This window comes from Bradyrhizobium sp. NBAIM08, assembly GCF_020193935.1.
GTDB lineage: Bacteria > Pseudomonadota > Alphaproteobacteria > Rhizobiales > Xanthobacteraceae > Bradyrhizobium > Bradyrhizobium yuanmingense.
On the sequence record NZ_JADYVR010000007.1, the window covers coordinates 112,491 to 339,036 of the forward strand.

General features: G+C 64.7%; 207 protein-coding genes, 1 tRNA gene and 1 pseudogene (2 of these 209 only partly in view). 112 read left to right on the forward strand and 97 right to left on the reverse strand.

The genetic code is table 11. The features are described from left to right. On the reverse strand, positions 1-18 hold the start of the coding sequence (locus I6F37_RS24020) for a hypothetical protein (protein WP_028180446.1). It extends 165 nt beyond the left edge of the window; 18 of the gene's 183 nt are visible here — the first part of the coding sequence; its start codon is at positions 16-18; its stop codon lies beyond the left edge, outside the window. 328 nt (positions 19-346) lie between these two features. Here I6F37_RS24020 and I6F37_RS24025 point away from each other — a divergent pair, with 328 nt between their 5' ends. Then, positions 347-1,303: an alpha/beta fold hydrolase gene (locus I6F37_RS24025; protein WP_035997467.1), complete on the forward strand. Its 957-nt coding sequence runs from the start codon at positions 347-349 to the stop codon at positions 1,301-1,303. Between the two features lie 116 nt (positions 1,304-1,419). On the opposite strand, the gene cycA is transcribed toward I6F37_RS24025, so the two are convergent. Next, complete coding sequence (gene cycA / locus I6F37_RS24030) at positions 1,420-1,815, reverse strand: cytochrome c-550 CycA (protein ID WP_035997470.1); 396 nt, start codon at positions 1,813-1,815, stop codon at positions 1,420-1,422. 229 nt (positions 1,816-2,044) lie between these two features. Here cycA and I6F37_RS24035 point away from each other — a divergent pair, with 229 nt between their 5' ends. Further along, positions 2,045-3,538, forward strand: coding sequence for an FAD-linked oxidase C-terminal domain-containing protein (locus I6F37_RS24035; RefSeq protein WP_074447681.1), 1,494 nt, complete (start codon positions 2,045-2,047; stop codon positions 3,536-3,538). Positions 3,539-3,543: 5 nt separating this feature from the next. On the opposite strand, the gene I6F37_RS24040 is transcribed toward I6F37_RS24035, so the two are convergent. Together I6F37_RS24040 and I6F37_RS24045 are read right to left on the reverse strand one after the other, a co-directional pair. Further along, positions 3,544-4,314, reverse strand: coding sequence for a hypothetical protein (locus tag I6F37_RS24040; protein WP_225152885.1), 771 nt, complete (start codon positions 4,312-4,314; stop codon positions 3,544-3,546). A 111-nt stretch (positions 4,315-4,425) separates the two neighbouring features. Then, positions 4,426-6,003, reverse strand: coding sequence for a sodium:proton antiporter (locus I6F37_RS24045; protein ID WP_085968676.1), 1,578 nt, complete (start codon positions 6,001-6,003; stop codon positions 4,426-4,428). A gap of 86 nt (positions 6,004-6,089) precedes the next feature. Here I6F37_RS24045 and I6F37_RS24050 point away from each other — a divergent pair, with 86 nt between their 5' ends. The 5 genes from I6F37_RS24050 to I6F37_RS24070 all read left to right on the forward strand — a co-directional run bounded on the left by I6F37_RS24050 (position 6,090) and on the right by I6F37_RS24070 (position 12,175). Beyond that, positions 6,090-6,848, forward strand: coding sequence for a tetratricopeptide repeat protein (locus I6F37_RS24050; RefSeq protein ID WP_035997487.1), 759 nt, complete (start codon positions 6,090-6,092; stop codon positions 6,846-6,848). A gap of 307 nt (positions 6,849-7,155) precedes the next feature. Further along, a complete protein-coding gene (locus I6F37_RS24055) occupies positions 7,156-8,547 on the forward strand; it encodes a tetratricopeptide repeat protein (protein WP_035997490.1) in 1,392 nt (463 codons plus the stop codon). Between the two features lie 349 nt (positions 8,548-8,896). Beyond that, the gene (locus I6F37_RS24060) at positions 8,897-10,807 is read left to right on the forward strand and encodes a propionyl-CoA synthetase (RefSeq protein ID WP_225126532.1); all 1,911 of its coding nucleotides are present in this window, start codon (positions 8,897-8,899) and stop codon (positions 10,805-10,807) included. 158 nt (positions 10,808-10,965) lie between these two features. After that, a complete protein-coding gene (locus I6F37_RS24065) occupies positions 10,966-11,235 on the forward strand; it encodes a hypothetical protein (RefSeq protein WP_225126530.1) in 270 nt (89 codons plus the stop codon). A 193-nt stretch (positions 11,236-11,428) separates the two neighbouring features. Continuing rightward, complete coding sequence (locus I6F37_RS24070; RefSeq protein ID WP_225126527.1) at positions 11,429-12,175, forward strand: OmpW family protein; 747 nt, start codon at positions 11,429-11,431, stop codon at positions 12,173-12,175. Positions 12,176-12,258: 83 nt separating this feature from the next. On the opposite strand, the gene I6F37_RS24075 is transcribed toward I6F37_RS24070, so the two are convergent. Further along, positions 12,259-12,954: a DUF1013 domain-containing protein gene (locus tag I6F37_RS24075; RefSeq protein ID WP_035997500.1), complete on the reverse strand. Its 696-nt coding sequence runs from the start codon at positions 12,952-12,954 to the stop codon at positions 12,259-12,261. A gap of 263 nt (positions 12,955-13,217) precedes the next feature. Here I6F37_RS24075 and ispH point away from each other — a divergent pair, with 263 nt between their 5' ends. The 3 genes from ispH to rnhA are packed head-to-tail and all read left to right on the forward strand — an operon-like array spanning position 13,218 to position 15,637. Beyond that, a complete protein-coding gene (gene ispH, locus I6F37_RS24080) occupies positions 13,218-14,186 on the forward strand; it encodes a 4-hydroxy-3-methylbut-2-enyl diphosphate reductase (protein WP_036021214.1) in 969 nt (322 codons plus the stop codon). Positions 14,187-14,192: 6 nt separating this feature from the next. Beyond that, the gene (locus tag I6F37_RS24085) at positions 14,193-15,176 is read left to right on the forward strand and encodes a homoserine kinase (RefSeq protein ID WP_035997505.1); all 984 of its coding nucleotides are present in this window, start codon (positions 14,193-14,195) and stop codon (positions 15,174-15,176) included. Further along, the gene (rnhA, locus tag I6F37_RS24090) at positions 15,173-15,637 is read left to right on the forward strand and encodes a ribonuclease HI (RefSeq protein ID WP_035997507.1); all 465 of its coding nucleotides are present in this window, start codon (positions 15,173-15,175) and stop codon (positions 15,635-15,637) included. The genes I6F37_RS24085 and rnhA overlap by 4 nt, the downstream gene beginning before the upstream one ends. A 161-nt stretch (positions 15,638-15,798) precedes the next feature. On the opposite strand, the gene I6F37_RS24095 is transcribed toward rnhA, so the two are convergent. From I6F37_RS24095 to I6F37_RS24120, 6 genes are all read right to left on the reverse strand, one after another. Further along, positions 15,799-16,284 carry a peroxiredoxin gene (locus I6F37_RS24095; RefSeq protein ID WP_028180275.1) on the reverse strand — a complete coding sequence of 162 codons (486 nt, stop codon included), beginning with the start codon at positions 16,282-16,284 and terminating at the stop codon, positions 15,799-15,801. 108 nt (positions 16,285-16,392) lie between these two features. Further along, entirely contained in the window at positions 16,393-16,947 is a 555-nt protein-coding gene (locus I6F37_RS24100) for a DUF924 family protein (protein WP_036021216.1), read from the reverse strand. Between the two features lie 15 nt (positions 16,948-16,962). Further along, on the reverse strand, positions 16,963-18,648 hold the full coding sequence (locus I6F37_RS24105; RefSeq protein ID WP_036021219.1) for a long-chain fatty acid--CoA ligase: 1,686 nt from the start codon (positions 18,646-18,648) through the stop codon (positions 16,963-16,965). Positions 18,649-18,838: 190 nt separating this feature from the next. Then, complete coding sequence (locus I6F37_RS24110) at positions 18,839-20,344, reverse strand: D-alanyl-D-alanine carboxypeptidase family protein (protein WP_074447682.1); 1,506 nt, start codon at positions 20,342-20,344, stop codon at positions 18,839-18,841. A gap of 189 nt (positions 20,345-20,533) precedes the next feature. Next, complete coding sequence (locus tag I6F37_RS24115) at positions 20,534-22,330, reverse strand: glucan ABC transporter ATP-binding protein/ permease (RefSeq protein ID WP_225152887.1); 1,797 nt, start codon at positions 22,328-22,330, stop codon at positions 20,534-20,536. A gap of 82 nt (positions 22,331-22,412) precedes the next feature. Further along, on the reverse strand, positions 22,413-23,462 hold the full coding sequence (locus I6F37_RS24120) for an ABC transporter substrate-binding protein (RefSeq protein ID WP_225111596.1): 1,050 nt from the start codon (positions 23,460-23,462) through the stop codon (positions 22,413-22,415). A gap of 227 nt (positions 23,463-23,689) precedes the next feature. On the opposite strand from I6F37_RS24120, the gene I6F37_RS24125 reads away from it, so the two are divergent. The 7 genes from I6F37_RS24125 (at position 23,690) to I6F37_RS24155 (ending at position 29,274) form a co-directional block, all read left to right on the forward strand. Continuing rightward, entirely contained in the window at positions 23,690-24,049 is a 360-nt protein-coding gene (locus tag I6F37_RS24125; RefSeq protein WP_225111597.1) for a hypothetical protein, read from the forward strand. Between the two features lie 117 nt (positions 24,050-24,166). Beyond that, the gene (gene hisE / locus I6F37_RS24130; protein WP_036021238.1) at positions 24,167-24,571 is read left to right on the forward strand and encodes a phosphoribosyl-ATP diphosphatase; all 405 of its coding nucleotides are present in this window, start codon (positions 24,167-24,169) and stop codon (positions 24,569-24,571) included. Between the two features lie 46 nt (positions 24,572-24,617). After that, positions 24,618-25,220 (forward strand): YqaA family protein, encoded by a 603-nt coding sequence (locus tag I6F37_RS24135; protein WP_081492862.1) that lies wholly within the window; start codon positions 24,618-24,620, stop codon positions 25,218-25,220. 47 nt (positions 25,221-25,267) lie between these two features. Further along, positions 25,268-25,807 (forward strand): hypothetical protein, encoded by a 540-nt coding sequence (locus tag I6F37_RS24140; protein WP_035997543.1) that lies wholly within the window; start codon positions 25,268-25,270, stop codon positions 25,805-25,807. Positions 25,808-25,837: 30 nt separating this feature from the next. Beyond that, the gene (locus I6F37_RS24145) at positions 25,838-27,238 is read left to right on the forward strand and encodes an aspartate ammonia-lyase (RefSeq protein ID WP_225111598.1); all 1,401 of its coding nucleotides are present in this window, start codon (positions 25,838-25,840) and stop codon (positions 27,236-27,238) included. Between the two features lie 271 nt (positions 27,239-27,509). Continuing rightward, positions 27,510-28,478: a nitronate monooxygenase family protein gene (locus I6F37_RS24150; protein WP_225111599.1), complete on the forward strand. Its 969-nt coding sequence runs from the start codon at positions 27,510-27,512 to the stop codon at positions 28,476-28,478. 22 nt (positions 28,479-28,500) lie between these two features. After that, complete coding sequence (locus tag I6F37_RS24155) at positions 28,501-29,274, forward strand: thioesterase family protein (RefSeq protein ID WP_035997551.1); 774 nt, start codon at positions 28,501-28,503, stop codon at positions 29,272-29,274. Between the two features lie 374 nt (positions 29,275-29,648). On the opposite strand, the gene I6F37_RS24160 is transcribed toward I6F37_RS24155, so the two are convergent. Beyond that, a complete protein-coding gene (locus tag I6F37_RS24160; RefSeq protein ID WP_225152890.1) occupies positions 29,649-31,211 on the reverse strand; it encodes an AMP-binding protein in 1,563 nt (520 codons plus the stop codon). Between the two features lie 108 nt (positions 31,212-31,319). Here I6F37_RS24160 and I6F37_RS24165 point away from each other — a divergent pair, with 108 nt between their 5' ends. The 4 genes from I6F37_RS24165 (at position 31,320) to I6F37_RS24180 (ending at position 34,285) form a co-directional block, all read left to right on the forward strand. Continuing rightward, the gene (locus I6F37_RS24165) at positions 31,320-32,285 is read left to right on the forward strand and encodes a nitronate monooxygenase family protein (RefSeq protein ID WP_192893066.1); all 966 of its coding nucleotides are present in this window, start codon (positions 31,320-31,322) and stop codon (positions 32,283-32,285) included. A 136-nt stretch (positions 32,286-32,421) separates the two neighbouring features. Continuing rightward, positions 32,422-32,670, forward strand: a complete 249-nt coding sequence (locus tag I6F37_RS24170) for a hypothetical protein (RefSeq protein WP_035997560.1) — start codon at positions 32,422-32,424, stop codon at positions 32,668-32,670. Positions 32,671-32,803: 133 nt separating this feature from the next. Beyond that, on the forward strand, positions 32,804-33,517 hold the full coding sequence (locus I6F37_RS24175; RefSeq protein ID WP_192893067.1) for a hypothetical protein: 714 nt from the start codon (positions 32,804-32,806) through the stop codon (positions 33,515-33,517). A gap of 90 nt (positions 33,518-33,607) precedes the next feature. Beyond that, positions 33,608-34,285 carry a hypothetical protein gene (locus I6F37_RS24180; protein WP_225152891.1) on the forward strand — a complete coding sequence of 226 codons (678 nt, stop codon included), beginning with the start codon at positions 33,608-33,610 and terminating at the stop codon, positions 34,283-34,285. A gap of 43 nt (positions 34,286-34,328) precedes the next feature. Here I6F37_RS24180 and I6F37_RS24185 read toward each other — a convergent pair whose 3' ends face one another. After that, positions 34,329-35,885, reverse strand: coding sequence for a winged helix-turn-helix domain-containing protein (locus I6F37_RS24185; protein WP_225152893.1), 1,557 nt, complete (start codon positions 35,883-35,885; stop codon positions 34,329-34,331). A 396-nt stretch (positions 35,886-36,281) separates the two neighbouring features. Here I6F37_RS24185 and pcaB point away from each other — a divergent pair, with 396 nt between their 5' ends. Beyond that, positions 36,282-37,643, forward strand: coding sequence for a 3-carboxy-cis,cis-muconate cycloisomerase (gene pcaB, locus I6F37_RS24190; protein ID WP_225152895.1), 1,362 nt, complete (start codon positions 36,282-36,284; stop codon positions 37,641-37,643). Between the two features lie 113 nt (positions 37,644-37,756). Then, positions 37,757-39,016 carry an aminopeptidase gene (locus I6F37_RS24195; RefSeq protein ID WP_128264391.1) on the forward strand — a complete coding sequence of 420 codons (1,260 nt, stop codon included), beginning with the start codon at positions 37,757-37,759 and terminating at the stop codon, positions 39,014-39,016. 85 nt (positions 39,017-39,101) lie between these two features. Here the strand turns inward: I6F37_RS24195 and I6F37_RS24200 are convergent, their stop codons facing one another. After that, entirely contained in the window at positions 39,102-39,656 is a 555-nt protein-coding gene (locus I6F37_RS24200) for a hypothetical protein (RefSeq protein WP_225152896.1), read from the reverse strand. Between the two features lie 237 nt (positions 39,657-39,893). On the opposite strand from I6F37_RS24200, the gene I6F37_RS24205 reads away from it, so the two are divergent. After that, positions 39,894-40,349 carry a cupin domain-containing protein gene (locus I6F37_RS24205; RefSeq protein WP_036036523.1) on the forward strand — a complete coding sequence of 152 codons (456 nt, stop codon included), beginning with the start codon at positions 39,894-39,896 and terminating at the stop codon, positions 40,347-40,349. Positions 40,350-40,430: 81 nt separating this feature from the next. Here the strand turns inward: I6F37_RS24205 and I6F37_RS24210 are convergent, their stop codons facing one another. The 6 genes from I6F37_RS24210 to I6F37_RS24235 all read right to left on the reverse strand — a co-directional run bounded on the left by I6F37_RS24210 (position 40,431) and on the right by I6F37_RS24235 (position 46,379). Next, positions 40,431-41,483 (reverse strand): amidohydrolase, encoded by a 1,053-nt coding sequence (locus I6F37_RS24210; protein WP_225152898.1) that lies wholly within the window; start codon positions 41,481-41,483, stop codon positions 40,431-40,433. A 110-nt stretch (positions 41,484-41,593) separates the two neighbouring features. Beyond that, positions 41,594-42,115 carry a hypothetical protein gene (locus tag I6F37_RS24215; protein ID WP_036021294.1) on the reverse strand — a complete coding sequence of 174 codons (522 nt, stop codon included), beginning with the start codon at positions 42,113-42,115 and terminating at the stop codon, positions 41,594-41,596. A gap of 71 nt (positions 42,116-42,186) precedes the next feature. After that, on the reverse strand, positions 42,187-43,131 hold the full coding sequence (locus I6F37_RS24220) for an EamA family transporter (protein WP_109142362.1): 945 nt from the start codon (positions 43,129-43,131) through the stop codon (positions 42,187-42,189). 68 nt (positions 43,132-43,199) lie between these two features. Continuing rightward, positions 43,200-44,012, reverse strand: coding sequence for an MBL fold metallo-hydrolase (locus I6F37_RS24225; RefSeq protein WP_225152900.1), 813 nt, complete (start codon positions 44,010-44,012; stop codon positions 43,200-43,202). Between the two features lie 91 nt (positions 44,013-44,103). After that, complete coding sequence (locus tag I6F37_RS24230; RefSeq protein ID WP_225152901.1) at positions 44,104-45,633, reverse strand: permease; 1,530 nt, start codon at positions 45,631-45,633, stop codon at positions 44,104-44,106. After that, complete coding sequence (locus I6F37_RS24235) at positions 45,630-46,379, reverse strand: ABC transporter ATP-binding protein (RefSeq protein WP_225152903.1); 750 nt, start codon at positions 46,377-46,379, stop codon at positions 45,630-45,632. Before I6F37_RS24235 ends, I6F37_RS24230 begins: the two co-directional genes overlap by 4 nt. A 274-nt stretch (positions 46,380-46,653) precedes the next feature. Between I6F37_RS24235 and I6F37_RS24240 the strand changes: the two genes are divergently transcribed. From I6F37_RS24240 to I6F37_RS24265, 6 genes are all read left to right on the forward strand, one after another. Beyond that, the gene (locus I6F37_RS24240) at positions 46,654-47,529 is read left to right on the forward strand and encodes a branched-chain amino acid ABC transporter permease (protein WP_036021277.1); all 876 of its coding nucleotides are present in this window, start codon (positions 46,654-46,656) and stop codon (positions 47,527-47,529) included. Positions 47,530-47,534: 5 nt separating this feature from the next. Then, a complete protein-coding gene (locus tag I6F37_RS24245; protein WP_225152904.1) occupies positions 47,535-48,686 on the forward strand; it encodes a branched-chain amino acid ABC transporter permease in 1,152 nt (383 codons plus the stop codon). Further along, on the forward strand, positions 48,683-49,441 hold the full coding sequence (locus I6F37_RS24250) for an ABC transporter ATP-binding protein (RefSeq protein WP_225152906.1): 759 nt from the start codon (positions 48,683-48,685) through the stop codon (positions 49,439-49,441). The genes I6F37_RS24245 and I6F37_RS24250 overlap by 4 nt, the downstream gene beginning before the upstream one ends. A 3-nt stretch (positions 49,442-49,444) precedes the next feature. Beyond that, positions 49,445-50,233, forward strand: a complete 789-nt coding sequence (locus I6F37_RS24255; protein WP_225152907.1) for an ABC transporter ATP-binding protein — start codon at positions 49,445-49,447, stop codon at positions 50,231-50,233. Positions 50,234-50,328: 95 nt separating this feature from the next. Further along, complete coding sequence (locus tag I6F37_RS24260) at positions 50,329-52,167, forward strand: long-chain fatty acid--CoA ligase (protein ID WP_225152909.1); 1,839 nt, start codon at positions 50,329-50,331, stop codon at positions 52,165-52,167. A gap of 81 nt (positions 52,168-52,248) precedes the next feature. Next, complete coding sequence (locus tag I6F37_RS24265) at positions 52,249-53,448, forward strand: ABC transporter substrate-binding protein (RefSeq protein WP_035997612.1); 1,200 nt, start codon at positions 52,249-52,251, stop codon at positions 53,446-53,448. 158 nt (positions 53,449-53,606) lie between these two features. Here I6F37_RS24265 and I6F37_RS24270 read toward each other — a convergent pair whose 3' ends face one another. Both I6F37_RS24270 and I6F37_RS24275 read right to left on the reverse strand, forming a co-directional pair. Beyond that, entirely contained in the window at positions 53,607-54,722 is a 1,116-nt protein-coding gene (locus tag I6F37_RS24270; protein ID WP_035997615.1) for a lysozyme inhibitor LprI family protein, read from the reverse strand. A 178-nt stretch (positions 54,723-54,900) separates the two neighbouring features. Further along, positions 54,901-55,632, reverse strand: coding sequence for a transglutaminase-like cysteine peptidase (locus tag I6F37_RS24275; RefSeq protein ID WP_036021290.1), 732 nt, complete (start codon positions 55,630-55,632; stop codon positions 54,901-54,903). A 729-nt stretch (positions 55,633-56,361) separates the two neighbouring features. Between I6F37_RS24275 and I6F37_RS24280 the strand changes: the two genes are divergently transcribed. The 3 genes from I6F37_RS24280 to I6F37_RS24290 all read left to right on the forward strand — a co-directional run bounded on the left by I6F37_RS24280 (position 56,362) and on the right by I6F37_RS24290 (position 64,871). Then, positions 56,362-61,662, forward strand: coding sequence for a VCBS domain-containing protein (locus tag I6F37_RS24280; protein ID WP_225152911.1), 5,301 nt, complete (start codon positions 56,362-56,364; stop codon positions 61,660-61,662). Between the two features lie 142 nt (positions 61,663-61,804). Continuing rightward, on the forward strand, positions 61,805-64,036 hold the full coding sequence (locus tag I6F37_RS24285) for a CHASE2 domain-containing protein (RefSeq protein ID WP_225152914.1): 2,232 nt from the start codon (positions 61,805-61,807) through the stop codon (positions 64,034-64,036). 136 nt (positions 64,037-64,172) lie between these two features. Continuing rightward, positions 64,173-64,871 (forward strand): nitroreductase, encoded by a 699-nt coding sequence (locus I6F37_RS24290; RefSeq protein WP_035997645.1) that lies wholly within the window; start codon positions 64,173-64,175, stop codon positions 64,869-64,871. A gap of 85 nt (positions 64,872-64,956) precedes the next feature. Here I6F37_RS24290 and I6F37_RS24295 read toward each other — a convergent pair whose 3' ends face one another. Continuing rightward, entirely contained in the window at positions 64,957-65,505 is a 549-nt protein-coding gene (locus I6F37_RS24295) for a sigma-70 family RNA polymerase sigma factor (protein ID WP_018316216.1), read from the reverse strand. Next, positions 65,505-65,738, reverse strand: a complete 234-nt coding sequence (locus tag I6F37_RS24300; RefSeq protein ID WP_025032292.1) for a NepR family anti-sigma factor — start codon at positions 65,736-65,738, stop codon at positions 65,505-65,507. Before I6F37_RS24300 ends, I6F37_RS24295 begins: the two co-directional genes overlap by 1 nt. Before the next feature lie 231 nt (positions 65,739-65,969). Here I6F37_RS24300 and I6F37_RS24305 point away from each other — a divergent pair, with 231 nt between their 5' ends. The 10 genes from I6F37_RS24305 (at position 65,970) to I6F37_RS24350 (ending at position 75,479) form a co-directional block, all read left to right on the forward strand. Continuing rightward, positions 65,970-66,776, forward strand: a complete 807-nt coding sequence (locus I6F37_RS24305) for a response regulator (RefSeq protein ID WP_035997648.1) — start codon at positions 65,970-65,972, stop codon at positions 66,774-66,776. Positions 66,777-66,931: 155 nt separating this feature from the next. Next, a complete protein-coding gene (locus I6F37_RS24310) occupies positions 66,932-67,546 on the forward strand; it encodes a nuclear transport factor 2 family protein (protein ID WP_225152916.1) in 615 nt (204 codons plus the stop codon). Positions 67,547-67,794: 248 nt separating this feature from the next. Further along, on the forward strand, positions 67,795-68,217 hold the full coding sequence (locus I6F37_RS24315; RefSeq protein WP_109142370.1) for a hypothetical protein: 423 nt from the start codon (positions 67,795-67,797) through the stop codon (positions 68,215-68,217). A 111-nt stretch (positions 68,218-68,328) separates the two neighbouring features. Then, positions 68,329-70,206 carry a molecular chaperone HtpG gene (gene htpG, locus I6F37_RS24320; RefSeq protein ID WP_225152918.1) on the forward strand — a complete coding sequence of 626 codons (1,878 nt, stop codon included), beginning with the start codon at positions 68,329-68,331 and terminating at the stop codon, positions 70,204-70,206. Positions 70,207-70,374: 168 nt separating this feature from the next. Then, positions 70,375-70,653: a DUF3551 domain-containing protein gene (locus tag I6F37_RS24325; RefSeq protein ID WP_035997672.1), complete on the forward strand. Its 279-nt coding sequence runs from the start codon at positions 70,375-70,377 to the stop codon at positions 70,651-70,653. A 202-nt stretch (positions 70,654-70,855) separates the two neighbouring features. Next, entirely contained in the window at positions 70,856-72,670 is a 1,815-nt protein-coding gene (locus I6F37_RS24330; RefSeq protein WP_225152919.1) for a long-chain-acyl-CoA synthetase, read from the forward strand. A 143-nt stretch (positions 72,671-72,813) separates the two neighbouring features. After that, positions 72,814-73,059 carry an acyl carrier protein gene (locus I6F37_RS24335; RefSeq protein ID WP_015688794.1) on the forward strand — a complete coding sequence of 82 codons (246 nt, stop codon included), beginning with the start codon at positions 72,814-72,816 and terminating at the stop codon, positions 73,057-73,059. Continuing rightward, positions 73,046-74,428 (forward strand): class I adenylate-forming enzyme family protein, encoded by a 1,383-nt coding sequence (locus tag I6F37_RS24340; protein ID WP_225152921.1) that lies wholly within the window; start codon positions 73,046-73,048, stop codon positions 74,426-74,428. Before I6F37_RS24335 ends, I6F37_RS24340 begins: the two co-directional genes overlap by 14 nt. After that, positions 74,421-75,143 carry an SDR family NAD(P)-dependent oxidoreductase gene (locus tag I6F37_RS24345; RefSeq protein ID WP_036021322.1) on the forward strand — a complete coding sequence of 241 codons (723 nt, stop codon included), beginning with the start codon at positions 74,421-74,423 and terminating at the stop codon, positions 75,141-75,143. The genes I6F37_RS24340 and I6F37_RS24345 overlap by 8 nt, the downstream gene beginning before the upstream one ends. 126 nt (positions 75,144-75,269) lie before the next feature. Next, on the forward strand, positions 75,270-75,479 hold the full coding sequence (locus I6F37_RS24350; protein ID WP_035997682.1) for a hypothetical protein: 210 nt from the start codon (positions 75,270-75,272) through the stop codon (positions 75,477-75,479). Positions 75,480-75,483: 4 nt separating this feature from the next. Here I6F37_RS24350 and I6F37_RS24355 read toward each other — a convergent pair whose 3' ends face one another. Next, positions 75,484-75,861, reverse strand: coding sequence for a hypothetical protein (locus tag I6F37_RS24355; protein WP_051056810.1), 378 nt, complete (start codon positions 75,859-75,861; stop codon positions 75,484-75,486). A gap of 221 nt (positions 75,862-76,082) precedes the next feature. On the opposite strand from I6F37_RS24355, the gene I6F37_RS24360 reads away from it, so the two are divergent. Continuing rightward, the gene (locus I6F37_RS24360; protein ID WP_035997685.1) at positions 76,083-77,234 is read left to right on the forward strand and encodes a DUF3095 domain-containing protein; all 1,152 of its coding nucleotides are present in this window, start codon (positions 76,083-76,085) and stop codon (positions 77,232-77,234) included. Here I6F37_RS24360 and I6F37_RS24365 read toward each other — a convergent pair. The 3 genes from I6F37_RS24365 to I6F37_RS24375 all read right to left on the reverse strand — a co-directional run bounded on the left by I6F37_RS24365 (position 77,231) and on the right by I6F37_RS24375 (position 79,770). After that, positions 77,231-77,665, reverse strand: a complete 435-nt coding sequence (locus tag I6F37_RS24365) for a DUF2147 domain-containing protein (protein ID WP_035997687.1) — start codon at positions 77,663-77,665, stop codon at positions 77,231-77,233. The genes I6F37_RS24360 and I6F37_RS24365 overlap by 4 nt on opposite strands. 109 nt (positions 77,666-77,774) lie before the next feature. Continuing rightward, positions 77,775-79,160: an MATE family efflux transporter gene (locus I6F37_RS24370; protein ID WP_035997689.1), complete on the reverse strand. Its 1,386-nt coding sequence runs from the start codon at positions 79,158-79,160 to the stop codon at positions 77,775-77,777. A gap of 82 nt (positions 79,161-79,242) precedes the next feature. After that, positions 79,243-79,770, reverse strand: coding sequence for a GNAT family N-acetyltransferase (locus I6F37_RS24375; RefSeq protein WP_035997755.1), 528 nt, complete (start codon positions 79,768-79,770; stop codon positions 79,243-79,245). Positions 79,771-80,015: 245 nt separating this feature from the next. Between I6F37_RS24375 and I6F37_RS24380 the strand changes: the two genes are divergently transcribed. The 11 genes from I6F37_RS24380 to I6F37_RS24430 all read left to right on the forward strand — a co-directional run bounded on the left by I6F37_RS24380 (position 80,016) and on the right by I6F37_RS24430 (position 88,081). Continuing rightward, positions 80,016-80,612: a superoxide dismutase gene (locus I6F37_RS24380; RefSeq protein ID WP_027573470.1), complete on the forward strand. Its 597-nt coding sequence runs from the start codon at positions 80,016-80,018 to the stop codon at positions 80,610-80,612. A gap of 258 nt (positions 80,613-80,870) precedes the next feature. Further along, positions 80,871-81,482 carry a permease gene (locus tag I6F37_RS24385; RefSeq protein WP_035997693.1) on the forward strand — a complete coding sequence of 204 codons (612 nt, stop codon included), beginning with the start codon at positions 80,871-80,873 and terminating at the stop codon, positions 81,480-81,482. Then, a complete protein-coding gene (locus I6F37_RS24390; protein WP_035997695.1) occupies positions 81,479-81,979 on the forward strand; it encodes a hypothetical protein in 501 nt (166 codons plus the stop codon). The genes I6F37_RS24385 and I6F37_RS24390 overlap by 4 nt, the downstream gene beginning before the upstream one ends. A 56-nt stretch (positions 81,980-82,035) precedes the next feature. Beyond that, the gene (locus tag I6F37_RS24395; RefSeq protein ID WP_035997699.1) at positions 82,036-82,278 is read left to right on the forward strand and encodes a hypothetical protein; all 243 of its coding nucleotides are present in this window, start codon (positions 82,036-82,038) and stop codon (positions 82,276-82,278) included. Between the two features lie 2 nt (positions 82,279-82,280). After that, positions 82,281-83,036, forward strand: coding sequence for a metal ABC transporter ATP-binding protein (locus I6F37_RS24400; RefSeq protein WP_035997701.1), 756 nt, complete (start codon positions 82,281-82,283; stop codon positions 83,034-83,036). Positions 83,037-83,042: 6 nt separating this feature from the next. After that, complete coding sequence (locus I6F37_RS24405) at positions 83,043-83,912, forward strand: metal ABC transporter permease (protein WP_035997704.1); 870 nt, start codon at positions 83,043-83,045, stop codon at positions 83,910-83,912. Positions 83,913-83,914: 2 nt separating this feature from the next. Then, entirely contained in the window at positions 83,915-84,778 is an 864-nt protein-coding gene (locus tag I6F37_RS24410) for a metal ABC transporter substrate-binding protein (RefSeq protein WP_035997758.1), read from the forward strand. Between the two features lie 56 nt (positions 84,779-84,834). Continuing rightward, the gene (locus tag I6F37_RS24415; protein ID WP_035997707.1) at positions 84,835-85,875 is read left to right on the forward strand and encodes a GTP-binding protein; all 1,041 of its coding nucleotides are present in this window, start codon (positions 84,835-84,837) and stop codon (positions 85,873-85,875) included. Then, positions 85,875-86,894 carry a WD40 repeat domain-containing protein gene (locus I6F37_RS24420; protein WP_035997710.1) on the forward strand — a complete coding sequence of 340 codons (1,020 nt, stop codon included), beginning with the start codon at positions 85,875-85,877 and terminating at the stop codon, positions 86,892-86,894. The genes I6F37_RS24415 and I6F37_RS24420 overlap by 1 nt, the downstream gene beginning before the upstream one ends. 30 nt (positions 86,895-86,924) lie before the next feature. Further along, on the forward strand, positions 86,925-87,641 hold the full coding sequence (locus tag I6F37_RS24425) for an MgtC/SapB family protein (RefSeq protein WP_035997712.1): 717 nt from the start codon (positions 86,925-86,927) through the stop codon (positions 87,639-87,641). Between the two features lie 101 nt (positions 87,642-87,742). After that, positions 87,743-88,081: a hypothetical protein gene (locus tag I6F37_RS24430; RefSeq protein WP_035997762.1), complete on the forward strand. Its 339-nt coding sequence runs from the start codon at positions 87,743-87,745 to the stop codon at positions 88,079-88,081. Between the two features lie 130 nt (positions 88,082-88,211). Here the strand turns inward: I6F37_RS24430 and I6F37_RS24435 are convergent, their stop codons facing one another. The 5 genes from I6F37_RS24435 to I6F37_RS24455 form a co-directional block, all read right to left on the reverse strand. Next, entirely contained in the window at positions 88,212-89,654 is a 1,443-nt protein-coding gene (locus tag I6F37_RS24435) for a homospermidine synthase (protein WP_225152923.1), read from the reverse strand. A gap of 78 nt (positions 89,655-89,732) precedes the next feature. Next, a complete protein-coding gene (locus I6F37_RS24440) occupies positions 89,733-90,122 on the reverse strand; it encodes a RidA family protein (RefSeq protein WP_225152925.1) in 390 nt (129 codons plus the stop codon). A gap of 144 nt (positions 90,123-90,266) precedes the next feature. After that, on the reverse strand, positions 90,267-90,854 hold the full coding sequence (locus I6F37_RS24445) for a GNAT family N-acetyltransferase (RefSeq protein WP_225152927.1): 588 nt from the start codon (positions 90,852-90,854) through the stop codon (positions 90,267-90,269). A gap of 133 nt (positions 90,855-90,987) precedes the next feature. After that, on the reverse strand, positions 90,988-92,130 hold the full coding sequence (locus I6F37_RS24450) for a type III PLP-dependent enzyme (protein WP_225152929.1): 1,143 nt from the start codon (positions 92,128-92,130) through the stop codon (positions 90,988-90,990). A gap of 672 nt (positions 92,131-92,802) precedes the next feature. Next, complete coding sequence (locus I6F37_RS24455; RefSeq protein WP_225152931.1) at positions 92,803-93,057, reverse strand: hypothetical protein; 255 nt, start codon at positions 93,055-93,057, stop codon at positions 92,803-92,805. Positions 93,058-93,193: 136 nt separating this feature from the next. On the opposite strand from I6F37_RS24455, the gene I6F37_RS24460 reads away from it, so the two are divergent. The 4 genes from I6F37_RS24460 to I6F37_RS24475 are packed head-to-tail and all read left to right on the forward strand — an operon-like array spanning position 93,194 to position 97,471. Beyond that, complete coding sequence (locus I6F37_RS24460; protein WP_225152932.1) at positions 93,194-95,275, forward strand: M3 family metallopeptidase; 2,082 nt, start codon at positions 93,194-93,196, stop codon at positions 95,273-95,275. Then, positions 95,275-95,913 carry a DUF1007 family protein gene (locus I6F37_RS24465; RefSeq protein WP_036036611.1) on the forward strand — a complete coding sequence of 213 codons (639 nt, stop codon included), beginning with the start codon at positions 95,275-95,277 and terminating at the stop codon, positions 95,911-95,913. The genes I6F37_RS24460 and I6F37_RS24465 overlap by 1 nt, the downstream gene beginning before the upstream one ends. Further along, positions 95,910-97,025 (forward strand): nickel/cobalt transporter, encoded by a 1,116-nt coding sequence (locus I6F37_RS24470; RefSeq protein ID WP_225152934.1) that lies wholly within the window; start codon positions 95,910-95,912, stop codon positions 97,023-97,025. The genes I6F37_RS24465 and I6F37_RS24470 overlap by 4 nt, the downstream gene beginning before the upstream one ends. 8 nt (positions 97,026-97,033) lie before the next feature. Next, the gene (locus I6F37_RS24475; protein WP_225152936.1) at positions 97,034-97,471 is read left to right on the forward strand and encodes a thioesterase family protein; all 438 of its coding nucleotides are present in this window, start codon (positions 97,034-97,036) and stop codon (positions 97,469-97,471) included. A 6-nt stretch (positions 97,472-97,477) separates the two neighbouring features. Here the strand turns inward: I6F37_RS24475 and I6F37_RS24480 are convergent, their stop codons facing one another. Beyond that, entirely contained in the window at positions 97,478-97,876 is a 399-nt protein-coding gene (locus tag I6F37_RS24480; protein WP_035997738.1) for an MAPEG family protein, read from the reverse strand. An 83-nt stretch (positions 97,877-97,959) separates the two neighbouring features. On the opposite strand from I6F37_RS24480, the gene hemH reads away from it, so the two are divergent. From hemH to I6F37_RS24500, 4 genes are all read left to right on the forward strand, one after another. Next, complete coding sequence (gene hemH / locus I6F37_RS24485; RefSeq protein ID WP_225152937.1) at positions 97,960-98,997, forward strand: ferrochelatase; 1,038 nt, start codon at positions 97,960-97,962, stop codon at positions 98,995-98,997. Between the two features lie 10 nt (positions 98,998-99,007). After that, positions 99,008-99,985 carry an ABC transporter substrate-binding protein gene (locus I6F37_RS24490; RefSeq protein ID WP_225152939.1) on the forward strand — a complete coding sequence of 326 codons (978 nt, stop codon included), beginning with the start codon at positions 99,008-99,010 and terminating at the stop codon, positions 99,983-99,985. Between the two features lie 343 nt (positions 99,986-100,328). Then, a complete protein-coding gene (locus I6F37_RS24495) occupies positions 100,329-101,318 on the forward strand; it encodes an SPFH domain-containing protein (protein ID WP_225134571.1) in 990 nt (329 codons plus the stop codon). A gap of 25 nt (positions 101,319-101,343) precedes the next feature. Further along, positions 101,344-101,787, forward strand: a complete 444-nt coding sequence (locus tag I6F37_RS24500) for an NfeD family protein (protein WP_225146349.1) — start codon at positions 101,344-101,346, stop codon at positions 101,785-101,787. Between the two features lie 181 nt (positions 101,788-101,968). Here the strand turns inward: I6F37_RS24500 and I6F37_RS24505 are convergent, their stop codons facing one another. Next, complete coding sequence (locus I6F37_RS24505) at positions 101,969-102,295, reverse strand: helix-turn-helix domain-containing protein (protein ID WP_035997791.1); 327 nt, start codon at positions 102,293-102,295, stop codon at positions 101,969-101,971. A 71-nt stretch (positions 102,296-102,366) separates the two neighbouring features. Here I6F37_RS24505 and I6F37_RS24510 point away from each other — a divergent pair, with 71 nt between their 5' ends. Next, on the forward strand, positions 102,367-102,918 hold the full coding sequence (locus I6F37_RS24510) for a carboxymuconolactone decarboxylase family protein (protein ID WP_035997775.1): 552 nt from the start codon (positions 102,367-102,369) through the stop codon (positions 102,916-102,918). Positions 102,919-103,082: 164 nt separating this feature from the next. On the opposite strand, the gene I6F37_RS24515 is transcribed toward I6F37_RS24510, so the two are convergent. Continuing rightward, a complete protein-coding gene (locus tag I6F37_RS24515; protein ID WP_225152941.1) occupies positions 103,083-104,090 on the reverse strand; it encodes an SIS domain-containing protein in 1,008 nt (335 codons plus the stop codon). A 190-nt stretch (positions 104,091-104,280) separates the two neighbouring features. On the opposite strand from I6F37_RS24515, the gene I6F37_RS24520 reads away from it, so the two are divergent. Beyond that, positions 104,281-106,023 (forward strand): outer membrane beta-barrel protein, encoded by a 1,743-nt coding sequence (locus tag I6F37_RS24520; RefSeq protein ID WP_225152943.1) that lies wholly within the window; start codon positions 104,281-104,283, stop codon positions 106,021-106,023. 183 nt (positions 106,024-106,206) lie between these two features. On the opposite strand, the gene I6F37_RS24525 is transcribed toward I6F37_RS24520, so the two are convergent. Beyond that, positions 106,207-107,658, reverse strand: coding sequence for a glutamate synthase subunit beta (locus I6F37_RS24525; RefSeq protein WP_225139351.1), 1,452 nt, complete (start codon positions 107,656-107,658; stop codon positions 106,207-106,209). 146 nt (positions 107,659-107,804) lie between these two features. Further along, positions 107,805-112,550, reverse strand: coding sequence for a glutamate synthase large subunit (gene gltB / locus I6F37_RS24530; RefSeq protein WP_225152945.1), 4,746 nt, complete (start codon positions 112,548-112,550; stop codon positions 107,805-107,807). Positions 112,551-113,041: 491 nt separating this feature from the next. Between gltB and I6F37_RS24535 the strand changes: the two genes are divergently transcribed. Continuing rightward, positions 113,042-113,791: a hypothetical protein gene (locus tag I6F37_RS24535; RefSeq protein ID WP_225152947.1), complete on the forward strand. Its 750-nt coding sequence runs from the start codon at positions 113,042-113,044 to the stop codon at positions 113,789-113,791. Between the two features lie 62 nt (positions 113,792-113,853). Here I6F37_RS24535 and I6F37_RS24540 read toward each other — a convergent pair whose 3' ends face one another. Together I6F37_RS24540 and I6F37_RS24545 are read right to left on the reverse strand one after the other, a co-directional pair. Next, complete coding sequence (locus I6F37_RS24540; RefSeq protein ID WP_036036655.1) at positions 113,854-114,624, reverse strand: alpha/beta fold hydrolase; 771 nt, start codon at positions 114,622-114,624, stop codon at positions 113,854-113,856. Between the two features lie 157 nt (positions 114,625-114,781). Beyond that, positions 114,782-115,246, reverse strand: a complete 465-nt coding sequence (locus I6F37_RS24545; protein WP_035997846.1) for an Hsp20 family protein — start codon at positions 115,244-115,246, stop codon at positions 114,782-114,784. A 216-nt stretch (positions 115,247-115,462) separates the two neighbouring features. On the opposite strand from I6F37_RS24545, the gene I6F37_RS24550 reads away from it, so the two are divergent. Then, a complete protein-coding gene (locus tag I6F37_RS24550; protein WP_057028207.1) occupies positions 115,463-116,410 on the forward strand; it encodes an alpha/beta fold hydrolase in 948 nt (315 codons plus the stop codon). A gap of 161 nt (positions 116,411-116,571) precedes the next feature. Here I6F37_RS24550 and I6F37_RS24555 read toward each other — a convergent pair whose 3' ends face one another. Continuing rightward, positions 116,572-119,337 (reverse strand): di-heme-cytochrome C peroxidase, encoded by a 2,766-nt coding sequence (locus I6F37_RS24555; protein ID WP_225152949.1) that lies wholly within the window; start codon positions 119,335-119,337, stop codon positions 116,572-116,574. 185 nt (positions 119,338-119,522) lie between these two features. Next, complete coding sequence (locus tag I6F37_RS24560) at positions 119,523-121,319, reverse strand: adenylate/guanylate cyclase domain-containing protein (protein ID WP_225134579.1); 1,797 nt, start codon at positions 121,317-121,319, stop codon at positions 119,523-119,525. A gap of 221 nt (positions 121,320-121,540) precedes the next feature. Between I6F37_RS24560 and I6F37_RS24565 the strand changes: the two genes are divergently transcribed. Both I6F37_RS24565 and I6F37_RS24570 read left to right on the forward strand, forming a co-directional pair. Further along, the gene (locus I6F37_RS24565; protein WP_225152951.1) at positions 121,541-122,173 is read left to right on the forward strand and encodes a LysE family translocator; all 633 of its coding nucleotides are present in this window, start codon (positions 121,541-121,543) and stop codon (positions 122,171-122,173) included. 54 nt (positions 122,174-122,227) lie between these two features. Further along, on the forward strand, positions 122,228-122,638 hold the full coding sequence (locus tag I6F37_RS24570; protein ID WP_036021404.1) for a GFA family protein: 411 nt from the start codon (positions 122,228-122,230) through the stop codon (positions 122,636-122,638). Positions 122,639-122,643: 5 nt separating this feature from the next. Here I6F37_RS24570 and I6F37_RS24575 read toward each other — a convergent pair whose 3' ends face one another. Next, a complete protein-coding gene (locus I6F37_RS24575; protein WP_036021408.1) occupies positions 122,644-123,396 on the reverse strand; it encodes a sulfite exporter TauE/SafE family protein in 753 nt (250 codons plus the stop codon). A 99-nt stretch (positions 123,397-123,495) separates the two neighbouring features. On the opposite strand from I6F37_RS24575, the gene I6F37_RS24580 reads away from it, so the two are divergent. After that, positions 123,496-124,386, forward strand: coding sequence for a LysR substrate-binding domain-containing protein (locus I6F37_RS24580; protein WP_225152953.1), 891 nt, complete (start codon positions 123,496-123,498; stop codon positions 124,384-124,386). A gap of 249 nt (positions 124,387-124,635) precedes the next feature. Here I6F37_RS24580 and hisN read toward each other — a convergent pair whose 3' ends face one another. Together hisN and I6F37_RS24590 are read right to left on the reverse strand one after the other, a co-directional pair. After that, on the reverse strand, positions 124,636-125,418 hold the full coding sequence (hisN, locus tag I6F37_RS24585) for a histidinol-phosphatase (RefSeq protein WP_035997821.1): 783 nt from the start codon (positions 125,416-125,418) through the stop codon (positions 124,636-124,638). 522 nt (positions 125,419-125,940) lie between these two features. Beyond that, positions 125,941-126,831 (reverse strand): N-formylglutamate amidohydrolase, encoded by an 891-nt coding sequence (locus I6F37_RS24590; RefSeq protein ID WP_035997849.1) that lies wholly within the window; start codon positions 126,829-126,831, stop codon positions 125,941-125,943. A gap of 333 nt (positions 126,832-127,164) precedes the next feature. Between I6F37_RS24590 and cpdR the strand changes: the two genes are divergently transcribed. From cpdR to I6F37_RS24610, 4 genes are all read left to right on the forward strand, one after another. Next, entirely contained in the window at positions 127,165-127,524 is a 360-nt protein-coding gene (gene cpdR, locus I6F37_RS24595; protein WP_007597092.1) for a cell cycle two-component system response regulator CpdR, read from the forward strand. A 74-nt stretch (positions 127,525-127,598) separates the two neighbouring features. Further along, a tRNA-Val gene (locus tag I6F37_RS24600) sits at positions 127,599-127,673 on the forward strand. A 214-nt stretch (positions 127,674-127,887) separates the two neighbouring features. Further along, the gene (locus I6F37_RS24605; RefSeq protein WP_225152955.1) at positions 127,888-128,361 is read left to right on the forward strand and encodes an L-2-amino-thiazoline-4-carboxylic acid hydrolase; all 474 of its coding nucleotides are present in this window, start codon (positions 127,888-127,890) and stop codon (positions 128,359-128,361) included. 8 nt (positions 128,362-128,369) lie between these two features. Then, entirely contained in the window at positions 128,370-128,612 is a 243-nt protein-coding gene (locus I6F37_RS24610) for a hypothetical protein (RefSeq protein ID WP_035997826.1), read from the forward strand. Positions 128,613-128,623: 11 nt separating this feature from the next. Here the strand turns inward: I6F37_RS24610 and I6F37_RS24615 are convergent, their stop codons facing one another. The 3 genes from I6F37_RS24615 to I6F37_RS24625 all read right to left on the reverse strand — a co-directional run bounded on the left by I6F37_RS24615 (position 128,624) and on the right by I6F37_RS24625 (position 131,337). Continuing rightward, on the reverse strand, positions 128,624-129,481 hold the full coding sequence (locus I6F37_RS24615; protein WP_035997829.1) for a glyoxalase superfamily protein: 858 nt from the start codon (positions 129,479-129,481) through the stop codon (positions 128,624-128,626). 207 nt (positions 129,482-129,688) lie between these two features. Beyond that, the gene (locus I6F37_RS24620; RefSeq protein ID WP_225152957.1) at positions 129,689-130,165 is read right to left on the reverse strand and encodes an NUDIX hydrolase; all 477 of its coding nucleotides are present in this window, start codon (positions 130,163-130,165) and stop codon (positions 129,689-129,691) included. Positions 130,166-130,245: 80 nt separating this feature from the next. After that, positions 130,246-131,337 carry an enolase C-terminal domain-like protein gene (locus I6F37_RS24625; protein WP_036021436.1) on the reverse strand — a complete coding sequence of 364 codons (1,092 nt, stop codon included), beginning with the start codon at positions 131,335-131,337 and terminating at the stop codon, positions 130,246-130,248. A gap of 189 nt (positions 131,338-131,526) precedes the next feature. On the opposite strand from I6F37_RS24625, the gene I6F37_RS24630 reads away from it, so the two are divergent. Beyond that, the gene (locus I6F37_RS24630) at positions 131,527-133,089 is read left to right on the forward strand and encodes an adenylate/guanylate cyclase domain-containing protein (RefSeq protein ID WP_035997835.1); all 1,563 of its coding nucleotides are present in this window, start codon (positions 131,527-131,529) and stop codon (positions 133,087-133,089) included. Positions 133,090-133,290: 201 nt separating this feature from the next. On the opposite strand, the gene I6F37_RS24635 is transcribed toward I6F37_RS24630, so the two are convergent. The 3 genes from I6F37_RS24635 to I6F37_RS24645 all read right to left on the reverse strand — a co-directional run bounded on the left by I6F37_RS24635 (position 133,291) and on the right by I6F37_RS24645 (position 136,363). Beyond that, positions 133,291-134,517: an ABC transporter substrate-binding protein gene (locus I6F37_RS24635; protein WP_225152959.1), complete on the reverse strand. Its 1,227-nt coding sequence runs from the start codon at positions 134,515-134,517 to the stop codon at positions 133,291-133,293. Between the two features lie 133 nt (positions 134,518-134,650). Continuing rightward, complete coding sequence (locus I6F37_RS24640; RefSeq protein ID WP_225152961.1) at positions 134,651-135,580, reverse strand: alpha/beta hydrolase; 930 nt, start codon at positions 135,578-135,580, stop codon at positions 134,651-134,653. 54 nt (positions 135,581-135,634) lie between these two features. Continuing rightward, the gene (locus I6F37_RS24645) at positions 135,635-136,363 is read right to left on the reverse strand and encodes an alpha-ketoglutarate-dependent dioxygenase AlkB (protein WP_225152963.1); all 729 of its coding nucleotides are present in this window, start codon (positions 136,361-136,363) and stop codon (positions 135,635-135,637) included. Between the two features lie 94 nt (positions 136,364-136,457). On the opposite strand from I6F37_RS24645, the gene I6F37_RS24650 reads away from it, so the two are divergent. Further along, a complete protein-coding gene (locus I6F37_RS24650) occupies positions 136,458-136,598 on the forward strand; it encodes a hypothetical protein (RefSeq protein ID WP_167361649.1) in 141 nt (46 codons plus the stop codon). On the opposite strand, the gene I6F37_RS24655 is transcribed toward I6F37_RS24650, so the two are convergent. Genes I6F37_RS24655 through I6F37_RS24665 form a run of 3 tightly spaced genes read right to left on the reverse strand, consistent with a single transcriptional unit; the run spans position 136,595 to position 140,404 of the window. Then, on the reverse strand, positions 136,595-138,181 hold the full coding sequence (locus I6F37_RS24655; protein WP_225152965.1) for an ATP-binding protein: 1,587 nt from the start codon (positions 138,179-138,181) through the stop codon (positions 136,595-136,597). The two genes, I6F37_RS24650 and I6F37_RS24655, sit on opposite strands and share 4 nt — an antisense overlap. Then, positions 138,178-138,882, reverse strand: a complete 705-nt coding sequence (locus tag I6F37_RS24660; RefSeq protein ID WP_225152967.1) for a response regulator transcription factor — start codon at positions 138,880-138,882, stop codon at positions 138,178-138,180. Before I6F37_RS24660 ends, I6F37_RS24655 begins: the two co-directional genes overlap by 4 nt. Positions 138,883-138,901: 19 nt before the next feature. Then, complete coding sequence (locus tag I6F37_RS24665) at positions 138,902-140,404, reverse strand: DUF4173 domain-containing protein (protein WP_225152969.1); 1,503 nt, start codon at positions 140,402-140,404, stop codon at positions 138,902-138,904. Between the two features lie 188 nt (positions 140,405-140,592). On the opposite strand from I6F37_RS24665, the gene I6F37_RS24670 reads away from it, so the two are divergent. Then, the gene (locus I6F37_RS24670) at positions 140,593-141,936 is read left to right on the forward strand and encodes a glycoside hydrolase family 3 N-terminal domain-containing protein (protein ID WP_225152971.1); all 1,344 of its coding nucleotides are present in this window, start codon (positions 140,593-140,595) and stop codon (positions 141,934-141,936) included. Here the strand turns inward: I6F37_RS24670 and I6F37_RS24675 are convergent. The 4 genes from I6F37_RS24675 to I6F37_RS24690 form a co-directional block, all read right to left on the reverse strand. Next, positions 141,933-143,555 (reverse strand): ABC transporter substrate-binding protein, encoded by a 1,623-nt coding sequence (locus I6F37_RS24675; RefSeq protein ID WP_225152973.1) that lies wholly within the window; start codon positions 143,553-143,555, stop codon positions 141,933-141,935. The genes I6F37_RS24670 and I6F37_RS24675 overlap by 4 nt on opposite strands. A gap of 126 nt (positions 143,556-143,681) precedes the next feature. Continuing rightward, a complete protein-coding gene (locus tag I6F37_RS24680; RefSeq protein ID WP_225139339.1) occupies positions 143,682-144,953 on the reverse strand; it encodes a DUF892 family protein in 1,272 nt (423 codons plus the stop codon). Between the two features lie 120 nt (positions 144,954-145,073). Continuing rightward, entirely contained in the window at positions 145,074-146,528 is a 1,455-nt protein-coding gene (hydA, locus tag I6F37_RS24685; protein ID WP_036021456.1) for a dihydropyrimidinase, read from the reverse strand. Positions 146,529-146,597: 69 nt separating this feature from the next. Further along, complete coding sequence (locus I6F37_RS24690; RefSeq protein WP_225153016.1) at positions 146,598-147,227, reverse strand: TetR/AcrR family transcriptional regulator; 630 nt, start codon at positions 147,225-147,227, stop codon at positions 146,598-146,600. 101 nt (positions 147,228-147,328) lie between these two features. Here I6F37_RS24690 and I6F37_RS24695 point away from each other — a divergent pair, with 101 nt between their 5' ends. From I6F37_RS24695 to I6F37_RS24705, 3 genes are all read left to right on the forward strand, one after another. Further along, a complete protein-coding gene (locus I6F37_RS24695; protein ID WP_035997892.1) occupies positions 147,329-148,024 on the forward strand; it encodes a PspA/IM30 family protein in 696 nt (231 codons plus the stop codon). A gap of 52 nt (positions 148,025-148,076) precedes the next feature. Further along, the gene (locus I6F37_RS24700) at positions 148,077-148,352 is read left to right on the forward strand and encodes a YiaA/YiaB family inner membrane protein (protein ID WP_035997898.1); all 276 of its coding nucleotides are present in this window, start codon (positions 148,077-148,079) and stop codon (positions 148,350-148,352) included. A gap of 119 nt (positions 148,353-148,471) precedes the next feature. After that, complete coding sequence (locus I6F37_RS24705; protein WP_025033895.1) at positions 148,472-148,678, forward strand: hypothetical protein; 207 nt, start codon at positions 148,472-148,474, stop codon at positions 148,676-148,678. A gap of 83 nt (positions 148,679-148,761) precedes the next feature. Here I6F37_RS24705 and I6F37_RS24710 read toward each other — a convergent pair whose 3' ends face one another. The 4 genes from I6F37_RS24710 to I6F37_RS24725 all read right to left on the reverse strand — a co-directional run bounded on the left by I6F37_RS24710 (position 148,762) and on the right by I6F37_RS24725 (position 152,555). Then, positions 148,762-149,223 (reverse strand): DUF3237 domain-containing protein, encoded by a 462-nt coding sequence (locus I6F37_RS24710; RefSeq protein ID WP_035997901.1) that lies wholly within the window; start codon positions 149,221-149,223, stop codon positions 148,762-148,764. Positions 149,224-149,426: 203 nt separating this feature from the next. Next, positions 149,427-150,746, reverse strand: coding sequence for a TRAP transporter large permease (locus I6F37_RS24715; RefSeq protein ID WP_225139337.1), 1,320 nt, complete (start codon positions 150,744-150,746; stop codon positions 149,427-149,429). Positions 150,747-150,748: 2 nt separating this feature from the next. Then, positions 150,749-151,258 (reverse strand): TRAP transporter small permease, encoded by a 510-nt coding sequence (locus tag I6F37_RS24720; RefSeq protein ID WP_035997911.1) that lies wholly within the window; start codon positions 151,256-151,258, stop codon positions 150,749-150,751. Between the two features lie 280 nt (positions 151,259-151,538). Further along, the gene (locus I6F37_RS24725) at positions 151,539-152,555 is read right to left on the reverse strand and encodes a TRAP transporter substrate-binding protein (RefSeq protein ID WP_225139336.1); all 1,017 of its coding nucleotides are present in this window, start codon (positions 152,553-152,555) and stop codon (positions 151,539-151,541) included. 415 nt (positions 152,556-152,970) lie between these two features. Between I6F37_RS24725 and I6F37_RS24730 the strand changes: the two genes are divergently transcribed. Then, on the forward strand, positions 152,971-153,390 hold the full coding sequence (locus I6F37_RS24730) for a PaaI family thioesterase (RefSeq protein WP_035997915.1): 420 nt from the start codon (positions 152,971-152,973) through the stop codon (positions 153,388-153,390). Between the two features lie 55 nt (positions 153,391-153,445). Here I6F37_RS24730 and I6F37_RS24735 read toward each other — a convergent pair whose 3' ends face one another. Then, positions 153,446-154,330 carry a LysR family transcriptional regulator gene (locus I6F37_RS24735; protein WP_035997918.1) on the reverse strand — a complete coding sequence of 295 codons (885 nt, stop codon included), beginning with the start codon at positions 154,328-154,330 and terminating at the stop codon, positions 153,446-153,448. A gap of 121 nt (positions 154,331-154,451) precedes the next feature. On the opposite strand from I6F37_RS24735, the gene I6F37_RS24740 reads away from it, so the two are divergent. After that, entirely contained in the window at positions 154,452-155,060 is a 609-nt protein-coding gene (locus I6F37_RS24740) for a pyridoxamine 5'-phosphate oxidase family protein (protein WP_225152975.1), read from the forward strand. A gap of 209 nt (positions 155,061-155,269) precedes the next feature. Here the strand turns inward: I6F37_RS24740 and I6F37_RS24745 are convergent, their stop codons facing one another. From I6F37_RS24745 to I6F37_RS24755, 3 genes are read right to left on the reverse strand one after another with little or no spacing between them, the layout of a single operon-like run. Beyond that, positions 155,270-156,001 (reverse strand): ABC transporter ATP-binding protein, encoded by a 732-nt coding sequence (locus tag I6F37_RS24745; protein ID WP_035997921.1) that lies wholly within the window; start codon positions 155,999-156,001, stop codon positions 155,270-155,272. Beyond that, the gene (locus tag I6F37_RS24750) at positions 155,998-157,767 is read right to left on the reverse strand and encodes an ATP-binding cassette domain-containing protein (protein ID WP_051056811.1); all 1,770 of its coding nucleotides are present in this window, start codon (positions 157,765-157,767) and stop codon (positions 155,998-156,000) included. The genes I6F37_RS24745 and I6F37_RS24750 overlap by 4 nt, the downstream gene beginning before the upstream one ends. 5 nt (positions 157,768-157,772) lie before the next feature. Further along, positions 157,773-158,813 carry a branched-chain amino acid ABC transporter permease gene (locus tag I6F37_RS24755; RefSeq protein WP_035997923.1) on the reverse strand — a complete coding sequence of 347 codons (1,041 nt, stop codon included), beginning with the start codon at positions 158,811-158,813 and terminating at the stop codon, positions 157,773-157,775. A gap of 173 nt (positions 158,814-158,986) precedes the next feature. On the opposite strand from I6F37_RS24755, the gene I6F37_RS24760 reads away from it, so the two are divergent. Further along, entirely contained in the window at positions 158,987-159,508 is a 522-nt protein-coding gene (locus I6F37_RS24760) for a MarR family winged helix-turn-helix transcriptional regulator (protein ID WP_035997926.1), read from the forward strand. A 31-nt stretch (positions 159,509-159,539) separates the two neighbouring features. On the opposite strand, the gene I6F37_RS24765 is transcribed toward I6F37_RS24760, so the two are convergent. The 3 genes from I6F37_RS24765 to I6F37_RS24775 all read right to left on the reverse strand — a co-directional run bounded on the left by I6F37_RS24765 (position 159,540) and on the right by I6F37_RS24775 (position 163,651). Continuing rightward, a complete protein-coding gene (locus I6F37_RS24765) occupies positions 159,540-160,823 on the reverse strand; it encodes a glycerate kinase (protein WP_225152977.1) in 1,284 nt (427 codons plus the stop codon). A gap of 189 nt (positions 160,824-161,012) precedes the next feature. Then, positions 161,013-162,242, reverse strand: a complete 1,230-nt coding sequence (locus I6F37_RS24770) for an ABC transporter substrate-binding protein (protein ID WP_035997932.1) — start codon at positions 162,240-162,242, stop codon at positions 161,013-161,015. Between the two features lie 179 nt (positions 162,243-162,421). Further along, positions 162,422-163,651, reverse strand: a complete 1,230-nt coding sequence (locus tag I6F37_RS24775; protein WP_035997935.1) for an ABC transporter substrate-binding protein — start codon at positions 163,649-163,651, stop codon at positions 162,422-162,424. Between the two features lie 55 nt (positions 163,652-163,706). Between I6F37_RS24775 and I6F37_RS45585 the strand changes: the two genes are divergently transcribed. After that, the gene (locus tag I6F37_RS45585; RefSeq protein WP_276573787.1) at positions 163,707-163,829 is read left to right on the forward strand and encodes a hypothetical protein; all 123 of its coding nucleotides are present in this window, start codon (positions 163,707-163,709) and stop codon (positions 163,827-163,829) included. A gap of 71 nt (positions 163,830-163,900) precedes the next feature. Here the strand turns inward: I6F37_RS45585 and I6F37_RS24780 are convergent, their stop codons facing one another. The 7 genes and pseudogenes from I6F37_RS24780 to I6F37_RS24810 all read right to left on the reverse strand — a co-directional run bounded on the left by I6F37_RS24780 (position 163,901) and on the right by I6F37_RS24810 (position 170,863). Then, positions 163,901-165,127: an ABC transporter substrate-binding protein gene (locus I6F37_RS24780; RefSeq protein ID WP_109142407.1), complete on the reverse strand. Its 1,227-nt coding sequence runs from the start codon at positions 165,125-165,127 to the stop codon at positions 163,901-163,903. Positions 165,128-165,243: 116 nt separating this feature from the next. Beyond that, entirely contained in the window at positions 165,244-166,479 is a 1,236-nt protein-coding gene (locus tag I6F37_RS24785; protein ID WP_109142408.1) for an ABC transporter substrate-binding protein, read from the reverse strand. 30 nt (positions 166,480-166,509) lie between these two features. Then, positions 166,510-167,529: a branched-chain amino acid ABC transporter permease gene (locus tag I6F37_RS24790; RefSeq protein WP_036021517.1), complete on the reverse strand. Its 1,020-nt coding sequence runs from the start codon at positions 167,527-167,529 to the stop codon at positions 166,510-166,512. A 2-nt stretch (positions 167,530-167,531) separates the two neighbouring features. Further along, the gene (locus tag I6F37_RS24795) at positions 167,532-168,410 is read right to left on the reverse strand and encodes a branched-chain amino acid ABC transporter permease (RefSeq protein ID WP_035997949.1); all 879 of its coding nucleotides are present in this window, start codon (positions 168,408-168,410) and stop codon (positions 167,532-167,534) included. A 13-nt stretch (positions 168,411-168,423) separates the two neighbouring features. Next, on the reverse strand, positions 168,424-169,137 hold the full coding sequence (locus tag I6F37_RS24800) for an ABC transporter ATP-binding protein (RefSeq protein ID WP_035997952.1): 714 nt from the start codon (positions 169,135-169,137) through the stop codon (positions 168,424-168,426). After that, entirely contained in the window at positions 169,134-169,931 is a 798-nt protein-coding gene (locus tag I6F37_RS24805; protein WP_225134601.1) for an ABC transporter ATP-binding protein, read from the reverse strand. The genes I6F37_RS24800 and I6F37_RS24805 overlap by 4 nt, the downstream gene beginning before the upstream one ends. A gap of 66 nt (positions 169,932-169,997) precedes the next feature. Continuing rightward, positions 169,998-170,863, reverse strand: a pseudogene (locus I6F37_RS24810) (IclR family transcriptional regulator). A 131-nt stretch (positions 170,864-170,994) separates the two neighbouring features. On the opposite strand from I6F37_RS24810, the gene I6F37_RS24815 reads away from it, so the two are divergent. The 7 genes from I6F37_RS24815 to I6F37_RS24845 all read left to right on the forward strand — a co-directional run bounded on the left by I6F37_RS24815 (position 170,995) and on the right by I6F37_RS24845 (position 181,072). Continuing rightward, positions 170,995-173,091, forward strand: a complete 2,097-nt coding sequence (locus I6F37_RS24815) for a 3-hydroxyacyl-CoA dehydrogenase NAD-binding domain-containing protein (RefSeq protein ID WP_225152979.1) — start codon at positions 170,995-170,997, stop codon at positions 173,089-173,091. 158 nt (positions 173,092-173,249) lie between these two features. After that, on the forward strand, positions 173,250-174,944 hold the full coding sequence (gene pimA, locus I6F37_RS24820; RefSeq protein ID WP_225152981.1) for a dicarboxylate--CoA ligase PimA: 1,695 nt from the start codon (positions 173,250-173,252) through the stop codon (positions 174,942-174,944). A gap of 19 nt (positions 174,945-174,963) precedes the next feature. After that, entirely contained in the window at positions 174,964-176,154 is a 1,191-nt protein-coding gene (pimC, locus tag I6F37_RS24825) for a pimeloyl-CoA dehydrogenase large subunit (RefSeq protein ID WP_035997966.1), read from the forward strand. 133 nt (positions 176,155-176,287) lie between these two features. Then, positions 176,288-177,430 (forward strand): pimeloyl-CoA dehydrogenase small subunit, encoded by a 1,143-nt coding sequence (gene pimD / locus I6F37_RS24830; RefSeq protein ID WP_225152983.1) that lies wholly within the window; start codon positions 176,288-176,290, stop codon positions 177,428-177,430. 121 nt (positions 177,431-177,551) lie between these two features. After that, on the forward strand, positions 177,552-178,325 hold the full coding sequence (locus tag I6F37_RS24835) for an SDR family NAD(P)-dependent oxidoreductase (RefSeq protein WP_225152985.1): 774 nt from the start codon (positions 177,552-177,554) through the stop codon (positions 178,323-178,325). A 378-nt stretch (positions 178,326-178,703) separates the two neighbouring features. Continuing rightward, positions 178,704-180,209 (forward strand): glycerol kinase GlpK, encoded by a 1,506-nt coding sequence (glpK, locus tag I6F37_RS24840; protein WP_035997987.1) that lies wholly within the window; start codon positions 178,704-178,706, stop codon positions 180,207-180,209. A 269-nt stretch (positions 180,210-180,478) separates the two neighbouring features. Then, a complete protein-coding gene (locus I6F37_RS24845) occupies positions 180,479-181,072 on the forward strand; it encodes an N-acetyltransferase (RefSeq protein WP_035997990.1) in 594 nt (197 codons plus the stop codon). A 130-nt stretch (positions 181,073-181,202) separates the two neighbouring features. Here the strand turns inward: I6F37_RS24845 and I6F37_RS24850 are convergent, their stop codons facing one another. Then, positions 181,203-181,622, reverse strand: a complete 420-nt coding sequence (locus I6F37_RS24850) for a DUF6636 domain-containing protein (RefSeq protein WP_035997993.1) — start codon at positions 181,620-181,622, stop codon at positions 181,203-181,205. An 11-nt stretch (positions 181,623-181,633) separates the two neighbouring features. Next, positions 181,634-182,617 carry a threonine/serine dehydratase gene (locus tag I6F37_RS24855; RefSeq protein ID WP_225152986.1) on the reverse strand — a complete coding sequence of 328 codons (984 nt, stop codon included), beginning with the start codon at positions 182,615-182,617 and terminating at the stop codon, positions 181,634-181,636. Positions 182,618-182,644: 27 nt separating this feature from the next. On the opposite strand from I6F37_RS24855, the gene I6F37_RS24860 reads away from it, so the two are divergent. Together I6F37_RS24860 and I6F37_RS24865 are read left to right on the forward strand one after the other, a co-directional pair. Beyond that, positions 182,645-182,947, forward strand: coding sequence for a helix-turn-helix transcriptional regulator (locus I6F37_RS24860; RefSeq protein WP_036021541.1), 303 nt, complete (start codon positions 182,645-182,647; stop codon positions 182,945-182,947). Positions 182,948-183,077: 130 nt separating this feature from the next. After that, positions 183,078-183,707, forward strand: coding sequence for a glutathione S-transferase family protein (locus tag I6F37_RS24865; protein ID WP_225152988.1), 630 nt, complete (start codon positions 183,078-183,080; stop codon positions 183,705-183,707). 283 nt (positions 183,708-183,990) lie between these two features. Here I6F37_RS24865 and metH read toward each other — a convergent pair whose 3' ends face one another. After that, entirely contained in the window at positions 183,991-187,833 is a 3,843-nt protein-coding gene (gene metH, locus I6F37_RS24870) for a methionine synthase (protein ID WP_225152990.1), read from the reverse strand. Positions 187,834-187,839: 6 nt separating this feature from the next. Further along, positions 187,840-188,760 (reverse strand): methylenetetrahydrofolate reductase [NAD(P)H], encoded by a 921-nt coding sequence (gene metF / locus I6F37_RS24875; RefSeq protein WP_035998014.1) that lies wholly within the window; start codon positions 188,758-188,760, stop codon positions 187,840-187,842. A 374-nt stretch (positions 188,761-189,134) separates the two neighbouring features. Here metF and I6F37_RS24880 point away from each other — a divergent pair, with 374 nt between their 5' ends. Then, a complete protein-coding gene (locus I6F37_RS24880; protein ID WP_035998018.1) occupies positions 189,135-190,148 on the forward strand; it encodes an LLM class flavin-dependent oxidoreductase in 1,014 nt (337 codons plus the stop codon). 184 nt (positions 190,149-190,332) lie between these two features. On the opposite strand, the gene I6F37_RS24885 is transcribed toward I6F37_RS24880, so the two are convergent. Both I6F37_RS24885 and I6F37_RS24890 read right to left on the reverse strand, forming a co-directional pair. After that, entirely contained in the window at positions 190,333-191,190 is an 858-nt protein-coding gene (locus I6F37_RS24885; protein WP_035998021.1) for a prephenate dehydratase, read from the reverse strand. A 21-nt stretch (positions 191,191-191,211) separates the two neighbouring features. Next, entirely contained in the window at positions 191,212-191,952 is a 741-nt protein-coding gene (locus I6F37_RS24890; RefSeq protein WP_035998024.1) for a 3-deoxy-manno-octulosonate cytidylyltransferase, read from the reverse strand. Between the two features lie 231 nt (positions 191,953-192,183). On the opposite strand from I6F37_RS24890, the gene I6F37_RS24895 reads away from it, so the two are divergent. From I6F37_RS24895 to I6F37_RS24920, 6 genes are all read left to right on the forward strand, one after another. Further along, the gene (locus tag I6F37_RS24895) at positions 192,184-192,735 is read left to right on the forward strand and encodes a cytochrome c family protein (protein WP_035998026.1); all 552 of its coding nucleotides are present in this window, start codon (positions 192,184-192,186) and stop codon (positions 192,733-192,735) included. A 209-nt stretch (positions 192,736-192,944) separates the two neighbouring features. Next, positions 192,945-194,858 (forward strand): extracellular solute-binding protein, encoded by a 1,914-nt coding sequence (locus tag I6F37_RS24900; protein WP_035998029.1) that lies wholly within the window; start codon positions 192,945-192,947, stop codon positions 194,856-194,858. A 14-nt stretch (positions 194,859-194,872) separates the two neighbouring features. Continuing rightward, on the forward strand, positions 194,873-196,759 hold the full coding sequence (locus I6F37_RS24905; protein WP_035998058.1) for an extracellular solute-binding protein: 1,887 nt from the start codon (positions 194,873-194,875) through the stop codon (positions 196,757-196,759). Positions 196,760-196,761: 2 nt separating this feature from the next. Next, a complete protein-coding gene (locus I6F37_RS24910; protein WP_035998032.1) occupies positions 196,762-197,871 on the forward strand; it encodes a microcin C ABC transporter permease YejB in 1,110 nt (369 codons plus the stop codon). Then, the gene (locus tag I6F37_RS24915) at positions 197,871-199,049 is read left to right on the forward strand and encodes an ABC transporter permease (protein WP_035998035.1); all 1,179 of its coding nucleotides are present in this window, start codon (positions 197,871-197,873) and stop codon (positions 199,047-199,049) included. Before I6F37_RS24910 ends, I6F37_RS24915 begins: the two co-directional genes overlap by 1 nt. Positions 199,050-199,053: 4 nt before the next feature. Continuing rightward, complete coding sequence (locus I6F37_RS24920; RefSeq protein ID WP_035998038.1) at positions 199,054-200,691, forward strand: ABC transporter ATP-binding protein; 1,638 nt, start codon at positions 199,054-199,056, stop codon at positions 200,689-200,691. Between the two features lie 7 nt (positions 200,692-200,698). On the opposite strand, the gene I6F37_RS24925 is transcribed toward I6F37_RS24920, so the two are convergent. Then, positions 200,699-201,553, reverse strand: coding sequence for an NlpC/P60 family protein (locus tag I6F37_RS24925; protein WP_035998042.1), 855 nt, complete (start codon positions 201,551-201,553; stop codon positions 200,699-200,701). Then, positions 201,546-202,919 (reverse strand): M17 family metallopeptidase, encoded by a 1,374-nt coding sequence (locus tag I6F37_RS24930; RefSeq protein ID WP_035998047.1) that lies wholly within the window; start codon positions 202,917-202,919, stop codon positions 201,546-201,548. Before I6F37_RS24930 ends, I6F37_RS24925 begins: the two co-directional genes overlap by 8 nt. A 59-nt stretch (positions 202,920-202,978) precedes the next feature. Here I6F37_RS24930 and I6F37_RS24935 point away from each other — a divergent pair, with 59 nt between their 5' ends. The 3 genes from I6F37_RS24935 to I6F37_RS24945 all read left to right on the forward strand — a co-directional run bounded on the left by I6F37_RS24935 (position 202,979) and on the right by I6F37_RS24945 (position 205,800). Then, the gene (locus I6F37_RS24935; protein WP_146207666.1) at positions 202,979-203,245 is read left to right on the forward strand and encodes a hypothetical protein; all 267 of its coding nucleotides are present in this window, start codon (positions 202,979-202,981) and stop codon (positions 203,243-203,245) included. 245 nt (positions 203,246-203,490) lie between these two features. Continuing rightward, positions 203,491-204,876 (forward strand): metallophosphoesterase, encoded by a 1,386-nt coding sequence (locus I6F37_RS24940; protein ID WP_225152993.1) that lies wholly within the window; start codon positions 203,491-203,493, stop codon positions 204,874-204,876. Positions 204,877-204,972: 96 nt separating this feature from the next. Continuing rightward, positions 204,973-205,800 (forward strand): tetratricopeptide repeat protein, encoded by an 828-nt coding sequence (locus I6F37_RS24945; protein WP_035998052.1) that lies wholly within the window; start codon positions 204,973-204,975, stop codon positions 205,798-205,800. Positions 205,801-205,848: 48 nt separating this feature from the next. Here the strand turns inward: I6F37_RS24945 and I6F37_RS24950 are convergent, their stop codons facing one another. From I6F37_RS24950 to I6F37_RS24995, 10 genes are all read right to left on the reverse strand, one after another. Continuing rightward, positions 205,849-206,823 (reverse strand): type II secretion system F family protein, encoded by a 975-nt coding sequence (locus I6F37_RS24950; protein ID WP_035998055.1) that lies wholly within the window; start codon positions 206,821-206,823, stop codon positions 205,849-205,851. A gap of 9 nt (positions 206,824-206,832) precedes the next feature. Next, positions 206,833-207,810 carry a type II secretion system F family protein gene (locus I6F37_RS24955; RefSeq protein ID WP_057028159.1) on the reverse strand — a complete coding sequence of 326 codons (978 nt, stop codon included), beginning with the start codon at positions 207,808-207,810 and terminating at the stop codon, positions 206,833-206,835. A 16-nt stretch (positions 207,811-207,826) separates the two neighbouring features. After that, positions 207,827-209,296 carry a CpaF family protein gene (locus tag I6F37_RS24960; protein WP_035998067.1) on the reverse strand — a complete coding sequence of 490 codons (1,470 nt, stop codon included), beginning with the start codon at positions 209,294-209,296 and terminating at the stop codon, positions 207,827-207,829. Positions 209,297-209,317: 21 nt separating this feature from the next. Continuing rightward, positions 209,318-210,586, reverse strand: coding sequence for an AAA family ATPase (locus I6F37_RS24965; protein WP_035998070.1), 1,269 nt, complete (start codon positions 210,584-210,586; stop codon positions 209,318-209,320). After that, the gene (locus tag I6F37_RS24970; protein WP_225139315.1) at positions 210,583-211,317 is read right to left on the reverse strand and encodes a CpaD family pilus assembly protein; all 735 of its coding nucleotides are present in this window, start codon (positions 211,315-211,317) and stop codon (positions 210,583-210,585) included. The genes I6F37_RS24965 and I6F37_RS24970 overlap by 4 nt, the downstream gene beginning before the upstream one ends. Positions 211,318-211,337: 20 nt before the next feature. Continuing rightward, positions 211,338-212,828 carry a type II and III secretion system protein family protein gene (locus tag I6F37_RS24975; RefSeq protein ID WP_225152995.1) on the reverse strand — a complete coding sequence of 497 codons (1,491 nt, stop codon included), beginning with the start codon at positions 212,826-212,828 and terminating at the stop codon, positions 211,338-211,340. Next, entirely contained in the window at positions 212,825-213,622 is a 798-nt protein-coding gene (cpaB, locus tag I6F37_RS24980) for a Flp pilus assembly protein CpaB (RefSeq protein WP_035998075.1), read from the reverse strand. Before cpaB ends, I6F37_RS24975 begins: the two co-directional genes overlap by 4 nt. Before the next feature lie 129 nt (positions 213,623-213,751). Next, positions 213,752-214,276, reverse strand: coding sequence for a prepilin peptidase (locus tag I6F37_RS24985; protein ID WP_036021607.1), 525 nt, complete (start codon positions 214,274-214,276; stop codon positions 213,752-213,754). 122 nt (positions 214,277-214,398) lie between these two features. Further along, a complete protein-coding gene (locus tag I6F37_RS24990; protein WP_162131143.1) occupies positions 214,399-214,539 on the reverse strand; it encodes a hypothetical protein in 141 nt (46 codons plus the stop codon). 77 nt (positions 214,540-214,616) lie between these two features. Further along, a complete protein-coding gene (locus I6F37_RS24995) occupies positions 214,617-214,781 on the reverse strand; it encodes a Flp family type IVb pilin (protein WP_025033956.1) in 165 nt (54 codons plus the stop codon). Between the two features lie 272 nt (positions 214,782-215,053). On the opposite strand from I6F37_RS24995, the gene I6F37_RS25000 reads away from it, so the two are divergent. The 4 genes from I6F37_RS25000 (at position 215,054) to I6F37_RS25015 (ending at position 218,059) form a co-directional block, all read left to right on the forward strand. Beyond that, positions 215,054-215,881: a sterol desaturase family protein gene (locus tag I6F37_RS25000; protein ID WP_036036840.1), complete on the forward strand. Its 828-nt coding sequence runs from the start codon at positions 215,054-215,056 to the stop codon at positions 215,879-215,881. Between the two features lie 249 nt (positions 215,882-216,130). Next, entirely contained in the window at positions 216,131-216,634 is a 504-nt protein-coding gene (locus I6F37_RS25005; protein WP_057028157.1) for a pilus assembly protein N-terminal domain-containing protein, read from the forward strand. 205 nt (positions 216,635-216,839) lie between these two features. Next, positions 216,840-217,421, forward strand: a complete 582-nt coding sequence (locus I6F37_RS25010) for a TadE/TadG family type IV pilus assembly protein (protein WP_036021610.1) — start codon at positions 216,840-216,842, stop codon at positions 217,419-217,421. Between the two features lie 23 nt (positions 217,422-217,444). Continuing rightward, positions 217,445-218,059, forward strand: a complete 615-nt coding sequence (locus I6F37_RS25015) for a TadE/TadG family type IV pilus assembly protein (protein ID WP_036036873.1) — start codon at positions 217,445-217,447, stop codon at positions 218,057-218,059. A 91-nt stretch (positions 218,060-218,150) separates the two neighbouring features. Here the strand turns inward: I6F37_RS25015 and I6F37_RS25020 are convergent, their stop codons facing one another. The 3 genes from I6F37_RS25020 to I6F37_RS25030 form a co-directional block, all read right to left on the reverse strand. Then, on the reverse strand, positions 218,151-218,363 hold the full coding sequence (locus I6F37_RS25020) for a cold-shock protein (RefSeq protein WP_035998097.1): 213 nt from the start codon (positions 218,361-218,363) through the stop codon (positions 218,151-218,153). 258 nt (positions 218,364-218,621) lie between these two features. Next, positions 218,622-218,909, reverse strand: a complete 288-nt coding sequence (gene infA, locus I6F37_RS25025) for a translation initiation factor IF-1 (protein WP_035998101.1) — start codon at positions 218,907-218,909, stop codon at positions 218,622-218,624. Between the two features lie 23 nt (positions 218,910-218,932). Beyond that, positions 218,933-220,516, reverse strand: a complete 1,584-nt coding sequence (locus I6F37_RS25030; protein WP_225152997.1) for a DEAD/DEAH box helicase — start codon at positions 220,514-220,516, stop codon at positions 218,933-218,935. A gap of 480 nt (positions 220,517-220,996) precedes the next feature. Here I6F37_RS25030 and urtA point away from each other — a divergent pair, with 480 nt between their 5' ends. The 5 genes from urtA to urtE all read left to right on the forward strand — a co-directional run. Continuing rightward, positions 220,997-222,319 (forward strand): urea ABC transporter substrate-binding protein, encoded by a 1,323-nt coding sequence (urtA, locus tag I6F37_RS25035; RefSeq protein WP_035998103.1) that lies wholly within the window; start codon positions 220,997-220,999, stop codon positions 222,317-222,319. Positions 222,320-222,403: 84 nt separating this feature from the next. Continuing rightward, a complete protein-coding gene (gene urtB, locus I6F37_RS25040; RefSeq protein WP_035998106.1) occupies positions 222,404-224,011 on the forward strand; it encodes an urea ABC transporter permease subunit UrtB in 1,608 nt (535 codons plus the stop codon). Next, positions 224,008-225,177 (forward strand): urea ABC transporter permease subunit UrtC, encoded by a 1,170-nt coding sequence (gene urtC / locus I6F37_RS25045; protein WP_225152999.1) that lies wholly within the window; start codon positions 224,008-224,010, stop codon positions 225,175-225,177. Before urtB ends, urtC begins: the two co-directional genes overlap by 4 nt. 6 nt (positions 225,178-225,183) lie before the next feature. Further along, complete coding sequence (gene urtD / locus I6F37_RS25050) at positions 225,184-225,945, forward strand: urea ABC transporter ATP-binding protein UrtD (RefSeq protein WP_018646608.1); 762 nt, start codon at positions 225,184-225,186, stop codon at positions 225,943-225,945. A 3-nt stretch (positions 225,946-225,948) separates the two neighbouring features. Continuing rightward, positions 225,949-226,546, forward strand: the 5' portion of a protein-coding gene (gene urtE, locus I6F37_RS25055) for an urea ABC transporter ATP-binding subunit UrtE (protein ID WP_035998115.1). 98 nt of this gene lie beyond the right edge of the window; only the first 598 of its 696 coding nucleotides appear in the window; it begins with the start codon at positions 225,949-225,951; the stop codon falls past the right edge of the window.

A 226,546-nucleotide genomic window follows, 5' to 3' on the forward strand; every position in this document is an offset into this window, starting at 1 on the left:
GTTCGATCTGAAGCTCATCGAAAATTCTCCGGTTCAAACCAGGACAATCCTGCCGGTCTTTCCCGCATCCCCTGATGTTGCGAGGAGGATCGGCGCCCACCCGCGCCTAGATGGCGGAACCGACCATGGCGATTATATGGAAGCTGCGATGACGCCCGCATGAAGCTGGTCCGAAGCTTGCGTGCGGCTTTGAATAGCCCTGATTTCATTGAGTTTTCTCGATCGGCAATTATGCACATATCCACAGCCCCTGCATTTTCAGTGGAAGCGCGCACCGCCGGCGGCGAAACTGCCGGCCGAGCAGACCCGTAACTGCCCCGTGCCCAGGATCACCCGGATTCTCTCCATGATCGTGATGTCAGTCGTGACGGCGCTGGTCCTGCTGGCGCTGCTCACGCAGGCCGGAATCGTCGCCGTGCAGCGGGCCTTTCCGCCGCAGGGGCGCATGGTCGATGTCGAGGGCGCCGCGCTTCACGTCGTCGAGATCGGCCCGCGCGAGGCCGCCCCGCCGATCGTGATGCTGCACGGCGCGAGCTCCAACCTCGAAGCGATGCGGCGGCCGCTCGGCGATCTCCTCGCCCGGGATCATCGCGTGATTCTGATCGACCGCCCCGGCCATGGCTGGAGCACGCGCGCAAGCCGGCAGGATTCGACGCCGCAGATTCAGGCGCGCATGATCGACGAGGCGCTCGGCAAGCTCGGGATCGATCGCGCGGTCTTCGTGGTGCATTCCTGGAGCGGCGCCCTCGGCGCGCGGATCGCGCTCGATCACCCGCGCCGCGTGGCAGGTCTCGTGATGCTCGCGCCCGTCACGCATCCCTGGCGCGGCGGTGTCGGGCGCTACAACGAGATCATCGCAACGCCCGTGATCGGCCCGCTGCTCGCCTACACCATCACGCTGCCGCTCGGCTATTTCATCACCGAAGCCGGGGCCCGCAACGTGTTCCTGCCGCAGACCATGCCGGATGGTTTCGTGCAGGACTCCGCGACGCCGCTCTTGCTGCGCCCGCGCGAGTTCATCGCCAATGCCTATGATCTGGTGACGCTGAAGGAGTCGGTCGCCGCGCAAGTCGCGCGCTATGGCGCGATCACGGCGCCTGTTACGATCATCGCCGGCGAGCCCGACAAGACGGTGAGAACCAATATCCACGCGCGTCCGTTCGCCGCGGCGGTGTCGAATGCAAAGCTGATCGTGCTGCCCGATCTCGGCCACATGGTGCAGAACGCCGTGCCGGATCTCGTGAAGGCGGAGATCGAGACGATGATCGGAAACATCGCCCCGGCGCAGGCGGTCGCCGACTAAAGCGTTTTCGAGCGAAGTGGAAACCGGTTCGCGCGAAAAAACGTGTCAGAACAAGAAAGCCAGAGCTTCGATTCTGGTCCGATCAGAACCGAAGCTCTAGCGTCCGCCTCGTGCGGTTACTGCTTGATCTTCCCGTCCTTGTCGTATTGGGCAAGGAAGGCCCAGAGATTGTTGATCTCGGTCTCGTTCTTGATGCCGGCGAACGCCATCTTGGTGCCGGGGATCTTGGCCTTGGGATCCTTGATGTATTCCTTGAACGTGGCCTCGTCCCAGGTGATGCCGGAATTCTTGTTGGCGTCCGTGTAGCTATAGCCCTCAACCGCGCCCGACTTGCGGCCGTTGAGGCCGTTGAGCTCCGGGCCAACCTTGTTCTTGGCGCCTTCGCCGATCGCGTGGCAGGCCAGGCACTTGTTGAACGATGTCTTGCCGGCCGCGACATCCTGCGCCATCGCGGCGGGTGCGGTGGCAATGACGGTGAGGATTGTCACCGCGCCGAAAGTCAGTTTTGTCATAAGTGTGCTCTTCGTCTCTTCCCGGGTCAGATGGAGGGTCGTGGTTTTGGCAGGTCCGGTGCAAGTGGACAAGCCGCGAAACTCTGACAGGTTTCCTGCTAGCAGACTTGCCCCAGAGAGAACTTGCGCTGCAACAAAGCAATGCGACCTTCGGAGGACCTACCCAAAGTCCGCAAGACATGATTGATTTGCCGAGATAATTCCATCCGTCGGACGAAGGCTTCTTAAAATGGCCATCATGATGCCCGCAAGCGACCAGGCCGTGCTGGCGCGTCGCAGCGAAATCGTCGCCGCCTTGCGCGCAATCGTGCCGGGCGAGGGCGTGATCGACAGCCTCGCCGAGATGCGGGCCTATGAATCCGACGGGCTGACCGCCTATCGGCAGCCGCCGATGGTTGTGGTGCTGCCCGATACGACCGAGCAGGTCTCGCTCGTCCTGAAATATTGTGCCGCGCAAGGCATCAAGGTGGTTCCGCGCGGCTCCGGCACCTCGCTGTCCGGTGGCGCGCTGCCCCTCGAGGACGGCGTGCTGCTCGGCCTCGGCAAGTTCAAGCGCATCCGCGAGATCGATTTCGACAACCGCGTCGTCGTCACCGAGCCCGGCGTCACCAACCTCGCAATCAGCCAGGCGGTCGCCCATGCCGGCTTCTATTACGCGCCCGATCCGTCCTCGCAGATTGCCTGCTCGATCGGCGGCAACGTGGCGGAAAATTCCGGCGGCGTGCACTGCTTGAAATACGGCATGACCACCAACAACGTGCTCGGCTGCGAGATCGTGCTGATGAGCGGCGAGATCCTGCGCATCGGCGGCAAGGGCTGCGAGAATCCCGGCTATGACCTGATGGGCGTCATCACCGGTTCCGAGGGCCTGCTCGGCGTCATCACGGAGATCACGGTGCGCATCCTGCAGAAGCCCGAGACGGCGCGCGCGCTGATGGTTGGCTTCGCGCAGGTCGAGGCGGCCGGCGAATGCGTGGCGCGCATCATCGGCGCCGGCATCATCCCCGGCGGCATGGAGATGATGGACAAGCCCGCGATCCACGCCGCGGAGGCCTTCGTCCATGCCGGCTACCCGCTCGATGTCGAGGCACTGCTCATCATCGAGCTCGACGGGCCCAAGATCGAGGTCGACGAGCTGATCACGCGCGTCGAGGCCATTGCGAACGCCTGCGGCTCGACCACCTGCCAGATCTCGACTTCGGAGGCCGAGCGCAACCTGTTCTGGGCCGGCCGCAAGGCCGCGTTCCCCGCCGTGGGCCGCATCTCACCCGATTATCTCTGCATGGACGGCACCATCCCGCGCGGCGCGCTGCCGAAGGCGCTGGCGCGCATCCGCGAGCTCTCGGAAAAGTACCAGCTCGGCTGCGCCAACGTGTTCCACGCCGGCGACGGCAATCTGCACCCCCTGATCCTCTACGATGCCAACAAGCCCGGCGAGATCGAGCGCGCCGAAGCCTTCGGCGCCGATATCCTGCGCGCCTGCGTCGAGTTCGGCGGCGTGCTCACCGGCGAGCACGGCGTCGGCATCGAGAAGCGCGACCTCATGCCCGACATGTTCAGCGAGATCGACCTCAACCAGCAGCAGCGCCTGAAATGCGCCTTCGACGCGCAGGGCCTGCTCAATCCCGGAAAAGTATTTCCGACCCTGCACCGCTGCGCCGAGCTCGGCCGCATGCACGTCCACGCGGGCAAGCTGGCGTTCCCGGATTTGCCGCGGTTCTAGGTCGCCTACTGCGCCAGAGCCAGGATGCCGCCGGCAAATGCGTGCCACGCCGCCGTTTCGCTGACCGGCCAGTTGAGCACCTTCACCGCCAGAAGCGCGAGCGTGCCCGTGATGTATATCGGATGCACGCGGCCCTCGGCGCGCCAGTCGCGCACCATGGCGACGACAAGCAGAATGGAGGCGACCACAGCAGGCGCGATCGTCACGGGCACCGGCGGCGGGCCGGACGGTCCTGATGGTGCGAGGAAGGTCAGGAACCAGCGCGCGATCGCGGCGTCGAGGATCGAGACCGCCGCGAGCAGCATCAGGCGCTTGTGAACCTCGAGCCTGCGCGTGTTCATGATGGCGAGCGCGAACACCACGGCAAAGAATGTGATGCCGCTCAGCGGCACGATCGAGAAGGCGATGCCTGCATCGGCCTGTCCGAGCGCCGCGGCGTTCTTCATCGAGGTCACGGACGCGAAGAAGCCAGAAATGACCATCGCGGTCGCAAGCGAGACGCCGACGATGCCGAACGAGCGGTGATTGACCACGCGGCCGGAGGCCGCGAGCCAGGTCTGGAGCACGAAATAAAGCGACCAGGTGAAGAACAAGAGTCCGTGAAAATGGATCACCGGGCTTGCGGACAATGTCCGGTGAGCGAGCGGCACCCAATAGGTCGGTGCGAAGCCGAGAAAGGCAGTGGCGGCGCAGGCGAGCGCCATGTGGAGATAAAAATATCGTGCAGGCGACGCATCACGCGCGCGTACACGACGGTCGTCAATCAGGGTCGTCATCAGGGGTGAGTCTGGAGAGGCGGGGTTTGGTTCAAGCTGCGGGATGCTGTGTGTGACTCGGCGCACATTGCAGAGCGCCCAAACTCTTGTCGGGACGACAGCGGAGAGACATCATCCGCCCGCGCTCAATTCTGCGCGATCGAGCTCCTCCTCGAGCCGATGAAACGCATCGTCGCCGATCACCTCGGTGGCGCGCAGGTCGAAGATCGCCTTGCGCGCGGCCTCGATAGCGCGGCGGCGCAGGGGATCGGCGGGCAGTTCGCCGTTGCTGATGCCGCCGTTGGGATCGGTCTCGGCCTGCATCAGGATGGCGCGATATTCGAGCCGCAGGATTTCCGCCTCCTCCGACGGATCGCTCTCGATCGCATCGAGCGCGGCGCGATAGGCCACGGCGCGGCCGCGGGCGACCTCGATGCCGACGGGATCGTCGTCCTTGAGGTTGAAAGCGAGGATCAGCGGCCGCAGCGTCAGGCCCTGGATCACCAGCGATCCCAGCACCACCGCAAACGCGATGAAGACGATGAAGTCACGATAGGGAAAGTTTTCCGGCAGGGCAAAGGCGGTGGCGAGCGTTACGAGGCCGCGCATGCCGCACCAGGAGATGATGAGCCCGCCCTTGGGCGAGGCCACCTGCTGCGGATCCTTGGGATGATAGAGCCCCTGCGCGATCAGCACCCGCAGGCTCGTGCGATAGAACGTCACCCAGAACAGGCGTACCAGGATCACCGTAAGCAGGATCCAGGCGGCGGCCACGCAATATTCCCAGCGCACGTCCGCATCCAGCCGCGTCCAGATCGGCCGCATCTGCATGCCGATCAGCATGAAGGCGAGCACGTTGAGCACGAACACGGTCGTCTCCCACACCGCATAGGACGGCACCCGCAGCCGCGCCGGGATGCGCGCCGGTGCGGTGCGCGCGACCGTGATGGCGTAGACCACGATGGTGAGGATGCCGGAGAGACCGAGATGCTCGGCGGCGATCCAGACCATGAAGGTGGTGGCGAACTGCACGATGATGGCGCTCGGCGCCTCCGTCACCCGCTCCATGAACAGCGGAATGATGCGGCCTGCGGCCAGACCAGCGATGACGCTGCCGACCAGCGCCAGCGCCATGGTCGGGGCGACCTGGCTCCAGGTCAGATGCTCGGTGGCGACCGCGCCGACGGCGATGCGATAGATCAGCAGCGCGCTGGCATCGTTGAGCAGGCTTTCGCCCTCCAGCACCTTGACCATGCGGTGGGGCAGTTTGACCTGGCTCAGGATCGCAACCGCAGCGGCCGCATCCGGCGGCGCCACGATGGCGCCGAGCGCGACCGCGGCGGCCCAGGGCATGTCGGGCATCAGCCGGTGCGCGACATAGGCCACGGCGGCCGTGGTCAGGCCGACCGCGGCCACCACCAGGGTCGAGACCGGAACCCAGTTCTTGCGAAGGTCGCGCAGCGACGTGTCGAAGGCGGCATCGAGCAGGACCGGCGCGACAAAAAGGGCAAGGGCGAGGTCCGGCTCCAGCGTCCAGGACGGGCTCGACGGCACGAAGGCGATCAGCGCGCCGCCGATGGCGAGAAAGGTCGGGTAGGGCACCTTGATCCGCCGCGCCAGCGCCGATAAGCCAACCGCGCCGAGCAGCAACACAATGATCCATTCGAATGTCGACACGATGATCCCCGAAGCCGATTTCAGCGGCGCCACAAGCTAGCACCAATCCGGCCGTATGATGGATAGTGCGGCTTCAAGGCAAGAGCTTAACATCGACGACAAGGCTTCGACTGCAACGCATGCGTTTTCTCATTCAGCTGATCGGCGCCGGACTGCTCTATGCGCTATCGTTCGCCCCGGCCGATGCCGCGACCGGCGGCGAGCCGGTGGCTGTGACGCAGGTCGATGTCGCGCCCTGCCTCGCCGCGGCCGCAGCCGATGACATGGACAAGGCCGCCACGGCCTGCGCCGAAGTGATCGACAACGAGAAGACGACGAAGGCCGATCTGATCAAGGCTCTGATCGCGCGCGGTGCGCTCTATGCGCGGCACAATCAGGTGGACCATGCCATCGCCGACGACAGCCGTGCTCTTCTGCTCGATCCCGGCCTTGCCGACGTCTTCAATGCGCGCGGCGAACTCTGGCTGAAGAAGGGTGACAAGCCGAAGGCGGTGCAGGATTTCGGCGCAGCGCTCAGGATCGATCCGAACCACGAGAAGGCCAAAGCCAATCACAAGGCGATGGCGCGCGAGATCGAGCGGATCGGCGCGCAGATGGCGGTCGCCGGCAAGCCCAGCTTCAATTGCGGGCGAGCGCGTCGGGCGGTGGAACGGGCGATCTGCGGCAATCGCGAGCTCGCCGATCTCGATCGCGAGGTCTTTGCCTCCAATGCCCGTGTGATCCGGGAGGCGCGCAATGCGGCCGAGGCCAAAGCGCTCCAGCGCGAGCAGGTCGAGTTCATCGCGCGCCGCAATGCCGATTTCGGCCGGCCGGGATACGACCTGAAGAAGGCGATGCAGCAGCGCTTGCAGCGGCTGAACGGTGTGGATGGATATTGAGATTTTCGCCTCTCCCCGCAAGCGGCAGGGCAATCGCATTTGAATATTGCAGGGGTCGTCATGCCCGGGCTTTGTCCCGGGCATCCACGTTCTTTGTGCCGTGTGAAAAGGCGTGGATGGCCGGGACGAGCCCGGCCATGACGCTGTGGAGACAGCCGGTGCCCACAGCCACATCTCATATGCGATAGTCCTGCCCAAGCAGGGCGAGGGAGAGCCGGCAGCGCTCCGTCCCTCCCAGGCCCGGTTTGAACCCATCGCTTGCCAGCTGCGACAACGGTGAGAACCCGACGTCACGGAGCCCTATGTCATGTGCGGCACTCACGCCTCCGCGCAAGCGCTTTCGCCTGCCAAAATCTCGCTTCGCGCCCTCTTTCTCGGCGCGGCCATGAGTTTCGTTCTCGCGGCTCCCGCCGCGGCGAGCACCGAGTGCGTGCTGGGAAGCAAGGCCGCCCCGGTCGAGTTGATCTCCGCGTGCAGCGCCATCATCGACCAGACCGCCAATTCGGCCGCCGAACGCAGCGCGGCCCTCGTCGTCCGCGCCGAAGCCAATGCGCAGACCCTTGGAGGCCAGTCACAGGCGCTGCGGGATCTCGACCGCGCCATCGCGCTCGACGGCAAGAACGCGAAGGCCTGGCGCGTGCGCGGCGATCTCCTGCGCGAGGCCGGCGGCGATCTCAACCGCGCCGCGGCGGATCTGACCAAGGCGATCGAGCTCGACCCGCAGGATGCCGAAGCTTACGAGCTGCGCGGCGTCGTCTACACCAATCAGCGCCGCCTCGACCGCGCACTCGCCGATTACGACCAGGCGATCAAGCTGAAGCCGGACGATGCGCAAGCCTGGTCCGACCGCGGTGTGGCCTATTATCTCGGCGGCGACAACGAGAAGGCGATCAGAAATTTCGACGAGGCGCTGCGGCTCGATCCCAACCGCGCGCGCACCTACACCAATCGCGGCGCGGCCTACAAGAAGCTCGGCCAGCTCGACAAGGCGGTCGCCGACGACGGCGAGGCGATCAGGCTCGACCCGAAGGTGCCGGAATATTACGACAACCGCGGCCTGACCTATGCTGCGATGGGCGAGTACGACAAGGCGATTGCCGATTACGACCAGGCGATCCGGCGGGAGCAGCGCGCCAATTTCCTGACCAACCGCGGCGATTCCTACCAGTTCAAGGGCGAGCTCGGGGCTGCACTGAGCGACTACGAGGCCGCGCTGAAGCTCGATCCGAATTTCGCGAAGACCTACAACAACCGCGCGGTGCTCTACAAGAAAATGGGCGAGCGCAAGAAGGCGCTGGCCGATTATGAGACGGCGCTGAAGCTGGATCCCGGCAATGAGAATGCAGCGAACGGCCGCCGCAGCATGATGGCCGAGATCGCCAGGTTCGGCGCGGCGTCGCCGGGCCCAATGCATGCGCGCTCAGCCGACGATAGCGGTCCCTCCTTCAAGTGCGCCACCGCCAAGCGTGAGGTCGAGAAAGTGATCTGCGCCGATCCGCAGCTCGGCGTGCTCGACCGTCAGATCGCCGAGACCTATGAACGCGTGCTGAGGGCTTCCAAAGGACGTTCCGCTAGCGACCTGCGCAAGACCCAGCGCGAGTTCCTCACGACGCGCAATGCGAGCTTCCGCCGCCCCGGATACGATCTGAAGAAGATCATGCAGGACCGCTTGCAGCGGCTGAACGCGATGGAGAGCTGAGAGGCGAAGGAGCTGAAGCCTTGCGGCTGGTTCCGTAACCTCTCCCGCCTGCGGGAGAGGTCGACGCGCTCGGAGAGCGCGGCGGGTGAGGGCTCTCTCCTCTTGGGGACCTCATGGATCTTGCACGATCCCAACGCGGAGACACCCCCACCCCAACGAGGGAGCCGACTGCCGATGCCGCGCAAGCTTCACACCTCTCCGCCAAAAACCCATCCTTTTCACCTTGAACCGCGGCCCGTTCCCGGGAAAATGGGCTCCAACAAGGCCGGCAATTGATCCTGGTCATGGCGGGGCGCCTGTCCTGCCACGAGGTTCAAGCCAGGTGAATCAAGGGAACGGGAGCGCGGGAATGAATATCCAGGGCAAAAGCAGCTATCATGAAGTCCATGCGCGCTCGCTGGCCGATCCCGAGGGCTTCTGGGCCGAGGCGGCGAAGGAGATCGACTGGATCGAGCCTGCGACGAAGGTCTTCGATCCCTCGCAAGGAACCTACGGCCGCTGGTTTGCCGGCGGCGTCGTCAACACCTGCTACAACGCCCTCGACCGCCACGTCGAGCGCGGCCGCGCCGACCAGGTCGCACTGATCCATGATTCGCCGCTGACGGGCTCGGTCACCAAGCTCACCTATGCCGAACTGCTGAACGAGGTCCGGGCGCTCGCCGCAATCATGCAGGATTTCGGCGTCGCCAAAGGCGATCGTGTCATCCTCTATATGCCGATGGTGCCGGAGGCGGTGGTCGCGATGCTCGCCTGCGCGCGGCTCGGTGCGGTGCACTCGGTGGTGTTCGGCGGCTTTGCCGCGAAGGAGCTTGCCACCCGCATCGACGATGCGCAGCCCAAGCTGATCCTGTCCGCTAGCTGCGGCATCGAGCCCGGCCGCATCGTGCAGTACAAGCCGCTGCTCGACGAGGCGATCAAGCTTGCCAGCAGCAAGCCGAAGGCCTGCATCGTGCTGCAGCGTCCGCAGCTCACCTGCGAGATGACGCCGAGCCGCGATTACGACTGGGCCAGCCTGCGCCGCAAGGCGCTGAACGACGGCAAGCGCGCGGCTTGCGTGCCTGTCGCCGCGACAGACCCGCTCTACATCCTCTATACCTCGGGCACAACAGGCGTGCCGAAGGGCGTCGTGCGCGACAATGGCGGGCATCTCGTCGCGGTGAAATGGTCGATGTTCAACCTCTATGGCGTCAAGCCGGGCGAGGTCTGGTGGTGCGGCTCCGACATCGGCTGGGTGGTCGGCCACAGCTACATCGTCTACGGCCCGCTGCTGCATGGCGCGACCACGATCATGTACGAGGGCAAGCCGGTCGGCACGCCCGACGCCGGCGCGTTCTGGCGCGTGATCTCCGAGCACAAGGCGGTGGCCTTCTTCACCGCGCCGACGGCCTTCCGCGCCATCCGCAAGGAAGACCCGGAAGGGAAATTCATCCGGCAGTACGACCTCTCGAAATTCCGTACCCTGTTCCTCGCCGGCGAGCGCGCCGATCCGCCGACCGTGGAATGGGCGGAGCAGCAGCTGAAGGTACCGGTGATCGACCATTGGTGGCAGACCGAGACCGGCTGGTGCATCGCCGGCAATCCGGTCGGCCTCGGCATGCTGCCGGTGAAGCACGGCTCGCCGACGGTGCCGATGCCGGGCTATCAGGTCGATGTCGTCGACGAAGCGGCAAAGCCGGTCGGCCCCAACACCATGGGCTCGATCGTCATCAGGCTGCCGATGCCGCCGGGCTGCCTGCCGACGCTGTGGAATCAGGACGCGCGCTTCAAGGAGGCTTACCTGAGCGAATTCCCCGGCTATTACAAAACCTCCGACGCCGGCTACAAGGACGAGGACGGCTATATCTTCGTGATGGGCCGCACCGACGACATCATCAACGTCGCCGGGCATCGCCTCTCCACCGGCGGCATGGAGGAGATCCTGGCCTCGCATCCCGATGTCGCCGAATGCGCCGTGCTCGGCGTCAAGGACGCGATCAAGGGCGAGGTGCCCTGCGGCTTCCTGGTGCTGAAAGCGGGCGTGAAGCGCCCGCCGGCCGAGATCGAGAAGGAGATCGTCGCGCTGGTGCGCGACAAGCTCGGCCCGGTCGCCGCGTTCAAGCTCGCCATCACCGTCGGCCGCCTGCCCAAGACGCGCTCCGGAAAGATTCTGCGCGGCACCATCAAGAAGATCGCCGACGGAGAATCCTGGACCATGCCGGCGACGATCGAGGATCCCAAGGCACTCGAGGAGATCGGCGAGGCGCTGAAGGGACGGATGTGAGGCGAAGCGTCATCCCGGGGCGGGAAGGGCGTTGCTTCACCGCTCTCCACTGTCATCGCCCGCCTGTGCGGGGAACGACAGCGAGCGTGGAACGGCGTCCAGGGACTTACAATCTCCGCATTCCGCGCTAAACAGGGCCGGCCGATAGGGGACCTCGTATGCCACTTGCCGCCGCGCCACGCCTGCTGACCGCCTTAGCTCTCGCCGTCGCTCTCTCCGCCTGCTCGGCGCGCTACCAGAATCCGGTGGCGGCGGGCGGCGATGATGACGACGCCGTCTGCCAGAGCCGCGGCTATGCGCAGGGCTCGCCGGAATACGTAGCCTGCCGCAAGGACCGCGACGTCCAGCGCAACGCGGCCACCGCGCGCGCCGACCGCCGCCAGCGCGATCTCGGCGAGTACATGCTGAACAACCCCGTGCGCCCGTGATGTGAGCTGCGGCACTATGCTGCCGCGCCACCCGCTTCGCATTCGCGGTTTCCGTGACACATCTGCAACGCCGGGGGCCAAATCGCGTCGCGATAGTCCTGGTTTGATCGGCATCAAATCCTTCACCATCCTCTTTCTGCTCTGACGCTGATGTCGCGCAACGACGCGTCGACATGGTTGAAGGGGATTGAAAATGGATGGAACGATAAGAAACTTGGCGCGGGTCGCGACGCTCGGCGCGATGCTCGTGGGCACTTTTGCATCAGTGCAGGCGGCAGATCTGCCGGTCTACAAGAAGGCGCCGGTGCCGGTGGAGGCGTTCAATCCGTGGATGATCCGCCTGCGGGTGCTCGGCGTATTGCCGGATGCGGGCGGGAGCACCGTCAATGTCGCGGGCGTGCCTTCGCTGTCGTCGCCGAATTCAGGCCTGTCGATCAGCGACCAGGTCGTCCCCGAGCTCGACATCAGCTATTTCTTCACCAAGAACATCGCTGCCGAATTGATCCTGGGCGTGACCAGGCATTCGATCAGCGGCACCGGCTCGCTCGCGAATCTGCCGATCGGCAAGACCACGCTGCTGCCGCCGACGCTGACGCTGCAATATCACTTCGACCAGTTCGGCGCGTTCAAGCCGTATGTCGGCGCGGGCGTGAACTACACCGTGTTCTTCAACAATTCCGCGGCCAATGCGCCTTCCGCGATCGCCGGTCCGCCCGCGATCGTCGCCACCACCACCAACCTGCACGTCAGCAACGCCTGGGGCGGCGCCGTCCAGTTCGGCTTCGACTACATGATCGACCGGCACTGGGGTCTCAATGTCGACGTCAAGAAGCTCTGGCTGCGCCCGAACTACAGCGCCATCGTCTCCGGCCTGCCGGTCACCGGCACCGCGCATATCGATCCGTGGCTGGTCGGCGCGGGTGTGACCTACAAGTTCTGACCTGAAGCCCAGCTCGGGCGTACAAACAAAACGCGGCAGGTTTTCCTGCCGCGTTCGCGTTGATGGTGGATGAACGGGAGGAATTACTCCTCCTCGTCCTCGTGCTTCTTGCCGCCGAGCGTCTTCAGCTTGGCAAACACGGCGTCGACGTTGAGGTCGTCGCTGGACTTCTCCGCGGGCTCGTACTCGTCCTTGCGGGTGGTCTCGGAGGCCGGCAGCAGGGTGGCGCCGCCATAGGCTGCGTCGATCGGCTTCTCCTTCGCCGCGCGCTGCACCTCGAAATCGAGCTCGATCTGCGAGCACAGGCCGAGCGTGACCGGGTCGATCGGGGTCAGCGCCGAGGTGTTCCAGTGGGTACGGTCGCGCACGCTCGCGATCGTGCTCTTGGTGGTGCCGACCAGGCGCATGATCTGGGCGTCCTTGAGCTCCGCATGGTTGCGCAGCAGCCAGAGGATGGCGCTCGGGCGCTCATGGCGGCGCGAGACCGGGGTATAACGCGGGCCCTTGCGCTTGGGCTGGGGCGGCAGCACCACCTTGCTCTCCTGGAGGCGGAGCCGGTAGTCCGGGTTCTTCTCGCCCTTCTCGATTTCCTCGCGGGTCAGCTGGCCATTGGAGAGGGGATCCATGCCCTTGATGCCCTGGGCGGCGTCGCCGTCGGCGATGGCACGCACCTCGAGGGGATGCATCTTGGTGAAATCGGCGACCTGGTCGAAGGTCAGCGCGGTGTTGTCGAGCAGCCAAACGGCGGTCGCCTTGGGCATCAGAGGTGCGTTGCTCATGGCAAATCTCCTTTGTGCTTCGCCCACCCCTCTGGAGGCGAAACCGGTGGTCATCAGCGATGACAGGGAATTCGCGCTATATAAGCCCGGAGGGGGTAGCCATGCAATGGTTCTGCTATAGATAGTGCCTTGACACCGCCCGAAAGGGGGCCCAATTCCCTTTGAACCGCTGTAAGGTTCAAGCCGACAGTTTTAAGCCAAATTCCCATCCATCGACCGCCCCGGCAGAACGCGATCGGGTGATTCGGTCCCGAGATCGCTCAATGTCAGCCAAACCAGACCTCAAGATCGTGCTTTGTTCTCCCCGCGGCTTCTGTGCCGGGGTGGTCCGGGCGATCGACACCGTGGAACGGGCGCTCGATAAGTACGGCGCCCCCGTCTATGTTCGCCACGAGATTGTGCACAACAAGTACGTCGTCGATGGGTTGAAGAAGAAGGGCGCCATCTTCGTCGAGGAGCTCGCCGAAATCCCCGAGAATACCACCGCCCCGGTGGTGTTCTCGGCCCATGGCGTACCGAAATCGGTTCCGGCCGACGCCCAGTCCCGCAACCTGTTCTCGCTGGATGCGACTTGCCCGCTGGTGACCAAGGTGCATCGCGAGGCCGCGATCCATTTCAAGCGCGGCCGCGAGATCTTCCTGATCGGCCATTCCCACCATCCCGAGGTAGTCGGTACGCTCGGCCAGCTGCCGCCCGGCGCAGTGACCCTGATCGAGACCGCCGAGGATGCCAAGACCATCACGCCGAAGGACCCCAACAACCTCGCCTTCGTGACGCAGACCACGCTGTCGATCGACGACACCGCGGAGATCGTCGCGCTGCTCAAGGAACGCTTCCCCAACATCAACGGGCCGCACAAGGAAGACATCTGCTACGCCACCACCAACCGCCAGCTCGCGGTGAAGAAGGTGGCGCCGGTGGTGGACGCGCTCATCGTGGTCGGTGCTCCCAACTCGTCGAACTCGCAGCGCCTGCGCGAGGTTGCCGAGCGCGAGGGCTGCAAGATCGCGGTGCTGGCGCAGCGCGCCGCGGACCTCGACTGGACCAGGTTCGGCAACATCAAGAGCCTTGGCATCACCGCTGGCGCGTCCGCGCCTGAGGTGATCGTCGAGGAGATCATGGACGCCTTCGCCGAGCGCTACACGCTGCACGTGGAGACGGTCTCGGCCGCGGAAGAGAACGAGTTCTTCCCGTTGCCGCGTCAGGTGCGCCCCGAAGCTGCCGCCGAGTAGACCTTGATGGCGGTCTACACCGACGTCGCCGCCGACGAGCTTGCGGATTTCCTGAAGCAATACGATCTCGGCGAATTGCTCTCCTACAAGGGCATCGCCGAGGGCGTCGAAAATTCCAACTTCCTGCTGCACACAAGCAAAGGCTCGTTCATCCTCACGCTGTACGAAAAGCGCGTGGCAAGGAACGATCTGCCGTTCTTTCTCGCGCTGATGACGCATCTGGCCGAGCACGGCGTCAATTGTCCGCTGCCTGTGAAGGCAAGAGACGGCGAGGCGCTGCGCGAGCTGGCAGGCCGGCCCGCAGCGATCATCACCTTCCTCGAAGGCGTCTGGCCGCGCAAGCCGAACGCGACCCATTGCGCCGGGGTCGGCGAGGGGCTGGCGAAGATGCATCTGGCAGGCGCGAATTTTGCGATCAAGCGCACCAATGCGCTCTCGGTTTCCGGCTGGCGGCCGCTGTTCGACGCAGCTTCAAGCCGCGCCGACGAGGTGCAGCCCGGTCTGCGCGATTTTCTTGCCGCCGAACTTGATTATCTCTCGAGCGGCGTCTGGCCGAGCAACCTGCCCGAAGGCGTGATCCACGCCGACCTTTTCAACGACAACGTCTTTTTCCTCGGCGACAAGCTCTCGGGGATCATCGACTTCACCTTCGCCTGCAACGACATGCTGGCCTATGACGTCGCGATCTGCCTCAACGCCTGGTGCTTCGAGCCGGATCATTCCTTCAACGTCACCAAGGCGCGTGCCTTCCTCAACGCCTATGGCCGGGTGCGCAAGCTGAGCGAAGCCGAAGAGGCCGCGCTGCCGCTGCTGGCGCGGGGCGCGGCGATCCGCTTCCTGCTGACGCGGCTGGTCGACTGGCTCAACGTGCCCGCAGGCGCGCTGGTCAAGCCGAAGGATCCGCTCGAGTATGTCCGCAAGCTGCGCTTCCATCAGAGCGTGACGAGCGTGCGCGATTATGGGCTGATGCCGTCGGGGCTGGTGGCGTGAGCGAGCTACCCAATGTCACGATCTATACCGACGGCGCCTGCTCCGGAAATCCCGGGCCGGGCGGCTGGGGCGCGATCCTGAAGTTCGGCGACAAGGAGAAAGAGCTGAACGGCGGCCAGCCGCACACCACCAACAACCAGATGGAATTGATGGCGGCGATTTCGGCGCTCGAAGCGCTGAAGCGGCCGTGCACGGTCGACCTCTACACCGACAGCCAGTATGTCCGGCAGGGCATCACCGGCTGGATCTTCGGCTGGAAGCGCAACGGCTGGCGCACCGCCGACAAGAAGCCGGTGAAGAATGTCGAGCTATGGCAGCGCCTCGACGCAGCGCTGAAGCAGCACGAGGTCCGCTGGCACTGGGTCAAGGGCCACGCCGGCCACCCCGAGAACGAGCGCGCCGACCAGCTGGCGCGCGACGGCATCGTCATGGCGCGGTTGCAGCAGCGGGTGAGGGAGTAGGGGGCGCCATCGTCGCCTCATTCACCACTGTCATCGCCCGGCTTGACCGGGCGATCCAGTACTCCGATACGTTTCTGATTCAACCGAGAAGCCTCGGCGTACTGGATGCCCCGCCTTCGCGGGGCATGACAGCGTCATGTGTGGCTAAGACCGGTGGCGCCTCACAGCTGCCCGAGCAGCGTATCGCCGCCGGAGACCTCGACCTTGCCGGGCATCGCCTCGAGGTTCAGCTTCTTGACCACGCCGTCCTCGATCAGCATCGAATAGCGCTTGGAGCGGATGCCGAGGCCGTTGGCGGAGGCGTCCAGCTCCATGCCGATCGCCTTGGTGAAGTCGGCATTGCCGTCGGCGAGGAAGACGGCCTCGTCGCGCTGGTCGGTGTCGCGCTTCCAGGCGTTCATGACGAAGGCGTCGTTGACGGAGACGATGGCGATGGTGTCGACACCCTTGTCCTTCATGGCATAGGCGTTGAGGAAGATGCTCGGCAGATGCATCTTGTGGCAGGTGCCGGTATAGGCGCCGGGGACCGCGAACAGCGCCACCTTCTTGCCCTTGAAGATGTCGTCGGTGGTCTTCACCTGCGGGCCTTCCGCCGTCATCACGCGGAATTTCGCCTCGGGCAGCTTGTCGCCAATCTGGATCGCCATCGTCACTCTCCCTGAAAATCGGTCCCGCTTTTTAGACCGGGCGGCGGGCCTGCACAATATTGCCAGTGGCGGAAGCGGCGAGGATGGCGGCCGTTCACCGTGATGTCATCAGCCGGCAAAACCGCCGCCGTCGAGGAAGGCCTGCTCCTCCTCGGTGGTGTCGCGGCCGAGGAGACGGTTGCGGTGGGGAAAGCGGCCGAACCGCGCGATGATATCGGCGTGGTCGCGCGCGTATTTCAGGCTTTCGGTATTGTCGGTGTTTCGAAACAGCGCGACGCAATGCAACTGGTCGGCCAGGTGCTCGGAATGCATGAAGGGCAAATAGAGGAATTCCAGCAGGAGGGGATCGACCCTGCGATCGACGCCGCGCGCGATGGCGCGGCGGGCGACGTCGCGCGCCTGTGCGTCGCTGGCAAAGGCCTGCGGCGTGCCGCGAAACATGTTGCGGGGAAACTGGTCGAGCACGATGACGAGTGCCAGCACGCCGTCGTCGCTTGTCTCCCATGAGGCAAGCTCGCCGGCGGCTGCCTTCTGCCACAGCGAGAGAAAGCGGCGTCGTATCTCCGCATCGAAATCATCGCTGCGCTCGTACCAGCGTTGGCGCCCGGCCTCTCGCCAGAAGGCGAGAACGCCTGATGGCGTGATGTCGCGGGCGTCAGCCATGAATGGAGGCGCGCCTTACGCCGCCTCCGCCTTCTTCTCGTCGCGCAGCTGCCGACGCAGGATCTTGCCGACATTGGTCTTCGGCAGGTCATTGCGGAATTCGACGTGCTTGGGCACCTTGTAGCCGGTGAGCTGGTCGTGACAGAACTTGATCACGGCATCCGCCGTGAGGTTCGGATCCTTCTTCACCACGAAGGCCTTCACCGCTTCGCCCGACTTGGAATCGGGGATGCCGATCACGGCGCATTCGAGCACGCCTGGATGGCTCGCGATGACTTCCTCGACCTCGTTCGGATAGACGTTGAAGCCGGAGACCAGGATCATGTCCTTCTTGCGGTCGACGATCTTGATATAGCCCTTCTCGTCCATCACGCCGATGTCGCCGGTGCGGAAATAGCCGTCCGCGGTCATCACCTTGGCGGTCTCTTCCGGCCTGTTCCAGTAGCCCGACATCACCTGCGGGCCCTTGGCGCAGATCTCGCCCGCCTGGCCGAGCGGGACCTCGTTGCCCTCGTCGTCCCGGATCGAGATGTAAGTCGACGGCACGGGGATGCCGATCGAGCCGGCGAACTCGGTCGCAGTCGGCGGATTGCAGGTCAGGACAGGCGACGTCTCCGACAGGCCGTAGCCCTCGGCGATGCTGCAGCCCGTGATGTTCTTCCATTGCTCGGCAACGGGGCGCTGCACCGCCATGCCGCCGCCGTTCGAGATCTTCAGCTTGGAGAAGTCGAGCTTCTTGAAGTCGGGATGGTTCATCAAGGCGTTGTAGAGCGTGTTCACGGCCGGGAAGGTGTTGACCTGGTATTTCGCCAGCTCCTTGATAAAGCCGGGTATGTCGCGCGGGTTCGGGATCAGCAGGTTGCAGCCGCCGGCGCGCACAGCCAGCAGATAACAGGCCGTCAGCGCGAAGATGTGATAGAGCGGCAGCGCGCAGACGATCATGAGCTGCTCGACATGCGGCGGCGAAGCGAGCGCCGGCTGCAGCCAGGCATCGTTCTGCAAGACGTTGGCCACGATGTTGCGATGAAGCAACGTGGCGCCCTTGGAGACGCCGGTGGTGCCGCCGGTATATTGCAGGAAGGCGACGTCACCGGGCGACAGCTTCGGCTTGTTGAACGTCATGCCACGCCCGGCGGACAGCGCGTCGTTGAAGGAGACCGAGCCCGGCAACGACCAGGCCGGTACCATCTTTTTGACCCGGCGGACGACGAGGTTGACGATCACGCCCTTGAAGCCGAGCAGGTCGCCCATGCTGGCGACGATGACGTGCTTCACCTGCGTCTTCGCGATCACCTGCTCGACGGTGTGGGCGAAGTTCTCCAGCACGATGATCGCTTCGGCGCCCGAATCCTTCAGCTGGTGCTCGAGCTCGCGCGGCGTATAGAGCGGGTTGACGTTGACCACCGCGAAACCGGCGCGCAGCACGGCGGCCGTCGCGACCGGGTATTGCAGCACGTTCGGCATCATGATGGCGATACGCGCGCCACGCTGCAGCCCGCGGCCCTGCAAGTAGGCGGCAAGCGCGACCGACATCTGGTCGAGGTCGCGATAGCTGATCGACTTGTCCATGCAGATGAATGCCTTGCGGTCGGCGAACTTGGTGAAGCTCTCCTCCAGCAGGTCGACCAGCGATGCGTATTGCGTCGGCTCGATATCGGCAGGCACGCCGGGCGGATATTGCTTGAGCCAGATGCGCTCCATGGAAGACTCCCCTCATTGACCAGGGCCCGTTGTTCTCGGGCTTGCCTCGTTGTCGCCAGTATCCAGCTTGCCGGAACGGGTGGCAAGCCGTCGTGGCTTAGGGCAAAGGTCGGGCCGTCGCTACTGGAATCGTCGCAAAACGGTGCTGCCGCAGGTGCGAAGCGGGGCTGCGGTTTAGTGCAGAGCGGCGTTAACTGTTGTTGGCCGGTTTGGCCGCGGCGGGAGGCTTCGTCGCGGCGGGGGTCGTCGCTGCCTTGGGCTTGGCGGGCTTCGCCGCCTGATCGCCGCCGGCCGAAGGCTTCTCGGCGGGCTTCGCCACCGCATCCGGCTTGGTCGCGGCATGCTTGGCGCCAGCCGGCTTGGTTGCGGCCGGTTGGGGCGTGGCCGGCTTGGCCGCCTTGCCGTCAGTCGGCTTGGCATCCGGCTTGGCCGCCGCGGTCTTGGTGTCCTTGGGCTTATCGGCCGGCTTGTCGGCGGCGTCTGGCTTCTTGGCGACGCGCGGCTTCTTGGCGCGCGGCTTGGACGCGGCCTGCTGGTCGGCATCGGCTGCCACAGCGGCAATCAGGGCGGTGCCGGTGCGGGTCGGGCCGGTATAGACCAGCACGGGCTCGGTCGGAGCCGCAGCCGAGGCCATCAGCTCGGAAGCTTTCATCAGCGGCGGCTGCAGGCCTGCCGTGAAGAAGGTGAACTGGGCCGCGCCGCCGGTGGCGGAGCCCGATCCGGTCGCGCCGCCACTGGCCGCAATCAGCGCATCGTCGTCGTCGCTGGCCGGCCGCTTGCGGTTGGGTCCGCACATCTCGTCGCGCAGGTTCGGCGGCGTGGCATCGACCGGCACGAGATTGTCGACCGTGCCGAGCGAGGGGCGCAGCCAGGTGAGGTTGTCCGGAGCGAAGCCACGCTCCAGCAGCTGCGCCGCCTTCACCGCGCGTGCCGTGCCGGAGTTTGCACCGAGCACCACCGCGATCAGCCGGCGGCCGTTGCGCGTGGCCGAGGCGACGAGGTTGTAGCCGGAGGCGCAGATGAAGCCGGTCTTGAACCCGTCGGCGCCGGGATAGCGGCCGATCAGCTTGTTGAAATTGCCGGTGACGCGCTTGCCGAAGCGGATCGCCGGGATATGCATGTAGTACTCGTATTCCGGCAGGTCGCGCAGGAAAGACCGCGCCAAGATGCCGAGGTCGCGCGCAGAGGTGATCTGGCCTTCGGCGGGCAGGCCGTTTGGATTGACATAGCTCGTCTGCGCCATGCCGAGCTTCCTCGCGGTGTCGTTCATCACCGCGGAGAAGCCGTCGACCGAGCCGCTGACGCCTTCGGCGAGCACCACGGCCATGTCGTTCGCCGACTTGACCATCATCATCTTCAGCGCGTTGTCGACGGTGACTTGGGTTCCCGGGCGGAACCCCATCTTCGATGGCGATTGCGAGGCCGCGGTCGGCGACACCGTGAGCAGCGTGTCAAGCGTCAGCCTGCCGTCCTTGACCGCCTTCAGCGTCACATAGGCGGTCATGATCTTGGTGACGGAGGCCGGGTACCAGGGAAGGGTCGCGTTTTCGGCCTGCAGCACCTTGCCGCTATCGGCCTCGATCAGCAGGAGCGCTTCGGCGCTCGCCGTGCGCGGCGCGAGCATCGCGGCACAGGCGAGCGTCGCAGCGAACAGGTTGAACAGGGATTTGCGAAGCAGCGGGCGAAGGGCGTGCACTATCCGATTCCGGTCCTTGGAGATCCGCCTGATACGGCCGGTTCTCGTGATCTGATTGTCGGTTCTGAAATCCAGCGCCGCCGCTTGCGGCGTCGCAAACCTATACCGGCTGGTGCGTCGAGAATAGGGGGATCGGCGCGGTATTCCGCAACGAAGTAGGCCGAATTTCGACGGTCCTCTCGGGACTTGCTAGGGGGATTTGACAGCTGTCGCGGCAGCCTCGGCGGCCGTCACGCTGGCCCGTGCGTTCTCCTGCACCATGAACTGGGCCTTGGCCATCTCGGCAAAATGGCCGCCTTTGGCCACGAGTTCATCGAAAGTTCCGGTTTCGATCACCCGCCCATTCTCGAACACCAGGATGCGCGTGGCGTTGCGGATGGTGGAGAGGCGATGGGCGATCACGAAGGTGGTGCGGCCCCTCATCACTTCGTCGAGAGCGGCGTTCACCTTGACCTCGGTGACCGCGTCGAGCGCGGAGGTCGCCTCGTCCAGGATCAGGATCGGCGGATCCTTCAGCAGGGCGCGGGCGATCGAGAGCCGCTGCCGTTCGCCGCCGGAGAGCATGCGGCCGCGCTCGCCGGCATTGGTCTCGAAGCCGCCGCTGCGTTCGATGAATTCCAGCGCCTGCGCGCGCTCCGCCGCCTTACGCATCTCGGCCTCGGTCGCATCCGGCTTGCCGACGCGCAAGTTCTCCGCGATCGAGCGGTTGAACAGCAGCGCTTCCTGGAACACGACACCGATGTTCCGCCGCAGCGAGGTCAACGTGACGCCGCGCACGTCCATGCCGTCGATCTTGATGACGCCGGATTGCGGATCGAAGGCTCGGTGCAGGAGCGCAATCGCGGTGGACTTGCCGGCTCCGGTCGGGCCGACCAGCGCAATGGTCTGGCCCGGCAGCGCGGTGAAGGTGAGGTCCTCGATCGCCGGCCGCTTGCCGTCATAGGAGAACGTGACGTCGTGGAACTCGACGAGGCCCGACAGCCTGCCGGCATCGATTGCGTCGGGCCGGTCGTGCACCGCGGGCACGGCGTCGAGCACATTGAAGAACTCGCGCAGCCGCGGAGCTTCCATGAACACGTTGTTGATGAAGCTGACCACCTGCTCGAGCTTCTGGATCAGCAGCGTCGCGAAGCTCACGAACATCACGATCTCGCCGATCGAGGTCAGGCCCTGGTCGTGCAACGCGATGCCGAGGGTGAAGATCGCGAGCACCGTGATGGTGGTGGAGGCGCGCGTGATCACCGTGACCAGCGCCCACCACGACAACACCGGCATCTGCGCGGCCAGCAGCTCGTCGGCGACCGAGCGCAGCCCCTTGACCTCGGATTCGACGCGCACGAAGCTCTGCACCAGCGCGACGTTGCCGAGCGCATCAGACGCGCGCGCGGAGAGCTCGCTGTAGTGCTCCTCGACCGCCATCTGCATGCCGAAGGTCCTGCGCACCACGAAGGTGGTCAGCGCCGTGAAGACGATGCAGAGCACGAACAAGAGGATCGCCAGCCGCCAGTTCAGGTAGAGCGACAATGGCAGCAGCACCAGGACCGAAAGGATCGCGGCAAAATGCTCGCGGAAAAAGCCGAGCCACAGCCGCCACAGCGCGTCCGTGCCGTTGAGCATGACCTTCATCAGCCGGCCGGAATGGGTGCCGGAGTGGAAGGTCAAGGGCAGCTGCAGGATGTGCTCGAAATAGTCGGTCAGCACCGCCTGGCGCTGGCGATGCGAGAGCCGGTCGGCCTGCAAGGCCACCAGCGCGCTGCAGACGATGGTGAACAGTCCGAACGCGACCCAGGCGACCAGGAACGGCCAGGCCGAGCTCGAGCCGGCCACGGTCTTGCCCGAGAGCACGTCGACGATCCGGCCGAACAGCACGGGCTCGGCGAACTGCGATCCCGCCAGCAGGAGGTTGGCGACCGCGAGCAGCCAGCCCAGCCGCGCCTCCTTGCCGAGCAGCTCGAGAACGCGGGTGTAGAGACGGAGGATGGACATGTGGGCGAGGGACTCGGCGACGAGGGAGCCCACATTCTAAGCAGGGACCGCCGCGAGATACAGCGCAAGCTTTCAGTTTTGCTCAGTTGATCAGCCGCTCTGCCCGCGGCGGCAGGAACTGGCCGTCGAAGACGTCGCGAGCCGTCGGCCTTTTGCGGAATTTGAAGTCCCGCGCGATCTGATCGATCGAACGTTCCAGGCGCGCCGGCTCGACGCCGCCGAGGCCGTAGCGCTTGACCTCGTCGGTCAGGATATTGTCGGCAAGGACCGCATGCAGGCGCTTCAGCTCCAAATTGCGGTCGCCGTCCTCGATGCGGCTCGCGGCCTCCTCCGCCGCACGCGCCGGCTCCCTGGCCGTCGCGGTGATGCCCGCGATCAAGGCGCGGACGAAGCCTTTCACGGCATCCGGCTTCGCTGCGGCGAAGGCGGTGTTGGCGACCACGGCAAAGCCGTAGGCCTCACAGCCGTAGTCCGCATAGCGCAGCACGACGAGATCGGCTTCGGGTACGCCGCGATCACGCAGGTTCACCGCCGAGAGATAGCTGAACCCGGCGACGGCATCGACCTGTCCTGCGGACAGGATCGGCTCGCGCACCGCGGCACTGATCTTGTGGAATTTGACGTGCGATGCCTTGATGCCGTTCTGCTGCGCCAGCGCCGGCCACAGCCGCATCGACAGATCGCCGTCGGCAACGCCGACGGTCTTGCCGTCGAGGTCGGGCAGGAGACGGATGCCGCGGCTTTTGCGCGCGACGATCGCGTAAGGCGCGCGGTCGAACAGCACGAACACGGCCTTGACCGGCGCCGCGTCGTCCTTGTCACGAAAGCGTATCAGCTCGTTGATGTCGACGAGCGCGAGCTCGCTGTCGCCTTTGGCGAGCCGTGCGAGCGCCTCTGGCGATCCGCTCGCGCTGTTGAACGACACGTTGAGATGCTCGGCGCCGAACCTGCCGTCCTTCGCCGCAAGGAAGAATGGCGCCATGCTCGCATCGATAGGACGGTCGAAGGTGAAATGGATGGCGGTCGAGGGAGTGCCGCTCTCGGCCGCAATGCATTCGCGCACCGTCGATGCGGTGAACGCGATTGCAAGGGCCAAAAGGTATTGAAGGGCGATCGTCTTGAATCCGGACATCGGTCGCGCCGGCCCCGCAATGTTATGGTTTCGTGACGCTTGGCAAGCGCCGGCCCGCGACGAACGTGCGCGCGCGAACATGAACGGCGGATGAGCGGGCTTGCGGCATCGTTACGCAACCCCGTTCAGCTTGTGTTGGGGTTGGGGAACCTACTTAGGTGGTGAGTGTTTGACTGACATCAGCCTGTCGTCAGGCACAATCCGAGGTCCCAAGGAGGGTCCAGATCATGTTTGACAGCCTTTCGAAGTTCGTCGGCCGCAAGGCCGTTCTGGCCACGGCCGCCATGGTGGCCCTGACTGCCGCTGCACCCACCGCCTCTTACGCGGGCGGTCGTCATTGGCATGGCGGTGGTGGCGGCGCCGCTGCTGCCGCGATGTTCGGCCTCGCCGCGACCGGCCTCGCGATCGCAGCCAGCCGCAATGCCTACGCCTATGATCCGGGTCCGGTTTACTATTACGAGGGCGGCCCGGCCTATTACAGCGGCCCCGGCTATGGTTCTTATTATTACGACTCGGGCCGCCGCTACACCTATGGCGGCTACAAGAACCCCTGCGCCCACGGCTATTCCGGCTACAGCTGCTATTGACGGATCGGCCATTCTGATCGACGAACAGGCCGTCGCGCTTGCCGCGGCGGCCTGTTTTTTGCTTACATTGCCGCGTGTTAACACGCCGGCCATTTGTTTCGAGTAGTTTTGCGTACCATGAGTGATTCGCTTGAGCGGCTATATCTGGCTGTGCTCGCGGCCAGAGACCTTGATCCGGCAACATCGCGCACGGCCCGGCTGTTTCAGCGTGGGCCCTCAAAAATGGCAAAGAAGCTCGCCGAAGAGGCCATCGAAGTCGTCATCGATGCGGTCAATGGCGATAGCGAGGCCGTGATCCGGGAAAGCGCCGACCTGCTCTACAATCTCACCGTGCTGTGGGCTGCGGCCGGAGTGCGCCCCGAGGACGTCTGGCGGGAAATGACGCGGCGGGAGGACATGCTCGGAATTGCCGAGAAACTGCCGAAGTCGCCGCCGAAATTGCCCAAAGTCGCGTCACCGCGCATAGCCTCGCGGCGGCCTATTGTCGCGCTCGACGGCCGTGCCGCGCGCAAGCGCCACTAGAAACGTCACAAATCGCTCAAAAACTGGCGATGGACAAATCCGTCCCATGGTGCTTCATCGCGGCGCCATGCTGAAACGAATGTACGACTGGTGCATCGACGCCGCCCACAAGCCCTATGCGCTCTGGATCATGGGCATCGTGTCCTTCGCCGAAAGCTCCTTCTTTCCGGTCCCGCCGGATGTGATGCTGATTCCGATGTCCCTGGCGCGGCCGCAGCGCGCCTGGTTCTATGCCGCGATCTGCACCGTGACCTCGGTGCTCGGCGGCGTCGTCGGCTACGCCATCGGCGCGCTGCTGTTCGACTCGGTCGGCCAGTGGCTGATCCAGGTCTACGGCCTCGCCGACAAGGTTGACGCCTTCCGCGCCTCCTATGCGGAATGGGGTGCGGTCATCATCCTGCTCAAAGGACTGACGCCGATCCCCTACAAGCTCGTCACCATCACCTCGGGCTTTGCCGGTTACAACATCCTCCTGTTCGTCCTGTGCTCGATCGTCGCGCGCGGCGGACGCTTCTTCGTCGTCGCGATCCTGCTCAACCGCTACGGTGACTGGATCCGGGTCAGGATCGAGCGGCATCTCGGATTGTGGGTCGCGCTCGGCGCGATCGTGCTGGTGCTCGGCTTCGTTATCGCCATCAAGCTGATCTAGAGCCGCGGCGCTTTGCCGCCGCGCCGGCTTCGGCTACGGTTGTCGTCATGATGGTTCGATCCGGCAATCCGGCGGCACGGCATGGGACGCTGATGTCGACAGCGCTGCTGCTGCTGCTCGCTGCCGGAGGGACGGCCCGGCCGCAATCCGCCCCGCCGGCGCTCGGCCTTCAGCAGCAGGGAGCGCAGGCCGGCCCGTCGCCATCGACGCCCGCTCCCTCGGCGCCGCCGGCGCGCGAGGAGAATCCCGGGCTGATCAACGAAATGGGCAAGCTGTTCGACAAGCTGCCTTCGATCCTGCCGCCGATCAAAAGCCCCAGTGAAACCATGGACGACCTGTCGCGGCTGGCCAAGCCTTCGACCATGGTGTCGGGGCGCGTGATCTGCCCGGTCTCTGCGAACGGCGCGCCCGACTGCAAGCAGGCGGCCGACCAGCTCTGCCAGGGCAAGGGCTACAAGGAAGGCAAGAGCCTGAACGCCGACTCCGCGGAAAAATGCTCGGCCAAGGTCCTGATCCCGGGCCGGCAACGTAAACCGGACGACTGCCGCACCGACACTTTCGTGACTAGCGCGCTGTGCCAGAACTGAAGGCCGGCGCGCGAGAACCAAGGAGCGCCCATGAGCCGCACGGAGCAGGACTTCCTCGGACAGCGTGAGATCGCCGACGACATCTATTACGGCGTCCAGACCATCCGGGGTAAGGAGAACTTCCACATCACCGGCATTCCGATGAACCAGGAGCCTTACTTCGTGAAGGCGCTCGGTTACGTCAAGAAGGCCGCCGCGATGGCCAATCGCGACCTCGGCGCGATCGACGCCAAGGTCGCGGACGCCATCATCCTCGGCTGCGACCGCGTCATCGCGGGCGACATGATGGATCAGTTCGTCACCGATTTCATCCAGGGCGGTGCCGGCACGTCGACCAACATGAACGCCAACGAGGTGATCGCGAACCTCGCGCTGGAATCGCTCGGCTTTGCCAAGGGCGACTACCAGCACGTCAGTCCGAACGATCACGTCAATTACGGCCAGTCCACCAACGACACCTATCCGACCGCCTTTCGGCTGGCCCTGATCCTGCGGCTCGAGAGCTACATGACGGCGTTGCGTCAGCTCCAGGAAGCCTTCTTCGCCAAGGGACGCGAGTTCGAGCGGGTGCTGAAGATGGGCCGCACGCATCTGCAGGACGCGGTGCCGATGTCGCTCGGCGCGGAATTCCGGGGCTGGGGCACCACGATCGGCGAGGAGGTCGACCGCATCTCGGAAGCGCGCGCGCTGCTGCGCGAGATCAATCTCGGCGCCACCGCGATCGGCACCTCCGTCACGGCGGCGGTCGGTTATCCCAAGCTCGCCGTCCGGCACCTCAGCGCGCTCACAGGCGTCGATTTCATCCTCGCCGGCGATCTCGTCGAGGCGACCTCGGACACCGGCGCCTATGTGCAGCTCTCCGGCGTTCTCAAGCGCACGGCCAGCAAGCTGACGAAAATCTGCAACGACATCCGTCTGCTCGCTTCCGGTCCGCGCGCGGGCTTGAACGAGATCAACCTGCCGCAGCTTCAGCCGGGCTCCTCGATCATGCCCGGCAAGGTCAATCCGGTCATTCCCGAAGTCGTCAACCAGACCAGCTTCCTCGTCATCGGCCTCGATACCACGGTGACGCTGGCGGCAAGCGCCGGCCAGCTCCAGCTCAACGTGATGGAGCCGGTGATCTCGTTCGCGCTGTTCTTCTCGATCCGCACCATGGAGCGCGCGGTCAACAGCCTGCGCGAGAATTGCGTCGTCGGCATCACCGCCAACGAGGAGCACACCCGCAACATGGTGCTGAACTCGCTCGGCATCGTCACGGTGCTGAAGCCGCTGCTCGGCTACAAGCAATGCGCCGAGATCGCGCGCGAAGGCTACAAGAGTGGCAAGTCGCTGCACCAGATCGTCGTGACCGAACGCAAGCTGCTGACGCAGGAGAAGTGGGACGAGATGTTCTCGTTCGAGCGGCTGATCAACCCGGATTTGATCGGGTAGGCGGTCGCTGTCATTCCGGGCGCGCGAAGCGCGAGCCCGGAATCCATTTCGCCACGCGTGCTGACGCCCGATGGATTCTCTGATGCGCAATCGCGCATCATAGCTCGATGCTCCGCCTCGCCCCGGAATAAGGGGTGAAGGAATTCCGCTGCTTGGAATTGCGGCAATGGCCTCCGCTGCGGCGCCAAAACGCAATACTTGACAGTGGAAAGATTGCCTTGTTGGTATGGCTCCCAACTTCAATTTGACCGGCTGAGAGGATCGTACCGCAATGTCCATGCCTGCCTTGTTCAAGGGCCGCCTGTCGATCCCCGTGATCGGCTCGCCGCTCTTCATCATCTCGGTGCCCGATCTCGTGATCGCGCAGTGCAAGGCGGGTGTGGTCGGCTCGTTTCCGGCGCTGAATGCGCGGCCGCCGGAGCTGCTGGACGAATGGCTGGCGCGGATCACCGAAGAGCTCGCGGCCTATGACCGCGCCCATCCCGACAGGCCGTCGGCGCCGTTCGCGGTCAACCAGATCGTGCACAAGTCGAACAACCGGCTCGACCACGACATGCAGCTCTGCGCCAAGTACAAGGTGCCGATGATCATCTCGTCGCTCGGCGCCCGCGAGGAGCTGAACCAGGCCGTGCACGGCTGGGGCGGCATCGTCTTCCACGACGTGATCAACCAGAAATTCGCGCACAAGGCGATCGAGAAGGGCGCCGACGGCCTGATCCTGGTCGCGGCCGGCGCCGGCGGCCATGCCGGCACCATCTCGCCGCTGGCCTTCGTGGCCGAGACACGAAAATGGTTCGGCGGTCCGATCGCGCTGTCGGGTGCGATCGGCAACGGCAAGGCGATCCGCGCCGCGCGCATCCTGGGGGCCGACTTCGCCTATATCGGTTCGGCCTTCATCGCGACCAAGGAGGCCAATGCGGTCGAGAAGTACAAGGAGATGATCGCGGGCTCGAGCGCCGACGACATCGTCTATTCCAATCTCTTCACCGGCGTGCACGGCAATTATCTGAAGCCCTCGATCCTGGCGGCGGGCATGGACCCCGAAAATCTGCCGACGTCCGATCCCTCCAAGATGAACTTCGGCACCGACGCCTCCGGCGAGCGCGCCAAGCCGAAGGCCTGGAAGGAGATCTGGGGAAGCGGCCAGGGCATCGGCAGCATCGACAAGGTCGTGCCGGCGGCCGAGCTGATCGCGCGCTTCAAGAAGGAATACGACGAAGCGATCGATCCGCCGTTGTGATCGCACCCAGATCGAGTGCTGCATGCCCCCCATTTACCGCGTCGACGGCAACGACGTCGTCACCAGCCCCGATGCAGCCGGCCCCTGGGACCGGCGCATGCAGCACGGCTCGGCACCGGCATCGCTGGTGACATGGGCGGCTGAGCGCATCCCTGCGGCGGTGCCGATGGATGTCGCGCGCGTGACCATCGATCTGATGCGCCCGGTACCGGTGGCGCCGCTCACGATCGCCACCGAAATCTTGCGCGAGGGCCGCAAGATCCAGCTCTGCGGGATCAAGCTGCTCGCCGACGGCGTGCAGGTGGTCGGCGCCACCGTGCTCAAGATCAGGCGCCAGGCGCTGACGCTGCCCGACGAGGTCGAGGAACTTCCGGTCACGTTGCCGTCGCCGGAGGATTCATTGGTCGAGGACGGTCACGCCGCCACCAGCCCGTTCGTGCGATCGGTCTCGATGCGCGCCGCGCGCGGCCGCTTCGGCCAGGCCGGCGCCGGCGCGATCTGGTTTCGTGTCGACCATCCGCTGATCGAAGGCGAGGCCGTCTCGCAGGCGATGCGCGCCGTGGTCGCCGCCGACTTCTCCAACGGCACCGCCTCGACGCTCGATTTCCGCGCCTGGACCTACATCAACGCCGACCTCACCGTGAGCTTTGCGCGCCAGCCGGTCGGCGAGTGGATTTTGCTCGACGGCGATTCCTGGATCGGCCCCGACGGCGCGGGCCTTGCGATGTCACGCCTCGCCGACCGCCAGGGCTATTTCGGCCGCGCGGTGCAGAGCCTCGTGATCGAGAAGCGGTGAGAGGCGCTATGTGCGATCAGCCGGGCGATGACACCGATCGTGTGAGAGCTATCTCGCGCATCGCGGGATTGAACGGCAGACTTCCGCCGCCGCGGAAGGGATGCAAGGTCGTGTTCGACCAGGGCATCCTGCCAGTTCACACACCGTAGAAGATCTTGATCCCCCACAGCACCACGATGATGGCCGTGATCAACGTGATCGCGGCGACTGCACTTTCCAGGGAAGCGACTCTCATTTCACTCTCCGCTTCCCAGCCCCGTCAGCGGTCTAGTTGATTCCCTGATTCGCCGGCAATTGCGCGGGCATCGCCGTCGCAGACTCCGTTGCGGGCTGTGGTGCCGAAGCAACAGCGACACCGTAGAATTCCGGAGTATTTACCCCACCATCCGGTCTCGCCCGCTCCAAAAGCCCGCGCGCAGCACCTTCTTGTCGACCTTGCCGACGCCGGTCATCGGCAACTGCTTGACGAACTGGATCTGCTTGGGCGCATGCGCCGAGCCCTTCCGGGTCTTGACCAGGTTGATCAGCTCGTCCGGATTGGGGTTCGTCCCTTCGCGCGGGACGACGATGGCGGTGACGGCTTCGCCCCATTTCTCGTCGGGAATGCCGACGACCGCGACCATCGCCACGTCCGCGTGCTGCGACAGGACGTCCTCGACCTCGCGGGGGAAGATGTTGAAGCCGCCTGTGACGATCATGTCCTTCTTGCGGTCGAGGATGAACATGTAGCCGCGCTCGTCCTGACGTGCGATGTCGCCGGTGTGGACCCAGCCGTTCTTCAGCGTCTCGGCGGTGATATCGGGCCGCTTCCAGTACTCCGCCATCACATGCGGCGCGCGCACGCAGATCTCGCCGGCCTCGCCCGTCTTCACCTCCTGGTCGTTGTCGTCGAGGATCTTGACCTCGCAGGCCGCGATCGGGAAGCCGCAGGACAGGAACAGCTCCGGCCGCTGGGGATCGTGGTCGGCCTTGCGCAGCACCGAGACGGGATAGCATTCGGTCTGCCCGTAGAGCTGCGAGAACACAGGGCCGATGCGTTCGATGCCCTCCAGCAGTCGGCTCGGCGACATCGCGGAGGCGCCATAGAGCACGAGCTCGAGCGAGGAGAGGTCGGTCTTGCCGAGCGCGGGCTGATCGAGCAGCACATAGATCATGGTCGGAACGAACAGCGTGAAGTTGATGCGCTCGCGTGCGATCGTTGACAGCACGGCTTCGGGATCGAAGCCTTTCAGCATGTGCACGGTGCCGCCGCGCATCAGGGTCGGCAGCACCTTCGTGCCCGCGACATGGCTGATCGGCGCGACCGTGAGGTAGCGCGCAGCCTCGGGAATCTCGAAGTCGGCCAGGATCGCGCCGGCGGCGCCGGCATTTTCGCGGTGATAGCGCAGCGCGCCCTTGGATTTTCCGGTGGTGCCGCCGGTGTAGTTCAGTGTGGCGAGATCGTCGGAGCCGGCGAGGCACTGTGCGCTGGCGTGCCCCGCACTCTCGACCGCCGCCAGCAGATCGACGCCGTAGCCGGCCGGTCCCATGTTGAAGACCGCCTTGAGCCGGCCGGCCTTCGCGGCGAGCTCGCCGCCGCGGTCGCGGAAGGCGGCCGCATCCACCACCAGCATCTCGGCTTCGGAATCCTCGAGCTGAAACAGCTGGTCCTCCAGCGAGCCCAGAGGGTGGAGCCAGGTGATGCAGAGGCGGGCCAATTGGGCGGCGACGCCGGCGCACCAGCTGTCGGCGCGGTTCGCGGTGAGGAAGGCTACGCGGGCGCCGGGCTCCAAGCCGAGCCGCATGAACACGCCCTGGATCCGTCCGATCAGGTCGATGGCACCCCGATAGCTCAGCGATCCCTCGGGCCAGGCGAAAGCAATGCGGTCGGGATAGCGCGACAGCGCCCGTAGCGTCTGCGCACAAGCCGGGGATGATGCGTGGAGCGGATCAGGCATATGTTTCCTCGTTGCTTTGTCACCGGCTTATGGCGTGCCAATGTTGCTGACGACGCTAGCACAGAGACTGCGGGAGGAAACCACAAAGCCCGCGCGAGGGAGGCATGCATGCCATCAGATCGACTGCAACGCTTCCGCGATCGTCTTGCTCTGCCGCTGATCGCGGCGCCGATGTTTCTGGTATCGGGCGTCGAGCTCATGGTTGCAGCCTGCCGCAACGGGGTGATCGGCAGCTTTCCCACCGCGAATTGCCGTGGCGCGGAACAGCTCGATGAATGGCTGACCGAAATCAAGCTGCGGCTGCGGCAGCATGAAGATCAAACCGGGCGAAAGGCAGCGCCACTTTGCCCGAACTTGATCGTCCACCGCTCCAATGCGCGGCTGGAGCAGGATCTCGCCGTGCTGCTGCGGCACAAGCCGGAGATCGTCATTACGTCGGTCGGCTCGCCGGCGCCAGTCTTGAAGCCGCTGCACGACGCCGGCGCGCTGGTGCTGGCGGACGTGGCCTCGATCCGCCATGCCGAACGCGCCGCGGAAGCGGGGGCGGACGGGCTGGTCCTGCTCACTGCCGGTGCTGGCGGCCAGACCGGCTGGCTCAACCCGTTCGCCTTCGTCCGTGCGGTGCGCGCATTCTACGACGGCATCATCGTGCTCGCGGGCGGAATTAGCGACGGTCGCGCGCTGCGTGCCGCCGAAGTGCTCGGCTGCGATCTCGCCTATATGGGCACGAAGTTCATCGCGACGCGTGAGAGCATGGCGGACGAGCGTCACAAGCAGATGCTGGTCGAGAGCAGCGCCGACGACATCTTGCTCACCACCGCGTTCACGGGCTTGCAGACCAGCATGCTGAGGCCATCGATCGCGGCCGCCGGGCTCGATCCCGACAATCTGCCGGCGCGCGGCGCGATCAATATCACTGAGGATATCGACGTCGCCGCCCGCGACAGCCGCCCCAAGCGCTGGCGCGATATCTGGAGCGGCGGGCATTCGACCTCGGGTGTCACCGATGTGCTCGCGGTCGAGGATCTCGTTGCGCAGACCATCGCCGAATATCGGGAAGCGGGTGGGCGGTAGCGTCGTCGCCTCTCCCACAGGGGATCGGGCAGGGTTAATCCCGCATGCCTCCGGCCCATCCCACTTAACGGCGGATTAACCATCGCCAGCCAAGAATCCCTCTTGTGGCCGCCAATCAGGACGAGAGGGACAGGCGATGGACTTCAATTATCTCAACGGCAAAACGGCCGCGACCCTGGACGAGATCCGCGTCCGCGTCGCCCATGCGCTGGCCCGCCACCCGCTGTGCCGCAACGTCCGGTTTGACATCGTCAGCATCCCCCGGACCCGCCGCGGCGGCAATTGGACGGTGACGCTGCAATCGGTCGAGCCGCGCGCGGTCTGGGAAGCCTCGGAGATCGTCGCCGACATCCAGGATGCCTATGACCTTGCGGCAGCAGCCTGATTTCGTTGGGGGTTTCCGGGCGATGTCGCCTTAGTCCGCGCGATTGCCGCCGCAATAGCACGGTTCAGCCTTAATTATCGCCCAGTTTCCGGGCAGTGATCACGTGGACTTGAAGTCGGACGCGGAGAGACGTTTGTCCAAAGCCATCACCATCGTCGCGCTGACCTGTTTCCTCGTCCTCGGCGCCGCCACCACCGCCATCCTCGGCCGCGACAGCGTTCCCAGCGTCAGCGCCGCGATGATCGCCGAGACGCCCCCAGCCAAGCCGCTCGCAACCAACCGCGCCGCCAAGGCCGACCGTCTGGTTCCGACGCTCGCGCTGGCCTCGGCCGCGATTGAGCCGGTCCAGGTTGCCGCCGACAAGCTGGCGCAGGCACCGGTCCTGACCGAGCCGCTGCGTCAGGCCTTCGCCGCCGCCACCCCCTCCGATTTTCCGATGCCGAAGCCGAGCGCGCACGAGGCGCCCGCCGCGACCGAGGTTCCGGCCGTCGAAGTTCCGGCCAAGCCGAAAGTCGTCGCCAAGCCGCAGCCGCAAAAATCCTACTCGCTGCTGTCCGACGTGCAGATCGCAGGCATCAGGGATCGCCTGAAACTCTCCTCGTCTCAGGAATATTACTGGCCCTCGGTCGAGACCGCGCTGCGCAACGTCGCGCGCAAGATCCAGGCGAACAGGCTGTCGAATCCGAATGCACCGCCCAGCGCACAGATCGATCCGAATTGCGACGAGGTGCAGCAGCTGAAGTCGGCCGCGATGCCGCTGTTGTTCCAGCTTCGCGACGACCAGAAGGAAGAAGTGCGCAAGCTCGCTCGCCTCATCGGGCTTGAGAAGGTCGCGCAGCAGATCTGACGCACGCGGTTCCTCGTCGAGGAGCCGCGGCTTATCAGGAACATCTGGCAATCCCCACGCGTTGCCCGCTCCGAAAGAGGGAGTGGATGAATGCGCGCCTCGACAGCCTATTTTGTCGGTGCCGGAACCATCGTCGCGGCCATCGCCATTGGTCTCGGTGGCGGCATCGTTGCCGGCAACATCATGAATCCGGTTGCGTCCAAGCAGGGGCCGGACACCAGCAAGATGGCGCAGCGCGCGGCAACTCCCACGCCGGCCAGCACCAACGCTCCCTCCGAGCGCGTGAACTATCTCTCCGGCTCACAAGCCTTCGGTGCGATGATCGCCGCGCCCGCACAGGCCGAAGCAAAGCCTGAACCCGTAAAACCCGACACGCCAACCACGCAGGCGAATGTCGCACCGGCGCCGCAACCCTCGCAAGCCGCTGCAGTCGAGCCGCCGAAGTCCGCCGCTGCGCCACAGGCCGCAAGGCCTGCCGAGCAGCAGGCCTCGACCGAGCCGTCGTCCTCACCGAATAACGCCTATGCCAAGGCGAGGGATTCCGATGTGAAGCGCGCCGCGTCCGAACGGCGCCGAGCCGAGCGTCGCGAGCGCTGGGCCGAGCGCCGCTATTATTACGAGGCCCGCGAGCCGCGCGGCCTGCGCGACCGCACCGATTGGGATGACGTCGCGCGCAACATCCGCGAGGATTCCGATGCGCGCGATCACGCGGGGCGGTCGCGCAGCGGCTTCCCGCAGATCAGGCTGTTCGGGCCTGACGACGATTAGCACCTGACACGGGGATCAAGCGGAGCGGTCGCGCCAGCGACCGTCACGTCATTCCGGCGCGCCGCAACCCCTCGAGATAGTGCGTACGATCCTCTTCCCGCAGCATCGGCAGCTCGCGCGTGATCCAGGCCAGCGAGACCTCGGGCTGGGAGCGGCGCAGGCCTTCCAGGGCGGATGCCGCGAGGGCGGGATCGCCGAGCATGCCGGCGGCGGCCGTCAGCACGCGGTGGGCGCCGACGAAATCCCCGCGCTGGCGCATCGATTCCCGAGCCATCTGCACGGCGCCCGCGTAGTCGCGGCCGACGAACCGGGCATAGGCCGCAACCCCGCAATAGATCGCCGCGAGCGGGTCGCGCGGGCTCAGCCGCAGCGCGCGGCGGGCGGCGGCATCGCCGTCCTGCCAACGTCCGGCATAGCACAGCGTCACGCCGTGGAAGGCATGCGCCATCGCGAAATTCGGATTGAGCCGCAAGGCCAGCTCGAATTCAGCCAGCGCGTCGTCGAAGCGGCGGCGGAACAGGTAGGTGTAAGCAAGGCCGTGATGGGCCCAGGCATCCTCGCGGTCGGCCTCCACCGCCGCGAGCGCCGCACGCTCGGCGACCGGCATGGTGGCAGCCATGTCGGCCCAGCCCATATGCGCGCCGAAGATATGGCTGGTGGCGAGCAGGCCGAGCGCCTTGCCATAGGCGGGATCGACCGCGACCGCTTCTTCCAGCAACTTCTGCGCGGCGGCATTGTCCTCGCGGGTGATGCGCCAATAATGCGACAACGCGCGCATCACGAGGTCCCATGCATCCAGGCTGCCCGGCGGCTTCTGTTGGGCCCGGAAGCTTTCGGCAGCATAGAGCTGCGGCTCGATGGCGGCGACGATCGCTTCCGTGATCTCGTCCTGCACGGCGAAGATGTCGGCGAGCTCCCGGTCGTAGCGTTCGGCCCAGAGATGGCTGCCGGTCGAGACGTCGTTGAGCTGGGCCGAGATGCGCACCCGTTCGCCGCTCCGCCGCACGCTGCCCTCGACCACGTAGCGCACCCCGAGCTCCCGCGCGACCTCGTGGATGTGCACGGCGCGGCCCTTGTAGACGAAGGAGGAGTTGCGCGCGATGACGAAGAACCAGCGCAGCTTCGACAGCGCCGTGATGATGTCCTCGCTGATACCGTCGGAGAAATAATCCTGCTGGACCTCGCCGCTCATATTGGTGAAGGGCAGCACAGCGATCGCGGGCCGCTCCGGCAGCGCGAAGGTGGCCTGGGACGGGGCGATCCGGACCGGCTCCGGCGCGACCGCGCCGATTTGTGTCTGGACGTCGCCGACGAAGCGAAAACCCTTGCGGGTGATGGTACGGATCAGCGACTGGCTCGCGCCATCGTCGCCGATCGCCTTGCGCGCCGCGTTGATCCGGCTGGTCAGGGTGGATTCGGAGACGCTGCGCCCGTGCCAGATCTTGTCGATCAGCTCGTCCTTGCTGACGACCCGGTCGCGGTTCTGCATGAGGTGGACGACGAGGTCGAATACCTGCGGCTCCACGGCAATGGGAACCTGCTCGCGGCTCAGCTCGCGCCGGTCGGTATCGAGAAGGTGGTCCCGGAACAGAAACTGCACGTCGAAAACTCGGGCCTCATTGCGAAATCGGGCAAACAAACAAAATGAAATTTGGGTCGAAAGATCGTGTGTCTGCCGAAAGGGGCGTTTGGTTCATCGCAATCGCGTGATGGCAGCCATGTGGTTTTCCGGGGGAATACATCCGCGACTAGAATGTTGCGGTCGGGGCCGCCGAGATCTCCCACCGCAATCATCCCGTCATGTTGAGGTGCGGGACGCAGGCTGTGAAGCAGCCTCCGAGGCCTCCGCTTCGCTCCGGCACCCAAGATAACGGGCAATGGGCGCGCGCTTGCCGGGCAGGACGAATGTGTGGCGAAACTGCGAATGTCCATTGCCGAGCTGCGCAGCCTGCGTAAGCTGTCGCCCACACAAAACACCAATCATAAAGAATCGCCCATGCCTGCTTTCCCTGCCGCCAGCACTGTGATCGACTCCCTGCTGTTTCGCGACGCCTTCGGTACGCCTGAGATGCGCGAGGTGTTCTCGGACGTCGCGACGGTCGCACGCTATGCCGAGGTCGAGGTGGCGCTGGCGACGGCGGAGGCGAAGTGCGGTGTGATCCCACAAGAGGCGGCCGCAGCGATCGCGGCGCGGACCGACATCGGCGCGCTCGACTTCGATCTGCTCAGGCAGGAGACCGATGTCGTCGGCTACCCGATCCTGCCTTTGGTGCATCAAATGGTGAAGCAATGCGGCGAGGCGGGCCGCTACGTGCATTGGGGCGCCACCACGCAGGACATTATGGACACCGCCGTGGTGCTGCAACTGCGCGCCGCGCTCGAGATCGTCGAACGTGACATCGCCGAGCTGCGCAAGATCCTCGCCGATCTGTCGAAGCGCCATCGCGACACGGCGATGGCGGGCCGCACCCATCTGCAACAGGCGCTGCCGGTGACCTTCGGCTACAAGAGCGCGATCTGGCTCGCGATGTTCGACCGCCACGCCGAGCGGCTGGCGCAGCTGAAGCCGCGCGTGCTGGTCGGTCAGTTCGCCGGCGCGGCCGGTACGCTGGCTTCGCTCGGCGACAGGGGGTTCGAGGTGCAGGAGGCGCTCTGCAACGAGCTGAAGCTCGGCGTTCCCGCCTCGACCTGGCACGTCGCGCGCGACGGCTTCGCCGAAGCCGTGAACTTCCTTGCTCTCGTCACCGGCTCTCTCGGCAAGATCGCGCTCGACATCATGATCATGGCCTCGACCGAGTTCGCCGAGGTCTACGAGCCCTTCGTCAAGGGGCGCGGCGCCTCCTCGACCATGCCGCAGAAGCGCAACCCGATCTCCTCGGAGCTGATGCTTGCGGCCTCCAAGGCGGTGCGCCAGCACGCCGGCCTGATGCTCGACGCCATGGTGCAGGATTTCGAGCGTGCCACCGGCCCCTGGCACGCGGAATGGATGGCGATTCCCGAAAGCTTCGTGCTGGCCGCCGGCGCGCTGCACCAGGCGAAGTTCGCGCTTGCGGGCCTCATCGTGGACGAGGCGAAGATGAACGACAATCTTGCCATCAGCCGCGGCCTGATTGTGGCCGAAGCGGTCATGATGGGCCTCGCCCCGCAGATCGGCCGGCAGGAGGCGCACGACGTCGTCTATGACGCCTGCCGTCAGGCCAACGAGAAGGGAATGACCCTTGCTGACGCGCTATCCGCAGATTCACGGATATCGAGCCACATCGATCGTGCCACAATCGAGGCGCTCACTTCACCGAAAAATTACCTCGGCCTTGCGCCCGCCATGGTCGACCGGGTGCTGGCATCGGCAACGCGTTGAAAACCAAAATGCGTGAAACTGCGTATCTTTCCAAGGGCGCAAGACGCTCGCATACTTGTGCCCCGCGATGCTAGACTTAAATTGTGTGAGCGACTTTCGGCAGAGGGCCCGGCATGACTGATCAACGCAATCCTTCCACTCCCATCGATCCGGCGAAGCTCGACCGACTGGCCGAGGTGGCGGTGAAAGTGGGCCTGGGCTTGCGGCCGGGACAGGATCTGCTTCTGACGGCGCCCGCGATCGCGCTGCCGCTGGTGCGGCGGATCGCCGTGCATGCCTACAAGGCCGGCGCCGGCCTCGTGACGCCGATCCTGTCGGACGAGGAGATGACGCTGGCGCGCTACCGCCACGGCCACGACAACAGTTTCGATCGTGCCGCCGGCTGGCTCTACGAGGGCATGGCCAAGGCGTTCTCCGACAACACTGCACGGCTTGCCATCGTCGGCGACAACCCGATGTTGCTGTCCGGCGAGGATCCTTCCAAGGTGGCGCGCGCCAGCAAGGCCAATTCGATGGCCTATCAGCCTGCGCTGGAGAAGATCGTCAATTTCGACACCAACTGGAATATCATCGCCTATCCGAGCGCGTCCTGGGCGAAGCTGGTGTTCCCGAACGATCCCGAGGACATCGCGGTCGGCAAGCTCGCAGACGCGATTTTCGCCGCGTCCCGTGTCGATCGCGAGGACGCGATTAGCAATTGGGCGAGCCACAATGCGGTGCTGCGCGAGCGCACCAACTGGCTCAACGGCCAGCGTTTCCGTGCGCTTCAGTACTCGGGTCCCGGCACCGATCTCACCATCGGCCTTGCCGACGGCCACGAATGGGAAGGCGGCGCCTCGCTGTCCAAGAACGGCATCAGCTGCAACGCAAATATCCCGACCGAAGAGGTCTTCACCACGCCGCATTGCCGCCGCGTCTACGGCCACGTCGTGAGCTCGAAGCCGCTGTCCTATCAGGGCACGCTGATCGACAACATCGCGGTGCGGTTCGAGGACGGCAAGATCGTCGACGCCAAGGCCTCGCGCGGCGCCGAGGTGCTGAACAAGGTGCTCGATACCGACGAGGGCGCGCGGCGCCTCGGCGAGGTGGCCTTGGTGCCGCATTCCTCGCCGATCTCGCAGAGCGGGCTGTTGTTCTACAACACGCTGTTCGACGAGAACGCGGCCTCGCACATCGCGCTCGGCCAGTGCTATTCGAAATGCTTCGTCAACGGTGCCCAGCTCACGCCGCAGCAGATCGCGGCGCAAGGCGGCAACCAGAGCCTGATCCATATTGATTGGATGATCGGCTCGGCCGAGACCGACATCGACGGCATCTTGGCCGACGGCAGCAAGGTGCCCGTCTTCCGCAAGGGCGAATGGGCGAAGTCGTAATCTAGATTTTGGTGTAATAGCAGTCCAGGACGTGGTCCACCTCTCCCGTAGGGAGAGGTGAACGTCCTCGCGTCAGTCTTCCCCCTCACGCCGCCGCGTTGCGCAGGGTCGGGCTGTTGTCGATGCTGAAGCGGTTGAACAGCGTCGTGAACGGGCTGCCGTCGGTGGCCCGCACGATCGCGTCGGACGCCGCCACCGCCTCGTAGAGCGCGCCAACCGGATCGTCCGCGTCCGCCAGCGCGAGCGCGCCGCGGATCTGTTCGCGGGCCTCGCTGACGTCATCCTCGTCTTGGAGCCTTGCCTCCAGCGCATCCGCCGCGCGGCGCATCTCTGCAAGGTCGCCGCCCCCGGAGAATTTGAGGATGTCGCGCCAGTAGGGACGGGCAACGACAAGCTGGATCAATGCATCGAAACTTTCCGCGATGATGCCCGCGCGGCCCTCTGACGAGACATAGAGCACATTCTGCGACGGCAGCAGCACGAACGCGCTGCCGGAGTCGTCACTGCCGATGTGCCGCGGACTTTCGACGCCGTCGATGGTGAACCAGGGCTCCTCGTCCGGTTCGAAGGAGACGTCGAGACTGCGGAGCCTGGCGACGACCTCGCTGTTGGCTGTCAGCATCTCCGGCGTGAGGGGCATCGGTGCGGCTCCTTCCCAAGACTTCGCGCACTTTGTCGCACCCCGGACAAGCTAGGTTCATATGTGCGAATTCGCAGAGGAAATCGTGACGTTAACCGTATCGCACCCGCAACTCGGGGCTGATTGTCGAGTGCCATGTAAGAAAGAATTAAAAGCAGCCTACTAGCGTCCCAACTTCTTTCGAAGCAATCCGGGCCGAGACCCGGCCATTCATATTTAAATCTTCTGGGGAAGCAGATGTCGCGCACATTGATTGAAATCGGTAGTTGCAATGTGGATCTCGAGCTGCGGCCGATCGAGCCGTCCTGGATCATCGAGGGCAATCCGGTATCCCGCTCCCGGGTGCTGTCGACCAGCGCCGATGGCACCGCGCAGACAATCATCTGGCACTGCACCGAAGGCCGCTTCAACTGGTACTACGACATCGACGAGACGATCATGATCATGGAAGGATCGATCGTGCTCGAGAGCGACGGCATGCCGCCCAAGCGCTACGGCCCCGGCGACGTCATTTTCTTCCGCGACGGCGCGCATGCCAAATGGCATGTCGAAGGCCACGTCAAGAAGATCGCCTTCTGCCGCAAGACCAATCCGGTGATGATCGGTTTCCTGATCCGCGTCGTCAACAAGCTGAAGAAGATGTTCGCCTCCACCGGCGAGCGCCGTCCGGCCTCGCTGATGGGCGCCGGCTAAGCGGACACCAGGGTTTCAAGGACGCTTCCCAGCGGCCACGACGAAGAGGGGTCGGGATCAAGGTCCCGGCCCCTCTTTTCATCATGACGGCAGCTCGAGCCGGTAGACGTCGATCGCGGTCTGCGAGAACAACGCCGTCTTGTCGGCCTCGCTCAGCTTTGAGGTAATACGCTTGAAGGCGTTGAAGATCACCTGGTAGCTGCACTGGCCCTTGTCCGGGGGGAAATTGCTTTCGAACATCGCGCGCTTCGGGCCGAACGCCTCGATGCAGGTCTCGACATAGGGCCGCCAGGCCGTGGCAAGCTCCTCGGATGTCGGCGGCCTCTCGCGCAAATGGAAGTCGTAGCCAAGCAGGCACATCGCGAGACCACCGAGCTTCACCACCACATTTTCGCATGTCGCGATCTCCCGGATCGAGGCGCGCCATTGCGCAAACACCTCCTCGCGCCGGCCCGCGAAGCGGCCGGTTCCGACCGGGCCGCCGCAATGGTCGAGCACAATCCTGGTGTCGGGGAAGGCGCGCGCCAGTGCCGTGAGCTCACCGATTTGCGGGTGGAACAGCCAGGCATCGAAGCTGAGTTTGAGAGGCGCGAGGCAGGCAAAGCCTTTGCGGAAGGTCGGGTCCTGCAACAATCCCTTCGGCCTGTTCGCATACATGCCGGCGACGACAGGATCTTCATCCCAGGCCGAGGAATGCCTGATGCCGCGAAAGCGGCCGTTGCCTGCGGCGATCTCGGCTTCCAGCACGCCCTTTGCAGCGTCGCCGAGCAGCAGATTGGCATGGCTGACGATGCCGGCGCAGATCGCGGCCTTGCCGTAGCCGCCGCTCGCACTCATGGCGGCGACGCCGTTGGCAAACTCGACCTCGCCAACGGGCCGGAACGCCTCGGGCCCATGCGCGCGGTACATCGAACGGCAGTCGACATAGACGGTGGCGATGACGTTGTGACCGGAGGCGATGTCGGCGGCCATCTCCTCGATCAGATAGCGGTGCCCGCGATTCCACAGATGATGATGGGGATCGACGATCGGCCGCAAGGGATCGATGATCTCCTCCCGATGCAGTGCCAGCCAGTCCTCACGCGGATCGACGAACAGCCCGCTCGTGTTGGCGGGTACACCGCTTGCTGCCATCGGCCTTCGCTCCCTGATGTTTTGTGTCGGGAGCCTAGCACCTCATTTCCGCATGCAGCAGCGCGCCTTGCGCAACCGCACCCATCATCACGAGCAATGCGGTATGCTCGTCAGCCCGTCCGCCGTCTTGCTCTTACTTCGACCATCAGCCGCCAGTCCACTGCCGTGGCCGGCTTGACCTCCCCACGCCAACGGAAGGAGTCCCCGGTAATCTCAGTAAAGCTCCAGCGCGTCAGCTCGCCGGATTCGGTCGTGCCTTCCTGCACGATGTCCTCGCCGCGGGGACGGCCGATCTGCTGCCGGAACACGCGGCGGCCCGGATCGAACCAGGAAATCCGCCACGCATCCATGGCCGGATCGTAGACGCGCAGCGTGGTGCCGTACCAATTGCCGGCGATCGGAAAGGCTGCGCTGCCCGCTGGCCGGGGAATGATCCAGACGTCCTGCACCGCACGGCCTTCCAGCACCCAGCCGAAATGGATTTCGCCCGGCGCGGTGTGGCTTCTGCCGTCCGGTCCAAAGGCGGTGATCTCGGCGTCCCAGTCGCCGACGAAACGGCCGTAGAGCTGAAGCGCGGCCGCGTGCTCGGGATGCGGTGCGCTGGCGTGAAGAAGTCTCGCAAAGTCGTTCATGTTGCTCTCCTGCTGCGGAGGATTCAGCACGGATGAGCCGCGGGCGACTTGGAGAAAATTGCCGTCGGTCGTCAGGTCTTGCGCAGCGACAGATGTCTCATGGGACGATCGGCCTCCGCCTGCGTCGACCGATTGCTCGAGCTCTCAGCACGCCAGATGGCGACAACGGCGACAATGACGAGACTCGCGCCCACGAGCATCATGCGAGAGAACGGCTCTCCGAGCGCGAGGGTGCCGAGCAGCACCGCGATGACCGGATTGACGAATGTGTAGGTCGAGACCAGGGAGGTCGAGACATTCTCGAGCAGCCAATTGTAGGCGGCGAAGCCGATGACGCTGCCGGAGACGATCAGCCAAAGAGCTGCTGCAACGGACGTCATCGAGACCTCGCTCGGTCTAAAGCTCTCCAGTTCGCCCGTCAGCCAGCTGATCGCGAACAACACGGCGCCCCCGATCGACAGTTGCATGCCAGACAGCGCGATCGCGGATGCTTGATGCGACATGCTGCGCGACAGCACGGTGCCGATCGACCACGACAGCGCCGCCGCGAGCAGCCAGACGATCGGAAGCATGCTGATGCCGGCCTGCTCGGCATTTTGCCATGCCACGAGCCCGACGCCCACGAAGCCGGGGATGAGCGCGAGCAGCGCGATCGGCCGCGGGCGCTGATCGCCCGGAAAGAGCGTGTCCGCCAGAAGGATCCAGAACGGAATCGTGGCGAGCACGATGGCGGCCACGCCGGACGGAACCGATTGTTGTGCGAAGGCGAGAACGCCGTGGCAGCCGACGAAGAAAAGCAGCCCGCAAAGGCCTGCCTGCAACCATGTCCGGCCCGTGGTATTCGCGACATGCCTGCCGCTGAAGGCGAGCAAGATCATGCCGCCGCATAACGATCGAACGGCCATCAGCAGAAACGGCGGTATCGATTGCAAGCCCAGCGTGATGGCGAAATAGGTGGAACCCCACAGGAGATAGATGGCCGCAAACGAGCCGATGACCAGGAACCGTCTGCTCATGATTGCTCCGACTGAGGTGGGTCTTGGAGCAACCAAGTCGTTGACGGGTGATGCGTTCCGATTCTGAGTCAGACCCCGTCGAGGATGATCACCGTCGGCTTCGTCGGCAGCGTATCCCGTGACATCCGGAAGGAGCGCTCGACGCGCCGGTCGATCTCGAACTGCTGGCCGATCCGGCGCATGAAGTCGTCGAGCGGGGTGGCGAAGCGGTGCATCGGCAGTACCACCGAGGCGCGCAGCCGCTTGGTGATCTCGGAGATGCCGTCGAGCGTCATGGTATAAGTGCCGTCGATCGGCACCATCACGATGTCGAGCCGTCCGATCTGGGCGAAATGGCTGTCGTCGAGCTTGTGATGGAGGTGGCCGAGATGGCCGATGCAGAGGCCGGCTGCCTCGAAGATGAAGATGGAATTGCCGTCGCGGATCATGTTGCTGCCGGCATCGTCGCCGTAATAACGGCGGATGTCGGTCGTGACGTTGCGGATGAAGGTGTCGCTGATGCGCTGCGACACGATCGCCGGCTTGCCGTCCTCGCTCCAGCCATGCAGCACGTGGGGAATGCGCTTGTCCGGAAAGAGAGTGTAATGGGTGCTGTGCGCCCGGTTCATGGTGACGACATCGGGCAGTCGCCCGACCTGGTAGGCGCCGCTATAGTCGGTCGCGATGCGCAAGCCGGCGGGCGTGTCGATGAAATAGGTGGAATGGCCGGCATAGGTGATCTCGACCTCGGCCGCAGCTGCAGCCTGCCTGAAGACGACCGGCATGATTCGCGGCGCCGCATTGGCCATCGCCAGGCATTCGCTGCGCAGTGGCTGCTGGGCCAGGGCAGGGGTCAGGAATGCGCCGAACAGCGCGATAGCCGCCAAAACTAGTCGCCGCATGGATCCGTCCCCGATGACTTCACAGCGAAGTCTAGCGTGCAATTCGGAGCATCGCCAATGGGGTGCGATCAACAGCGCGTCAGTGTCGCACCTATTGCTCGCGCTTCGGGCTGAACTTCCAGGTGACCGCGACGAGGCCTGCGGTAATCAGGCCGCTGATGAGGCCGGCCAGGGGAAGGGCGAGCAGCAGTGCGGCGGTGGCGGCCCAGCCGATCGAGGAAAAGGCCTCGGCGAAGGTTGCAAGCCGCGAAGACGTCTGACGGCGCCGGAATTGGCTGCGCCTTGCCTGCACCCGGAACCAGAGCTGGATCGCGGTCGCCGAGGCCGCGCTGATGATGATCGCACCCGCGCTGATTGCGGCCTGGGATGGCGAGGCAAAGGCCAGCGCCGCGAGCAGCGGAGCGAAGATTGCGGCAATCGCGATCAGCACCACCTCGATCTTGGCACGGATGATGCCGGACGGCATCAAGGGCGCGGTCGCGACCAAGTCGGGCGCGTCCTCGCCCGAGATCGTCAGCCAGGCGAGCCCGCCGGCGAGCTGTCCGGCCGCCATCACGATGACGGGTGTGATCAGTGTCAGCGCCGCGGAGCTGTCGGCGAAATTACGCCAGAGCAGCAGCGCCGGCGGCACCAGATAGAGCAGCTGCATCAAGGTCTGCGAGATCAGCCATGGATCGCGCCACAGCAGCATGAATTCCTTGCGACGCAGCGCCTGCTGGCGCGATCCGCCGCGGAACGGGCGCTCCTTGGCACGGACGCGGCCGGACGTGGCGTAGGCCGCCGCATCGATCGCGGTGTCGGCAAAGCGGTGCGAGAAGATCGCCATCACGCCGCCGAGCATGATCAGAGCGAGCGCGAGAAGCAGCGCCAGCGCCTCGCTGTCGCCCATCGCTGCCCGCGCCGGCCACCACCAGATGCTGTCGACGTCGGGGGCGTAGGCGGCAACGCTGCCCGAGGTCAGGATGGTGAAGCGCGACAGCGTGCCGTAGGACATGATCGCGGCGACCTGAAGCGCGATCACGAAACCCGCACCGATGATGGCGGCGAGGATCTGTGCGATCAGGCGCGTCCGCGCCGGGCCGATCAACCGGAACAGGAGAATGGTGACGGCGATCGCGATCGCCGCCGCGGACAGGCCCATCGCAATGACGACGCCGAAGGCCGCCAGCCAGCGCGCGCCGCCGCCGATCACCAGAACGTCGATGAAGGGCGTCGAGAACAGCAGCGCCAGCACGGTGACGGTCAGCGCGATCGCGGCGATGCGGACCGAGAACAGATTGGCCAGCCGCGCCGGCGAGGACATGATCAGGTCGAGATCGGCGCGGGCGTAGAATACCCGCGTCACGGATTCGATCGCCTGCGACAGCATCAAGGTCCAGGCGAGAAAGATCGTCGCCGAAATCACGATCAGAGAGGATTTGTCGAGCGGCAACTGCAGGTCGGCGAAACGGCCGATCACCGCCCAGGCCGGCAGGTGGAGCAGCGCGGCGAAGCACATGAGGCCGATGATTGCGGCGCGCGCCCGTTTGCGCCGCCCGCCCGTCATCATGGCGAGCCATTCGCGCCAGGCGAGCCGCAGCTCGTGGCGGGCAAACCAGGACAGCGCGGTGGCCGAGCTCATGCCGCTTCCTGAAGCGTCACCAGCGCGATGAAGAGGTCTTCCAGGCTGGTGTCGGCATGGCCGTTCTGGTGGCGCAGCTCGGTGAGCGTGCCTTCCGCGACCAGGCGGCCGGAGGCGATCACGCCGATGCGGTCGGCCATGCGCTCGGCGACTTCGAGGATATGCGTGGTCATGATGACAGTGCAGCCGGCGCGGACACGCGCGCTGAGCAGGCCCTTCACATGGCGGGCGGAGACCGCATCGAGCCCCGTCAAGGGTTCATCGAGGATGATGAGGCGGGGATCGTGCACCAGCGCCCCTGCGAGAGCGACCTTCTGGCGCATGCCCTTGGAAAAGCCTTCGCAGCGCTCGTGGCGATGCGCCTCGAGGCCGAGGGAATCGAGCAGTTCCTCGGCGGCCGGTTGCGCGATCGACGGCGCGATGCCCCAGAGGCCGGCGACGAATTCGAGATATTCGAGCGGGGTGAGCTTGTCGTAGATCATGGGCTCGTCGGAGACCCAGGCCATCACCTGTTTGGCGGCGACGGTGTCCTGGAGCGCATCGATGCCGAAGATCGAAACGGCGCCGGCATCGGGCCTGAGCAGGCCCGCAACCATGCGTAAAGTGGTGGTCTTGCCGGCGCCATTGGGGCCGACCAGCGCGTAGAATTCGCCGGCGTGAATGGTGAGATCGAGGCTGTCGACCGCCAGACGGTCAAAACGCTTCGTTAACCCTCGGACTTCCAGGGCCGAGTTGTCCGGCTTCATGACGGCCACACCATCCGGTTTGCATCGCCCGCGACCATGACCCGAAGATGTTTCGGCACCGTGAATCGCACTGCCGCAAATTCCGCCAACCGGATTGGACTAAAGGCAAGGCATCCCGACAAGTCACCGTTTGTTGACAGCGCGCGGGCGTTCAGGCTGAATTGATTCCGGACAAATGGCGCTAACGCGGCGAAACGACTGCGTAGCGACTGGACACAAGATGCGGCAAGGCGGCCTCGAAGAACGCCGGTTGCATCGGGGAGGACGCGCGTCAATGCTGGATTTCGTTCAGCAGCTGGTCAGCGGTGTTGCGCTCGGCTGCGTCTACGGCCTGATCGCGCTCGGCTTCGTGCTCGTCTACAAGGCCACCGAAGTCGTCAATTTCGCCCAGGGCGATCTGATGATGCTGGGCGGTTTCTTCGCCTTCACCTTCATCGGCATGATGGGCCTGAACTACTGGATCGGCTTCGCCGGTGCGGTCGCCGCCATGGCGCTGTTCGGCATGCTGGCCGAGCGCGTGGTGGTGCGGCCGATCCTCGGCTATCCGCAATTCTCCATCATCATGGTCACGATCGGTCTCGGCTATTTCCTGCGTTCGGTCGCCGGCATGATCTGGGGCACCGACGACCTGAAGATCGAGACGCCTTTCAGCCAGGGCGTGCTGCGCATGGGCTCGCTGGTGCTCGCCTACGACAAGCTCTCGGTGATCGCAGCGACGATGATCCTGTGCACCCTGCTGTGGCTGTTCTTCAACAAGACCACGCTCGGCACCGCGATGCGCGCCAGCTCCGAGAACATGCTGGCGGCCTATTACATGGGCATTCCGGTCAAGCGCGTGGTGGCGGTGGTCTGGGCGATCAGCGCGGCGGTCGCGACCTGCGCCGGCGTGCTGCTGGCGCCGATCACCTTCATCCACTCCAATGTCGGCCTCGTGCTCGGCCTGAAGGCGTTTCCCGCCGCCGTGCTCGGCGGTTTCGGCTCGATCCCGGGCGCGGTGGTCGGCGGCGTCCTGATCGGCGTGATCGAGAGCATGGCCGGCTTTTACCTGCCCGAGGGCTGGAAGGACGCCGCGCCTTACATCGTGCTGCTCACCGTGCTGCTGCTGAAGCCCGAGGGCCTGTTCGGCCTCCACGTCCGCAAGAAGGTCTGAACGCCATGCGCTTCCTGTTCAAGACCGACTACGAGGACGACATCAAGCTGTTCCCGCATTCGGGCTACGTCGTCACCTACGGCGTCCTGCTTGCGCTGCTGCTGATCGCGCCCCACGTGCTCTCCAGCTATCTGATGAGCCAGCTCGTCTTCGTCTGCATCTATGCGATCGTCGGCGTGGCGCTGCTGATTCTGACCGGCTTCACCGGCCAAGCCTCGCTTGGGCACGCGGCGTTCCTCGCCATCGGCGCCTACACGGCGGCATACTTGCAGAAATACAACGTGCCGTTCCCCGTCTACTTCCTCGCCGCCGGGCTGTTGACCGGCATCATCGGCGCGATGGTCGGCTTTCCGGCGCTGCGCCTCACGGGCATCTATCTCGTCATCGCCACCATCTCGTTTGCCCTGATCGTGGAGGAGATCCTGGCGCGATGGGAAAGCGTTACCCACGGTAACGAGGGCATGCGGGTCAAGACGCTGTCGCTGCTCGGCGTCGCCGTGCCGCGCGACAGCCCGACCTTCTATTACCTCTGCCTTGCCGTGCTGGTGCTGACCATCGTCGGCACGCTCAATCTACTACGTTCGCCGACGGGCCGCGCCTTCGTCGCGATCCGCGATTCCGAGACGGCGGCGCGCAGCATGGGCGTCAATGTCGCGCTCTACAAGGTGAAGTCGTTCGCGATCTCGGCCGCGATCACCGGCTTTGCCGGCGTCCTGTTCGCGCACAAGCTCTCCTTCATCTCGCCGGAGATGTTCACGCTTCAGCTCTCGATCGAGTTCATCATCGTGATCCTGATCGGCGGCACCTTCAGCCTGCACGGCGCCGTGCTCGGCGCGATCTTCATCGTGATGATCGACCCGTTCCTCACCTATCTCAAGGACGACATGCCCGGCATCATCGCTGGCATTGCCGCGACATTCGGCGCCGGCACGGCGACTGCGGGCAATATCCAGGCGAAGGTCGCGGCCTTCGCCTCGCTCAACGGCCTGAAGGGCGCGATCTACGGCATCATCATCGTGCTGTTCGTGCTGTTCGAGCCGCTCGGGCTCTACGGCCGCTGGCTTAAGATCAAGCTCTTCTTCCAGCTGTTCCCGCTCTACAAGCGCGCCACCTTCAAGCGGCAGAAGATCTACGTGAAGTCGGAGCGCAATCGATGAGCTATTTCCGCGCCGAGAACCTGTCGCTGCATTTCGGCGGCCTCAAGGCGGTCGATGCGGTCTCGTTCGCGGTGGAGAAGGGCGAGATCCTCTCGATCATCGGGCCGAACGGAGCCGGCAAGAGCTCGATCTTCAACCTGATCTCGCGGATCTACCGGCCGACCTCGGGCCGTATCTTCTTCGAGGGCCAGGACATCACCGAGCAGCCGCCCTACGACATCGCCAAGCTCGGCATCGCCCGTACCTTCCAGAACATCGAGCTGTTCGAGAACGCGACCGTGCTGTCGAACCTTCTGGTCGGCCGCCACCGCCATTCGACCACGCAGCTGTGGCAGGAGCTCTTGTTCCTGCCGAGCGTGCGGGCCAACGAAAAGGTTCACCGCCGCCGGGTCGAGCAGGTCATCGAATTCCTCGACCTCGAACCCTATCGCGACAAGCTGATCTCGGGCCTGCCTTACGGCGTGCGCAAGGTGATCGAGCTGGCGCGCGCGCTGTGCTCGGAGCCGAAGCTGATCCTGCTGGACGAGCCGTCCTCGGGTCTCAACGTGGAGGAGACCGGCGATATGTCGTTCTGGATTCGGGACATGAGAACCGAGCTCGGCATCACGGTGCTGATGGTCGAGCACGACATGTCGCTGGTCAACCGGGTCTCCGATCGCGTCATCGCACTGAACTACGGAAGGGTGCTGGCGATGGGCTCGCCCGCTGAAGTGCAGCAGCACCCCGACGTCGTTGCCGCGTATCTGGGAGCCTGATCGATGGATGCCGCTACGCCCCAGGATATCATCCTCAAGCTCTCCAACATCGAGAGCTATTACGGGCCGATCATGGCGATCCGCGGCATCTCGCTGGAGGTGCCGCGCGGGCGCATCGTCACGCTGCTCGGGGCCAACGGGGCCGGCAAGACCACGGTGCTGAAGACCATCTCCGGCATCCTCGATCCGCAGAAGGGCGCGATCGAGTTCATGGGCAAGCCGATCCAGCGCATGGAGGCCGACCGCATCGTGCGGCTCGGCCTCAGCCACGTGCCCGAGGGGCGCGAGGTGTTCCCGTTTCTCACGGTGCGCGAGAACCTGATGATGGGTGCCTATCCGCGCAAGGACCGGGACCGCGTCGCGGAGGACATGGATCGCGTCTACGGCTATTTCCCGCGCCTGAAGGAGCGCATCAACCAGCCGGCGGGCCAGCTCTCCGGCGGCGAGCAGCAGATGCTCGCGATCGGGCGCGCGCTGATGAACCGGCCGACGCTGCTCTTGCTCGACGAGCCATCGCTCGGCCTGTCGCCGCTGCTGGTGAAGGAGATATTCACCATCATCCGCCGGGTCAACGAGGAGCAGGGCATGTCGATCTTGCTGGTCGAGCAGAATGCCAAGGTGGCGCTGGAAACCGCCCATTACGGCTATGTGCTGGAGATCGGCCGTATCGTGATGAACGATACCTGCGACCGCTTGATGCATTCCCAGGACATCCAGGAATTCTACCTTGGCGCCAAGGAAGCCGGCGCGCGCGGCGAGCGGCGCTGGAAAAAGAAGAAGACGTGGCGGTGAGGACGAGCTGGCAGTAAGATGAGCTTGCCCAACGTTGAGCAAAGACCGGCCGGCAAGGCAGGCAGCGGAGGGAAGGCGACAAGGAGGAGAGGTGCATGGCCCGACCGGCGGTGCTGACGGTCGCTGATACGATCGCGAAGAGCTTCTTGCGCGCCGCCGAGACGCGGGGCGACAGGCCGGCGATCCGCGAGAAGAAGTTCGGCATCTGGCAGCCGACGAGCTGGCGAGAATGGCTGGAGATCTCCAAAGAGATCGCCTACGCGCTCCGCGCCGTCGGCTTCATGCCCGGCGAGGTCGCCTCCATCATCGCCAATGCCGTGCCCGAATGGGTTTATGCCGACATGGGCATATTGTGCGCCGGCGGCGTCTCTAGCGGAATCTATCCGACCGATTCTTCGTCCCAGGTCGAGTATCTCGTCAACGACTCCACCACGAAGGTGATCTTCGCCGAGGACGAGGAGCAGCTCGACAAGATTCTCACCTGCCGCGCGCGATGCCCTAGCTTGCAGAAGATCATCGTGTTCGACATGGAAGGCCTCAGCGGCTTCTCGGATGACATGGTGATGTCGCTGGACGAGTTTCGCGCGCTCGGCCGCAACCACATGGTCGGCCGCGAAGCGCTGTGGCAGGAGATGATCGACAGCCGCAGTGCCGGCGATCTCGCGGTCCTCGTCTATACGTCCGGCACGACCGGCCCGCCGAAAGGCGCGATGCACGCCAATCGCAGCGTTACCCACCAGATGCGGCACGCCAACGACTTCATACCTGCGCGAGAGGACGAGAACCGGCTGGTCTTCCTGCCGCTCTGCCACGTCGCAGAGCGTATCGGCGGCTATTACATCTCGGTCGCGCTCGGCTCGGTGATGAATTTTGCCGAGAGCCCGGAAACCGTGCCTGACAATCTGCGCGAGGTGCAGCCGACCGCCTTTCTGGCCGTGCCGCGCGTCTGGGAGAAGTTCTATTCCGCCATCACCATCGCGCTGAAGGATGCAACGCCGCTGCAGCAATGGGTCTATCGCCGCGCCATCGGCATCGGCTACCGCATGGTCGATTGCCGGCTCGAGGGCAGGGCGCCGCCGCTATCGCTGCGCATCGCCAACCGCATCGCCTACCTGGTCGCGTTCCGCAACATCCGCCGCATGATCGGACTCGACCGCTGCCGAATCGCGTTCACCGGCGCAGCCCCGATCGCACCGGAGCTGATCCGCTGGTATCTGGCGCTCGGCATCGACATGCACGAGGTCTACGGTCAGACCGAGAATTGCGGGGTCGCAACCATGATGCCCGCGGACAAGATCAAGCTCGGCTCGGTCGGCACCGCGGTGCCCTGGGGCGAGGTCGCGCTGTCGCCCGCCGGCGAGATCCTGATCAAGGGCGACTTCCTGTTCATGGGCTATCTGAACCAGCCGGAGAAGACCGCAGAGACGATCGATTCCCGCGGCTGGCTGCACACCGGTGACGTCGGCACCATCGACAATGAGGGCTTCGTGCGCATCACCGACCGGATGAAGGACATCATCATCACCTCGGGCGGCAAGAACATCACGCCGTCCGAGATCGAGAACCAGCTCAAGTTCTCGCCCTACATCTCCGACGCGGTCGTGATCGGCGACAAGCGGCCCTATCTCACCTGCCTCGTGATGATCGACCAGGAGAATGTTGAGAAGTTCGCCCAGGATCACGACATCCCCTTCACCAATTATGCCAGCCTGTGCCGGGCGAGGGAGATCCAGGACCTGATCGGGCGCGAGATCGAGCATGTCAACGGCAATTTTGCCCGCGTCGAGACCATCAAGAGGTTCTACCTGATCGAGCGCCAGCTCACGCCCGAGGACGAGGAGCTGACGCCGACCATGAAGCTGAAGCGCGGCTTCGTGAACAAGCGCTACGCCGCCGAGATCGAGGCGATGTATCGCGAGCGTGCGGTGGCGTGACGAGCCGGTCCATTTCGGGAAAGCGAAGGAGCTGTGGCCCCGCCCTTCGTGCAATACGGGCCTTTAGGAGAGGAGACGTCAATGTCGAAATCGTTCAGCGCATTCGGCCTTGCTGTGGGTGCCGTGGTGCTCACCTGTCTGCCGGCCGCAGCGCAAACCAAGGTCACCAACGAGGGCATCTCGGCAACCGAGATCGTCATCGGCACTCACCAGGACCTGTCAGGCCCGATCAAGGGGTGGGGCGTTCCGGTCGCGAACGGCATGAAGATGGCGGCCGAGGAGATCAATGCGGCCGGCGGAATTCACGGCCGCAAGATCCGGCTGGTCGTCGAGGACAGCGGCTACGATCCGAAGAAGGCCGTGCTGGCGTCGCAAAAGCTGATCGAGCGCGACAAGATCTTCGCGATGGTGGGGCCGATGGGATCACCGACGGTGCTCGCCGCGCAAGACATCCTGTTCGATGCCGGTGTCCTGCAGCTGTTCCCGCTGACGGCGGCCGAATTCACCTTCAAGTTCGATCCGGCCAAGCCGCAGGAGCGTCTGAAGTTCAACAATTTGCTGCCTTATGTCGAGAGCACGCGGGCTGCGGTGAAATACATGATCGAGTGGAAGGGCTTCAAGAAGCCCTGCATCATGCATCAGGACGACGAGTACGGTAAGAACGTGCTCGATGGCTTCAATCAGCAGCTCACTGCCATGAAGGCGCAGCCGGCCTCGATCACGAGCTACAAGCGCGGCGCCTCCGATTTCAGCGCGCAGATCGCCAAGATGAAGTCAGATGGCTGCGACCTCGTCGTGCTCGGCACCGTGCTGCGCGAGACCATTGGGGCGATGACCGAAGCCAAGAAGCTCGGCTGGGACGTCACCTTCCTCGGAGCCACCCCCACGAACGTGATGGAGGTTCCTGCGCTGGGCAAGGACGCCGTCGAGGGTCTCTATGCTGCCAGCGGCTTCGAGATTCCTTATGAGGACACCGCCAAGGGCAAGGTGAAGGATTGGCTCGTCAACTACAAGAAGATGTTCAACGCCGACGCCAACACGCAAGCCATCATCGGCTACAATGCCATGATGACGTTTGCGTTCTATGCCAACAAGGCCGGCAAGGATCTCACCGGGCAGAAGATGCTCGATGCGCTCGAGTCGGGCGAGAAATTCCTCGACATCTTCAACTCGCCGCCCACCAAGTTCTCCAAGACCGACCACCTCGCCAACACCATCACCCAGGTGCAGCAGGTCAAGGGCGGCCGCTGGGTGCTGGTGAAGGACAATCTGATGTTCTGATGCTCTTCGCCTCTCCCCGCGCGGGGAGAGGCCGGAATTTGCGCAAGCAAATTCCGGGTGAGGGGGACTCTCCGCGAGTCCGTCTCTCACCGTCTTTGCCGAAGCAGCCCCTCACCCCGACCCTCTCCCCGTAAGAACGGGGAGAGGGAGAAGGGCCCCTACGATCCTCCGCCCGCGGTGCCCGAATTCACCGGGGCGAGCTCGTCTTCCCGGCAGCGCCAGCCGTCGGCGGCTTTGACGAAGGCGAAGGTTCGCTGGACCCTCAGCCGGCGCGTGACGTTGAAGACGTCTGCTGGGCGCGTCTTGTTGCCGGCTCCCTGCTGCGGCCGACCCGTCGTGGCGTCCCAGCAGGTGCCGGTGCAGATGGAGGCGATCCTGCTGCACACGGTGAAGGGAGCGAGCACGGCCATTTCGATTTCGCCCGTGACCTGTGCCTCCTGGTCGGTCACCTGGCTGTCGAGCGCATAGACGCGGTTGATGCGCAGGAAGTTGCCGCAGGAATTGGCCGCATGAATCCGCGCGGCGCAGAAATCGACGGCGTCGGCGTCGGGAATGCGGGCCGCGACCTGCCGGCCGAACACTTTTTTGGGATCGCCCTTCGCGGCGCGGATTTCATCTGTCTTGCGCTTCAAATGGTCGGCGAGACAGTCCTCCGCGGATTCCAGCTCCTGCAGCGGCACGTTCTCCTTGCCGACCAGATTGCATTTGCGGTCGCGCTCGCGCGTCCACCGTCCATATTCGGCGAAGGCAAAGCGTGCCGCAGTCGGGTCCAATTTGCCGATCAGGCCGAGCACCTGGCCGTTGAGCTCGGTTTCGGCAAGCGTCAGCGAGGGGTCTGCGCAGATCACCGCGCCCGCAGCAGTGTTGGCCGCAAGGCAGTCGAAATCCGGATCGCGAACGATCGCGGCGCGCTCCTCGGTAACCTTGAGCAGGCACGCCTTGACCGTCTCGAATTGGTCGGGGCGGATCGCGGTCTGGCCGACGATGCCGCAGCTGAGGTTGCGTTGGCGGACCCAGATCGCATTCTCCTCGATAGCGGGCAGGCGATCCGGCAGGCGGGCGAGCCGCTCCTCGATCGCGATGCTCAGCTTCTCGGCGGCGGCGGCAAGCGCGGCATCACCGCAGAACAATTGGTTGCCGGGGTCGCGAATCGGCTGGCAGTTGTTCCTGGCAAACAGCGGCAGCCTGTCGGCGATCGCGCGGTCGGATTGCGCGGACGCGGGCACCGCCGGCAATGCCAGCAGCGCAAGCACAGACAGCACGATGAATCGCATTCCAAGTCGCCCCCGCACGGAAGGCGCCATGCTAGCGTCTGGTCTTGCGCGGTGAAATGGGTTTGTGGGGACGAGCAGTGGAAGGTCTGTTGCCCGGATGGAGCGCAAGCTTAATCCGGGGCCGGTGCAAGTGGTAAGAGTCTCGGATTTTGCTGCGCTCTATCCAGCTACGAACAAATCAACGTGCCTCGGCGGCCGCCATCGAGACCTGCACCGGCTCGTCGACATATTTCAGCACGGCCGACTGGTGGAGCACGAACAGTGGCTGATAGCTCCGCGTCGCGTCATCCTTGACCATCGCCATGCGGCGATTGTCCAGCATCAGCCATTGCCCGTCGAGCTTTGCCGCGGCAATTGCGTGCGCCTCGCCGGCCCTGACGTCTCGCACCACAACGATGCGGAGGTCCTCAGAGGCAATTCCCGCCAGCCGCAACGCGGCCAGCTTGGCGATGGCATAGTCCTCGCAATCGCCGGTCCCGCGCGCGAAGGTCGAAAGCGGCGAGCTCCAGACGTCGTCGGTGCCATCATTGGCGGCATGGATGGCGAGATTGATGGCGCGGTTGACCTCGCCGAGCCGCGCGCGACCGTCGCGGGCGCGGGCGTGGTCGACTATGGCGAGCAGCTCGAGCGCTGCCGGTGAAGCGCAATTGTCCCGGTCGCCGTCGCACAGCGCGAGCTGCACCATGTCGTCGTCGAGCTTGTCCTTCAGCACGGACCATCTCTGCTGCAGGCTACCGGACGAGATGGCGAAGGCGAACACGCCGAACGGTTCGGCGGATTTGCGCACGAGGACGCCGGCGCCGGGCGACAGCAGCGTGCCGGCGCGAAGCTCGGCGGCCGATCCGAGCAGGATCAAGCCGCACATGACAAGGATTGCGCGCCAGGCGCGCGAGCGAGCAGCGGTCTCCATCTGACATCCCCTTCCCAGGCTTCACGAGATCCCCCTCGATCTCGACGTGCCGGGCTTTGTTGCTTTCGCGGAGATAGTGCGAGACGGGCCGTTTTGTTCTGCTTAACGCGCCCGGCAGGGGTTCCAAAACCGGGTGACAGGCTGAAATGGGCCTACCGAAATTGCGTAAAATTTTACGATTCGCCGGCTAGGGAGGTGTCGCGTTGCCGCGAAATGGAGCCAATTGCAGACACAGGTTGTGGCAGTGCCGAATCTAGGTCCTATGGCTAACAACCCCCATTTCATGGGGTTCTGTTAGATAGGTCACAGATTTAACTCCGTATTTGCCGCAGGATGCTGCGGGAGCTCGCGAAGGAAAGATGATGAAAGTATCTGCTTCGTAACTATACAGCAGGTTACTTTGGATGACTGGAAATGCGTGGAAACAGGCTGAATTCGACATACGAATATTTGAGGAATTACTTTCACTCCTCTGTCGCGGCGCCACGCCGTGGGGCCTCCCGGGGCCAAGTGATGCGAAATCACACAAGCAATAGATGGTATCGCTAAGGACTTGCTAATGCTATGCAAGCTTAGGCGGTCGATACTTACTTAAATTTTAACCCTTTATACGGTGCCCGGTTGAATTACGCTGGCCAATTTGACGGCGCGATTTCTTTGGACGGCCAGGGTTCCCGCTCGCCCGTCGGGGCAAATATCGATTCTTTTACCGCAAAGGCGAACGGTCACGTGCCCGACGGCGCGTTCGTCGTTCCCGACCCCAATCTGATCTTCAACGGCGAGTTCAAGCGTGCCGGGCTCGACCTTGTGCTGTCCCACGACGGTCATGAGTTCGTCGTTCACGATTATTTCAGGGGCGACAAGCGCGCCGCGCTCGCTTCGCCCGACGGCGCCCACCTCAGCGGCGACGTCGTCAACGCCCTCACCGGCCATGTCCAGGTTGCCCAGGCCGCGCCCGGTGCCGGTGCGGGCCAGGTCATCGGTCACGTCACCAAGCTCGTGGGAAGCGCGACCGCGATCCGCAACGGCGTCTCGGTCATCCTGAACAATGGCGACAACGTCGAGAAGGGCGACGTGGTCTCGACCGGGGCCGACTCGACGCTCGGCATCACCTTCATTGACGGCACCGTGTTCGGCCTGTCCTCCAACGCGCGGATGGTGCTGAACGAGATGGTCTACGACCCCAACGGGTCGAACAATTCCTCGCTGCTCAGCCTGGTCGCGGGCACCATCACCTTCGTCGCCGGCGAAACCGCCAAGCGCGGCGACATGAAGGTCGACACGCCGGTCGCCACCATGGGCATCCGCGGCACGGCGGTGCTGACCCAGATCAACTTCGTCGTTCCCGCCGGCGGCGGCGATCCGCAGCCGCAGGCGAGCTTCCAGGTGCTGGTCGAGCCGAACGGCACGACCGGCTCCTACATCCTGTTCGACAAGGTCACGCTGCTGCCGATCGCGACGGTCAACCAGGCCGGCCAGATGATCCAGATCAGCGGCGGCAACGTCTCGATCACCAATGCACTGATGTCGCCGGAGGTGCAGAAGCTGATCACGGACGTGTTCACGCTGAAGTTTACCGACAACAACACCAACACCAAGCTGACCACGAACTACACCGATACGATCACGCCGTTCGGCTATGAGGTGTTGCTCAAATCGTCGTCCGGCCCTAGCGCCACCGCAACATTCGTCAATCTCAATCCGCAGGGATCGGAGACGCCCACCACCTCCACGCCGCTCATCGTACGCATTCCCGGCCAGCCGATCGCGCAGAGCTTCGACGCGAGCGGCAACGTGAAGACGGCGTTCGCGTTGACGGAGCGTGCGGACACGACCGGCGACACGCGCGCCGACACGATTTCCGGCGTGATCAGATTCGTCGATCAGAACCTCGGCGACCGGCCGACGGTGAGCATCAGCCTCGCCGAGGCGCCGAACTACGTCTACAAAACTGCGGGCCAGAACGACGTCACCGGCTCCCTCTCGGAGCTCCAGAAGCAGGGCATCGCGGCGACGCAGATCCAGATCAGCGTCGTCCCCGACCCCGCCAACAACAACAACGGCTCGGCGGTCTGGACCTACACGATCCCCGACCACGTTTTCGACTTCCTCGCGGCCGGCGAAACCCTGACGCTGACCTACATGGTCCGCGTCGACACCAATTTCACGGTGAACCCCGAGTCCAGGTTCATCCCGATCACCATCACGATCACGGGAACGAACGACAAGCCTACCGTTGCGACGTCAGGCGGCACCGTCGTCGAACAGGTCGGGACCGGCAACGAGGCGCTGGACATCATCACGGGCACGGTCACCTTCACCGACGTCGATCTGACGGACCGGCCGATCGTGAGCGCGGCGCTCTCATCCGTCGAGCCGTTCAAATATCTCGATGCCGAAGGCAACGATATCACTGCGTCCCTGACGCCGGAGCAACTCGCGGCGATCGCTGCCGTCAAAGTGCCGCTGACCGTGGTTCAGGGTGCCGGAAACAGCAACAACGGCACGGCCACCTGGACCTACAGCGTTCCCGACCATCTCTTCGACTTCCTGGCCGAGGACGAGAAGCTGATCCTCAACTACGTGGTGCAGGTCGATGACGGGCACGGCGGCGTCGTCAGCACGCCGATCACCGTGTCCATCGACGGTGCGGACGTCAATGTCGAGGGCACCAACGACGTGCCGACGATCGTCGAGGACTCGACGACGCCCACCGGAGAAGTGACAGAGGATACGGCGGCAACCCTGACGGCGAACGGCACCGTCGCCTTCAACGACCCCGATCTCACGGATACGCACACTGCCAGTTACGTCCTGAAGTCGACGACGTCGAACGCGCATCTGCCCGGCTTCGGCAACGGCACCTCGCATATCGGGAACTTCGCGCTGACCGCGGTGAGCGAGAGTCCGGGTGTCAGCACGCGCGGATCAGTGGGCTGGACCTTCACGCTCAACGACAACGATCCGGTGCTGCAGTCGCTGGCCGAAGGCCAGACCATCACCCAAGTCTACACCGTGACCGTCGACGACCATCACGGTGGCACCGTCACCCGGGACGTCACGGTCACCATCACCGGCACCAATGACACGCCGACCATCACGAGTGATGCAGACGCTGCAAAGGGCAGCGTCACCGAGGATGCCTGCGCGACGCTGTCGATCGAGGGCACGCTCGCGATTCAGGATCTCGATCTGATCGACACCCACACCGCGCAGGCCGCATTCAAGTCGGCGACGTCGAACGCGCATCTGCCGGGCTTCGATGGTAATGCGCCGCTCGGCACCTTCACGATCGATTGCGAGGTCGCGGAGTTCAACACCGATACCGACAACAGCGCGACGCTGGGCTGGCACTTCAGCCTCGACAACGACAATGCGGTGCTGCAATCGCTGGCGCATGGCCAGACCATCACCCAGGTCTACACCGTCACCTTTACTGACGATCACGGTGCGCAGGTCTCCCAGGACGTCACTGTCACGATCAACGGCGCCAACGACGCGCCGACGATCACGAGCGATCCCGAGGCGGCAACGGGTGCGGTTACCGAGGATGACGGCGCCTCGCTGACGACCAGCGGTACGCTGGCGATCCAGGACGTTGACCTGATCGACACCCATACGGCGCAGGTGCAGTTCAAGTCATCGTCCGTCAGTTCGGCTCTGCCGGGATTCGAGGACGACAGCACGAATATCGGCACCTTCTCCATCGGCGCGGTGTCCGAATCCAACGCCGACACCAGCACCGGCGCGACGCTCGACTGGCACTTCACGCTCGACAACAACGATCCCGTGCTGCAGTCGCTGGCGGAAGGGCAGACCATAACTCAGGTCTACACCGTCACCTTCAAGGACAATCACAACGCGACTGTCACGCAAGACGTCACTGTCACCATCACCGGCACCAACGATGCGCCGACCGTCTCCTATGTGACGTCGGACTACATGAACTTCGACGGTGCGACCATCGCGGTCGGCGACGTACCGACGGTCGCCACCGACGACGTGACACTGGACGGCTGGGTGAACTGGAACGGAGACGCTGCCTCCGCCAGCCAGGTCTTGTTCTACAATGGCAATACCTCGACCACCGGTTTCGGCCTCATGGGCACTGTCATCAGCGGCAAGCTGGAGATCGCGATTCTCGAGGGCGGCGTCGAGATCCAGGATACCGGCTTCGCGCTTACTGCGGGGCAATGGCATAACCTCGCCTTGACGCGTGACGACGGCATCTTCACGCTTTATGTCGATGGCAACGCCGTCTATTCCCACAGTGGCGGCGTCAACGCGATCGCTGGCGCTCAGGAGCCGTCCTACATGATGATCGGAGCGGCGAGCGGCAGGTACGCTCCGGGCTTCGGTACGCAAGGCTTCACCGGCTCGATCGCCGATGTCAGCGTCTGGACCACCGCACTCACGCAGGCGCAAATCCAGTCGTACGACTTCACCGCGCTCACCGGCAACGAGGCCAATCTGGCCGCCTATTATACGCTTGGCGACGGCAGCGGGAGCACGGCCTCCAACACGGTCAACCCAACCAAGAGCCTCGCCATTGAAGGTGATGCGGATTGGGCCAGCGGGACCTCCGGGCCGGGCGGCGCATTTGCCGATCTGACGGAGACCAATGGCGGCCAGCTCTCGCATGGCGTGCTGGCGGTCTCCGACGTCGACGCGACCGATCACGTCACGGTATCGGTCGATGCGGTGCAGGTTAAGCTCGACAACGTGTTGCAAACGGGCAGCGTCGGCGGGCTGTCGCATGCCGATCTCCTGAACTATCTGACCGTGCCGTCCGGCGACATTCTCAACGGCACGGCGACCCACGCCCAGTTTACCTGGCAATTCAACTCGGCCGGCGAGGCCTTCGACTTCCTCGCCGCCGGTCAGACGCTATCGCTGCAATACACCATCGTTCCGTCGGATGCTCAGGGCTTTGGAACTAGCGCGGTCGTGACCATCAACATCACCGGCACGAACGACGCACCGACGCTGTCCGATCTCCACATCGGCCCGCTCACGGACACCGCTGACGACGACACCTTCTCCAATCTCACCGGGCAACTGGCGGGGACCGACGCCGACAGCGGTGAGACGGCGACGCTGACCTATGCCGTCCTCGATTCAGATCACCAGGCGGCCACGACGGTCGCGGGACTCTACGGCTCGCTGACGGTCAATTCCAACGGCAGCTATAGCTACGTTCCGAATGATGCTGCGATCAATGCGTTGGCGGACGGATCGTATGTCGATACGTTCACGGTCCAGACCACGGATATCCATGGTGCGACCGACACGGCAACGCTCAAGGTGAACGTGACCGGTGCGGACGACGGTGCGGGCCCGGTCATCAACACCGAGAGCTTCCAGGTCGAGCACATCACCGAGAACAGCAACGAGATCATTACCGACCTCGTCGTCATGGACGCCGATCCCGGCGCTGCGACGGACACTTTCACGGTCACGCTGTCGACCGCGAATCCGGACGTCAGCCTCGCAAGTGTTTATCCGACGACCGGCACGCTCGAGCAGATCAACACCGCCCTCGCGCAAGGCGCGGGCATCGTCTACGAGCCGACCGGCGCTGATCCCGAGGCGGGACTGCCAGCCACCGATCAGATCACGCTGACCGTTGCCGATTCGGCGGGCCGCTCGGACACGGTGAACTTCATCTTCGTCGAAGGAGCCGAGAGCCAGGGCATGACCCTGCAAGGTACCGCCGGCAAGGACGTCATTTTCGCGACCGAGTCGAGTGATACGCTGATCGGCGGCAGTGCCAAGGATCAGTTCGTATTCGCACCGGCCTCGTCGCAGGATTCGGTTCAGCACACCGTGAATGATTTCGAGTACGGCCTCGACAAGCTCGACCTGCGGCAGTTCAGCGGCATCAGCTCCTTGAACGACCTTGCCCCGACCGCCGCGCAGGATGGCGGCACGTTGCTTACGCTGGATAGCCACGAGACGATCCTGCTCAAGGGTGTCGCCGTCGCGAATCTCCAGTCCAGCGATTTCATCTTCGGCACTCACGTCGGCTAGTGGAAGCAGGCGGCGCTTCCGGTTTGCACCTCGACCGCGGCAAAAAATCCATAATCCTCAGCACTCGGGGAATAGCCAATCGCACGCCGACGCTTCATGATCGGTGCGCCCGGCATGATCTGGGTCAGGAAGTCTGACTGGCATGAAGCGTTTCAAAATCCTGCGGCGGTGGTTTGCGCGGAAGTTCGGCCTTGCGCGACTGATCTGCCTTGCGCTGCTGGTCTTGTTCGCGGGCGCGCGCCTGTGGGATCCGCCGCCGATCCAGGAATTGCGGCTGCGCACCTTCGACATGTTTCAATTGATCGATCCGCGCGAGAAGGCGGCGCGGCCGGTCGTCATCGTCGATATCGACGACAAGAGCCTCACCAGACTCGGACAGTGGCCGTGGCCGCGCACGCGCATCGCCGACATGGTCCAGAACCTCACCAACCACGGCGCGGTGGCGATCGGCTTCGACATGGTCTTCTCCGAAGCCGACCGGCTCAACCCGGATCAGGTCGCGAGCCAGATGCGCTATCTGGACGACGCGACCCGCGCCAAGCTGCGTGAGCTGCCGAGCAACGATCAGATCCTCGCCGACGCGATCAAGCGCTCGCACGTCGTGCTGGGCGAGACCGGGCTTCCGGAGGTCTTGTCCGAGCTCGACAAGTCGCTGCCGTTCACGGGGGTTGCAACGGTGGGGGAGGACGGGGCCGAGCGTTTCCTGTTCGAATTCCCCGGCTTGCTCCGCAACGTGCCGGTCATCGAGAGGGCCGCGGCCGGCCGCGGCCTGTTCTCGATCCGGACCGAGCGTGACGGATTGATCCGCCGCGTGCCGATGATCATGCGCGCCCAGGGCAACATCATGCCCTCGCTCAGCCTCGAGATCCTGCGCGTCGTCACGGGCACGCCGACCCTGCTGGTCCGTACCGACAAGACGGGCATCAAGTCGATCCGCCTCAAGGGTTTGGAGGTTCCGACCGACAAGAACGGTCAGCTCTGGGTGCACTATGCCCGCCGGGATCCTTCGATCTACGTCTCCGCGGTCGACGTGCTCGACAATGCGGTGCCGCCCACGAGGTTTGCCGGCAAGCTGGTGCTGGTCGGCACTTCCGCGGGCGGCTTGAACGACATCAAGACCACGCCGGTGTCCCGGGCCATGCCGGGTGTCGAGATCCATGCCCAGGTGCTGGAGGGCGTGCTGAGCCGCGCGGTGATCTCGCAGCCGAACTATGCGCTGGGCGTCGAGCTGATCGCGGCGCTGATCATCGGCCTGCTCGTCATCATCTTCACGCCGAATCTCGGCCCCGTCCGCCTCGTGCTGGTGGGCGCGGCCTTCGCGGCCATCCTGATCGGCGTGTCCTGGTTCTCCTACACGCAGCACCGCTATCTCATCGACTTCACCTATCCGCTGCTGTCGACGACCGCAGTCTACCTGACGCTGATCTTTGCGAGCTTCGTGCGCGAGCAGCGCCAGCGCGTGCAGATCCGCGGGCAATTCGCGCAATATATGTCGCCTGTGCTGGTCGAGCAGCTGGCGCAGTCGCCGGAAAAGCTCGTGCTCGGCGGCGAGGAACGCGAGATGACGATCATGTTCTCCGACGTGCGCGGCTTCACCACGATCTCCGAGAGCTACAAGCACGATCCGCAGGGGTTGATCGAGCTGATGAACCGCTTCCTGACGCCGCTGACCGACGTCATCATCGACCGCAAGGGCTATATCGACAAGTACATGGGCGACGCCATCATGGCGTTCTGGAACGCGCCGCTCGACGACGCCGAGCACGAGATCAACGCCTGCGAAGCCGCGATCCAGATGCTCGAGCAGATCGACGAGGTCAACAAGGAGCGCGAGCAGGAGGCCGCCGACGGCGGCCACGTCTATATCCCGCTCAATGTCGGCATCGGTCTCAACACCGGCATCGGCGTGGTCGGCAACATGGGGTCCGACCTGAAGAAGAACTATTCGGTGCTCGGCGACAGCGTGAACCTGGCCTCGCGCCTCGAGGGCCAGTCGAAGGCATACGGATTTCCGATCATCGTGGGCTCGCGCACGGCACTCGCCGCCAAGGAGAAATTCGCGATCCTCGAGCTCGACTTCATCATGGTTAAGGGCAAGACCGAGCCGGAAGTGATCTACGCCATCGCCGGCCGCGAGGACGTGATGCATTCGGCCGCGTTCCAGCGCCTGCGCAACATCACCATCGAGATGCTCGGCTGCTACCGCAGCCGCGACTGGCAGGGCGCCCTGGATGCCATCGAGCGCGGCCGCAAGAGCGAGGACGCCGACACGCTGGAGAAGCTGTTCAGGCTTTACGAGGCGCGGATCAAGGATTTCCAGATCGATCCGCCGCCGGAGGGCTGGACCGGCGCCTATGCCCTGCTGACCAAGTAGTCGTCACGGTCACCGCTCGTGCAGGGTGGGCAAAACATTGCATGCCTACCATATGCAGGTGCATCGAGGTAAGTATGGTGGTGGGACGGCGCTTGGCGCCTCTGCCCAACCAAAAGAAAAAAGGGCGAGCTGAGTGATGGACGCACAAGTGAGACAGAACGACCGCATCGGGGTGCTCGAAGAGCTCCTCAACGAGCGCTACTCCGTTCGCGCATTTCTCCCCAAGGAGGTCGATCGCGCCACCATCGAGCATGTGCTGGCGACCGCGCAGCGCACGGCGTCCTGGTGCAACAGCCAGCCCTGGCAGGTCATCATCGCCAGCGGCGAGGCCAAGGAGCGCTTTCGCAAGGCGATCTACGCGGAGGCCTCGAAAGGCCTCGGCGATGACTACGACTTCACGCCACCGCGCGAATATGTCGGGGTCTATCTCGATCGCCGCCGCGAGAGCGGCTTCCAGCTCTACAACACGCTCGGCATCGCCCGCGGCGACAAGGCGGCCTATGCCAAGCAGGCGCTGGAGAACTACAATTTCTTCGGCGCACCGCATGTCGCCATCATCCACACCAACGAGCCGCTCGGCATCTACGGTGCGATCGATTGCGGCGCCTATGTCTCCAACTTCGTGCTGGCGGCGCAGGCGCTCGGGCTCGGCACCATTCCGCAGGCCGCGCTGGCGCGGCATTCCGGCCTGATCCGCCGCCACTTCGATCTGCCCGATGACCGCCGTGTCGTCTGCGGCATCTCGTTCGGCTATGCGGACCATGCGCACAAGGTCAACAGCTACCGCACCTCGCGGGCGAGCGTGGCCGAGACCGCAACATTCGTGGATGTGTGATCGCGACGTGAGCCGGACGCATCGCGCGAAGACAGCCGTGGAAGCGGCCGTCTTCGTCTCGTTCCGGTGCGATTGACGGCGGCGGTCAGCCGCCGCTGCCGCCGATCACGGCCCGCACGGTCTCGTCAGGCCCAAAATCCTCGGCGCCGTCGACATAGAGCAGCGCGGCGAGCTTCGAGCGGGCGCGGTTCACGCGGCTCTTGATGGTGCCGACTGCGCAGCCGCAGATCGAGGCCGCGTCCTCATAGGAGAAGCCGGACGCGCCGACCAGGATCAAGGCTTCACGCTGATCCTGCGGAAGCTTGTCGAGCGCGGTGCGAAACTCCTCGAACTCGAGGTGCGCATTCTGCGAGGGCTGGGTCTTCAGCGTCTTGGCGTAATTGCCCTCGGCATCTTCGACCTCGCGCCGCCGCTTGCGATAGTCCGACCGGAACAAATTGCGCAGGATCGTGAATAGCCAGGCCGGCAGGTTGGAGCCGGGCTGGAACGAGTCGATGTTGGCGAGCGCACGCAGCAGCGTCTCCTGGACCAAATCGTCGGCGCGGTCCGCATTGCCGCTGAGCGAGATGGCGAAGGCGCGCAGACTGGGCACGGCCGCCAAGATGTCGTTACGCAGGGAGTCCGTGAGAGGCATTAATCCCTCCCATTGTTGTTGTCGTTGGATCCGCCCTCATTTTCTACGTGGGGTGACGCTCCCGGCGCATCAAGCTTCTTGATCAGTTCTGCGAACCGATCCGGAACCCCCTGTCGCACGACATCGTCGTACATGGCGCGCAACTGGTGCCCGATCCGGGATTGAATCTCCGGAGTCAGGCCTCCCTTGCCGGGGGTCGTGCTTCTGCTGGCTTGAGACTTGAGATCTTTCATGACCTGTTCCACGTTTCCCCGAGTTAAGTGACTGTAAAATCGAGAAGTTTTCTCAACCGGGAGCCGTTCCCTGGATAGGCACAATTCCAGCTGCGCCAAAAAGTTCCCAGCTTGGCGGAACTTTTGTTGTCGTGAGGCGTAGACAGCCCAGCAGGGGAACCTGGGCCCCCCGCGTGATGCCTGACCTCAGGATTGGACCTCAAGGTTGGCCCGAAGACGAATGGAGTGGGGATGTCCCGTTCACAGGTAGTTGCTGAACACTTGCCGTTGTTGCGCAGGTACGCGCGGGCTCTGACAGGCAGCCAGGCCTCCGGTGACGCCTATGTCGCCGCCATGTTGGAAGCCATGCTGGGCGATCCGTCGGTGCTCGACGAGAACCATGGGCCCCGGGCCGGCCTGTTCCGGCTCTTCACCCAGATCTGGAATTCAGTCTCGATCAACGACGATGCCGAGGTGACGACCTTGCCGATGCCGCCGGAACGGCGGCTGTCGAACATCACCCCGCTGCCGCGCCAAGCCTTCCTGCTGCTCTCGCTCGAGGGCTTTTCGGAAGAGGAAGTCGCCTTCATTCTCGGCACCGATGTTGCCGAGACGCGCCGTCTTGCGGACGCAGCCGGACGCGAGATGGCCGCCGAGATCGCCACCGACGTGCTGATCATCGAGGACGAGACCTTCATCGCCATGGACCTCGAGAGCCTGGTGAAGAATCTCGGCCACAACGTCGTCGGCGTCGCGCGCACCCATGCCGATGCGGTGGCGCTGGCCAAGAACAAGCGGCCCGGCCTGATCCTTGCCGATATCCAGCTTGCCGACGGCTCGTCCGGCCTGGACGCCGTCAACGAGCTCCTGCGCACCTTCGAGGTGCCGGTGGTGTTCATCACCGCCTATCCGGAGCGCTTCCTCACCGGCGAGCGTCCCGAGCCGGCGTTCCTGATCTCAAAGCCGTTCCAGCCCGCGATGGTATCGGCGGTGGCGAGCCAGGCCCTGTTCTTCCAGCGCAACTCGCGCAATCGCACGCCCAAAGCGCCTGCGGCGTAACAAGGCGCCTGCGGCCGTCCCAATAGCGAAGTCCGGCGTGCCCAAGGCACGCCGGATTTTTTTCATGCCGCCGACCCGCTTGACGGGCGCTGAATTCGCCGCCCATAGCTCATGTAGCAGCTGCGCGTGCGACCACGCCAATCGGAGACGTGCCCATGGACCAGCAACTCCTCGATCGTCTCGCCATCCGCGATCTCGTCGAGAACTGGGCGGTGTGGCGCGATGCCGGCGACTGGGAGCGCTTTGCCACGGTTTGGCACGAAGAAGGCTGGATGTCCGCGACCTGGTTTCAGGGGCCGGCCCGGGATTTCATGCGGGTCAGCCAGGAGGGTTTTGCCAGGGGCGTGCGCATCCTGCATTTCCTCGGCGGCACCAGCATCGATCTTGCGGGTGCGCGAGCGATCGCGCAGACCAAGATGACCATCTCGCAGCGCGGCCTCGTGCACGACGTGCTCTGCGACGTCGTCTGCACCGGACGCTTCTACGATTTCCTGGAGAAGCGGGACGACCCATCAGGTATCGGCAAATGGGGCATCGTCCGCCGCCAGCCCATCTACGAGAAGGACCGCATCGACCCGGTCGATCCCGCCGCGACGCTTCGGTTCGACCAGGATGCGCTGGCTGCACTCCCCGAGGGCTACCGCCACCTCGCCTACATGCAGGAGCTGATCGGCTACAAGGTGAAGCGCGACATGCCGGGCCTGATCGGCCCCGAGGTCGAGAAGCTCTATGGCGAGGGCCGGGAGTGGCTGGCAGGAAAGGCGAAGTAGGCCCCAGATAAAAGTAAGGCGCGACTGGCATCACCACAGTCGCGCCCTACGTCGCCGGCTTATGGGGCAGGGGGGAATAGCCGGCTGCTGAGACGACTCCTGTGCGCGAAAGTCGTTCCACGGCGCGCGAAATATTTTGCCGTCTGCTGCTTTTTTCGCACACGGTTAAGTGATCGTAGCTGTCGAGAACCCCCGATCCTGCGGCGGCGTTGTTCCCGTGCCCGCCATGGGGCGAGGGATCGACAGCCATGTCACAGATTCAAAAGGTTTTTTTGAGCGCAATTGCGGTCGTCGCCACCCTCGGTGCCGTGCAACTGGCCTCCGGCCACGATCTTGCGGACCGCTGGCAGGCGGTCGCCGACATCCCCAGCCATAGCTCCACAGCCGCGGTGGGCCACAACGTCAACCGCGTCGCCAAGACAGACCGGCTCGCCGAGATCAAGCCGGCAGCCGTTCCCACCCGTACCGTCTCGATGCGGCTGAACGACCTCGCCGATACGTCGGTGCTGCTGCGGGTCCCCGCCGTGATCGAGACCGGCAATGCCAAGACGCCGGTGCTGCTCCAGAACCAGAAGAAGCCTCGCAACAAGCCGACGATCGCCTGTGAGCCGATGGTCAGCTCCCTGACCGAGGTCGCAAGGCTGCTCCAGCCCGGCCGCTGCGTGACCTGACCCCCTCTCCGCGAGGGGTGGTTTGGCGGACCCAGACTTCACATCCTCTTGATCCGCCATTGCCTCGCGCTATATCCGGGTTCCCTCCCTTTTGTTTGACCGGGTAAGCGCATGACGACGTCAGATACGGCTGTGCATACGCAGCCTTTCCAGGCCGAAGTTTCCGAACTGCTGCACCTGATGGTGCACTCCGTCTATTCGGAAACCGACATCTTCCTCCGCGAGCTCATTTCCAACGCCTCCGATGCCTGCGACAAGCTGCGCTACGAGGCCATCGCCAGTCCCGCCCTGCTGGGCGAAGGCGACGCACTCAAGATCCGCATCATCCCGAACAAGACGGCCAAGACGCTCACGATCGCCGACAACGGCATCGGCATGGAGCGGCAGGAGCTGATCGACCATCTCGGCACCATCGCCCGCTCCGGCACCAAGGCGTTCGTATCCAAATTGAAAGAGGCCAAGGACGGGCTCGGCCTGATCGGCCAGTTCGGCGTCGGCTTCTATTCCGCCTTCATGGTCGCCGAGAAGATCGTGGTGATCAGCCGCCGTGCCGGCGAGAGCGATGTCTGGACCTGGACGTCCTCCGGCGGCTCCGGCTTCGAGATCGCCCGTGCCAGCGACGAGGAAGCGGCGCGCGTGACGCGCGGCACCGAGATCGTCCTGCACCTGAAGGACGACGCCAAGAAATATCTCGAGACCTACGAGATCGAGCGCATCGTCACTTCCTATTCCGACAACATCCTGTTTCCGATCGAGCTGGTGCCCGAAGAAGGCGAGCCGCGCCAAATCAACTCGGCGAGCGCGTTGTGGCAGCGCTCCAAGTCCGAGCTGACGGCTGACGATTACAAGAAGGCCTATCAGCAGATCGCCTCTGCCTTCGACGATCCCGCGATGACGCTGCACTACCGCGCGGAAGGACGTTACTCCTACGCCGTGCTGCTGTTCGCGCCCTCGACCAAGCCGTTCGACCTGTTCGAGCCGAACCGCAAGGGCCGCGTGAAGCTCTACGTGCGGCGCGTCTTCATCACCGACGATGCTGACCTCTTGCCGGGCTATTTGCGCTTCGTCCGCGGTGTGGTCGACAGCGAGGACCTACCGCTCAACATTTCGCGCGAGATGCTTCAGAACAATCCGCAGCTGGCGCAGATCCGGAAAGCCGTGGCGACCCGGGTGGTGTCCGAGCTCGAAAGCCTCGCCGAGAAGGACCCGGAGAACTTTGCCAAGATCTGGGACGCCTTCGGCGCGGTGCTGAAGGAAGGCATCTACGAGGATTTCGAACGGCGCGAAAAGCTGTTGTCGCTGTCGCGCTTCACCACCACGTCGGGCGAGAAGCGGTCGCTGAAGCAGATCATCGCCGATTTCAAGCCGAACCAGACCGAGATCTATTATCTCGTCGGCGACAGCATCGAGCGGCTGAAGTCCAATCCGCGGCTGGAAGCTGCGACCGCGCGCGGCATCGAGGTGCTGCTGCTGTCGGATCCCGTCGATGCCTTCTGGACCTCGATGCCCTCGGATTTCGAAGGCAAGCCGCTTAAGTCGCTGAGCCAGGGCGATCTCAATCTCGATTTGATTCCGCGTATCGACGATAAGGACGAGGCGAAGAAGGACGAGCCGGCTGCGGACGAAGCAGCCACCATCGCCGTGATCAAGGCCGCGCTGGGCGAGCGCGTCAGCGACGTCAAGGTCTCGACGCGCCTGACCAGCTCGGCCTCCTGCCTCGTCGCCGACAGCCAGGGTCCGAGCCGCGAGCTCGAGCGCATCTTGTCGCAGCAGAACCGCGGCATGAAGACCAAGCCGATCCTTGAGATCAATTTGCGCCATCCGCTGGTCACCGCGGTCACCAAGGCGCAGGCTGGCTCGACAGTCGTCGACGATATCAGCCTGCTTCTGCTCGAGCAGGCGCAGATCCTGGACGGCGAATTGCCGGAAGACCCGGCGGCGTTCGCGGCACGGCTGAACCGGCTGGTGTTGCAGGGGCTCGGCGGCTAGCGCTGCCTCGCAGCATCATTCGGACCGCCAGGTTGTCAGATCGCTCGGCCCGCATCGCCTCTGGCGTTGCGCGTCCCACTCACCTTGACGTCATCAGGTCTCAGGAACAGTCGCGGACGGCGAGATGTTGTGTCATATGAAGCGACGTCACCAGTTCGAGGATTTCCCATGCGCTTGTCATTCCTCACTCTTACCGCGGTCTTCACGCTGCTGGGCGCAGCGGATGCCAGCGCGCAGCGATACGATCCGGCCTATCCCGTCTGCATGCACCGCTACGTCGGTGGCGGCCCTGGTGGCGGAGGCAGTGACTATTTCGACTGCTCGTTCACCTCGTTGGAGCAGTGCCGCGCCACGGCCTCGGGCCTTGCCGCGACCTGCGACCTCAATCCCTATTACGCCTTCAACGAGTCGCCGCCGCCGCGCCGGCGTCCCAAGAAGGTGCACTGAGGCGAACGGGACCAAGCCCGGGACTTCTGCATTCATCGCTCTTTCGACCTGGTCACACCCGTCGGCGCGCTGCCGGCGGGTGCGACCTTGGCTGCGCGCTGCCGACCGTTAATCGCGCCCTAACCGGGTTTTACCTTGTCTCTTAACGCCTGGGTCAGGGCGCGCGGGCTATACTGCCGGAAACCGCAGATCGCCCGAAAGAGTGAACAATATGACCACCGGCGTCATCGAGCAGCCGAAAGCCGCGCGCGCACCGTCGGCTTCCAAGATCTGGTTGAGGGCGATCGAGCTCACCGCGCGGATCGAAACGCTGCCGGGCCGCCTGTTCGCCGACGTCGTCGACGATTGGGCGCAGCGCCAGCCTAACCGCGTTGCTCTGGTGGCGGACGAGGCAAGCCTCGATTACGAAGGCCTCTCGAAGAGGATCAATCGCTACGCCCGCTGGGCGCGCTCGCTCGGCCTGTCCAAGGGCGATACCGTTGCGCTGATCATGCCGAACGGCATCGACTATGTCGCGGCCTGGCTCGGCATCAGTCGCGTCGGCGGCGTGGTCGCACTGATCAACACCAAGCTCGTCGGGCAATCGCTCGCGCACTGCCTCGACGTCGCAATGCCCTCGCATGTCATCGTTGCGCATGAGCTGACGGGGATGCTGGACAGCGCGGCGCCGCATCTGAAGACGGAGGCAAAGGTCTGGACGCATGGCGATAGCCGCAGCGAACGTGCGATCGACGTCGCGCTTGCCGTTCTCGACGACGGCCCGCTATCGCCGGAGGAGCATGGCGAGGTCACCATCGACGACCGTGCGCTGCTGATCTACACCTCCGGCACCACCGGCCTGCCGAAAGCGGCCAGCATCAGCCACCGCCGCATCCTGAATTGGGGGTTTTGGTTCGCTGGCCTCACCGGCGCGACGCCGCAGGATCGGCTCTACGATTGTCTGCCGCTGTTCCATTCGGTCGGCGGCATCGTCGCGCCGTGCAGCATTCTGGCCGCCGGCGGTTCGGTAGTGATCGCCGAGAAATTCTCGGCTTCGCATTTCTGGTCCGACATCGTCCGGCACGACTGCACGCTGTTTCAATATATCGGCGAGCTCTGCCGTTACCTGCTCAAGGCCGCGCCCTCGGAATACGAGAATCGGCATCGCCTGCGGCTCGCCTGCGGCAACGGGCTGCGCGGCGATATCTGGGAGGATTTCCAGGCGCGCTTCGCCATTCCGCGCATCCTCGAATTCTACGCCGCGACCGAAGGCAATTTCTCGCTGTTCAACGTCGAGGGCCAGCCGGGTGCGATCGGCCGCGTCCCGGCGCTGCTCGCGCACCGCTTTCCTGCCAGGCTCGTCAAGCTTGACCCCGATAGCGGCGCGCCGCTGCGCAATGAAGAGGGCTTCTGCATCGCCTGCAGCCGCGGCGAGGCCGGCGAAGCGATCGGCCGCATCGGCACCGCGGACGAGGGCGGTGGGCGCTTCGAGGGCTACACCGATGCCGGTGAGACCGAGAAAAAAGTCTTGCGTGACGTCTTCGTCAAGGGCGATGCCTGGTTCCGCACCGGCGATCTGATGCGGATGGACGACAAGGGATTTTTCCATTTCGTCGACCGTATCGGCGACACGTTCCGCTGGAAGGGCGAGAATGTCGCGACCTCCGAGGTGAACGATGCCGTGCGCGATTTCATTGGCGTCGTCGATGCCGCCACCTATGGCGTCAGCATTCCCGGCGCCGACGGCCGGGCCGGGATGAGCGCGATCGTCGTGAACGAGGGCTTTGACATCAGCGCGCTGCCCGCCCATCTCGCGCAACGCCTGCCGGTCTACGCCCGCCCGCTCTTCATCCGTATCTCGCGCGAGCTCGACGCCACCGAGACCTTCAAGCAGAAGAAGGGCGAGCTCGCCCGCGAGGGATTTGACCCGGCCGCGGTCGCCGATCCGCTGTTCATGCTCGACCCGATATCCGGCGTCTACGTCGCGCTGGACGCGGAGACATATGCGGCCATCTCGGGCGGTACGATCAGGCTGTAGGGCAACCAAAATCGAGAGATAGGTCCAATTTTATCTGAATTGTCCAAGAAGCCATTTACTTCTGTCGGGTAAACAGACCGCGATGGGGAGGCGGTCAGCAAGAGCCGCCGCAACAACGAGATCGATAACAAAGCGAGCCAGCCATGTCGGTAAGGTCAAAGGTCATTGAAGCGATTCAGCAGATCGCCAAGGAGCAGCACGTCACGCTTCCCGCCCTCTCGGACGATCTGTCCCTGCATGAGACGGGCTTCGACTCGCTCGCCTTCGCCATCCTGGTCGCCCGCCTCGAGGACGAGACCGGCGTCGATCCCTTCACCATTTCCGAGGACGCAGCGTTCCCCGCCACGGTGGGCGATTTCGTGCGGGCCTACGAAAATGTCCCCGCGTGAGATCTTTGCACTTCGCGACCATCTTGGCGCGGAGCTGAAAGGCCGCACCATCTCCGATGCGCATGATGTCGTATCGCTGACGGGCATCCTGTCGCACACTGTTCTGGGCGGGCGGCTGCACGAGCTCTCTGGCCGTGCCGTGCTGCTCAAGCTGTCGGACCAGCTCCGGTCCGGCCTTGCCATGATCGAGCTCGACGGCATCGCCCGCCGCATGCTGTTGTGTCCGCCGGACCTCAATCCGGCGCATCTCGACGCCTTGATCGCGGATGCCGGGATCGATGCCGTCGTCACCGACGAGCCCGAACTCTGGGCGGCGTCCGGCGTGCCGCTGGTCGTCACCGCGCAATTGCCGCCGCAAGCCGCCGCGCCTGCCAAGACCGCGCGCGGCACCGAATGGCTGATGTTGACTTCGGGCACCTCGGGCGTGCCAAAGATCGCCGGCCATACGCTGGAAGCCTTGACCGGCGCGATCGTCGCCGAAGGCCCATCGCGCGGACCTGCACCGGTCTGGGCAACGTTCTACGACATCCGCCGCTATGGCGGCCTGCAAATCTTTCTCCGTGCCATCCTCTCCGGCGGCTCGTTGGTGCTGTCCGATCCCCATGAGGCGCTCGCCGATCACGTCGCGCGGCTGAAGGCGCGCGGTGTCTCGCATATCTCCGGCACGCCTTCGCATTGGCGCAAGCTCCTGATGAGCGGCTCGGCCGCCCAGTTCGCCCCGGCTTACGTCCGTCTCTCCGGCGAGATCGCCGACCAAGCCGTGCTCGACGGCCTGAAGGCGGCATTCCCCCATGCGTCCGTCGGCCATGCCTATGCCTCGACCGAGGCCGGCGTCGGGTTCGCCGTCAATGACGGGCTGGAAGGCTTTCCGGCCGACTATCTCGGCAACCGCAACGGCGTCGAGATGAAGGTCGTCGACGGCTCGCTGCGCATCCGCTCGACGCGCACGGCCCATGCCTATGTCGGCCGCAATGCGGCGTCGCTCACCGACGACGACGGCTTCGTCGACAGCGGTGACATCGTCGAGCTGCGCGGCGATCGCTATTATTTCGTCGGCCGGCGCGGCGGCATCATCAACATCGGGGGGCTGAAGGTCCACCCCGAGGAGATCGAGGCGGTGATCAACCGCCATCCGGATGTACGGATGTCGCGCGCGAAGTCGCGCAAGAGCCCGATCACCGGCGGCATCGTCGTCGCGGACGTGATCCTCGCTGAGGGCACCGATCCGGCGCGTGCGAAAGAGATCCGCGACCAGATCATGGATCTGTGCCGCGCCCAGCTCGCATCCCACAAGGTGCCGGCGGTGCTCCGTTTCGTCGAGGTGCTCGACGTCACCCCGGCCGGAAAACTGGCGCGCACCGATGCATAATGTTCTCGTCACCGGCGGCAGCCGCGGCATCGGGCTTGCGATCGGCAAGCGCCTTGTCGCGGCCGGCTTCAACGTCATCGCGGCGGCGCGGCGCGAAAGCGAAGAGCTCAAGGCGGCCATCGCAGCCGCCGACGGGCGCCTGCATTTCCGCGCCTGCGATCTTGCCGTGATCGATGCGATCCCGGCCTTCGCAAAGCTCGTGCGCGACGAATTCGGCCCGATCTACGGCCTCGTCAACAATGCCGGTCTCGGCACCGAAGGCCTGCTCGCCACCATGCACAATTCCGAGATCGAGGCGCTGGTGCAGCTCAATGTGCTGTCGCCGATCATCCTCACCAAATATGTGGCGCGCCAGATGATGGCCGACGGCGCCGGCCGCATCATCAACATCTCCTCGATCATCGCGACGACAGGCTATAACGGCCTCTCCGTCTACGGCGCGACCAAGGCCGCCGCGACCGGCTTCACCCGCTCGCTGGCCCGTGAGGTCGGCAAGCTCGGCATCACCGTGAACGCGATCGCGCCGGGCTTCATCGACACCGAGCTCACCCACAATCTGTCTGAGGAAGGCCGCAAGCGCATTGCGGGCCGCAGCGCGCTGCGCCGGCTGCCGGAGACGGATGACGTCGCGCGCATGGTGGAATACCTTTTGGGCGAAGGCGGCCGCAACGTCACCGGCACCGTGTTCACCATCGATGCCGGGAACACGGCGTAGACGGAACCCGGCTGCCACAATTGCGTTGATCGTGCGCAATGACAGCCAGCCGGATTTGGTCGTAAGATGCCCCGCAATCGATTGGTTTACGTCAATCGATCTGCCCTAAACGAAGGGGAGCAGTCGATGGCCACTTCAGACATGACCGCTTCAAGCCGGGCCCTGAAAGAGCCGGTGCGTGTGAAGTCGGATGAGGTCCGCTGCCCGCCGATGTCGCATCAGAATTCCGGCGATCACGGCCACGAGGCGTATCCGCAGCAATTCGTGCGCCTGATCGGCTGCCACGACGTCCCTGCATCCCAGCTGCGCAAGCGTCAGGACGAGAAGCTGCACTAGCCGCTCACGGCCGCTGCTTCGGCAGGTCGAATCGTTCGTGTGAAAATTCCGGCGGCCCTTCGGTGAGGCGGCGAATGCGGCGCTCGCGCTCGTCTGGCGGCAATGCCGGATCGAGCAGTAACTCGATCTCATGCACTGCGATCTCTTCAATCTTGGTCGCGTCCGATACGACCGGGTGCGCGGGCGCGGAGACGGGGAGTGCCAACTTCAGCCCCAGCTCGATCAGCTTGCAGATCGCATCCGAGCGGGTCAGGCGGTGAGCTTCAGCCCAGGCATCGACCGCCTCCGTCAATCTTTCCGGCATCTTCACCGCGCTGATCGGGTCGACACCCGTGCGCCGGCGGACCGGAGAGGTGGAGTCCTTGCTGCTGAAGTCGGACACCTCGATTTTCCCATGCAACCCCTTGGAGCCGACCGACGATAGCCGCTCTCCCCGGATGGCCGTTTGATGCCGATCAATGATCCCGCCGAGGCATTGCAAGGCGGCCGCATCTTGTTGTCCGGGCCACTTTCGGCCAATGATCGAAAGGGGGCGCGAGCCAGCGAACCCGGATCGATCCTGCCACGTATCTTGCTTCGCATTCCAACAGTCCGGCAATCCCGATGAGCTCAGGCGAGTCCTTCTATGGCGGCATTCCCGTCTTCCGAGGCTTCACCAGCCTGATGGATCCTGCGCTTTATGCGCCGCTGCCGGACGACTGGAGCATCGGTGTTGCCGATATCGTCGATTCGACCAAGGCGATCGCGGCGCAGCGCTACAAGGCCGTGAACATGGCCGGTGCCGCCGTGATCGCGGCGGTGACCAATGCGCTGCAGGGGCGGGAATTTCCCTTCGTGTTCGGCGGCGACGGCGCCAGCTTCGCGGTGGCGCCAGACGACGTCGAGCTTGCCCGCCAGGCGCTGGCTGCGACCGCGACCTGGGTGCGCGAAGGCCTCGATCTGACCCTGCGCGTCGCCTTGGTGCCGGTCAGCGTCATTCGCACACACGGCCTCGATGTGCGCGTCGCCCGGTTCGGGCCGTCGGCCAACCTGTCCTATGCGATGTTTTCGGGCGGCGGGCTCTCCTGGGCCGACGCAGCGATGAAGCGCGGCGAGTTTGCCGTCGATGAGGCGCCCGCCGGCACGCAGCCGGACCTTTCGGGCCTGTCGTGTCGTTTCGAGGTGATGCCGGCGGCGCGCGGCCTGATCCTGTCGGTGCTGGTGATGCCGGCGCGCGGCGTCGATCAGGTGGCCTTCCGCAGGGTGATCGAGGACATCATTCATCTCGTCGAGCGCAGCCCGGAGGGCGGCCGGCCGGTGCCGCCGCAGGGGCCGCCGCTGAAATGGCCGCCGCAGGGCGTGGAATTCGAGGCCCGAACCAGGCGCGGGGGTCCGCTGCTCGCGCGCAGAGCCAGCGTACTCGCCTATACGTTGTTCGCCTATTTCATCATGCGCTTCGACATCAAGATCGGCGGTTTCGTGCCCAGCCTCTACAAGCGGCAGGTGGTCGAGAACTCGGACTTCCGTAAATACGACGACGGCCTGCGCATGATTCTGGACTGCACGCCGCAGCTCGAGCGCGCGTTGAACGATCGTCTCAAAGCCGCTGCGCGCGAGGGCATCGTGCGCTACGGCCTCTACCAGCAGGACGCTGCGATGATGACCTGCTTCGCGCCGTCGGCGCTGCGCAGCGATCACGTCCATTTCATCGACGGCGCGCGCGGCGGCTATGCCTCGGCGGCGACGGCGTTGAAGGCGATGATGGCAGCGGGTTAGCGCCCCGCGCGCGTCCAGGTCTCACCGCCGCAGAGCGCGCCGACGCAGCCTTCGACCCGCAGCGCGTCCGCGCCAGTCAGGCTGATGTTGCTCGCATAGGTGCTGCCGTCGTCCGCATTGTAGATCTGGCCCGACCATTTGTTCGGTCCCGTCGGCTCCATGCCGCTGAACAATGGCAGGCCGATCATCGGGCGCCTGGCGAGCGCGGGATTGGGATTCTTGCTGTCGGTGGCGGGCTGGCCGGTCGCGCTGTCCATGGGCTCGCGCAGCCAGACGATGTGGCCGCAGATGCCGCCGCCGCATTTGCTGATCTTGACGCGTGCATCGCCCGCCTGCGTGAGCCAGGTCCCGTCGGCGCTCTGAGCATAGGCGGAAGGCGCACCGATCAGCGCAGCCAGAATGACGGTGAGAGCGACGAATCTGAATGTCATGGAGAGGAGCCCTGGAATGGAGGCGACTCCATAGCAGCAAATCGAGCGCGCGCAACGCCCGAGGGAATCACATCTCTGAGCTTATCTGCCGGCGCTTATTTACCTGCGGTCATTTGCCCCAGCGCGCGAAAGCGACAGAGGCGGCGGTCGAGAGCCCGAACACGACCATGGCGCCGCCGACCAGCGCGAACAGGGTCCAGGCCGGAGCCTGCGCGGTCATCAGTCCGATGCCGCCGATCGCGACGATCAAAAGCCGTGCCGTGGAGGCGAGCACCGGACCGCCGACGCGTGCGGCGCCTTGCGAGGAGAAGTAAAGCGACACGCCCATGCCGAAGAACACGAAGGCCGGACCGGCCCAGTGGAAATAGCTGTGCGCTGCGGCGGTGACGCCGGGATCGCGGGTGAAGAGCCCGACCCACAGTGACGGCGCGAGCGCAACGACGAGACCGATCAGCCCCACCGTGAGTCCCGAGGCGGCAGCCGCGGTCCAGGCGACACGCCGCGCGCGCTTCACATGCCCGGCGCCGATCGCCATGCCGACCATCGGCACCGAGGCGATGCCGAAGGCGAAGGTGATCGGGATCAGCAGAAATTCCAGCCGCGAGCCGATACCGTAGCCCGCCAGCATCTCGGTGCCGAAGGTCGCGAGGATCTTCGTGAAGATCAGAATGGTGAGCACGGTCTGCAGCGGCGACAGGCAGGCCACCGCGCCGACTTTGAGAATGTCCAGGAACATCGCGCGCTCGAAATGAAAGGCGCGGACATCCAGCGGCAGCCGGCTGCGCCCCGACAACAGATACCAGATGAAGAAGATCGCCGCGCAGCTGAACGCGATCAGCTGCCCGCTCGCCACGCCCGGCATGCCGAATTGCGGCACTCCGAACAGGCCGAGCCCCAGCGTGCCGCCGAGCACGATCTGCAGCGCGCTCGCGCCGATCAGAATCATCGAAGGCAGGCGCATGTCGCCGGTACCGCGGATCACCGAGGCCAGCGTGTTGACGAGCCAGATCGCGACCGCGCCGGAGAACAGCACCTGCGAATAGCCGCTGGCCTCCTCGAGCACGCGCTCGCGTCCGCCGAGCAGCGCGAAGAAGGAGCGGCCGAAGGCGAGCATCATCACCGTGAAGAACAGCCCGCCGCAAAGACCGATGATGGCGGCATGCAGCGCCAGCGTCGCGGCGCGGTCGCGATCCCCTGCGCCGAGGGCGCGGCTGATTGCGGACGAGACGCCGCCGCCCATCGCGCCCGCGCTCATCATCTGCGTCAGCATCGCGAACGGAAACACCAGCGCGATCGCGGCGAGCGGGATGGTGCCGAGCCGGCCGATATAGGAGGTCTCAGCCACTGCGACGAGCGTGCTGCCGACCATCGCGATCATGTTGGGGATCGCGAGCCGCAGCAGCGTCGGCAGGATCGGCGCGGTCAGGAGGCTCGCAATGGGGGAGGCGACCGGCGCAACCGGCGGGACGGCATCTGCGGGGGCGTCGATCGTCATGTTCACCGGGCGGAAAATTAAATGATGACCGACATATTATAAGAGAATGAGCCGGCCGGCGCAGCCCTGGCTCACGCAGGGCTCACCACGGCAGGCCGCATAGGTCGATGGTGCCCAGCGTCGGCGCGCGCACGATGTGGAAGACATAGGGGGCCATGTAGGTGAACCGAATCCGCCCTTCCGGCTGTTCGCAATAGACCTCGCCTTTGAACGGCAGCCAGCTCCGGGCCTCGTAGAACGCGAAATTGTGCGGCTCGCAGACCAGTAGGGCGAACCGAACCGCCTCGTTGGCGCGCATGGTATGCACCGCCGCGTCGATCGCCACGGTCGCATAGCCACGGCCGCGCTGGTCCTCGCGCGTCGAGACGCCGCCGATGCCGCCGATATGAACCTTCTGTCCATTCCAGGTGATGGTGCGGAAGTAGATGCCGACATGGCACACGAGACCATCCTCGGGCGTCTCGACCAGCACGCGGAGATCGGCATTGGCCCATTTGACATGAGCCCAGGGCTTGCCTGCGACCAACTGCGGTGCCCAGACCGCCTGAAGTAGCGGCTCGGCCCTCGGCCACGAGGCGTCGCCGTTCAATATGTCGATCTCGATGCTCATGGCCTCGTCCTCCACAGCTCCGCTTCTTCGCGCGTTTGTTCTGTCTTAAGCGCCTCAAAGGCAATGATATTTTACAGCGAACCGCAGGTCTGATCACGGCGGCCGGGTTGCGGCGAATTTGTGCATTCAAGCAGGACGCGCCAAGTCACGCCTTTTCGCAAATTCTGAGGTATTTAATGGCCGCGGAACCTTCTATAAGGGGTGACCGTTAGAACTCGTTCCCCACCAGTTGCGGACAAGAAGCCATGACCTTTACGCTGCCCCCACTTCCTTACGCCTATGACGCCCTCGGCCAGTACATGTCGAAGGAGACGCTGGAATATCACCACGACAAGCATCATCAGGCCTACGTCACCAACGGCAACAACGCGCTCAAGGGGACCGAATGGGAAGGCAAGTCCCTTGAAGAGATCGTCAAGGGCTCGTTCGGCAAGAACCCCGCGGTGTTCAACAACGCCGGCCAGCACTACAACCACATCCACTTCTGGAGCTGGATGAAGCCCAATGGCGGCGGCACCAAGCTGCCGGGCAAGCTCGAGAAGAAGATCAACGAGGACCTCGGCGGCTTCGAGAAGTTCAAGACCGACTTCCAGGCGGCCGGCGTCGGCCAGTTCGGCTCCGGCTGGTGCTGGCTCCAGGTCAAGAACGGCAAGCTCGAGATCTCCAAGACCCCGAACGGCGAGAATCCGCTGGTGCACGGCGCCACACCGATCCTCGGCTGCGACGTCTGGGAGCACTCTTACTACATCGACTATCGCAATCGCCGTCCCGACTATCTCAAGGCGTTCGTCGAGAACCTCGTGAACTGGGAATACGTGGAGTCCCTGTTCGAGAAGGCGTGACAGGTGTCATTCCGGGGCGCGCGAAGCGCGAGCCCGGAATCCATTTGTCTGCTCGGGTGACGCCCGATGGCTTCCGGGTTCGGCGCTGACGCGCCGCCCCGGAATGACAGAAACAAAGGCGGTCGCAGGCGCGACCGCCTTTTTGCTGTGCGGAATTGCCCTGCGTGGCGCGCGCATGGGTCTGTCGTCACACCGTTTGCATCGGGGGAACACCGCCCTTAATCAGGACGGGCATCACCCTCGAGCGACTCTAGCCCGTTGTCAGAACCTTCCCCGAACCATCCAGCGCCTTCCGGCGACGCGGAATCCGAGCCGCGGCCGGGCCGGGTCCGCAAGCCGATCGGCTGGTCGACCATCATCATCGCAGCTCTGGTGGCGGTGAGTGCGGCACTGGTCTGGCGGCGGGACGGCACCGACGGCGTTCTGGACATCCTTACCCACGATCTCTCCTTGTTTTCGGGCATCCTGCCGCGCGTGCTCGCCGGCTGCCTGTTAGGGGCCTTCATCTCGGAAATCCTGCTGCACGAGAAAGTCTCGCGCTCGCTCGGGCCGAAGTCCGGCCTGATGGGCCTTTTGATCGGCACGGCGTTCGGCGCGATTCTGCCCGGCGGTCCCTTCACGGCCTACCCGGTGGCGAGCGCGCTGCTCGCGGTCGGCGCCGATTTCGGCGCCACCATCGCCATGGTCGTGAGCTGGACGCTGATCGGCTATGGCCGGGCGGTCGCCTGGGAAATCCCGATCATGGGCACCGATTTCACGCTGTGGCGGATCGTGATCTCGCTGCCGCTGCCGGTGCTCGCCGGCGCCCTCGGCCGCTTCGTCTATGTCAGGCTCTATCCGAAGCCGCTCGCGAAGGACGACGAGAGTTGAGCGCAGCGCTTCTGATCGACATCCTGCTGTGGAGCTCGGTGCTCGGCGTCGGGCTGATCGCCTTTCGTCGTGGGCGTCCGGTGTTCGTGGCCTCGCTGCGCGAGGGCACGATGGACTTCGTCAACATCGTGCCGCGGATCGCGCTTGGCGTGATCGGCTCCGGCTACATCGCGGCCATCATCCCGCAGGAGGTGATCACCGGCTGGCTCGGCCCTGATAGCGGCTGGCTCGGGGTTGCCACCGCCGTGGTCGCCGGCGCCGCCACGCCCGGCGGTCCCGTGGTCGGCTTCTCCATCGGCACCGTGGCGTTGAAGTCGGGGGGCGGGGTGCCGCAGGTGGTTGCCTATGTCGTCGCCTGGGCGCTGTTCGCCTTCCAGCGGGTGATCTTGTGGGAGATCCCGTTCATGCCCGCCCGTTTCGTCTGGTTCCGCTGCGCCGTCTCGGTGCCGTTCCCATTCGTGGCAGCCGCCATCGCCATGGTGATCGGCAAGCCCTGAGCCGCGATGTCAGTCCCGCCGTGGACAGGCGTAATGTTATAATATAACGTCCGCAAATGGCTCCCGCCGCGTCCCACGCCCACCAGCACGACCATGCTCATGGCCATTCCCATGGTCACGGCCATGGACATTCGCACGGGCACGATCACGCCCACGCCCATGTCCACGATGCGACCTCGCCGCATCCGGCCCAGACCGCGCCTTGGTCGATCCTGCGCATGACCATGGCGGGCCGTCTCGCGGCCGCGCTCGCGGTCTGTGCCGTGCTGTGGGGCATCGTCTTGCTGGCGATGAGGTGACGATGGCAGCGTTGCACTTTCACAACGTCACGCTCGGCTATGATCGGCACCCCGCCGTGCATCATCTCAGCGGCGAGGTCGCGCCGGGCGCGCTAGTTGCGGTGATCGGCCCGAACGGCGCCGGCAAGTCGACGCTGTTGCGCGGCATCGTCGGCATCCTCAAGCCGCTCGACGGCACGATCCATCTCGGCGGGCTCGATGCCCGCGACATCGCTTATCTGCCGCAAAGTGCGGAGATCGACCGCAGCTTCCCGATTTCGGTGTTCGATTTCGTCGGCACCGGGCTGTGGCGTGGCACAGGCCTGTTCGGCGGCATCGGCAAGGCCGCGCGCGACAAGATTCTCCGGGCAATCGGAGCCGTTGGCCTCAGCGGTTTCGAGAACCGCCCGATCGGCACGCTCTCCGGCGGTCAGATGCAGCGCGTGCTGTTCGCCCGTGTGCTGCTCCAGGATGCCAGCCTGATCGTGCTCGACGAGCCGTTCAACGCCATCGACAGCAAGACCACCGCCGATCTGCTCGCGCTGGTGAGGCGCTGGCATGGCGAGGGTCGCACCGTGCTCGCCGCGCTGCACGACATGGAGATGGTGCGCAATCATTTCACCGAAACGCTGGTGCTGGCGCGCGGCCCGGTCGCGTGGGGTCCGACGGCGGAGGTGCTGACGCCGGAAAATCTGCTGGTCGCGATGCGGATGTGCGAGGCCTTCGACGACAGCGCCGCGGCCTGCGCGGCCGATGATATCAGCTCGCGGGCGGCCTGATATCCGATGCTCTATGACGCGCTGATCGGTCCGTTCACCGAATTCGAGTTCATGCGGCGCGCGCTCGCCGCGGTGATCGCGTTGGCGCTGGCGGGGGCGCCGATCGGCGTGTTCCTGATGCTGCGCCGGATGAGCCTCGTCGGCGACGCCATGGCGCACGCGATCCTGCCTGGCGCGGCGGTCGGTTTCCTGCTCTCCGGCCTCAATCTGTTCGCGATGACGGCCGGTGGCCTGGTCGCCGGCTTTGCCGTCGCGATCCTGGCTGGCGTGGTCGCACGCTCGACCGGGCTGAAGGAAGATGCCTCGCTCGCCACCTTCTATCTCGCTTCGCTTGCGCTCGGCGTCACCATCGTCTCGATCAAGGGCACCAACATCGATCTCCTGCACGTGCTGTTCGGCAACATCCTCGCAATGGACGATCAGACCCTGCTGGTGGTCGCCTTCAACGCCACGGTGACGCTGCTGGTGCTCGCGGTGATCTACCGCCCGCTGGTGATCGAGAGCGTCGATCCCCTGTTTCTGCGCACCGTGAGCCGCGCCGGTGGCCCCGCCCATCTCGCCTTCCTCGCGCTGGTCGTCATCAACCTCGTCAACGGCTTTCAGGCGCTGGGCACGCTGCTGGCGGTGGGGCTGATGATCCTGCCTGCGGGCATCGCAAGGTTCTGGTCGCGCGATCTCACCGCGATGATCTGCATCGCCGTCATTGCTGCCGGGGTCTCCGGCTATGCCGGCCTCGTGCTCTCATTCCAGACCCGCGTGCCCTCGGGTCCCGCGATCATTCTGGTAGCGACGGTGCTCTACATCGTCTCCGTCCTGTTCGGCCGCGTCGGCGGCATCGTCCGGCAGCTGTTTCCCGGCCGGCATCTGGAAGCATGACGATGCGGCTCATCCTGGTTTGTGCGCTGTTGCTGATCGCCTCGCCGCTTGAGGCCGCGGAGCGGCTCAACGTCGTCGCGAGTTTCTCGATCCTCGGCGATTTCGTCCGCAATGTCGGTGGCGACCGCATCAACCTGACGACGCTGGTCGGGCCCGACAGCGACGTCCACGTCTATACGCCGGCCCCTAGCGATGCCAAGCGGGTCGCGGCGGCGAAGCTCGTCATCGTCAACGGGCTCGGGCTGGAGGGCTGGCTGCCGCGCCTCGTGCAATCCGCAGGGAGCAAGGCCAAGGTGATCACCGCAAGCGCCGGCATCGCGCCGCTGAAGCTGGGCTCGGCCGCTGATCCCCACGCCTGGCAGTCCATCCTGAACGCCAAGATCTACGTCACCGACATTGCGAGCGCGCTCGCCACGGCCGCTCCTGACGATGCGGAGTTCTTCCGCGCCCAGGCCAAGGCCTATCTGGAAAAGCTCGAAGCCCTCGACCGCGAGGTCCGCGACGCTGTCGCAAAAATCCCGCCGGAGCGGCGCAAGGTGATCTCCACCCATGACGCCTTCGGCTATTTCTCCAGCGAATACGGTATCCGGTTCATCGCCCCCCGGGGCGTCTCCACGGAGAGCGAGCCGAGCGCGCGAGATATCGCCGCCATCATCGGCCAGATCAAGGCCCAGAAAATCCCGGCCGTGTTCCTTGAAAATATCAGCGACGATCGCCTGATCCGGCGGATCGCCGCCGAGACCGGCGCCAAGGTCGGTGGCACCCTGGTTTCGGACGGTTTGACCGGCGAAAAGGGCCCTGCACCCACTTACATTGACATGGTCAGGCACAATATAAAGGCCCTGACCAGCGCGCTTGACCATTAGGGCAGGGGCCACCCCGCCTCGCGTCGCGCGAAAAAGCCTTGAAGTCCGGAGTTGTTATGTCTGACGCGACCTCCCAGAAGATTCCCGTGACCGTGCTGACCGGCTATCTCGGCGCCGGCAAGACCACGCTGCTCAACCGCATCCTGTCGGAGAACCACGGCAAGAAATACGCCGTCATCGTCAACGAATTCGGCGAGATCGGGATCGACAACGACCTCATCATCGGCGCCGATGAGGAAGTGTTCGAGATGAACAACGGCTGCATCTGCTGCACCGTACGAGGCGACCTCGTCCGCATCATGGACGGCCTGATGAAGCGCAAGGGCAAGTTCGACGCCATCATCGTCGAGACCACCGGTCTTGCCGATCCCGCCCCCGTCGCGCAGACCTTCTTCGTCGACGAGGACGTGCAGAAGAACGCCCGGCTCGACGCGGTCGTGACGGTCGCCGACGCCAAATGGCTGTCCGACCGGCTCAAGGACGCACCCGAGGCCAAGAACCAGATCGCCTTTGCCGACGTCATCGTTCTGAACAAGACCGACCTCGTCAACAAGGGCGAGCTCGCCGAGGTCGAGGCCCGCATCCGCGGCATCAATCCCTATGCGAAGCTCCATCGCACCGAGCGCTGCGCGGTGGCGCTGGCCGACGTGCTCGACCGCGGCGCCTTCGATCTCGACCGCATCCTCGACATCGAGCCGGCTTTCCTGGAGGCCGACGATCATGACCACGATCATGATCATCACGGCCACGATCACCATCACCATGATCACGGCCACGGTCTGAAGCACTATCACGACGAGGAGATGCAGTCGCTCTCGCTCAAGACCGACAAGCCGCTCGATCCCAACGTGTTCATGCCCTGGCTGCAGAACCTGGTGCAGGTCGAGGGCGGCAAGATCCTGCGCTCCAAGGGCATCCTCGCCTTCCACGACGACGACGATCGCTACGTCTTCCAGGGCGTCCACATGATGCTGGAGGGCAACCACCAGCGGAAGTGGAAGGAGGGCGAGCCGCGCGAGAGCCGCCTCGTCTTCATCGGCCGCGAATTGCCCGAAGAGGCGATCCGCAAGGGTTTCGAGAGCTGCATCGTCTCGTGATGAAAGAGTTTACGCCCGCGCCCGAGTCCGCTTCGATCGTTTCCGTCACCGACCGCGTCAAGCCGATTGCGCTCGGCATGGCCGTGACCTCGGTGCATTTCCTGAAGGATCGCGCCGCCTTCGTCGGCGGCGAGGAGAACGTCGCATTCGTCGATGCCAATTGCGAGATCACCACGGTTGCCGTGCATAGCGGCGGCATTCTCTCGACCGCCTCCGACGGCAAGCGCCTCGTCATGGGCGGCGACGACGGCAAGGTCATCTCGCTCGATGCCAAGGGCGAGGTGACGCTGCTCGCCACCGATCCCAAGCGGCGCTGGATCGACGCGGTGGCGCTGCACGCCGACGGCGCCTTTGCCTGGTCGGCCGGCAAGACCGCGACCGTCAAGAGCGGCAAGGCCGAGGAGAAGTCGATCGACGTGCCCTCGACGGTCGGCGGCCTTGCCTTCGCGCCGAAGGGCCTGCGGCTCGCAATCGCGCATTACAACGGCGTGACGCTGTGGTTTCCGAACATGGCGGGATCGGCCGAATTCCTGCCCTGGGCCGGCTCGCATCACGCGGTCACCTTCAGCCCCGACAACAAATTCCTGGTCACCGCCATGCACGAGCCGGCGCTGCACGGCTGGCGGCTCGCCGACAACAGGCACATGCGCATGACCGGCTATCCCGGCCGCGTCCGCTCGATGTCGTGGAGCGCCGGCGGCAAGGGGCTGGCGACGTCGGGCGCCGACACGGTGATCATCTGGCCGTTCGGCAGCAAGGACGGCCCGATGGGCAAGGAGCCCGCGATGCTCGCGCCGCTGCAGGCGCGCGTCTCCGCGGTCGCCTGTCATCCCAAGAACGACATCCTCGCCGCCGGTTACAGCGATGGCACCGTGCTGATGGTCCGTCTGGAGGATGGCGCGGAGATCCTGGTCCGCCGCAATGGCACGCCGCCGGTGGCCGCGATCGCCTGGAACGCCAAAGGCACGCTGCTGGCCTTTGCCGACGAAAATGGGGACGGCGGTCTGCTCGAGCTTTAATCTGTCATGGTTCCCGCCGTATAGGGAACCATGCGATTTCTGACGACCTTCCAGCTTGCCGACTTTGGCGACACCCTGGTCAGCCTGATCACGGCCTTCGTGCTGGGCACGCTGATCGGCGCCGAACGGCAATACCGTCAGCGCACCGCGGGCCTGCGCACCAACGTGCTGGTCGCGGTGGGCGCTGCCGCCTTCGTCGATCTCGCCATGCAGCTGGATGGCGCCGACGGCGCGGTCCGGGTGATCGCCTATGTCGTCTCCGGCATCGGCTTCCTGGGAGCCGGCGTCATCATGAAGCAGGGCATGGATGTGCGCGGGCTCAACACCGCGGCGACGCTGTGGGCCTCGGCCGCGGTGGGCTCCTGCGCCGGCGGCGACATGGTCGCGCAGGCGGTCGCGCTGACCGTGTTCGTCATCGCCGGCAACACCATGCTGCGCCCGCTGGTCAACGCCATCAACCGCATCCCGCTGAACGAGAAGGCCCTGGAGGCGACCTACTATTTCAAGCTCGCGGTTGCGGCCGACGCTTTGCCCGACATGCGCGACCGCCTCGTCGACAAGCTCGAAGCGGCGAAATATGCGGTGGCCGATATCGATGTGGCCGAAATCGGCGAGGACATTCTGGAGATCGCCGCCAGGCTGGTCGCGACCGCGGTCGATCCGAACGAGCTGAACGCGGTCGCGACCGATCTGCAGCATCTGCCAGGCGTCCGGCATGTAACATGGGAAGTCAGCACGACGGAGTAGCGCGGCGTTTTGGCGCGTGCGGGTGGGTTCCGCGCGTTTTCAGGTTCCGGAACCGGCGCGCCCCAGTTTCGTTGATTCCGCGAACAAAGGCGGTGATCGACATGCCCGGCCGAGATGACAAACGTAGACTGAAGCTCAACCTGACAATCGCCGGTGCCCTGTTCGCAGCAGGCGTTGCGGTGTCGGTGATGTCCCTGGCGCAAATCCGCGCCGAAAGCCGCATGCAGCTGGCGCAGGCGACGCCCCCGCTCCAGGGCACCCCGTCCGACGAACAGAGCAAGGTGCCCGCGGAGGCGAAGCCCGGCGGCGATCGGCCGACGACGCCGGCCCCCGAGCCCGCACGGCCGGAGCCGCAGACTCAGGGCGCGGCTGGTGCGGCCAAACCGGCGCTGCCGCCGGCCCCGGCCGAGAAGATCGCGCCGCCGATGGAGAAGAAGTAGTTTTTCCGGTCATTCCGGGGCGCGCGAAGCGCGAACTACGGTGCGCAATTGCGCCAGAGTCTGCCGCCCGATGGATTCCGGGCTCGCGCCAAGTGGCGCGCCCCGGAATGACGGGCGGAGAGAGCCCGCCTCACCGCACCAGAATATTCCGGAACTGCCAGGGATCGCTGGTGTCGATGTCCTCCGGGAACAGTCCCGGACGATCCGTCAACGGGGTCCAGTCGGTATAAAAACCCTTCACCGGACCGAGATAGGGCAGCTGAATTTCGAGCAGGCGCTCGAAATCCATCTCGTCGGCCTCGACGATGCCTTCATTCGGGTTCTCCAGCGCCCAGACCATGCCGCCGAGCACGGCGGAGGTCACCTGCAGGCCGGTGGCGTTCTGGTAGGGCGCGAGCGCGCGGGTCTCTTCGATGGAGAGCTGCGAGCCGAACCAATAGGCGTTCTTGTCGTGGCCGAACAGCAGCACGCCGAGCTCGTCGATACCGTCGACGATCTCGTTCTCGTCGAGGATGTGGTGCTTCTCCTGCATCTTCCCGGCGCGGCCGAACATTTCATGCAGCGACAGCACGGCGTCGTCAGCCGGATGATAGGCATAGTGGCAGGTCGGCCGGTAGATCGCCTTGCCCGAGGCATCGCGCACGGTGAAGTAATCGGCGATCGAGATCGACTCGTTGTGGGTGACGAGGAAGCCGTATTGGGCGCCGCGGGTCGGGCACCAGGTGCGCACGCGCGTGTTGGCGCCGGGCTGCATCAGATAGATGGCAGCGCCGCAGCCGGCTTCATGGGTATGCGCATTCTCCGGCATCCATTTCTCGTGGGTGCCCCAGCCGAGCTCGGATGGCTGCATGCCTTCCGACAGGAAGCCTTCCACCGACCAGGTGTTGACGAAGACGTCGGGCTCCTTCGGCTTCTTCGAGCGCTGGGTGTCGCGCTCGGCGATGTGGATGCCCTTGATGCCGGCCTGCCGCATCAAATCCGCCCATTCGCCCTTGGTCTTCGGCCTGGGCGCATTGAGCTTCAGGTCGGCGGCGACATTGAGCAGCGCCTGCTTGACGAAGAAGGAGACCATGCCGGGATTGGCGCCGCAGCAGGACACCGCCGTGGTCGAGCCGGCAGGGCGGGCCTTCTTGGCGGCGAGCGTGGTTTCGCGCAACGCGTAATTGGAGCGCGCTTCCGGACCCTTCGAGGAATCGAAATAGAAGCCCAGCCAGGGCTCGTTGACGGTGTCGATGTAGAGCGCGCCGAGCTCGTTGCAGAGCTCCATGATGTCGGTCGAGCCGGTATCGACCGAGAGATTGACGCAAAAGCCCTGGCCGCCGCCCTCGGTGAGCAGCGGGGTCAGCACCTCGCGGTAATTGTCCTTGGTCAGCCCCTTCTGGATGAAGCGGACATTGTGCTTCTCGCAAAGCGCCTTGCGGCCCTCGTCCTTGGGATCGAGCACGGTGATGCGCGACTTGTCGTAGTCGAGATGCCGCTCGATCAGGGGCAGCGTGCCTTTGCCGATGGAGCCGAAGCCGACCATGACGATGGGGCCGGTGATCTTCGCGTAGATCTGCGAGGGAGGGCTCATGGGATGGATTCTCCGGAACGTGCTGGCAGTGAGGGATGGATCAGGCGCTGCGGCGCTGTTCAGATGCTGCGGCGCTTTTTAGGTGCCGCGGCGCTTGGCGGTGACTTCGATCTCGACCTTCATCTCGGGCCTGGCGAGGGCAGAGACGACCAGCAAGGTCGCCGCCGGCCTGATGTCGCCGAGGATCTCGCCACAGACGGCGAAGTGGGCATCGATATAGCTGGCGTCGGTCACGTAATAGGTCGCACGGACGATATCGGCCATCTCGAATCCGCCCTCCTGCAGGGCGGCTTCGATGGTCTTGAAGCAGTTGCGTGACTGGCTCGTGACATCTGATGGCATCGTCATTGTGGTGTAGTCATAGCCGGTGGTTCCCGCGACGAAGGCGAACTCGCCGTCGATCACGGCACGGCTGTAGCCGACGGTCTTCTCGAGCGGGGAGCCGGTGGAGATCAGGCGACGGGGCATTGGTCTAAGCCTCGACTGAAGGGGTGTTTCGCGGGGGTTAAAGGGCGTTTCCGGCGCCTGCGCAACCCCAAAGGAACGGGCCCGCAGGCGCGGCAGGGCGTTGCCGCTTGGTGCGGCATCGGTCGTCGCTACAGGAGCGATCCCTCAGGCCGCGTGCGCCTCAGGCGCGCGAACCGACCTCCGTTTGGGCAGGGCCGCGCCGGTCGGGACGATCATCCCGGCGGCGCCATCGAGCGCGCCCTCGGTGAACTCGATCGCCAGCAGGCGGTCGCGCTCGAACGGGCCTGGCAGCGAGAGCTCGGCGGTCTTCTCGGTCGAGAAGCCGAAGCGGGCGTAATAAGGGGCATCGCCGAGCAGGATCACGGCGTCATGCCCGCGCGCCCGGGCGGCAGCCAGCGCTTGTTGCATCAGCGCGGCGCCGATCCCGAGCTCGCGGCAGGCAGGGTCGACCGCCAGCGGTCCGAGGACCAGAGCGGGCCTGCCTCCGGCGCTGACATGCCACAGCCGCACGGTTCCCACGAGCTTGCCCTCGCGCAGCGCCGACAGGGCGAGGCCTGCAGCGGGCGCGCGTCCGTCGCGCAGGCGCTGGCAGGTGCGGCCGTGGCGGGTCTCGCCAAAGCAGGCATCGAGCAGCGCTTCACGCGTCGCGACGTCGGCAGCACGTTCCGCACGGATCACGAACGGAGCGGCTTTCGAGGTGAGGGCAATTTGCGGCTTCCGAGGAGCAGTCATGGCACGTCAGTCCCCGCTTGAACCGGCGTGCGCGCAGCACGCCCGTCCAAGACGTCGTCAGAAATCGAAATGTGAGGGAGGAGCCGGCAAGCCGGCTCCCGGGTTCATCAGGCCTCTAGAACCAAGAGGCGGATCAGATGTGATACGTCCGCAGCGGCGGGATGCCGTTGAACGCCACCGACGAGTAGGTCGACGTATAGGCCCCGGTGCCTTCGATCAGCACCTTGTCGCCGATCTCGAGCGTGACGGGAAGCGGATACGGGTTCTTCTCGTACAGCACATCGGCGCTGTCGCAGGTCGGACCAGCGAGCACGCACGGGGTCATGTCCGCGCCGTCGTGACGGGTGCGGATGGCGTAGCGGATCGACTCGTCCATGGTCTCGGCGAGACCGCCGAACTTGCCGATGTCCAGGTACACCCAGCGCACCTCGTCCTCGTCGCTCTTCTTCGAGATGAGCACGACCTCGGATTCGATGATGCCGGCGTTACCCACCATGCCGCGGCCCGGCTCGATGATGGTCTCCGGGATCTGGTTGCCGAAGTGCTTGCGCAGCGCGCGGAAGATCGAGCGGCCGTAGGTCACGACCGGCGGCACGTCCTTCAGGTACTTGGTCGGGAAGCCGCCGCCCATGTTGACCATGGTCAGGTTGATGCCGCGCTCGGCGCAGTCGCGGAACACCTGCGAGGCCATCGCCAGCGCACGATCCCACGCCTTCACCTTGCGCTGCTGCGAGCCGACATGGAAGGAGATGCCGCACGGCTCCAGGCCCAAGCGCTTGGCGAGGTCGAGCACCTCGACCGCCATTTCCGGGTCGCAGCCGAACTTGCGCGACAGCGGCCACTCGGCGCCGGCGCAGTCATAGAGGATGCGGCAGAACACCTTCGCACCGGGGGCGGCACGGGCGACCTTTTCGACCTCGGCGGCGCAATCGACCGCGAACAGGCGAATGCCGAGCGCGAAGGCGCGCGCGATGTCGCGCTCCTTCTTGATCGTGTTGCCGAAGGAGATGCGGTCGGGCGTCGCACCCGCAGCCAGCGCCATCTCGATCTCGGCGACCGTGGCGGTGTCGAAGCAGGAGCCCATGGACGCCAGCAAGGCCAGCACTTCCGGCGCCGGGTTCGCCTTGACGGCATAGAACACGCGGCTGTCGGGCAGCGCCTTGGCAAAGCTCTGGTAATTGTCGCGCACGACTTCGAGGTCGACGACGAGACACGGCTCGGTGTCGAGGCCTTCGTTGCGGCGATTGCGCAGGAATTCCTGGATACGTTCGGTCATGGCACTCTCCAACGGTCCCAGCGACGGGAACCGCATCAACATGACGTCTGATGAGAGTGCTTCGGCCGCATCGCGCGATGGAGGCGCGTCGAGGCCAAAAAACTCAAACCAGACTGTGCTGCCGTGGATTGGTTGGGAGAGTTTCCCGCCCGCTCACCTGGCAATGAAGGACAAGCCTTTTCAGTAGCCCGCGCCGGCGTTGGACTGCCGGTAGAGACCAAAAAAGCCCGATCCGTCGTTGCTTTAAGTCGCGTCCCCCGTTGAGAGCGGGGTGCGCCGGTTCGCCTCCGGCTGCCAGTCACGGTTGCAAAGAGCGAAGTCACCTTCGACATGGCATCTCTTTGAGAGAGATGCTGGGCGCTCCGGGTTTGCTTTAGTCGGTCGACTTTTCAGTCTCGACTTCCACACTTCCGAAGAGCCCCTCGGCTTCTTCACCCCTTGGCGGCTGTCCGGCCTCTTGTCCGGATACCTACCGACTGACACACGACCACAGGCACGTGCGAAATTGGGCAAGTCCGCACATAAGCGTTTTGACTCTGCTTCGCAAGAATTTTTTTAGGCTGAGAACAGGATTGCCTAACATCTGCTTGCGCGCTGTTGCGCGAGCGACGCGGAAGATGAACGCGCGTTAAGTTTCGCCGCGCTGCGCGTGCTGCCCACGTGCGAGAGGTGTCAGCCGCGCTTGGTGAAGGGCTCGATGCGCTGAGCGCCGCGGATGAAGGCGGTCATCACGAGCACGCCGAGTGCGAACAGCACGGCCTGCAGGATATGGGCGCCCTGGTCGCCGAGCCCGAACAGGATCGCGAGCGCCCAGCCGCCGGCGAAGGCCGCGCCGAACACCTCTGCGCCGATCAGGATGGCGGCGCTGACGACGGTGATGACGCTGGGCCAGACGATCCGGCGGGACGATGAAGAAGGCGCGTTCATGGCTTCAGGGGATCCTGGCTTCGAGGGCCGCAATCTCCCTGAAAAGGCGGCCGGGAGCAAGGGCAAACGGCCCAAAAAAGCCCCACGCGTGCTATAGCTGGCCGCAACGATCGAGCCACGAAATCCGGGACTTGTAATGTCAGAACCCCGCCAAACTACGGACGCCGAGACCAATCCGCTGCTGAAGGCCTGGGTGACGCCGTTCGCGACCCCGCCTTTCGACGAGATCAAGCCGGGGCATTTCCTGCCGGCCTTCGAGCAGGCCTTCGCCGACCATTCCGCCGAGATCGCGGCGATCACCAACGATCCGGCGGCGCCCGACTTCGCCAACACCATCACGGCGCTGGAGCGCTCGGGCAAGCTCTTGAGCAAGGTTGCGGCGGTCTTCTACGACCTCGTCTCGGCGCATTCCAACCCGGCCATCCTGGAGATCGACAAGGAGGTCTCCTTGCGGATGGCGCGGCACTGGAATCCGATCATGATGAACGCCGTGCTGTTCGGCCGCATCGCCCATCTGCACGAGAACCGCGCGGGTCTTGGTCTCACGCCCGAGCAGCTGCGCCTCTTGGAGCGCACCTACACCCGCTTCCACCGCGCCGGCGCCGGCCTCTCCGAGGAGGCCAAGACCCGAATGGCCGAGATCAACGAGCGGCTGGCCCAGCTCGGCACCGGCTTCAGCCACCATCTGCTCGGCGACGAGCAGGACTGGTTCCTGGAGCTCGGGGAGTCCGACCGCCAGGGCCTGCCGGAGAGCTTCGTCGCCAGCGCCAAGGCTGCGGCGGAAGAGCGCGGCATGGCAGGCAAGGCCATCGTCACGCTGTCGCGCTCCTCGGTCGAAACGTTCCTGAAGAGCTCCGCCCGGCGTGACCTCCGCGAGAAGGTCTACAAGGCCTTCATCGCGCGCGGCGACAACGGCAACGCCAATGACAACAATGCGACCATTGTCGAGATCCTGAAGCTGCGCGAGGAGAGCGCCGGGCTCCTGGGCTATCCGACCTACGCCGCCTACCGGCTCGAGGACTCCATGGCCAAGACGCCGGACGCGGTGCGCGGCCTGTTGGAGCGGGTCTGGAAGCCGGCCCGCGCCCGCGCGCTTGCCGACCGCGACGAGATGCAGGCGCTGATCACGGAGGAGGGCGGCAATTTCAAGCTCGCCCCTTGGGACTGGCGCTTCTACGCCGAGAAGCTGCGTCTGCAGCGCGCCAATTTCGACGATTCCGCGATCAAGCCGTATCTCGGTCTCGACAACATGATCGCCGCCGCCTTCGACTGCGCCACGCGCCTGTTCGGCGTCACCTTCGAGGAGCGCAAGGACGTTCCGGTCTGGCACCCGGACGTCCGGGTCTGGGAGATGAAGGACAGGGGCGGCAAGCACAAGGCGCTGTTCTATGGCGACTACTTCGCCCGGCCGTCCAAGCGCTCCGGCGCCTGGATGACCTCGCTGCGCGACCAGCAGAAGCTCGACGGCGACGTCGCGCCGCTGGTTCTCAACATCTGCAATTTCGCCAAGGGCGCCGGCGGCGAGCCGTCGCTGCTGTCGCCCGACGATGCCCGCACCCTGTTCCACGAGTTCGGCCACGGCCTGCACGGCATGCTCTCCAACGTGACCTATCCCTCGCTGTCGGGCACCTCCGTGTTCACCGACTTCGTCGAGCTGCCGTCACAGCTCTACGAGCACTGGCAGGAGCGGCCCGAGGTGCTGCAGAAGTTCGCCCGCCACTACCAGACCGGCGAGCCGCTGCCGGACGACCTGCTGCAACGCTTCCTCGCCGCGCGAAAATTCAACCAGGGCTTTGCCACGGTCGAGTTCGTCTCCTCGGCGCTGGTCGACCTGGAATTCCACACCCAGCCGGCCGCCGCCGCGCAGGATGTCCGCGCCTTCGAGCGACGCGAGCTGGAGAAGATCGGCATGCCCGAGGAGATCGCGCTGCGTCATCGCCCCACGCAGTTCGGCCATATCTTCACCGGCGACCACTACGCTGCCGGCTATTACAGCTATATGTGGTCGGAGGTGATGGACGCCGACGCCTTCGGCGCGTTCGAGGAAGCCGGCGACATCTTCGATCCCGCCGTGGCCAAGCGCCTGCACGACGACATCTATTCGTCGGGCGGATCGGTCGATCCGGAAGCCGCCTACGAGGCGTTCCGCGGCCGCCCGCCGGAGCCGGATGCGCTGCTCCGCCGCCGCGGCCTGCTCGAAGACGCCAGGGCGGCCTGATGAACATGCGCGCCCTGTTCGGATGCCTGCTCGCCGCCGCGATGTCGCTCGTATCAGGTGCGGCGAGCGCGCATCCCCATGTCTGGATCACCGCGACCAGCGAATTGCTCTATGCTGCCGACGGCAGCGTCACCGGCGTGCGCCACGCCTGGACCTTCGACGACATGTTCTCGGCCTATGCGGTGCAAGGGCTCGAGAGCAAGACCAAGGGCGCGTACACAAGCGAGGAGCTGAAGCCCCTGGCGCAGACCAACGTCGAGTCGCTGAAGGAATACGCCTACTTCACCTTCGCCAAGGCCGACGGCAAGAAGGAGCGGTTCCAGGAGCCGGTCGACTATTTCCTCGACTACAAGGACACGGTGCTGACCCTGCACTTCACGCTGCCGCTGAAGAACCCGGTCAAGCCCAGGCAGCTGGTGCTCGAAGTGTTCGACCGCTCCTTCTTCATCGACTTCCAGATGGCCAAGGACAGTCCGGTCAAGCTGGTCGGTGCGCCCGCGGGGTGCCAGATGAAGCTGGAGCGGCCGAACGACGGCACCGCGAGCGCGCAGAAGCTGAACGAGCAGACCTTCCTGAACGGTGAGAACTCGAATTTCGGCATGATGTTCGCCAACAAGATCACGGTGGATTGCCCTTGAAGCCGCAACTCTCTCCGCTTGCGCGTGGGCTGCTCGCCGCTGCCGCTGTGCTGCTGGTCGTGGCCGTGACTGATGCCGCTCTTCATGATCTTCTCGCGCAAAACCCGTTCGGTGCGCCGCGACCGGCGCAGGCGGCCCAGCCTGAAGCAAGCGGCCTCATCGGCTGGCTGCTCGCCAAGCAGTCGGAATTCTATCGCCAGATGTCGGCGACGATCCGCGCCGCGAAGTCCGATGGCTCGGCGGTGTGGACGCTGCTGTTCATCTCGTTCGCCTACGGCATCTTCCACGCCGCCGGTCCCGGCCACGGCAAGGCGGTGATCGCCTCCTATCTGGTCGCCAACCGCGAGACGGCGCGGCGCGGCATCGCGCTGTCCTTTGCCTCGGCCCTGATGCAGTCGCTGGTCGCGATCCTCATCGTCGGCATCTCGGCCTGGCTGCTGAATGCGACGGCCAAGACGATGTGCAAGGCGGAAGGCGTGATCGAGATTGCGAGCTACGCCCTGATCGCGCTGTTCGGCCTGCGCCTGGTCTGGGTCAAGGGCCGCACCTTCGTCCGCGCATTTCAGGCCATCCAGCCGGTGCCGGCGATGGCGGGCGTGCCGCACGACCATGATCACCACCATCATGATGCGCATGATCATCATCACCACGATCACGGCCATGATCACCACCATGGTCACGGCCACGCTCACCATCACCACGGGCACGACCACGTCCACGACGAGCATTGCGGCCATTCCCACGGACCCACGCCAAGCGAACTCGCCGGCCCCGGCGGCTGGCGGCGCGGCTTCGCTGCGATCCTGACCGTCGGCATCCGCCCCTGCTCGGGCGCAATCCTGGTCCTGGTGTTCGCGCTGGCGCAGGGCCTGTTCTGGGCAGGGATCGCCGCGACCTTCCTGATGGGGTTGGGCACCGCGATCACGGTGGCGGCCATTGCTGTCGTCGCCGTCTCCGCCAAGGACATCGCCGCCCGCCTCAGCGCCGGACGCGACGGCGGTGGCGCGCTGTTTATGCGCGGCATCGAGTTCGGCGCCGCGAGTCTGGTCCTGCTGTTCGGCGTCGGCCTCCTGTTCGGCTACATCGCCGCCGAACGGACCACGTGTTTTTGAGGCGATAGATGTCGCGCGAACACTTCTGGTTCTTCCATCCGTTCCGGGTGCGCTATTCCGAGATCGACGGCCAGGGCGTCGTCTTCAACGCGCATTATTTGACCTATTTCGACACCACCATCACCGAATATTTCCGCGCGCTCGGCTTCGACCAATATGCGGATGCAAAGGCGAGCGGCATCGATTTCCACGTCGTCAAATCGCTGATCGAGTACAAGGCGCCTGTTAGGTTCGACTGGGAGCTCGACGTCGGCACGCGCGTGGCGCGGATCGGCAATTCGAGCCTCCTGTTCGAGCTCGCCATCTTCCGGAAGGGCGGCACTGAGGCGCTGGTAACCGGCGAGATCGTCTGGGTCTACACGGACCAGAACACCCATCGTCCGGTCACGATCCCGGCATCAATGCGGGCACTGATCGCGACGCGAGAACGCCATCTTTCGGCGTGAAGCCGCTCACACCGGCAGAAACCGCTTCAATGCCGGCATGAAGAAAATGCCAAGATTGATCGCAAAGCCGATGCTCCAGAGGATCGAGCGCAGCGTCGGGCGGTTGCCGAGATACGTCAGCACATAGGCAATCCGCACGATCAGGAACAGCGCCGCGAGCTCGTCGATCAGCCGCTGCGGCGCTTCCCTGTATTCGGCGAGCAGCACCGCGAACGCAAAGAACGGAAACGTCTCGATGCCGTTCTGGTGCGCGCCGAGCGCGCGTTGCGACAGGGCGTCCTCATAGAAGGCGGGGTCGCGCGGCCGGGAATTGTCGAAGCGGCGAAACCTGATCCATTTGACCGTGACGATCGTCGACAGATAGAGCAGCAGCGCCCCGAAGACGCACCATTCCGCGAGTGTCATCCTGCCTCCCCCCGCTTGGGTGCGACCCTAGCGAACCCCGGCTCATCTTGACAAGTTCGGACCAACGCGCGACCCAACCAGTCATGAACAGCGTCCTCCCCCGCGAGACCGCGAAACCGGCCACCCGATCCGCCTTGCCGCGCGTCGGCGTGCTCCTGATCAATCTCGGAACGCCCGATACGGCCGATGCTCCGGGCGTGCGGGTCTACCTCAAGGAGTTCCTCAGCGACGCCCGCGTCATCGAGGACCAGGGCCTGATCTGGAAGCTGGTGCTGAACGGGATCATTCTGCGCAGCCGTCCGCGCACCAAGGCGCTCGACTACCAGAAGATCTGGAACAATGAGCGGAACGAGTCGCCGCTGAAAACCATCACGCGCTCGCAAAGCGACAAGCTCGCGGCCGCCTTGTCGGACCGCGACAACGTCGTCGTGGATTGGGCGATGCGCTACGGCAATCCGTCGATCAAGTCGGGCATCGACGCGCTGATCGCGAAGGGCTGCGAGCGCATCCTGGCCGTGCCGCTCTATCCGCAATATTCAGCCTCGACCTCGGCGACCGTCTGCGACGAAGTCTTCCGCGTGCTCGCGCAGCTGCGGAATCAGCCGACTCTGCGGGTGACGCCGCCCTACTATGACGACGAAGCCTATATCGAGGCGCTCGCCGCCTCGATCGAGGGCCATCTGGCGACGCTGTCCTTCAAGCCGGAGCTGATCGTGGCATCCTTCCACGGCATGCCGAAAGCCTATGTCGACAAGGGCGATCCCTATCAGCAGCACTGCATCGCGACGACCGAGGCGCTGCGCCGCCGGCTCGGCATGGACGAGACCAAGCTGCTGCTGACCTTCCAGTCGCGCTTCGGCAACGACGAGTGGCTGCAGCCCTATACCGACAAGACCATGGAGCGGCTTGCCAAAGAGGGCGTGCGCCGCATCGCAGTGGTGACGCCGGGCTTTTCCGCCGACTGCCTGGAGACGCTGGAGGAGATCGCGCAGGAGAACGCGGAGATCTTCAAGCACAATGGCGGCGAGCAGTTTTCCGCGATCCCCTGCCTCAACGACAGCGGACCGGGCATGAACGTGATCCGCACCCTGGTGCTGCGCGAGCTCCAGGGCTGGATCTGATGGGCATCCCATGAACCGCCGCCGGTGCCTGGCGCTTCTTGGGATGCTCGCGGCGCTGCCGGCCCCGGCCCTGGCGCAGCAGCCGAACGCGACACGGCGGCTCGGCGTGCTCTCGGTCACGGCTGCTGATGATGCGATCGGCCAGACGCGCAGCATCGCCCTGGTCGAAGCGCTCGCCGGCCAAGGCTGGAAGGAGCGCGACAATCTCAAGATCGATTGGCGCAACGGCGGCGGCGAGCGCGCCCGCATCGCGCAGCTCGCCGACGAGCTGATCGCGCTTAAGCCCGACATCCTGCTTGCGGTCGGCACACCCTCGGTCGAAGAGCTGCGCCGGCGCACCACGACGATCCCGATCGTGTTCGCCGTCGTCACCGATCCCGTCGGCCAGGGCTTCGTCGAAAACCTCGCGCATCCCGGCGGCAACCTCACCGGCTTTACCGATTACGACGGTCCGCTCGCCGGCAAATGGCTGGAGATGCTGACGCAGGTCACGCCGAAGGTGTCCCGCGCTGCGGTCGTCTTCAATCCCGCCACCGCGCCGTTCGCGCCACTGATGTTGCGCGCCATCGAGGACGCCGCACGGACGCTGCGCCTGACGGTCGAGCCCGCGCCCGTCCATGACGCCGTCTCGGTCGGGGCGCTGGCTTCCAGGCAAGACGGCGCCATCCTGGTCCTGCCGGACTTCTTCACCATGGCCAACCGCGCGCAACTGCTCTCGGCGATCGCACAGGCGCGTGTACCCGCGGTATTCTGGAGCCGGACGTTCGTCGATGAGGGTGGGCTGATGTCCTACAGCACCGACAGCGTCGAGCAGCTTCGCCGCGCCGCGGACTATATCGATCGGATCCTGAAGGGCGCACGGCCGGCCGACCTGCCGGTGCAGAATCCCACCAAGTTCGAGCTGGTGATCAACCTGAAGGCGGCGAGAGCGCTCGGCATCACGCTTTCCCCGGGCCTGCTTGCAATTGCGAATGACGTGATCGAATGAACCCGTCCGTGACGGACGCCTCGCCCGAATTCGTTAATTTCCGCCGCTAGAGCATGATCCGGAAAAGCGTGAAGCGGTTTTCCGAAAAGATCATGCTCAAACAATGACCTAAAGCGCGATGACGATTCATCCTGATCGCATCGCGGTTCAGGCCTGCGCCCGCGCGCTTTCAAGAGCCTGTCGCAAATACAAATCGCGACCGTTCTCTTGCTGTGCGTCTTGTGTGGAATTGCTCCGATACCGACGTGAATTGCGACCGCTGAACCGGTAGGATCGTGATCTCGACCAATGACAGCGCCGGAAAGGGCTTTTTCCTGACTTCTTGTCCCGGCTTGGAGGAGATATGAGCGGCTTCGACATTTTCGCGATTGTTCTGGTGTTGCTCGTCATCGTCACGCTGGTCGCCGGCGTGAAGACGGTGCCGCAGGGCTATGACTGGACCATCGAGCGGTTCGGCAAATACACCCAGACGCTGAGCCCCGGGCTCAATTTGATCGTGCCCTATTTCGATCGCGTCGGGCGCAAGATCAACATGATGGAGCAGGTGATCGACATTCCCGAGCAGGAGGTGATCACCAAGGACAACGCCACCGTGACGGTGGACGGCGTCGCCTTCTATCAGGTGTTCGATGCCGCCAAGGCGAGCTATGAGGTCGCCAACCTGAACCAGGGGATCACGGTGCTCACCATGACCAACATCCGCTCGGTGATGGGCTCGATGGACCTCGACCAGGTGCTGTCGCACCGCGACGAAATCAACGAGCGCCTGCTCCGTGTGGTCGACGCCGCGGTCTCGCCCTGGGGCGTCAAGGTCAACCGCATCGAGATCAAGGACATCGTGCCGCCCGCCGACCTGGTCGAAGCCATGGGGCGGCAGATGAAGGCCGAGCGGGTCAAGCGCGCCGACATTCTCGCGGCCGAAGGCCAACGCCAGTCCGAGATCCTGCGCGCCGAGGGCGCCAAGCAGGGCCAGATCCTCCAGGCGGAAGGCCGCCGCGAGGCCGCCTTCCGCGATGCCGAGGCGCGCGAGCGGTCGGCCGAAGCCGAGGCCAAGGCCACGCAAATGGTCAGCGAGGCCATCGCCAAGGGCGATGTCGCTGCGCTAAACTATTTTATCGCCGATAAGTATATCAAGGCATTCGGGCAGCTGGCCGACTCGCCGAACCAGAAGGTCATCATGCTTCCGGTCGAAGCGATGAGCATGCTGGGCTCGCTCGCCGGTATCGGCGAAATTGCGAAGGCCACGTTCGGGGAGAGCGCGGTGGCCGCGGCCCGCCGCGGCGGCTCGGTACCGTCGTCGGGCCCGACACTGCCGTCCGTGCCGCAGCAATAACGGGACTATTCACAGAGGTCGTGTCATGACCGACATGTTCGTATCGCTCGGCAACTGGAACTGGCTGATCCTCGGCTTCATCCTGATGGCCCTGGAGGTGCTGGCGCCCGGCATCTTCCTGTTCTGGCTTGGGCTCGCTGCGCTGCTGGTCGGCCTGATCTCGTTCGCGGCTGCGATCTCCTGGCAGGTCCAGCTCGTGATGTTCGCGATCTTCGCCGCAGCTGCCGTGCCGGTCTGGCGCCGTCTTGCCAAGCCGAAGCCGGAGGCTAGCGCCAGCCCGTTCCTCAACAAGCGTACCGAAGCCCTGCTCGGCCGTGAGTTCACGCTGGAGAAGCCGATCATCGACGGCACCGGCACCGTGCGGATCGGCGACACGGTATGGCGCGTGGCTGGGCCCGATACGCCGGCCGGCACGCGGGTGAAGGTGGTACAGGTCGACGGCGCGAACCTGACGGTCGCCGCGGCGTGAGGACTTTTCCCCTCTCCCCTTGCGGGAGAGGGTGGCTCGCCGCAAAGCGGCGAGACGGGTGAGGGGTGTCTCTCCGCGATAGCTAAGCTGAGTTCGTGGAGAGAGACCCCTCATCCGGCGCTTCGCGCCACCTTCTCCCACAAGGGGAGAAGGAACACCAGCGCGTGGCAACGAGTGATGCTCACCTTCTCCATCGCTCCGCAAACCTGTGCAGTGGCATGAAGGTCTCGCACAATTCCCGGCCCAGCGGTGTCAGTCCGTAACCTCCGCCGTCGCCCAGCTCCACGAAGCCCGCCTCGCGCAGCTCGGTCAGCCGGGCCTGCAGCACCGTGGGCGAGGCCTCGTCGCAGGCGCTGCGCAGGGCGCGCGAGGTGAGGGGCTCTCCGCGCAACTCCCACAAGATCCGCAAGGCCCAGCGCCGGCCGAGCAGGTCGAGCAAAGCCATGATCGGCCGTCCGGTGCGCGAGCCGCGGACGCGGCGTTCTGCTGTTGTCGCCCGTTTCGCCATGGTCACCTCTTGCGTCATGCTACGGATAATGTAGCGTAGTGCTACGGTAAATGTAGCAACGGAAATCGCTCATGTCCCAGGCCTCACCGCGCATCGCCCCGCTCTCGCCGCCTTATCCCCTGGACATCCAGGCGCAGTTCGACCGCATCATGCGGGGTGCGCCGCCGCTGGTGCTGTTCCGGGTGATGGCGGGCCATGACCGCGCCTGGGACAAGTTTCGCGCGGGCGGGCTGCTTGATCCGGGGCCGCTCTCGCTGCGGCAGCGTGAGATCGTCATCGACCGCACCTGCGCGCTGAACGGATGCGAATACGAATGGGGCGTGCATGTCGCGATCTTCGCCGGGCCGGCGAAGCTCACCGCGGAGGAGGTGCGTGCGACGGTGCTGGGTGATGCGAATTCGGCCCTTTGGTCGCCGGCCGAACAGGCGCTGATCGCAGCCGTCGACGCGCTGCATCATCGCGCGACACTCGCGGACGAGGAGTTCGCCGCGCTGTCGACGCATTACGACGAGGCGCAGATCCTGGAGATCATGCTGCTGTGCGGCTTCTATCGCACGGTGTCGTATTTGGCGAACGGGCTGCGCTTGCCGCTGGAGGAGAACGCGGCGCGGTTTCCGGCGTAGGTCTCTCCACCGTCATTGCGAGGAGCGTCTCATCCTCACCGTCATTCCGGGGCGCGCGAAGCGCGAGCCCGGAATCCATCGGGCAGCGACCTCGGGGTGAAATGGATTCCGGGTTCGCGCCAAGTGGCGCGCCCCGGAATGACGGGTGAAGCGGGCTGCGCGCCCTACGCCACGCCCGCGCGCAGCAGATCGTGCAGGTGCACGATCCCCACCACCTTGCCCGCTTCCGTCACCAGCAGCGAGGTGATCTTGCGCGTGTTCAGCACCTCGATCATCTCGGTCGCGAGCATCGAGGGCGGCACGGTCTTGGGCTGCTTGGTCATGATCTCGTCGACGGTCACCGTCAGCAGATCGGGCCGCATGTGGCGGCGCAGATCGCCGTCGGTGATGATGCCGACGGCCTCGCCCGCATCGTTGACGATGCAGACGCAGCCGAGCCCCTTCGCCGACATCTCGACCACGGCTTCCGACATCTCGGTGCCGAGCGGCTTGAGCGGAATCTCAGCGCCCGTGCGCATGTAGTCGCGGACGAATTTCAGCATCGCGCCCAGCTTGCCGCCGGGGTGGAAATGCGCGAACTCCAGCGCGGTGAAGCCGCGTCCCTCCAGCAGCGCGATCGCGAGCGCGTCGCCGATCGCGGCCTGCATCAGCGTCGAGGTGGTCGGCGCCAGATTGTGCGGGCAGGCCTCGCGCGCCTTGGGCAGCTCGATCACGAGGTCGGCGGCCTGGCCGAGCGAGGACGACGCGCTCGAGGTCACCGCGATCATCGGGATCGCAAAGCGCGCCGAATAGTTCACGAGGTTCTTCATCTCCGGCTGCTCGCCGGACCAGGACAGCGCCAGGATGACGTCGTCGGGCGTGATCATGCCGAGGTCGCCATGACCGGCTTCGGCGGCGTGCACGAAGAAGGAAGGCGTGCCGGTCGAGGCCAGCGTCGCGGCGATCTTGCGGCCCATATGGCCTGATTTGCCGAGCCCGGTGACGATGACGCGGCCTTTGGCGTTGCGGATCAGCTCGACCGCCTTGGCGAACGGCTCGCCCAGCGGGCCGCGCAGCGCGGCGGCGAGCGCGTTGATGCCGCCGCTCTCCGTCTCCAGGGTGCGGAGCGCGGATTCGACGCTATCGGGAATGGAGCCGGATGATTGGGTCATCAGCGGTTTCGAGCTCGGCATGGTCGGGTCCAGGGAGGAGGGGCGTTCGCCCATTGGCGCCTGCTTAGCACGCCCCGATCAGCGAGGCGACGCGCGGCCGGATGCCCTCAACCGGTCATTAACCATAATTGTTTTAACTCCATTAACGATGGTTCTCGCCAGCCGGCGGGGATGATCGAGAAAGTGTTGATTTCGTTGGGGTAATTCCATCGTGGGGTCGTCTCCAGGCAGGGGCCGGAGCAAGGTCGCGCATTTCCTGCGCGCCGCTTTGCCGTGCCTCATGCTGACAGCCCTCGAAAGCGGCCCGGCGGCGGCCCAGGGCCTCACGCCCGACCTGTTCAATCCCAACCGCGGCGCCTTTGCTTCGCCTGACACGCTGCCAACCCGCCGCACCGCCGGCGTGCCGCAGGCGCCCTCCGACGCCTTGCCGAAACTGCCTGATCCCAACGCCGACCCGCGCCAGCGCCAGCAGGCGCCGGCGAGCTCGCGTGTCGGTCAGGTCCCGACCTACGGCCTGCCTGCTGCGACCGGCGCGAGCGCCTCCGGCTACGACTCGCTCAACCGCAAGCGGCAGCAGCCCAAGCTCTATCCGGGCCAGCCGAAGCCGAAGCGCGCCGCCGGTCCCGGCTCGCCACCGCCGCCGGCAACGCCGGCCACGACGCTGGGCCCGCCGCGCATCGCGCCCCCGCCGTCCGAGACGGCGCACAAGGTCCCGGTGCCGGCGGCGATGGCGGGCAACGTGCCCGGCCAGCCGCTGCGCCGTCGTCTCAAGCTCGACGAGGATCCGTTCGGTGCGGTCGGCGATTACGCCGGCAGCTTCCTGATCAAGGGCGGGCTCGAGCTCTCCGCCGGCTACGACAGCAATCCGACGCGCCTCAACAGACCGGTCGGTTCGCCCGCCTATGTCATCGCGCCCGATCTGCTCGTGGTGTCGGATTGGGAGCGCCACGCGCTGGTCGCCGATCTACGCGGCTCGTTCTCGGGCTACACCAACGACATGCCGGCGACGATCAACGGCTTGGCCTCGCCGTCGCCGGTCGAGGCCAACCGTCCCGATTTCAACGGCCATGTCGATGGCCGGCTCGACGTCACCCGCGATTTCAAGCTGACCTCGCAGCTGCGCCTGCGGCTCGCCACCGACAATCCCGGCAGCCCCAACGTGCAGGCCGGCCTGCAGAGATATCCGGTCTACGCCGCCTATGGCACGACGCTCGGCTTCGACCAGACGTTCAACCGCTTCCAGGTCGCGGCCGGCGCCACCGTCGATCGCACCGCCTACACCGATTCCAAGCTCACCGACGGCTCGACCTTCAGCAACGACGACCGCAACTTCAACCAATATGGCGGCGTCGGCCGCTTCTCCTACGACCTCAAGCCCGGCCTAAAACCCTTCGTCGAGATCCAGGGCGATACCCGCGTCCACGACCAGGCTTCCGACCGCAACGGCTATTTCCGCGATTCCAACGGCGGCTATGCCAAGGTCGGCTCGTCCTTCGAGTTCTCGCGCATCCTCACCGGCGAGATCTCGGTCGGCTATTCCGCGCGCAGCTACACCGATCCGCGCCTCAGCCAGCTCGCAGGGTTTCTGACCACGGGCTCGCTGATCTGGAGCGCCAGCGGCCTCACCACGGTGAAGTTCTTCACCGACACGCAGATATCGGAGACCACGGTCCCCGGCTCATCCGGCGTCCTGGTGCGCACTTACTCCGCCCAAGTCGACCACGACTTCCGCCGCTGGCTCACCGCGGTCGGCAAGTTCACCTACGGCACGCTCGACTACCAGGGCCAGAACCGCAACGACAAGACCTACTCGTTCGAAAGCAATTTGATCTACAAGCTCAACCGCAACATCTGGGTCAAGGGCACGCTGCGCCACGACATCCTGAATTCGAGCCAGCCGGGCTCGAGCTCGCAGGGCACGGTGGTGCTGCTCGGGGTGAGGCTGCAGAATTGAGGCGCTTGTTAGCGCGTCGCACGAGACGAAGCCGAAAGGCGCGGCTCTCTCCAATTGTCATTCCGGGGCGCGCCACTTGGCGCGAGCCCGGAATCCATCGGGCGTCTGGGTTGGTGATGAATGGATTCTCAGGTGCGCAATTGCGCACCATAGCTCGCGCTTCGCGCGCCCCGGAATGACATCTCAGCGCGGCAAATCCGTCTTCCCCATAAGGAACGTATCGATCGACCGCGCGCACAGCCGGCCCTCGCGGATCGCCCACACGACGAGCGATTGCCCACGCCGCATGTCGCCGGCGGTGAACACGTTGGGGCGCGAGGTCTGGTAGTCCAGCGTGTTGGCCTTGACGTTGCCGCGCGGGTCGAGCTCGACCGCGAGCAGCTTGAGCAGGCCCTCGTGCACGGGATGGACGAAGCCCATCGCGAGCAGGACCAGCTCGGCATCGAGCTCGAACTCGGTGCCGGCAATCGGCTTGAACTTGTCGTCGACGCGGACGCAGTGCAGCTTCTTGACCTGGCCGTTCTCGCCCGAGAACTTCTGGGTCAGCACGGCGTATTCGCGCACCGCGCCTTCGGCCTGGCTCGAGGAGGTCCGCATCTTCAGCGGCCAGTTCGGCCAGGTCAGGCCCTTGTTCTCGCGCTCAGGGGGAGCGGGCATGATCTCGAGCTGCGTCACCGAGAGCGCGCCCTGGCGCAGCGAGGTGCCGATGCAGTCGCTTCCGGTGTCGCCGCCGCCGATGACGACGACATGCTTGCCGCCGGCCAGGATCTCCTGGACGCCGCCGAGCGGCTCCTCGGAGACGCGGCGGTTCTGCTGCGGGAGGAAGTCCATGGCGTAGTGGATGCCGGCGAGCTCGCGGCCGGGGATCGGCAGGTCGCGCGGGGCTTCCGCACCGCCGGTCAGCGCCACGGCGTCGTACTCGTTGAGCATCTCGCGCGGATCGACGTTGCCCTCAGCGCCGACATGGCTGTTGTAGTGGAAGGTGACGCCTTCAGCTTCCATCTGCGCCACGCGGCGGTCAATGACGCCCTTCTCCATCTTGAAGTCGGGGATGCCGTAGCGCAGCAGGCCGCCGGCCTTGGCGTACTTCTCGTAGAGGTGGACGTCGTGGCCGGCGCGCGCCAGCTGCTGCGCACAGGCCATGCCGGCCGGACCCGAGCCGATCACCGCGACTTTCTTGCCGGTCTTCACAGTCGCGACTTCCGGCTGGAGCCAGCCATTGTCCCAGGCGCGATCGACGATCGCGCATTCGATGGTCTTGATGGTGACGGGGTTGTCGTCGATGTTGAGCGTGCAGGACGCCTCGCACGGCGCCGGGCAAATGCGCCCCGTGAACTCCGGGAAATTGTTGGTCGAATGCAGGTTGCGCGAGGCTTCTTCCCAATTGCCCTGGTAGACGAGGTCGTTCCAGTCGGGAATCTGGTTGTTGACCGGACAGCCCGGCGTGCCCGGCGCGACCGAGCCGGTGCCGTGGCAATAGGGAATGCCGCAATTCATGCAGCGCGCGGCCTGGTCGCGCACCTCCTTCTCGGAGAGCGGAACGACGAATTCCTTGTAATGCTTCACGCGCTCGGCGACCGGGGTGTACTTGCGGTCGTGCCGTTCGATTTCCAGAAAACCCGTGATCTTGCCCATTAAACCCGAAGTCCCTGCCGCTTAAATTCGTCTTGTTGTTTCCTCACCGTCATTGCGAGGAGCGAAGCGACGAAGCAATCCAGTCTTTTTTCCGCGGAGAGATTCTGGATTGCTCCGCTTCGCTCGCAATGACGAGGTGTAATGCCTTACGCCCCGATCGCGATTTTCGGCTCGGCGTCCGCGTTGGCCGCCATCTCGCGCAGCGCGCGCCGGTACTCGACCGGCATCACCTTGCGGAATTTGGGCAGCCAGTCCTTCCAATTGGCAAGGATGTCGGCGGCGCGCTTGGAGCCGGTGGCTTTGGCGTGGCGCGAGATCAGGACGTGCAGCCGCTCGACGTCGGAGGCGAGCAGGTTCCTGAACACGTCGACCCGGCCATGCGCCTCGAGGTCGCCGGCATGGTGATAGGTGCCGGCGTTGATCAGCTCCTCCGACAGCACCGGCTCGAGCTCGACCATGCTGAGGTTGCACAGCTTGTCGAAGTCGCCGGCCTCGTCGAGCACGTAGGCGATACCGCCGGACATGCCGGCCGCGAAGTTGCGCCCGGTCTTGCCGAGCACGACCACGATGCCGCCGGTCATGTATTCGCAGCAATGATCGCCCGCGCCCTCGACCACGGCGACCGCGCCCGAGTTACGCACGGCAAAACGCTCGCCGGCGATGCCACGGAAGTAGCACTCGCCCTCGATCGCGCCGTACATCACGGTGTTGCCGACGATGATGCTCTCTTCCGGCACGATGGCCGAGTTCCTCGGCGGCTTGACGATGATCTTGCCGCCCGAGAGGCCCTTGCCGACATAGTCGTTACCCTCACCTTCGAGCTCGAAGGTGAGGCCGTGGGCGAGCCAGGCGCCGAAGGCCTGGCCCGCGGTGCCCTTGAGGCTGACATGGATGGTGTCGTGCGGCAGGCCGGCATGGCCGTAGATCTTGGCCACCGCGCCGGACAGCATCGCGCCTGCGGAGCGGTTGGTGCTGTTGATGGCGGCCTCGATCTTCACCGGCGCGCCGCGATCGAGCGCTGCCTGCGCCTTCTCGATCAGCGTGCGGTCGAGCACCGCCTCCAGATGATGGTTCTGGCGCTCGGAGTGATAGATCTTCTGGCCCTTCTCTTCCTTCTGCTTGACGAAGAGCTTGGAGAAGTCGAGCCCCTTGGCCTTCCAATGCGCGACCAGCTTGGTCTGGTCGAGCAGCTGCACCTGGCCGACCATCTCGTTGAAGGTGCGGAAGCCGAGCGAAGCCATGATCTCGCGGACTTCCTCGGCGACGAAGAAGAAGTAGTTGATCACGTGCTCGGGCTGGCCGGTGAAGCGCTTGCGCAGGACAGGGTCCTGGGTCGCGACGCCGACCGGGCAGGTGTTGAGATGGCACTTGCGCATCATGATGCAGCCGGCCGCAATCAGCGGCGCGGTGGCGAAGCCGAACTCGTCGGCGCCCAGCAGCGCGCCGATCACGACGTCACGGCCGGTGCGGAAGCCGCCGTCGACCTGGACCACGATGCGGCTGCGCAGCCGCTCGCGCACCAGGGTCTGGTGGGTTTCGGCGAGCCCGATTTCCCACGGCGATCCCGCATGCTTGATCGAGGTCAGCGGCGAAGCACCCGTGCCGCCCTCGAAGCCCGCGATGGTGACATGGTCGGCGCGCGCCTTGGCAACGCCCGCGGCCACAGTGCCGACGCCGATCTCCGAGACGAGCTTGACCGAGACGTCGCCGGTCGGGTTGACGTTCTTGAGGTCGTAGATGAGCTGCGCCAGGTCCTCGATCGAGTAGATGTCGTGGTGCGGCGGCGGCGAGATCAGGCCGACGCCCGGCGTCGAGTGCCGGACTCTTGCGATGGTCGCGTCGACCTTGTGGCCGGGCAGCTGGCCACCTTCGCCGGGCTTGGCACCCTGCGCCATCTTGATCTGCATCATGTCGGAGTTGACGAGATACTCCGTCGTGACGCCGAAGCGGCCCGAGGCGACCTGCTTGATCGCCGAACGCATGGAATCGCCGTTCGGCATCGGCTTGAAGCGGTCGGCTTCCTCGCCGCCTTCGCCGGTGTTCGACTTGCCGCCGATCCGGTTCATGGCGATCGCGAGCGTGGTGTGCGCCTCGCGCGAGATCGAGCCGAAGCTCATCGCACCGGTGGCGAAACGCTTGACGATCTCCTTGGCCGGCTCGACCTGGTCGAGCGGGATCGGCTTGCGCTTTTCTTCCTCCGCGTTCTTGATCCGGAACAGGCCGCGCAGCGTCAACAGGCGCTCCGACTGCTCGTTCAGGATCTTGGCGAAGGCGCGGTAGCGCTCCTGCGAATTGCCGCGCGCGGCGTGCTGCAGCAGCGACACCGACTCCGCGGTCCAGGCATGGTCCTCGCCGCGGCTGCGATAGGCATATTCGCCGCCGACATCGAGCGCGGTCTTGTAGACCTGCGCCTCGCCGAACGCGTCGGCATGACGGCGCACGGCTTCCTCGGCGATCTCGCCAAGGCCGACGCCCTCGACGCGGGTGTGCGTGCCGGCGAAGAACTTGGCGACGAAGTCGGCCTTGAGGCCGACCGCGTCGAAGATCTGCGCGCCGCAATAGGACTGATAGGTCGAGATGCCCATCTTGGACATCACCTTGAGCAGGCCCTTGCCGATCGACTTGATGTAGCGCTTGACGATCTCATAGTCGTCGAGCGAGCCGGGCAGGCGGTCCTTCATCGCGGTGATGGTCTCGAACGCGAGGTACGGATTGATCGCTTCGGCGCCGTAGCCGGCAAGGCAGGCGAAGTGATGCACTTCGCGCGGCTCGCCGGATTCGACGACGAGGCCGACCGAGGTGCGCAGGCCGGTGCGGATCAGGTGATGATGCACGGCGGCGCAGGCCAGCAGCGATGGGATCGGCACGCGGTCGGTGCCGACCATGCGGTCGGACAGGATGATGATGTTGACGCCCTCGCGCACCGCGCTTTCGGCGCGCGCGCAGAGCTCGTCGAGCACCTGGTCCATGCCCGCCGCGCCGAGGCCGGCGTGGAAGGTGGTGTCCAGCGTGCGCGACTTGAAGTGCGACTCCGCCACCTCCGAGATCGAGCGGATCTTTTCCAGGTCCGCGTCGGTCAGGATCGGCTGGCGCACTTCGAGGCGCTTGGTCGTGGCCATGCCCTGCAGGTCGAACAGGTTCGGCCGCGGCCCGATGATCGAGACGAGGCTCATCACCAGCTCTTCGCGGATCGGGTCGATCGGCGGGTTGGTGACCTGCGCGAAGTTCTGCTTGAAGTAGGTGAACAGCGGCTTGGCCTTGTCCGACAGCGCCGAAATCGGCGTGTCGTTGCCCATCGAGCCCGCGGCTTCTTCGCCCGTGGCCGCCATCGGCGTCATCAGAAGGGTGATGTCTTCCTGGCTGTAGCCGAACGCCTGCTGGCGGTCGAGCAGCGACAGGTTTGAGCGCACGCCCGTGGTCGGCACCTTCGGCAGGTCTTCCAGCACGATCTGGGTCCGCTCCAGCCACTCCTTGTAGGGATGGCTGGCGGCGAGCGAAGCCTTGATCTCGTCGTCCGGGATTAGGCGGCCTTGCTCGAGGTCGACCAGCAGCATCTTGCCCGGCTGCAGCCGCCACTTGGTGATGATCTGGTCCTCTGGGATCGTCAGCACGCCCATCTCGGACGCCATGACGATGCGATCGTCCTTGGTGACGAGATAGCGGGCGGGCCGGAGGCCGTTGCGGTCGAGCGTGGCGCCGATCTGGCGGCCGTCGGTGAAGGCGATCGCGGCCGGGCCGTCCCACGGCTCCATCAGCGCGGCATGATATTCGTAGAAGGCGCGGCGCTTCTCATCCATCAAGGGATTGCCGGCCCACGCCTCCGGAATCATCATCATCACGGCGTGCGGCAGCGAGTAGCCGCCCTGCACCAGGAATTCGAGCGCGTTGTCGAAGCAGGCGGTGTCCGACTGTCCCTCATAGGAGATCGGCCAGAGCCGGTTGATGTCCTTGCCGTAGAGCTCGGAGCTGACCGAGGCCTGGCGTGCCGCCATCCAGTTGACGTTGCCGCGCAGCGTGTTGATCTCGCCGTTATGCGCGATCATGCGGTAGGGATGCGCCAGCGACCAGGCCGGGAAGGTGTTGGTCGAGAAGCGCTGATGCACGAGCGCCAGCGCGCTCTCGAAGTCAGCCTCGTGCAGATCGGGATAGTACTTGCCGAGCTGGTCGGCGAGGAACATGCCCTTGTAGATCACGGTGCGGCAGGACATCGAGCACGGGTAATAGCCGGCAAGGCCGCGGTCGCGGCGCTGGTAGATCGCCTGCGAGATCGACTTGCGCAGGATGTAGAGCCGGCGCTCGAACTCGTCCTCGGTCTTGGCGGTGCCGTTGCGGCCGATGAACACCTGCATGCAGGCGGGCTCGGTCGGCTTCACGGTGACGCCCAGCGAGGAATTGTCGGTCGGCACGTCGCGCCAGCCGAGCAAGGTCAGACCCTCTTCCTTGATCTGGTCGGCGACGATGCTCTTGATCACGTTGCGCCAGGCGGTGTCGCGCGGCATGAACAACGCGCCGATGGCGTATTCGCCGGGCGCCGGCAACTTGAAGCCGAGTTCGGAGGCCTTACGGCTGAAGAAGGCGTGCGGGATCTGCACCAGAATGCCGGCGCCGTCACCCGCGCGCGGGTCGGCGCCGACGGCGCCGCGATGCTCGAGGTTGCAGAGGATGCTCAGCGCGTCCGAGACGATCTCGTGCGACTTCTTGCCCTTGATGTTGGCGATGAAGCCGACGCCGCAAGAGTCCTTCTCCAGGCTCGGATCGTACAGGCCTTCGGCTTTGGGGCGCGAATTGTGCTCTTGAATCGGTGAGGTGATCGGATCGGTCGTTTTCGAGGCGACCGTCGCCGACAGCTCTTCTGCCACGATGTTTGCGCGCTCGAATTGCGACCCGTTCATTGTTCCTGTCCTCTCCATGCGGCAAGCTGCCTCACCGCCATCTTCGGCGCACCTTGGGCGTCCCGCGGCACCCGCTCCTGGGCCACCGCTCGTCCTCTGCGAGCCGCATTTTCTTAAATTCAGGCCTAGGCGTTCTTCGTCCCCGAGAACGGCTTTGCCTGGTACCTTGCCGGCGCTCGAGAGCACCAGTTCTCGCTGCAATCCCTATGCCGGAACCGCAGGCAAAATTGAGACAGTCTTCCTGTCCTAACCATCACCTTGCCAAATTTTTGTCTAGCACACAAGCGCGCGGAAGTCCCGATTCCGCAGAAGTCAATCGATCGCTTTCCAAAAGTTGCGCAGCCCCGGTTTTGAGGCAAACACGCCCTGATCCGGCCCCGGCGGCGCCGAAATCCCAAATGAAGCTTCGGATCAACCCTTCGGAAGGCGCGCCACGCCGCGAGAAGCGAAAGAGGGCGGCCACCGGAGGGCCTGACAGGAGCGTCTGGATCATGAAGTTTTTCACAGGATGTGTGGCCGCCGCCGTGCTGGCGCTGGGTGCCAGTGCGGGGCAGGCCCAGGTTCCCGCGAGCGGTATCGCCAGAGGGGCCGTCATCGCGGTCTCGGATTTCGACCGGCCCTATGCGCCGCCGGAAGCCGCCCCGCCGCCGCGCTACGGTTATGGCTACGAGGAGCGCGGCCCTGCGCTGGCCTTGTTGCCGCCGACCGAGGTTTACGCCGTGCTGCGCGAAAACGGCTTCTCGCCGCTCGGCATTCCGCGCCTGCGCGGCGGCGTCTACACCATCGCGGTGATCGACAGAAACGGCGACGATGGCCGGCTGGTGATCGACGCCCGCGACGGGCGGATCATCCGCTTCATGCCCGCCCCTGACGCCTATGGCATGGCGCCCGCCTATGACGAGCGCGCGGTCGCGCCCTACGGGCCGCAAACCGCACTGCCGCCGACCGTGGTCCGCGGCGGCCCGCCGCGCCCGCCGGCGTCGATCCCGCATGTGGCAAGCCGCGCCGTGCCGCTGCCGAAGGCCGCCCCGCGGCGCGCCGAGCCGCCGGTCGTCGTTGCCAAGCCAGCCGAGCCGGCGGCGCAGGCAGCGCAGGCCCAACCCGCGCAGCAAGCCGCCGTGGTGCAAGCCAAGCCGACCGAAGCCGCTCCGCAAGCAACCGCGCCGACCGTCGGTCAGGTCAGGCCGGCCCCGACCATCCTGCCGACGCAGGAGATGCCAGCAGCACTGGGGCTGGATTAGGCCTCAGCAAACGGAAAGCGCCCGAGAATCTCTCGGGCGCTTTTGCGTGAACTGACTGCGCCTCAGCTCCGCGGATAGCCCGCCGCATCCAGGATCAGATTCGCCACCTCCTTTGGATGCGACACCAGCGAGAGGTGGCCGGCATCGAGCTCGATCGTGGTGGCGTTCATGCGCTTGGCGAGGAAGCGCTCGAAATCGGGGTTGATGGTGTAGTCGTTCTTCGACACCGCGTACCAGCTCGGCTTGGAGCGCCAGGCCGCCTCCGTGGTGCGGCCGGCGAAGATCGAGGCCGCCGTCGGCCATTGCACGGCGTAGAGCTCCTTGGCCTGCTCCGGCTTCACGCCGTTGGCGAAGTACTTCAGGAAGGCCTCTTCCGAGAGCTTGGTGTAGCCGTCGCGCTCGACGATGCCGGCGCGCGCCGGCCCGGCCGGAAACTGCTTCGACAGCGCCACGAAATCCTCGTTCGCATCGGGCGCGCGTGCGGCGACGTAGACGAGGCCGGTGACCTTCGGGTCGGTGCCGACCTGGCTGATCACGGTGCCGCCCCAGGAATGCGCGACCAGCACCGTCGGCCCGTCCTGCTCGGCCAGCGCCCGCTTGGTCGCCTCGACGGAGTCGCTGAGCGAGGACAGCGGATTCTGCACGGCGGTCACATGCAGGCCTGCAGCCTGCAGGATCGGGATCACCTCCGACCAGCTCGAGCCGTCGGCCCAGGCGCCGTGCACCAGCACGACGTTCTTCGCCTTGACCGTCTGCGGTGTCTGGGCATGAGCGAGGTTGAGGGGAGCGGCCAAAAGGCTCGCGGCGACGAAAAGGCTGCGCCAGAGTGACATGAACTTCTCCGTGTTTTTGGTTCGATGCCCAAAGGACGGAGAGCGAGGCGACGGTGTTACGCCATCACTGCTCTGTGATGCATTGCAACGAAAAAAACGCCCCGGGGCACCGGGGCGTTTTTCGCAACCTGGAAGTCGCTGGGTTTGGTCGCCTGGCTCAGGCGGCCTGCGCGGCGGAGTTCTCGATCACCTGCGCCTTGGCGCCGGCGTTGATCGCGATCTGGCGCGGCTTCTTGGCCTCGGGAATCTCGCGGACGAGGTCGACGTGAAGCAGCCCGTTCTCGAGCGAGGCGTCCTTCACCTGCACGAAGTCGGCAAGCTGGAAGGCGCGCTCGAAGGCACGCGCGGCGATGCCGCGGTAGAGCACTTCGGATTTCGAGTTCTCGTTCGCGACTTTCTCGCCCTTGATCGTCAGCGTGTTTTCCTTGGCGACGATGGAGAGCTCATCCTTGGCAAAGCCCGAGACCGCAACGGTGATGCGGTAGGCGTTCTCGCCGGTGCGCTCGATGTTGTAGGGGGGATAACCGGGGCTGCCGTCGGAGCTGGCTTGGTCGAGCAGGTTGAAGAGACGGTCGAAGCCGACGGTGGAACGATAGAACGGAGTGAGATCGTAGCTACGCATGGTCAAGTCCTCCATTGAGCGACTGTTGGTAACCCGCCCGCCAATCGGGCCGGGCTTTAGTCTGTGTGCAGCCTGATGTTCCGGTTCCGAAACACTGGTAGCGGCCTGCACGAAGGTGATATGGGTGGAACGAGACGGCGTTCAAGAGGGCGGGACAGGCGCCTTTTCGGCGCTTTGGCCCCTTGATTTGCAGCACTTCCCGCCCAAGCACGCCCAATGACGCTGGTCTCGATTCCCGCCAATCCGGTCCCCGAAAACGTCGTCAGCGGCACCATCAAGACCCCTGATGGCGTCGAGCTGCGCTTTGCGCGCTGGGCGCCGCCGGCGAACCGTAAGGGCACGGTCTGCGTCTTCACCGGGCGCAGCGAGCAGATCGAGAAATATTTCGAGACCGTGCGCGACCTGCGCGACCGCGGCTTTGCGGTGGCGATGATCGACTGGCGCGGGCAGGGCCATTCGTCGCGCCGCCTGCGCGATCCGCGCAAGGGCTATGTGCGCGACTTCGCCGATTTCGAAATCGACGTCGAGACCTTCGTGCAGCAGGTGGTGCTGCCGGATTGCCCGCCGCCCTTCTTCGCGCTCGCCCATTCCATGGGCGGCACGGTGCTGCTGCGGGTGGCGCATGCCGGCAAGCGCTGGTTCGACCGAATGGTGCTGTCTGCGCCGATGATCGACCTGCCCGGGCGCACCACCTCGCTCCCCGTGCGTGCGCTGCTCAAGACGATGCGCCTGCTCGGGCAGGGCGGCCGCTACGTCCCCGGCGGCAGCGACCGCCTCACCGGGCTCGAACCCTTCATCAACAATCCCTTGACCAGCGATCCCGTCCGCTATGCGCGCAACGCCGCGATCCTGGAGGAAGACCCGACGCTTGGCCTAGCCTCGCCGACGGTCGCCTGGGCCGATACCGCCTTCCGCGCGATGCACACCTTCAAGCGCGTGAACTACCCCTCCCAGATCCGCCAGCCGATCCTGATGCTGGCGGCCTCCAACGATACCGTGGTCTCGACCGCGGCGATCGAGGAATTCGCCTATCATTTGCGCGCCGGCTCCCATCTCGTGATCGCCGGTGCCAAGCACGAGATCCTCCAGGAGCAGGACCGCTACCGCACCCAGTTCTGGGCCGCCTTCGACGCCTTCGTGCCTGGCACGCCGCTGTTCAAGTGAGAAGAGATCGGGAGCCTCCACGAGGACGGTGAGAATCGGAGTCGAGGAGCGTCCTCATTCTCCGTCATTGCGAGGAGCTCTTGCGACGAAGCAATCCAGGCTATCTCCGCGGCGACAGCCTGGATTGCTTCGCTGCGCTCGCAATGACGAAGCAAGATTCTTTACAGCGTCTTCAGATACTCGATCAGGTCGTAGCGCTCGGCGTCGTCCTTGAACATGCGGCCGATGACGCCGGGGCGCTTCGACTCACCGTCCTTGCGCTCGAAGGAATGGCCGAGCACGCTGTTGCCCTGGATCGGCTTGCCGTCGGAGCCGGTCGCGGAGAACTCCGTTTCACCGGTCTTGCAGCGCTCGTTGGCGGTGACTGCGAAACCGACGCTGTCGGGGTCGTAGTCGCGGCGGCCCATGCAGAATTTTTGCGGACGCTCGTTCTGCGGCTTCAGCAACCAGTACAGCGAAGGCACCGAGCCGTTGTGCAGGTAAGGCGCAGTGGCCCAGATGCCGTTCAAGGGCCGGGCGCGATAGCGCGGGTCAGGCGCCGGATTGAGACAGTTCTTGCGCGCCATATTCCACATTTGCGCCCGTTCGGCCTCCGGGATCTTCTCGTCGTCCATCCATTTGCGGGCGACGAGATCGACCACCGTCATGAGCCCGAGTGCATAGACCATCTCGTTGGGCGATTTGCTCGCGGTCGGGATCTCGCACTGCCACCACGTCTGCAGGTCAGCCGTGTTGACTTTCAGAAAGCCGGGCACGTCGACGGTCCGCTTGCTGAGAACGAGGGACTGCTCGGGATCGGTCTTGATCTCGTCGAGCGGGATCGTCACCGCATTCAGCACCTTGCTGTCGCCGCTCGGCTCCCAGCGCTTCGACGACCAGAAGGCCGGGGTGTTGATGTCAGGCAGATGGCATCCGGAGCACATCTCCGCGTAGATGGCGCGGCCGCGTTCGACCCGATCGGGCTTCAGCTTCCAGGCATCGCCGAGGATGTGCGAGGGCCATTTCGGTGCGAGCAGGCCGCCGAACTTCGGACCATCAGCCGCCTTGAATGGATCGGGGCCTCTCAGCATGTCCTCGATCCAGCCGAGCGTCCTGATGTTCACCGAGGAGCGCCACAGCCTGTCCTGCGGATAGGCATCGGACAAATTGAGCAGCGCCGTCACGCCGAGGGCTTCGCCGGCGTTGCGGATCAGCGGCTGCTCGATCGAGGCGTCGTACTGGGCGAATTTGAACCAGGGCACCGTCCAGATCGCGGGGTAGCTGACCGGCGCGTCCTGGGCGTGCAGGTTCTTCTCGAATCCCTTGACCCCGCTCATTGCGAGGTCCTGCGAAAACACCTGGTTGCCGATGCGGTTGAGGGCATCGAGCCGGCCGAACCCTTCCTCGGTGTCCTGCTGCTGCTTGCCGTCCCAGGTCGTCTTGCCTTCGATCGTCTTCTCGTAAGTCTTGGCCCAGTCGATCAGGAAGCTGCCGATCGTGCTCAGCTTCTGCTTGAGCGCGGCGCGGTCCGCCTTGCTGGCGTCGGGGCCGAGCACGCGATCGGCGAAACGCTGGAAGCGGAACGGGACGTACAGCGTGTAGGCGATCGACAGGCCGGTCGCGAGCTCGAGCTTCTTCAGGTCGGTCATCGCCGGGCCGCCGTCGAAACGGACGTCGATGCCCTGGTAATGGATCTGGCCGGTATGACAGGCGGCGCAGGTCAGTCCGATCATGTCGTCCTCGCGGCGGCTCGTCGCGGGATCGACCACGCCGGTCATGCGCGCGAAGCCGACCGGCAGGCCGTCAACGTTCTCCGCCGGCGTCCAGCGCGTCGACCAGTCCGACGCTTGCGTGGTCTCGTAGACATTGGCGTAGCCGAAGCGGCGCAGCGTCGCCGTGTCGGTCTGGATCGTCTGCGGGCTCGGGATGAAGCCGAAGCGTTCGAGATAGGCGCTGTCCTTGATCAGGCCCGGTTTGGAGAACAGGTGGAGCTGCGGCTGCTCCAGCGCCACGAACCACTCATAGGGCACCGGGAACGTCGCGGTGCCCTGGCTGGCGTGGTGGAACCAATGTCGGTCCTTGAGCGACCAATTCTGCTCGAGCCAATAGGCAGCCTTGGTTTCGGGCATCGCCGGCAGGGGCGGCGGCAGGAGATTCACCAGCACGCCCTTCTGCGGCAGCATGGCACGAACCTGGTTGGGGAATTCGGCGACCGCGACCAGGGCGACGAGGCCGAGGCCGATGACGAACGCCGTGAGCGCGACCGCCCAGCGAAAGCGGAGCTGGCAGGGCGACAGCAGCGGCTGCGATACGATCCGCTGATTGATGCGGTCGGGGAATTGGCGCTGTTCGAACAGCGTGCGCACGTCGGCCACGCTGAGATAGCGCTCTTCGCCCTGCTTGCCCTTGCCGATGATCTTCAAAAGGATGGGCCATTCGAACTTCATCAGCAGCGGGTAGTACCAGCGAGCGGCGCTGCCGGCGCGCTCGAGGTTGTCGCGCATGAAGGTCTTGATTTCCGCGGCGTTGAGGCCGGGCTCGCTGCTGCCAGTGTTCGGGTCGGTGTAGTTCCGGCCGAAGCTCGCGAGCCGCGCGATCTCGTCCTCGTCGATCTTGCCGTCGACGCCGAGGATGCGCGAGCCGGCGCCGCGCTTGTCCAGCGGGCCGCCGCGCAGCGCGTCGAGCTGCGCGCCCGAAAAGATGCTCTTCAGAATGTGCTTGACGCCGTTGGCGATCATCGCGACGCCGCGGACCTGGATGCGGGCCGAGACCTTCTTCAGCCCCGTCTCACCGGTCGCATTGGCGATGGTCTGCGACAGCGTGTTGAGCGGGACGGTGCCGCCCTCGACGAAGCCTTCGCCGACGAGGCCGCGCAGGAACGGGCAGGGATTGTTCGGCGAGACTGGAATCGAGGGATCGAGGGGCGGCTTCGAAGCGGGGTGATGCATGGCCCAAATCCTGAAAGCAGCGAATCTTGAAAAAGCAGGCGCGCTGTTAGAGCGCGGAAAGTCCTAACAAACCGACAGCACGATATACTACTTCAGCGTGTGACGAGTGTGGCCCATTTCACTGTCGCGTCAACAACGAGCAGGCGGTCGCACCGGAACCACGTCGGGCCTGCGGCCCCCTTCGTTCAGGATTCGGCGGCCCGTTTGACGTCGCTCTGGACCAGCGTCAGCTTGCCGAGCGGCACGCCGGCCTTCAGCAGCCCCTCGCGATAATGGGCGATGTCCTCGGGCCGCTTCCAGTGGAAGTTGCGCAAGTGCCTGTCGACATTCAGCGTTGGATAATTTGCCATCAGCACGCGGGCAGCTTCGCTGGCCTCGTCGCTTCGCCCGAGCTGCGCCAACGCCGCGGCGCGGATCGCCAGCGCCTGCATGTGATTCGGGTTGATGTAGAGCTGCTCGCGGGCCCACGACAGCGTCGCGTCATATTGGCGCAGAAGATAGTGACTGAACGCGTTCAGCGCCGACCATTGGTAGCGCGGGTCGCTGTTGTCGCGTTGCGCGGCCATCGAGAACAGCTCGATCGCCTCGCGGTGCTCGCCGATCATGAAATGGCAGATGCCGAGCACGCCGCGCGCGCCATTGTCGTAAGGGTTGAGCGCGACCGCGCGCTTGGCGGCGTCCATTGCCGCCTCGTGATGACCCTCCAATGCGTGCGCCCAGGTCAGGATCGAGAACGCGAAAGAGGAGCGCGGATCGAGCCGGACGCTGGTTTCGGCGAGGCTCATCGCCTCGGCCCACATCTCGCGCGTGCCCTTGACCCAGCCGAACTGAATGCTCTGGATCTGGATCGTGGCGAGATAGGCATGCGCGATCGACAGCTTGGGATCGAGCCCGATGGCCTCGCGGAATAGGTCGACCGCGACGGCCAGATCTTCCTTGGTTTGCCGATAGTAATGCGACAGCCCCTTGAGGAAGCGGTCCCAGGCGGTGACGTCGGTCGAGAGCCGCGCCGGCGCCGAGGCCTCGGCACGGACGATCTCTGTGGCGATGGCGGCGGACAAATTGGTGGTGATCTCGTCCTGCATCGCGAACAAATCGCCGATGTCGCGGTCGTAGCGGCCGGTCCAGAGCTGCTCGCCGGTCTCCGGCGCGATCAACTCGGCGGTGACGCGGATCTTGGCGCCGGCGCGCCGCACCGAGCCCTGGATCAGATAGGAGGCGTCGATCTCGCGCGCGATCAGCCGGGTGCCCACGTTCTTGCCCTTGAAGGCGAAGGTCGAGTTGCGGCTCAGCACCCGGTAGAAGGATTGCAGCGACAGCGCGTGGATCAGGTCCTCGGTGAGGCCGTCGGAGAAATATTCGTCCTGGGCGTCGCTGAGATTGGCAAAGGGCAGCACGCCGACGATGGCCGTTCGGTACTGCTGCGACAGCGCCGAGGCCTCACGGAGCTCGGGGGCAAGCGCCGGCGCCCCTTCGGGCGTCCAGGTAAAGACCCCGATCGCATCCTTGATGTTCTTGAAGCGATGGTTGCCGGCATCGGTCAGCGGCACGGTGAGATGCTTGCTCGCCTCCCGGTAGGCCTTGGCCGAGATCGCGAAGCCGCCGGGGCTCGCCACCGATTCCAGGCGGACGGCGATGTTGACATCGTCGCCGAAGACCTCGTCCTCGTCGGCGATGACGTCGCCCATGTGGATGCCGAGCCGGAACTGCATGGCGCGGTCGGCCGGCAGATGGCGGTTGCGTTCGGCCATCAGCGTCTGCATCGCGATCGCCGCCTCGGCGGCGCCGACGATCGAGGCGAATTCCAGCAGGAAGCCGTCGCCGGTGTTCTTCACGACGCGGCCGCCGTGATTGAGGATGATGGGATGGATCGCGGCGCGATGGGCCTTGAAGGCGGCATGGGTGCCGGCCTCGTCGCTGCCCATCATGCGCGAATAGCCGGCGACATCGGCGCAGACGATGGCGGCCAGACGTCTTTCCATATCCTCAAAGCTCCAAGGGACCAGATGACCGGCCACAGCGTGGCGGTTGCCGCGAATCCCGCATTTCAAGAACCCCGCCTTTATAGAGCAGATGCGCCGCAGCGGAAGCATGATCCGCATTGCAAATTCGAGGTAAATCCTGCGCAATCCCGGCGGTGGACGGGAACGGGCGAACCGACTAAGCGGAACCAGGACCGCCAGGACGGCAGCGGAGGACCTTCATGCTGGGCATTCACGAGATCGGGCTTTTCATCCTCTCGGGCGTGGTGCTCAACATCACGCCGGGGCCGGATTCGGTCTATGTGATCGGCCGCAGCATGCAGATGGGCTGGCGGGGCGGCGCCGCTGCCGCCCTGGGCATCAGTTGCGGCTGCTTCGTCCATGTCGCGGGCGCGGCGATCGGGCTTTCGGCTCTGCTGATGGCCTCGTCCACGGCCTTTTCGATCCTGAAGCTGGTCGGCGCGGCCTATCTCGTCGTGACCGGTCTTCAGATGCTGTGGTCGCGCCGGACGCTGGCTTCAGACCTGGACGAGCCGGTGCGGAGCTCATTGCAGCGGGTCTTCCTCCAGGGTGTCTTCACCAACGCGCTCAATCCCAAGGTCGCGCTGTTCTTCCTCGCCTTTCTGCCGCAATTCGTCGCAGCCGATGCCCCGCACAAGCCGCTCGCCTTCCTGACGCTCGGCCTGATCTTCATCTTTACGGGGACACTGTGGTGCCTGGTGCTGGCGGCGTTCGCCGCCAGAGCCGCCTACCGGCTGCGCAAGTCCGAGGGCGCGATCGCCTGGGTCAACCGCGCGCTCGGCGGCCTCTTCATCTATCTCGGCATCCGCGTCGCCATGCTGGAGACGCGGTAGGTCGTTCTAGTGAATGAGAAGCGGTCCGATCGAGGCTGCGCTCGGGAGGTTTCGATGATCCGTGGAAGCTGTCTGTGTGGCACCGTGCGGTTCGAGATCGAGAAGGTGCGCGCGCTGACGCACTGCCATTGCGTCAATTGCCGCAAGCTGAGCGGCGCGGCCTTCGCCACCTACGCGCATGTCGATGCCGACAAGTTTCGCTTCGTGGCGGGCGAGGACATGACGGCATCTTACGAATCCTCGCCGGGCAGTATCCGCTATCGTTGCAGGACCTGCGGCTGCCCGACGCCGGGCAAGGCGAGCTATCTCCCGACCGTCAGCATTCCCGCTGGCCTGCTCGATGACGACCCGGAAGTCCGGCCTCGCCTCCACGTTTTCACCTCGTCGCGCGCGTCGTGGTGGACAATCCAGGACGACCTGCCCCAGCACGAAAAATGGGTGCCGGGCTACGGGCCGAAATCGTAAGGCGCTTAAGCGAATTCCTTCGCCAGCGCGCTGCCGGCGAGGTAAAGGCCGAGCAGGATCATCGCGATCAGGAACCAGCGGCGAAACGCCTCCGCCGGCATCCGCGCCCGCACCGATTGGCCGATGAACATGCCGGCAAAGGCCATGGCGAGTCCGATCGCGCCCGGCACGACATTGGCGGGCGTGAGCAATCCGACCGCGGTCAGGTTGAAGGCGAGCGCCAGCGTCGCGGTGGTGAAAAACACCCCAAGCGCCTGCACCAATTCGTCCTTCTCCATGCCGATCGCCTGCATGAACGGCATCGACGGGATCACCTGCACGCCTGTTGAGGCCGAAATCACCCCGGTGATGACGCCGACCACGCCGCCGACCCATTTCTCGTTCTCGGGCGCGACGCGGAAGTGGAACTTGTTCAGTCCGATCACGGCGTAGACGACGAGCAGGGCGCCCAGCACGATCGTGCCGTAGCGCGCATGCGGCCCGGTCAGCGCGCCGGCATTGAGCCAGCAGCCGACCACGGTGCCGATCATCAGCGGCCACAGCCGCCGCAGGATGTCGCGCAAATGCGGGCCGACGAAGGTCTGCCAGATGTTGGTGACGATGGCGGGAACGATGACGATGGCGATGGCGCGGCTCGGCGCCATGCTCACGGCGAGCAGGCCCATCGACACCGTCGGCAGGCCGAGCCCGACCACGCCCTTGACGAATCCGGCGAGCAGGAACACGGCGGCGATGAGGATGAGCAGCGGGTCGATCATGCCAGCACATTGACCGAAGCCGCGCCGGCGCACAATCTGGAGGTTACGGAGAGAGCCTTCGGCCTCAACGAAGGCTCAGGGAGCTCAGGGAGACATCGCATGCGCTTCGACCTGGTCGATCTCCAGCTCTTCATCGCCGTCGCCGACCAGCGAAGCATCACCCGCGGCGCGGAGCGCTCGCACCTCGCGCTGGCCTCGGCCAGCGCGCGTATCAAGGGGCTCGAGGATGCGCTCGGCGTCGCGCTGCTCAAGCGCGGGCGCCGCGGCGTCGAGTTGACCGCGGCCGGCGAGAGCCTGCTCGATCATGCCAGGCTCGTGATCCATCAGATCGACGCCATGCGCGGCGATCTCGCCGGCTTTGCCAGCGGCGTGCGCGCCAGCGTGCATTTCCTCGCCAACACGTCGGGCCTGTCTGAGCATCTGCCGAAGGCGCTCGCCGGCTTCCTGCGCCAGCATCGCGACGTCGCCGTCGACATCGAGGAGCGCGAGAGCACCGATATCGCGGCGGCGATCACCGCAGGCGCCGCCGATCTCGGCTTCGCCGCCGAGCACGCGCTGCCCGAGCATATCGAGCGCTTTCCCTTCAGCGAGGATCGCCTGACGCTGGTGACGTCGAAACGCGGCCCGTTCGCCGGCCGCCGCCAGATCGACTTTCAGGAGGCAGGGGCTTGCGACTTCGTCGGCCTCACCAGCGCCACCGCGCTCCAGATGCACATCTCGAAGCACGCCGCGCGGCTCGGCATGCGGCCGCATTTCCGCGCGCGCCTGCGCGACTTCGACGCGATCTGCCAGATGGTCGCGGCCGATGTCGGCGTGGCGCTGGTGCCCGAAGCCGCCGCCCGCCGCTGTGCCAGGACCATGCCGCTCGCCATGGTCCGCCTGCGCGATGCCTTCGCCAACCGCCGCCTCGTGATCTGCGCGCGCAGCTTCAAGGCGCTGCCAAGGCCGGCCAAGCTGCTGGTGGAGCATTTGCGAGCCGAGGCGGTGTGAGGAGCTGTTACCCTCCCCTGGAGGGTCAATCGCAATTGAATTTTGCAGAGGTCGTCATGCCCGGGCTTGTCCCGGGCATCCACGTTCTTTGTGCCGCGTGGAAAGGCGTGGATGGCCGGGACAAGCCCGGCCATGACGCTGCCATAGCGGCATCTCATATGCGATAGCCCTGGCCCTCCAGGGGAGGGTAAGACACCTACTTCGCCATCTCCGCTCCCGCGTCGGTGATGCAAGCCCTCCGCCCGCGCGCTACTGGTTCAAAAGCTTCAACGCTGCCTCGTGCACCCGCGCGTCGCCAGCGGCGATGATGCGGCCGCCGCCCTGGGCCGGCTTGCCTTCCCAGGTGGTGACGACGCCGCCGGCGCCGGTCACGATCGGGATCAGTGCCGCGATGTCATAGGGCTTCAGCTCGGTCTCGACCACGAGGTCGACGTGGCCCGCGGCAAGCATGCAATAGGAGTAGCAGTCGCCGCCATAGCGCGACAGCCGCGCGCTCTTCTCGATGTGGCCGAAGATGGCGCGGTCGCGCTCGTTCATCAGCAGCGGGCTGGTGGTGTAGGTCGTGGCCTCCGACAGCGAAGCGCAGCGGCGGACCTGGAGCCGGCGCTCGCCCGACGGCCCTTTATAATTGGCCGAACCGTTGTCGCCGGAAAAGCGCTCGCCGATGAAGGGCTGGTGCATCATGCCGAACACCGGCGTGCCCTTGTGCAACAGCGCGATCAGCGTGCCCCAGATCGGAAAGCCGCCGATGAAGGATTTGGTGCCGTCGATGGGGTCGAGCACCCAGACATAGTCGGCGTCCTCGCGCTCGTTGCCGAATTCCTCGCCGACGATGCCGTGCTGGGGGAAGTTGGCCTTGATCAGCCGCCGCATCACCGCCTCCGCGGCGCGGTCGGCCTCCGTCACCGGGTCGAAATCCTTGGTCTTGCTCTTGTCGTCGATCGACAGCGAGGTGCGGAAGAACGGCAGGATGGTTTCGCCGGAGGCGGTGGCGAGCCGACCGATGAAGGCGGAGAAGTCGATCACCGTCACAGGCGAAATCCTCGAAGCGAAGTTGGAGAGCTTGCCTCCTGCCTAGCTCAATTCGACTGCCGCGTGCAGCGCTGTCTTGATGTTGCTCCCTGGTATTTTGGATGCCGGGGCGGGCTGCCCCATTCCAGTCATCTGCTGGCCAAATATCGATCATGGAGTTGAAATCTTAGTTCCGACCTTGCCTTGTTCGTATGCAAATGACTATCAACCCATTGAATCTCCTTATCAAAGAAACTGAATCTGGGTTTCCATAGAAGCAACTGAGCCATGTGCGATTTGCATGGGAAACCGCGCAAAAGCCCTTGCACTTTGTGCGGCGCGGTCGCATATTGTTGCGGTGCGGTAGCGCCTCGCGTTACCGCTGCCCTCCTTGGGCGTTTCCTCCCTAGACTTGGGCCGCTTGCGTCATTCGCGAGCGGCCCTTTTTTCTTAGCCCCGCCGTTTTCATTTGGGGCGCGCAAGCTTGCGAAGCGAAAACGCAGTCGCGCGCAAGGCCTCGTCGTTTCGGAGAGAAGCTGCGTCCTATTCCGCCGCGGCCTGGAACGGGCCGAGATCGGCGAACGGAATCGTGGTCGCCAGCACGTCGGCGAGAACGCCGAAGTCGGAGGCCACTTGCGCAAAGCGAGCGCCGCGCTCGCGCCGCCGCTCGTCCATGTAGATCGCGCGGTTGAGCTCGAGCTGCACGGCGTGCAGGCCGCTCGCGGGATTGCCGTAATGCTCGGTGATGAAGCCGCCGGCATAGGGCTTGTTGCGGCCGATCGAATAGCCGAGCCCGCTCATGGTCTCCTCGACGCGATCGGGCAAGAGCGGCGTGCAGCTGGTGCCGTAGCGATCGCCGATTACGACGTCGGGCCGGCGCGGCTCGTCCCTGCTGACGCCGACCGAGGGCATCGAGTGGCAGTCGACCAGCACCACCGTGCCGAACATCTGGTGCACCTTGTTGATCAGCCGGCGCAGCGCGCGATGGTAGGGCTTGTACAGCGTCTCGATCCGCCCCAGCGCATCGTCGACCAGGAGGCGGTCGCGATAGATCTCCTGGCCGTCGCCCACCACGCGCGGAATGGTGCCGAGGCCGCCGGCGACCCGCATCGAGCGGGTGTTGGCGAAGCTCGGCAGCCGGCCAGTGAACATGCGCGGGTCGAGCTCATAGGGCTCGCGGTTGACGTCGACATAGGAGCGGGGAAAGTTGACCCGCACCGTCGGAAAGCCGCGCGCGCTCAGATGGCCGATCAGCTCATCCATGAACGAATCTTCCGACCGTCGCAGCGTGGGCAGGTCGATCCGCGACGCCGCCAGGAATTCTTCAGGATAGGTCGAGCCGGAATGCGGCGAGTTGAAGATGACGGGCGCGCGCCATTCGGCAGGCTCGAAGATCTCGAAGGCTGGCGACATGTCGCCGTCAAAGCGGGTCATCTTCTCAGGCTTCGTCCCTTCGTGCCGCACGATCCGGACAAGCTCCGGGTCCAATGATTCGGCCGATCTCGCGGCTCTTATGTGTCGTCATTGTCCGGAATCGCAACCATTCTGCCAAGCGAAAAGATGTCATGGCCCCTTGGAACACGTCTTAACCGTGCAGGCATCGGGATGGGGACGGGCCGGTCCGGCTCGATTGATCTGGACCTCGTTCCGGTCCACAAAGAGCCGGCAGCGGGGCCGGCGCAGGGTTAAGATTTTCACCCCAAATTTACCCTCTGTCGGGCTTAGTGACCTCTGCTGATATCCTCTGGGGATTCGACGTTTCCTGCCATGCCAAAGATCCTGCTCGCCGAAGACGACAACGACATGCGCCGTTTCCTGGTCAAGGCGCTGGAAAACGCCGGTTTTCAGGTCTCGTCCCACGACAACGGCATGGCCGCCTATCAGCGGCTGCGGGAAGAGCCGTTCGAGATGCTGTTGACCGATATCGTGATGCCGGAAATGGACGGCATCGAGCTCGCCCGCCGAGCCTCGGAACTCGACCCCGACATCAAGATCATGTTCATCACTGGCTTTGCCGCGGTCGCCCTGAACTCGGATTCGGACGCCCCCAAGAACGCCAAGGTCCTGTCCAAGCCGGTGCATCTGCGCGAATTGGTCAGCGAAGTGAACAAGATGCTGGCGGCCTGAATCGGCCCCCTTCCGTCCTTGCGCCGGCTCCCCTGAGCCGTTATAGGGACCCCACCCGACACAAGTGGACTTTAGGGCACGTAGCTCAGCGGGAGAGCACTACCTTGACATGGTAGGGGTCACAGGTTCGATCCCTGTCGTGCCCACCACGCTTCGCCTTCGGCTTCGCGTGGCACAGCCTGGAAGATTGCGGCGAAGCGTGTCCGGCGTAGCTCGAAGAGCGAAGACGGACTGGTGCGGCTTGCTCGAAAGCTTCTAGCCCGTTGCAGCGACGCGCAATCCGGCCGCAGTTTCCCGGCCGCTGTCCCGGATGACCCTGCACTCCATCCGGGCTACAATGACATCTCCGACACGAGGCCGCCCATGACCGTGTCCGTCATCGAGCAAGCGAAGATCCAGGCGCAGGTGCTGGTGCCGCTGATCAAGACGTTGCAGGCCGAGCTCGGCGAGGCGCGCGCCAATGCGCTGGTGCGCAAGGCGCTCGGCGATCTCTATCGCGGCTTCGGCGAGGCGTTCTGGAAGGCCAAGAACGAGAGCAATCTCGGCAAGGCCGTGTCGTCGGCCTTCAAAACTTATGCCCGCGACGATGCGCTCGCTTATGACGTGATCGAACAGACGGCGGACGCCTTCGCGTTCGACGTGACGCGCTGCGCCTATGCCGAGTTCTACAAGGCCCTGGGCGAGCCCGAACTCGGCTTCCTGCTGATCTGCACCGCGGACTTTGCGACCGCGGATGGGTTCGGTCCCGACGTCAGGCTCACGCGCACGCAGACCATCATGCAGGGCGCCTCTCATTGCGATTTCCGCTACCGCCGGGATGGAGGCGGATCACAGTGAGAGGAGCGATGCGGACGATCTGTCTCGCCATGGCGATGCTGGCGCTGATGGCGCCGCGCGCCGACGCCGCGATCGTCGACTGGCAAGCCGAGCTCCAGCGCTGCCGCAGCTTGCGCCAGAACGTGGCGCCGCTGCTTCAGGCCGGCGAGGGGATCTCCGCCGTCGGCCGCTCCAGCAGGTCCGTCCGCCGCTGCATCTGGATCCAGCGGATGGCGGTGCGGAAGAAAATTCCCGGCGCGGAGGTGTGGTAGCCTGACCGAGCTCATGGCCCCGGCGTGACGAAGGCCGAGATGATCGTGCCGTCGTTGCCGAGCGCGATGTGCCAGTGCGAGGCTGCGCCACCCTGATGCCAGACGGAATAGACGTCCTGTCCTTGTGCGTTCACACCGAGGAATTCGATCGAGGTGATCGGACCCATTTCGGCAAGGCCCGGCTGCAGGCGCGGCAATTGCTTGCGTGTCGCCTCGGCCAAGTCGGCGCTCATCTCGCCGTAATTGGGCTGGCCCGATGCGACGCTCTCGATCAGACGGCGAAGCGCGGCCGCGGTCCCGGGATTGGCGGACCGGCTGCTCATACGAGACTCGATCGCGCGTTGGAGCTCTTGCGCCGTGCTCGTGTCGATGCGTGGCATGGTGTGATCGTTGCCGTGCTGGCGCAGGATCACGGCGGTAGGCACCCCATCCGGCCCGAGGGTAAACCGTAGCTCGACATCGATCTCCCGCGCGGCGAATTCCGTTTCGCCCACCGCGTAATATTGCGCCGAGCTTTGACCGCTCAGCCGTCCGGACAGATGATCCTGTTCACGCGTCACGGTGAAGACGGCGCTATGGAATTGGTATGTTCCGGCATAACGATCCAGCACCGCCTGCGGCAACTGAGTTTCTTTGGCTCTCGAGCGGAGCTGATCCGCAGCATCGGTCTTGGTGCTTTCCTCGTTGCTGCGGCCCGAGCCGGCCTGCTCCGCAGAACGGATTCGGGCCGCCAGGACATTCCAATCGGCCAGCCCGAATAACCTCGCGATGAGCTCGAGGCTCTCGCTGACGGTGAGGGAGACCGATCGGGCGTTGAGGGATTCTCGGAGCGTCTGCGCCATGGCTTTGGCGTCGCGGAAATCGCGCATACTCTGTTCCTTTGCAACATGAACGGAGAATGTCAGGGCTTGCGTTACTGACCCGTTCGCGTGAGCAAAGGAAGCGGGCGGCGGTCCGATACACTTCACCATACCCCGAAGGGCGCAAGCGGCCGGCGGTATCAACCTTTCGAAATTTTGCTTGAGAGCGCCATGCTTGTCAACCGACGTCGTCGGCGTCTCGACATGGATCACGCATCACTCTTCCGTTGATGCACGACGCGCAGGCTGCAGCAGCAAGTCCTTCAGTCCGGTCGGATAGAGCTTCGGCCCGCCGTCCAGGTCGAGATCGGCAAGGTCGAACCACCGCGCGACGATCTGCTCTCCATTGTCCTCGCGGAAGTCGATGCGCTCCCGGCCGGCGAATGCGCCATCCGGAAACGCGACCTCCGCGATGTACATCACCTCGTGCCCGGTCGATCCCTCGTGCACAAAGATGTTCTCCAGCATCAAGGGCTCACCCACGATGCCGACGTCGACGCCGAGCTCTTCGTTGAATTCCCGCACCAAGGCCGCGCGCCAGCTCTCGCCGAACTCGATCTCGCCGCCGAGCGGGCGCACCCCCTTGATCCGCCCCGCATCGTCGCGCACCTCGGCCGCCAGCAGCCGCCCGCCGCGCCAATGCAGGCCGATCGCGACGACGCGGATACCGGGATGTGGGCGCCAAGTGGTCATGGCGGATCGTTAATCCGTGTCGCATGCTTTCGCAACGAGGGACGAGATCGTGTGCTTGCGATGGCGAGATGAGAGACCCGTCACTCCACCAGATACTTCTTCACCGCCGCTTCGTCCCACGCGATCCCGTTGCCCGGCTCCTCGCTCGGCAGCGCAAAGCCGTCCTTGATCTGCAGCCGCGTTGCCAGCACCGCGTCGGCCCAGTCGACATATTCCAGCCAATGCGCGGTCGGCGTCACGCAGAGCAGATGCGCGCTGACTTCAGAGAACAGGTGCGACGACATCTCGATGCCGGCAGCATGGGCAAGCGAAGCGGCGCGGAGCCAGCCGGTGACGCCGCCAATGCGCTGGACATCAGGCATCACGTAGTCGCAGGCCTCTGCCGAGAGCGCGGCTTGCATGGAAAACGCGCTGTCAAAATTCTCGCCGATCTGGACCGGCGTCTGCAGCGCGTCGGCAATGCGGGCGCAACCGGCATGATCGTCGTGGCGGATCGGCTCCTCGATCCAGCTGAGGCCCTCGTCGTCGAGCATCTCACCGCGGCGGATCGCTTCGGTGACCGTCAGCGCCTGGTTGTAGTCGCACATCAGCGTGACCTCGTCGCCGACGGCCTTGCGCACCGCGCGCACGACGGCGAGATCCTCCCGCGCATCGCGTCGGCCGACGCGGATCTTTGCGGCGTGAAACCCCTCGGCCAGCAGCTTGTGGGCTTCCTCCACCGCGGCGCCTGCCGGCATGATGCCGAGCCCCTTCGAGTTGTAGGCGCGCACTGGCTTCGGCGTGCCGCCGAGCAGGCGGGCGAGCGGCAGGCCGCGCGAGCGCGCCAGCGCGTCCCATGCCGCCATGTCGATGCCGGATTGCGCCAGCCGCTGCAGGCCGGCGAGGCCCAGCAGCGTGAAGCGCTGGCTCAGCTTGCGCTCGATCTCGAACGGCAGCAGCTCGTCGCCGGCGACGAGGTCCGACATTTCCGTGACCATCGCCGCCAGCGGCTTCAAGGCCGAGGGCGTGAGCGAGAACAGATAGGAATGACCCACCGCGCCGTGGTCGGTCTCGCAGTCGATCAGCACCAGCGGTGCCTTGGCGACCGCCCCGGTCGCGGTCTGGAGCGGCAGGTTCATCGGCACGATCACGGGACGTGCCTGGAAGCGCTTGATGCGGACGGTCTCGGTCATGGCTCTCTCCCGGCGGAGCGGATGCAGGTCGGCGCCGATCTTAAGCATCCGTGATCAAACGAAAAGGCGCTTGCTGCGACCACCATATGGGGTTGCGCCGGCCGGCAATTCTTGGCTCTGTGCCGCCGCATGCATTGTCTCGGATTCCGGAAGGATTTGCGACAAAATCGCACAGAACGGAGCCACAGGGTGAAACAAGAGATCTCCGAACAACAGCGCAAGAGTGGCATTCTCACCGGCGCCGTGATCGTCTTCCTCCTGCTCGCCCTGCCGGTCGCGGTGTGGCTGGACCTGACCGAGCTCAGCAAGACGGCGCTGCGCCGGCAGGCGATCGATCTCAACTCGGTGATCACGAGCGTGCGCAGCTACTACGCCTCCAACGTGGTCGGGCGCGTGCTCGCCAACCCCAACGGCAGCACCAAGGTCGTGCACAATTACGAATCGGTGCCCGGCGCGATCCCGATCCCCGCGACGCTGTCGCTGGAGCTCGGCCGGGTGATCGGCGCCCAGCAGGAGAACATCACCTATCGCTTCGTCTCGGACTTCCCGTTCCAGAACCGCGCTCCGCACCAGCTCGACAAGTTCGAGAAGGACGCGCTCGATGCGCTGCGCCGGGATCCCGAGCAGAAGATCGTGGAGACCGAAACCTCGCTGTTCAACGACAAGGTCCGCCTGGTTGCGCCCGTCACGATGGGGCCGGCTTGCGTCAGCTGCCACAACAGCCACCCCGAAAGCCCGAAGAAGGACTGGAAGGTCGGCGACGTCCGCGGCATCCAGGAGGTGATCATCGCCCAGCCGATCGCCGCCAACATTTTCTCGTTCAAGTTCCTGCTGGCCTATTTCGTGATCGCCGCCGGGAGCGGACTGGCGTTCCTGTCATTGCAGCGACGTCAGGCGCGCCGCATCAAGAACATGAACAAGGAGCTCGAATCCGCCAACGACTTCCTGGCCTCGCTGTCGATGAAGATCTCGCGCTACATCCCTCCGCAGGTCTACAAGAGCATCTTCTCGGGCCAGAAGGACGTCACCATCCATACCGAGCGCAAGAAGCTCACCATCTTCTTCTCCGACATCCAGAACTTCACCGCCACCGCCGAGCGGCTGCAGCCGGAGCAGCTGACCCAGCTCCTCAACGAATATTTCACGGAAATGTCGGCGATCGCCCACGAATATGGCGGCACCATCGACAAGTTCATTGGCGATGCCATGCTGATCTTCTTCGGCGACCCCGAGACCAAGGGCGATCGCGCCGATGCACAGGCCTGTCTGCAGATGGCCTGGCGCATGCAGCAGCGCCTTGCCGAGCTCAATGCGAAATGGCGGGCGTCCGGCATCGAGCAGCCGTTCCGCTCGCGCATGGGCATCAACTCGGGCTATTGCAATGTCGGCAATTTCGGGAGCGCCGACCGTATGGACTACACCATCATCGGTGCGGAGGCGAACCTCGCCGCGCGCCTGCAATCGATCGCTGAGCCCGGCGGCATCGTCTTGAGCTACGAGACCTTCGCCCTCGTCAGCGACATCGTCCGCGCGCATGCGCTGCCGGCGATCACGATGAAGGGCATCAGCCGCGAGGTGATCCCCTATTCGGTGGATGCACTGAGCGACAAAGCTGCGGAGAACAGCGGCATCATCACCGAACGCGCGCCGGGCCTCGAGCTCTATCTCGATCCCGCCGTGGTGAAATCAGGCGACGCCGCACGCGTGCGCTCGCTGCTGGAGAACGCGCTGGCCTCGCTCAAGCCGGCGTGAGGGGAGCTTCTTACCCTCCCTGGAAGGGGAGGGTCGATCGCGCGTAGCGCGAGCGGGGTGGGGTGATCTCTCCCCTCGGGCGGTGTCGGATGTGGAGAGACCGTCACCCCACCCCGCTACGCATTCCGCTTCGCTACATGCGTAGCGACCTACGGGCGAGCTACGCTCGTCCCGGACCCCTCCAGGGGAGGGAAAGTGACCTCACCTTGCCGCCCCTTCCGTGAACGCCGTCTCGATCACATCCCCAAACGGCTGCCACGACCGCCCGTCGAACTGCACCAGCCGCATCTGCCTGATCGGCAGGTAGCGGTTGGGCGAGGTGTTCATCCTGATGTTGGGCAATGCGACCGAAGGCTGATAGTCCCTGAGCGAGGCCGCCTGGCGCATGATGTTGTCGCGTGAAAAATCGTCGCCGCATTGCTTCAGCACCTGCGTCAGCGCCTCGGCCGCGGCGTAGCCATAGACGGCCGCACTGTTGTTGGTACTTTCGACCCGATGGTATTTGTCCATGAAGGCGAACCAGTCCTTCATGCCGGGATCGTCCTTCCAGGCGGGATCGCTCGGATCCTTCAAAAAGGCCGCCGAAATCACGCCGGCAGAGTTTTCCAGCCCCGCGGGCGCCATCGCGTTGGCGATCGAGGCGGAGGCATCGTTGACGATGAAGACGGGACGCCAATTCAGGGACGCTGCCAGCTTGATCACCTTGGATGCGGTCGAGGGCACGCCGAGGAAGACGAAGATGTCGGCGCCGGCGCGCTTGAGGATCGAGACGTGCCCGTCGAGATGCTCGTCGGCAAGGTCGAAGGCGATGTCGACCAGGACGTGACGATTGAGATCGCCGAGGCCTTCCTGGATACCCTTGTAGAGCATGCGCCCGAACTGGTCGTTCTGCCAGAGCACGACGATCTTCTTCCTCGGGTAAGAGGCCTGGATGTAGTTGGCATAGATGCGCCCCTCCGACCGGAACGACGGCTGCCAGCCCATGGTCCAGGGATACGCGCTCGGCTGGCTCAGCTCTTCGTCGCCGGAGGCGACGAACAGTTGCGGGATCTTCTTCTCGTTCAGGTACCAGCGCGTGGCGAGATTGCCGGGCGTGCCGAACGAGCCGAACATCAGGTGCACGCCGTCCTTCTCGACCAGCTTGCGCGTCAGCTCGAGCGCGGTCGCCGGATCGGAATTGTCGTCGCGGGTGATGAAGCGGATCTTGCGGCCATTGATGCCGCCGCGCGCGTTGACCATGTCGAAATAGGCCGCTTCCGCCTGGCCGATCGCGCCGAATTCCGAGAGCGGCCCCGAATACGGCATGACATTGCCGATGCGGATTTCCTCATCGCTTGCGGGTTGATCCGCGTGCTGCTGCAGCGACATCGCGCCCAGCGATGCGATGGCAATCACGGAAACGAACAGCATCCTGCCGATGACGCGCATGTTCGATGCCTTGTGGTTGGCCCCAACGAGGTCGGCTCAATCCCCACCAAGGCCGCTTGATCTAGGTCAAGCGTTTGGCAATCGTGTGGCTGTCGCGCTTCGATGAAAGCGGCAGGCGTGCTGCCGCAACGCGTTACGGCAACCCTCGCGCTTCCAGCTGACGCACCAGCAGCAGCGTCGGCTCCGCGAGGCTGTCGCCGGAACCATCGAGGCCGAAGGCGTTCGCGATGCCGTCGCGGCTGCGCAGCAGCGTGCTGCGCGGGCAATGGCCGGCGCCGCACAGCGTCTTCTTCAGCGTCTCGCCTTGCGCCACGAGGCCGGCGGAATCATCCGCGGCCCAGGCCAGCACGATCGGCACGTCGACATTGAGGATGCCGGGGAATACCGAGCGCTTGTCGTACTGGGTGGCGTCACCGCCGAGATAGGCCTTCTCGCTGTCGCTCGCGTCCTTGCCGACGCGGTAGATCCCGGACACCAGCACCACGCCCGCGACGTCGGCGCCGGCGGTCTGCAGCTCGGGATGCGCCAGCATGGTCGCGACGTGGAAGGCGCCGGCGCCGTAGCCGACCGCGACGATCTCGCGGGCATCGCCGTTGAAGAGGTCGATATTGCCATGAACCCAGGACAGCGCCGCGGCCACATCGGTCGCGCCGGCCGGCCAGGTCGCCGCGGGCGCCAGGCGATAATCGACGCGGACCCCGATCATGCCGTTGCGCGCGGCAAAGCACATGGCCTGGTCCTGCATCTGGCGCGACAGCTCCGGCGCTCCGCGGTCGCCGGTGAAGGTATCTCCCGTCACGAACAGCAGCACCGGCCGCGGCGTATCGGCCTTGGTTGCGCTGGTCGCGACATCGAGCACATTGGCTTCGCTCTCGCCATAGCGCAGGCCGCGCGAGAAGGTGACCTGCTCGCATAGCCGTGCGGTGCCGCCTGCGGTGGTGTCGGAATCGGTGAGGCCCGCCTGCACGAGATCGGAGGGCGACGGGAGCCGCCCCGGCACGGGTCCGTGCGCGGAGGCCGCGGTCATGGTCAGAAACAGGAAAAATGTCAGATAATTCTTCATGGATGTGGCGGCCTTGCGGGGCTCCATATCGGCTCGCTGATCTGGCCCGTCTTTTCAATTCATCTCATTAGTCAGCCGGCCTTGAGGCGAATTCGCGGCACCTTGGATGCGCAGCCGCCGTTTATCCCGATCCGTCAGGCCGTTGTCCAGCGCCGCCGAGGCTCGCGCCTGAAACGGCTTTCTACTGTGCATGGGGTTGTTTTCGCACCTTTTGTTTTGGCCTGGTCCGTCAGGCCCGCTCATCGTCCGGAAGGTGATGGAATAGCGCCGCGCCGCGACCGGGGGGATGCTGTGCTCCCACTGCGACCGGGCCTCGCCGTCCATCATGTAGAGCGAGCGCGGCAGGGCGGTGAGCGTATGGCGCTCCCACTTGGCGCCGTTCCGGCGGCGGAAACGGAAAGCGCACGGCGAGCCCAGCGACAGGCCGAGCACCTTGTCGAAATGCGGCTTGTCGCGATGCCAGCCGATGCCGACGCCGACCTCGTATTCGGTGCACAGTACCTGCCGGACGCCGGCCTCCGGCAGCCCGGCCCAGGCCTCGACCTGGCGCGCGACCGGCCGCACCCAGTCCGGGATCGGATCGGCCTCGGCGAGACGCTGCAGCGTGTAGTCGTAGCGATAGCCGAACGACGCCACCCGGCGGTTGCCCTCGAACGCGCCGAACTGAAAGCGCTGGAGCGGCAATGCTGCGATGCGGCCGATCAGATCCTGCTCGGCGGCATGATCGATAAAATCGTCCGTGTAGTGAAGGCCGGTCGGGCCTTCCTGCGGGTCGGCGAACAAACTTAGCTGCGTCATGCCTCGCATTTCCGTGATGGAACCTGTTGGCGTCTGATGCGACTTATCTATGACGCGGGAAGAAACGTGCGAGGCTGTCATGGCAGAGAAGCATACCGCCGATCCGGTTGAGATCATGCGGGCGACCGGTCATCCTGAGTTGGAATACGCCGCCGGCTGGACTATCGCCGGTCTCGCCACCATCGGCACCATCGTCGCCGTCTGGGTCTTTGCGATCTAGGCAACCGGAAACTGGAGCTCGAAGGCTGCGCCCTCGTCGGTCGGCTTAAGCCTGATCGAGCCGCCATGGCTCGCCATCACCGCGCGCGCGATCGCCAGCCCCATCCCGGTGCCGCCCTGGTCGCGGCGGGTGGTGAAGAACGCATCGAAGATCCTGTCGCGGTTCGGCGCCGAGATCGGCTCGCCGTCATTGCTGACCGTCACAAGCACGGTCGTCCGTGCGTCGACCGCCTCCAGCCTGATCGTGCCGGCCTTGTGCCGCACCGCATTGTCGGCGATGTGCGACAGCACGATCAGCGCCTTCTCCGAGGACATTCCGATCGCCCGGTCGAGGCTGCCGCTGGCCTCGATCGCGCTTGCCGGAAACCGGCTTCTGAGATCGGCGATCACGGGTGCCAGCTCGGTGCGCTCGTTCTGCGGCAGGCTCTCGGCGCGGGCGAGCTCCCGCAGCCGCTGCGCCATCGCCTCCAGCCGCTGGGTATCCGACAGGATGTTGGCGATGAAGGTGTTCTGCTCGGCCGGCGTCAGGCCCTCGGCCTTGCCTTGCACCGAATCCTGCAACAGCTCGGCTGCGCCCTTGATCGAGGTCAGCGGCGATTTCAGCTCGTGGGTGAGATGGGCCGAAAAGGTCGCGATATAGTCGGAGCGCCGCGCCAGCTGCTCGGCCATGCCGAGAAAGCTGTGCGAGAGCTGGGCGAACTCGCGCGTGCCGTAATGCTTCAGCGGCTGGAACGCCTCGCGGTCGCCGCGGCCGATTCGGGCGGCGCGGTCGATCAGCTCGCGCATCGGCAGGGTGATGGTGCGTGAGAACACGAGGCCGATCGCGATGGTGCCAAGGATGACGGCAAGGCCGGCCAGCACGAATTTGGCGCGCTCCTGATAGAGATGGTCGAAAATGTTGCTCGGCGTCCGCGTCGTGTAGATCACCCCGGCAACGCGGTTGTTGACGATGACGGGCATCGCCGAGAACACGTGCACGCCGAGGCCGCGGCTGAAGGAATAGATCGGCGGCGGCGGCTTGTCCGGCACGCGGTTGCGTAAAGTCGCGCGGTATTGCCCGTGCAGGGCGTCCGCGACTTCCTCGATATGGGCGAGCGACTGCCCGACCTCCTGCCGCCCGGCAATCACGACGCCTTGCGGATCGAGGATGCGAAAGCCGGCCAGCGTCACCTTCTGGGTCTCGCGGATGATCGGCGTCAGCCTGGCGCCGATCTCGACATAGGCTGGCTGCGGTGCTTGCGGCGCGGGCAACGCGTCGGGTCGCCGCCGCAGGAGATCGTTCGCGGTGAGGTCGAGCGCGGGGCGGATCGGCGTGACCTGGTCACCGGGATCGGGCAGCACGCCCGGCGGCACCTCGGCGCCGAGCACGAGGCCGCTGTCGAGCCGGGCCGTCACCTGCTGCGCATAGATCGTCGCCAGCACGCGGCTCTGTGCGATCAGCTCGGCCTGGGTCTGGCGGATCAGCTGGTTGTCGTAGAGACGGAAGAAGAATAGGCCGACCAGTGGCAATATGCCGACCGTCGCCAGCACCGTGAAGATCACGAGGGTGAGCGACGGCCGCCATTTGTCGGGCGCGGCGCTCATGCCTCTTTCTCGCAGCGGCCGAGCTTGAAGCCGACGCCGTGGATGGTCTCGATCACGTTGTCGCAGGAAAGCGCCGCCAGCTTGGCGCGGATGTTGCGGATATGGCTGTCGATGGTGCGGTCGGAAACCTGGATGTTGAGCTGGTAGGCGGCCCGCATCAGCTGCTCGCGGTTGAATACCGACGTCGGCCGGGTCAGGAATGCGCGCAGGATGCCGAACTCGATCGCGGTCAGCTTCAGCGGCGTGCCGGCAAAGGACGCGACATGCTGTTCGGGATCGATCAGCAGCCCGCCTTGCGTCAGCGCGGTGGGCCCGGCCTTGGCCTCGCCGTTGCGCGGGCTGAGGCGGCGCAGGATGACATTGACCCGCGCCACCAGCTCGCGCGGGCTGAACGGCTTCGTGACGTAGTCGTCGCCGCCGATCTCGAGGCCCAGGATACGGTCGATCTCCTCGTCGCGCGCCGACAGGAACAGGATCGGCACGTCGGAGCCTTTGCGAATCTCGCGGCAGACGTCGAGGCCGTCGAACTCGGGCATGCCGATGTCCAGCACGATGAGATCGGGCCTGTCGGCGGCAAAGCGGAGAAGCGCCTCCTTGCCGTCGCGGGCCTCGACCACGTCCATGCCGGCCTTCTTCAGGGCGACGCGGATGACCTCGCGGATGTGGCCTTCGTCGTCGACGATGAGAATGCGATGCGCCAAGAAACTCTCCGTGTCCTCGTCAACTCGCCGGCTGGCTGCCGGCCTGAGCTTTCGCCTCGGCGTCCAGCCTGCGCTGGAGTCGCCAGTTGCGAAAGCCCCAGCTTCGCCAGGCCAGGTCCTGACGCTGCTGTTCTACAAGGCGGTCGCGGCGTGACACAAGGCAGCCCTCTTTGACGGCGGGCCGTAGCGCGATCGCCTTGTCGATGGCTGGCACCGCCTGCGGCCCGAGCGTCAGGAGATAGTCGATGTCGATCTGCACGCCTTTTCCCGAAACTTCCCGGCTGTGGACGACATTGTAGTCGGCGATGAAGGCGTCGAAGTTCACGAGCGAGCAGCCATAGAGCACGATCGCCAATGCGGCGAGATTGGCGCCGATCAGCCATTGATTGGACCTGTCGAGCACGATGCGCGCGACGATCAGGATCAGGCCGAGCGCTACCAGTCCCATCCAGACGAACGCTGCAATCCGCCAATAGGTCAGCATGTAGATGTCGACATAGAGATCGAGCCGGCGGATGGAGGAGACGACCAGCAGCACGTTCTGTCCGACCCAGAGATAGACCAGCGGCCGGATCACCTTCGATTTCTCGGCCGGCCCGCCCGGACGCATCGCCACCAGCACGAAGGCAGCGGCGAGGAGGGCCGTCGCGATCAGCGGATAGGCGCCGCGATGGGAGTAGGTCGCATAAGTCATGTTGTCGGGCAGCGCCACGTGACCCCAGAGATAGATGCCGTCGAGAATGGACTGCGCCGCGAACAGCAGGTTGAACAGGATCAGCGAGCGCAGGATGGTGGAGGGGCCGAGAAATTCCGCCGAGACCATGGGCGGCAGCGGCGGTGGCACGGGGCCCTCGGCCACGGCGGCGGCGACGACCGCCCTGCGCCGCCAGCGCACATGGATGAACGGCCAAACCAGAGCCAGCATCAAGGTCCAGAACAGGACGCGCCACATATTGACATGGTTGAAGATGACCTTGGGATTGAGCAGGGACACCCATTGCTCGATCACCGGATTGGCGGCGGCGAACAATGCGATGAAGACGGTGCTGAGCGCCGCGGGCATCAGCCAGAGCGCGATGCCGCGGGTGAAGGCCGACATGTTGAAGGCTTGGGGCGCATCGAGGAAGAACCTGAAGGGACCGAGCAGGAGGAAATTGCACAGCGCGCGGGCGCGGTCGGTGAGCCCGGTCGTATCGGGATTGGTTGCAAGCAACAGCGCAATCGTCAGCGACGCGACGAGGATCAGGAACGATAGCGTGTTGAGCTCTTCCATGGCCGGCACAAGGCCGAGCACGAGGATCGCGCCGCTGATCGCCGCGCGCCGCCAGTCCACGGCCGCGTGATTGAACAGCACCGACACGCAGGCGGTCGCGATCGCAAACAGCGTCAGCGACAGCCCGATCCGCTGACCGTAGAACAGCCAGTCGGCGAGCCCGGCCAGCAGCAGCGCCATTGCAAGCTTGGCCGACAGTGCAGAAGGCCTGATCGGTTGGATATCCGTCGTCGAAGCCAGGCTCGTCATGTCCAGAAAGTCTCCGTGAATGGTGGCATCACGAATTCTGAACGGCACTTGTGCAGACGGCGGGATCATCGTCTGCACGGCTTCAGGAGTTTCTTGCAGTTTTCGTGCAGGCGCGCTTTTGCCTCTCGCGCAGCGCGATTCGCCTTGTTAGGTGCGAAACATTCATCGCCCATCGCACCTGGTGCATCATGCAATTGCTCAACCGCATCGGTCTCGCCCTGCTCTGGCTCGCCGCGCCGCTCGCTGCATTTGTCGCCGCGAACAAGAACGATCCCTATCTGCTCGTGCTGCGTGGCGCCGGAAACATCTCCCTTGTCGTCGCAAGCATCGCAATCGTCGCTCTTCTGCTGCGCGGAGGTCACTGGCGCACCTTCGCCGGCAAGGCGCTCGTCGTGCTCTGGTGCGTGCCGCCTGTCTTGATGTCCGCCGCGCATCTGAAGTTCGAGCTGCGCAAGCATGACGTTCTCGGCGCCGGCGCCGCCGAGGCGCGGCAGCTCGGGCCGCACTTCATGGTCGGCTATTCCTCCTTTCCCGAGGTTGCACGTCTTGCCAAGCAGGGCCTGATCGGCGGCGTCTATGTCACCCGGCACAACATCCGCGGCCGTGCCATCGAGACGCTGCGGGCCGAGATCGCGGCGCTGCAGGATCTCAGGCGCGCAGCCGGCCTGCCGCCGCTGATCGTCGCCGCCGATCAGGAGGGCGGCATCGTCGGGCATCTTGCGCCGCCGCTGACGAAAGTGCCGGCGCTGGCGACGCTCACGGGACTGGCTTCCGATGAGCAGCAGGCCAAGGCCGAGGAGTTCGGCCGCATTCACGGCCGCGAGCTCGCCGAAGTCGGCGTCAACCTCAATCTCGCGCCGGTGCTCGACCTCAAGCCGCCGGCGCGGCGCAACCGTCTCGATTTCCACACGCTGATCGGCCAGCGCGCGATTGCGAGCGATCCCGCCGTCGTCAGCACCATCGCGAGCGCCTATGTGCGCGGGCTGGAAGAGACGGGCGTCGGCGCCACGCTCAAGCATTTTCCCGGCATTGGCCGCGTGCGCGCCGACACGCATCACTTCAGCGCCAATCTCGACACGCCGGTGAAGGAGCTGGAGGCAACCGACTGGCTCCCGTTCCGCGAGGTGCTGTCGCATTCGCGCAGCGCCCTCATGGTCGGCCACGTCACGCTCACAGCCGTCGATCCCGATCGCGCCGCCTCGCATTCGAAGCGCGTCGTCGATGGGATCATTCGTGGGACGTGGGGTTACCAGGGCGTGGTGATGACCGACGATCTCATCATGGGCGCGATCTACCAGAACGACGTCTGCAAGGCCGTGGTCGAGGCGATCAATGCCGGCGTCGATCTGCTGCTGGTCGCCTATGACGGAGCGCAGTTCTACCGTGTCTTTGCCTGCGCCCTGGAAGGATCGCGACGGGGCAGGCTCGACGCGGCGATGCTGCATGCGAGCACCGCGCGCCTGGAGCGCGGCTTTTCGACCATGCAGGCACGAGCTGCCTCACGCGCCATCAGCGTCGCCCGGCAGAACTAGCCCTTCGCGAACTGGCGGTAGTCCGGTTCACGGTGAAACCAGAATTCGTAGCCGGAGATGCCCTTTTGCATGGCAACGTCGTGGATCGGCTGGTTGAGCGGAACCACGGGGACGTCGCGCATACAGAGCGCGATGAAATCCTTCACCGTCCTGTCGTATTCGGCGGCATCGGTGGTGAAGCGCGCCTTGTCGATCAGGGCGTCCATCTCCTTGTTCTTGTATGAGGAGATGTTGAAGATCGAGTTGTTGCCGTGGAAATTCCAGTAGAAGTAATATTCGGGATAATCGAGCCAGCCGCTGAAGCGGTTGAGCGCGAGCGGCAGCTCCTTCTTGTTCAGCGTCGTGCGCCAGTTCGCGCCGGGAATCTTTTCGATTGCCGCCTTGATGCCGATCTTGGCGAGATTCTCCTGGATCAGGATCGCGGTCGGCTCGCCGACGGTGGCGGTGCCGGCGTCCAGCGACAGCATCGTCTCCAGGCCGGATTCGAAACCCGCTTCCTTCAGCAGAGCCTTGGCCTTGTCGAGATCGGTGACGTAAGGAAACGGTTGCGGCCACACCGGCTTTGAGACTTCGGCGGTGCCGCCATACATGGGAACGGCGCGGCCGAAGAAGGCGCTGGTCTGAATCTGCTCGTACGGCATGGCCCAGGCGATGGCCTGGCGCAGCTTGACATTGTCGAACGGCGGCTTGGCGGTGTTCAGCGCGACGTACCACAGCGCGTTCGGGATCGGCACGCCCGAGACCTTGACCTTGCCCTCCTTGATGATCTGCTCGAAATCGCGCGGGGCAAAGCCGCTGGAAATATCCGCATCGCCCCGCTCCAGCATGGCACGCCGCGTGCCGGCGGAGGGAACGTCGCGGGCAATCACGCGCTTGACCTTCGGCAGCGGCCCGCTCTTCCAGTCGTCGAAGCGCGTCAGCACGGTCTCGCTGCCCGGCTTCCAGCTCTCGATCTTGTAGGCGCCGCCGCCGGCCTCGTTGTTCCTAAGCCAGGCCAGCGCCCACGGATCTTCCGGCGTCGCGTTCTTCCTGGCGAGCTCGGAATTGATGATGAAAGGCACGACGACGGCCACGTTGAACAGCAGCATCTTGTCTTTGCGGACATAGTCGATACGGAAAGTGTGGTCGTCGACCACCACGAACTGCTCCGGCTTTTCCAGCGATCCCGCCGACATCTGGAAGGTCGGAAACCCGCCGACCTTCACGGCGCGGTCAAACGACCATTTGACGTCCTTGGCGGTCACAGGCGTGCCGTCGTGGAATCTTGCATCCTTGCGAAGCTTGAAGGTGCAGGACATGCCGTCGGCGGCGACCTCCCAGCTCTCGGCGAGCTCGGGCGCGAGCTTCTCGCGGTCATACGACAACGTGCCGTCCGGCAGTGTCTTGGAGGGGTAGGTGAGCAGGCGGTCGTAACAGTTCCAGGACAGGCCGTTCACGGTCTGGTTGGAGCCGACGCCCTGCATGTCCAGCGAATTCGGCCCCAGCTCCTGCACCACCAGCAACGTCTCGCTGCGTCCCTGCGCCCAGGCAAGACGCGGCGCAAAGGCTGCCGTACCGGCGACACCGAGGCCGCCGAGCATGACGCTGCGGCGGTTCAAATCGAGGGGTGAAACGCTCAAGGGTGCCTCCTGTCCGGAATTGTCCGGCATCGAGAGGCAAGCTGTATGCCAGAGCCAGGAAGCCCCAAGCCGCCCCGCGACAAGGCGAGGCGGCTTGGATCGATAGGTGTTGCGCGTCGGCGCGGACTACTCGGCCTGCTCCAGCGCGGCGGGCATCTTCGCCACCGACATCAGCGATCGCGCGACCTGGTTGAGCAGGAGATCGGCATTCTCTTCCTCGGCGAGAGATTTGGAGAGCAGGGCGACGATCGCGCTGTGGCGCAGCTGCTGCGCCAGGTTGCGCGCGGTGGTGTAGCCGGACATCTCGTAATGCTCGACGCGTTGCGCCGCAGAGATCAGCGCGAGGTCGGCGGCTGCATCCTCCTTCTCTTGGCTTTCCTTCATGACCTCCTGGCCTTCCTCGATCAGGCCCATCATGCCCTTGCAAGGCTTGGCGCGAGCGTTCTCGCCGAGCAGCTCGAAGCACTCGTTGATGCGCTCGACCTGATTTTCGGTCTCGGCCAGATGCTGCTCGAACAGCTCCCGCAACTGATCGAAGCGGGCGGACTGCGCCATCTTGGGAAGCGCCTTCGTCAGCTGCTTCTCGGCATGGAGGATGTCACGCAGCTCATGGAGCAGCAGATCGGTCAGGCCGGCCTCGTCGACAGGCGGCGAGCTCTCCGTGACGATCGGTGTGGCAGCGCCCGGATCGGCGGATTGCAGCGCAGGCGATTCCGTGAACACCCAGTCCTCGCCCTCGTTCCACGGGCCGCGGGTGTCGATTTCGCCATGGTCGCCGCTGCCGGTGGAATCGTTGAAGTACTGGTTCACGAGGCCGGGCGTCGGCGCAATCCGGCCGATGCTGAAGGCCGGCTTCGACAGGCTCTCGAGTGCGCGCGCGAACGCCTTCATATGCGTGATCTCGCGCGTCATCAGGAATTGCAGCGCGTCCTTGCTGCCGGCATCGTCGCAAAAATTGATCAGGCGCTCGTAGACGATCTTGGCACGCGCTTCTGCCGCGATGTTGCTGCGGAGATCGACGTCGAGCTCGCCCGTGATCTTGAGATAATCGGCGGTCCAGGGATTGCCTTGCGAGTTGAACAGATTGACGCCGCCTCCGCCGGCAATCGCGATCAGCGGATCGGCCTCCGCCGCCTGGCGGTCGTTCCGCGAGGGCGCAAGATGCATCCGGGCGAGGCAACCGACGACCTCGAGATGGCTGAGCTCTTCGGTGCCGATATCCATCAAGAGGTCCTTGCGGTCGGGATCCTCGCAATTCAGTCCCTGAATCGAATATTGCATCGCAGCCGCAAGTTCGCCGTTGGCGCCGCCGAACTGCTCGAGGAGCATATTGCCGAAGCGCGGATCGGGTTCGTCGACGCGCACGGTGAACATCAGCTTCTTGACGTGGTGATACATGGGGAGACTCGCGTGCTGGAGAGAAACTACGCGACAACGAGGCCTCCAGCCGTTCGTTCCTAAGTCTCTCCAGGATCGAGGCTGTCGTTGCCCCGGACCTCTGCCAGGGAGCGCGATGGCTTACGGCGTCACCGCACTGCGCGCGACGGCGCGCGGGGCCGTCAGTTCCTTCCAGGTCGAATTTGCCACATGCACCGGCGAGAAGGCGGGACGTTCGACGTATTGTCCATCGCCGGCCTCGGCGCGCAGGTCGCCATCCTTCCAGACGATACGGCCGCGCGACAGCGTCGCGGCCGCACCGCCGGTGCAGGCAAAACCCTCGAACACGTTGTAATCGATCCGGCTCATCTGCCGCTTGGCGCTGATGGTCTTGCTCGCCTTGGGATCCCACACCACGATATCGGCATCCGAGCCGACGGCGACCGCGCCCTTGCGCGGATAGATGTTGAGGATGCGGGCGATGTTCGCCGAGGTCACCGCGACGAATTCCTCTTTGGTCAGCCGCCCCGTGGCGACGCCCGCGGTCCAGAGCAGCGCCAGGCGATCTTCGAGGCCGCCGGTGCCGTTCGGGATCTTCCTGAAATCGCCGCGCCCGAACCGCTTCTGCTCGGTGGTGAAGGCGCAATGATCGGTCGCAACCACCTGGAGCGAGCCGGCTTGCAGGCCGGCCCAGAGGCTGTCCTGATGCTGTTTGTCGCGGAACGGCGGCGACATCACGCGCTGTGCGGCATGATCCCAGTCCTTGTTCTGATATTCACGCTCATCCAGCAGCAGATGCTGGATCAGCGGCTCGCCATAGACGCGCTTGCCGGCGGCGCGTGCCCGCGCGATGGCCTCATGCGCCTCGCGGCAGCTGGTGTGGACGATATAGACCGGCGTGCCCGTCATGTCCGCGATCATGATGGCGCGGTTGGTGGCTTCGCCCTCGACCTCCGGCGGCCGTGAATAGGCGTGGCCTTCCGGGCCGGTGACGCCGCGCGCAATCAGCGCGTCCTGCATCAGGGCGACGACGTCGCCGTTCTCGGCATGGACGACAGGCATGGCGCCGAGATGGGCGCAACGCGCGAACGAGTTGTAGAGCTCGTCGTCGTTCACCATCAGCGCGCCCTTGTAGGCCATGAAATGCTTGAAGGTGTTGATGCCGTAGGTTTTGACCACAATCTCCATCTCGTCATGGATCTGCTTCGACCATGACGTCACCGCCATGTGGAAGCCGTAGTCGCTGGCCGCCTTCTCGGATTTGTGCCGCCACTCCTGATACGCCGCGAGCATGGATTGGCCGGGATCGGGCAGGCAGAAATCCACCACCATCGTGGTGCCGCCGCTCAGCGCCGCCTTGGTTCCGGATTCGAAATCGTCGGCGGTGACGGTGCCCATGAACGGCATTTCGAGATGGGTGTGCGGATCGATCCCGCCCGGGATGACGTAGGCGCCGCCTGCATCGATGACCTCGCTACCTGTCGGCGCATCGAGCGCTGCGCCGATCGCGACGATGGTCTCGCCGTCGATCAGCACGTCCGCGCGGCGCGAATGATCGTGATTGACGACGGTGCCGCCGCGGATGAGGAGGGGCATGAGGTGCTCCGAGAGGTGAGGGACGGCTCGAAGGCTAAGCGCGCGACTGGCGATGCGACAGGTGAAATTTTAGTCAGCCGCCGCCGCTCCTTTCACGTCGTGCGCGATCAGCCCGTCGATCATCGCGCGCACGAGGCCCGTGATCTCCTTGCGCAGCGCCGGCAGCGGCACGGCCACCAGCTTCTGCTCCAGCCCGAGCGCCACCATGCCATGCACGGCCGAGAACAGGCTGCGTGCGGTGATGCCGAGTTCCTCCGGGCTGCGCCCAGGAAACAGTGCGGCCAGCGGCTGGTAGATATGACGGAACAGCTGCATCTGGTCGTGCACGGACCAATCCGGCACCAGCTTGCCCGTCTCCATCCGGTGCTCGAACAGCGCGCGCCAGAGCTGGAGGTTTTCGGCGGCGAAATCGCAATAGGCGAGGGCGATGCGGACCAGGGATTCCCGTGGCGATGGCTCGCCGGCATTTGTTGCGAGAGTCAGCGTCTCGTCGAGCCGGAGCAGCGTGCGCGAGCCGACCCGCAGGATCAGTTCGTCGACATCAGCCACGAGATTGTAGACCGCGCCACTGGCGCAGCCGATCTCGCGGGCCAAATCGCGGGTCTTGAGACCCGCCAGCCCCCGCTCGGCGATCATCTGTTCGGCCGCCTGGATCAGGGCCGCACGCAATTTCTCTCGCCGTTCCAGGGCCTTAGTCATTCTTAACCAAATTCTTGAGCGTCGCTCAAAATAATATTGAACGATGTTCAAGGTTCCTGCTACAAACTCTGTGAGCAACGCTCATAGATAGGGAGCAACCAATGTTCAAGACCGTCGTGACCCTCTTCCGCGGCAGCGTCGCCGCTGCGGGCGAGGAACTGGAAGATCGCACCGCCCTTCTGATCCTGGATCAGCAGATGCGCGATGCAGCCGCAGCCGTCGAGCGCAGCAAGCGCACGCTGGCGCTGGCAATCGCGCAGGACCAGCAGGAAGGCCGCAAGCTCGAGGCCACGAATGCGCGTATCGCCGATCTCGAGACCCGTGCCGTTGCGGCGCTGGATGGCGGCCGCGAGGACCTCGCCAAGGAGGCCGCCGAAGCCATTGCGGCGCTGGAGGCCGATCGCGATGCGGCCATGACGGCGCGCGCGCTGTTCGCGACCGAGATCATCAGGCTGAAGCGCCACGTCGCCAACGCGCAGGCCCGCATCACCGAGCTCGATCGCGGTCGCCGGATCGCCCGCGCCTCGGAAGCGGTGCGCTCGCTTCGCCGCAGCGGCATCGAGGCCGCGCGCCCCTATGAATCGACATTGCCGGAGGCGGAGGGGACGCTGAGGCGTCTGCGCGAGCGGCAGATGGAGGCTCAGGCGGCCGACGATGCCCTGGTCGAGCTCGACGCGGCCACCGGCCCGCTCGCCACCGCCGAACGACTCGCCGAGCAGGGCTTCGGCCCGCGGCTCAAGACGACCGCCGACGATGTGCTGGCGCGCTTGAAGTCCAGGCGCATGCCGGCGGCCTGATCTCAAGTTCCAATCCGAACGCAATCATCATTCCAATCGACAGGAGACCATCATGAACCAGAATGGCCAGCCCCACAGCGGCGCCTGGGTGAGCTTCACCTACGCGTCCTTCGCAGCTTCCGCCTTCCTCGTCGCCATCGGCATCTTCTTCCTGCCGATCGACCTCTGGATGAAGGGTTATCTCACCATGGGCATCGTGATGATGATCCAGACCTGCGTCACCCTGACCAAGACCGTGCGCGACAATCATGAGAGCAGCCGCCTCGTGAACCGCATCGAGGATGCCAAGGCCGAGCGGCTGCTGATGGAGGTCTCGAAGGCGGCGTAAGGCGAACGGTCGCAGCGCGCGCTCTGGGGCGACAGGGGCGCGCGCGGCAGGCAGGGTGCATTGTGCTTCGCGTGCAGGTGCGATATGGCTCTCGCGCTTTCCAGAGGCGGAGACGAGCTTTGTCGAAACAATCCCTGCGCGAGGAGGCCGAGCGCCTGATCCGCGAATCGATGGAAAAGAAGACCATCGTGGTCAAGCAGGGCACGACCCGCATCGAGGCTGTCTGCGGCAAGTGCGGAGCGCCGAACCGGGTGCAGGCGGAGAAGGGCCAGACCCGCGTCAAGTTCGCCTGCAAGAACTGCGGGCATAAGCAAGAGACGTTGTAGGCGTCTTCACCTCATCCGGGTCGCCCCCGGCGATGCGCAGCATCGTCCGGCGCGATCCGGCTAGAGGCCCTACGGCCTCTCCCTCACATCACCTGATGCACGTCGATCACGACGCGATCCGCATGGCGCGCCGCTGACGCCACGAAGATGTGCTCCATCAGCCAGCGGTACGTCTCGTGCCCGGTCTCGAACTTCGGCACGGTGCGGAAATAGATCAGCTTCGGATCGACCGGCTCGCCGCGCTTGAGCTTGTGCAACAGCTCGACCGGGCCGAAGCGCATACCCTTGTTCTCGACGTAGACGGTCGCACCGTCGTCGGTCTCGAAGGCGTATTTCGCTTCGAGATCGATCAACTCGTTGGGCCGGATGGTCTGGAAGTCGGCGCCGAAGGGGAGCACCTTTCCGCTGACCGCGCCCGTCACCTCGCCGCCGATGATCGGAATGATGCGGCGGACGCCGATCCCGGTCTCGCCCGCGGTCACGACGTCGCCGATCCGCGCGGTGATGGTGAAAACGTATCTTGTTTCGAGGGTCGGGGTGGTCATGTCTGCCTCCAATTATCGACGAGCCTTCCCTTCTCCCCTTGTGGGAGAAGGTGGCGCGAAGCGCCGGATGAGGGGTCTATCTCCACACGCGTGCTCGCGGAGAGAGACCCCTCACCCGTCTCGCCGCTATCGCGGCGAGCCACCCTCTCCCACAAGGGGAGAGGGGAAGCAGCCACGCCGTGCGGCATTCAATCTTGTCACCTCTAATGCGCCATCATTCGCGTCGGTAGCCAGGTCGCCAGCAGCGGCAAGGCGATCAGGATCACGAGGCGCACGAGGTCCGTTGCCACGAACGGGCTTACGCCCTTGAAGATGGTGGAGAAGGAGACGTCCTTCACCACGCTTTTTATGACGAAGACGTTCATGCCCACGGGCGGAGTGATCAGGCCGAGCTCGACGGTCACGACGATGATGATGCCGAACCAGATCGGATCGAACCCCAGATGCATGATCACCGGGAAGATGATCGGCACGGTCAGGATGATCATCGCCATGGCATCCATCAGGCAGCCGAGCACGAGATACATCACCATGATCAGCGCCAGCACGCCGTAGGGGCCGAGGCCGAGCCCGGTGAGGAATTCCGTCACCTTCTGCGGCGTCTGCGTCACCGTGAGGAAATAGCCGAAGATCAGCGCGCCGATCAGCACGGTGAACACCGCAGCCGCGGTGCGCGTCGCCTGCAGCAGCGAGGCCAGCACCTTCTCGCGGTCGAGCCGGCCGGTCAGCACGCCGATGATGAAGGCCCCGGTCGCGCCGACGCCGCCGGCCTCGGTCGGCGTGAAGCGCGGCAGGAAGGGCAGGCCGTAGAGGCCGCCGATGACGAAGATGAACAGCAGCACCGGTGCCCAGATCTCCTTCAATCCGGCAAAGCGCTCGCGCCACGGCGTCACCTTGCCCTTGGGCAGGAACTCGGGGCGGAAATAGCCGATCAGGGAGATCGTGATCATGTACATGGTCATCGCGAGCAGGCCCGGGATGATGCCGGCGATGAACAGCTTGCCGATGTCCTGCTCGGTGATGATGCCGTAGACCGCAAGAACAGTGGATGGCGGCAGCATCGCGCCCAGCGTGCCGCCGGCCGCGATCACGCCGGTGGCGAAGGATTGCGGATAGCCGAAGCGCCGCATCTCGGGATAGGCGACGGCGGAGAAGGTCGCCGCGGTCGCGACCGAGGACCCGCAGATCGCGGCAAAGCCGCCGCAGGCGCCAACGGTGGCAATGCCGAGTCCGCCGCGCAAATGTCCGACAAAGCCGTTGGCGGCGCGGAATAGCTCGCGGCTCATGCCGGAATTGCTGACGAAGGAGCCCATCAGCAGGAACATCGGGATGACGCCGAAGGTGTAGTCGGTCACGGTGCGCATGGTGACCTGACCGACCATCTTCAGGGCCGGTGTCGAGCCCACGAGATAGCTGAAGCCGCACACGCCGACGAGGCCCATGGCCATGCCGACCGGCACGCGCAGCAGCATCAGGGCGAACAGGGCGACGAAGCCGATGACGGCGACGGCGTCGGTACTCATGGTTACTCCGTCACCTTGATCTTGGGTTCATGCATGTCTTCGGGGTGGAAGATCAGCCGGTACGTGCGGATCGCGATCAGCAGCACGGCGCAGACGTCGCCGATCCACGCGACGAGGAAGAACGGCCATGTCGGCATGTGCAGGTCGAAGGTCTGAACGTTGTCGTTGTAGGTCAGCCGGACCTTGTCGAACAGCGTCCAGGTCTGCACGGTGACGACGAACAGCAGCACCAGGGTCGCGAACACGTCGATCCAGCGCTGATGGCGCGGCCCGACATTGCCCCAGACCAGGTCGACCGTGATGTGGGTGCCGCGATAGGAGGTTGCCGCGATGCCCCAGAAGATGAGGATGCCGAGCAGCATTCGGCCGATGTCGAAGCTGTCGGGGATCGAATAGTTCAGCGTGTTGCGCAAGAGCACCGACAGGAAGATGTCGAGCGCGACGATGCCGACGAAGCCGGCCGCGATCCATTCGATCGAGTCGATCACGCGATCCATCCAGGAGCGCTTCATGGGTGTTTCCTAAGCACTGCTATTCTCATTCTCGGCTCTGGCGGCGGCACTTCGCCTCTCCCCGCTTGCGGGGAGAGGCCGACACGCGAAGCGTGGCGGGTGAGGGGGACTATCCACGCGTCCGATTGTCACCGTCCCTGCGGAGACTCCCCCTCACCCCAACCCTCTCCCCGCAAGCGGGGAGAGGGGGAAGAGACACGGTGCGCTCCTCAGCTGCTCTCAGCTTGCAAGGCAACGGCGGCAGGACCAATCCCGCCGCCGCGTTTCCTTCGCCACCGCGTCACTCCGCCAGCGCGTTGTATTTCTTCAGCGAGGCCTTGAGATCCGCGAGCGCGGCGTCGGGATCGGCACCGGCCTTCTTGGCGCCGTCGCCCCAGGTCTTGACCAGCGGCTCGGCGGCCTTCTTCCAAGCCGCGGTCTGCTCGGGCGTCAGCTTGTAGACCTCATGGCTGGATTCCGCCTTCACCTTGGCGATGCCGGCGTCCTCGAACTTGCCCCAATGCTCGCCGACCGCGCCTGCCATCTCGACCGTGCAGTTCTTGTCGATCGCGGCCTTCTGCTTGTCGGACATCGCATTGTACTTGTCCTTGTTGATCACGAACACGAAGGTCGTGGTGTAGAGCGGCGCCTCCATGTCGTACTTGGTCACCTTGTCGATGCCGAACAGCACCAGTGAGCCCCAGGGGAAGGTGACGCCGTCGGCGACGCCGCGCTCGATGATGTCGCGCACTTCCGGCGCCGAGGACTGCACATTGGTGCCGCCAAGCGAGGTGACGAAGTTCGCCATGGTAGCGTGCGCCGGGCGGATCTTCATGCCCTTCACGTCCTCGGGGTTGACGATCTTCTTGGTGCGGGAATGGAACGAGGAGGGCGAGTGGACGAAGGCGAGGCAGTATTTGACGTCCTTCATCTCCTTCTCGGCAAATTTGCGATACCACGCGTCGAGCCCCATCGAGCCGCCCTTGGCATCCGAGATCAGGAACGGCAATTCCCCGGCGCCGATGATCGGGAAGCGGCCGGGCTGGTAGCCGGGATTGACATAGGTGACGTCGGCGATGCCGTCGCGCGCCATGTCGTAATGGTCGAAGGCCTTGCCGAGCTGCTGGGCCGGAAACACCTTGCCGGTAATGGTGCCGCCGGAATCCTTGTTCACCGCAGCCACCCAGTCTTCCAGCGATTTCTGCAGCGGATGCGATGCCGGCACCCAGTGCGAGACCTTTAGGTCAAATGTCTTGTCCTGCGCGAGCGCGGGGCTCACGCTTGCTGCCAGCAGCAAGGCCAGACAGGCTTTCCTCATCACGCGTCTCTCCCTTTTGCGACGGCGGGCTTCGTTGGCCCGGTCTCGTTAATTAACATGTTATCTAATTCGCCGGCGCGTTCAAGCCGGAACTGAGGCCCGCCGTGTCGCGCCATCTACGTCAGTCATGTTGCATGGATTTGTCGCTGCTCGGGCGACCACCGCTCTCCCTTTGCGCAAACGTTATATGGTATAATTATCGCCTGCGAGCCTTTGCCACAAGCAGGCTGCGGCCAAAGCCTAACAGGATCGGAAGCAGCATGTATTGCGGACAAAGGTCGCAATCGTCGGGCCGTTGCGGCGATGGCGGGGCTCGTTTCAAACATCTGCACAAATTCCGTTTAAAGCTTTGTAGGTGATGCATTCCTCGCGTCATTCGCTTCCAATGCAGCCGAGGCAATGAAGCGAGACCGCCATGACCCGCACCGACATCCCCGCCGGCTACGAGCCACATTTCCGCAAAGCGCCGCTGACCGATCCCTGGGAGCCGCTCTATTCGAAGAAGACCGATAAGGGCGTCACCGTCGGACTGCGCCTGGCGACGCCGCACACCAACGCCCGCGGATTGATCCATGGCGGGCTGATCGCGGCGCTCGCTGACGCCGCCATGGGCTACAGCTGCGCCCAGGCGACGGGCTGGACCACGTCATTCGTCACCATCTCGCTGTCGGTCGACTATGTCGGCGCCGCCGAGATCGGCCAATGGCTGGCGGTCGAGGGCGAGGCGATCAAGACCGGGAACACGATCTGCTTCGCGCAGTGCCTGGTGAAGGCGGACGACGCCGTGATCGCGCGGGCCAGCGGCACGTTTCGGGTAGTGCCGAAGAAGGGGTAAGGCCCAACTCTCTCCGTCGTCATGCCCGGGGCAAGCCCGGCCATGACGGAAAAGATCACCCAAACCTCCACTCCGCCGTCTCCACCACGAGGTCGACGAACGCGCGCACCTTGGCCGAGAGCAGGCGCGAGGTCGGGTAGACGATGTGGATCGGCAACGCCGGCTGCTCGTATTGCGCCAGCACGATCTTCAGGCGTCCGCGCTTCAGGCCCTCGGCGGCCTGATAGGCCAGCACCCGCGTCACGCCGCCGCCGGCCTCGGCATATTGCAGGGCGGCGTCGGCGCTGTTGCTGATGAAGCGAGGCGACAGCGGCAGCCCGATATCGCGGCCGTCGCGCAGGAAACGCCATTCGGACCAGGGGCCGAACTGGATGGTCTGGTGCGTGGCGAGCGCTTCCGGCGTCTTCGGCTCGCCGTTGCGCTTGAGATAACCGGGCGCGGCCACCACGATCCGCCGCATCTCGCCGACCTGGCGCGCCACAAGCGAGGAATCAGCGAGATGGCCGATCCGCACCGCGGCATCGACGGCGTCCTCGACGAGGTTGACGAGATGGTCGGACAGCCTGAGTTCGGCGGCGACCTCGGGATAGCGCTTGAGATAGGCGGTCATGAGAGGCCCGACATGCAGCCGGCCGAAGCCGACCGGCGCGGACACGACGAGACGCCCGCTCGGCCGATTGCGCTCCTCCCGCGCCGAGCCGTCAGCCTCCTCGACGTCGGCGAGGATGCGCCGCGCGCGTTCCAAATAGCGCGTGCCGACGTCGGTCAGCGCCACCTGCCGCGTGGTCCGCTGCAGCAGCCGCGCGCCGAGATGCTCCTCCAGCGCCGCGATCATCCGCGTCACCGCCGACGGCGACAGCCGCAGTTTGCGCGCGGCCGGCGCGAAGCCGCGCAGGTCGGCGACCGTGACGAAGACGTGCATGGCTTCCAGGCGGTCCATGGACATTATTGCATAAATCGCAATGATGAAGTGTCAAGCTGCTCAATTGTTTTAGACGCCGAAAGGTCCAGATTAGGCGCGGAAGACGCAGCAATGCGCCGGGATTTCAGGAGATGTTCCGATGACGGCAGTTCACACCTATGCCAGCGACGTGGCCTTTTCGCCGGCGGTGAAGACGATCCAGGCGCGCAAGGGCTCGCGCGAGGCCTATGCGCGCAGCGAGCAGCGCGGCTGGCGCACCGAGGTCGACGACAATCTCACCGCGTTCCTGGCCGACGCCAACAGCTTCTATTTCGCCACGGCTTCAGCCGACGGCCAGCCCTACATCCAGCACCGCGGCGGCCCGAAGGGCTTTCTCAAGGTGCTGGACAAGCAGACGCTCGCCTTCGCCGACTACGCCGGCAACCAGCAGTTCATCACGCAAGGAAATCTCTCGGAGAATCCCAAGGCCTACATCTTCGTGATGGACTACGCCCACCGCCGCCGGGTGAAGATCTGGGGCGAGGCGCGCGTGGTCGAGAACGACGAAGCCCTGACCACGTCGCTGATGCCGAAAGGCTACCGCGCCCGGCCCGAGCAAGTGATCCTGTTCAAGATCGCGGCCTGGGACACCAACTGCCCGCAGCACATCCCGCAGAAGTTTGATGCAGCCGATGTCGCGGCCGCGCTCGCCGCGAGAGATGCGAGGATCGCGGAGCTGGAGGCGGAGCTTGCGGCGTTGAAGGGGTAGGCGGCGAGCTTAGCCTCTAACGAAAGCTGAAGCAGGCTGCGCGGTGCACCCTCTCCCCTTGTGGGAGAGGGTGGATTCGATGCGAAGCATCGAAGCCGGGTGAGGGGTTCTGTCCTCTCGGACGGTCTCACGCGCGGAGAGAACCCCTCATCCGGCGCTTCGCGCCACCTTCTGCCACAAGGGGAGAAGGGAAGAAGAGCGCTGAATCGCTAAATCACACTTTCGCCTTCGTGCTGGAAGCCGAGATAGCTCGCGGCCACCCGTTCGTTGGCGGCGATGTCGCTGGCCTTGCCGCTGAGCACGAACTCGCCGAGCTCCATGACATAGGCATGGTCCGCGATCTTCAGTGCGGCCTGCGCGTTCTGCTCGACCAGCAGCACGGAGACCCCGGCGGCGCGGAGCTCGGTGACGATACGGAAGATGTCGGCGACGATGATCGGGGCCAGGCCCAGGCTCGGCTCGTCCAGCATCAAGAGCTTCGGCTCGCCCATCAGCGCGCGGCCCATCGCGAGCATCTGCTGCTCGCCGCCGGAGAGCGTGCCGGCGAGCTGCTTGCGCCGCTCCTTCAGCCGCGGAAACAGCGCATAGACCCGCTCCATCGAGGCTTTGGCCTTGCTGCGCTCGATCCGGAACGCGCCCAGCTCGAGATTGTCCTCGACATTCATGGTCACGAACAATTCGCGATGCTCGGGAACGAGACCGAGGCCCATCGCGACACGGTCCTCGATGTCGAGGCGGGCGAGATCCTGCCCGGCAAAGGCGACGCGGCCCTTCAGCGGCAGGATTCCCATGATGGCCGAGAGCAGCGTGGTCTTGCCGGCGCCGTTGGCGCCGACAATGGTGACGATCTCGTTGGCGCCCACCTCGAGCGAGACCGAACGCACCGCCTCGACCTTGCCATAGGCGACATGCGCGTCGGTGACGGACAACAGCGTGCTCATGCCGCCACTCCGAGATAGGCCTTGATCACTTCGGGATTGGTCTTGATCGTCGCCGGCGTGCCCTCCGCGATCTTGGTGCCGAAATCGAGCACCACGATGCGGTCGGCAAGGTTCATCACGAAGCCCATGTCGTGCTCGACCAAAAGGACGGACATCCCGCCGTCGCGCAGCTCGCGGAGCAGTGTTGCCAGCCGCTGCTTTTCCATGTGGCGCAGTCCGGCTGCCGGCTCGTCGAGCAGCAGCAGCATCGGATCGACGCAGAGCGCGCGGGCGATCTCGACGATGCGCTGCTGGCCGAGCGAGAGCGAGCCTGCCAGCTGGTGCATCTGCTCGGCGAGGCCGACGCGCTCGATCTGGCGGGCGGCCTCGGCGAGCAGCTTGGCCTCGTCAGCGCGGTCGAGCCGCAGCATCGAGGAGATTGGGCCGGAATGGCCGCGCAAATGTGCGCCAATCGCGACGTTCTCCAGCACGGTCATGTCGGGGACGAGCTTGACGTGCTGGAAGGTCCTGCTGATACCGAGCTTGACGATCTCCTGTGGCGGCGCGTTGTCGACCTTCCTGCCGAGCACCGAGATCGAGCCCGAGGTTGCCGACAGCACGCCGGTAATCAGGTTGAAGGTCGTGCTCTTGCCGGCGCCGTTCGGGCCGATCAGTGCGACGATCTCGCGGGCCTGCACGTCGAAGGACACGTTGTTCACCGCGACCACGCCGCCAAACTGCTTTCGCGCCTTCTCGACCTGAAGCAGGACGCCGGTCTCGGCGGGCGCGCGGGTGCGATGCTCCAGCTTCAGCGAGGTGTCCGGCTTCCTGCCGTCGGTGCGCTCGGGCAAGAACGACATCAGCCAGGGCCAGAGGCCGCCGGGCGCAAGCTGCAGCAGCGCCACCAGCATGATGCCGAACACGATGGTCTCGACCTGGCCGGAGCCCGGCAGGATCAGCGGCAGATAGCTCTGCAGCACCTCTTTCAGGATCACGACGATCGCCGCGCCCAGCACGCCGCCCCAGACATAGCCGGCGCCGCCGACCACTGCGATGAAGAGATATTCGATGCCCATATGCGCGCCGAACGGCGTCGGGTTCACGGCGCGCTGGAGATGGGCGTAGAGCCACCCGGACAGGCCGGCGAGCACCGCGGCGTGGATGAACACCAGCAGCTTTGCCCGCGGCGTGTGGACGCCGAACGCTTCGGCGGCGACATGGCCGCGGCGCAGCGCGCGGATGGCACGGCCGGTGCGGGAGTCCAAGAGGTTCATCGTCAGCAGGGCCGAGAGAATCACGGCGACCCAGATCGCGTAATAGATCGAGCCGGGCGAGAGCATCTTGAAGGCACCGATCGACAGCGGCGGGATCGCCGAGATGCCGTCATTGCGTCCGAGAAACTCCAGCTTGCTGAACAGGTAGAACAGCCCAAGCCCCCAGGCGAGCGTGCCGAGCGGCAGGTAATGCCCCGAGAGGCGTACGGTGATCAGCCCGAGCAGCACCGCGAGCGAGCCGCTGACCACGAGCGACAGCGGCAGCGTCAGCCAGGGCGACAGGCCATAGGCCGTCGTCAGCACGGCGGTGGTGTAGGCACCGAAACCGACGAAGGCGGCCTGGCCGAACGAGGTGAGGCCGCCGACGCCGGTCAGCAGCACGAGGCCCATCGCGACCAGCGCGGCAAGGCCGATATTGTCGAGCAGCACGATCCAGAACGGGGGCACGCCCGGGATGAGCGGGATCGCCGCCATGAGAATCGCAAAGACGAGGATGGGAAGCCGGCTCTGCATCGGGCTCAGTCCTTCTCTTCCTCGACCGCGGGCGCGGCGAGCGAGCGCAGCAGCAGCACGGGGATCAGCAGCATGAAGACGATCACCTCCTTGTAGTTGGAGGCATAGAAGGACGAGAACGCCTCGACGATGCCGACCACCAGCGCCGCGACGGCGGTGAGGGGATAGCTGACCAGGCCGCCGATGATCGCGGCAACGAAGCCCTTCAGCCCGATCAGGAAGCCGGAGTCGTAATACAGTGTCGTGATCGGCACGATCAGGATGCCGGAGAGTGCGCCGATCACGGAAGCCAGCAGGAAGGCGATCTGGCCCGACAGCGTGGTGCGGATGCCGGCTAGCCGCGCCCCGAGCCGGTTGACCGCGGTCGCGCGCAGCGCCTTGCCGTAGAGCGTCAGGCCGAAGAACAGCCAGAGCGCGACGATGAAGGCGATGGTGATGGCATAGACGGTGATGCTCTGGCCGGTGAAGCGCAATGCGCCGGCGGTGAAGGCGCCGGACAGCACGGCAGGCCCGCGCTGGCCTTCGGCGCCGAAGAACAACAGGCCAAGTCCCTGCAGCGCGAGATGGACGCCGACCGAGGCGATCAGCAGCACCAGCACCGAAGTGTGCGCCAGCGGCTGGAAGGCGATGCGGTAGAGATAGAGGCCGATCATCGCCACGATCACCAGCGACAGCGCGATGCAGACCGCGACCGGCGGCTTCTGCGCGGCGAGCGACAGGGTCAGCGCCAGCACGATCGCCGGCAGCACGACGTTGGCGATGAAGCTGCGGACGACCAGCCGTCCGTGCAGCGCCTTGCGCGCCACGAACAGGTCGAAGACGAAGGCGCCGATGCCGAGCGCCAGCGCCAGCTTTGCCGTGCCCGGCATCTGGCCGGCGGCCAGCGAGGCATAGGTCAGCGCGCCGTAGGTGACGAATTCGCCCTGGGGAATGAGGATGACGCGGGTGACGGCGAACACCAGCACCAGCGCCAGGCCGAGCAGCGCATAGATCGCGCCATTGGTGATGCCGTCCTGCACCAGGAACAGCATGATGGTGGTATTCAAGACCGGACGCTCCCCCTAATCCGGACCGGTCCCCTCGATTGCGGTGGACGGTCCGCTCACAGCCATTGAAAAACGCAGGCGATATTTGGTATGGTCCATAACAATTATCAAATATAACTTCAAGGGTGGGAACGACCCGCCCCGGAATTTAGCGGGATTACGAGCACGACGCGATGACCGTTTCCAAAACCGCTGAAAAGTCCTCCGACAAGCCGGCCGACGCGGCCAAGGGCCGCAAGGAGGCAGGCGAGCCGCAGGCGGAGGCCCTCCAGCTCGGCGAGCTTTCCGAGCAGCTCGGCTATGTCCTGAAACGTGCGCAGCTCAAGGTGTTCGAGAATTTCCTGCGCTGCATGGCCTCGCTCCAGCTGACGCCGGCGCAGTTCTCGGTGCTGCTCCTGGTCGAGAAAAACCCCGGCCGTAACCAGACCGAGATCGCCTCCACGCTCGGCATCCTCAGGCCGAACTTCGTAGCCATGCTCGACAATCTGGAGAGCCGCGACCTCTGTGCGCGGATCCGCTCCACCAACGACCGGCGCTCGCACATCCTGGTCTTGACCGACAAGGGCAAGGCCGTGCTGGCGCGCGCCAAGAAGCTCGTCGCCACCAAGCACGAGGCCCGGCTGAACGATCTGCTCGGCCAGGCCAACCGCGAAGCCCTGATCGAGATGCTCGCGAAGATCGCCAACGAGTTTTGACTCTTACCCTCTAGGGGAGGGTAAGCGAACGTCAATCCACCAAAATCACCCTGATGTCGTTCACGTTGGTCAGCGTCGGTCCAGGCTGTAGCAGGTCGCCGGTCGCCTCGAAAAACGTGGTGGCGTCGTTGTTGGCGAGATAGGCCTGCGGCTCGAGCCCCAGCGCCTTCATCTTCGCGAACGTCGCCGCATCGATCAGCGCGCCGGCGGGGTCGGTCGGGTGGCCGGCGCCGCCATCGGCGCCGTCGGTGTCGCCGGCCAGCGCCGCGATGCCGGAAGTGTCCTTCAAGAGCGAGGCCAGGGCCAGCGCGTATTCCTGGTTCGGCCCGCCGCGCCCGTTGCCGCGCACGGTGACCGTGAGCTCGCCGCCGGAGAGAATCGCGACGCGCTTGCCCTGGCTGCGTGCCTGAAGCGCCAGCCTGGCGTGATCGGCGGCGACCTCGCGCGCCTCGCCTTCGAGATCGGCGCCGAGATCGATGGTCTCGTAGCCGGCCTCGCGCGCGAGCTTGACCGCAGCGTCCAGCGACTGCTTGGGCCGCGCGATCAGCTCGAACGACGCGTGCGCAAAGGCGGCGTCGCCCGGCTTGCAGCTCTCGTTGTTGGGATCGTCGAGCGCGCGCCGCACCGCATCGTCGATGTCGAGCCTGTATTTCGCCACGATCGCGCGCGCATCCGCCAGCGTGGTCGGATCGGGCACGGTGGGGCCGGAGGCGATCGCGGACGGATCGTCATGCGGCACGTCGGAGATCGCGAGCGTCACGATCTCCGCGGCGTTGCTGCCAGCGCGAGCGAGGCGGCCGCCCTTGATCCGCGACAGGTGCTTGCGCACGACGTTCATCTCGCCGATCGGCGCGCCCGAGCGCAGCAGCGCCCTGTTGACCGCCTGCTTCTGCGCGAAGCTGATGCCCTCCACCGGCGCGATCCAGTTGGCCGAGCCGCCGCCGGTGAGCAGCACCAGCAGGAGATCGTCCGGCCCGGCCTCGCCCGCGAGTGCGAGCGTGTCGGCCGCGCCCTTCAGGCCGGCTTCGTCAGGCACGGGATGACCGGCCTCGACCACGCGAATGCTGCGCGTCGGCACGCCGTAGCCGTGGCGCGTGGTGGCGATGCCGACGAGGCGCTCCGGCGCCAATCCCAGCGCATCGAGATAATGCCGCTCCGCGGCCGCGGCCATCGCGCCGGCGCCCTTGCCGGCCGCGAGGCAGATCACGCGCCCCCTGGGCGCAGGTCGCAGGTGAGGGGCCAGCACCATTTCGGGATGGGCGGCGGCGACGGCCGCGTCGTAGAGCGCGCGGAGCAGGGGGCGTCGGTCGGTCATGGACAATGGCCTTGCGCAGACTGGACTGGCGGCGACGAGGTCGCCGCCATCTGCCTACCGCATCGTGTGCCAAAGCGTAAGCGCCTTCGCCGTCATTCGATTTTGCAATCGCGTGATCATAATTGCCACACAAGCAGAAGCCCCCTGCGCGATCAGCGCAGGGGGCTCGTCGTCCGGGCTTTGAAGCTTCTAGCCGCCGGCGTCGGCGCTGATCACCTCGCCGAACAGGTCCCACTTGTCGCCCTTGAACTTCATCAGCTGCAGCGAGCTGATCGGTGCGAAGTCGTTCGGCCCGGTACTGATCTTGATGCCGGGCAGCAGCACTTCGGTGCGGAAGTCCTTCAGGCTCGCCGCCTGCTTCATGACGTTCTCGCGCGTGAGATTGTCTCCGCATTTCTTCAGCACTTCGACCAGCGTCTGCGCGACGCCGTAGCCGACGATGGTGCCGCCGTCGAGCTTGTCGCCCTCGGGGAAGTACTTCGTCATGAACTCCAGGAACGCCTTCATGCCGGCGTCGTCCTTCCACTGCGGATCGGAGACGTCCTTCAGATAGGCGGCCGAGATGATGTCCTGCGAATTCTCGAAGCCGGCGGGCTTGATCACGCTGCCGACCGAGGCCGAGACGTTGTTGAGGAAGTGGGTCGGCTTCCAGCCGATCTCGGAGATCTTCTTGATCGCCTGCGCAGCGAACTTCGGCGTGGTGATGTTGATGAAGACGTCGGCGCCGGTGGCTTTCAGCTTGACGATGTGGTTGTCGATGGTCGGCTCCGAAGTCTCGTAGCTTTCCTCCAGCACGATCATGCTCGCGGCCTTGGCCCCCAAGCCGTCCTTCAGGCCCTTCAGGTAATCCTTGCCGTAATCGTCGTTCTGGTAGAGCACGCCGATCTTGGCGTTCGGCATGGCCTTGAGGATGTATTTCGCGTAGATCTGCGTCTCGCTCTGGTAGTTGGGTTGCCAGCCCATGGTCCACGGGAAGTTCTGCGGATCGTTCCACTTGGTAGCGCCGGTGGCGACGAACAGCTGCGGCACCTTCTTCGAGTTCATGTATTTCTGGATCGCGGAGTTCGGCGGCGTGCCGAGCGAGTTGAAGACGAGCAGCACCTCGTCGCTCTCGACCAGCTTGCGCGCCTGCTCCACCGTCTTCGGCGGCGAGTAGGCGTCGTCGTAGGAGACGAAATTGATCTTGCGGCCGTTGATGCCGCCCTCTTCGTTGATCTTCTTGAAATAGGCGGCTTCGGTGCGACCGATGATGCCGTAGGCGGAGGCCGGTCCGCTGTAGGGCATGATGTTGCCGATCTTGATCTCGGTGTCGGTCGCACCGGTATCGTATTTTTTCTGGGCCGTTGCGGTTGAGGCCGAGGCCGCGATGAGCGCGAGCGCCAATGATGCGGCCGCAAGCTTGCCGGTGACAGCAGGCATTCCAATCTCCCTGTTTTTTCTTTGTGTGTGCGTCCCTTTTCTTGTCTCGTTTTTCTTCGCGACGCGGCCGCAATTCAATACGATTTGCCTGAACGCTTCAAGGAAAAGCCCCTGCGGCATGGCCGCAGGGGCTGCGTCTTTAGTTCGATTTGGCTACATCTTGAGCAAGTGGTTAATGGTCAGCCGCCGACGTCGCCGCTCAGCACCTCGCCAAATGGCACCCAATGCTCGCCCTTGAACCGGATCAGCTGCAGTTGCGAGAGCGGCGCGAAATCGGTCGCCGAGGTGTTGACCTTGATGCCCGGCAACAGGCCCGCCGGCTCGAAGTCCTTGATGTTGGCGGCCTGCTTCATGATGTTCTCGCGGGTGAGATTGTCACCGCAGGCCTTGAGCACGTGAACGAGGCCTTGGGCGACGATGTAGCCGTACATTACCGAGGCATCGGCGCGGTTCGCTTCCGGATAGTACTTATCCAGAAATTCGTTCCAGGCGATCATCGCCTTGTCGTTTTTCCACTGCGCGTCGGTCGGATCCTTGAAATATTGCGACGAGATGATGTCCTGCGCGTTCTCGAATCCGGCCGGCTTGATTACGCTGCCGATCGAGGCCGAGACGTTGTTGAGGAAGTGCAGCGGCTTCCAGCCGATCTCGGCGTTCTTCTTGATCGCCTGTGCCGCGAATTTCGGCGTCGTGATGTTGAAGAACACGTCGGCGTTGGTCGACTTCATCTTGACGATGTGGGAGTCAATGGTCGGCTCGGAGACTTCGTAGCTGTCCTCGATGACGATCATCGAGGCGGCCTTGGCTCCGAGCCCGTCCTTGAACCCCTTCAGATAGTCCTTGCCGTAATCGTCGTTCTGGTAGAGCACGGCGATCTTGGCGTTCGGATGGTTCTTCAGGATGTACTTGGCGTAGATGATCGACTCGATCTGGTAGTTGGGTTGCCAGCCCATCGTCCACGGGAAGGTCTGCGGGTCGTTCCACTTCGTGGCGCCGGTGGCGACGAACAGCTGCGGAACCTTCTTCTGGTTCATGTACTTCTGGATCGCCGAGTTCGGCGGGGTGCCGAGCGAGTTGAAGATCAGCAGCACCTCGTCGCTCTCGACCAGCTTGCGCGCCTGCTCCACGGTCTTCGGCGGGGAATAGGCGTCGTCATAGGTGATGAAGTTGATCTTGCGGCCGTTAATGCCGCCTTCTGCGTTGATCTTGCGGAAATAGGCCTCTTCGGTCTTGCCGATCACGCCGTAGGCGGACGCGGGACCGCTATAGGGCATGATGTTGCCGATCTTGATCTCCGTGTCGGATGCGCCGGTGTCGTATTTCTTCTGCGCGAGCGCTGTCGTGGACAGCGTGGCGGCTAGCACGAGGGCAGCCGAGAAGGCCCCCAATCGCACATGCATTGCAGGCATTTTGATCTCCCTGGACAGGATTGAATGTGTCGTTTGTTGTTATTGGGAGCGATCGTTGCGCGTCGCTCCGTCACGCATTCAATACCTATCCACGGCCGTCAGCAAGAAGAACGCCTGCACGGGCCTCGCGCAGGCGGCGATCTCGTCGAAGGGCGGTGCTGAATATTCCGGCGCGTGAGATTCTTTTTGCGGGGCAAACTCACCGCTTGAGTTGCTTTACGAGAAGGCGGCTATTTTGAATTGCTTCGTTCAGTGGCTCATCTCGCTCGAGATGATGTCGCCGAACAGCTCCCATTTCCTGCCCTTGAAGCGCATCATCTGCAGCTGCTCGATCGGGGCGAAATCGTCGGGCGCGGTGTTGATCTTGATGCCTGGCAGCAGCGTGTCGGGTGCGAAGTCCTTCAGGCTGGCGGCCTGCTTCATGACGTTCTCGCGGGTGAGATCGTCGCCGCACATCTGCAGCACCTTCACGATGGTCTGTGCGGCGGCATAGCCGTACACGACGCCGGCATCGAGCTTGTTGGCCCTGGGCTCGTATTGCGCGAGGAAACTGTAGAACTTCTTCATGCCGTCGTCGGCATTCCACTGCGGGTCGGAGCCGTCCTTGGTGTAGGTCGCCGACAGGATGCCTTGCGAGACTTCAATGCCCGCCGGCTCCAATACGCCGCTGACCGAAGCCGAGACGTTGGAGATGATGTGCATCGGATGCCAGTTGATCTCCGCGGCTTTCTTGATTCCCTGCGCGGCGAATTTCTGGTTGGTGAGGCTGATGAAGATATCGGCGCCGGCCGCCTTCAGCTTCACGACTCGCTCGTCGATTGCGGGCTCGGACGTGTCGTAGGCTTCCTCCCGCACGATCATCGAAGCCTTGGCGCCGAGGCCCTCCTTCAACCCGTTTAGATAGTCCTTGCCGAAATCGTCGTTCTGGTAGAGCACGCCGATCTTTCCGTTTGGCTTCTCCTTCATGATGTATTTGGCATAGATCCGGGCCTCGCTGACGTAGCTCGGCTGCCAGCCCATGGTCCAGGGATATTGCTTGGGGTCGTTCCATTTCGAGGCGCCGCTCGCCACGAACAATTGCGGCACCTTCTTCTCGTTCATGTACTTGCGGATGGCGCTGTTGGTGGAGGTGCCGAGCGAGCCGAAGATCAGCAGCACATTGTCGCTCTCGACCAGTTTTCGCGCCTGTTCCACCGTCTTCGGCGGCGAATAGCCGTCGTCATAGGAGATGAATCTGATCTTGCGGCCGTTGATGCCGCCCTCGGCATTGATCTTGTTGAAGTAGGCTTCCTCGGTCCTGCCGATCGCGGCATAGCCGGAGGCCGGACCGCTGTAGGGCATGATGTTACCGATCTTGATCTCGGTATCGGACGCGCCGCTGTCGTATTTCTTCTGCGCCAGCGCCTCGCCGCTCATTGCAGTGCACAAGGCAAGCGCGGCCCAGAGCGTCGCAACCTGGGAACGAACGGCGGCCATTGCTCTCCTACCCCGGGATGGATCGATCGCATTGAACAAGATTGGCGCCTGTCGTCAACAAAAAGCCCCCGCGACTGTCCGCGGGGGCTCCTCGTCCTCGATCATCGCGTCACGCGTCACTCGGAGGCGACGTCACCGCTGATGATCTCGCCGAACAGTTCCCACTTCTCGCCCTTGAAGCGCATCATCTGCAGCTGCGCGATCGGAGCGAAGTCGGTGGCGCTGGTGTTGATCCTGACACCGGGCAGCAGCGTATCCGGAGCAAAGTCCTTCAACGAGGCGGCCTGCTTCATGATGTTGGCGCGGGTGAGATCGTCACCGCACATCTCCAGCACCTTGGCCAGCGTCGAGGCGGCGCCATAGCCATAAACCATGCTGGTGTCCGACTTGTCGGCACCCGGCATGTACTTGTCGACGAACTCGTTCCACTTCTTCATGCCTGGGTCGTTGGCCCATTGCGGATCCGTGGAGTCCTTGGCGTAGGCGGCCGACAGCACGCCCTGCGCGTTCTCGAAGCCAGCCGGCTTCATCACGCTGCCGACCGAGATCGACACGTTGGTGAGGATCTGGAGCGGTTTCCAGCTGAGCTCGGCGGTCTTCTTGATGGTCTGGGCCGCGAACTTCGGCGTGGTGTAGATCAGCAGCACGTCGGGATTGGCGGCCTTGATCTTGACGATATGGCCGTCGATCGACGGCTCGGAGACCTCGTAGCTCTCCTCCATGACGATCATGGACGAGGCCTTGGCGCCGAGGCCGTCCTTGGTGCCCTTGAGGTAGTCTTTGCCGAAATCGTCGTTCTGGTAGAGGATCGCGATCTTGGCGTCCGGCTTCTCCTTCATCAGCCACTTCGCGTAGATCTGCGCTTCGCTCTGGTAGGAGGGCTGCCAGCCCATGGTCCAGGGGAAGTTCTTCGGGTCGTTCCACTTGGTGGCGCCGGTCGCGACGAAGAGCTGCGGGATCTTCTTGGAGTTCAGATACTTCTGGATCGCACTGTTCGAGGGCGTGCCGAGCGGATTGAAAACGACCAGCACCTCGTCGCTCTCGACCAGCTTGCGGACCTGCTCGACGGCCTTCGGCGGCGAATAGCCGTCGTCATAGGTGACGAAGTTGATCTTGCGGCCGTTGATGCCGCCCTTGTCGTTGATCATCTTGAAATAGGCTTCTTCGGTCTTGCCGATGATGCCATAGGCCGACGCCGGACCGCTGTACGGCATGATGTTGCCGATCTTGATCTCGGTATCGGACGCGCCGGTGTCGTATTTCTTTTGGGCGAGTGCAGCGCCGGAGGTGAGAGTGATGGCCGCCGTTGCCGTGATCAGCGCGGCGGCTCGCAGTGTTCTTCCAAAATACAATTCGGTCTCCTTGGTTAATTCAACGGGTCTTCAGTTCTTCCTGAGCTTGCCGACGAGTTGCTGGCCCAGGATCGCGACCTGCCTTGCGCCGTGCGGCACGAGGTAGATGACGAGGAACAGCAGCACGCCGAATACCGCGCCGGAGAGGCCCTTGGAGATGCTCTCCGCCATGTTCGGCACGAAGATGATGAAGGCCGCACCGACGAACGAGCCGGGCAGCCAGCCGACGCCGCCGACCACCATGCCGAGGAACAGCGAGATCGCGAGCGTGATGGTGTAGCTGTCGGGTGCGACGAATTGCACCGCGATGGCGCCGAGCGAGCCGGCAACGCCGGTGATGCCGGCGGACACGCCGAAAGCCAGCGTCTTGTACAGCGCGACGTTGACTCCCATCGAGGAGGCCGCGATCTCGTTGTCGCGGATCGCCATGAAGGCGCGGCCCGAGCGGGAGCGCAACAGGTTCACCGAGAAGATGTAGATCGCGACCGTCACGGCGAGCGTGAAGTAGTACAGCCACATGTCCTGCGACATCGGCAGGCCGAACGGCGCGTCCGGCTTGGTGACGACGAGGCCCTGCACGCCGCCGGTCCAGTGCTCGAGGAAGTTCAGCTTGAGCAGCTGCGGCATCGCAGTCGCAAGCGCGAAGGTCGCGAGTGCGAGATAGATGCCGGACAGCCGCAGCGCCGGCTTGCCGAACAGGTAACCGAATCCGAAGCAAATCACGGCGGAGATCGGAATGGTCAGCGCGTAGTTGACGTTGGCATGTTCCATCAGCACCGCCGACACATAGGCGCCGACGGCGTAGAACGCGCTCTGGCCGAGCGAGAACTGGCCGCTTCCGCCGGTCAGGATGTTCAGCGCCAGCACCGCGAGCCCGTAGATCAGGAGCATCGTCATTTGGAAGATGATGAAGTTCTTGACGAACATCGGCACGATCAACAGCGCGGCCAGCACCACCAGCGAGGTGCCGGTGCCCAGCGTCATGGCCCGCTTCGGAACCGCCTCGACCGCCTCGTGGCCCTCAGCGACGACTTCTTCTGCTGCGCTCATGATCAAACTCGCTTGACGATATGCCGGCCGAACAGACCAGCGGGTTTGACGACCAGGACGGAGATGATCAGCGCGAGCGCGATCGGGAGTTTCAGCTCATTGCCGACGCCGGGAATGTAGGTACCGGCCAGATTCTCGAACACGCCGACCAGGAAGCCGCCGACCACGGCGCCGAACGGGCTCGACAGCCCGCCGAGCACCGCCGCGGCGAAGCCGTAGATCAGCACGCCGCCCATCATGTTCGGCTCGAGGAATACGACAGGTGCGATCAGCATGCCGGCGATCGAGCCGATCGCGGTCGCCATGCCCCAGCCGAGCGCGATCATCCAGCTCGTGTTGATGCCGACGAGGCGGGCCGATTCGGGCACCGACGCTGCGGCTCGCATCGCAAGGCCGATGCGCGTGTACTGGAAGAAGAAATAGAGCGCGAGCAGCAGCGCCACGGTGACGCCGATCATGCCGGCCTGGTGCGTCGAGATCAGCTGGCTGCCGAGAAACGGTGCGGAGCCGAACGGGGTCGGATATTGCTTGATCGTGAAGTCCCAGATCAGGCCCGCCGAGGAGTTGATGATCGCAAACAGCGCGATGAAGCCGGCGACGTTGGTGAGCACCGGCGCCTTGACGAGCGGCTTGAACAGGATGCGCTCGATCGCGATGCCGGCAACGAAAGAAAATGCCAGCGTGATCAGGAAGGCAGCCCAATAAGATACGCCCCACTGCATCAGCTGCCATGAGATGAAGGTCGAGAACATCGCCATCTCGCCTTGCGCGAAGTTGAGATGGTCGATGGCCTGGTAGATCATGACCACGGCGAGCGCCATGCATGCATAGATCGCCCCCGTGGCGATGCCGGCCAGGACCTGGTTGGTGAACAGCTCCATTGTGCCGGCTCCCTCAGTAACCCAGATAGGATTTGCGGATTTCTTCGTTGTTCGCGATGTCCTTGGCCTTGCCCGACATCACGATGCGCCCGGTCTCGATCACATAGGCCTGGTCGGCGAGCTCGAGCGCGAGCTGGGCGTTCTGCTCGACCACCAGGATCGAGACCTTGTCCTCGCGGTTGATCTTGCCGAGGATGCCGAACAGGTCGCGCACCACCAGCGGCGCGAGGCCGAAGGAGGGCTCGTCGAGCAGCATCAGCCGCGGTCGCAGCATCAGCGCGCGGGCGACCGCGAGCATCTGCTGCTCGCCGCCGGAGAGCGTGCCGGCCTGCTGGGTATGGCGCTGCTTCAACACTGGGAAATGCGCGTACATGCGCTCGATGTCGGAGACGATGCCGGCGCGGTCCTTGCGGGTGATGGCCCCCAGCTGGAGATTCTCCTCCACCGTCATGTTGGTAAAGGTGCCGCGGCCCTGCGGCACGTGGGCGATGCCGAACCGCACGATGCTCTCGGTCGAACGGTTGTTCAGCGGCTTGCCTTCGAACTCGACGCCGCCGGTGGAGCGCACCATGTTGCAGATCGCGCGCAGTGTGGTGGTCTTGCCGGCGCCGTTGGCGCCCAGCAGCGTCACGAGCGAACCCTCGTTGAGCGAGAAGGACAGGCCATGGAGCGCCTGGACCTGGCCGTAATAAGCGCGCAGGTCCTTGACGTTGAGCAGTGGCGTCATTGATCCTTGCTCCCGAGATAGGCCTTGATGACGTCCGGGTCCGCCTGCACCTGGGCGGGCGTGCCTTCCGCGAGCTTCTTGCCGAAATTCAGCGCGACGACATGGTCGGCGATCGACATCACGAGGCCCATGTGATGCTCGACCAGGAGCACGGTCATATGGCGCTCGTCGCGGATTTTGCGGATGAGATCGCCGAGCACATGAACTTCCTCGTGGTTGAGGCCGCCGGCGGGTTCGTCGAGCAGCAGGATCTTCGGATCGGCCGCCAGCGCACGCGCCAGCTCGACCCGCTTCTGCGTACCGAACGGTAGGCCGGATACGACGGTATGGGCGACGTCCTCGAGGTCGAGGTAAGCAAGGATCTCGTGCACCTTCTTGTTGATGCTGGTCTCGCTGCGCCGGACCCAGGCAAGCTTCAGGGAGTCGCTGATAATGTCGCTCGAGGTCTTCGAATGGGCGCCGACGCGGACGTTGTCCATCACCGAAAGGTTGGGAAACAGCGCCACGTTCTGGAAGGTGCGGCCGATGCCGATCTCGGCGATCCGGTGCGGCGGCCGCGTCAGGATGCTCACGCCGTCCATCAAGATGTCGCCGGACGACGGCTGGTACAGCCGCGACAGGCAGTTGAAGAGCGTGGTCTTGCCGGCGCCGTTCGGGCCGATCAATCCGAGGATGGCTCCCTTGTGCATGTCGAAGGACACGCCGTTGAGCGCGACGATGCCGCCGAACACGACGCTGACGTCGCGAACCGCGAGCAGGGGCGATCTACCCTGCGCGAGCTGTGCCTGCGTCATCTCGTCTCGCTCACGTCGTTCAGTGAGCGATGGGGCGATGCGAGCCGCTCCCGATGATGACAAAGGCTATCTGAATCCCTCGGCCACACGCGCAACTTTTCCTCCTGATTTCAGCTTTTGCTGATGTCTTTTTTTGAATGCGGCATCAGACCCCCGAGCGCCGCCTCGATGTTCCTTACCATCGCTAAGAGACGCGGTCCAATGTCGTTGATCAAACGCTCTTCCGTGAAACGGAATGCGGGCGCGCCGCAATTGAATGCGTAAGGCCCGGTTCCGTCGTTGAGCTTGAGCGCGACGCCGGCGGCGCCGATGTCGTCGTGCCAATCGCCGACCGAAATCGCAAAGCCGTATTTCGCGACCGTCTCGCCGGAACGTTCCAAGCCCTCGCGCATCTTCGGCCAGCGGCTGCCGTAATGTTCGCGCAGGATGCGCGACACTTCGGCGCGACCTTCGTCATCGAGTGCCCAGAAATAGGCGCGGCCCATCGCACTGGTTGCAATCGGCACGCGCGAGCCGACGTCAAGTTGAACGCCGACCGTCTCGGTGCCGCGGCTCTGCCCGAAATAGATCATGCTGTGACGGTCGCGGCCGCCGACGGCGACGGCGCCGCCGGTCGCGCGCATCACTTCCTCGCGGAACGGCTCCGACAAATGCCGGACGCCGAGATTGGCGAGCGCCGCGTAACCCAGCGACATCGCCGCCGGTGCGAGCTGGTATTTCTCGAAGCGGGGAACCGGAGTCAGATAGCCGAGCTTGGTCAGCGTGTAGGTCAGCCGCGACACGGTCGGCTTGGGCAGATTGGTTCGGGCCGCAATCTCCTGGTTGCCGAGCAGGCCGTCATTGGGGTGGAACGCGCGCAATACATCCAGTCCGCGGGAAAGCGCGACGACGAAATTCCGATCGGTCGCGGTCTTCTTTCCTGTACGCTTCATCCCTGATCTGCTTCTTGCGCGGAGTCGTTGACAACGTCCGTGCTTCAAAATAACCCTGCCGTCAAGATGCGGAATTAAATTCCGCACCGCGAAATCGAAACAAAAGCAAATCCCCACCAAGGAGGGACACCGTGAGCGAAGTGGTCAAGCTTGAGCGTCATGACGAAGTCGGGATCGTCACGGTCAACAGCCCGCCGGTCAACGCGCTGAGTGCCGCAGTCCGCGGCGGCATCCTGGAGTGCATCAAGGCCGCCGTCGCCGATCCCGCGATCAAGGGCATCGTCCTGACCTGCGCCGGCCGCACCTTCATCGCCGGTGCCGACATCACCGAGTTCGGCAAGCCGCCGAAGCCGCCGGCGCTCAACGACGTGCTGTCCGAGATCGAAAATTCGCCAAAGCCCGTCGTCGCCGCGATCCACGGCACCGCTCTCGGCGGCGGCCTCGAGGTCGCGCTTGCCTGTCATTTCCGCGTTGCGGTGAAGGAGGCCAAGCTCGGCCTGCCCGAGGTCAAGCTCGGCCTGTTGCCCGGCGCCGGCGGCACCCAGCGCCTGCCGCGCGCGGTCGGGCCGGAGCTCGCGGTCAAGATGATCGTCGGCGGCGATCCGATCGGCGCGGCGGAAGCGCTGAAGAACGGCCTGATCGAGGAGATCGTCGAGGGGCCGGCCTCCGGCGGCGAAGCCTTCGTGCGCAAGCTGATCGCGGAGAAGCGTCCGCTGCGCCGCCTGCGCGACGACGATTCCAAGCTCGCTGCCGCCAAGGCCGACCGCTCGATCTTCACCAACGCGGTCGCCGCGATGACCAAGAAGTCGCGCGGCCTCGAGGCGCCGTTCGCGGCGGCCGATGCTGTCGGCTACGCCATCGACCTGCCGTTCGACGAAGGCCTGAAGAAGGAGCGCGAGGGCTTCCTCAAGCTCGTCGCCAGCGACCAGTCCAAGGCGCAGCGCTACGCCTTCTTCGCCGAGCGCGAGGCCAACAAGATCGCGGGCGTGCCTGAAGGCACCAAGCCGCGTCCGGTCAACCGTGTCGCCATCCTCGGCGCCGGCACCATGGGCGGCGGCATCGCGATGTCCTTTGCCAATGCCGGCATTCCCGTCACCCTGATCGAGACCGCCGAGGAGCCGCTCAAGCGCGGCATGGGCGTGATGCAGAAGAACTGGGAGGCGACCGCCGCGCGCGGCGGCATCCCGGCCGATGCGCCCGCCAAGCGCATGGCGCTGATCGACGGCAAGGTCGGCATCGAGAATGTCGGCGACGCCGACCTCGTCATCGAGGCCGTGTTCGAGACCATGGCGGTGAAGAAGGAGGTGTTCGGCAAGCTCGACCAGTACGCCAAGCCGGGCGCCGTGCTCGCCTCCAACACCTCGTATCTCAACATCGACGAGATCGCGAAGTCGACCAACCGTCCGCAGGACGTGCTCGGCATGCACTTCTTCTCGCCGGCCAACGTCATGAAGCTGTGCGAGATCGTGCGCGCCGACAAGACAGCGCCCGATGCGCTGGTCACCGCCGTGACGATCGCACGCAAGATCGCGAAGGTGCCGGCCGTGGTCGGCGTCTGCGACGGCTTCGTCGGCAACCGCATGCTGGCCCAGCGCGGCAAGCAGTCCGAGAAGCTGCTGTTCGAAGGCGCGCTGCCGCAGCAGGTCGATGCCGTCGTCACCAAGTTCGGCATGCCGATGGGCCCGTTCGCGATGGGCGATCTCGCCGGCCTCGACATCGGCTGGCGCTCGCGGAAAGATCGCGGCATCAAGTCCGAGATCGCGGACGCGCTGTGCGAAGCCGGTCGCTTCGGCCAGAAGACCGGCAAGGGTTACTACAAGTACGAAGCGGGCTCCCGTGCACCGCTGCCCGATCCTGATGTCGAGAAGCTGATCGACGAGACCTTAGCTCGTCTCGGCCGCAAGAAGCGCGTCGTGAGCGACGAGGAGATCCTCGAGCGGATGATGTATCCGATGATCAACGAGGGTGCGAAGATCCTGGAGGAGGGCATCGCCGCCCGTCCCAGCGACATCGACGTGGTCTGGCTCTACGGCTATGGCTGGCCGATCTACCGCGGCGGCCCGATGTACTGGGCCGACAGCGTCGGCCTCAAGCACATCGCCGATCGCCTCGCCTTCTACGCCAAGGAGACCAACGACCCCAGCCTCGAGCCCGCCCCGCTGCTGAAGAAGCTCGCCGCGGAGGGCAAGACGTTCGCCTCGCTGGCTGCGGAGTCTAAAGCAGCGTGATCGGGGCTTCGTCCCAACCTTCGTCATTCCGGGATGCGCCGCAAGGCGCAGGCCCGGAATCCATAACCCCAGCTGGTGGTTATGGATTCCGGGCTCGCGACTTCGTCGCGCCCCGGAATGACGGTCTGTGTTAGTTGTTCGCTCGAGCAATCAGGAAAATGACCCATCCCGGCGAACAGTTTTATCCCGAGGGCGTGCGGTGGGACGACCCCATCGTCCAGGGCACGCTGCCGGACCTTCTCGCAAAGGCCGCCGCCGATTTCGGCCCGCGCACCGCGCTGGAATTCCGCGACCGGCCCATCAGCTACACCGAGCTCGCAAGCTTGGCCGATCGCGCCGCCGCAGCGTTCCTGCGCGAAGGCATCGGCAGGAACAGCTCGGTCGCGCTGTTCCTCGGCAACACGCCGGATCACCCCGTCAGCTTCTTCGGCGCGCTGAAGGCCGGGGGCCGCGTCGCGCATCTGTCGCCGCTCGACGGGGAGATCGCGCTGACGCACAAGATCACCGATTCCGGCTCGCGCCTGCTCGTCACCTCCAACCTCCAGGCCCTGCTGCCGACCGCGCTGAAATTCCTGGAGAAGGGCCTGATAGACAAGCTCGTCGTCTGCGAGGACGATCATTGGGGCAAGGTCGGCACGCCGCAGGCGGCGATCCCTGACGATCCCCGCATCGTTACCTTCAAGGCGTTCGTCGAGGGCGCCACCGCGCCTGCGCAATGGCCAGTCGTTGCGGCCGACGACGTCGCGCTGCTGCAATATACCGGCGGCACCACCGGCCTGCCGAAGGGCGCGATGCTCACGCACGGCAATCTCACCTCGGCGGTGTCGATCTACGACGTCTGGGGCAGGCCGGCCCGCGCCGCCCGCGGCGAGACAATCGAGCGCGTGATCTGCGTGCTGCCGCTGTTCCACATCTACGCGCTCACGGTGGTGCTGCTGTCCTCGCTCCGCCGCGGCAATCTGATCTCGCTGCATCAGCGCTTCGACGTCGAAGCCGTGATGCGCGACATCGAGGTCAAGCGTGCGACGTATTTCCCAGGCGTGCCGACGATGTGGATCGCGATCGCCGCGCTGCCCGATCTCGACAAGCGCGACTTCTCCTCGCTCGCCACCATCGGCTCCGGCGGCGCGCCGCTGCCGGTCGAGATCGCGAGCTTCTTCGAGCGCAAGGTCGGCAAGAAGCTGAAGAGCGGCTGGGGCATGACCGAGACTTGCTCGCCCGGCACCGGCCATCCGCCGACCGGTCCAGATAAGCCGGGCTCGATCGGCCTGACGCTGCCCGGCATCGAGCTCGACGTCGTCGCGCTCGACGATCCCAGGCGCGTGCTGCCACCGGGTGAGATCGGCGAGATCCGCATCAAGGGCCCGAACGTCACCAAGGGCTACTGGAACAAGCCGGAGGGATCCACGGAAGCCTTCGTCGATGGCCGCTTTCTCACCGGCGACATCGGCTATGTCGATGCCGACGGCTATTTCTTCCTGGTCGACCGCAAGAAGGACATGATCATCTCCGGCGGCTTCAACGTCTACCCGCAGATGATCGAGCAGGCGATCTACACCATTCCGGGCGTGCATGAGGTGATCGTGCTCGGCATTCCCGATCCCTATCGCGGCGAGGCAGCCAAGGCTTTCATCAAATTGAGGCCCGAGGCAAAGCCGTTCACGCTCGACGAATTGCGCGCGCAGCTTGCCGGCAAGCTCGGCAAGCACGAATTGCCGGCCGCGGTCGAGTTCGTTGACGACCTGCCGCGCACGCCGGTCGGCAAATTGTCGCGCCACGAATTGCGCCAGCAGCAGAAACCGTCGTCCGGGATTCGCGCTGCCGATGCCCCCGCAATGACGAAAATGAAGTAACGTTTCACAGGAGGATCCAATGGATCTCGCATTCACTAGAGAAGAGCAGGCGTTTCGCGACGAAGTGCGGCAGTTCTTCCGCGACAACGTGCCGCCGGATACGCGGCGCAAGCTGGTCGAGGGCCGTCACCTCTCCAAGGACGAGATGGTGACGTGGTGGCGCATCCTCAACAAGAAGGGCTGGGGCGTCAGCCATTGGCCGAAGGAATATGGCGGCACCGGCTGGACCAGCGTGCAGCACTACATCTTCAACGAGGAGCTGCAATCCTATCCGGCGCCGCAGCCGCTCGCCTTCGGCGTCAGCATGGTCGGCCCCGTCATCTACACCTTCGGCAACGAGGAGCAGAAGAAGAAGTACCTGCCGCGCATCGCCAATGTCGACGATTGGTGGTGCCAGGGCTTTTCGGAGCCCGGCTCCGGCTCCGACCTCGCCTCGCTCAAGACCAAGGCCGAGCGCCGTGGCGACAAATGGATCATCAACGGCCAGAAGACCTGGACCACGCTCGCCCAGCACGCCGACATGATCTTCTGCCTCTGCCGCACCGACAACAACGCCAAGAAGCAGATGGGCATCTCCTTCATCGTGTTCTCGATGAAGTCGAAGGGCGTCACCGTGCGCCCGATCCAGACCATCGACGGCGGCCGTGAGGTCAACGAGGTCTTCTTCGACGACGTCGAGGTTCCCTACGAGAACCTGATCGGCGAGGAGAACAAGGGTTGGGATTACGCCAAGTTCCTGCTCGGCAATGAGCGCACCGGCATCGCCCGCGTCGGCGTCTCCAAGGAGCGCATCCGCCGCATCAAGGATCTGGCCTCGAAGGTCGAATCCGCCGGCAAGCCGATCATCCAGGATCCCGCCTTCCGCGAGAAGCTGGCGGCCTGCGAGATCGAGCTGAAGGCGCTCGAGCTCACCCAGCTGCGCGTCGTCGCCGACGAAGGCAAGCACGGCAAGGGCAAGCCCAATCCGGCCTCCTCGGTGCTGAAGATCAAGGGCTCGGAGATCCAGCAGACCACCACCGAGCTTCTGATGGAAGTGATCGGCCCGTTCGCCGCGCCCTACGACGTGCACGGCGACGATGGCTCGAACGAAGCCATGGACTGGACCGCCCAGATCGCGCCGAGCTACTTCAACAACCGCAAGGTCTCGATCTACGGCGGCTCCAACGAGATCCAGCGCAACATCATCGCCAAGGCGGTGCTGGGGCTCTAGCAGTCATTCCGGGGCGCGCGTCAGCGCGAGCCCGGAATCCATAACCACGATCGGGAGTATGGATCCCGGGCTCGCGCGATGCGCGCCCCGGGATGACGAAGCCAGATAATTTCGGGTACGAGGAACCAAAGAAATGGATTTTGATCTGAACGAGGAGCAGCGGCTTCTCAAAGAAAGCATCGACGGCCTGCTGACCGATTCCTACGATTTCGAGCAGCGCAAGAAGTACATGGCGGAGAAGGGCGGCTGGAGCAAGACGGTCTGGCTCAAGCTCGCCGAGCAGGGCCTGCTCGGTCTGCCTTTCAGCGAGGCCGATGGCGGCTTCGGCGGCGGCGGCGTTGAGACCATGATCGTGATGGAAGCGCTCGGCAAGGCGCTGGTGCTGGAGCCGTATCTCGCCACCGTCGTGATCGGCGGCGGCTTCCTGCGTCATGCCGGCACCGATGCGCAGAAGGCCGCGCACGTGCCCGGCATCATCGACGGCAGCAAGACGCTGGCTTTCGCGCAGCTCGAGAAGAACTCGCGCTACGATCTGTTCGACGTCGTCACGACCGCGAAGAAGAAGGGCGATTCTTACGTGATCGACGGCGAGAAGTTCGTCGTGCTGAACGGCGAGAATGCGGATACCCTGATCGTCACCGCGCGCACCAAGGGCGACCGCCGCGACAAGTCAGGCATCGGCGTGTTCCTGGTCCCGGCCAACGCCAAGGGCGTCGCGAAAAAGTCCTATCCGACCCAGGACGGCCTGCACGCCGCCGACATCACCTTCACCGGTGTCGAGGTCGGTCCCGACGCCGTGCTCGGCAACCCCGAGGATTCGCTCGCGCTGATAGAGCGCGTGGTGGACGAAGCCCGCGTCGCGCTCTGCGCCGAGGCGGTCGGCCTGATGGACGAATCGCTCAAGACCACGGTCGAGTACATCAAGACGCGCAAGCAGTTCGGCGTTGCGATCGGCTCGTTCCAGTCGCTGCAGCACCGCGCCTCCGACATGTTCGTCGCCGCCGAGCAGGCGCGCTCGATGTCGATGTTCGCGACCATGGCGAACGACTTCGAGGACGCCAACGAGCGCAGCAACGCGATCGCCGCGGCCAAGGTGCAGATCGGCAAGTCGTTGAAGTTCGTCGGCCAGCAGTCGATCCAGCTTCACGGCGGCATCGGCATGACCATGGAGGCCAAGATCGGCCACTACTTCAAGCGCCTCACCATGATCGAGAACACCTTTGGCGACACCGACTACCACCAGCGCCGCGTCGCAGACGCGGGCGGGTTGATCTGACCTGTCATCCCGGGGCGCGCGAAGCGCGAGCCCGGGATCCATAGCCACGATCGGGAGTATGGATTCCGGGCTCGCGCCAAGAGGCGCGCCCCGGAATGACGAAGCATCTGAGGCAACAGCAATGCAAAACACCCCGTTCGATCTCACCGGCAAGGTCGCCGTGGTCACCGGCTCCAGCCGCGGCATCGGCCGCTCCTCCGCCGAGTTGCTCGCCAAGTTAGGCGCCAAGGTGGTTGTCTCCTCGCGCAAGGCCGACGCTTGCAAGGAAGTCGCCGACGGCATCAATGCCGCTGGCGGCGATGCCATCGTCATCCCCTGCAACATCGCGCGCAAGAACGAGGTCGAGGCGCTGATCGCGGGCGCGACGAAGCATTACGGCAAAATCGACATTCTCGTCTGCAACGCCGCCGTGAATCCCTATTACGGCCCGCTGCTCGACATATCAGATGAAGCCTTCGACAAGATCATGGGCTCGAACGTCAAGAGCAACATCTGGCTCTCCGCGCTCGCGATCCCTGAGATGGCCGAGCGCGGCAAGGGCTCGGTGATCATCATCTCCTCGATCGGGGGCCTGCGCGGCTCCACCGTGATTGGCGCCTACGGCATCTCCAAGGCCGCCGACTTCGCGCTGTGCCGTTCGCTCGCCGGCGAATGGGGTCCGAAAGGCGTCCGCGTCAACTGCATCGCGCCCGGCCTGGTCAAGACCGACTTCGCCCGCGCGCTCTGGGAAGACGAAGCCAATCTGAAGCGCCGCACCGCCACCACGCCGCTCCGCCGCATCGGCGAGCCCGACGAAATCGCCGGCGCCGTCGCCTACCTCGCCTCCGACGCCTCGAGCTTCATGACCGGCCAAACCATCGTCATCGACGGCGGCGTGACGACCGCGGCGGTGTAGGGTTCTTCCCCTCTCCCCTTGCGGGAGAGGGTGGCATAGGCGGCCTTCGGCCGCCGTTCTCAAGAACGCCGATGCTTCGCATCGGCTATGGCGAAGCGGCGAGACGGGTGAGGGGTATCCCTCCGCACGTGACTCTTTTGCGGCTGTGTTCGCCGAAGCATACCCCTCATCCGGCGCCGTAGCCGAAGCCTTGCTTCGGCGTTCTTGAGAACGGCGGCCGACGGCCGCCTATGCCACCTTCTCCCACAAGGGGAGAAGGAAGGGCAGCGGCCCCCACTGATCCAAACCTTGACCTTGCCGCCCTAATCCGCTCCCTTTGGCGCGACACAATGACCCCTCCAGGGAAGACGCCCAAAGAAAACGCCAAGGTAAGCCGCCATGTCTTTCGTCCTCGCCATCGACCAGGGCACCACCTCTTCGCGCGCGATCGTGTTTCGCGGCGATATTTCCATCGCGGCGAAGGCGCAGGCCGAGTTTCCGCAGCATTTTCCGGCCTCCGGCTGGGTCGAGCACGAGCCGGAGGACATCTGGACCTCGACCGTGATGGTCTGCCGCGAAGCGATCGAGCATGCCGGGATCACCGCAAAGGACATCGCCGCGATCGGCATCACCAACCAGCGCGAGACCACCGTGGTGTGGGACCGCGCCACCGGCCAGGCCGTGCACCGCGCCATTGTCTGGCAGGACCGCCGCACCGCCGACATCTGCGCCAAGCTCAAGGCAGAAGGCCGCGAGCCCGTGATCTCTGAGAAGACCGGCCTGATCATCGATCCCTATTTCTCCGGAACCAAAGTCGCCTGGATCCTCGACCACGTCCCCGGCGCCCGCGCGCGCGCCGCGCGCGGCGAATTGATGTTCGGCACCATCGATTGCTATCTGCTCTGGCGCCTCACCGGCGGCAAGGTGCACGCCACCGACGCCACCAACGCCTCGCGCACGCTGCTGTTCAACATCCACACCGGCGCGTGGGACGACGAGCTGCTGGAGATCATCGGCGTGCCTCGCTCGATGCTGCCCGAGGTGAAGGATTCCTCCGCCCGCTTCGGCGAGAGCACGCCGGACCTGTTCGGCGGCCCCATCGTCATCGCCGGCATCGCCGGCGACCAGCAGGCCGCCACCATCGGCCAGGCCTGCTTCCGCCCGGGCATGATGAAGTCGACCTACGGCACCGGTTGTTTCGCGCTGCTCAACACCGGCACCACGCCCGTCGTCTCCAAGAACAAGCTGCTCACCACCGTCGCCTATCAGCTCGATGGCAAACGCACCTACGCGCTGGAAGGCTCGATCTTCGTCGCCGGCTCCGCTGTGCAATGGCTGCGCGACGGCCTCGGCATCATCAAGCATGCCGCCGAAACCGGACCGCTTGCCGATCAGTCGGACTCCATGCAGAGCGTCTACCTGGTCCCCGCCTTCGTCGGCATGGGCGCGCCCTATTGGAATCCGCGCGTCCGCGGCGCGCTGTTCGGCCTCACCCGCAACACCGGCCCCGCCGAGCTCGCCCATGCCGCGCTGGAAAGCGTCTGCTACCAGACCTTCGATCTCTGGGCCGCAATGCGCGCGGACTGGCCGAGTTCGGAAACCGCAAGCGTCGTGCTCCGCGTCGACGGGGGCATGACCGCCTCCGACTGGACCATGCAGCGCCTCGCCGATCTCCTGGATGCGCCGGTCGACCGCCCGGTGATCCAGGAGACCACGGCGCTGGGCGCCGCCTACCTCGCTGGCCTCCAGGCGGGCGTTTATCCCGAGCCGACCAAGTTCGCCGACAATTGGCGCCTCGAGCACCGCTTCAAGCCCAACATGAGCCAGGCCACGCGCGAGCGGAAGCTCGCCGGCTGGGCGCGCGCGGTAAAGGGCGTGCTGGCGAGCGACGAGGGGGAGGGGTAGCGGCAAATGTCGTAGCCCGGATGGAGCGCAGCGTAATCCGGGTCCGCTGTCGATGGTGGCACAAATCCCGGATTGCGCTGCGCTCCATCCGGGCTACACCACCGCCTCTACACCGTCATTGCGAGGAGCTCTTGCGACGAAGCAATCCAGGCTGCCTCCCCGGAAAGATCCTGGATTGCTTCGCTGCGCTCGCAATGACGGAGTGTGGCGCTGCTGTGGTGCCTCAAACGGCGCCGCCCGCTAATCGCTAACAAAAGAAGAAACGAAACATGATCGTCCCCGACGGCTATTCCGACGTCCCGAACGGCAAGATCGCCGCAATCGTCACCCATCTGGAGATGACTGCACCGCCCGCGCGCCGCGATGATCCGCCCGGCGCCTGGACCTTGCGCAAGGTCGATGCCCCCGCGCTTCCCTGGTACCGCGATCTCTTCCGCCGCGTCGGCGAGGGCTGGCTGTGGTTCTCGCGCGCGCGCATGACCGACGCCGAGCTCGCCGCGATCATCCATGCGCCTGGAATCGAGGTCTATGCCCTCGTCCTCGACGGCCGAGACGAAGGCCTGCTCGAGCTCGACTTCCGCGAGCCCGGCCACTGCGAACTGACCTATTTCGGCGTCACCGCTCCCCTGATCGGCACCGGCGCCGCCCGCTTCCTGATGAACCGCGCGCTGGAGCGCGCCTGGTCGCGCGACGTCCGCCGCGTCTGGGTTCACACCTGCACCTTCGATCATCCCTCCGCCGTCGCGTTCTATCAACGCTCCGGCTTTCGCCCCTTCCGCCGCCAGATCGAAGTGGCGGATGATCCGCGGCTTGATGACACGGCGCCGCGCGATGCGGCGAAGCACGTGCCGATCATTGAATAGTGCGCGACTGCCTCCTCACCGTCATTGCGAGGAGCCCTTGCGACGAAGCAATCCAGAGTCCGCACGGAGAGATTCTGGATTGCTTCGCTGCGCTCGCAATGACGGGAGTCTGCGCTGCCGTTCTACGATCTCAAAACACCTCCTGCTTCCCCCGCGCCAGCGAAAAACCCCGCTGCATCGCGTTGAAGCACGTCAATCCCGTCTGCTCCGACCGGCACATGAATCCCCCGCGCTGCCACACCTCGCCATAGGCCAGCACCGGCAACGAGGGGTCCATCACGGTGTCGCCGGCGCAGATGCGGCTTGCTGCGCCCTTCGCGCTCATCTCGAAGGCGTGACCCCAGTCGAGCTCGCAATCGGCGGGCCGGCGCGGGCGCACGTCCATGTTCATGATGTCGCAGCGGAGCACGCCCTGTCCGTTGTCGGTGAAGAACTGGCAGGCGATGTTCTTCGACGGCGTCAGAAAGCCGATCGGGCGGTCCTGCGCTTGGGCGGCGCCGATCATCGGCAGCAGGATCGCCATCAGGACCAGTCCGCGCGGTCGCGTCATGTCATTCCCGCTCAGCTCTCGAAAGTCACCGCCGTCGTGTTTGCCCCGCAGACCAGAACTGCGACGCGCTCGGTAGGTAAGGGACGATAGCGGCCGGAGAGCACCGCGGCAAATGCAGCTGCGCCGCCGGGCTCTGCCACGAGGCGCAAGTGCGACCATAGCGCGGCCTGGGCCTGCCGGATCGCATCGTCGCTGACCAGGACGACACGCTCGATATGGGCTCGCGCGACCGGAAACATCAGCTCGCCGACGCGTCGCGGCGCAAGGCTGTCGGCGGCGATGCCGCCGGCCGGCGCATCGACCGGCGCGCCCGCCTCGAACGCGGCATGCAGCGTTGGCGATTGCTCCGGCTCGACCGCGACGATGCGTGTCCGGCCGGCGTACCATGCCGCAATGCCGCCGATCAGCCCGCCGCCGCCGACCGCAACCAGCAGCGTGTCGATGCCGGGCGCATCCTGCTCAAGCTCCAGCCCGACGCTGCCCTGGCCGAGCAGGGTTTCGGCTTGATCGTAGGCATGGACGGCCAGCGCGCCGGTCTGCGCGACATGCGCCTCGCTCGCGGCGAGCGCATCGGCGTAGCGGCTGCCGGCGATCACGAGCTTTGCGCCATAGATCCTGATCCGCTCGGCCTTGGCCGGCGAGGTGATGTCGGGCACGAAGATCGTGGCGGGAATGCCGAGCCGATGCGCGGCATAGGCAACGGCGGCGCCGTGATTGCCGCCGGACGCGGCGACCACACCGGCCTGCGGCACCTGCCGCAGCAGCAGATTGGCGAAGGCGCCGCGCGCCTTGAACGATCCGGAATGCTGCAGCATCTCGAGCTTGAACGTGACCGGCGCGGCCGGCAGGCCGAAATCGGCGAGGTCGGCCTGAACAAGCGGCGTGCGCCTGATATGCGGACGGATGACCGGCTCGGTCGCCGCAATCCGCTCCCGTGTGATGTCCATTGTCGCTGTCATGATGCCGTCCAGGATAACCCAACTGAGAGTTGACATCAATTAGGTAATTAGCAAAATGGCTAAATGAAATTTGCCGTCGCCCTGCGCGCGCTCGCCAACGAACGCCGCCTGCAGATCCTGGAATGGCTGCGGGATCCGCGGAAGCATTTTCGCGAGCAGGAAGACGGCGACCTGGTCGAGGACGGTGTCTGCGGATTGCTGATCGCCGAAAAGCTCGGGGTCAGCGCGCCGACATTGAGCGAGCACATGCGGGTGCTGACGGCAGCCAAGCTGGTGCGCGCCAAGCGGATCAAGCAGTGGACGATGTACAAGCGCAACGAGACCGCCATTGCCGCGATCAAGCGCTCGATCCAGGACGGCCTTTGAGCGCAAGGCGGTCGCGGGTCGTTGCAGCCGGCGCAATGCTCCGTTTCCGAGATATTTGTTGCGCCGCGCCGAGCTGGTCGTGGAGACTGATCGACCCTGTCGTGTTCAATGATCGAGAAGAGCGAGAACCATGTTCCTGATCGGCCAATATGATTCCCCCTTCGTCCGCCGCGTCGCGATTGCGCTCCGGCTCTACGGGCTCGCCTTCGAGCACAGGCCATGGTCGACCTTCGGCGATGCCGACAAGATCGCGCCGTACAATCCGCTCCGCCGCGTGCCGACCCTGGTGCTCGACGACGGTGAGGCTTTGATCGAGAGCACGATCATCCTCGATCATCTCGATGACCTCGTCGGCGCGGACAAGGCCATGCTGCCGCGCGGCGGCACCGAGCGGCGCAAGCATTTGCGCATCTGCGCGCTCGCTTCCGGCCTCGGCGACAAGGCGGTGAGCCTGCTCTACGAGCGCGTGCTGCGGAAGGAGCAGCTCGCGCTGTGGGTCGAGCGTTGCCAGGCGCAGATCGCGGACGTGCTGAAAGTGCTCGAGGCCGAGCGCGCCAAGGTGACGACGCCGTATTGGCTGGGCGACCGCATCGGCCACGCCGACGTTGCCGTCGCCTGTGTCGTCCGCTTCACCCGCGAAGCGCATCCGCAGCTGTTCGATGCCGCGCGCTATCCGGCGCTCGCGGCCCATAGCGAGCGCTGCGAGGCGCTGGCGCCGTTCAAGGAGATCGTGCAGCCGCTGTCCCCGCCGAAGGGGTGAAGCGCTCTGTCATTCCGGGGCGCGCGAAGCGCGAGCCCGGAATCCGTGCAGCGGATGATGTGGAGCAATGGATTCCGGGCTCGCGCCAAGAGGCGCGCCCCGGAATGACAGCGCGGGGCCTGGCGAGAGTATCGGACGGCCACCGCAGCCCGATGATGCAATAATACCCCTGTTTTGCCCGACGCCGCAACCGTGTTTTCGGCAGGTCAGAAAACGTCAAGCCTTTTCAACCCCATCGCTACTGTGCATGGGGTTGTTTTTCACGTTTGTGTTTCGGCGGCGTCTACCCCGCGCCGGCGCGCTTCTTCTGCCAGACCAAGTGCACCGCGCAGGTGCAGCCCGGCGGATGCGAGGCGAGGTCTTTCGGCATTTCGTCGTTCGCCGGCGTGGCGGCGAAGGTCTTGTCCTGCGACGGGATGTAGTTCAGCACCGGCGCGAGCCAGCGCTCGGCTTCCGCCACGCTCATGCCCTTGCGCGCGGCATAGTCCTCGACCTGGTCGCGCTCGATCTTGCCGACGCCGAAATAATAGCTTTCGGGGCTGGCAAAATAGAGCCCGGAGACCGACGAGCCCGGCCACATCGCAAAGCTCTCCGTCAGCTTCACGCCGGCAGTCGCCTCCGCATCGAGCAGCTCGAACAGCGTCGCCTTCTCGGTATGATCGGGCTGCGCGGGATAGCCGGGCGCGGGGCGGATGCCCTGATATTTCTCCAGGATCAGCTCCGCGTTGGAGAGCGCCTCATCCGGTGCATAGGCCCAGAACTCGCGGCGGACGCGGGCGTGCATGCGCTCGGCAAAGGCCTCGGCGAGGCGATCGGCCAGCGCCTTGCAAAGGATCGAGGAATAGTCATCATTGGCCATCTTGAATCGATCGGCGACGGCATCCTCGCCGATCCCGGCGGTAACGACGAAGCCGCCGATGTAGTCGGGCACGCCGGCCGGCGCGATGAAGTCGGAGAGGGCAGCGTTGAAGCGGCCCTCGCGCTTCTCCAGTTGCTGGCGCAGCGTGTGCAGCGTCGCGATGCTCTTGGTCCTGTTATCGTCGGCATAGAGCACGATGTCGTCGCCTTGCGCATTGGCCGGCCAGAAGCCGATCGTCGCGCGCGCCCGGAACCACTTCTCCTTGAGGATGGTGTCGAGCATCTTGCGCGCATCGTCATAGAGCGAGCGCGCGACCTCGCCGACCTTGGAATCGTCGAGGATGGCGGGGAAGCGTCCGGCGAGCTCCCAGGTCTGGAAGAACGGCGTCCAGTCGATATAGGGCACGAGCTCGGCGAGGTCGTAGTCGTCAAAGCTCCTAATACCGAGGAAAGTCGGCTTCACCGGCTTGCTCTTGGCAAAATCGACCGGCACGCGGTTGGCGCGCGCGTCAGCCAGCTTCAGCCGCTTCTTGTCGGCCTGCGCGCGCAGATGCGCCTCCGAGATCCTTGCGTATTCGGCCCGCACCTCGGCCGCATAGGCCTCGCGCTTCTCCGGCGACAGCAGCGCGGAGGCGACGCCGACCGCGCGGCTGGCGTCGTTGACATGCACGACGGGACCGGCGCGATAGCTCGGGTCGATCTTGACGGCCGTATGCACGCGGCTGGTGGTGGCGCCGCCGATCAGCAGCGGCAGCCTCAAGCCTTCGCGCTGCAACTCGCCGGCGAAGAACGCCATCTCGTCGAGCGAGGGTGTGATCAGGCCTGACAGCCCGACGATGTCGGCCTTCTCAGCTTTCACGGTCTCGACGATCTTTGCCGCCGGCACCATCACGCCGAGATCGATGACCTCGAAATTGTTGCACTGGAGCACGATGCCGACGATGTTCTTGCCGATGTCGTGGACGTCGCCCTTGACCGTCGCGAGCACGATCTTGCCGGCGGACGAGGAGCCCTCGGTGCCGATGCCGCTCGCAAGGTTGCGCGCCTTCTCCTCCTCCATGAACGGCATGAGGTAAGCGACGGCCTGCTTCATCACGCGCGCGGACTTCACCACCTGCGGCAAAAACATCTTGCCGTCGCCGAAGAGATCGCCGACCACGTTCATGCCGGCCATCAGCGGGCCCTCGATGACGTCGAGCGGGCGCGCGGATTTCTTGCGGGCTTCTTCAGTGTCCTGCTCGATGAACTCGGTGATGCCATGCACCAGCGAATGCGACAGCCGCTTCTCCACCGGCCATTCGCGCCAGGCGAGATCGGCTTCCTTGCCTTCGGTCTTCTTGCCGCGGAACTTCTCCGCCAGCGCCAGCAGCCGCTCGGAGGCGCCCGCGTCACGGTTGAGGACGACGTCCTCGCACACTTGCCGCAGCTCCGGGTCGATGTCGTCATAAACGATCATCTGACCGGCATTGACGATGCCCATATCCATGCCGGCCTTGATGGCGTGATACAGGAACACCGAGTGCATGGCCTCGCGCACCGGCTCGTTGCCGCGGAACGAGAACGACAAATTGGAGACGCCGCCCGAGACATGCGCGCCCGGCAGGTTCTGCCGGATCCAGCGCGTCGCCTCGATGAAGTCCACCCCGTAATTGTTGTGCTCCTCGATGCCGGTCGCGATCGCGAAGATGTTCGGATCGAAGATGATGTCCTCAGGCGGGAAGCCGACCTTGTGCACCAGGATGTCGTAGGCGCGCTTGCAGATCTCGGTCTTGCGCGCGAACGTGTCGGCCTGGCCGACCTCGTCGAACGCCATGACGACGACCGCCGCGCCATGGCGCCGCGCGATCTTCGCCTCGTGAATGAACTTCTCCTCGCCTTCCTTCATCGAGATCGAGTTCACGACCGGTTTACCCTGGACGCATTTCAGGCCGGCTTCGATCACGGAGAATTTCGAGGAATCGATCATCACCGGCACGCGCGCGATGTCGGGCTCGGCGGCGAGCAGATTGAGGAACGTCACCATCGCCGCTTCGGAATCGAGCAGGCCCTCGTCCATGTTGACGTCGATGATCTGGGCCCCGTTCTCGACCTGATCGCGCGCGACCTGGAGCGCGGCGGTGTAGTCGCCAGCGGTGATCAGCTTGCGGAAGCGGGCCGAGCCGGTGACGTTGGTGCGTTCGCCGACGTTGACGAAGGGGATCGCGTCGGTCAGCACGAACGGCTCGAGTCCGGAAAGCCGCAGGCGCGGGGTGATCTCCGGCACGATGCGCGGCTTGTGCGGCGCCACTGCCGCGGCAATCGCCGCGATATGGTCCGGCGTCGTACCGCAGCAGCCGCCGACGATGTTGACGAGGCCGTCGCGCGCGAACTCGCCGATCAGCCGCGCCATGTATTCCGGCGTCTCGTCATACTGGCCGAACTCGTTCGGCAGACCGGCATTGGGATAGGCGCAGACCAGCGTGTCGGCGACGCGGCCGATGTCGGCGATATGCGCGCGCAGGTCTTCAGCGCCGAGCGCGCAGTTGAAGCCGATGGTGATGGGCTTGGCGTGCCGCACCGAATTCCAGAAGGCTTCCGGCATCTGGCCCGACAGCAGGCGGCCGGACTTGTCGGTGATGGTGCCTGAGACCATCACGGGAACGTCGATGCCGAGCTCTTCGGTGATCTCGGCGATGGCATAGAGCGCCGCCTTGGCGTTGAGCGTATCGAAGATGGTCTCGACCAGCAGGAGATCGACGCCGCCGTCGATCAGCCCGCGGATCTGCTCGCCATAGGACTTGCGCAGATCGTCGAAGGTGACGACGCGGTAACCGGGATTGGAAACATCGGGCGAGATCGAGGCCGTGCGGTTGGTGGGGCCGATGGCGCCGGCGACGAAGCGCGGCTTGCCGTCCTCGGCTTCGACGCGCCGTGCAGCATTGCCGGCGAGGCGGGCGCCTTCACGCGCCATCTCGTAGACGATGTCGGTGAGGTCGTAATCGGCCTGCGCGATCGAGGTCGTCGAGAACGTGTTGGTCGCGACGATGTCGGCGCCGGCGCGCAAATAGGCGGCGTGGATGTCCTCGATCGCCTGCGGCTGGGTCAGGATCAACAAATCGTTGTTGCCGCGCAGGTCGCGATGGAAGTTCTTGAAGCGCTCGCCGCGGAAGGCTTTCTCGTCGAGCTGCAGGTTCTGAATCATCGTGCCCATGGCGCCGTCGAGCACCAGGATGCGCTCGCGCGCGGCGTTCAGAAGGGCAGTTCGCTTCGGAGAGACGGTCACGGTCATGTTCGCTTACGCCGCCTTCTGCGCGCTCTTGGCGCGAATGCCGAGCAAATGGCTGATCGCGAACACGAGATCGGCGCGGTTCATGGTGTAGAAATGGAAGGTGTCGACGCCGTGCTTGGCGAGCTTCTGCACCTGGCCGGCCGCAACGGTCGCGGCCACCAGCTTGCGCGTTTCGGCATCGTCATCGAGCCCTTCGAACTTCGCCGCGAACCAGTCGGGCACCGTGGTGCCGGCACGGGTCACGAAATTGCGCGCCTGCTTGAAGTTGTGCATGGGCATGATGCCCGGCACTACGGGGATGTCGATGCCGCGCGCACGCACGCGGTCGAGATAGCGGAAGTAGAGATCGTTGTCGAAGAACACCTGCGTGATCGCGCGCGTCGCGCCCGCATCGACCTTCGCCTTGAGCGTGTCGATATCGGCATCGAAGTCGCGCGCTTCGGGGTGCTTCTCGGGGTAGGCAGAGACCGAGACCTCGATGTCGCCGTGCCGCTTCTTGATGCCGGCGACGAGCTCGGCCGAGCTCTGATAACCCTCGGGATGGCTCGAATAGGGCGTGCCGATGCCGCCGACGGGATCGCCGCGCAAGGCCACGATGTGGCGGACGCCGACCTCGTGATAGCGGTCGACGATCTCGTCGATCTCGCCGCACGAAGCACCGACGCAGGTCAGGTGCGCCGCCGGCAGCAGCGCGGTCTCTTTCAGGATGCGTGTGATGGTCGAATGGGTGCGCTCGCGGGTCGAGCCGCCGGCGCCATAGGTCACCGAGACGAACTTCGGCTCGAGCGGGGCCAGCCGGTTGATGGTCTCCCAGAGATTGCGCTCCATCTCTTCCGTCTTCGGCGGAAAGAACTCGAAGGAGATCGCGGGCCGCTTCAGGTGCCTGTCCTGCCGGTCGGCTGTCGCAGGCGTCGTCAGGTCAGTCATGGCGCCACTCACTCCAATGTCAGGCCGGCAATCGGGGTCTAGCCTCGGAGAGCTAAAATACGGCAAAGGCCCCTTGATCGACAGCCCATCATGCATGGGAAGTTGCCCATTCAGGTGCAGTTAGACGGGTCATTCTTGCGAATCATGTTTTGGGTGGGAAGCGCGCTGCATGACATAATGTGTTGAATTTTCAGATATTATCTCTCGTGAACTATCTTTTATGAACGGTTTTCTTGGTGGGCAGATCAGAATCGTCTGCAAAGTAGCGGCGGTTGTCCCAACTCCAGCCGCTGGCGTGCCAGCCCGTCCGTACACGTCAGGCCTGCGCAGCCTGCCCATTGTCGCCGCGACCGCCTCCATTACGTTAAGCCGCGATGATCCCGCTCTCCGTCCTCGACCTCTCCGTCGTCACATCAGGCACCAAGCCCGCCGCGGCGCTGCGCAACAGCATCGATTTGGCGCGTCACGTCGATGGCCTCGGCTATGTCCGCTACTGGCTCGCCGAGCATCACAATCTCGCCTCCGTCGCGAGCCCCGCGCCCGACCTGATGATCGGCCAGATCGCGGCGGTGACGAAGCACCTCCGCGTCGGTTCCGGCGGGGTGATGCTGCCCAACCATGCGCCGCTGGTCGTCGCTGAGCGCTTCAAGATGCTGGAGGCGCTATTTCCGGGCCGGATCGATCTCGGTCTCGGCCGCGCGCCGGGCACCGATGGTGCGACGGCTTACGCGCTCAGGAGCCGGCTCGACCGCCGCGAGGGCGACGATTTCCTGGAGCGGCTGCACGAGTTGATCCTGTGGGAGACGCGCGAATTCCCCGCGGGGCACCCCTACAACAACGTCGTCGCAATGCCCGACGACACCAGACTGCCGCCTATCTGGCTGCTCGGCTCCAGCGATTATTCCTCGGAATTGGCCGCCCAGGTCGGCATGGGCTTCGCCTTCGCCCATCATTTCGCGTCCCACGACGCGATCGATGCGATGGTGCATTACCGCAATCGCTTTCAACCCTCGACCTGGCGTGCGAGCCCACATGCCATTCTCGCGGTCGCCGTCATTGCGGCCGATACCGACGAGGAGGCCGAAAGGCTCGCCTCGTCCTTCGACCTCAACCGTCTTCGCCGCGACCGCAGTCAATATCTGCCGCTGCCGAGCGTCGAGGAGGCGATGGCCTATCCGTATACGGACGCCGAGCGCACCTCGATCCTGCGCAACCGCTCGCGCCTGTTCGTCGGCAGTCCCGCGACGGTGCAGAAGAAGCTGCAGCCGCTGATCTACGCAAGCAAGCCGGACGAGCTGATGGTGATCACGGCGGTATATGACCACGCGGCGCGAAAGAAGTCGTATTCGCTATTGGCGGAGGCATTCGGGCTCAGAGCGGCGGGGTAGCTTACCCTCCCCTGGAGGGGGCGGGTCGATTGCGCGCAGGGCGAGCGGGGTGATCTCTCCACTCGGGCAGTATTCGACGTGGAGAGACCGTCACCCACCCCGCTACGCATTGCGCTGCGCTCCATGGGGAGCGACCCACGGGCGAGCTGCGCTCTCCCGGACCCCTCCAGGGGAGGGTGAGGGATCAATCCTGCACTTCGCTGAACGTGGCGCGGAACGGATGGCCCGGATATACCCCGACGATGCGAAATTCGCGCGAGAAGAATTTCAGCTCCTCGATGGCGAAGGCGAGGCCCTTGTCATCGGGATGGCCGTCGACGTCGGCATAGAACTGCGTAGCGAAGAAATTGCCGTCGACCATGTAGCTCTCGAGCTTGGTCATGTTGACGCCGTTGGTGGCGAAACCGCCGAGCGCCTTGTAGAGCGCCGCCGGCAAATTGCGCACCCGGAACACAAAAGTCGTGACGAGCGGCCCGGTGCCTTGGGGCGCCCATTTCGGCTCGCGCGCCAGCACCACGAAGCGCGTGGTGTTGTGGGCCTCGTCCTCGATGTCCTCGGCGAGGATGTCGAGACCGTAGATCTTTGCAGCAAGGCGCGAGGCGATCGCGGCCACCGTCTTGTCCTTGCGCTCCGAGATGTCGCGGGCGCTGCCGGCGGTATCGGCATGCACGATCGGCTTGATGCCGAGCTTGCGGATGATGCGCCGGCACTGGCCGAGCGCATGCACATGGCTCTCGACGCTCTTGATGTCTTCGAGCTTGGTGCCCTTCACGGCCATCAGCTGATGCCGGACCGGCAGAAACCATTCGCCGACGATGAAGAGGCCGGACGCCGGCAGGAGGTGATGGATGTCGGCGACGCGGCCGGCGACCGAATTCTCGATCGGGATCATGCCGAGATCGGCCTCGCCCGACGAGATCGCCGACAGCGCGTCTTCGAATGTGGCGCAGGGCATCGGTTCGGCGTCGGGATAGGCCTCGACGATGGCGATGTGGGAATTGGCGCCAGGCTCGCCCTGGAATGCGATCTTCATCTTGCTCATGCTCGGCCTTGTAGCAGCGGCTCAGGATTTGGAAAGGATGCTGCGCGCGGTCTCGAGGTCCGCCGGCGTATCGACCCCGCGGGGCACGGTGTCGACGATGGTGAAATCGATGCGCATTCCGGCCTCAAGCGCCCGGAGCTGCTCGAGCTTCTCCTGCAATTCCAGCGGAGACGGCGGAAGAGAGACGTAGCGCTCCAGCGCGGCGCGGCGAAAGGCATAGAGGCCGATATGGTGATAACGCGGTCCGTCGCCGGTCGGGGCGGTCGCGCGGGTGAAATAAAGTGCGCGCATCCGCCTGCCGCCAACCGAGGTTCCGATCGCCTTCACCACGCTTGGGGCGAGATCCTCTTCCTCGGTGTGGATCCGCGAGGCCAGCGTCGCGATGTCCACGGCCGGGTCTTGCAGCGGCGGCAGCACCTCGCGGATGTTGTCGATCGTGATGGTCGGGAAATCCCCCTGGACATTGACCACGATCTCGGCCTTGCCCTCGGGATCGAGCTTCTGCATGGCCTCGTGGATACGGTCCGAGCCGGAGGGGTGGTCGCCGCGGGTCATCACGGCCTCGCCGCCATGGGCGGTCACGACCGAGGCGATCTCGTCGGTGTCGGTGGCCACCGCGACCCTGCCGATTGCGGCGGCCTCGGCACGGCGCAGCACATGCACGATCATCGGCAATCCCGCGATATCGGCGAGCGGCTTGCCGGGCAGGCGGGTGGCGGCCATGCGAGCCGGGATCAGCACCAGGATGCGGGGATCGATCATCGGGTTCAAAGGTCTGAGGTCAAGAGCCTGAAAACGGAGCGTTTTCCGCACCGGGACATGGGATGGGGACGGGCCTGAAGCCGGGTCGCTTATACGGGTTGCCAGACCCCGGGCAAACCGATATCTCAATGGCAAAACTCGGGGAAACAATAAGGAACGTTTGATTCTCCGAGGCTCGTCCTGCGGCCATCCGGGCCGCTGTTTCCTTCTTGCGGTGGGGCCTGGCCGGAAATGGACTCTTTCGAACTCAACAAGATTCTCGGCGCCGTGTTCGGCACCTGTCTCTTTCTGCTGGTGACGAGCTTCACCGCGAGTGCGCTGTTCTCCCCCAAGATGCCGGAAAAGCCGGGCTTCGAGATCGCGGTCAAGCAAGATGCCGGCTCCGGCAAGGAGGGCGCCGCCGCCGCACCGTCCGAACCGATCGAAAAGCTGCTCCAAACCGCCTCCGTCGAGAAGGGCGCCGCGGCCGCCAAGAAGTGTGGCGCCTGCCACACCTTCGAGAAGGGCGGCCCGAACCGAGTCGGTCCGAACCTCTATGGCGTCGTTGGCGAGCCCAAGGGCCAGGGCCGTGGTGGCTTCAACTTCTCGGCCGCCATAAAGGCCAAGGGTGGCAACTGGAGCTTCGACGACCTCAACAAGTTCCTCGCCAATCCGAAGGGCTTCATTCCGGGCACCGCGATGGGCTTTGCCGGTGTTGCCAAGGATTCCGAGCGTGCCGATATCATCGCCTATCTGAATTCGCAGTCGGAGAAACCTCAGCCGCTGCCGACGGCGTCAAAATAAGGTCCCAAGAACCGGCGCTCGAATACGGCCAGGCTGAAAAGTCTGGCCGTTTCCTTATCCGGGCCTCGCGGCGACGTTATCGGGGCGTTTGGCCGCATCCGATAGGCCGGCCGGGCTTCCAAGATGAGGAAAAAGCAACATATTCGGTCGAAACCTCGCCTATATTGGGAACTTAAAGGAGTAGCCTCCTTCAAGACAGGGATGTTGATTTGGCCATTACCCGACGCGATCTCCTGCTCACCGGCACTGCAGCCGCAGCGCTTCCAGCCCTTGGCTCCCTCGCGGGCGTTCCCGTCGGCGTGGCGCATGCGCAATCAGCAACTGAGCTGCCTTCCGGCGGGTTGCCTTGGCGCCACGCGCTGTCGCTGTTCGGAAAGGTCAAGTACCCCGCCGACTTCAAGCGCTTCGACTACGTCAATCCGGACGCCCCCAAAGGCGGTGTCGCGCGCCAGATCGCCGTCGGCACGTTCGACAATTTCAACATCGTTGTCTCGGGCGTGAAGGGCCAGGTCGCTGGTGCCGTCGCGTTCATCTATGAATCGCTCCTGACGCAGTCGCTCGACGAGGTCTCGACCGAATACGGCGCGCTGGCCGAAGCGGTCAGCCATCCCGACGATTTTTCCTTCGTCACCTATCGCCTGCGCCCGCAGGCGAAATGGCATGACGGCAAGCCTGTTACGCCGGAGGACGTGATCTTCTCGCTCGATTCCTTCAAGAAGAACCATCCGATGTACTCGGCCTATTACAGCCATGTGGTGAAGGCCGAGAAGGTCGGCGAGCGTGACGTGAAGTTCGTGTTCGACGCACCCGGCAACCGCGAGCTGCCGCTGATCGTGGGACAGCTGATCGTCCTTCCGAAACATTGGTGGGAGGGGACGGACGCGCAGGGCCGCAAGCGCGATATCGCCACCACCACGCTGGAAGTGCCGCTCGGCTCGGGCCCTTACAAGGTCAAGGAATTCGTCGCAGGACGCTCGATCGCGCTGGAGCGCGTCAAGGACTATTGGGGCCGCGATCTTCCCATCAATGTGGGCCGCAATAATTTCGATGAGCTGCGCTACGAATATTTTCGCGACGGCACCGTTGCGATCGAGGCCTTCAAGGCCGACCAGGTCGATTGGCGCACCGAGAACAGCGCGAAGAGTTGGGCGACCGCCTATGATTTCCCGGCCGTGACCGAAAAGCGGGTGATCCTCGAGGAATTCGTCAATCGCAGCTCGGGCGTGATGCAGGCCTTCGTGCCGAACCTGCGCCGCGCCAAGTTCAGCGATCCGCGCGTGCGTCGTGCGCTCAACTACGCGTTCGACTTCGAGGAGATGAACAAGCAGATCTTCTACGGTCAGTACAAGCGCATCAGCAGCTATTTCGACGGCATCGAGGAGCTGATGGCAACGGGATTGCCGCAGGGTAAGGAGCTCGAAATTCTCGAGACCGTCCGCGCCCAGGTACCGCCCGAGGTCTTCACGACGCCCTACACCAATCCGGTCGGGGGTAGTCCGGAGGCGGTGCGCGACAATTTGCGTGAGGCGCTGCGCCTGTTCAAGGAAGCCGGCTACGAGGTGCGAGATCGCAAGCTGGTCGACGTCAAGACCGGTGCGCAGTTCTCGCTGGAATTGCTCAACTCGGATCCCAGCTTCGAACGAATTACGCTGTTCTACAAGCCGTCGCTGGAGCGGCTCGGCATTGCGGTGAGCGTTCGGACGGTCGATCCGACCCAGTATGAGAACAGGACGCGCGAGTGGGACTTCGACATCGTGACGAACTCCTGGGGCGAGTCACAATCGCCGGGCAACGAGCAGCGCGAGTTCTGGTCCTCCAAATCGGCCGACATCGCCGGGTCGCGCAACATCGCCGGCATCAAGAATCCGGCCATCGACAAGCTGATCGAGCGGGTGATCTACGCCACTGATCGCGACGATCTCGTCGCGGCCACCAAGGCCCTCGACCGCGTGCTGCTGTGGAATCACTACGTCGTGCCGCAATGGACCTACAACAAGGTGCGCACCGCGCGCTGGGATCGCTTCGGCCGGCCGACGGAATTGCCCAGGTATGGTCTGTCCGGCTTCCCGTTCATCTGGTGGTACGACGCAGACAAGGCGGCACGGATCGCAAAGAAATCGTGAAGGACAATCCCCGCATGACGCAGATGTCACGCCGCCATGTGCTGGTCCTGGGTGTTGGCGGCGCCCTCGGGGCGTCCGTCGGCGCGCCGCTGCTGCGCAGCGCGCGAGCATCGGAAGCGGCGACCGAGGCGCACGGCATGTCGGCATTCGGCGATCTCAAATATCCCGCCGACTTCCGTCATTTCGATTACGTCAATGTCGACGCGCCGAAAGGCGGCACGTTCTCGCTGATCCCGTCGGTGCGGGCCTACAATCAGTCCTACCAGACCTTCAACTCGCTCAACGCCTTCATCCTGAAAGGCGACGGCGCACAAGGTATGGGTATGACGTTCTCGCCGCTGATGATCCGCGCAGCTGACGAGCCCGACGCAATGTACGGGTTGGCGGCCAAATCCGTGCAGATATCGCCGGACAAGCTGGTCTACCGCTTCGCGATGCGACCCGAGGCGAAATTCCACGACGGGACCAGGCTCACTGCCCACGATGCAGCCTATTCGCTGACGACTCTGAAGACCAAGGGGCATCCGCTGATCACCGTGCAGATGCGCGACATGGTCAGTGCCGAAGCCCTCGACGATGCGACGCTCGTCGTCACCTTCGCCAAGGGGCGTGCACGCGACGTGCCGCTCTATGTCGCCAGCCTGCCGATCTTCTCGAAGGCGTACTACGCCTCCCGCCCGTTCGATGAATCGTCGCTGGAGATTCCGCTCGGCTCGGGCCCGTACAGGGTCGGCAGGTTCGAGGTCAATCGCTACATCGAGTTCGAGCGCGTGAAGGACTGGTGGGCCGCTGATCTGCCGCCCTGCCGCGGCAGCTATAATTTCGATGTCGTCCGCTATGAATTCTATCGCGACCGCGACGTCGCCTTCGAGGGCTTTACCGGCAAGAGCTATCTTTATCGCGAGGAGTTCACTTCGCGCATCTGGGCGACGCGCTATGACTTCCCCGCGGTGAAGGAAGGCCGAGTCAAGATGGAGGTCGTGCCCGACGATACGCCCTCCGGCGCGCAAGGCTGGTTCATCAATGCGCGGCGCGACAAATTCAAAGACCCCCGCGTGCGCGAGGCCCTGATCAACGCTTTCGATTTCGAATGGACCAACAAGACAATCATGTACGGCGCTTACGCTCGTACGGTGTCGCCGTTCCAGAACTCGGACCTGATGGCCGGCAATGCGCCGCCTTCGCCGGAAGAGCTGAAGCTGCTGGAGCCGTTTCGCGGCCAGGTTCCTGACGAGGTGTTCGCGGCGCCGTTCACGCCGCCGGCCTCCGACGGCTCCGGACAGGACCGCAGCCTGCTCCGCAAGGCGCAGCAATTGCTGACCGAGGCCGGCGTGCCCATCAAGGACGGCAAGCGGGTGCTGCCGAACGGCGAATTGTTCAAGATCGAGTTCCTGCTGGATGAGCCCTCGTTCCAGCCGCACCACGCGCCTTACATCAAGAATCTCGCGACGCTCGGCATCGAAGCGAGCGTGCGCCTCGTCGATGCCGTACAGCACAAAGCCCGGCAGGAAGATTTCGATTTCGACATGACCATTCAGCGCTTCAGCATGTCGGCGACGCCAGGCGATGCCATGCGCGCGTTCTTCTCCTCGCAGGTCGCAAACACCAAGGGCTCGTACAATCTGGCTGGCGTCGCCAGTCCGGCGATCGACGCCATGATCGAGAAGATCATGGCGGCCGACAGCCGCGAAGACCTGACCGTCGCCTGCCGCGCCTTCGATCGCCTGTTCCGCGCCGGCCGGTATTGGGTGCCGCAATGGTACAACAAGACGCACCGGCTGGCTTATTGGGATCAGTTCGGACATCCGCCGAAGCTGCCGCGCTATGCCAACGGCGTCGGCGCGCCCGACATCTGGTGGTATGAGCCCGCCAAGGCGGCCAAGCTCGAGCAGGCAAAATAGCCATGAGCGCCTATATCGCCCGCCGCCTCCTGCTAATGATTCCGACCCTGCTTGGGATCCTCTTCGTGTCCTTCGTCGTGGTGCAATTCGCGCCCGGCGGCCCGGTTGAACGCGTGATCGCGCAGCTCTCGGGCGCCGACACCGGCGGCACCTCGCGCATATCGGGCGGCAGCGATTTTGCGCAGCGCGCGCCGGGGCAGGTCGGTGCGGGCGGCGATTCCGTCAACTCGAAATATCGCGGCGCGCAGGGCCTCGACCCCGATTTCATCAAGAAGCTGGAAGTGCAGTTCGGCTTCGACAAGCCCGCGCCGGAACGCTTCCTGCTGATGGTGTGGAACTTCGCCCGCTTCGATTTCGGCAAGAGCTATTTTCGCGACGTCAGCGTTCTGCAGCTCATCAAGGAAAAGCTGCCGGTCTCGATCTCGCTTGGCCTCTGGCTAACACTTCTGACCTACCTGATCTCGATCCCGCTCGGCATTCGCAAGGCCGTGAACGACGGGGCGCGGTTCGACACCTGGACCTCGACGGTGCTCGTGCTCGGCTATGCCATCCCCGGTTTTCTGTTCGCCATTCTCCTCATCATCCTGTTTGCCGGCGGCTCCTTCTTCAACTGGTTCCCGCTGCGCGGACTGACCTCGGACGGCTGGTCGCAGTTTCCCTGGTATTGGAAGATCATCGATTATTTCTGGCATCTGACGTTGCCGCTGATCGCCATGGGGCTAGGTGCCTTCACCACCATGACGTTCCTGACCAAGAACTCGTTCCTGGATGAGATCCGCAAGCAATACGTCATGACCGCCCGCGCCAAGGGCTGCAGCGAGAACCGGGTGCTCTATGGCCACGTCTTCCGCAACGCGATGCTGATCGTGATCGCCGGCTTCCCCGGCACTTTCATCCACGCCTTCTTTTCCGGCTCGCTGCTGATCGAGACCATCTTCTCGCTGGACGGGCTGGGACTGCTCAGCTTCGAGAGCGTGCTCAATCGCGATTATCCCGTGGTGTTCGGCACGCTCTACATCTTCTCGCTGGTCGGCCTCGTGATCAACCTGATCTCCGACCTGACCTATATGTGGATCGACCCCCGGATCGATTTCGAAGCGCGGGAGGTCTGATGACGATCACCGCGCCGACGCCGATCGAGACCACAGCGAAGTCGCCGCTCGGCGATGCCGTTCCGATCACGGGCAAGCCGTTCGCTCCATCGCCGCTTAACCGGCGGCGGTGGCAGAACTTCAAGGCGAACCACCGCGGCTACTGGTCCTTCTGGATCTTCATCGGCCTGTTCGTGATCTCGCTGTTCGCCGAGCTGATCGCGAACGATCGGCCCTTCCTGATCAAGTTCGACGGCCGTCTCTATTGGCCGGCCTTCGTGACCTATTCGGAGACGACGTTCGGCGGCGATTTCGAGACGGCGGCCGATTACCGCGATCCGTACTTGCAGAAGCTGATCAAGGACAAGGGCGGCAGCGTCGTCTGGCCGCTGATCCGTTACTCCTATGACACTCACAATCTCGATCTGCCGACGCCGGCGCCGTCGCCGCCGACCTGGATGCTGACGGAGAAGCAGTGCAAGCCGGTGGTGGAGAAGAAGGGACTGAAGAGCTGCCGCGATCTCGAATACAACTGGCTCGGCACCGACGATCAGGGCCGCGACGTGGTGGCGCGGCTGATCTACGGCTTCCGCATCTCGGTGCTGTTCGGCCTTTGCCTCACCATCGTTTCGTCGGTCATCGGCATCGCGGCGGGTGCGGTGCAGGGCTATTTCGGCGGTTGGGTCGATCTGATCTTCCAGCGTTTCATCGAGATCTGGACCGCGATTCCATCGCTGTATCTTCTCCTGATCCTGTCCTCGGTGCTGGTGCCCGGTTTCTTCGTGCTACTCGGCATCTTGCTGCTGTTCTCCTGGGTCTCGCTGGTTGGCCTCGTGCGGGCCGAATTCCTGCGCGGGCGCAATTTCGAATACGTCCAGGCGGCACGTGCGCTCGGCGTCTCCAATCCTCTGATCATGTTCCGCCACCTGCTGCCGAACGCGATGGTCGCGACCATGACGTTCCTGCCGTTCATCGTATCGAGCTCGGTGATGACGCTGACGGCGCTCGATTTCCTCGGCTTCGGCCTGCCACCGGGATCGCCCTCGCTCGGCGAATTGCTCTCGCAGGCCAAGGCCAATGTGCAGGCACCGTGGCTCGGCTTCTCCGGCTTCTTCTCGGTCGCGATCATGCTCTCGCTGTTGATCTTCATCGGTGAAGCCGTGCGCGACGCCTTCGACCCGCGCAAGACGTTCAGGTAAGGCCATGGATGCGATCAACCAGCCCCTGCTCGCCGTTCGCGACCTCTCGGTGGCCTTTCACCAGGGCGGCGCCACCACGCTTGCGGTCGACAAGGTCTCGTTCCAGATCAAGCGCGGCGAATGCGTCGCGCTGGTCGGCGAGTCCGGCTCCGGCAAGTCGGTCAGCGCACTCTCGATCCTGAAGCTGCTGCCGTATCCGAATGCCTCCCATCCCTCCGGCAGCATCCGCTTCAAGGGCCAGGAGTTGATCGACCAGTCCGAGCAGCAGATGCGGGAGATCAGGGGCAGCGACATCTCCATCATCTTCCAGGAGCCGATGACCTCGCTCAATCCGCTGCACACGATCGAGGCGCAGATCGGCGAGATCATCCAGCTGCACAATCCGACCAGCAATGCGCAGGCCCGCAAGCGGACGCTGGAGCTCTTGACCCAGGTCGGCATTCCCGATCCAGAGACGCGGCTGAACAGCTATCCGCACCAGCTCTCCGGCGGCCAGCGCCAGCGCGTGATGATCGCGATGGCGCTCGCCAACGAGCCGGATCTTCTGATCGCGGACGAGCCGACCACGGCGCTCGACGTCACGGTGCAGGCGCAGATCCTGGCGCTGCTCGCCGAGATCCGCGCGCGGCTCGGCATGAGCCTGCTGTTCATCACCCACGATCTCGGCATCGTGCGCCGGATCGCCGACATCGTCTGTGTCATGAAGGGCGGCGTGATCGTCGAGCAGGGTCCGGTCGAGCAGGTCTTCAAGACCCCGAAACATCCCTATACACGCGACCTGCTCGCGGCGGAGCCCAAGCCCGATCCGGCGCCGCCGCAGCCGAATGCGCCGGTGGTGATGTCGGCCAATGACCTAAAAGTCTGGTTCCCGATCAAGCGCGGCCTGATGCGCAAGACGGTCGGTCACATCAAGGCGGTCGACGGTGTCAGCGTCGCCGTACGCAAGGGCGAGACGCTCGGCGTGGTCGGCGAATCCGGCTCGGGCAAGACCACGCTGGGGTTGGCGCTGCTGCGCCTGATCTCCTCGAACGGGCGCATCGTGTTTTTGGGCAAGGACATCCAGGGCCTGCGCTTCAAGGAGATGCGTCCCTTCCGGCGCGACATGCAGATCGTGTTTCAGGATCCGTTCGGCTCGCTCTCACCGCGCATGTCGGTCGCCGACGTCATCGCCGAGGGTCTGTCCGTGCATCAGCCGGCGCTCTCGCGCGAGGAACGCGAGGCGCGCGTCGTCAAGGCACTCGAGGATGTCGGACTCAATCCGGAGACGCGCTTCCGCTATCCGCACGAATTCTCCGGCGGCCAGCGTCAGCGCATCTCGATCGCGCGCGCGATCGTGCTGGAGCCTGATTTCGTCGTGCTGGACGAGCCGACCAGCGCGCTCGACATGCTGTTCCAGGCGCAGATGGTCGATCTGTTGCGCGAGCTCCAGCGCAAGCGCGAGCTCACCTACATGTTCATTTCGCACGATTTGCGTGTCGTCGCCTCGCTCGCCAGCCACCTCATCGTGATGCGCGGCGGCAAGGTCGTCGAGGAGGGGCAGGCGGCCGAGCTGTTCAGGAATCCGAAGACGGATTATACCCGAGCGCTGTTCGCGGCCGCGTTCCGGCTGGAGACGGCCGGGAACGGGGCGGTGGCGACGTAGCGCTCCGTCAGAGCCGCTTGATCGCGACGACCTCGCTGCCAGCCGCCTTGATCCGCGCGATCGCCGGCTCGATCGGCTCGATCACCGTTGCCATGTGATGCGCATTGGCGTGAACCATGGTGGTGGCGTCGCGCACGATGGCGACATGACCTTTCCAGAAGATCAGATCGCCGCGCTGCAAGCTGCTCCGCTCATGCGGCTCCAGCGTGCGGCCGAGACCGGCGAGCTGCATGTCGCTGTCGCGCGGGCAGCCGATCCCGGCTGATGTCAGCGAGACCTGGACGAGGCCGGAGCAATCGATGCCAAAGCTGCTCTTGCCGCCCCAGAGATAGGGCGTGCCGACGAAGCGCTCGGCCACCGCGACGAAATCCGGCTCGCGATGATCGAGCGGGATGAGATGCGTTCTCGGCAGATATCTGCCGTCGTGCGTCACGGCGAAGCTGCCGTCCTCGCGCGCCACGGCAAGCTTCGATCCCATCACGAGCGTGTCGGCCGGCGGCAGCTTGATCGAGGGGCCGGGGAACGCAAACGTCCGCAGTGCGCCGACCAAGTGCGTTGCGGCAGCCGACGGTTTTGCGAGCGCCGCATCCGGGAGCCAGCCGACATAGCCATCGCTACTGAGCTGGCCCCAGGCCCAACCCTCGCCGTTGCGGTCGTAGATGGTGACGCGTTCGCCGCGCAGCGCTTCGGTCATCAACGTCGCGTTCGAGGACGGCTGCTCGCGTATGGGCGCGATCGGCTCGACGACCTCGAACTCGTCACCCTCGACGAAGCGCTGCGCCTCGACCTTGCCTTCGAGATATTTGGCGGCAAGGTCGCCCCGCGCCGGCGTCAGCCTCGGGTCGTGTCCTGGATCAGGCATAGCGCTCGCTCAGCAGTGCGTAGATGGCGCGTGCGGCCTGGCATTCGCCGCCCTCGGGCCGCGCCGGCTTCGCCGACGGCGTCCAGCCATAGATGTCGACGTGGAGCCAGCTCTTGGCGTGCTCGACGAAGCGTTGCAGGAACAGCGCGCAGGTGATCGAGCCGGCGAAACCGCCCGAGGGTGCATTGGTGATGGTGGCGGCCTTGGAGTCCAGCCAGGCATCGTAAGGCGGCCACAGCGGCATGCGCCACAACGGATCGTTCTCCCTCATCGCGCAGCGCGCGAGGTCGGCAGCCAGCGTCTCATCATGGGTGTAGAAGGGCGGCAGATCCGGCCCCAGTGCGACGCGGGCGGCGCCGGTCAGCGTGCCCAGGTCGATCAGCAGATCGGGCTTCTCCTCATCGGCCAGCGCCAGCGCGTCGGCGAGCACGAGGCGGCCTTCGGCGTCGGTGTTGCCGATCTCGACGGTGATCCCTTTGCGCGAGGTGAAGATATCGAGCGGACGGAAGGCATTGCCGGCGACGGCGTTCTCCACCGCCGGAATCAGCACGCGCAGCCGCACCTTCAGCTTCGCATCCATCACCATGCGCGCCAGCGCCAGCACGTTGGCTGCGCCGCCCATGTCCTTCTTCATGATCAGCATGCCGCTCGACGGCTTCAGGTCGAGCCCGCCGGTGTCGAAACAGACGCCCTTGCCGACCAGCGTCACCTTGGGATGATCAGGATCGCCCCAGACGATGTCGATCAGCCGTGGCGCGCGGCTGGAGGCCATGCCGACGGCGTGGATCAGCGGAAAGTTCTTCGCCAGCTCCTCGCCGACGGTGCAGGAAAAGCTCGCGCCGAACTCGGCGGCGAGCGCTTGCGCGGCTGCGGCGAGCTCATCCGGGCCCATGTCGTTGGACGGCGTGTTGATGAGGTCGCGCGCGAGCATTGCCGCATCGGCAATCCGCTCGATCTCGGCCGCGTCGACACTGTCAGGCGGCACCAGCCGGATCTCGGGGCGATCTGCCTTGCGGTAGCGGGCAAAGCGGTAGCAACCCAATGCGAAGGCGAGCGCGGCCAGCCGCGCATCGTGCGGTGCATTGGCAAACCGATAGGTGCCGGGCGGCAAGAGGCCGGGCAGGGCGCCGGGCCGAAACAGGTCGCGCGATCTTGCATCCTCTTCCTCGAGCCCGAACAGCACCTGCGCAATGGTGCCGTCGGTCGCGGGCAGCGCCAGATAGCTGCCCGGCTTGGCGGCGAAGGCGCTGGCACGCGCGAACTGGCGTTGCGCCGGCGGCAGCGTTTCGGCGACCTGATCCCAGCTCGATTTGGTGACGAAGGTGATCGGGGTGGCGGTGGATGACGTCTCGAAGACAGAAGGCATTGGCGGGTCCGGATCGTCAGTTCAGGCGAGTCATGCGAACGGACGAGACTTCGCAGAGTTTGGCCGCCGCTGCAATCGGCTTTGCCGTCACCGTTCAGCGAGCCGCTACTCGCCGCAAGGTGGGCATGCGGTTCGATGCGCTCGACGAGATCCGCGAGCGGCTTGCCATCGAGTATCGACCGGGCGCGACGAAACCGTCCGCGGACAAATCTCGTATCTCACGCCGAGAGCTGCCGTTCGCAACGCCACGGCCGCAGGGCTTTACTAGCGCTTCGGTTGTGGCATTATCGACGAACATTTTAGATTGTGTCGCTTGTTCTGCATGAACCCGAACGCAGACACGCGGCGGCATGGTGCTTGCCCAGGTTGGGTCGATACGGCTGAATCTGCTCGTCGAAGCATTTTTCTCATTGTTTGGGCGGCGCAGCATATGCAGATGAGCGGCGCAAAATGGATAGATCGTTCGTTGTTGCGCAGATTTCCGACCTGCATCTGGACGGGTCGGGCCGGCTGCTTCCGGCCATCGAGACGCTCAGGGCCGCGATTTGCGAGAAGATGGCGGCTGCCGCGAATGTTCCCGATTCGCATCCTGCTGATCACGGGCGATCTGGTGGACGACCCAACGCCGCGCGCGCTCGACGAGGCGCTCGCCGTCATCGCATGCTTCCGGCAGACGGGGCTATTCACCGACATCCAAGCCGTGGCAGGCAATCACGACGTCAAGCGGCCGAGCCAGCGTGCGGGCCGTCACGACGCCTACGATTACCTGCACCTGCCGCGGACGGCGAAGAATGTCTATTACCGTCAGGCAGGCCTCGACCTGGTGCTGCTCGATTCCAATCGCGCCAACTCGAAGGCGCTCGCGAGCGGCAAGATCGACGAGAGCGCTTATAAGGCGATGGTCGCCGATTCCGCCCGGCTGAGCGCCGAGGTCGCGGGAAGCATCGGTTCGGCCGGGCGCGCCGACTACGCCGAGCCGGCGGAAAATCTGGTTCGTGTGCTGGCCCTGCACCATCACCCACTGCCGCAGGCCACCGGCGAAGGAAAGCGCTTTCTAGGCATGCCGGACGAGCCGCTGATGTATCTCGCCGCACCCGCGACCTTCCTCGAGGCCGCCACCTCGCTCAACGTCGATCTGGTTCTGCACGGTCATCGCCATGTCGAGGGGCTGACCCGCTATTCCATCCCCGATCCGCGTGCGACGTCGAGCGAGAGCGGTGAGGCGTTCTGGCGCACGATCTACGTGCTCTCCTGTCCGTCCTCGACCGGGCAAGCCGGCGACGATGCCGGTTTCAACCTCGTCTATTTCGGCCCCGCGTCCCATACCGGCCGCAACGAGCACCGCTTCGCGATCACCCGCTATACGAGGCTCCGCAACGATGCGGCCTTCAGGCCGCTCGATTCCAACCTGCCGGGCGGCGTCATCAGGCTGCCGGCGGGGCGCGATTTTTCGCGCGATCCGGCCGTCCAGTCGGCGATCGAGGCGGCCTCGTCCCGCACACTGAAACGCGACCAGGTCGCGGCGATCGTCCGCCGGCTGTTCATGCGTGGCAGCTTTTACGATGAGGCGGAGCCGAACTGGGCGATAGCGCTCTACACCTACATGGTCTCGGCCCATGCCTGGGCGGAGCTCGAGCGTAAGGCCGCGAGATCCCGGCCGGGATTCGACAGCGACGCGCTCGCCGCGGTGAAAACGTTGCTCGGCCGATTGATCGAGCAATCCGCTGACGTGCTCGGCATCGATCGCGCTCAGCTCGATGAGCTCTACGGGAGAGGCCTGATCAATTGTAACGACTTCCTGCGTCAGGTGCCGCGGCTGCCTTCTGAAGGTGTCGACGTTCAGCGGCGGGGGCGGCAGAGGCTGCAACTGCTGCTGGAGCTGGATCAGCAGGTGCAGGCGCTCGGCCCCGATCTCGGCCTCGGCGGCAAAGCGCCGCCGCAACCATCGCCGGCGTGAGAGAAGCGCGTCTAAGCGCTGTTAACCGGCCGTTAGGGTTAACATTCTACTGCTGACACGTTCGGCTCGATCGAGCAGCTCGAGAGTCAAAGCGTCATGCATCAACGGATCAGGCTTACCCGGCTACTTGCTTCGACGTCGCTGGTCGCGACAGTGGCGATGTGCCTCGGCGGCTGCACGGCGATGTCGAAGCTCTCGGAGGTGACGGGCTCGGTCGGCCCCCGGGCGGACGCGGCCTCCGCCGATCGCGCGCCCACCGATCCGGCGCGTGCGGTCGAAGCCTATGGCGAGCGCTACCGCGCCAATCCCAAAGATGCCGACGCCGCGCTCGCCTATGGACAGGCCTTGCGTGCCAACGGCCAGCGCGCCCAGGCCGCCGCCGTGCTCGAGCAGGCGACGATCGCCAACCCCGGCAACAAGGCGCTGCTTGCCCAGTACGGCCGCGCACTCGCCGACAACGGCAATTTCCAGCAGGCCTTCGACGTGCTGTCGAAGGCGCATTCGCCCGACAATCCGGACTGGCGCCTGCTCTCGGTGCAGGGCACCGCGCTCGACCAGATGGGCCGTCATGAGGAGGCGCGATCCTATTACGCGAGCGCGCTCAAGATCGCACCGGGTGATCCCGGCGTGCTCTCCAACCTCGGCCTGTCCTACATGCTATCGAAAGAGCTGCCGAAGGCGGAAGAGGCGCTGCGGCAGGCGCATGCCTCGCCGCGTGCCAGCGCCCGGGTCCGGCAGAACCTCGGCCTGGTCGTCGGCCTGCAGGGCCGCTTCGCGGAGGCGGAGACCATCGTCAAGGCGGACCTGCCGCCGGACCAAGCTGCGGCCAATGTCGCCTATCTCAAGGAGATGCTGAGCCGTAGCGAGGCCCCGCGCGGCGCGCCGAAGCGGACGCCGGTCGCTTCGCTGAGCCAGCCCGGCTGATCATCTGACTTCCTGGCCTTGGTGGCGGACCGTACGGTCCAGCCCGGCTCATTGCATCTCGGTGACCTTGATGGCGGTGGGTCCGAGAATGACCACGAACAGCACAGGCAGGAAAAACAGGATCATCGGCACCGTGAGCTTCGGCGGCAGCGCGGCCGCCTTCTTCTCGGCCTCGTTCATGCGCATGTCGCGATTTTCCTGCGCCATGACGCGCAGGGAATGGCCGAGCGGAGTGCCGTATCGTTCCGCCTGTTGCAGCGCCAGACACACCGACTTGACGCCCTCGAGCCCGGTGCGCCGTGCCAGGTTCTCATAGGCGACCTTGCGATCCTGCAGGTAGGACAGCTCGGCCGTGGTCAGGGTGAACTCCTCCGACAGCGCAATCGACTGGCCCACGATTTCGGTCGCAACTTTCCGGAATGCCATCTCGACCGACATGCCCGATTCGATGCAGATCAGGAGCAAATCGAGCGCGTCGGGAAACGCACGCTTGATCGAGAGCTGGCGCTTGGAGATCGCATTCCTGAGGAACAGCATCGGCGCCTGGAGGCCGAGATAGGCGGCGCCGATACAGATGCCGATCTTGATCGGCATCGACTGTTGCATGTTTCCGATCACGAACACGTAGAGGGCCGAGCCGATCAAGAACACGATCGGGGCGACCATGCGGGCAAACAGGAAGGTGATGTAGGGCGCCTGGCCGCGGTAACCCGCCATGATGAGCTTGTCCCGCGCAGCCTCCTGCGCGAGCCATTTGGTCAGGTTGAAGTCCTCGACCACCTTGGAGACGAGTTGCTTCGGCGTCTGGCGCAGCGAAACCTTCTCGCTCTTGTTGAGACGCTCACGCTCGCGCTGCCGGATGCGTTCACGCTCGCTCGCCACCGCCTTCATGCGCTTGGAGAGGCCCTCGCCGGCGAACAACGGCATCACCAGCGTATAGACGGTGGCGCTCGCGGCGATGGCCGCGAGCAGCATGGTCATGAAACGGACGTCGTGCAGTTTCGAGACGAGGAATTCGACCATGCGACACCGTCAGAAATCGAAGTTGATCATCTTCTTCATCACCAGGATGCCGATCGACATCCAGACGACGCAGCCGACCAGCATCAGCTGGCCGGTGGGATGAGTCCAAAGCACCGAGATGTATTGCGGCGTCGTGAGATAGACCAGGAACATCACGATCGGCGGCAGCGAGCCGATGATGCCGGCCGAGGCCTTGGCTTCCATCGACATCGCCTGGATCTTTTCCTTCATCTTCTTGCGGTCGCGCAGCACCTTGGAGAGGTTACCGAGCGCTTCGGAGAGGTTGCCGCCCGATTTCTGCTGGATCGACACCACGATTCCGAAGAAATTGGCTTCCGGCAGTGGCATGCGCTCGTAAAGCCGCGCGCAGGCCTCGCCCAGCGGCATGCCGATCGCCTGCGTCTCGATGATGGCCAGAAACTCGCTGCGCAGCGGCTCGGGCGAATCGGCGGCTACGACCTTGATCGATTCGAACAAGGGCAGGCCTGCCTTGATGCCGCGGACGATCACGTCGACCGCGTCGGGCAGTGCAGCCAGGAACTTGGTTTCGCGACGCTTCTTGAGGAAGCCGAGTGCCCAGCGCGGCAGGCCGAAGCCGCCGGCAAAGGCAAGACCGGCGGCGCCGATCAGGCCCCCGCCCGCGAACATAGCGGCCGCGAAAAAAACGCCGGCCACCACGGCGGACACGGTCCAGAACTTCTGCGGCGTCCAGTCGAGCCCGGCCTGCGACAGGCGGACGCTGAGCGGAGCGCTCTTCTCCTGGGCGCGCCGCGCCTCGAGGTCCTTCAGCGTGGACTCGACCTGCTCGCGGCGAGAGCGCTGGGTTTTCTCGGCCTGCCGGGCCGTGGGCGCTTCGGCGCGCGCGACCGAGGCACGGCGGCTTTCCGCCTTTCGCTCCCCAGACAGCACCGGATAGAGGAATACCCAGGCGATGCCACCAACTGCTGCGGTGGCGAGGAAGGCGAGGGCGAGGACCTGCATGTTCATGGCGCTGCCAATCTGCTCACGTCTTCGGCGCGACTTCCGCCGCGTCGAGCGCCGCGGCGAGGCGCTTCTCCTCGCCGTAATAACGGGCGCGTTCCCAGAACTTCGGACGGCCGATGCCGGTTGAGCGGTGCCGGCCGATGATCTTGCCGTTGGCGTCCTCGCCGACCATGTCGTAGAGGAAGATGTCCTGGGTGATGATGGTGTCGCCTTCCATGCCCATCACCTCGGTGATGTGGGTGATGCGGCGGGAGCCGTCGCGCAGGCGCGCGGCCTGAATGATGACATCGATCGAGGCGCAGATCATCTCGCGAATTGTTCGCGACGGAAGGGAAAAGCCGCCCATCGTGATCATGGATTCGCAGCGCGACAGCGCCTCGCGCGGGTTGTTGGCGTGCAGCGTGCCCATCGAGCCGTCATGGCCGGTGTTCATGGCCTGCAGCAGGTCGAAGGCTTCCGGTCCGCGGACCTCGCCGACGATGATGCGTTCGGGACGCATACGCAGGCAGTTGCGCACCAATTCGCGCATCGTGACCTGGCCCTCGCCCTCGATGTTGGGCGGACGGGTTTCCAGCCGCACCACGTGAGGCTGCTGCAGCTGGAGCTCGGCGGCGTCCTCGCAAGTGATGACGCGCTCGTCGTGCTCGATGTAGTTGGTGAGGCAGTTGAGCAGGGTCGTCTTGCCCGAGCCGGTACCGCCGGAGATCAGCACGTTGCAGCGGACGCGGCCGATGATCTGAAGGATCTCGGCGCCTTCCGGCGTGATCGCGCCGAACTTAACAAGCTGATCCAGCGTCAGCTTGTCTTTCTTGAATTTGCGGATGGTGAGCGCGGGGCCGTCGATCGACAGCGGCGGCACGATGGCGTTGACACGGGAGCCGTCGGCGAGGCGCGCGTCGCAGATCGGCGAGGATTCGTCGACGCGCCGGCCGACCTGGCTGACGATGCGCTGGCAGATGTTGAGAAGCTGCTGGTTGTCGCGGAAGCGGATGCCGGTACGCTGGATCTTGCCGCCGACCTCAATGTAGACGGTGTTGGCGCCATTGACCATGATGTCGGCGATGTCGTCGCGCGACAATAGCGGCTCGAGCGGGCCGTAACCGAGGACGTCGTTGCAGATGTCGTCGAGCAGCTCCTCCTGCTCGGCGATCGACATCACGATGTTCTTGATCGCGATGATCTCGTTGACGATGTCGCGGATTTCCTCGCGCGCGGACTCCGAATCGAGCTTGGCGAGCTGGGCGAGGTCGATGGCCTCGATCAGCGCGCCGAAGATGGTCGCCTTGACCTCGTAATAATTGTCCGAACGCCGGCTCTCCATGGCCGGAGGCGGCGGAGCCTTGGCGGGCGCAAGCGGCGGCGAGGCGACGGCCGGCGGAGGCGGAGCGCGCGAAACCGTCGGCGCCTGAGCCGGGGCAGGCTCGAGCGACACGGCGCCGGGCTTGGGTGCCCGAAGGTCGGTGTCTGTTCCGCTACGCTTACCGAACACTTAACAACTCCATGCGGCGGCTTATCTTCCCCGCAACTTCTCAATCAGAGGTGAAAGCAGGGACGACTTTTGCTTCTTGGTCTCGCTGCGGCCGGTCAGGCGCTGGGCGATCTGCAGGAACATCTCGATCGACTTGTGGTTGGCGGAGATCTCCGCGATCATCTGGCCGTTGTTGGCCGCCGAGCCGAAGATCTGCGGTTCGAACGGGATCGAGACGACCGGCTGGCTCTCGATTGCCTTGGCGAACTCCGCGGCGGCGATCTCGGGCCGTTTCGGCACGCCGACCTGGTTCAGGCAGTAGAGCGGCGGCCGGTCGTTGGGGCGCGCGGCCTTCAACAGATCGAACAGGTTCTTGGTATTGCGCAGATTGGCGAGGTCTGGCGCGGCCACGATCAGGATGTCGTCCGCCCCGATCAAGGCGCGCTTGGTCCAGCCCGACCATTGATGCGGAACGTCGAGCACGATGCAGGGCATGGTGGAGCGCAGCGTGTCGAATACGGCATCGAAAGCGTCAGTGCCGAAATCATAGACCCGGTCGAGCGTCGCAGGCGCCGCCAGCAGGCTGAGATGGTCGGTGCATTTTGACAGCAGGCGGTCGATGAACGCGGTGTCGACGCGGTCAGGCGAGAACACGGCGTCGGCGATACCCTGCGGCGGATCCTGGTTGTAGTCGAGCCCGGCCGTGCCGAAGGCGAGGTCGAGATCGGCGACGACGGCGTCCATCGCGAGGTCTCGCGCGATCGCCCACGCGACGTTGTGCGAGATTGTCGAAGCCCCGACGCCACCCTTGGCTCCGACCACGGCGATGATGCGGCCGACTGCCTTGGCTTCGGGGGCCGAGAACAGGTTGCAGATCGAGCGTACGACGTCGATCGCGCCGACCGGCGCGAGCACGTAATCGCTGACGCCGCGGCGCACCAGCTCGCGATAGAGCGTGACGTCGTTGATGCGGCCGATCACCACCACGCGGGTGCCGGCATCGCAGACAGTGGCGAGCTGGTCGAGTCCGCCCAGCAGGTCGTTGCGACCGTCGCTCTCGAGCACGATCACGTTCGGCGTGGGAGCCGAGCGGTAGGCTTCGATCGCGGCCGCCATGCCGCCCATCTGGATCTTCAGATGAGCCTTGCCGAGACGGCGATCCTCGCCGGCCGACTGCACCGCGGCGGCCGTCTCCACGGTTTCGCAGAAGGCCTGAACCGAGACGCGCGGCGCGGGCGCAATATGCTCCTCGACCGGCGGAGGAGCTGCTGCCGGCTGCTCTTCGTGTGTCTGGCGCGCGTAACTGATCATTTGCCGGTGTCGCTGAGTTTGGCCCTGTCGGCCTCGGGATAGGTGGTCGCCGTCGTCGTTCCCTTGCGATACTTCTCGAACCCGGTGATGCGCCGCGGCGTGTATGACGGAGTTTCGGGCCGCGGCTGCTCAAGATCCGACGGATTGTCGACCATGGCCGCGAGGTTGCGCTGATAAGCGCAGCCGTAGTTGTAATAGTCCTTGTTCTCGAACCAGCGCTTGTTCTTCATCGAGGGTCCGATGTCTTCCGGCCACAGGCCGCAGGGACCGGCGACTGCGGCAATCCTGGAATAGGTGAGCCGGATCGGGGGGAGGAAGCGCTTGTCTTGCGGCTGGTAGGGGTGAAGGCTGACGCCGCGCGGCGGAACGCCTGCCGCCGCCAGCATCGCCTGGATCTCACGCATCGTATCGGCGACCGGGCGAGCATTGGGCGTATTGGAAGGCACGTCGATGCGAATCGCGCCGGTGCCTTCTTGCAACCACGCCGATGCCACGCCCATCACGTCAGCGCGTTGGGCCGCGGTTAATCCGCCGCGGGCATGACCCACGAAGACGACGATCGAGCGATTCTGCTCCTCGACCGCGATCGGATGGCGCTGCTTGTAGTCGTCGGGAATGGACGCCGTGAGGACGTCGTCGTGCTGGCAGCCCCCGACCGCGAGCGCGAGGCCGATGAGCGCGCCACCGAGGCTGATGGCGCGCTTGCGAAGCTGGGGTGGTCTCGTGATCATCGTGAAATCCCCGTTCCGCCTCAGTCGGTAATGAAGCCGTAGGTGCCGCGGTAGTTCTTGGCCGGTTCGGTCCGGCCCGGCACGCCGTAGATCCGGTTGATATTGCCGATCAGCTGCGCCTGCGGATCCGCAGGCGGGGCGAAGCCGTCATCCGGCCGCGACAGGTCCTTCGGCGCCACCGCGCGGACCACATAGGGCGTCACGATCACGACCAACTCGGTTGCATTGTTGACGAAGTCGCGGCTGCGGAACAGCGTGCCGAGGATCGGGAGCTGCATCAGCCCCGGCATTCCGTTGACAGCTTGCTTGGTCTGCTGCTGGATCAGGCCGGCCATCGCCATCGCGCCGCCGGACGGAATTTCCAGCGAAGTCTCTGCGCGGCGTGTCTTGATTGAGGGGACCGTCAGCGAGTTGACCGTGTTCGAGGTCACCGCCTGCGACAGCGTGATCGCATTCTCATTTGACAGTTCGGAGACCTCGGTCATCACCCGCAAGCTGATCTTGCCTTCGCTCAGGACCACAGGCGTAAAGTTGAGTGAGATGCCGAACTTCTTGAAGCTGATCTGAGTGGTACAGACGCGCGTGACGGGATCGCACGAATAACCTGCAGGCACCGGAAATTCGCCGCCGGCGAGAAAGGTGGCGGACTCTCCGGAGATCGCGGTCAGGTTCGGCTCGGCCAGCGTCCTGATCACGCCCGCGCTCTCCATCGCACGCAGGGTCGCCTGCACCGAAGGCGTCGCGCCGAAACTCGCAGTGAGATTGTTGCCATCCACCAGATTACGGCCGAGGGCCGTGAACGGGTTGGAGTTGCTGAAGCTCACCACCGATGTGCCGTAGTTGAGGTTGGCGGTGAGGTCGATACCGAGCTGCTTGACGATCGTACGCGCGACTTCGGCAACGGTCACCTTGAGCATGACTTGGTCGCGGCCGCGCACCACGATCGAGTTCACCACCTTGTCGACGCCGCCGGCCAGGCGCGCAGCGAGCTCGTTGGCCTGTTGCGCCTCCATAGGGTTGGCGGCCGTGCCGGACAGGACGATACCGTCGCCCAGGCCGTCGATCTGGATGTCCGAATTGGGCAGAACCTGCTTCAGTGCGGCCCGCACGCCGTTGAGGTCGCGCTTCACCGCGATGTCGTAGGCCGCGATCTGCTGCCCGGCGGAATCGAAGAACACGATATTGGTCTGGCCGACCGCGGCGCCGATGATATAGGCGCGCTGTGCGGAGCGGACCACCGCATTGGCGATCTTGGGATCGGCGACCAGCACGTCCTTGATGTCGCGCGGCAGGTCGATCACGACCGACTTGCCGATGCCGAGCGAGAGGAAACGCGCGTTGATCTGGCCGTCCGCCGCGGCCTGCGGCACAGGGCGGTAATCGGCGGCGACCGCCGGGGCGATCGTCGGGCTGAGCGCCAGCGCGAGGGCGGCCGAAAACGACAGGGCGCGGACCAGTGAGGTCCGCATCGTCGCCGAATCTGCCCTGTATTTGATGTCGACTGTCTTCATCGTGCCTTAGCCGCCTGACTTGGAATGCCGTAGCGAATGATCGAGACACCGTCGCGCTTCTGCGCGGAGTCATCGAGCGTGATCTCGCTCATCTTGACGTCGACGATGCTGCGCAGCGCCAGCGACAGCGTGCCGCTCTGACGCGCCGCGGAGAGCGTTGCGGTCTGCGCGGGATTGAGCTCGAGGGTGACGGTCTTGCCGATCACCGCGTTCTGCCCGTCCTTCTCCTTGGGTGCCTGGTCGATGGCCAGGACCCGGATATTGGCCAGGATGATCTCGGAGGTGACGATGTCGGGAGCGCCGCTGCTCTGATCCGGGTTCTTGAGCCGGCGGGTGAGCAGGACGTCGACGCGGTCGTTGGGCAGGATGAAGCCGCCCGCGCCGGTCTCCGGCGAGATCTCGGTCGAGATCGCCCGCATGCCGGTGGGCAGGATTGCCGCCATGAAGCCGGAACCTTCGGCCTTGACCAGCTTCTGGTCGCGGATCGGCTCACCCTGGATGAAAGGCGCGCGCGCGATCGAGCCGGTCACCTGGGTCGCACCGTCGGGGCGCTCGTTGCGTCGGATGAAGGTGGCGCTGGCGGTCGCGGTCGGCCAGGTCTGCCATTGCACGTCTTCGGGCTTCACGGTCTGGCCGAGGCCGATGTCGTTCTTGGCCACGAGGACGTCGACGGTCGGCAGCTGTGCGACCGGAACCGGAGGCGGCGCAGAATTGTCGGAGCCGCTCGCCAGGTACGCGGCGACGCCGCCGGCGCAGATGGCGACCGTCAGGACGACAATGCGTGCCCTATTCATACGCTTCAACTTTCCAACAATACGCCGCGACGCTGCCGCCGCCGTGATCGGCAGTTGACCAGCTATTCGTCAAAGCATGGTTAATGAGGCGTATCTAAATCGCCTTAACGCCGGGTTTACCCGGAGCGTTCAGCGCAGCGCGAGGCGAGCGAGGTCGATCGCCTTCACCCATTCGGTCTCCGGGTAGACCATCAGCGCGCTCAGCGCGAGCGCGATGCCGTAGGGAATGCCGCTCTCCTTGGCGTGCAGCCGTGCGAGCCAGGCCTGTCCTGCCAGCCCGTAAGGCAGCGGCCACTGCCGGAACTGCAGCAGGAGCAGCGTCAGCGCGCCGCCGAACAGCGAGGCGTAGAGCAGGAAGTTCATCAGATGTGGGAAGCCGAACCAGAGCGCGACGGAGGCAGCGACCTTGGCGTCGCCGCCGCCCACCCAGCCCATGGCGAAGCAGGTGAAGGCCACGACCAGAACGAGCGCACCGGCGCCGACATGACTCAGCATCTCGTAAGGTGCCATGCCCCCGGCGAGGGCGAGCGCGAAGAAGCCCGCCACCAGCGCCAGCGATACGCGGTTCGAGATCGTCATCGTGAAGAGATCGCTCGCGGCGGCGAACGCCATCAGGGCCGGGAAGAGCAGAAGGCGCGCAAGGTCGAGAATCATGGGCTGCGTCTTGAGGCCTGGGTTTGTCGCGGGAGCTGCTTCGGGCGATGCTAGCGCGCGATGCTAAACAAACCGACAACGGCGGCACGGGCGCGCCCGGGCCCCGGCCGACGAACGCGCTTTCACCAGAAGCTGGCAATACGTGCGGCGAGCGCGACCGTCGCAACCAGCAGCGCAAGGCAGATCCAATAGACCGGCGAGCCGGCCTGCGCCGCTTCGGTCTCGTGGGCCGCGACCGCGGCATCGGTTCTGAACTCGTGCAACGCCACTGGAACTCGCCGTCTTCAGAAAAACAAACGCCCCGGAGGTCCGGGGCTTTTGCCGTCGTTCGTGGACCCGCTTACTTCAGCGAGGTGCTGATCGAGCTGAACTTGGCGTTCAGCGTGGTGCCGAGATTGTTGACGACGGTGATGATGGCCAGCGCGATGCCGGCGGCGATCAGGCCGTATTCGATGGCGGTGGCGCCGGATTCATCCTTCGCGAAACGCGCAATCAAGTTCTTCATGAACAAAACTCCGTCTGGGTGGGGACCGCCTCGTTCGGCGCTGTCGTTGACGCGACGACCATGAGAGCCGAGCTCTTTCGGGAGAGTTAATTCGACCGGGTAATCCCACGTCCGGCGCGATGCTTTTGCCCACAGTGAATTTCGCCTTAAGACGGCACCTGCAAATTCGTTGCGGTTCCGGATGCGCCGCCAACGCGGCGCGTGCTTCACCCTCCCTTAAATTTCGCGGAGTAGGCCTTAAGCTACAGCGGAATTCGCGGAGAGAGGCGACGATGTCGAGCCTGCCCATGCAAGTCGCCTTGATGCTCGGCGAGACCATCGTCAAGGTGATCCCGGTCACCTTGGTGCTCGCGGCGGTCTTCACCGTGCTGGAGCATTTCTGGGCCTGCAATCCCGGCGCGCCGTGGTGGCGCAAGCGGGAGATCGTCACCGACATCTGCTACTGGTTCTTCGTTCCGGTGTTCGCCCGCACCATGCGGATCGGGCTGCTGGTTGTCGGCGCCAGCGTCGTCTTCAACATCCACGACGCCGACGAGCTCATCGCCTTTTACGACAATGGCCACGGTCCGCTGGCGCAGCTGCCGCTGTGGCTGCAGGCCGTGCTGTTCCTGGTGCTGTCCGATTTCATGCTGTACTGGCTGCATCGGCTTTTCCACGACGGCGGCTTCTGGAAATATCACGCCATCCATCATTCGTCGGAGGAGATCGGCTGGATCTCCGCGGCGCGCTTCCATCCGGTCAATCTCTTGCTCGGGACGATCAGCGTCGACGTCGTGCTGCTGATGGCAGGCATCTCCCCGAACGTCATGGTCTGGGTCGGCCCGTTCACCACCTTCCACTCGGCCTTTGTGCACGCCAACCTGAACTGGACTTTCGGACCGTTCAAATACGTGCTGGCGACGCCGGTCTTCCATCGCTGGCACCACACCTCGCTCGAAGAGGGCGGCGACACCAATTTCGCCGGAACGTTCCCGATCTGGGACGTGCTGTTCGGCACCTTCCGCATGCCGGAGGGCAGGCTGCCACAGGATTACGGCAAGGACGAAGCGGCCATGCCCAAGGAGATCGGGGGCCAGCTCGCCTATCCGTTCCGGCACTAAAGCATAATCCGAAAAAGTGCGAAGCAGTTTTCCGGAAAGATCATGCGTAAACAACAACCTAAAGCGCGATGACGATTCATCCAAAACTCATCGCGCTTTAGGGGCGAGCCCGCAAATGTCCGTCCGTTCAAACAATACTCGGCGAGTTTGCGGAACGTTCACGAATTAAAGGCAGGTTAGCCGGGTCGGGCACCGGCTCCGCTGTATTCGGTCGCTTCTGCCGGTCTGTGACGTCCCGGGGGTAAGAGTATGCGTAAAGAAATGCTGCGCCGTCATGTGCGCGTCTGTGTACTGGTTGCCGCTGCGGTGCTGGCCTCGCCGGCCGCCGGCCTTGCCGAGCCAGTCGCCGATACCATCGCCGTCAATGTCGACCAGGCCAAGCTGGTGCGGCTGCCCGGCAAGGTGGCGACCATCGTGGTCGGCAATCCCCTGATCGCCGACGTCACGCTCCAGCCCGGCGGCATGATCGTCGTGACCGGAAAGGGCTACGGGGCCACCAACTTCATCGCGCTCGACCGCGGCGGCGAGATTCTGGTGGACCGCCAGATCCAGGTCGAAGGTCCGAGCGACCGGCTCGTCACCGTCTATCGCGGGGTCGAGCGGGAGTCCTACAGTTGCGTGCCGCTTTGCCAGCGCCGCGTGACGCTCGGCGACAGCGACACCTATTTCAACAACGCGATGAGCCAGGCCGGTACGCTGAGCAGCAGCGCCAGCGGAGGTGCGGGTGCCGGCGCGGCTGCCAAGCCAAACTAGCCCACGGGCGGGCCTCGATCCCGCCAAGCCGCTCGATTCGAGGGCGGCACCTCGTTGCATGCCGTGCTTCCTCCCGCTTGCGGGCGCTGGTTAACGCGGTGTTAACGGCGCGGTCCGCCGGAAGCGGATCGTCTGAAACACTTAGACAATCAGTTTCCGCTATTGAACGGGCAGATGATCGCCGGCCGCTGGGGAATTTGACGAGATGCCATCGCCTGCACCTACGAGGTTCACGCTCCGGAAAGCGCTGCTCCGGTTTCGCGGCAACCGCCGCGGCTCCGCAGCCGTCGAATTTGCGCTGGTCGCACCGATGTTCTTCGCGCTGCTGTTCGCGATCCTCGAGACGGCGCTCATGTTCTTCTCCAGCCAGGTGCTCGAGACCATCGCGCAGGACTCCGCGCGCGCGATTCTAACCGGCCAGGCTCAGGCGCAGGGCGGCTCGGTGGCGGCCTGCCAGTCCGCGCCCAACACAGTCGCTGCATGCGATCAGACGACGTTCAAGACCTTCGTCTGCAGCAAGATTCCGGCGCTGTTCGATTGCAGCAAGCTGTACGTCGACGTCGTCAGCACCAGCTCGTTCGGGACGCTCAGCCTCACCAATTTCGGCAATTCCTGCACCTTCAATCCCTCCGGCATGCAGTACAGTGCCGGAAGCTCCGGCCAGGTCGTCGTGGTGCGCCTGTTCTATCAATGGCCGCTCATCGTCACCGGCCTCGGCTACAACGCGGGATGCAGCAACAAGCGGCTGATGGTGGCGACGGTGGCGTTCAAGAACGAACCCTTCTGAGGCAGATGGATCTGGGCGGACCGATGCGGGCGATTGCGAACATCTGGAGGAATGCACGCGGCTCCGTGCGCGGCTTCGTCGCCGACAAGCGCGCCCTGGCGGCGACCGAATTCGCGATCATCGTACCGCTGATGCTGGTGATGTTCTTCGGCACCGTGGAATTTTCGTCCGCCGTGGCGATCGACCGCAAAATCACGTTGATCGCGCGGACATTGTCCGATTTGACCTCGCAGTCGACGACGCTCAACGATGCCGGCATGAAGGATACGTTCACGGCAAGCATCTCCGTCGTCATGCCTTACGACGCTGCGCTCGTGAAGGGCACGATCTCCCAGATCTACATCGACGCCAACAGCATCGCCAAGGTCCAGTGGAGCAGGGCCGGCACGATTGCGAGCGGCGCGACGCAAGCCACGCTTGCGACCTCGGCTCGGAACGCCGGCGACACGGTCACCACGATGATTCCCCCGGCACTCTTGATTCCGTCGAGCTATCTCATCCTGAGCGAAGCCAACTACACTTACACGCCGACCATCGGCTACGTGTTGAAGTCGAGCGTAACCCTGAGCGATCTCTCCTACACGCGGCCGCGTCAGGTCACCTGCGTGCCCTACAACAACGTGCCGTCGACGTGTTGAGATCTGTCAGCCGCCCGTGACATGAAAAAGGCCGTGCGTTGCGCACGGCCTTTTTGCTTTGGCTCGGTGATCGGGCCGGCGCCCGGCGGGCTCAGCCCGCAGCGCGCAGGTTGTCCGCCGCCGACTTGCCGGAACGGCGGTCGGCCACGATCTCGTAGGAGATCTTCTGGCCCTCGCGGAGCGAGCCGAGGCCGGCGCGCTCCACGGCGCTGATGTGAACGAACACGTCCTGGCCGCCATCGTCGGGCTGAATGAAGCCATAGCCCTTGGTTGCGTTAAACCACTTCACGGTTCCCATGCTCACGGGGGTAGTCCCTCTCAGATAACACTATGTCGGAGCCCGCTCGCGCGGGCAGGGTTAGATCGAATTTCTGGAAGGGTCGTCAGCGTGTCTGAACCGGCTGTACCGGTGGATGCCAATGTCGTCCGGCCGAAAATCGATTAATTCATTTTATCGGAAGCAACGGTTCGAAACAATCCGGACGCGCACGATTTTTTGATCCGCCGTGATGTCACGGCGGATCACCTAACAGATCGGAATTCGAACCCGCGCCGCAGCCGACTAGCGGCGGCGGAATTGGCCGCCGCGCTGTCCGGGACGGGGCGGTCCGCCCGGCGTGCTGGGACGTTCGTCCTTGTGGCGGAAAATCAGCCGGCCCTTCTCGAGGTCATAGGGCGACATCTCCACGGTCACGCGGTCGCCCGCGAGCGTCTTGATGCGGTTCTTCTTCATCTTGCCGGCGGTATAGGCAACGATCTCGTGTCCGGCGTCGAGCTGCACGCGGTAGCGGGCATCGGGGAGGATTTCGGTGACCAGTCCTTCGAACTGGATCAGCTCTTCCTTAGCCATTGATATCTCCAGGTCGTGGACGGCTAGTGCGAATAGGGTTTGCGGTTCGGTTGGCTGTTTGGCCGACTCTGGCGGCGCAAAAAGGCAACGCCTTGTATCCCATCAGGGGTCCCGGCGCTATGCGCGGAACGCTGTTCCGGACGGTCGACAGGCGATGAATGCATCTTACCACCGGAGCGGCGGCGGCGAGAACCCTTGGGGGCATTCGGGCCACCGCCGGGCCGTCCGTCCGCATGCCTTGCCTCGGCGTGGCGTCCCTCACCGTGCCCGCCGTCGCCTTGCTTGCCGGCACTATGGTGGCGCCCGTCGGCATGCCGTTCGTCGGCGCGACGTCCGTCACCGTGCCGTGCGCCTTGCGGGCGCTGGCCCGGCCGGCCGCCCGGCCGGCCCTGTCGTTGCTGTGACGGAGCGGGACCGGGGTCGCGGCGGCCGGCGTCGGTGCGGTGGTCCTCCCGCGGCAGGGCGACGCGAATCAGGCGCTCGATGTCGCGCAGATAGCCGAGCTCCTCACCGCCCGCGACCAGCGAGATCGCGGTGCCGTCGGCGCCGGCGCGTGCGGTGCGGCCGATGCGGTGGACGTAGGTCTCCGGCACGTTCGGCAGGTCGAAGTTGATGACGTGACTGATGCCGTCGACGTCGATGCCGCGGGCGGCGATGTCGGTGGCGACCAGGGTGCGGATCTCTCCCGAGCGGAACTGGGCCAGCGTGCGTTCGCGATGGTTCTGCGACTTGTTGCCGTGGATGGCGTTGGCGGCGATCCCGGCCTTGGCCAGCGTCTTCACCACCTTGTCGGCGCCGTGCTTGGTGCGGGTGAAGACCAGCGCGCGGTTGATCGCCTCGTCCTGCAGCAGCTTGGTCAGGAAGGCCGGCTTGGCCGCGAAGTCGACCTGCAGGATGCGCTGGTTGATCCGCTCGGCGGTCGAGGACACCGGGGTCACCGCGACACGGGCGGGGTCGCGCAACATGGAATCGGCGAGCTCGGCGATGTCCTTCGGCATGGTGGCCGAGAAGAACAGGGTCTGCCGCTTGATCGGCAGCTTGGCGACGATTTTGCGGATGTCGTTGATGAAGCCCATGTCGAGCATGCGGTCGGCTTCGTCGAGCACGAGGAACTCGACGCTTGAAAGCTTCAAGCCGTTGCTCTGCACGAGGTCGAGCAGGCGGCCGGGGGTGGCGACCAGCACGTCGACGCCCTGCATCAGCGCACGGACCTGGCGGCCCATCGGCACGCCGCCGATCGCGAGCGTCGAGGACAGGCGGATGTGGCGGCCGTAGGCGTTGAAGCTGTCGAGGATCTGCCCGGACAGCTCGCGGGTCGGCGACAGCACCAGCACGCGGGCGGTCTTGGGCTGCGGCTTGATGCGGTTCTCGAGCAGACGATGCAGGATCGGCAGCGCGAAGGACGCGGTCTTGCCGGTACCGGTCTGGGCGATGCCGACGACGTCGCGGCCGGTCAATGCCAGCGGGATGGTTTGGGCCTGGATCGGGGTTGGGGTGACGTAATTCTCTTCACGAAGAGCGCGCGCGATGGGTTCGGCGAGGCCGAAGTCCTGAAACGAAGTCAAAAGAGGGGTTCTTTCCATGTCAAAAGCGAACGCCCGGCGCATCAGCGCGGCGCGCGCAAAAGGGTGTCGAGAAGACACCTGCGTGTTTGGGGTGTCGGATGGCTTGGGAGAGATGGGGCAAGCCAGAGGCCCGTAGAGGGCTTAAGAACACGCGGCTCGCTACGACCCCTTGATTCGCAAGAGGTCTCGGACGCTCATATGGAACATCGAGGGGGCGCTTTCAAGGCACTTGCCTCCGAAACAGCGGGTGCGATGCAAAAATACTGCTGCCAGAAATTTAGCCAGAATTGGCGATTTGCTTAGAAAGTAGTCTGACTGCCGCTTTCGCATACATTTATGTTGCCTATGATTTAGGCTGCAAGTCTGCGGAGAAACTTCGATTTCTGTCAATTAGTTTTGTAAATTCAATAAGTTGATGGGTGCCCAGCCCATGGCATGGTTCTTGCGATTCCGTTAACCGCAGGCGGCCGTGGGGCCGTTTCGCAGCGTTTTTCACGTCTGCGTCAGGGAGATGAGGCACTCATGTTTAACAAATCCACTCACGATATAGCGGCGTCATTTAGCCGCCGCGGCGTGCTCGCTGCGACCGCCGGACTGATGCTCGGTCTGGCTTCATTGACTGGCGCAAAGGCCGCCGACGACACCATCAAGGTGGGTGTACTCCACTCCCTGTCCGGCACCATGGCAATCAGCGAAACCACGCTGAAGGACACCATCCTCTTCCTGATCGACGAGCAGAACAAGAAGGGCGGCGTGCTCGGCAAGAAGCTGGAAGCCGTCGTCGTCGATCCCGCATCGAACTGGCCGCTGTTCGCCGAAAAGGCGCGCGAGCTGATCACCAAGAACAAGGTCTCGGTCGTGTTCGGCTGCTGGACCTCGGTGTCGCGTAAGTCGGTGCTCCCGGTGTTCAAGGAGCTCAACAGCATCCTGTTCTACCCCGTGCAATACGAGGGTGAGGAGAGCGAGCGTAACGTGTTCTACACGGGGGCTGCGCCGAACCAGCAGGCGATCCCTGCCGTCGACTACCTCATGAAGGACGAGAAGGTGAAGCGCTGGGTGCTCGCGGGCACCGACTACGTCTATCCGCGCACCACCAACAAGATCCTGGAGGCCTATCTGAAGTCCAAGGGCGTCGCCCAGGAAGACATCATGATCAACTACACGCCGTTCGGTCATTCCGACTGGCAGACGATCGTGGCCGACATCAAGAAGTTCGGCTCGGCCGGCAAGAAGACCGCGGTGGTCTCGACCATCAACGGCGACGCCAACGTTCCCTTCTACAAGGAGCTCGGCAACCAGGGCATCAAGGCCAAGGACATCCCGGTGGTGGCGTTCTCGGTGGGTGAGGAAGAGCTCGCCGGCATCGACACCAAGCCGCTGGTCGGCCACCTCGCCGCCTGGAACTACTTCCAGTCGATCAAGTCGCCGGAGAACGAGAAGTTCATCAAGGCGTGGCAGGCCTACACCAAGAATCCGAAGCGCGTGACCAACGATCCGATGGAAGCGCACGTGATCGGCTTCGACATGTGGGTCAAGGCGGTCGAGAAGGTGAAGTCGACCGATCCCGACAAGGTCATCGACGCTCTCCCGGGCATCGAAGCCAAGAACCTGACCGGCGGCACCTCCAAGATGCTCCCGAACCACCATATCACCAAGCCGGTGTTCATCGGCGAGATCAAGGGCAACGGCCAGTTCGACGTGGTCTGGAAGACCCCGAGCCTCGTCCCCGGCGACGCCTGGTCGAAGGAGCTCGACGGCTCCAAGGACCTGATCGGCGACTGGGTCGGCAAGAAGTGCGGCAACTTCAACACCAAGTCCAACAAGTGCCTCGGCTCGGGCTCCTGATCCCGATCTGACGCTCCATTGCAAGACCGGAGAGGGCGGCGATCCCGCCGCCTTCTCCACTCATTTCTGCCGGGGTCATTCACAGTGCCAGCCCATTTGTCCGCTCGTCTCTGTTCGCTTGCACTCTCGTTGTTCCTGATTGCGTTCGCGCTGCCGGCCTTCGCCGGTCCGTTCGAGGATGCGGTCGCCAAATTCGCCAACGATGATTTTTCCGACACGGAAGAAGCGATCGGTGTGATCGCGGGCAGCGGCAGCAAGCTGGCTTTTCCCATCATCAATGCGCTCCAGGACGGCCGTCTCATGGCCGATCCCGACAGTAAGAAGGTCTACGTCACCGATGCGGACGGCAAGTCGATCGACGCTGCGACCGGCGAGGCCGTTGCCAGCGTTCCCGACAGTGCGAGCGCGGTTCGCCTCAACAACCGCCTGCGCCGCAGCGTCGACGCCGCACTCGGGAGCCTGACGCTGCAGTCTCCGGATCTGGGAACGCGCCTGCAAGCCGCGCAGTCCGTCTTCAAGTCGCACGAGGAGACCGCGCTCGAGGCGGTCGATGCCGCGCTTGCCAAGGAAGCCAACAAATCCGTCAAGGCGGCGCTCACTGAGGCCCGAGCCGCGATCCTGCTGTTCAAGTCCGACGCCACCGAGGTCGAGAAGCTCGAAGCGGTCGCAACCCTCAAGGCGCGGGGCGACCAGGATGCGCTGGCGCTGCTCACCGGCATGGGCGACCAGCCGGCCTCGGTCACCAAGGCCGCCGCGAGCGCGATCGGCTCGATCCAGAATTCGCTCGCGGTCTGGTCGATGGTGCAGAATGCCTGGTACGGTCTCTCGCTCGGCTCGGTGCTGCTGCTCGCCGCGATCGGGCTCGCCATTACATTCGGCGTGATGGGCGTCATCAACATGGCTCATGGCGAGATGGTGATGATCGGAGCCTACACCACCTTCGTGGTCCAGGAGGTGATCCGCACCCGCTATCCCGGCCTGTTCGACTATTCGCTCTTGATCGCCGTGCCGCTCGCCTTTCTCGTCGCCGGCGCGATCGGCGTCTTGATCGAGCGCAGCATCATCCGCTTCCTCTACGGCCGTCCGCTCGAGACGCTGCTCGCGACCTGGGGCCTGTCGCTGGTGCTGCAGCAGGCGGTGCGCACCATGTTCGGCCCGACCAACCGCGAGGTCGGCAACCCCTCCTGGATGAGCGGCGCGTTCGAGCTCGGCCAGATCACCATCACCTATAATCGGCTCTGGATCCTTCTCTTCACGCTCGCCGTGTTCGCGATTCTGCTCGCGATGCTGCGCTACACCGCGCTGGGCCTCGAAATGCGTGCGGTGACGCAGAACCGCCGCATGGCGGCTTCCATGGGCATCGCCACCTCGCGCGTCGACGCCCTGACCTTCGGCCTCGGCTCGGGCATTGCCGGCATCGCCGGCGTCGCGCTGTCGCAGATCGACAATGTCAGCCCCAATCTCGGCCAGAGTTACATCATCGACAGTTTCATGGTCGTGGTGTTCGGCGGGGTCGGCAATCTCTGGGGCACGCTCGTCGGCGCCTTCACGCTCGGCATCGCCAACAAGTTCCTGGAGCCGGTCGCCGGTGCCGTGCTCGGCAAGATCGCCATCCTGGTCCTGATCATCCTTTTCATTCAAAAGCGGCCGCGCGGCCTGTTCGCGCTCAAGGGCCGTGCGGTGGAAGCATGACCCCTCACATGCTGACGCGATCGCTGGACCGCAGCGCGACGATCTTCCTTGCCGTCGTCGCGGCCTGCGGCATCCTCATTCCGCTCTCCAACCTGCTGCTTCCCGCGGGCTCGATCCTGCAGGTGCCGACCTATCTCGTCGCGCTCTGGGGCAAGTATGTCTGCTACGCCATCCTGGCGCTGTCGATCGACCTGATCTGGGGCTATTGCGGCATCCTCTCGCTCGGACACGGCGCCTTCTTCGCGCTCGGCGGCTACGCCATGGGCATGTACCTGATGCGGCAGATCGGCACCCGCGGCGTCTACGGCAATCCGATCCTGCCCGACTTCATGGTGTTCCTGAACTGGGAGAAGCTGCCCTGGTACTGGCACGGCTTCGACATGTTCTGGTTCGCGGCGCTGATGGTGCTGGTCGTACCGGGCCTGCTCGCCTTCTGCTTCGGCTGGCTCGCCTTCCGCTCACGTGTCACCGGCGTTTATCTGTCGATCATCACGCAGGCGATGACCTACGCGCTGCTTCTCGCCTTCTTCCGCAACGACTTTGGTTTTGGCGGCAATAACGGCCTGACCGACTTCAAGGATATCCTGGGCTTCAACGTGCAGGCGGAAGGGACGCGCGCCGCGCTGTTTGCGCTGAGCTGCCTGGCGCTGATCATCGGCTTCCTGATCTGCCGCGCCATCGTCTCCTCCAAGCTCGGCAAGGTCTTGATTGCCGTGCGCGACGCGGAATCGCGCACGCGCTTCCTCGGCTACCGCGTCGAATCCTACAAGCTGTTCGTGTTCACGGTGTCGGCCTGCATGGCCGGAGTCGCCGGCGCGCTCTACGTGCCGCAGGTCGGCATCATCAATCCGAGCGAATTCGCGCCGGGCAATTCGATCGAGGCGGTGATCTGGGTCGCGGTCGGCGGCCGCGGCACGCTGGTCGGCGCGGCGCTCGGCGCCGTCGTCGTCAACTACGCCAAGACGTTCTTCACCTCGGGCGTGCTCGCGCCGTACTGGCTGTTCATGCTGGGCGCATTGTTCATCCTGGTGACGCTGCTGCTGCCCAAGGGCATCGTCGGCACCTTCAACGCCTGGTGGGATCAGTCGAAGGAAAAACGCACCCCCGCGACTTCCGTGAGCGCCGCGGCCGAAGACGGCGTCACCGAACCCAAGATGGCGGAGTAAGCGGTCATGAACGTCATGGACACCCGCGCGACCTCCGCGATGCTCTATCTGGACGGCGTGCACGTCTCCTTCGACGGCTTCCACGCCATCAACAATCTATCGCTGACGCTCGAGCCCGGCGAGATGCGCGCCATCATCGGCCCGAACGGCGCCGGCAAGACCACGATGATGGACATCATCACCGGCAAGACCAAGCCGGATGAAGGCACCGTGCTGTTCGACGGCGTCACCGACCTGACGCGCCTCGACGAGACTCGCATCGCCGAGCTCGGCATCGGCCGCAAATTCCAGAAGCCGACCGTATTCGAGAGCCAGACCGTGCAGGACAACCTCCTGCTGGCGCTCAATGTCGACCATTCGGTCCGCGGCACGCTGTTCTGGCGCGGCAGCAAGGCGGAGTCCGAGCGCATCGACAAGGTGCTGGAGACGATCCGCCTCACCGAGGCTCGCAATCGTCTCGCCGGCAGCCTCAGCCACGGCCAGAAGCAATGGCTGGAGATCGGCATGCTGCTGGCGCAGGATCCGAAACTGCTGCTGGTCGACGAGCCCGTCGCGGGAATGACCGACGTCGAGACGCATCTCACCGCCGAGCTGCTGAAGGAAATTAACAAGACCCACACCGTCATGGTGGTCGAGCACGACATGACCTTCGTGCGCGAGCTCGGCGTCAAGGTCACCTGCCTGCACGAAGGCACGGTGCTCGCGGAAGGGACCATCGACCAGGTCTCGTCCAACGAGCGGGTCATCGAAGTGTATCTGGGACGCTGAGCAATGCTTGAGGTCAAGGACATCAATCTGTTCTACGGCGCGGCGCAGGCGCTCCGCGGCGTCTCGATCTCGGCCGAGCCCGGCAAGGTGACCTGCGTGCTCGGGCGCAACGGTGTCGGCAAGACCTCACTCCTACGCGCGATGGTCGGGCAATATCCGATCTCCTCGGGCGCAATCGTGTTCGACGGCAGCGATATCACCGGCCTCAGGCCGTATGAGCGAGCGCGCAAAGGCATCGGCTTCGTGCCGCAGGGCCGCGAGATCTTCCCGCTGCTGACGGTTGAGGAGAACCTCAAGACCGGCTTCGGTCCGCTCAAGCGCGAGGACAAGCACATTCCGGACGACGTGTTCTCGCTATTTCCGGTGCTGCAATCCATGCTGGGCCGGCGCGGCGGCGACCTCTCCGGCGGCCAGCAGCAGCAGCTCGCGATCGGCCGCGCGCTGGTGATGCGGCCGAAACTACTTTTGCTCGACGAGCCCACCGAAGGCATCCAGCCCTCGATCATCAAGGACATCGGCCGCGCCATTTCGTATCTGCGCAACCTCGGCAACATCGCCATCGTGCTGGTCGAACAATATCTCGACTTTGCCTGCGAACTCG

Coding starts and splice junctions, on each gene's coding strand:
- I6F37_RS24025 (WP_035997467.1), top strand. CDS start 347: ATGATCGTGATGTCAGTCGTGACGGCGCTGGTCCTGCTGGCGCTGCTC.
- cycA (WP_035997470.1), bottom strand. CDS start 1,815: ATGACAAAACTGACTTTCGGCGCGGTGACAATCCTCACCGTCATTGCC.
- I6F37_RS24035 (WP_074447681.1), top strand. CDS start 2,045: ATGGCCATCATGATGCCCGCAAGCGACCAGGCCGTGCTGGCGCGTCGC.
- I6F37_RS24040 (WP_225152885.1), bottom strand. CDS start 4,314: ATGACGACCCTGATTGACGACCGTCGTGTACGCGCGCGTGATGCGTCG.
- I6F37_RS24050 (WP_035997487.1), top strand. CDS start 6,090: ATGCGTTTTCTCATTCAGCTGATCGGCGCCGGACTGCTCTATGCGCTA.
- I6F37_RS24055 (WP_035997490.1), top strand. CDS start 7,156: ATGTGCGGCACTCACGCCTCCGCGCAAGCGCTTTCGCCTGCCAAAATC.
- I6F37_RS24060 (WP_225126532.1), top strand. CDS start 8,897: ATGAATATCCAGGGCAAAAGCAGCTATCATGAAGTCCATGCGCGCTCG.
- I6F37_RS24065 (WP_225126530.1), top strand. CDS start 10,966: ATGCCACTTGCCGCCGCGCCACGCCTGCTGACCGCCTTAGCTCTCGCC.
- I6F37_RS24070 (WP_225126527.1), top strand. CDS start 11,429: ATGGATGGAACGATAAGAAACTTGGCGCGGGTCGCGACGCTCGGCGCG.
- I6F37_RS24075 (WP_035997500.1), bottom strand. CDS start 12,954: ATGAGCAACGCACCTCTGATGCCCAAGGCGACCGCCGTTTGGCTGCTC.
- ispH (WP_036021214.1), top strand. CDS start 13,218: ATGTCAGCCAAACCAGACCTCAAGATCGTGCTTTGTTCTCCCCGCGGC.
- I6F37_RS24085 (WP_035997505.1), top strand. CDS start 14,193: ATGGCGGTCTACACCGACGTCGCCGCCGACGAGCTTGCGGATTTCCTG.
- I6F37_RS24095 (WP_028180275.1), bottom strand. CDS start 16,284: ATGGCGATCCAGATTGGCGACAAGCTGCCCGAGGCGAAATTCCGCGTG.
- I6F37_RS24100 (WP_036021216.1), bottom strand. CDS start 16,947: ATGGCTGACGCCCGCGACATCACGCCATCAGGCGTTCTCGCCTTCTGG.
- I6F37_RS24105 (WP_036021219.1), bottom strand. CDS start 18,648: ATGGAGCGCATCTGGCTCAAGCAATATCCGCCCGGCGTGCCTGCCGAT.
- I6F37_RS24115 (WP_225152887.1), bottom strand. CDS start 22,330: ATGTCCATCCTCCGTCTCTACACCCGCGTTCTCGAGCTGCTCGGCAAG.
- I6F37_RS24120 (WP_225111596.1), bottom strand. CDS start 23,462: ATGTCCGGATTCAAGACGATCGCCCTTCAATACCTTTTGGCCCTTGCA.
- I6F37_RS24125 (WP_225111597.1), top strand. CDS start 23,690: ATGTTTGACAGCCTTTCGAAGTTCGTCGGCCGCAAGGCCGTTCTGGCC.
- hisE (WP_036021238.1), top strand. CDS start 24,167: ATGAGTGATTCGCTTGAGCGGCTATATCTGGCTGTGCTCGCGGCCAGA.
- I6F37_RS24135 (WP_081492862.1), top strand. CDS start 24,618: ATGGTGCTTCATCGCGGCGCCATGCTGAAACGAATGTACGACTGGTGC.
- I6F37_RS24140 (WP_035997543.1), top strand. CDS start 25,268: ATGATGGTTCGATCCGGCAATCCGGCGGCACGGCATGGGACGCTGATG.
- I6F37_RS24145 (WP_225111598.1), top strand. CDS start 25,838: ATGAGCCGCACGGAGCAGGACTTCCTCGGACAGCGTGAGATCGCCGAC.
- I6F37_RS24150 (WP_225111599.1), top strand. CDS start 27,510: ATGTCCATGCCTGCCTTGTTCAAGGGCCGCCTGTCGATCCCCGTGATC.
- I6F37_RS24155 (WP_035997551.1), top strand. CDS start 28,501: ATGCCCCCCATTTACCGCGTCGACGGCAACGACGTCGTCACCAGCCCC.
- I6F37_RS24160 (WP_225152890.1), bottom strand. CDS start 31,211: ATGCCTGATCCGCTCCACGCATCATCCCCGGCTTGTGCGCAGACGCTA.
- I6F37_RS24165 (WP_192893066.1), top strand. CDS start 31,320: ATGCCATCAGATCGACTGCAACGCTTCCGCGATCGTCTTGCTCTGCCG.
- I6F37_RS24170 (WP_035997560.1), top strand. CDS start 32,422: ATGGACTTCAATTATCTCAACGGCAAAACGGCCGCGACCCTGGACGAG.
- I6F37_RS24180 (WP_225152891.1), top strand. CDS start 33,608: ATGCGCGCCTCGACAGCCTATTTTGTCGGTGCCGGAACCATCGTCGCG.
- pcaB (WP_225152895.1), top strand. CDS start 36,282: ATGCCTGCTTTCCCTGCCGCCAGCACTGTGATCGACTCCCTGCTGTTT.
- I6F37_RS24195 (WP_128264391.1), top strand. CDS start 37,757: ATGACTGATCAACGCAATCCTTCCACTCCCATCGATCCGGCGAAGCTC.
- I6F37_RS24200 (WP_225152896.1), bottom strand. CDS start 39,656: ATGCCCCTCACGCCGGAGATGCTGACAGCCAACAGCGAGGTCGTCGCC.
- I6F37_RS24205 (WP_036036523.1), top strand. CDS start 39,894: ATGTCGCGCACATTGATTGAAATCGGTAGTTGCAATGTGGATCTCGAG.
- I6F37_RS24210 (WP_225152898.1), bottom strand. CDS start 41,483: ATGGCAGCAAGCGGTGTACCCGCCAACACGAGCGGGCTGTTCGTCGAT.
- I6F37_RS24215 (WP_036021294.1), bottom strand. CDS start 42,115: ATGAACGACTTTGCGAGACTTCTTCACGCCAGCGCACCGCATCCCGAG.
- I6F37_RS24220 (WP_109142362.1), bottom strand. CDS start 43,131: ATGAGCAGACGGTTCCTGGTCATCGGCTCGTTTGCGGCCATCTATCTC.
- I6F37_RS24225 (WP_225152900.1), bottom strand. CDS start 44,012: ATGCGGCGACTAGTTTTGGCGGCTATCGCGCTGTTCGGCGCATTCCTG.
- I6F37_RS24230 (WP_225152901.1), bottom strand. CDS start 45,633: ATGAGCTCGGCCACCGCGCTGTCCTGGTTTGCCCGCCACGAGCTGCGG.
- I6F37_RS24235 (WP_225152903.1), bottom strand. CDS start 46,379: ATGAAGCCGGACAACTCGGCCCTGGAAGTCCGAGGGTTAACGAAGCGT.
- I6F37_RS24240 (WP_036021277.1), top strand. CDS start 46,654: ATGCTGGATTTCGTTCAGCAGCTGGTCAGCGGTGTTGCGCTCGGCTGC.
- I6F37_RS24245 (WP_225152904.1), top strand. CDS start 47,535: ATGCGCTTCCTGTTCAAGACCGACTACGAGGACGACATCAAGCTGTTC.
- I6F37_RS24250 (WP_225152906.1), top strand. CDS start 48,683: ATGAGCTATTTCCGCGCCGAGAACCTGTCGCTGCATTTCGGCGGCCTC.
- I6F37_RS24255 (WP_225152907.1), top strand. CDS start 49,445: ATGGATGCCGCTACGCCCCAGGATATCATCCTCAAGCTCTCCAACATC.
- I6F37_RS24260 (WP_225152909.1), top strand. CDS start 50,329: ATGGCCCGACCGGCGGTGCTGACGGTCGCTGATACGATCGCGAAGAGC.
- I6F37_RS24265 (WP_035997612.1), top strand. CDS start 52,249: ATGTCGAAATCGTTCAGCGCATTCGGCCTTGCTGTGGGTGCCGTGGTG.
- I6F37_RS24270 (WP_035997615.1), bottom strand. CDS start 54,722: ATGCGATTCATCGTGCTGTCTGTGCTTGCGCTGCTGGCATTGCCGGCG.
- I6F37_RS24275 (WP_036021290.1), bottom strand. CDS start 55,632: ATGGAGACCGCTGCTCGCTCGCGCGCCTGGCGCGCAATCCTTGTCATG.
- I6F37_RS24285 (WP_225152914.1), top strand. CDS start 61,805: ATGAAGCGTTTCAAAATCCTGCGGCGGTGGTTTGCGCGGAAGTTCGGC.
- I6F37_RS24290 (WP_035997645.1), top strand. CDS start 64,173: ATGGACGCACAAGTGAGACAGAACGACCGCATCGGGGTGCTCGAAGAG.
- I6F37_RS24295 (WP_018316216.1), bottom strand. CDS start 65,505: ATGCCTCTCACGGACTCCCTGCGTAACGACATCTTGGCGGCCGTGCCC.
- I6F37_RS24300 (WP_025032292.1), bottom strand. CDS start 65,738: ATGAAAGATCTCAAGTCTCAAGCCAGCAGAAGCACGACCCCCGGCAAG.
- I6F37_RS24305 (WP_035997648.1), top strand. CDS start 65,970: ATGTCCCGTTCACAGGTAGTTGCTGAACACTTGCCGTTGTTGCGCAGG.
- I6F37_RS24310 (WP_225152916.1), top strand. CDS start 66,932: ATGGACCAGCAACTCCTCGATCGTCTCGCCATCCGCGATCTCGTCGAG.
- I6F37_RS24315 (WP_109142370.1), top strand. CDS start 67,795: ATGTCACAGATTCAAAAGGTTTTTTTGAGCGCAATTGCGGTCGTCGCC.
- htpG (WP_225152918.1), top strand. CDS start 68,329: ATGACGACGTCAGATACGGCTGTGCATACGCAGCCTTTCCAGGCCGAA.
- I6F37_RS24325 (WP_035997672.1), top strand. CDS start 70,375: ATGCGCTTGTCATTCCTCACTCTTACCGCGGTCTTCACGCTGCTGGGC.
- I6F37_RS24335 (WP_015688794.1), top strand. CDS start 72,814: ATGTCGGTAAGGTCAAAGGTCATTGAAGCGATTCAGCAGATCGCCAAG.
- I6F37_RS24340 (WP_225152921.1), top strand. CDS start 73,046: ATGTCCCCGCGTGAGATCTTTGCACTTCGCGACCATCTTGGCGCGGAG.
- I6F37_RS24345 (WP_036021322.1), top strand. CDS start 74,421: ATGCATAATGTTCTCGTCACCGGCGGCAGCCGCGGCATCGGGCTTGCG.
- I6F37_RS24350 (WP_035997682.1), top strand. CDS start 75,270: ATGGCCACTTCAGACATGACCGCTTCAAGCCGGGCCCTGAAAGAGCCG.
- I6F37_RS24360 (WP_035997685.1), top strand. CDS start 76,083: ATGAGCTCAGGCGAGTCCTTCTATGGCGGCATTCCCGTCTTCCGAGGC.
- I6F37_RS24365 (WP_035997687.1), bottom strand. CDS start 77,665: ATGACATTCAGATTCGTCGCTCTCACCGTCATTCTGGCTGCGCTGATC.
- I6F37_RS24370 (WP_035997689.1), bottom strand. CDS start 79,160: ATGACGATCGACGCCCCCGCAGATGCCGTCCCGCCGGTTGCGCCGGTC.
- I6F37_RS24375 (WP_035997755.1), bottom strand. CDS start 79,770: ATGAGCATCGAGATCGACATATTGAACGGCGACGCCTCGTGGCCGAGG.
- I6F37_RS24380 (WP_027573470.1), top strand. CDS start 80,016: ATGACCTTTACGCTGCCCCCACTTCCTTACGCCTATGACGCCCTCGGC.
- I6F37_RS24395 (WP_035997699.1), top strand. CDS start 82,036: ATGGCTCCCGCCGCGTCCCACGCCCACCAGCACGACCATGCTCATGGC.
- I6F37_RS24400 (WP_035997701.1), top strand. CDS start 82,281: ATGGCAGCGTTGCACTTTCACAACGTCACGCTCGGCTATGATCGGCAC.
- I6F37_RS24405 (WP_035997704.1), top strand. CDS start 83,043: ATGCTCTATGACGCGCTGATCGGTCCGTTCACCGAATTCGAGTTCATG.
- I6F37_RS24410 (WP_035997758.1), top strand. CDS start 83,915: ATGCGGCTCATCCTGGTTTGTGCGCTGTTGCTGATCGCCTCGCCGCTT.
- I6F37_RS24415 (WP_035997707.1), top strand. CDS start 84,835: ATGTCTGACGCGACCTCCCAGAAGATTCCCGTGACCGTGCTGACCGGC.
- I6F37_RS24420 (WP_035997710.1), top strand. CDS start 85,875: ATGAAAGAGTTTACGCCCGCGCCCGAGTCCGCTTCGATCGTTTCCGTC.
- I6F37_RS24425 (WP_035997712.1), top strand. CDS start 86,925: ATGCGATTTCTGACGACCTTCCAGCTTGCCGACTTTGGCGACACCCTG.
- I6F37_RS24430 (WP_035997762.1), top strand. CDS start 87,743: ATGCCCGGCCGAGATGACAAACGTAGACTGAAGCTCAACCTGACAATC.
- I6F37_RS24435 (WP_225152923.1), bottom strand. CDS start 89,654: ATGAGCCCTCCCTCGCAGATCTACGCGAAGATCACCGGCCCCATCGTC.
- I6F37_RS24440 (WP_225152925.1), bottom strand. CDS start 90,122: ATGCCCCGTCGCCTGATCTCCACCGGCTCCCCGCTCGAGAAGACCGTC.
- I6F37_RS24445 (WP_225152927.1), bottom strand. CDS start 90,854: ATGACTGCTCCTCGGAAGCCGCAAATTGCCCTCACCTCGAAAGCCGCT.
- I6F37_RS24450 (WP_225152929.1), bottom strand. CDS start 92,130: ATGACCGAACGTATCCAGGAATTCCTGCGCAATCGCCGCAACGAAGGC.
- I6F37_RS24455 (WP_225152931.1), bottom strand. CDS start 93,057: ATGAACGCGCCTTCTTCATCGTCCCGCCGGATCGTCTGGCCCAGCGTC.
- I6F37_RS24460 (WP_225152932.1), top strand. CDS start 93,194: ATGTCAGAACCCCGCCAAACTACGGACGCCGAGACCAATCCGCTGCTG.
- I6F37_RS24465 (WP_036036611.1), top strand. CDS start 95,275: ATGAACATGCGCGCCCTGTTCGGATGCCTGCTCGCCGCCGCGATGTCG.
- I6F37_RS24475 (WP_225152936.1), top strand. CDS start 97,034: ATGTCGCGCGAACACTTCTGGTTCTTCCATCCGTTCCGGGTGCGCTAT.
- I6F37_RS24480 (WP_035997738.1), bottom strand. CDS start 97,876: ATGACACTCGCGGAATGGTGCGTCTTCGGGGCGCTGCTGCTCTATCTG.
- hemH (WP_225152937.1), top strand. CDS start 97,960: ATGAACAGCGTCCTCCCCCGCGAGACCGCGAAACCGGCCACCCGATCC.
- I6F37_RS24490 (WP_225152939.1), top strand. CDS start 99,008: ATGAACCGCCGCCGGTGCCTGGCGCTTCTTGGGATGCTCGCGGCGCTG.
- I6F37_RS24495 (WP_225134571.1), top strand. CDS start 100,329: ATGAGCGGCTTCGACATTTTCGCGATTGTTCTGGTGTTGCTCGTCATC.
- I6F37_RS24500 (WP_225146349.1), top strand. CDS start 101,344: ATGACCGACATGTTCGTATCGCTCGGCAACTGGAACTGGCTGATCCTC.
- I6F37_RS24505 (WP_035997791.1), bottom strand. CDS start 102,295: ATGGCGAAACGGGCGACAACAGCAGAACGCCGCGTCCGCGGCTCGCGC.
- I6F37_RS24510 (WP_035997775.1), top strand. CDS start 102,367: ATGTCCCAGGCCTCACCGCGCATCGCCCCGCTCTCGCCGCCTTATCCC.
- I6F37_RS24515 (WP_225152941.1), bottom strand. CDS start 104,090: ATGCCGAGCTCGAAACCGCTGATGACCCAATCATCCGGCTCCATTCCC.
- I6F37_RS24525 (WP_225139351.1), bottom strand. CDS start 107,658: ATGGGCAAGATCACGGGTTTTCTGGAAATCGAACGGCACGACCGCAAG.
- gltB (WP_225152945.1), bottom strand. CDS start 112,550: ATGAACGGGTCGCAATTCGAGCGCGCAAACATCGTGGCAGAAGAGCTG.
- I6F37_RS24535 (WP_225152947.1), top strand. CDS start 113,042: ATGAAGTTTTTCACAGGATGTGTGGCCGCCGCCGTGCTGGCGCTGGGT.
- I6F37_RS24540 (WP_036036655.1), bottom strand. CDS start 114,624: ATGTCACTCTGGCGCAGCCTTTTCGTCGCCGCGAGCCTTTTGGCCGCT.
- I6F37_RS24545 (WP_035997846.1), bottom strand. CDS start 115,246: ATGCGTAGCTACGATCTCACTCCGTTCTATCGTTCCACCGTCGGCTTC.
- I6F37_RS24550 (WP_057028207.1), top strand. CDS start 115,463: ATGACGCTGGTCTCGATTCCCGCCAATCCGGTCCCCGAAAACGTCGTC.
- I6F37_RS24555 (WP_225152949.1), bottom strand. CDS start 119,337: ATGCATCACCCCGCTTCGAAGCCGCCCCTCGATCCCTCGATTCCAGTC.
- I6F37_RS24560 (WP_225134579.1), bottom strand. CDS start 121,319: ATGGAAAGACGTCTGGCCGCCATCGTCTGCGCCGATGTCGCCGGCTAT.
- I6F37_RS24565 (WP_225152951.1), top strand. CDS start 121,541: ATGCTGGGCATTCACGAGATCGGGCTTTTCATCCTCTCGGGCGTGGTG.
- I6F37_RS24570 (WP_036021404.1), top strand. CDS start 122,228: ATGATCCGTGGAAGCTGTCTGTGTGGCACCGTGCGGTTCGAGATCGAG.
- I6F37_RS24575 (WP_036021408.1), bottom strand. CDS start 123,396: ATGATCGACCCGCTGCTCATCCTCATCGCCGCCGTGTTCCTGCTCGCC.
- I6F37_RS24580 (WP_225152953.1), top strand. CDS start 123,496: ATGCGCTTCGACCTGGTCGATCTCCAGCTCTTCATCGCCGTCGCCGAC.
- I6F37_RS24590 (WP_035997849.1), bottom strand. CDS start 126,831: ATGACCCGCTTTGACGGCGACATGTCGCCAGCCTTCGAGATCTTCGAG.
- cpdR (WP_007597092.1), top strand. CDS start 127,165: ATGCCAAAGATCCTGCTCGCCGAAGACGACAACGACATGCGCCGTTTC.
- I6F37_RS24605 (WP_225152955.1), top strand. CDS start 127,888: ATGACCGTGTCCGTCATCGAGCAAGCGAAGATCCAGGCGCAGGTGCTG.
- I6F37_RS24610 (WP_035997826.1), top strand. CDS start 128,370: ATGCGGACGATCTGTCTCGCCATGGCGATGCTGGCGCTGATGGCGCCG.
- I6F37_RS24615 (WP_035997829.1), bottom strand. CDS start 129,481: ATGCGCGATTTCCGCGACGCCAAAGCCATGGCGCAGACGCTCCGAGAA.
- I6F37_RS24620 (WP_225152957.1), bottom strand. CDS start 130,165: ATGACCACTTGGCGCCCACATCCCGGTATCCGCGTCGTCGCGATCGGC.
- I6F37_RS24625 (WP_036021436.1), bottom strand. CDS start 131,337: ATGACCGAGACCGTCCGCATCAAGCGCTTCCAGGCACGTCCCGTGATC.
- I6F37_RS24635 (WP_225152959.1), bottom strand. CDS start 134,517: ATGCGCGTCATCGGCAGGATGCTGTTCGTTTCCGTGATTGCCATCGCA.
- I6F37_RS24640 (WP_225152961.1), bottom strand. CDS start 135,580: ATGAAGAATTATCTGACATTTTTCCTGTTTCTGACCATGACCGCGGCC.
- I6F37_RS24650 (WP_167361649.1), top strand. CDS start 136,458: ATGGCAGAGAAGCATACCGCCGATCCGGTTGAGATCATGCGGGCGACC.
- I6F37_RS24655 (WP_225152965.1), bottom strand. CDS start 138,181: ATGAGCGCCGCGCCCGACAAATGGCGGCCGTCGCTCACCCTCGTGATC.
- I6F37_RS24665 (WP_225152969.1), bottom strand. CDS start 140,404: ATGACGAGCCTGGCTTCGACGACGGATATCCAACCGATCAGGCCTTCT.
- I6F37_RS24670 (WP_225152971.1), top strand. CDS start 140,593: ATGCAATTGCTCAACCGCATCGGTCTCGCCCTGCTCTGGCTCGCCGCG.
- I6F37_RS24680 (WP_225139339.1), bottom strand. CDS start 144,953: ATGTATCACCACGTCAAGAAGCTGATGTTCACCGTGCGCGTCGACGAA.
- hydA (WP_036021456.1), bottom strand. CDS start 146,528: ATGCCCCTCCTCATCCGCGGCGGCACCGTCGTCAATCACGATCATTCG.
- I6F37_RS24690 (WP_225153016.1), bottom strand. CDS start 147,227: ATGACTAAGGCCCTGGAACGGCGAGAGAAATTGCGTGCGGCCCTGATC.
- I6F37_RS24695 (WP_035997892.1), top strand. CDS start 147,329: ATGTTCAAGACCGTCGTGACCCTCTTCCGCGGCAGCGTCGCCGCTGCG.
- I6F37_RS24700 (WP_035997898.1), top strand. CDS start 148,077: ATGAACCAGAATGGCCAGCCCCACAGCGGCGCCTGGGTGAGCTTCACC.
- I6F37_RS24710 (WP_035997901.1), bottom strand. CDS start 149,223: ATGACCACCCCGACCCTCGAAACAAGATACGTTTTCACCATCACCGCG.
- I6F37_RS24715 (WP_225139337.1), bottom strand. CDS start 150,746: ATGAGTACCGACGCCGTCGCCGTCATCGGCTTCGTCGCCCTGTTCGCC.
- I6F37_RS24720 (WP_035997911.1), bottom strand. CDS start 151,258: ATGAAGCGCTCCTGGATGGATCGCGTGATCGACTCGATCGAATGGATC.
- I6F37_RS24725 (WP_225139336.1), bottom strand. CDS start 152,555: ATGAGGAAAGCCTGTCTGGCCTTGCTGCTGGCAGCAAGCGTGAGCCCC.
- I6F37_RS24730 (WP_035997915.1), top strand. CDS start 152,971: ATGACCCGCACCGACATCCCCGCCGGCTACGAGCCACATTTCCGCAAA.
- I6F37_RS24735 (WP_035997918.1), bottom strand. CDS start 154,330: ATGGACCGCCTGGAAGCCATGCACGTCTTCGTCACGGTCGCCGACCTG.
- I6F37_RS24740 (WP_225152975.1), top strand. CDS start 154,452: ATGACGGCAGTTCACACCTATGCCAGCGACGTGGCCTTTTCGCCGGCG.
- I6F37_RS24745 (WP_035997921.1), bottom strand. CDS start 156,001: ATGAGCACGCTGTTGTCCGTCACCGACGCGCATGTCGCCTATGGCAAG.
- I6F37_RS24750 (WP_051056811.1), bottom strand. CDS start 157,767: ATGCAGAGCCGGCTTCCCATCCTCGTCTTTGCGATTCTCATGGCGGCG.
- I6F37_RS24760 (WP_035997926.1), top strand. CDS start 158,987: ATGACCGTTTCCAAAACCGCTGAAAAGTCCTCCGACAAGCCGGCCGAC.
- I6F37_RS24765 (WP_225152977.1), bottom strand. CDS start 160,823: ATGACCGACCGACGCCCCCTGCTCCGCGCGCTCTACGACGCGGCCGTC.
- I6F37_RS24770 (WP_035997932.1), bottom strand. CDS start 162,242: ATGCCTGCTGTCACCGGCAAGCTTGCGGCCGCATCATTGGCGCTCGCG.
- I6F37_RS24775 (WP_035997935.1), bottom strand. CDS start 163,651: ATGCCTGCAATGCATGTGCGATTGGGGGCCTTCTCGGCTGCCCTCGTG.
- I6F37_RS24780 (WP_109142407.1), bottom strand. CDS start 165,127: ATGGCCGCCGTTCGTTCCCAGGTTGCGACGCTCTGGGCCGCGCTTGCC.
- I6F37_RS24790 (WP_036021517.1), bottom strand. CDS start 167,529: ATGAGCGCAGCAGAAGAAGTCGTCGCTGAGGGCCACGAGGCGGTCGAG.
- I6F37_RS24795 (WP_035997949.1), bottom strand. CDS start 168,410: ATGGAGCTGTTCACCAACCAGGTCCTGGCCGGCATCGCCACGGGGGCG.
- I6F37_RS24800 (WP_035997952.1), bottom strand. CDS start 169,137: ATGACGCCACTGCTCAACGTCAAGGACCTGCGCGCTTATTACGGCCAG.
- I6F37_RS24805 (WP_225134601.1), bottom strand. CDS start 169,931: ATGACGCAGGCACAGCTCGCGCAGGGTAGATCGCCCCTGCTCGCGGTT.
- pimA (WP_225152981.1), top strand. CDS start 173,250: ATGACCCATCCCGGCGAACAGTTTTATCCCGAGGGCGTGCGGTGGGAC.
- pimC (WP_035997966.1), top strand. CDS start 174,964: ATGGATCTCGCATTCACTAGAGAAGAGCAGGCGTTTCGCGACGAAGTG.
- pimD (WP_225152983.1), top strand. CDS start 176,288: ATGGATTTTGATCTGAACGAGGAGCAGCGGCTTCTCAAAGAAAGCATC.
- I6F37_RS24835 (WP_225152985.1), top strand. CDS start 177,552: ATGCAAAACACCCCGTTCGATCTCACCGGCAAGGTCGCCGTGGTCACC.
- glpK (WP_035997987.1), top strand. CDS start 178,704: ATGTCTTTCGTCCTCGCCATCGACCAGGGCACCACCTCTTCGCGCGCG.
- I6F37_RS24845 (WP_035997990.1), top strand. CDS start 180,479: ATGATCGTCCCCGACGGCTATTCCGACGTCCCGAACGGCAAGATCGCC.
- I6F37_RS24850 (WP_035997993.1), bottom strand. CDS start 181,622: ATGACGCGACCGCGCGGACTGGTCCTGATGGCGATCCTGCTGCCGATG.
- I6F37_RS24855 (WP_225152986.1), bottom strand. CDS start 182,617: ATGTCAACTCTCAGTTGGGTTATCCTGGACGGCATCATGACAGCGACA.
- I6F37_RS24860 (WP_036021541.1), top strand. CDS start 182,645: ATGAAATTTGCCGTCGCCCTGCGCGCGCTCGCCAACGAACGCCGCCTG.
- I6F37_RS24865 (WP_225152988.1), top strand. CDS start 183,078: ATGTTCCTGATCGGCCAATATGATTCCCCCTTCGTCCGCCGCGTCGCG.
- metH (WP_225152990.1), bottom strand. CDS start 187,833: ATGACCGTGACCGTCTCTCCGAAGCGAACTGCCCTTCTGAACGCCGCG.
- metF (WP_035998014.1), bottom strand. CDS start 188,760: ATGACTGACCTGACGACGCCTGCGACAGCCGACCGGCAGGACAGGCAC.
- I6F37_RS24880 (WP_035998018.1), top strand. CDS start 189,135: ATGATCCCGCTCTCCGTCCTCGACCTCTCCGTCGTCACATCAGGCACC.
- I6F37_RS24885 (WP_035998021.1), bottom strand. CDS start 191,190: ATGAGCAAGATGAAGATCGCATTCCAGGGCGAGCCTGGCGCCAATTCC.
- I6F37_RS24890 (WP_035998024.1), bottom strand. CDS start 191,952: ATGATCGATCCCCGCATCCTGGTGCTGATCCCGGCTCGCATGGCCGCC.
- I6F37_RS24895 (WP_035998026.1), top strand. CDS start 192,184: ATGGACTCTTTCGAACTCAACAAGATTCTCGGCGCCGTGTTCGGCACC.
- I6F37_RS24905 (WP_035998058.1), top strand. CDS start 194,873: ATGACGCAGATGTCACGCCGCCATGTGCTGGTCCTGGGTGTTGGCGGC.
- I6F37_RS24910 (WP_035998032.1), top strand. CDS start 196,762: ATGAGCGCCTATATCGCCCGCCGCCTCCTGCTAATGATTCCGACCCTG.
- I6F37_RS24915 (WP_035998035.1), top strand. CDS start 197,871: ATGACGATCACCGCGCCGACGCCGATCGAGACCACAGCGAAGTCGCCG.
- I6F37_RS24920 (WP_035998038.1), top strand. CDS start 199,054: ATGGATGCGATCAACCAGCCCCTGCTCGCCGTTCGCGACCTCTCGGTG.
- I6F37_RS24925 (WP_035998042.1), bottom strand. CDS start 201,553: ATGCCTGATCCAGGACACGACCCGAGGCTGACGCCGGCGCGGGGCGAC.
- I6F37_RS24930 (WP_035998047.1), bottom strand. CDS start 202,919: ATGCCTTCTGTCTTCGAGACGTCATCCACCGCCACCCCGATCACCTTC.
- I6F37_RS24940 (WP_225152993.1), top strand. CDS start 203,491: ATGTTCCCGATTCGCATCCTGCTGATCACGGGCGATCTGGTGGACGAC.
- I6F37_RS24945 (WP_035998052.1), top strand. CDS start 204,973: ATGCATCAACGGATCAGGCTTACCCGGCTACTTGCTTCGACGTCGCTG.
- I6F37_RS24950 (WP_035998055.1), bottom strand. CDS start 206,823: ATGGTCGAATTCCTCGTCTCGAAACTGCACGACGTCCGTTTCATGACC.
- I6F37_RS24955 (WP_057028159.1), bottom strand. CDS start 207,810: ATGAACATGCAGGTCCTCGCCCTCGCCTTCCTCGCCACCGCAGCAGTT.
- I6F37_RS24965 (WP_035998070.1), bottom strand. CDS start 210,586: ATGATCAGTTACGCGCGCCAGACACACGAAGAGCAGCCGGCAGCAGCT.
- I6F37_RS24970 (WP_225139315.1), bottom strand. CDS start 211,317: ATGATCACGAGACCACCCCAGCTTCGCAAGCGCGCCATCAGCCTCGGT.
- I6F37_RS24975 (WP_225152995.1), bottom strand. CDS start 212,828: ATGAAGACAGTCGACATCAAATACAGGGCAGATTCGGCGACGATGCGG.
- cpaB (WP_035998075.1), bottom strand. CDS start 213,622: ATGAATAGGGCACGCATTGTCGTCCTGACGGTCGCCATCTGCGCCGGC.
- I6F37_RS24985 (WP_036021607.1), bottom strand. CDS start 214,276: ATGATTCTCGACCTTGCGCGCCTTCTGCTCTTCCCGGCCCTGATGGCG.
- I6F37_RS24995 (WP_025033956.1), bottom strand. CDS start 214,781: ATGAAGAACTTGATTGCGCGTTTCGCGAAGGATGAATCCGGCGCCACC.
- I6F37_RS25000 (WP_036036840.1), top strand. CDS start 215,054: ATGTCGAGCCTGCCCATGCAAGTCGCCTTGATGCTCGGCGAGACCATC.
- I6F37_RS25005 (WP_057028157.1), top strand. CDS start 216,131: ATGCGTAAAGAAATGCTGCGCCGTCATGTGCGCGTCTGTGTACTGGTT.
- I6F37_RS25010 (WP_036021610.1), top strand. CDS start 216,840: ATGCCATCGCCTGCACCTACGAGGTTCACGCTCCGGAAAGCGCTGCTC.
- I6F37_RS25015 (WP_036036873.1), top strand. CDS start 217,445: ATGCGGGCGATTGCGAACATCTGGAGGAATGCACGCGGCTCCGTGCGC.
- infA (WP_035998101.1), bottom strand. CDS start 218,909: ATGGCTAAGGAAGAGCTGATCCAGTTCGAAGGACTGGTCACCGAAATC.
- I6F37_RS25030 (WP_225152997.1), bottom strand. CDS start 220,516: ATGCGCCGGGCGTTCGCTTTTGACATGGAAAGAACCCCTCTTTTGACT.
- urtA (WP_035998103.1), top strand. CDS start 220,997: ATGTTTAACAAATCCACTCACGATATAGCGGCGTCATTTAGCCGCCGC.
- urtC (WP_225152999.1), top strand. CDS start 224,008: ATGACCCCTCACATGCTGACGCGATCGCTGGACCGCAGCGCGACGATC.
- urtD (WP_018646608.1), top strand. CDS start 225,184: ATGAACGTCATGGACACCCGCGCGACCTCCGCGATGCTCTATCTGGAC.